This is a genomic window from Mesorhizobium sp. LSJC269B00 (assembly GCF_000502815.1).
In the GTDB taxonomy this organism is placed as follows: Bacteria; Pseudomonadota; Alphaproteobacteria; order Rhizobiales; family Rhizobiaceae; genus Mesorhizobium.
In genome coordinates this window covers 1-212024 of sequence record NZ_AYVN01000011.1, presented here as the reverse complement: position 1 = coordinate 212024, position 212024 = coordinate 1, and the positions used below count along the sequence as shown (strand labels likewise).

209 protein-coding genes, 2 tRNA genes and 9 pseudogenes are annotated in these 212024 nt (G+C 62.0%); 134 read left to right on the top strand and 86 right to left on the bottom strand.

Annotated elements, in window-relative coordinates; all coding sequences use genetic code 11:
• Together X771_RS06490 and X771_RS0134700 are read right to left on the bottom strand one after the other, a co-directional pair.
• Window positions 1-731 (bottom strand): annotated as a pseudogene (locus X771_RS06490) (IS256 family transposase); the annotation flags it as partial.
• A gap of 204 nt (window positions 732-935) precedes the next feature.
• Window positions 936-1265 (bottom strand): hypothetical protein, encoded by a 330-nt coding sequence (locus tag X771_RS0134700; protein ID WP_031215577.1) that lies wholly within the window; start codon window positions 1263-1265, stop codon window positions 936-938.
• A gap of 569 nt (window positions 1266-1834) precedes the next feature.
• Here X771_RS0134700 and X771_RS142105 point away from each other — a divergent pair.
• The 6 genes from X771_RS142105 to X771_RS142130 all read left to right on the top strand — a co-directional run bounded on the left by X771_RS142105 (window position 1835) and on the right by X771_RS142130 (window position 9197).
• Window positions 1835-2509: a response regulator transcription factor gene (locus X771_RS142105; protein WP_023673600.1), complete on the top strand. Its 675-nt coding sequence runs from the start codon at window positions 1835-1837 to the stop codon at window positions 2507-2509.
• Entirely contained in the window at window positions 2496-3902 is a 1407-nt protein-coding gene (locus X771_RS142110; RefSeq protein ID WP_023673601.1) for a sensor histidine kinase, read from the top strand. Before X771_RS142105 ends, X771_RS142110 begins: the two co-directional genes overlap by 14 nt.
• The gene (locus X771_RS142115) at window positions 3899-5002 is read left to right on the top strand and encodes an ABC transporter substrate-binding protein (protein WP_023673602.1); all 1104 of its coding nucleotides are present in this window, start codon (window positions 3899-3901) and stop codon (window positions 5000-5002) included. Before X771_RS142110 ends, X771_RS142115 begins: the two co-directional genes overlap by 4 nt.
• A gap of 213 nt (window positions 5003-5215) precedes the next feature.
• Window positions 5216-6319, top strand: a complete 1104-nt coding sequence (locus X771_RS142120) for an ABC transporter substrate-binding protein (protein WP_023673603.1) — start codon at window positions 5216-5218, stop codon at window positions 6317-6319.
• 120 nt (window positions 6320-6439) lie between these two features.
• Window positions 6440-8110, top strand: coding sequence for an iron ABC transporter permease (locus X771_RS142125; protein ID WP_031202992.1), 1671 nt, complete (start codon window positions 6440-6442; stop codon window positions 8108-8110).
• Entirely contained in the window at window positions 8103-9197 is a 1095-nt protein-coding gene (locus tag X771_RS142130; protein WP_023673605.1) for an ABC transporter ATP-binding protein, read from the top strand. Before X771_RS142125 ends, X771_RS142130 begins: the two co-directional genes overlap by 8 nt.
• Here the strand turns inward: X771_RS142130 and X771_RS1000000167215 are convergent.
• Window positions 9119-9481, bottom strand: coding sequence for a glycosyl hydrolase 108 family protein (locus tag X771_RS1000000167215; RefSeq protein ID WP_245262725.1), 363 nt, complete (start codon window positions 9479-9481; stop codon window positions 9119-9121). The genes X771_RS142130 and X771_RS1000000167215 overlap by 79 nt on opposite strands.
• Window positions 9482-9563: 82 nt before the next feature.
• Here X771_RS1000000167215 and X771_RS1000000169800 point away from each other — a divergent pair, with 82 nt between their 5' ends.
• On the top strand, window positions 9564-10157 hold the full coding sequence (locus tag X771_RS1000000169800) for a CatB-related O-acetyltransferase (RefSeq protein WP_023673606.1): 594 nt from the start codon (window positions 9564-9566) through the stop codon (window positions 10155-10157).
• A 79-nt stretch (window positions 10158-10236) separates the two neighbouring features.
• Window positions 10237-10458, top strand: a complete 222-nt coding sequence (locus X771_RS142140) for a hypothetical protein (protein WP_023673607.1) — start codon at window positions 10237-10239, stop codon at window positions 10456-10458.
• Window positions 10459-10638: 180 nt separating this feature from the next.
• On the opposite strand, the gene X771_RS1000000168880 is transcribed toward X771_RS142140, so the two are convergent.
• Complete coding sequence (locus X771_RS1000000168880; RefSeq protein ID WP_023673608.1) at window positions 10639-10791, bottom strand: twin-arginine translocase TatA/TatE family subunit; 153 nt, start codon at window positions 10789-10791, stop codon at window positions 10639-10641.
• Window positions 10792-10963: 172 nt separating this feature from the next.
• Between X771_RS1000000168880 and X771_RS1000000167205 the strand changes: the two are divergent.
• Window positions 10964-11184 (top strand): annotated as a pseudogene (locus X771_RS1000000167205) (chromosome partitioning protein ParB); the annotation flags it as partial.
• 246 nt (window positions 11185-11430) lie between these two features.
• Window positions 11431-11862: a L,D-transpeptidase gene (locus X771_RS142145; protein WP_023673610.1), complete on the top strand. Its 432-nt coding sequence runs from the start codon at window positions 11431-11433 to the stop codon at window positions 11860-11862.
• A gap of 510 nt (window positions 11863-12372) precedes the next feature.
• On the opposite strand, the gene X771_RS142150 is transcribed toward X771_RS142145, so the two are convergent.
• A complete protein-coding gene (locus tag X771_RS142150; RefSeq protein ID WP_023673611.1) occupies window positions 12373-12741 on the bottom strand; it encodes a hypothetical protein in 369 nt (122 codons plus the stop codon).
• 26 nt (window positions 12742-12767) lie between these two features.
• Window positions 12768-15521: a type I secretion C-terminal target domain-containing protein gene (locus X771_RS142155; protein WP_084566815.1), complete on the bottom strand. Its 2754-nt coding sequence runs from the start codon at window positions 15519-15521 to the stop codon at window positions 12768-12770.
• Between the two features lie 1702 nt (window positions 15522-17223).
• Between X771_RS142155 and X771_RS0134690 the strand changes: the two are divergent.
• The 14 genes and pseudogenes from X771_RS0134690 to X771_RS1000000167180 all read left to right on the top strand — a co-directional run.
• Window positions 17224-17897 (top strand): annotated as a pseudogene (locus X771_RS0134690) (IS256 family transposase); the annotation flags it as partial.
• Window positions 17898-17899: 2 nt separating this feature from the next.
• A pseudogene (locus X771_RS01000000165295) lies at window positions 17900-18548 on the top strand (IS256 family transposase); the annotation flags it as partial.
• A 217-nt stretch (window positions 18549-18765) separates the two neighbouring features.
• Window positions 18766-19059 (top strand): helix-turn-helix transcriptional regulator, encoded by a 294-nt coding sequence (locus X771_RS1000000167190; protein WP_348524363.1) that lies wholly within the window; start codon window positions 18766-18768, stop codon window positions 19057-19059.
• Between the two features lie 64 nt (window positions 19060-19123).
• Window positions 19124-20196: pseudogene (locus X771_RS01000000165290) on the top strand (IS110 family transposase).
• A 1037-nt stretch (window positions 20197-21233) separates the two neighbouring features.
• Complete coding sequence (locus X771_RS142165) at window positions 21234-21617, top strand: hypothetical protein (protein WP_084566813.1); 384 nt, start codon at window positions 21234-21236, stop codon at window positions 21615-21617.
• A 339-nt stretch (window positions 21618-21956) separates the two neighbouring features.
• Complete coding sequence (dgt, locus tag X771_RS142170) at window positions 21957-23474, top strand: dGTP triphosphohydrolase (protein ID WP_245262730.1); 1518 nt, start codon at window positions 21957-21959, stop codon at window positions 23472-23474.
• The gene (locus X771_RS0134675) at window positions 23471-24292 is read left to right on the top strand and encodes a hypothetical protein (RefSeq protein WP_050587475.1); all 822 of its coding nucleotides are present in this window, start codon (window positions 23471-23473) and stop codon (window positions 24290-24292) included. Before dgt ends, X771_RS0134675 begins: the two co-directional genes overlap by 4 nt.
• Before the next feature lie 137 nt (window positions 24293-24429).
• On the top strand, window positions 24430-25083 hold the full coding sequence (locus X771_RS142175; protein WP_031202989.1) for a hypothetical protein: 654 nt from the start codon (window positions 24430-24432) through the stop codon (window positions 25081-25083).
• Between the two features lies 1 nt (window position 25084).
• On the top strand, window positions 25085-25315 hold the full coding sequence (locus X771_RS1000000165975; protein WP_050587474.1) for a helix-turn-helix transcriptional regulator: 231 nt from the start codon (window positions 25085-25087) through the stop codon (window positions 25313-25315).
• Window positions 25316-25350: 35 nt separating this feature from the next.
• Entirely contained in the window at window positions 25351-26103 is a 753-nt protein-coding gene (locus tag X771_RS01000000165285; RefSeq protein ID WP_050587473.1) for an ImmA/IrrE family metallo-endopeptidase, read from the top strand.
• 930 nt (window positions 26104-27033) lie between these two features.
• Window positions 27034-27678: a hypothetical protein gene (locus X771_RS142180; RefSeq protein ID WP_023689536.1), complete on the top strand. Its 645-nt coding sequence runs from the start codon at window positions 27034-27036 to the stop codon at window positions 27676-27678.
• A gap of 97 nt (window positions 27679-27775) precedes the next feature.
• The gene (locus X771_RS142185) at window positions 27776-28303 is read left to right on the top strand and encodes a helix-turn-helix domain-containing protein (RefSeq protein WP_023673624.1); all 528 of its coding nucleotides are present in this window, start codon (window positions 27776-27778) and stop codon (window positions 28301-28303) included.
• A 210-nt stretch (window positions 28304-28513) separates the two neighbouring features.
• On the top strand, window positions 28514-28723 hold the full coding sequence (locus X771_RS142190; RefSeq protein WP_023673625.1) for a hypothetical protein: 210 nt from the start codon (window positions 28514-28516) through the stop codon (window positions 28721-28723).
• A 157-nt stretch (window positions 28724-28880) separates the two neighbouring features.
• Complete coding sequence (locus tag X771_RS1000000167180) at window positions 28881-30479, top strand: recombinase family protein (protein ID WP_084566812.1); 1599 nt, start codon at window positions 28881-28883, stop codon at window positions 30477-30479.
• Here the strand turns inward: X771_RS1000000167180 and X771_RS142195 are convergent.
• Both X771_RS142195 and X771_RS142200 read right to left on the bottom strand, forming a co-directional pair.
• Window positions 30447-30520, bottom strand: a tRNA-Gln gene (locus tag X771_RS142195). The genes X771_RS1000000167180 and X771_RS142195 overlap by 33 nt on opposite strands.
• Before the next feature lie 147 nt (window positions 30521-30667).
• Window positions 30668-31615, bottom strand: coding sequence for a lysylphosphatidylglycerol synthase domain-containing protein (locus X771_RS142200; protein WP_023689535.1), 948 nt, complete (start codon window positions 31613-31615; stop codon window positions 30668-30670).
• A 350-nt stretch (window positions 31616-31965) separates the two neighbouring features.
• Here X771_RS142200 and X771_RS142205 point away from each other — a divergent pair, with 350 nt between their 5' ends.
• Together X771_RS142205 and X771_RS142210 are read left to right on the top strand one after the other, a co-directional pair.
• On the top strand, window positions 31966-33309 hold the full coding sequence (locus tag X771_RS142205; RefSeq protein ID WP_023689534.1) for a Ppx/GppA phosphatase family protein: 1344 nt from the start codon (window positions 31966-31968) through the stop codon (window positions 33307-33309).
• Window positions 33310-33556: 247 nt separating this feature from the next.
• The gene (locus X771_RS142210; RefSeq protein WP_023689533.1) at window positions 33557-34267 is read left to right on the top strand and encodes an RlmE family RNA methyltransferase; all 711 of its coding nucleotides are present in this window, start codon (window positions 33557-33559) and stop codon (window positions 34265-34267) included.
• A gap of 223 nt (window positions 34268-34490) precedes the next feature.
• On the opposite strand, the gene X771_RS142215 is transcribed toward X771_RS142210, so the two are convergent.
• The gene (locus X771_RS142215) at window positions 34491-35912 is read right to left on the bottom strand and encodes an MFS transporter (RefSeq protein ID WP_023689532.1); all 1422 of its coding nucleotides are present in this window, start codon (window positions 35910-35912) and stop codon (window positions 34491-34493) included.
• A gap of 243 nt (window positions 35913-36155) precedes the next feature.
• Here X771_RS142215 and X771_RS142220 point away from each other — a divergent pair, with 243 nt between their 5' ends.
• The 5 genes from X771_RS142220 (at window position 36156) to X771_RS142240 (ending at window position 39529) form a co-directional block, all read left to right on the top strand.
• Window positions 36156-36401 carry a type II toxin-antitoxin system prevent-host-death family antitoxin gene (locus X771_RS142220; RefSeq protein WP_023673036.1) on the top strand — a complete coding sequence of 82 codons (246 nt, stop codon included), beginning with the start codon at window positions 36156-36158 and terminating at the stop codon, window positions 36399-36401.
• The gene (locus X771_RS142225) at window positions 36398-36853 is read left to right on the top strand and encodes a PIN domain-containing protein (RefSeq protein ID WP_023673035.1); all 456 of its coding nucleotides are present in this window, start codon (window positions 36398-36400) and stop codon (window positions 36851-36853) included. Before X771_RS142220 ends, X771_RS142225 begins: the two co-directional genes overlap by 4 nt.
• Window positions 36854-36995: 142 nt before the next feature.
• Window positions 36996-38498, top strand: coding sequence for an IMP dehydrogenase (gene guaB, locus X771_RS142230; protein ID WP_023689530.1), 1503 nt, complete (start codon window positions 36996-36998; stop codon window positions 38496-38498).
• Between the two features lie 19 nt (window positions 38499-38517).
• Entirely contained in the window at window positions 38518-39087 is a 570-nt protein-coding gene (locus tag X771_RS142235) for a hypothetical protein (protein WP_023749016.1), read from the top strand.
• Between the two features lie 22 nt (window positions 39088-39109).
• The gene (locus X771_RS142240) at window positions 39110-39529 is read left to right on the top strand and encodes an MAPEG family protein (protein ID WP_023673032.1); all 420 of its coding nucleotides are present in this window, start codon (window positions 39110-39112) and stop codon (window positions 39527-39529) included.
• A 63-nt stretch (window positions 39530-39592) separates the two neighbouring features.
• On the opposite strand, the gene rnd is transcribed toward X771_RS142240, so the two are convergent.
• From rnd to X771_RS142255, 3 genes are all read right to left on the bottom strand, one after another.
• Window positions 39593-40744, bottom strand: a complete 1152-nt coding sequence (gene rnd / locus X771_RS142245) for a ribonuclease D (protein WP_023682426.1) — start codon at window positions 40742-40744, stop codon at window positions 39593-39595.
• A 75-nt stretch (window positions 40745-40819) separates the two neighbouring features.
• Entirely contained in the window at window positions 40820-42064 is a 1245-nt protein-coding gene (locus tag X771_RS142250) for an MFS transporter (protein ID WP_023689528.1), read from the bottom strand.
• Window positions 42065-42168: 104 nt separating this feature from the next.
• A complete protein-coding gene (locus X771_RS142255) occupies window positions 42169-43374 on the bottom strand; it encodes an MFS transporter (protein ID WP_023682424.1) in 1206 nt (401 codons plus the stop codon).
• A 107-nt stretch (window positions 43375-43481) separates the two neighbouring features.
• Between X771_RS142255 and X771_RS142260 the strand changes: the two genes are divergently transcribed.
• On the top strand, window positions 43482-44240 hold the full coding sequence (locus X771_RS142260) for a DeoR/GlpR family DNA-binding transcription regulator (RefSeq protein WP_023689527.1): 759 nt from the start codon (window positions 43482-43484) through the stop codon (window positions 44238-44240).
• On the opposite strand, the gene X771_RS142265 is transcribed toward X771_RS142260, so the two are convergent.
• Window positions 44237-44656 (bottom strand): hypothetical protein, encoded by a 420-nt coding sequence (locus X771_RS142265; protein ID WP_023682422.1) that lies wholly within the window; start codon window positions 44654-44656, stop codon window positions 44237-44239. The two genes, X771_RS142260 and X771_RS142265, sit on opposite strands and share 4 nt — an antisense overlap.
• A gap of 222 nt (window positions 44657-44878) precedes the next feature.
• Here X771_RS142265 and aspS point away from each other — a divergent pair, with 222 nt between their 5' ends.
• Window positions 44879-46666, top strand: coding sequence for an aspartate--tRNA ligase (gene aspS / locus X771_RS142270; RefSeq protein ID WP_023682421.1), 1788 nt, complete (start codon window positions 44879-44881; stop codon window positions 46664-46666).
• 230 nt (window positions 46667-46896) lie between these two features.
• On the opposite strand, the gene X771_RS142275 is transcribed toward aspS, so the two are convergent.
• Window positions 46897-48087: a hypothetical protein gene (locus X771_RS142275; RefSeq protein ID WP_023682420.1), complete on the bottom strand. Its 1191-nt coding sequence runs from the start codon at window positions 48085-48087 to the stop codon at window positions 46897-46899.
• A 404-nt stretch (window positions 48088-48491) separates the two neighbouring features.
• Here X771_RS142275 and parC point away from each other — a divergent pair, with 404 nt between their 5' ends.
• Window positions 48492-50744: a DNA topoisomerase IV subunit A gene (gene parC, locus X771_RS142280; RefSeq protein WP_023673024.1), complete on the top strand. Its 2253-nt coding sequence runs from the start codon at window positions 48492-48494 to the stop codon at window positions 50742-50744.
• Window positions 50745-50864: 120 nt separating this feature from the next.
• Window positions 50865-52079, top strand: a complete 1215-nt coding sequence (locus X771_RS142285; RefSeq protein ID WP_023682419.1) for an AI-2E family transporter — start codon at window positions 50865-50867, stop codon at window positions 52077-52079.
• On the opposite strand, the gene X771_RS142290 is transcribed toward X771_RS142285, so the two are convergent.
• The 3 genes from X771_RS142290 to X771_RS142300 all read right to left on the bottom strand — a co-directional run bounded on the left by X771_RS142290 (window position 52067) and on the right by X771_RS142300 (window position 54459).
• Window positions 52067-52963, bottom strand: a complete 897-nt coding sequence (locus X771_RS142290) for a DMT family transporter (RefSeq protein ID WP_023689526.1) — start codon at window positions 52961-52963, stop codon at window positions 52067-52069. The genes X771_RS142285 and X771_RS142290 overlap by 13 nt on opposite strands.
• A 121-nt stretch (window positions 52964-53084) precedes the next feature.
• Complete coding sequence (locus X771_RS142295) at window positions 53085-53849, bottom strand: arginyltransferase (RefSeq protein ID WP_023673021.1); 765 nt, start codon at window positions 53847-53849, stop codon at window positions 53085-53087.
• 139 nt (window positions 53850-53988) lie between these two features.
• Window positions 53989-54459, bottom strand: a complete 471-nt coding sequence (locus tag X771_RS142300) for an RDD family protein (RefSeq protein ID WP_023673020.1) — start codon at window positions 54457-54459, stop codon at window positions 53989-53991.
• Between the two features lie 190 nt (window positions 54460-54649).
• Between X771_RS142300 and sthA the strand changes: the two genes are divergently transcribed.
• Entirely contained in the window at window positions 54650-56038 is a 1389-nt protein-coding gene (gene sthA, locus X771_RS142305) for a Si-specific NAD(P)(+) transhydrogenase (protein WP_023689525.1), read from the top strand.
• A gap of 57 nt (window positions 56039-56095) precedes the next feature.
• Here the strand turns inward: sthA and X771_RS0134650 are convergent, their stop codons facing one another.
• Window positions 56096-56767: an alpha/beta hydrolase gene (locus tag X771_RS0134650; RefSeq protein WP_245262722.1), complete on the bottom strand. Its 672-nt coding sequence runs from the start codon at window positions 56765-56767 to the stop codon at window positions 56096-56098.
• Between the two features lie 217 nt (window positions 56768-56984).
• On the opposite strand from X771_RS0134650, the gene opgC reads away from it, so the two are divergent.
• Complete coding sequence (opgC, locus tag X771_RS142310) at window positions 56985-58178, top strand: OpgC domain-containing protein (protein ID WP_023689524.1); 1194 nt, start codon at window positions 56985-56987, stop codon at window positions 58176-58178.
• 15 nt (window positions 58179-58193) lie between these two features.
• Here opgC and X771_RS142315 read toward each other — a convergent pair whose 3' ends face one another.
• Entirely contained in the window at window positions 58194-59276 is a 1083-nt protein-coding gene (locus X771_RS142315; protein WP_023689523.1) for a substrate-binding domain-containing protein, read from the bottom strand.
• A gap of 146 nt (window positions 59277-59422) precedes the next feature.
• Here X771_RS142315 and X771_RS1000000168875 point away from each other — a divergent pair, with 146 nt between their 5' ends.
• Both X771_RS1000000168875 and X771_RS1000000168870 read left to right on the top strand, forming a co-directional pair.
• On the top strand, window positions 59423-59566 hold the full coding sequence (locus X771_RS1000000168875; protein WP_023673015.1) for a hypothetical protein: 144 nt from the start codon (window positions 59423-59425) through the stop codon (window positions 59564-59566).
• A gap of 63 nt (window positions 59567-59629) precedes the next feature.
• Window positions 59630-59773: a hypothetical protein gene (locus X771_RS1000000168870; protein ID WP_023689522.1), complete on the top strand. Its 144-nt coding sequence runs from the start codon at window positions 59630-59632 to the stop codon at window positions 59771-59773.
• Window positions 59774-59812: 39 nt separating this feature from the next.
• Here X771_RS1000000168870 and X771_RS142320 read toward each other — a convergent pair whose 3' ends face one another.
• Together X771_RS142320 and X771_RS142325 are read right to left on the bottom strand one after the other, a co-directional pair.
• The gene (locus tag X771_RS142320) at window positions 59813-60187 is read right to left on the bottom strand and encodes a DUF423 domain-containing protein (protein WP_023673013.1); all 375 of its coding nucleotides are present in this window, start codon (window positions 60185-60187) and stop codon (window positions 59813-59815) included.
• A gap of 43 nt (window positions 60188-60230) precedes the next feature.
• Window positions 60231-61496: a multidrug efflux MFS transporter gene (locus X771_RS142325; RefSeq protein ID WP_023689521.1), complete on the bottom strand. Its 1266-nt coding sequence runs from the start codon at window positions 61494-61496 to the stop codon at window positions 60231-60233.
• 149 nt (window positions 61497-61645) lie between these two features.
• Here X771_RS142325 and X771_RS142330 point away from each other — a divergent pair, with 149 nt between their 5' ends.
• Both X771_RS142330 and X771_RS142335 read left to right on the top strand, forming a co-directional pair.
• Window positions 61646-62311: a GntR family transcriptional regulator gene (locus X771_RS142330; RefSeq protein WP_023689520.1), complete on the top strand. Its 666-nt coding sequence runs from the start codon at window positions 61646-61648 to the stop codon at window positions 62309-62311.
• Between the two features lie 109 nt (window positions 62312-62420).
• On the top strand, window positions 62421-62654 hold the full coding sequence (locus tag X771_RS142335) for a DUF982 domain-containing protein (RefSeq protein WP_245259900.1): 234 nt from the start codon (window positions 62421-62423) through the stop codon (window positions 62652-62654).
• A 72-nt stretch (window positions 62655-62726) separates the two neighbouring features.
• Here X771_RS142335 and X771_RS1000000167160 read toward each other — a convergent pair whose 3' ends face one another.
• A complete protein-coding gene (locus X771_RS1000000167160; RefSeq protein ID WP_023673009.1) occupies window positions 62727-62885 on the bottom strand; it encodes a hypothetical protein in 159 nt (52 codons plus the stop codon).
• Window positions 62886-63063: 178 nt separating this feature from the next.
• Here X771_RS1000000167160 and X771_RS142340 point away from each other — a divergent pair, with 178 nt between their 5' ends.
• Window positions 63064-64035 (top strand): glycosyl transferase family 90, encoded by a 972-nt coding sequence (locus X771_RS142340; protein WP_023689519.1) that lies wholly within the window; start codon window positions 63064-63066, stop codon window positions 64033-64035.
• A gap of 20 nt (window positions 64036-64055) precedes the next feature.
• Here the strand turns inward: X771_RS142340 and X771_RS142345 are convergent, their stop codons facing one another.
• Window positions 64056-65099 (bottom strand): aldo/keto reductase, encoded by a 1044-nt coding sequence (locus X771_RS142345; RefSeq protein WP_023689518.1) that lies wholly within the window; start codon window positions 65097-65099, stop codon window positions 64056-64058.
• Window positions 65100-65343: 244 nt separating this feature from the next.
• Here X771_RS142345 and ppk2 point away from each other — a divergent pair, with 244 nt between their 5' ends.
• Complete coding sequence (gene ppk2, locus X771_RS142350; RefSeq protein ID WP_023689516.1) at window positions 65344-66264, top strand: polyphosphate kinase 2; 921 nt, start codon at window positions 65344-65346, stop codon at window positions 66262-66264.
• Between the two features lie 188 nt (window positions 66265-66452).
• Here ppk2 and X771_RS142355 read toward each other — a convergent pair whose 3' ends face one another.
• Both X771_RS142355 and X771_RS142360 read right to left on the bottom strand, forming a co-directional pair.
• Window positions 66453-67097, bottom strand: a complete 645-nt coding sequence (locus tag X771_RS142355) for a dihydrofolate reductase family protein (protein ID WP_023689515.1) — start codon at window positions 67095-67097, stop codon at window positions 66453-66455.
• 110 nt (window positions 67098-67207) lie between these two features.
• Window positions 67208-67903 carry a helix-turn-helix domain-containing protein gene (locus X771_RS142360; protein ID WP_023682403.1) on the bottom strand — a complete coding sequence of 232 codons (696 nt, stop codon included), beginning with the start codon at window positions 67901-67903 and terminating at the stop codon, window positions 67208-67210.
• A gap of 175 nt (window positions 67904-68078) precedes the next feature.
• Here X771_RS142360 and X771_RS142365 point away from each other — a divergent pair, with 175 nt between their 5' ends.
• Window positions 68079-68405 carry a DUF1330 domain-containing protein gene (locus X771_RS142365; protein WP_023673003.1) on the top strand — a complete coding sequence of 109 codons (327 nt, stop codon included), beginning with the start codon at window positions 68079-68081 and terminating at the stop codon, window positions 68403-68405.
• A 34-nt stretch (window positions 68406-68439) separates the two neighbouring features.
• Here the strand turns inward: X771_RS142365 and hemB are convergent, their stop codons facing one another.
• Together hemB and X771_RS142375 are read right to left on the bottom strand one after the other, a co-directional pair.
• A complete protein-coding gene (gene hemB, locus X771_RS142370; RefSeq protein ID WP_023689514.1) occupies window positions 68440-69495 on the bottom strand; it encodes a porphobilinogen synthase in 1056 nt (351 codons plus the stop codon).
• Window positions 69496-69583: 88 nt separating this feature from the next.
• Entirely contained in the window at window positions 69584-70090 is a 507-nt protein-coding gene (locus tag X771_RS142375; RefSeq protein WP_023750458.1) for a pyridoxamine 5'-phosphate oxidase family protein, read from the bottom strand.
• Window positions 70091-70270: 180 nt separating this feature from the next.
• On the opposite strand from X771_RS142375, the gene X771_RS142380 reads away from it, so the two are divergent.
• The 3 genes from X771_RS142380 to X771_RS142390 all read left to right on the top strand — a co-directional run bounded on the left by X771_RS142380 (window position 70271) and on the right by X771_RS142390 (window position 72446).
• A complete protein-coding gene (locus X771_RS142380; protein ID WP_023689512.1) occupies window positions 70271-71308 on the top strand; it encodes an enoyl-CoA hydratase/isomerase family protein in 1038 nt (345 codons plus the stop codon).
• Entirely contained in the window at window positions 71305-71727 is a 423-nt protein-coding gene (locus X771_RS142385; RefSeq protein ID WP_023689511.1) for a DUF6163 family protein, read from the top strand. The genes X771_RS142380 and X771_RS142385 overlap by 4 nt, the downstream gene beginning before the upstream one ends.
• Before the next feature lie 203 nt (window positions 71728-71930).
• Window positions 71931-72446 carry a winged helix DNA-binding protein gene (locus X771_RS142390; RefSeq protein WP_023672997.1) on the top strand — a complete coding sequence of 172 codons (516 nt, stop codon included), beginning with the start codon at window positions 71931-71933 and terminating at the stop codon, window positions 72444-72446.
• On the opposite strand, the gene X771_RS142395 is transcribed toward X771_RS142390, so the two are convergent.
• Window positions 72447-72698, bottom strand: coding sequence for a hypothetical protein (locus tag X771_RS142395; RefSeq protein ID WP_023689510.1), 252 nt, complete (start codon window positions 72696-72698; stop codon window positions 72447-72449).
• Window positions 72699-72825: 127 nt separating this feature from the next.
• On the opposite strand from X771_RS142395, the gene X771_RS142400 reads away from it, so the two are divergent.
• The 15 genes from X771_RS142400 to X771_RS142470 all read left to right on the top strand — a co-directional run bounded on the left by X771_RS142400 (window position 72826) and on the right by X771_RS142470 (window position 89414).
• Window positions 72826-74079, top strand: a complete 1254-nt coding sequence (locus X771_RS142400; RefSeq protein WP_023682396.1) for a L,D-transpeptidase family protein — start codon at window positions 72826-72828, stop codon at window positions 74077-74079.
• A 183-nt stretch (window positions 74080-74262) separates the two neighbouring features.
• Window positions 74263-75909: a Na+/H+ antiporter gene (locus X771_RS142405; protein WP_023689509.1), complete on the top strand. Its 1647-nt coding sequence runs from the start codon at window positions 74263-74265 to the stop codon at window positions 75907-75909.
• A gap of 171 nt (window positions 75910-76080) precedes the next feature.
• Window positions 76081-77394 carry a serine hydroxymethyltransferase gene (gene glyA / locus X771_RS142410; protein WP_023669349.1) on the top strand — a complete coding sequence of 438 codons (1314 nt, stop codon included), beginning with the start codon at window positions 76081-76083 and terminating at the stop codon, window positions 77392-77394.
• Between the two features lie 80 nt (window positions 77395-77474).
• The gene (locus X771_RS142415; protein ID WP_023689508.1) at window positions 77475-78059 is read left to right on the top strand and encodes a hypothetical protein; all 585 of its coding nucleotides are present in this window, start codon (window positions 77475-77477) and stop codon (window positions 78057-78059) included.
• A 138-nt stretch (window positions 78060-78197) separates the two neighbouring features.
• The gene (gene nrdR / locus X771_RS142420) at window positions 78198-78692 is read left to right on the top strand and encodes a transcriptional regulator NrdR (protein WP_023689507.1); all 495 of its coding nucleotides are present in this window, start codon (window positions 78198-78200) and stop codon (window positions 78690-78692) included.
• A 2-nt stretch (window positions 78693-78694) separates the two neighbouring features.
• Window positions 78695-79825 carry a bifunctional diaminohydroxyphosphoribosylaminopyrimidine deaminase/5-amino-6-(5-phosphoribosylamino)uracil reductase RibD gene (gene ribD / locus X771_RS142425; protein ID WP_023669352.1) on the top strand — a complete coding sequence of 377 codons (1131 nt, stop codon included), beginning with the start codon at window positions 78695-78697 and terminating at the stop codon, window positions 79823-79825.
• A 1-nt stretch (window position 79826) separates the two neighbouring features.
• On the top strand, window positions 79827-80444 hold the full coding sequence (locus X771_RS142430) for a riboflavin synthase (protein ID WP_023669353.1): 618 nt from the start codon (window positions 79827-79829) through the stop codon (window positions 80442-80444).
• Window positions 80445-80538: 94 nt separating this feature from the next.
• A complete protein-coding gene (ribH, locus tag X771_RS142435; protein WP_023669354.1) occupies window positions 80539-81033 on the top strand; it encodes a 6,7-dimethyl-8-ribityllumazine synthase in 495 nt (164 codons plus the stop codon).
• Window positions 81030-81530 (top strand): transcription antitermination factor NusB, encoded by a 501-nt coding sequence (gene nusB / locus X771_RS142440; RefSeq protein ID WP_023669355.1) that lies wholly within the window; start codon window positions 81030-81032, stop codon window positions 81528-81530. Before ribH ends, nusB begins: the two co-directional genes overlap by 4 nt.
• Window positions 81527-82744: an MFS transporter gene (locus X771_RS142445; protein ID WP_023689506.1), complete on the top strand. Its 1218-nt coding sequence runs from the start codon at window positions 81527-81529 to the stop codon at window positions 82742-82744. Before nusB ends, X771_RS142445 begins: the two co-directional genes overlap by 4 nt.
• 177 nt (window positions 82745-82921) lie before the next feature.
• Entirely contained in the window at window positions 82922-83833 is a 912-nt protein-coding gene (locus tag X771_RS142450; protein WP_023689505.1) for an ABC transporter substrate-binding protein, read from the top strand.
• A 316-nt stretch (window positions 83834-84149) separates the two neighbouring features.
• On the top strand, window positions 84150-85313 hold the full coding sequence (locus X771_RS142455; protein ID WP_023689504.1) for an ABC transporter permease: 1164 nt from the start codon (window positions 84150-84152) through the stop codon (window positions 85311-85313).
• Window positions 85310-86248, top strand: coding sequence for an ABC transporter ATP-binding protein (locus X771_RS142460; RefSeq protein ID WP_023689503.1), 939 nt, complete (start codon window positions 85310-85312; stop codon window positions 86246-86248). Before X771_RS142455 ends, X771_RS142460 begins: the two co-directional genes overlap by 4 nt.
• Window positions 86245-87012 (top strand): ABC transporter permease, encoded by a 768-nt coding sequence (locus tag X771_RS142465; protein ID WP_023689502.1) that lies wholly within the window; start codon window positions 86245-86247, stop codon window positions 87010-87012. The genes X771_RS142460 and X771_RS142465 overlap by 4 nt, the downstream gene beginning before the upstream one ends.
• Window positions 87013-87272: 260 nt before the next feature.
• The gene (locus tag X771_RS142470) at window positions 87273-89414 is read left to right on the top strand and encodes a sodium-translocating pyrophosphatase (protein ID WP_023689501.1); all 2142 of its coding nucleotides are present in this window, start codon (window positions 87273-87275) and stop codon (window positions 89412-89414) included.
• Window positions 89415-89491: 77 nt separating this feature from the next.
• On the opposite strand, the gene X771_RS142475 is transcribed toward X771_RS142470, so the two are convergent.
• Entirely contained in the window at window positions 89492-90490 is a 999-nt protein-coding gene (locus X771_RS142475) for a glycosyltransferase family 2 protein (protein WP_023689500.1), read from the bottom strand.
• 1 nt (window position 90491) lies between these two features.
• Complete coding sequence (locus X771_RS142480; RefSeq protein ID WP_245259899.1) at window positions 90492-91037, bottom strand: dTDP-4-dehydrorhamnose 3,5-epimerase family protein; 546 nt, start codon at window positions 91035-91037, stop codon at window positions 90492-90494.
• A gap of 299 nt (window positions 91038-91336) precedes the next feature.
• Between X771_RS142480 and X771_RS142485 the strand changes: the two genes are divergently transcribed.
• Together X771_RS142485 and X771_RS142490 are read left to right on the top strand one after the other, a co-directional pair.
• Window positions 91337-91798, top strand: a complete 462-nt coding sequence (locus X771_RS142485; protein ID WP_023689499.1) for an anthrone oxygenase family protein — start codon at window positions 91337-91339, stop codon at window positions 91796-91798.
• Between the two features lie 75 nt (window positions 91799-91873).
• Window positions 91874-92431, top strand: a complete 558-nt coding sequence (locus X771_RS142490) for a hypothetical protein (RefSeq protein ID WP_023682381.1) — start codon at window positions 91874-91876, stop codon at window positions 92429-92431.
• A 43-nt stretch (window positions 92432-92474) separates the two neighbouring features.
• Here X771_RS142490 and X771_RS142495 read toward each other — a convergent pair whose 3' ends face one another.
• A complete protein-coding gene (locus X771_RS142495) occupies window positions 92475-93389 on the bottom strand; it encodes a LysR substrate-binding domain-containing protein (RefSeq protein ID WP_023682380.1) in 915 nt (304 codons plus the stop codon).
• Between the two features lie 209 nt (window positions 93390-93598).
• Here X771_RS142495 and X771_RS0134645 point away from each other — a divergent pair, with 209 nt between their 5' ends.
• Entirely contained in the window at window positions 93599-94639 is a 1041-nt protein-coding gene (locus X771_RS0134645; RefSeq protein WP_198025854.1) for a helix-turn-helix domain-containing protein, read from the top strand.
• A 100-nt stretch (window positions 94640-94739) separates the two neighbouring features.
• On the opposite strand, the gene X771_RS142500 is transcribed toward X771_RS0134645, so the two are convergent.
• Window positions 94740-95252 carry an outer membrane protein assembly factor BamE gene (locus X771_RS142500; RefSeq protein WP_023669368.1) on the bottom strand — a complete coding sequence of 171 codons (513 nt, stop codon included), beginning with the start codon at window positions 95250-95252 and terminating at the stop codon, window positions 94740-94742.
• Between the two features lie 115 nt (window positions 95253-95367).
• On the opposite strand from X771_RS142500, the gene X771_RS142505 reads away from it, so the two are divergent.
• From X771_RS142505 to X771_RS142535, 7 genes are all read left to right on the top strand, one after another.
• Window positions 95368-95910 (top strand): ubiquinol-cytochrome C chaperone family protein, encoded by a 543-nt coding sequence (locus tag X771_RS142505; protein WP_023689497.1) that lies wholly within the window; start codon window positions 95368-95370, stop codon window positions 95908-95910.
• Between the two features lie 15 nt (window positions 95911-95925).
• A complete protein-coding gene (locus X771_RS142510; protein ID WP_023669370.1) occupies window positions 95926-96474 on the top strand; it encodes a DUF177 domain-containing protein in 549 nt (182 codons plus the stop codon).
• Window positions 96475-96621: 147 nt separating this feature from the next.
• Window positions 96622-97692, top strand: a complete 1071-nt coding sequence (plsX, locus tag X771_RS142515; protein WP_023689496.1) for a phosphate acyltransferase PlsX — start codon at window positions 96622-96624, stop codon at window positions 97690-97692.
• Window positions 97693-97701: 9 nt separating this feature from the next.
• Window positions 97702-98673 carry a beta-ketoacyl-ACP synthase III gene (locus X771_RS142520; protein ID WP_023689495.1) on the top strand — a complete coding sequence of 324 codons (972 nt, stop codon included), beginning with the start codon at window positions 97702-97704 and terminating at the stop codon, window positions 98671-98673.
• Between the two features lie 104 nt (window positions 98674-98777).
• The gene (locus tag X771_RS142525) at window positions 98778-99101 is read left to right on the top strand and encodes an integration host factor subunit alpha (RefSeq protein ID WP_006201891.1); all 324 of its coding nucleotides are present in this window, start codon (window positions 98778-98780) and stop codon (window positions 99099-99101) included.
• A gap of 134 nt (window positions 99102-99235) precedes the next feature.
• On the top strand, window positions 99236-99778 hold the full coding sequence (locus tag X771_RS142530; protein WP_023669374.1) for a MerR family transcriptional regulator: 543 nt from the start codon (window positions 99236-99238) through the stop codon (window positions 99776-99778).
• Window positions 99779-99863: 85 nt separating this feature from the next.
• Window positions 99864-100166: a hypothetical protein gene (locus X771_RS142535; RefSeq protein ID WP_023669375.1), complete on the top strand. Its 303-nt coding sequence runs from the start codon at window positions 99864-99866 to the stop codon at window positions 100164-100166.
• A 73-nt stretch (window positions 100167-100239) separates the two neighbouring features.
• On the opposite strand, the gene X771_RS142540 is transcribed toward X771_RS142535, so the two are convergent.
• The gene (locus X771_RS142540) at window positions 100240-100509 is read right to left on the bottom strand and encodes a hypothetical protein (RefSeq protein ID WP_023669376.1); all 270 of its coding nucleotides are present in this window, start codon (window positions 100507-100509) and stop codon (window positions 100240-100242) included.
• Between the two features lie 36 nt (window positions 100510-100545).
• On the opposite strand from X771_RS142540, the gene X771_RS142545 reads away from it, so the two are divergent.
• Complete coding sequence (locus X771_RS142545) at window positions 100546-100734, top strand: hypothetical protein (RefSeq protein WP_023689494.1); 189 nt, start codon at window positions 100546-100548, stop codon at window positions 100732-100734.
• A 188-nt stretch (window positions 100735-100922) separates the two neighbouring features.
• The gene (locus X771_RS142550; protein ID WP_023669377.1) at window positions 100923-101126 is read left to right on the top strand and encodes a hypothetical protein; all 204 of its coding nucleotides are present in this window, start codon (window positions 100923-100925) and stop codon (window positions 101124-101126) included.
• 234 nt (window positions 101127-101360) lie between these two features.
• Here X771_RS142550 and X771_RS142555 read toward each other — a convergent pair whose 3' ends face one another.
• Together X771_RS142555 and X771_RS142560 are read right to left on the bottom strand one after the other, a co-directional pair.
• A complete protein-coding gene (locus X771_RS142555; RefSeq protein ID WP_023689493.1) occupies window positions 101361-101552 on the bottom strand; it encodes a hypothetical protein in 192 nt (63 codons plus the stop codon).
• A gap of 161 nt (window positions 101553-101713) precedes the next feature.
• The gene (locus tag X771_RS142560; RefSeq protein ID WP_023669379.1) at window positions 101714-102328 is read right to left on the bottom strand and encodes a hypothetical protein; all 615 of its coding nucleotides are present in this window, start codon (window positions 102326-102328) and stop codon (window positions 101714-101716) included.
• A 296-nt stretch (window positions 102329-102624) separates the two neighbouring features.
• Between X771_RS142560 and X771_RS142565 the strand changes: the two genes are divergently transcribed.
• Window positions 102625-102906 (top strand): helix-turn-helix transcriptional regulator, encoded by a 282-nt coding sequence (locus X771_RS142565; protein WP_023689492.1) that lies wholly within the window; start codon window positions 102625-102627, stop codon window positions 102904-102906.
• A 77-nt stretch (window positions 102907-102983) separates the two neighbouring features.
• On the opposite strand, the gene X771_RS142570 is transcribed toward X771_RS142565, so the two are convergent.
• Window positions 102984-103436 carry a cupin domain-containing protein gene (locus tag X771_RS142570; RefSeq protein ID WP_023689491.1) on the bottom strand — a complete coding sequence of 151 codons (453 nt, stop codon included), beginning with the start codon at window positions 103434-103436 and terminating at the stop codon, window positions 102984-102986.
• 244 nt (window positions 103437-103680) lie between these two features.
• Between X771_RS142570 and X771_RS142575 the strand changes: the two genes are divergently transcribed.
• A complete protein-coding gene (locus X771_RS142575; protein WP_023689490.1) occupies window positions 103681-104142 on the top strand; it encodes a YbaK/EbsC family protein in 462 nt (153 codons plus the stop codon).
• A gap of 51 nt (window positions 104143-104193) precedes the next feature.
• Here the strand turns inward: X771_RS142575 and X771_RS142580 are convergent.
• Window positions 104194-104270, bottom strand: a tRNA-Pro gene (locus X771_RS142580).
• A 143-nt stretch (window positions 104271-104413) separates the two neighbouring features.
• On the opposite strand from X771_RS142580, the gene X771_RS142585 reads away from it, so the two are divergent.
• Together X771_RS142585 and X771_RS142590 are read left to right on the top strand one after the other, a co-directional pair.
• Entirely contained in the window at window positions 104414-105382 is a 969-nt protein-coding gene (locus tag X771_RS142585) for a glycosyltransferase (protein WP_031249308.1), read from the top strand.
• Window positions 105383-105429: 47 nt separating this feature from the next.
• The gene (locus X771_RS142590; RefSeq protein ID WP_023689488.1) at window positions 105430-106413 is read left to right on the top strand and encodes a glycosyltransferase; all 984 of its coding nucleotides are present in this window, start codon (window positions 105430-105432) and stop codon (window positions 106411-106413) included.
• Between the two features lie 67 nt (window positions 106414-106480).
• Here X771_RS142590 and X771_RS142595 read toward each other — a convergent pair whose 3' ends face one another.
• From X771_RS142595 to X771_RS142610, 4 genes are all read right to left on the bottom strand, one after another.
• Window positions 106481-107722, bottom strand: coding sequence for an O-antigen ligase family protein (locus X771_RS142595; RefSeq protein WP_023689487.1), 1242 nt, complete (start codon window positions 107720-107722; stop codon window positions 106481-106483).
• Window positions 107719-109254, bottom strand: coding sequence for an undecaprenyl-phosphate glucose phosphotransferase (locus tag X771_RS142600; protein ID WP_023689486.1), 1536 nt, complete (start codon window positions 109252-109254; stop codon window positions 107719-107721). Before X771_RS142600 ends, X771_RS142595 begins: the two co-directional genes overlap by 4 nt.
• Before the next feature lie 85 nt (window positions 109255-109339).
• Window positions 109340-110470, bottom strand: coding sequence for a glycosyltransferase (locus X771_RS142605; RefSeq protein WP_023689485.1), 1131 nt, complete (start codon window positions 110468-110470; stop codon window positions 109340-109342).
• A gap of 7 nt (window positions 110471-110477) precedes the next feature.
• Window positions 110478-111041 carry a polysaccharide biosynthesis/export family protein gene (locus tag X771_RS142610; protein ID WP_023669390.1) on the bottom strand — a complete coding sequence of 188 codons (564 nt, stop codon included), beginning with the start codon at window positions 111039-111041 and terminating at the stop codon, window positions 110478-110480.
• A 264-nt stretch (window positions 111042-111305) separates the two neighbouring features.
• Between X771_RS142610 and X771_RS142615 the strand changes: the two genes are divergently transcribed.
• Window positions 111306-113516 (top strand): exopolysaccharide transport family protein, encoded by a 2211-nt coding sequence (locus tag X771_RS142615; RefSeq protein WP_023689484.1) that lies wholly within the window; start codon window positions 111306-111308, stop codon window positions 113514-113516.
• Between the two features lie 98 nt (window positions 113517-113614).
• Here the strand turns inward: X771_RS142615 and X771_RS142620 are convergent, their stop codons facing one another.
• From X771_RS142620 to X771_RS142645, 6 genes are all read right to left on the bottom strand, one after another.
• Entirely contained in the window at window positions 113615-114451 is an 837-nt protein-coding gene (locus X771_RS142620; protein ID WP_023689483.1) for a GNAT family N-acetyltransferase, read from the bottom strand.
• 5 nt (window positions 114452-114456) lie between these two features.
• Window positions 114457-115203 carry an aspartate/glutamate racemase family protein gene (locus X771_RS142625; RefSeq protein WP_023689482.1) on the bottom strand — a complete coding sequence of 249 codons (747 nt, stop codon included), beginning with the start codon at window positions 115201-115203 and terminating at the stop codon, window positions 114457-114459.
• A gap of 2 nt (window positions 115204-115205) precedes the next feature.
• Entirely contained in the window at window positions 115206-116024 is an 819-nt protein-coding gene (locus tag X771_RS142630; protein WP_023682326.1) for an ABC transporter permease, read from the bottom strand.
• A 1-nt stretch (window position 116025) separates the two neighbouring features.
• Window positions 116026-116937, bottom strand: coding sequence for an ABC transporter permease (locus tag X771_RS142635; RefSeq protein WP_023689481.1), 912 nt, complete (start codon window positions 116935-116937; stop codon window positions 116026-116028).
• A 237-nt stretch (window positions 116938-117174) separates the two neighbouring features.
• A complete protein-coding gene (locus X771_RS142640) occupies window positions 117175-118464 on the bottom strand; it encodes a PotD/PotF family extracellular solute-binding protein (protein WP_023689479.1) in 1290 nt (429 codons plus the stop codon).
• A 35-nt stretch (window positions 118465-118499) separates the two neighbouring features.
• A complete protein-coding gene (locus X771_RS142645; protein ID WP_023689478.1) occupies window positions 118500-119600 on the bottom strand; it encodes an ABC transporter ATP-binding protein in 1101 nt (366 codons plus the stop codon).
• Between the two features lie 264 nt (window positions 119601-119864).
• Here X771_RS142645 and X771_RS142650 point away from each other — a divergent pair, with 264 nt between their 5' ends.
• Entirely contained in the window at window positions 119865-120575 is a 711-nt protein-coding gene (locus tag X771_RS142650; protein ID WP_023669398.1) for a GntR family transcriptional regulator, read from the top strand.
• 3 nt (window positions 120576-120578) lie between these two features.
• Here X771_RS142650 and X771_RS142655 read toward each other — a convergent pair whose 3' ends face one another.
• On the bottom strand, window positions 120579-121808 hold the full coding sequence (locus X771_RS142655) for a GNAT family N-acetyltransferase (RefSeq protein ID WP_023689477.1): 1230 nt from the start codon (window positions 121806-121808) through the stop codon (window positions 120579-120581).
• Between the two features lie 91 nt (window positions 121809-121899).
• On the opposite strand from X771_RS142655, the gene X771_RS142660 reads away from it, so the two are divergent.
• Entirely contained in the window at window positions 121900-122958 is a 1059-nt protein-coding gene (locus X771_RS142660) for a polysaccharide deacetylase family protein (RefSeq protein ID WP_023689476.1), read from the top strand.
• Window positions 122959-122973: 15 nt separating this feature from the next.
• On the opposite strand, the gene X771_RS142665 is transcribed toward X771_RS142660, so the two are convergent.
• Entirely contained in the window at window positions 122974-123189 is a 216-nt protein-coding gene (locus tag X771_RS142665) for a DUF2842 domain-containing protein (protein ID WP_023669401.1), read from the bottom strand.
• Between the two features lie 150 nt (window positions 123190-123339).
• Between X771_RS142665 and X771_RS142670 the strand changes: the two genes are divergently transcribed.
• Complete coding sequence (locus tag X771_RS142670; protein WP_023669402.1) at window positions 123340-124464, top strand: COX15/CtaA family protein; 1125 nt, start codon at window positions 123340-123342, stop codon at window positions 124462-124464.
• 53 nt (window positions 124465-124517) lie between these two features.
• Here the strand turns inward: X771_RS142670 and X771_RS142675 are convergent, their stop codons facing one another.
• The 3 genes from X771_RS142675 to speB form a co-directional block, all read right to left on the bottom strand.
• Window positions 124518-125357, bottom strand: a complete 840-nt coding sequence (locus tag X771_RS142675; RefSeq protein ID WP_023669403.1) for an aminoglycoside phosphotransferase family protein — start codon at window positions 125355-125357, stop codon at window positions 124518-124520.
• A gap of 61 nt (window positions 125358-125418) precedes the next feature.
• Window positions 125419-126345, bottom strand: coding sequence for an N-acetyl-gamma-glutamyl-phosphate reductase (gene argC, locus X771_RS142680; RefSeq protein ID WP_023669404.1), 927 nt, complete (start codon window positions 126343-126345; stop codon window positions 125419-125421).
• 29 nt (window positions 126346-126374) lie between these two features.
• Window positions 126375-127376, bottom strand: coding sequence for an agmatinase (gene speB / locus X771_RS142685; protein WP_023669405.1), 1002 nt, complete (start codon window positions 127374-127376; stop codon window positions 126375-126377).
• Window positions 127377-127474: 98 nt separating this feature from the next.
• Here speB and X771_RS1000000169355 point away from each other — a divergent pair.
• Window positions 127475-127694: pseudogene (locus X771_RS1000000169355) on the top strand (glycerophosphodiester phosphodiesterase); the annotation flags it as partial.
• Window positions 127695-127882: 188 nt separating this feature from the next.
• Here the strand turns inward: X771_RS1000000169355 and X771_RS142690 are convergent.
• Complete coding sequence (locus X771_RS142690) at window positions 127883-128755, bottom strand: aldo/keto reductase family oxidoreductase (RefSeq protein ID WP_023689475.1); 873 nt, start codon at window positions 128753-128755, stop codon at window positions 127883-127885.
• A 91-nt stretch (window positions 128756-128846) separates the two neighbouring features.
• Here X771_RS142690 and X771_RS142695 point away from each other — a divergent pair, with 91 nt between their 5' ends.
• Window positions 128847-129746: a LysR family transcriptional regulator gene (locus X771_RS142695; RefSeq protein ID WP_023669407.1), complete on the top strand. Its 900-nt coding sequence runs from the start codon at window positions 128847-128849 to the stop codon at window positions 129744-129746.
• A gap of 267 nt (window positions 129747-130013) precedes the next feature.
• Here X771_RS142695 and rpsI read toward each other — a convergent pair whose 3' ends face one another.
• The 3 genes from rpsI to X771_RS142710 all read right to left on the bottom strand — a co-directional run bounded on the left by rpsI (window position 130014) and on the right by X771_RS142710 (window position 131642).
• The gene (rpsI, locus tag X771_RS142700) at window positions 130014-130496 is read right to left on the bottom strand and encodes a 30S ribosomal protein S9 (RefSeq protein WP_023669408.1); all 483 of its coding nucleotides are present in this window, start codon (window positions 130494-130496) and stop codon (window positions 130014-130016) included.
• 1 nt (window position 130497) lies between these two features.
• Window positions 130498-130962 (bottom strand): 50S ribosomal protein L13, encoded by a 465-nt coding sequence (gene rplM / locus X771_RS142705; protein ID WP_023669409.1) that lies wholly within the window; start codon window positions 130960-130962, stop codon window positions 130498-130500.
• Window positions 130963-131177: 215 nt separating this feature from the next.
• Window positions 131178-131642 (bottom strand): PaaI family thioesterase, encoded by a 465-nt coding sequence (locus tag X771_RS142710; RefSeq protein WP_023689474.1) that lies wholly within the window; start codon window positions 131640-131642, stop codon window positions 131178-131180.
• 145 nt (window positions 131643-131787) lie between these two features.
• Here X771_RS142710 and X771_RS142715 point away from each other — a divergent pair, with 145 nt between their 5' ends.
• The 6 genes from X771_RS142715 to X771_RS142740 all read left to right on the top strand — a co-directional run bounded on the left by X771_RS142715 (window position 131788) and on the right by X771_RS142740 (window position 136388).
• A complete protein-coding gene (locus X771_RS142715) occupies window positions 131788-132609 on the top strand; it encodes an enoyl-CoA hydratase (RefSeq protein ID WP_023689473.1) in 822 nt (273 codons plus the stop codon).
• Between the two features lie 11 nt (window positions 132610-132620).
• Window positions 132621-133043 (top strand): VOC family protein, encoded by a 423-nt coding sequence (locus X771_RS142720; protein WP_023689472.1) that lies wholly within the window; start codon window positions 132621-132623, stop codon window positions 133041-133043.
• Window positions 133044-133051: 8 nt separating this feature from the next.
• Window positions 133052-133834, top strand: a complete 783-nt coding sequence (locus X771_RS142725; RefSeq protein WP_023689471.1) for an AAA family ATPase — start codon at window positions 133052-133054, stop codon at window positions 133832-133834.
• A complete protein-coding gene (locus X771_RS142730; RefSeq protein WP_023689470.1) occupies window positions 133831-134352 on the top strand; it encodes a CoA-binding protein in 522 nt (173 codons plus the stop codon). The genes X771_RS142725 and X771_RS142730 overlap by 4 nt, the downstream gene beginning before the upstream one ends.
• Window positions 134353-134519: 167 nt before the next feature.
• Window positions 134520-135800 carry an O-acetylhomoserine aminocarboxypropyltransferase gene (locus X771_RS142735; RefSeq protein WP_023689469.1) on the top strand — a complete coding sequence of 427 codons (1281 nt, stop codon included), beginning with the start codon at window positions 134520-134522 and terminating at the stop codon, window positions 135798-135800.
• A 240-nt stretch (window positions 135801-136040) separates the two neighbouring features.
• Window positions 136041-136388, top strand: coding sequence for a cupin domain-containing protein (locus tag X771_RS142740; protein ID WP_023669416.1), 348 nt, complete (start codon window positions 136041-136043; stop codon window positions 136386-136388).
• A gap of 21 nt (window positions 136389-136409) precedes the next feature.
• Here X771_RS142740 and X771_RS142745 read toward each other — a convergent pair whose 3' ends face one another.
• From X771_RS142745 to X771_RS142755, 3 genes are all read right to left on the bottom strand, one after another.
• Window positions 136410-137126: a transporter substrate-binding domain-containing protein gene (locus tag X771_RS142745; RefSeq protein ID WP_023689468.1), complete on the bottom strand. Its 717-nt coding sequence runs from the start codon at window positions 137124-137126 to the stop codon at window positions 136410-136412.
• 18 nt (window positions 137127-137144) lie between these two features.
• Window positions 137145-138392: a cytochrome P450 gene (locus tag X771_RS142750; protein WP_023689467.1), complete on the bottom strand. Its 1248-nt coding sequence runs from the start codon at window positions 138390-138392 to the stop codon at window positions 137145-137147.
• A 107-nt stretch (window positions 138393-138499) separates the two neighbouring features.
• Complete coding sequence (locus X771_RS142755; RefSeq protein ID WP_023689466.1) at window positions 138500-139090, bottom strand: hypothetical protein; 591 nt, start codon at window positions 139088-139090, stop codon at window positions 138500-138502.
• Between the two features lie 310 nt (window positions 139091-139400).
• On the opposite strand from X771_RS142755, the gene clpP reads away from it, so the two are divergent.
• From clpP to X771_RS142775, 4 genes are all read left to right on the top strand, one after another.
• Window positions 139401-140030: an ATP-dependent Clp endopeptidase proteolytic subunit ClpP gene (gene clpP, locus X771_RS142760; RefSeq protein ID WP_023682306.1), complete on the top strand. Its 630-nt coding sequence runs from the start codon at window positions 139401-139403 to the stop codon at window positions 140028-140030.
• Between the two features lie 295 nt (window positions 140031-140325).
• Window positions 140326-141600: an ATP-dependent Clp protease ATP-binding subunit ClpX gene (clpX, locus tag X771_RS142765; protein WP_023682305.1), complete on the top strand. Its 1275-nt coding sequence runs from the start codon at window positions 140326-140328 to the stop codon at window positions 141598-141600.
• Between the two features lie 273 nt (window positions 141601-141873).
• On the top strand, window positions 141874-144285 hold the full coding sequence (gene lon / locus X771_RS142770) for an endopeptidase La (protein WP_023682304.1): 2412 nt from the start codon (window positions 141874-141876) through the stop codon (window positions 144283-144285).
• A gap of 196 nt (window positions 144286-144481) precedes the next feature.
• Entirely contained in the window at window positions 144482-144754 is a 273-nt protein-coding gene (locus tag X771_RS142775) for an HU family DNA-binding protein (RefSeq protein ID WP_023669423.1), read from the top strand.
• Between the two features lie 90 nt (window positions 144755-144844).
• Here X771_RS142775 and X771_RS142780 read toward each other — a convergent pair whose 3' ends face one another.
• A complete protein-coding gene (locus X771_RS142780) occupies window positions 144845-145867 on the bottom strand; it encodes an aldo/keto reductase (protein WP_023689465.1) in 1023 nt (340 codons plus the stop codon).
• A 184-nt stretch (window positions 145868-146051) separates the two neighbouring features.
• Here X771_RS142780 and X771_RS142785 point away from each other — a divergent pair, with 184 nt between their 5' ends.
• Entirely contained in the window at window positions 146052-146618 is a 567-nt protein-coding gene (locus X771_RS142785) for an SIS domain-containing protein (protein WP_023689464.1), read from the top strand.
• Between the two features lie 3 nt (window positions 146619-146621).
• Window positions 146622-147365, top strand: a complete 744-nt coding sequence (locus tag X771_RS142790) for a creatininase family protein (protein ID WP_023689463.1) — start codon at window positions 146622-146624, stop codon at window positions 147363-147365.
• A 232-nt stretch (window positions 147366-147597) separates the two neighbouring features.
• Here X771_RS142790 and X771_RS142795 read toward each other — a convergent pair whose 3' ends face one another.
• The 3 genes from X771_RS142795 to X771_RS142805 form a co-directional block, all read right to left on the bottom strand.
• Window positions 147598-148515 (bottom strand): carbohydrate ABC transporter permease, encoded by a 918-nt coding sequence (locus X771_RS142795; protein WP_023669427.1) that lies wholly within the window; start codon window positions 148513-148515, stop codon window positions 147598-147600.
• A gap of 9 nt (window positions 148516-148524) precedes the next feature.
• Complete coding sequence (locus X771_RS142800) at window positions 148525-149640, bottom strand: sugar ABC transporter permease (RefSeq protein ID WP_023689462.1); 1116 nt, start codon at window positions 149638-149640, stop codon at window positions 148525-148527.
• 98 nt (window positions 149641-149738) lie between these two features.
• On the bottom strand, window positions 149739-151403 hold the full coding sequence (locus X771_RS142805) for a sugar ABC transporter substrate-binding protein (protein WP_023669429.1): 1665 nt from the start codon (window positions 151401-151403) through the stop codon (window positions 149739-149741).
• A gap of 273 nt (window positions 151404-151676) precedes the next feature.
• Here X771_RS142805 and ugpC (X771_RS142810) point away from each other — a divergent pair, with 273 nt between their 5' ends.
• The 5 genes from ugpC (X771_RS142810) (at window position 151677) to X771_RS142830 (ending at window position 156003) form a co-directional block, all read left to right on the top strand.
• Window positions 151677-152732 carry a sn-glycerol-3-phosphate ABC transporter ATP-binding protein UgpC gene (ugpC, locus tag X771_RS142810; protein ID WP_023689461.1) on the top strand — a complete coding sequence of 352 codons (1056 nt, stop codon included), beginning with the start codon at window positions 151677-151679 and terminating at the stop codon, window positions 152730-152732.
• 42 nt (window positions 152733-152774) lie between these two features.
• Window positions 152775-153227: an RbsD/FucU family protein gene (locus X771_RS142815; protein WP_023669431.1), complete on the top strand. Its 453-nt coding sequence runs from the start codon at window positions 152775-152777 to the stop codon at window positions 153225-153227.
• A gap of 4 nt (window positions 153228-153231) precedes the next feature.
• On the top strand, window positions 153232-154161 hold the full coding sequence (gene rbsK, locus X771_RS142820; protein WP_023689460.1) for a ribokinase: 930 nt from the start codon (window positions 153232-153234) through the stop codon (window positions 154159-154161).
• 231 nt (window positions 154162-154392) lie between these two features.
• On the top strand, window positions 154393-155238 hold the full coding sequence (locus tag X771_RS142825) for an alpha/beta hydrolase (RefSeq protein WP_245262720.1): 846 nt from the start codon (window positions 154393-154395) through the stop codon (window positions 155236-155238).
• A 129-nt stretch (window positions 155239-155367) separates the two neighbouring features.
• Window positions 155368-156003, top strand: coding sequence for an SGNH/GDSL hydrolase family protein (locus X771_RS142830; RefSeq protein ID WP_023689458.1), 636 nt, complete (start codon window positions 155368-155370; stop codon window positions 156001-156003).
• A 60-nt stretch (window positions 156004-156063) separates the two neighbouring features.
• Here X771_RS142830 and X771_RS142835 read toward each other — a convergent pair whose 3' ends face one another.
• Window positions 156064-157077, bottom strand: coding sequence for an NADP-dependent oxidoreductase (locus X771_RS142835; RefSeq protein WP_023689457.1), 1014 nt, complete (start codon window positions 157075-157077; stop codon window positions 156064-156066).
• A gap of 92 nt (window positions 157078-157169) precedes the next feature.
• On the opposite strand from X771_RS142835, the gene X771_RS142840 reads away from it, so the two are divergent.
• The 5 genes from X771_RS142840 (at window position 157170) to X771_RS142860 (ending at window position 162178) form a co-directional block, all read left to right on the top strand.
• On the top strand, window positions 157170-158102 hold the full coding sequence (locus tag X771_RS142840; protein WP_023689456.1) for a LysR family transcriptional regulator: 933 nt from the start codon (window positions 157170-157172) through the stop codon (window positions 158100-158102).
• Between the two features lie 195 nt (window positions 158103-158297).
• Window positions 158298-158693 carry an MAPEG family protein gene (locus X771_RS142845; RefSeq protein WP_023689455.1) on the top strand — a complete coding sequence of 132 codons (396 nt, stop codon included), beginning with the start codon at window positions 158298-158300 and terminating at the stop codon, window positions 158691-158693.
• Window positions 158694-159349: 656 nt separating this feature from the next.
• Entirely contained in the window at window positions 159350-160255 is a 906-nt protein-coding gene (locus X771_RS142850) for an SMP-30/gluconolactonase/LRE family protein (RefSeq protein ID WP_023689454.1), read from the top strand.
• A gap of 68 nt (window positions 160256-160323) precedes the next feature.
• A complete protein-coding gene (locus tag X771_RS142855; RefSeq protein WP_050587471.1) occupies window positions 160324-161496 on the top strand; it encodes an alpha-hydroxy acid oxidase in 1173 nt (390 codons plus the stop codon).
• Entirely contained in the window at window positions 161489-162178 is a 690-nt protein-coding gene (locus X771_RS142860; RefSeq protein WP_023689452.1) for an aldolase, read from the top strand. Before X771_RS142855 ends, X771_RS142860 begins: the two co-directional genes overlap by 8 nt.
• Before the next feature lie 13 nt (window positions 162179-162191).
• Here the strand turns inward: X771_RS142860 and X771_RS142865 are convergent, their stop codons facing one another.
• The 8 genes from X771_RS142865 to X771_RS1000000168310 form a co-directional block, all read right to left on the bottom strand.
• Window positions 162192-163145 carry a PleD family two-component system response regulator gene (locus tag X771_RS142865; protein WP_023669440.1) on the bottom strand — a complete coding sequence of 318 codons (954 nt, stop codon included), beginning with the start codon at window positions 163143-163145 and terminating at the stop codon, window positions 162192-162194.
• 64 nt (window positions 163146-163209) lie between these two features.
• Entirely contained in the window at window positions 163210-164229 is a 1020-nt protein-coding gene (locus X771_RS142870; protein WP_023669441.1) for a chemotaxis response regulator protein-glutamate methylesterase, read from the bottom strand.
• A 22-nt stretch (window positions 164230-164251) separates the two neighbouring features.
• Window positions 164252-166525, bottom strand: a complete 2274-nt coding sequence (locus X771_RS142875) for a hybrid sensor histidine kinase/response regulator (protein WP_023689451.1) — start codon at window positions 166523-166525, stop codon at window positions 164252-164254.
• Window positions 166522-167226: a chemotaxis protein CheW gene (locus tag X771_RS1000000167140; protein ID WP_084012982.1), complete on the bottom strand. Its 705-nt coding sequence runs from the start codon at window positions 167224-167226 to the stop codon at window positions 166522-166524. The genes X771_RS142875 and X771_RS1000000167140 overlap by 4 nt, the downstream gene beginning before the upstream one ends.
• Window positions 167226-168467, bottom strand: coding sequence for a protein-glutamate O-methyltransferase CheR (locus X771_RS142890; protein ID WP_023689449.1), 1242 nt, complete (start codon window positions 168465-168467; stop codon window positions 167226-167228). The genes X771_RS1000000167140 and X771_RS142890 overlap by 1 nt, the downstream gene beginning before the upstream one ends.
• The gene (locus X771_RS142895; RefSeq protein WP_023689448.1) at window positions 168464-168931 is read right to left on the bottom strand and encodes a chemotaxis protein CheW; all 468 of its coding nucleotides are present in this window, start codon (window positions 168929-168931) and stop codon (window positions 168464-168466) included. The genes X771_RS142890 and X771_RS142895 overlap by 4 nt, the downstream gene beginning before the upstream one ends.
• 23 nt (window positions 168932-168954) lie before the next feature.
• Window positions 168955-170592, bottom strand: a complete 1638-nt coding sequence (locus X771_RS142900; protein ID WP_023689447.1) for a methyl-accepting chemotaxis protein — start codon at window positions 170590-170592, stop codon at window positions 168955-168957.
• Between the two features lie 353 nt (window positions 170593-170945).
• Entirely contained in the window at window positions 170946-171128 is a 183-nt protein-coding gene (locus tag X771_RS1000000168310) for a hypothetical protein (protein ID WP_156936023.1), read from the bottom strand.
• A 575-nt stretch (window positions 171129-171703) separates the two neighbouring features.
• Here X771_RS1000000168310 and nanR point away from each other — a divergent pair.
• From nanR to ligD, 13 genes are all read left to right on the top strand, one after another.
• Complete coding sequence (nanR, locus tag X771_RS142905) at window positions 171704-172411, top strand: transcriptional regulator NanR (protein WP_023689446.1); 708 nt, start codon at window positions 171704-171706, stop codon at window positions 172409-172411.
• On the top strand, window positions 172411-172716 hold the full coding sequence (locus X771_RS142910; protein WP_023669450.1) for a putative quinol monooxygenase: 306 nt from the start codon (window positions 172411-172413) through the stop codon (window positions 172714-172716). Before nanR ends, X771_RS142910 begins: the two co-directional genes overlap by 1 nt.
• Before the next feature lie 47 nt (window positions 172717-172763).
• Window positions 172764-173540, top strand: coding sequence for an aldolase/citrate lyase family protein (locus X771_RS142915; RefSeq protein WP_023726880.1), 777 nt, complete (start codon window positions 172764-172766; stop codon window positions 173538-173540).
• A 14-nt stretch (window positions 173541-173554) separates the two neighbouring features.
• The gene (locus tag X771_RS142920) at window positions 173555-174607 is read left to right on the top strand and encodes an NAD(P)-dependent oxidoreductase (RefSeq protein ID WP_023689444.1); all 1053 of its coding nucleotides are present in this window, start codon (window positions 173555-173557) and stop codon (window positions 174605-174607) included.
• Between the two features lie 120 nt (window positions 174608-174727).
• Window positions 174728-176383 carry an extracellular solute-binding protein gene (locus X771_RS142925; RefSeq protein ID WP_023689443.1) on the top strand — a complete coding sequence of 552 codons (1656 nt, stop codon included), beginning with the start codon at window positions 174728-174730 and terminating at the stop codon, window positions 176381-176383.
• Between the two features lie 83 nt (window positions 176384-176466).
• Window positions 176467-177408, top strand: coding sequence for a sugar ABC transporter permease (locus tag X771_RS142930; RefSeq protein WP_023669455.1), 942 nt, complete (start codon window positions 176467-176469; stop codon window positions 177406-177408).
• A complete protein-coding gene (locus tag X771_RS142935) occupies window positions 177408-178256 on the top strand; it encodes a carbohydrate ABC transporter permease (protein ID WP_023827582.1) in 849 nt (282 codons plus the stop codon). Before X771_RS142930 ends, X771_RS142935 begins: the two co-directional genes overlap by 1 nt.
• Before the next feature lie 12 nt (window positions 178257-178268).
• Complete coding sequence (gene ugpC / locus X771_RS142940) at window positions 178269-179363, top strand: sn-glycerol-3-phosphate ABC transporter ATP-binding protein UgpC (RefSeq protein ID WP_023669457.1); 1095 nt, start codon at window positions 178269-178271, stop codon at window positions 179361-179363.
• The gene (locus tag X771_RS142945; protein ID WP_023689442.1) at window positions 179360-181333 is read left to right on the top strand and encodes a hypothetical protein; all 1974 of its coding nucleotides are present in this window, start codon (window positions 179360-179362) and stop codon (window positions 181331-181333) included. Before ugpC (X771_RS142940) ends, X771_RS142945 begins: the two co-directional genes overlap by 4 nt.
• Before the next feature lie 97 nt (window positions 181334-181430).
• Entirely contained in the window at window positions 181431-181736 is a 306-nt protein-coding gene (locus X771_RS142950) for a hypothetical protein (protein WP_023689441.1), read from the top strand.
• A gap of 36 nt (window positions 181737-181772) precedes the next feature.
• The gene (locus X771_RS142955; protein ID WP_023682271.1) at window positions 181773-182267 is read left to right on the top strand and encodes a YidB family protein; all 495 of its coding nucleotides are present in this window, start codon (window positions 181773-181775) and stop codon (window positions 182265-182267) included.
• Window positions 182268-182322: 55 nt separating this feature from the next.
• Window positions 182323-182682, top strand: a complete 360-nt coding sequence (locus X771_RS0134635; protein ID WP_032905106.1) for a DUF4112 domain-containing protein — start codon at window positions 182323-182325, stop codon at window positions 182680-182682.
• A 96-nt stretch (window positions 182683-182778) separates the two neighbouring features.
• Window positions 182779-184548 carry a DNA ligase D gene (ligD, locus tag X771_RS142960; protein ID WP_023689440.1) on the top strand — a complete coding sequence of 590 codons (1770 nt, stop codon included), beginning with the start codon at window positions 182779-182781 and terminating at the stop codon, window positions 184546-184548.
• Window positions 184549-184561: 13 nt separating this feature from the next.
• Here the strand turns inward: ligD and X771_RS1000000167135 are convergent, their stop codons facing one another.
• The 5 genes from X771_RS1000000167135 to X771_RS1000000169350 form a co-directional block, all read right to left on the bottom strand.
• Window positions 184562-184753: a DUF3606 domain-containing protein gene (locus tag X771_RS1000000167135; protein WP_023715431.1), complete on the bottom strand. Its 192-nt coding sequence runs from the start codon at window positions 184751-184753 to the stop codon at window positions 184562-184564.
• Window positions 184754-185334: 581 nt separating this feature from the next.
• Window positions 185335-186375: a sensor histidine kinase gene (locus tag X771_RS142965; protein WP_023689439.1), complete on the bottom strand. Its 1041-nt coding sequence runs from the start codon at window positions 186373-186375 to the stop codon at window positions 185335-185337.
• Window positions 186372-187859 carry an ATPase domain-containing protein gene (locus X771_RS142970; RefSeq protein ID WP_023689438.1) on the bottom strand — a complete coding sequence of 496 codons (1488 nt, stop codon included), beginning with the start codon at window positions 187857-187859 and terminating at the stop codon, window positions 186372-186374. Before X771_RS142970 ends, X771_RS142965 begins: the two co-directional genes overlap by 4 nt.
• A 174-nt stretch (window positions 187860-188033) precedes the next feature.
• Window positions 188034-188237: a CsbD family protein gene (locus tag X771_RS142975; RefSeq protein WP_023669466.1), complete on the bottom strand. Its 204-nt coding sequence runs from the start codon at window positions 188235-188237 to the stop codon at window positions 188034-188036.
• 273 nt (window positions 188238-188510) lie between these two features.
• Window positions 188511-189311, bottom strand: coding sequence for a CGNR zinc finger domain-containing protein (locus X771_RS1000000169350; RefSeq protein ID WP_156936022.1), 801 nt, complete (start codon window positions 189309-189311; stop codon window positions 188511-188513).
• Here X771_RS1000000169350 and X771_RS142985 point away from each other — a divergent pair.
• Complete coding sequence (locus X771_RS142985) at window positions 189262-190233, top strand: EamA family transporter (protein ID WP_023689436.1); 972 nt, start codon at window positions 189262-189264, stop codon at window positions 190231-190233. The genes X771_RS1000000169350 and X771_RS142985 overlap by 50 nt on opposite strands.
• A 275-nt stretch (window positions 190234-190508) precedes the next feature.
• On the opposite strand, the gene X771_RS1000000169345 is transcribed toward X771_RS142985, so the two are convergent.
• The 3 genes from X771_RS1000000169345 to X771_RS143000 all read right to left on the bottom strand — a co-directional run bounded on the left by X771_RS1000000169345 (window position 190509) and on the right by X771_RS143000 (window position 194116).
• Window positions 190509-190868 (bottom strand): hypothetical protein, encoded by a 360-nt coding sequence (locus X771_RS1000000169345; RefSeq protein ID WP_245260695.1) that lies wholly within the window; start codon window positions 190866-190868, stop codon window positions 190509-190511.
• Between the two features lie 909 nt (window positions 190869-191777).
• Window positions 191778-192668, bottom strand: coding sequence for an adenylate/guanylate cyclase domain-containing protein (locus X771_RS142995; RefSeq protein WP_023689434.1), 891 nt, complete (start codon window positions 192666-192668; stop codon window positions 191778-191780).
• A 419-nt stretch (window positions 192669-193087) separates the two neighbouring features.
• The gene (locus X771_RS143000; RefSeq protein ID WP_023689433.1) at window positions 193088-194116 is read right to left on the bottom strand and encodes a LacI family DNA-binding transcriptional regulator; all 1029 of its coding nucleotides are present in this window, start codon (window positions 194114-194116) and stop codon (window positions 193088-193090) included.
• A gap of 351 nt (window positions 194117-194467) precedes the next feature.
• On the opposite strand from X771_RS143000, the gene X771_RS143005 reads away from it, so the two are divergent.
• The 14 genes and pseudogenes from X771_RS143005 (at window position 194468) to X771_RS1000000168305 (ending at window position 208565) form a co-directional block, all read left to right on the top strand.
• Entirely contained in the window at window positions 194468-196081 is a 1614-nt protein-coding gene (locus X771_RS143005) for an extracellular solute-binding protein (protein ID WP_023689432.1), read from the top strand.
• A gap of 81 nt (window positions 196082-196162) precedes the next feature.
• A complete protein-coding gene (locus X771_RS143010; RefSeq protein ID WP_023689431.1) occupies window positions 196163-197023 on the top strand; it encodes a carbohydrate ABC transporter permease in 861 nt (286 codons plus the stop codon).
• Window positions 197020-197976: a sugar ABC transporter permease gene (locus tag X771_RS143015; RefSeq protein WP_023689430.1), complete on the top strand. Its 957-nt coding sequence runs from the start codon at window positions 197020-197022 to the stop codon at window positions 197974-197976. The genes X771_RS143010 and X771_RS143015 overlap by 4 nt, the downstream gene beginning before the upstream one ends.
• Window positions 197973-199064: an ABC transporter ATP-binding protein gene (locus X771_RS143020; RefSeq protein ID WP_023689429.1), complete on the top strand. Its 1092-nt coding sequence runs from the start codon at window positions 197973-197975 to the stop codon at window positions 199062-199064. Before X771_RS143015 ends, X771_RS143020 begins: the two co-directional genes overlap by 4 nt.
• A gap of 1 nt (window position 199065) precedes the next feature.
• A complete protein-coding gene (locus X771_RS143025) occupies window positions 199066-200127 on the top strand; it encodes an ABC transporter ATP-binding protein (RefSeq protein ID WP_023689428.1) in 1062 nt (353 codons plus the stop codon).
• A 35-nt stretch (window positions 200128-200162) separates the two neighbouring features.
• Window positions 200163-201325: pseudogene (locus X771_RS01000000165280) on the top strand (Gfo/Idh/MocA family oxidoreductase).
• A gap of 26 nt (window positions 201326-201351) precedes the next feature.
• Entirely contained in the window at window positions 201352-202266 is a 915-nt protein-coding gene (locus tag X771_RS143030) for a sugar phosphate isomerase/epimerase (RefSeq protein ID WP_023689427.1), read from the top strand.
• Between the two features lie 55 nt (window positions 202267-202321).
• On the top strand, window positions 202322-203263 hold the full coding sequence (locus tag X771_RS143035) for a substrate-binding domain-containing protein (RefSeq protein WP_023689426.1): 942 nt from the start codon (window positions 202322-202324) through the stop codon (window positions 203261-203263).
• A gap of 61 nt (window positions 203264-203324) precedes the next feature.
• The gene (locus tag X771_RS143040; RefSeq protein ID WP_050586906.1) at window positions 203325-204329 is read left to right on the top strand and encodes an ABC transporter permease; all 1005 of its coding nucleotides are present in this window, start codon (window positions 203325-203327) and stop codon (window positions 204327-204329) included.
• The gene (locus tag X771_RS143045) at window positions 204326-205123 is read left to right on the top strand and encodes an ATP-binding cassette domain-containing protein (RefSeq protein ID WP_023689425.1); all 798 of its coding nucleotides are present in this window, start codon (window positions 204326-204328) and stop codon (window positions 205121-205123) included. Before X771_RS143040 ends, X771_RS143045 begins: the two co-directional genes overlap by 4 nt.
• Window positions 205117-206292 (top strand): aldose 1-epimerase family protein, encoded by a 1176-nt coding sequence (locus X771_RS143050; protein ID WP_023673170.1) that lies wholly within the window; start codon window positions 205117-205119, stop codon window positions 206290-206292. The genes X771_RS143045 and X771_RS143050 overlap by 7 nt, the downstream gene beginning before the upstream one ends.
• A gap of 118 nt (window positions 206293-206410) precedes the next feature.
• Window positions 206411-207505, top strand: coding sequence for a fatty acid desaturase family protein (locus tag X771_RS143055; protein ID WP_023685252.1), 1095 nt, complete (start codon window positions 206411-206413; stop codon window positions 207503-207505).
• 27 nt (window positions 207506-207532) lie between these two features.
• Window positions 207533-207825 (top strand): annotated as a pseudogene (locus tag X771_RS01000000165275) (Rieske 2Fe-2S domain-containing protein).
• 572 nt (window positions 207826-208397) lie between these two features.
• Window positions 208398-208565: a hypothetical protein gene (locus X771_RS1000000168305; protein WP_155927361.1), complete on the top strand. Its 168-nt coding sequence runs from the start codon at window positions 208398-208400 to the stop codon at window positions 208563-208565.
• A 253-nt stretch (window positions 208566-208818) separates the two neighbouring features.
• On the opposite strand, the gene X771_RS1000000167125 is transcribed toward X771_RS1000000168305, so the two are convergent.
• The 6 genes and pseudogenes from X771_RS1000000167125 to X771_RS1000000167120 all read right to left on the bottom strand — a co-directional run.
• Window positions 208819-208992 carry a DUF3606 domain-containing protein gene (locus X771_RS1000000167125; protein ID WP_023689424.1) on the bottom strand — a complete coding sequence of 58 codons (174 nt, stop codon included), beginning with the start codon at window positions 208990-208992 and terminating at the stop codon, window positions 208819-208821.
• Between the two features lie 317 nt (window positions 208993-209309).
• On the bottom strand, window positions 209310-209516 hold the full coding sequence (locus tag X771_RS143060; protein ID WP_023673164.1) for a hypothetical protein: 207 nt from the start codon (window positions 209514-209516) through the stop codon (window positions 209310-209312).
• Window positions 209517-209719: 203 nt separating this feature from the next.
• Window positions 209720-210160 (bottom strand): hypothetical protein, encoded by a 441-nt coding sequence (locus X771_RS143065; RefSeq protein ID WP_031202956.1) that lies wholly within the window; start codon window positions 210158-210160, stop codon window positions 209720-209722.
• A 39-nt stretch (window positions 210161-210199) separates the two neighbouring features.
• Window positions 210200-210556, bottom strand: coding sequence for a hypothetical protein (locus tag X771_RS143070; RefSeq protein ID WP_023685250.1), 357 nt, complete (start codon window positions 210554-210556; stop codon window positions 210200-210202).
• A gap of 75 nt (window positions 210557-210631) precedes the next feature.
• Window positions 210632-211264: a DUF4142 domain-containing protein gene (locus tag X771_RS07465; protein WP_023689422.1), complete on the bottom strand. Its 633-nt coding sequence runs from the start codon at window positions 211262-211264 to the stop codon at window positions 210632-210634.
• A gap of 369 nt (window positions 211265-211633) precedes the next feature.
• Window positions 211634-212024 (bottom strand): annotated as a pseudogene (locus X771_RS1000000167120) (transposase); the annotation flags it as partial.

Here is a 212024-nt window from a genome sequence, read left to right as displayed (position 1 = left end):
GGGGATCACCTCGCCGATCGCNCCACCAGGCCGGCGTGATCGTCGGACACAACCAACTCGACGCCCTTGAGGCCGCGCGCCTTGAGGCCGACGAGGAAGTCCCTCCAGGCCGAGCGGCTCTCGCGATTGGCCATCTCCACGGCCAGGATCTGGCGCCTTCCGTCCCAGTCGATACCGACCGCGATCAGCACCGCCTGGCTCATGACAACACCGGCTTCACGCACCTTCTCGTAGCGCGCATCGAGGATGAGGTAAGGAAACGGCTCTTGAAGCGGGCGCCTGGCAAAGGCAGCGAGGCTCTCGTCCAGCCGCTTGTTGATGGCCGAGATCGACGAGGCCGAGAAAGCATGACCGCACAGCTCTTCCGTGATCGCCTTGACCTTGCGGGTCGACACACCCTGCACGTACATCTCGGCCAGCGTCGCCACCAAAGCCCGTTCCGAACGCTGGTAGCGCTCGAACAGCTCGGTGGAGAAGCGCCCGGCCCGGTCCTGCGGAACCCGCAGTTCGAGCTTGCCGACCCGCGTCACAAGGGTACGGCCGTAATAGCCCGAGCGATAGGCAAGCCGTTCGGGCGTGCGCTCGCTCTTCGAGGCACCCAGCGCCTCGTCCATCTCGGCCTCAAGCACCTCCTGCATCACCGCACGGAGCACTTCGTGCAATCCATCCGGGTTCGAAAGCAGAATGTCTTTGACGGCAGCGCTGGCGGTCTTAACTTCAGTCTTGGTCATGGTGGCGTTCCTTCGCGGGAATCAGGTGACGTTGAACATCACCAGCCTGCCATGACCGCCCTCTCTCAGCGAATTTGCAGAACTCTCAGCACACNCTTCAGTCTTGGTCATGGTGGCGTTCCTTCGCGGGAATCAGGTGACGTGAACAATCACCAGCCTGCCATGACCGCCCCCTCTCAGCGAATTTGCAGAACTCTCAGCACACTACCACGGGCTGCCGGCGAGCTGCCCCGGCGTGTGGAAGCTCAAAGGCGCTCGGGGGTGGTTCTCACTGACCGGGTCTGGAATCTGCCAGTCCCAGGAAAAGGTCCCTTTGTCGACGACGACGTCGCACGGCAGGAGGATCATGAAGCCATAGGTCATCGCATCGATAACGGGCGGGCACTGCTTGAACGTGCGAATGTCGCGGCCGTGGATCGCCGAATAGGCAGTGGCGGGCATTGCGCGCAGCCAATCCGGTAGAGCACCGCGCGCGAGGATCGGGCGTGGCAAATGCTCGATCAACATCGGATCACATCGGAAAATGACACGCATCGTCGCCTCCCGGCGTTGCGGTACCACGATTGCCGATCACACTCCAAGCGGCGATAAGGTAGGGCAATGCTGCACTAACACCTTGGACAAATTGGCGAGTTTTTCTTCAATTCAGGCGAGACCCAGCCATTTGCTAGGCCAAGCTGTTCCAAAGGCTATCCGGAAGGGCGCAACGCAGTCAACAAACCGCCGCGTCACACATGACCAACGGCACAATCGCCACCAAGACTGCCGCGTTTGCGAGGATAAACGGAGGGCGCTGCCAAGCAACCAGGCAAAAGATGAAAATGACGACGCCAACGACAACAAGATGCAGGCGAAAAGTTCACCGTGTCTTTGCGAGAACGACAGTCGACATCGTAGCTTGCATTTTGTCGTCACGACAATCCGGGCATCCTGTCTCGCCTGATGCGCCCTCGTCGGCCGACAGTGTATACGCAGATCAAAATGAAGGCAGACGGCATGGCGCAGCCAGTCGTTCGGATGATTGGAAGCTGAACAGCTGATATCCGCAGATGCTGTCGAGCGCGACGCTTGATAGGCTACTGCTTCCGTGCAAATGCTCCGTCATGCGAATTCTCCTCGTCGAAGACACGCACGACGTTGGCGAGGCAATCAGCCGCCGCTTCGAAACGATCGGCCATGCGGTCGATTGGGAGACGGACGGTCGTGCTGCCGCAGAAATCCTCGGTTTCACCAGCTACGATCTCGTCATACTCGATGTCATGTTGCCCGGCCTCGACGGGTTCGAAATCGTTCGAAGGCTCCGGCAGGCAAGAAAGACGACCCCAGTTCTGATGTTGACGGCCCGTTCGGAGATAGAGGACCGCGTTGGCGCGCTCGATATCGGCGCCGACGACTATCTGGTCAAACCGTTCGATTTCCGCGAATTGGAAGCGCGCGCCCGTGTTCTGCTGCGGCGGAAAAGCGGCGAGGCGACCAACATCGTTCAGTGCGGCGATGTCGTGCTCGACCGCGCCAGCCGCTCGGTCCGGGTAGGCAGGCGCGAGGTGCAATTGAAACGACGCGAAATGACGTTGCTTGAGATACTGGCGTCGCGGCCAGGTCGCGTCTTCAGCAAGGATGAACTTATCGATCAGCTTTTTGGGTTTGACGAGCCGGTCAATCAGAACGCGATCGAACTTTATGTCGGCCGGCTGCGCAAGAAGCTGGAAGGCGCCAAGGCGCAGATCGTCACCGTGCGGGGCATGGGATATCAGCTGGCTTCCGATGATACCGGCTGAGCCTTCCCTTTTCACGCGCCTGGCGGTCCGCATCTCGCTGGTGCTGGGCCTGGGCGCGGCTCTTCTGGTGAGTGCGGCGTGGTACTACGCGCGAACCGCCGCCGATGACGCCTATGACCGGCTTCTGCTAGGTGCGGCGATCCAGATGGCGGACAGCCTTACGGTTGAATCCGGTTCACTCATCGTCAACTTGCCGGTATCGGCTTTTGAGCTCCTGGGCCTCGCCAGCCGCGACCGCATCTTCTATCGCGTGATCGATCCTTCCGGCGCGACGCTGACAGGTTATGCCGATCTGCAAACAGAAGTTGATCTGGCAGCAATACACGATGTCCCGGTATTGGAATCGGCGCGTTATCGCGGCGAACCGGTCCGCATAGCGGTGGTGGCTCGCGCTCTATCCGATCCCGCCGTATCCGGTTGGGCGCATGTCATCGTTGGGCAGACCACGGAAGCGCGCAGTGCGCTCGCGGGGGAGTTGACGCTCAGAGCGACCGTCCTCCTGGTTATCATGAGCATATTGGCATTGGCTGGGGCGATGGTGGCCATTCGCTATTCTCTGCAACCGGTCAAGCATCTGGGAGCGACGCTTCGCCGTCGTGATCCACAAGACCTTACGCCCGTGACAGTCGTCGTCCCGCGAGAATTGCGGCCTTTCGTTACTTCCATCAATTATTTCATGAGTCGGCTCGACGAGCGCGTGAAACTCCTGCAGCGCTTCATCGCCGACGCGGCGCACCAGATCAGAACGCCGCTGACGGCACTTACCGCGCAGCTCGATCTGTTGAGTCAAGCCAAGCTGGACAAGTCGAGCCGCCAGCATCTCGATCGCATACAGCAGCGCGCCGGCGAACTTGCGCGCCTGACCAACCAGTTGCTCAGCCACGCCATGGTCATCCATCGTGCCGATTCCGTGCAGCTTCAGCCGCACCACCTGGCAGACGTCGCACGGCGCGCTTTCCGTGCGGCGGTTCCGATAACTATCGATCCGGACATCATCGTCTCCTTCGAGGCGCCTGACGATGAACCTGTCGTGCTTGCGGACGCCGTCAGCCTGCGTGAAGCGATCGTCAATATCATCGACAATGCCCTGCGCCACGGAGTGATGTCGCGCCTTGAGGTCAGGGTACGCAGCGACGGTACGCTTGCCCATGTCGAGGTCGAGGATGACGGACAGGGCATTCCGCCGAGCGAGTGGGAGCGAGTCACGCAGCGCTTCGAAACGTCCAAATCTCACGACGGCAGCGCAGGTCTGGGTTTCGCCATCGCGTCGGAGGTGGCGGCGGCTCACGGTGGCGCGCTGACCTTTCGCGAGAAAAGCGAGGATGGCGGGAAGCGCACGCAAGGGTTCACCGTCACCTTGACGTTGCCCATCGCCAGAGAGAAGGCAGGATGATAGCGAGAGCATTGCGGGCATTCACTTTACTGGCTGCAATCCTTTTGTGCGTCGATCAGGCGGCAAGAGCTGCTGAAGGAAGCAGCGCATTTTTCCCTTCGCCACAGCCGGAGAAGGATCGACTGTCGATCCACGCCGCGACCGATCTGGTGGCGATGGAACCCCTGATCCGGGACTTTCAGTCCGTTTTCCCCAACGTTGCAGTCGACTATGTTGAATATGTCACCAACGACTTGCAAAAGAGTGCCAGCGAAGCCTGTCGGACGGGCGCGGTGCTGGGCGACATCTTGTTGTCGCCGTCGGTCGACCAACTCGTGAAGCTCGCCAATGACGGCTGCGCGGCGCCGCACGTGTCGGCGGAAACCGCGCATGTCGCCGACTGGGCAAACTGGCGCGACGAAGTATTCGGCTTTACCTACGAACCGGCCGTCTTCGTCTACAACGCCCGCCTCGTGCCGTCCGGCGACGTACCGCGCACCCACATCGAACTCGCCGATCTTCTTAGGCGGCGGATCGATTTTTATCGTGGGCGGGTCGGAACGTTCGACATCCGGCTTTCGGGCATCGGCTACCTATTGGCGTTCAGTGATGCGCGGCAGACGACCGCGGTCTACGGTCGGCTTCTGGAAAGCATGAGCCGAGCGGAAACCGTGGTTCGTTGTTGCACCGCGGAGACCCTTCAGGACGTTGCAAACGGGACCCTGTATATTGGCTACAATATGATCGGGTCATACGCCTATGCGGCGGCCAGGGACAATTCCGACTTAAGGGTCGTTGTCCCGCGGGACTATGCGCTGATACTCAGTCGTGGCGCGCTCATTCCGAAGACGGCACCGAGTATGGCCCTTGCCAAACGATTTCTCGACTACCTTCTGTCAGCCCGGGGACAGAAAGTCGCGAGGGAAAGTTCCTTTTTCTTCGCCGAGAATGGGCAATTGCCTGACGGAGCGGACGGCCCGGAAACACTTGGCGAGTCTGGTATCGCGCGCGCCATTCGCATCGGCCCTGCGTTACTTGCCGTACAGGACGAGGCGCTGCGCCGCCGCTTCATCGAAGATTGGAGCAAGTCGATGATCGGTGCCCAGGGCCAGCGACCGTGACCCCGCAGGATGCCGCTCCAAAATTTCAACAATCTCAGCGATATGTCGATGTGGCCGATCCGGCTGTCGTCGAGAAACTGAGCACGACCCATCGGGCCCAAGTCGGCTGAGCAAACCTCTACATTGCCGTGACAGGTTGGTGACAGGTCAGGATGATACTCGCCTTTTGTGCCTGGAGGATGTACGATTTAGGCGAACTTGGAGGAGACCTCAATGAAAAATCGTCTTGCGACGATGACGGCCGTGCTTTCGCTGTCAGCCGCTTTCGCGACGCTTGCCCCCGCTGCCGAAATTCCCGCCGGGTATCCGGACAACTACAAGGATCTGGTGGCCGCCGCCACCGCGGAAGGACACCTCAGCATCTATTCGACGACCGATGCGGCGCTGGTCCAGCCCTTGCTCAAGGATTTCGAAGCAGCGTTCCCCGGGATTGCCGTAGAATATTCCGACCTCAATTCGACCGAACTCTACAATCGCGTCATTGCCGAAACCGCTTCGGGCCAAGGCACGGCGGATGTCGCCTGGTCTTCGGCTCCGGATCTGCAGATCAAACTTGCCGCAGACGGTTATGCGCAGGAGTACAAATCCGTCGAGGCGGCTCACGTTCCGGCCTGGGCGTCGTACAAGGGCATGATCTATGGTGCCACAGCCGACCCGGTGACTTTCGTCTACAACAAGCGTCTCGTGCCTGAAGGCGATGTTCCCGCAAGCCACGCCGATCTGCTCAAGCTGATGACCGGCAAGACCGCCGATTACGACGGCAAGATCGCGTCCTACGATCCGGAAAAGTCCGGGGTCGGCTTCTATTTCTACAACCAGGACGCCAAGACCTGGACCGATTCCTGGGCGCTCAACAAGGCTTTTGGCAAGGCCCATATCAAGCTCTACAGCTCCGCCGGCTCGATGATTGAGAAGGTCACGTCTGGCGAACATTCCATCGCCTACGGCATCTTCGGCTCGTATGGCCTCGCCAAACAGGCCAAGGACGAGAACCTTGGTGTGATAATCCCCAAGGATTATGTTTTAGTGACCACCCGCGCCACGATCATTCCAGCGGAAGCCAAGGATCCCAATGCGGCGAAGTTGTTCGTCGACTATCTGCTGTCGGCGCGCGCGCAGAAGCTGATCGCCAACGACATCAAGCTCTATGCCGTTCGTGATGACGTTGAGGGGGCAACCACGCTGGCGTCCATAAAGGCCGCTGCCGGCGAAAATGTTCATCCGATCGCGCTCGACGACAAACTGCTCGAAGGCCTGGACGAGACGACACGGCTGGCGTTCCTCAACGAGTGGCAGAAAGCCATGAAGGGCGAGTAATCGCCTGATCGGGAGTGCCGCCACAATCGGCTCTTCCGCCCTTCTTGCTGTTAAGAACCATCGGAACGGCGCGCTTGCGCTCTTGCTAGCGGACGGCCCCCGGCTTTGTTCGAGGCGATCATGCCCTTCCGCGTCTTTCGTGTCAGCACCAATCTCCTCGCCATCCTGGTGGTGTTGGCGCCGGTAACGCTGATCATCTACCAGAGTTTTCTGTCCGGCCCGTTCTTCCAGAAGACCGCGCATCTGTCGCTGAAGGCTTATAGCTTCATCCTTGCAGATGCGGATTTCTGGCTGGCGCTGACGACTTCGCTCAAGCTCGCGGTGGGGATGACATTGATCGCCGTTCCGGTGGGAATCCTGCTGGCGTTCATCATCGTGCGTACCGACGTGCCGGGCAAGCGCTGGCTGGAGCCGATCATCCTCATCCCGGTGTTCATGTCGGCGGTAGTGCTGGCCTTCGGCTATGTGATGACGTTGGGACCAGTCGGCTTCGTCTCGCTGGCGGTCAAGTCGGTGATTGGCTACGTGCCTTGGAATGTCTATTCGGTGACATCGATCGCGATTATCGCCGGGCTCACCCATGTCCCGCATGTCTATCTCTATGCGTCGGCGGCGCTGCGCAATGTCGGCGCCGACCTGGAAGAGGCGGCACGCATCGTCGGCGCCGGCCCCTGGCGCGTCGCCGCCAGCGTGTCGCTGCCCATGGTGATGCCGGTGGTGCTTTATGCGGCGGTTCTAGTGTTCTTCCTTGGTTTCGAACTTTTCGGCCTGCCACTGGTGCTTGGCGATCCGGAAGGGGTGTTGGTTCTCGCCACCTATCTCTACAAGCTCACCAACAAGCTCGGGGTTCCTTCCTACCAGTTGATGGCCGTAGTGGTGGTGGCGATCATCATGATCGCGCTTCCGCTGGTGGTGCTGCAGCGCTACATGCTGCGCAATGCCAGCCGCTATGTGTCTGTCAAGGGCAAGGGCAGCCGGCACAACCCCATTCGGCTGGGCGCGCTTCGCTGGCCGGCCTTCGCGCTCGTAGTGGCATGGTTCGCGGCCACGGTGATCATACCGGTGGGCGGCGTCGCAATTCGCTCGCTGGTGACAAGCTGGGGCGTCGGGGTGAACATCTTCGAGGTGCTGACGTTAGATCACTATCGCGATCTCGCTGACTATCCGAATGTCGTCAGCGCCATTGTCAACACGGTCGGTGTTGCGGTCATCGGCGGTGCGGCTTCGATCGCGGCCTATACCGCCGTGGCACTCGCCGGTCACCGCTCGAACGCACCCCTGACCAAAGTCGTCGACTACGTGGCCATGATACCGCGGGCGATGCCGGGTATTGTGGCTGGCCTCGCCATGCTGTGGATCTTTCTGTTCTTCAAGCCGATCGCGCCTCTGCGTGCCACGATGATCTCGGTGTGGCTTGCCTATACCATTGTCTGGTTCGCCTATGGCATGCGACTGATTTCCGGAACGCTCCTGCAGATCGGCAAGGAACTCGAGGAAGCCGGCCGGTCAGTTGGCGCCAGCGAAGGCCGGGTCGCCAGGGACATCACGCTGCCGCTCATCCGTGGCGGGATGTTCTCGGCCTGGCTGCTGATCTTCCTGATCTTCGCGCGTGAATATTCGACCGGCGTTTATCTGCTCGGGCCGGGAACCGAAGTGATCGGCTCGCTCATGGTTTCCCTGTGGGGCACCGGCGCGATCGATCTGGTCTCCGCTCTTGCCGTCATCAACACCGTCATCATCGTGACCGGTCTCGCCGTAGCGATGCGCTTTGGAGTCCGCCTCAATGACTGACATCATCATAGACGGCCTGCGCCTCAGTTACGGCACCCTCGAGATCCTGAAAGGTGTGTCCTTCTCGGTCGAACCAGGCCAGATTGTCGCCTTGCTCGGCGCCTCCGGGTCCGGCAAGACGACGCTCTTGCGAGCGGTCGCCGGTCTGGAAACACCCAACCGCGGCAAGATACTGCTCGGTGACAGGCCGCTTTTCGACGCGGAGCAGAACATCAATCTGGCGCCGGAAACGCGCGGTCTCGGGCTGGTATTCCAGTCCTATGCGCTGTGGCCGCACCGGACGGTGTCGGAGAATGTGGGTTATCCGCTGAAGCTGCGCAAAGTGTCTCGGGCGGATCTTGCCAGCCGCGTCCAGAAGGCTTTGGACAGCATAGGCCTCGGCAAACTAGGTGAGCGCTATCCGCACCAGCTCTCCGGCGGGCAGCAACAGCGCGTCGCGTTGGCCCGCGCGCTGGTCTACGAGCCGAACGTGATCCTGCTCGACGAGCCGCTGTCCAATCTGGACGCCAAGCTGCGCGAGGAAGCGCGGATCTGGTTGCGTCGCCTCATCACCAATCTCGGCCTATCGGCACTGTGCGTCACCCATGACCAGGTCGAAGCGATGGCGCTCGCCGACCGCATCCTGCTGCTCAATGGCGGCCAGATCGAACAGGACGGAACGCCCAAACAAATCTACAACAGGCCGAAGAGTCTGTTTGCAGCAGAGTTTATGGGCGCCAGCAATCGCCTTGACGGCGTGGTCGCCGCCATCAAGGGCAACCGTGCGGAAATTGTCGCGAACGGCATCCATCTCGTGGGCAGTGCTCAGGAGGAGCTGACCGTCGGCACCAAAGTCACCGCACTCGTCCGGCTTGAGCGGGTGACGTGGTCCGGGAAGGACGGCCCGGGGCGTATTGCCATGACCTGCGTCGAGAGCCTTTTCCTCGGCGACCGGCACGAGGTGATTTTCGAAGGCAATGACCTGACGGTCCGGACTTATTCCCGCGATGCCCTTCCGTCCGGCCAGTACTACGTTGAATTCCCCGTCGAGGACCTGATGGTTTTCGCGGCGGAACGCGGGAGCCGAACGCTGGGCACGACCAAGTAATTTGATGCGGGCATTGAAGTTCGACCACCCGCTACCGCGAACGGCGACCACAAAAATTCCGCCGGGAAGAAGAAGCCGTTCGCGGCAACGAGCCGGTCGTAAATCTCGTTCAGCTCGTCGGTCGTGACGCTTTTGACCGAGCGCTTTGTCTGGCCCTTGCCGACCCAGCAAGCGTCATAGACGCGCTGGGTGACGCCCTTCAATGTTGGGCCACCAGGATCATTCTTATTGTTTTGAATAGTCGCCTTCGTGCGCGAGCACCTTGGCAAGCGATTCCTTCTCACGGGAAACTGCCATTACAATTCCTCTTGGGTTGTGTTGATGCGTGTTTTCCGGCTATGCCATTCGGCAGAGGCGGATCGAAGAATGTCGGCTATTTCGAAGTGGATTCGGGACGCACGTGCGAAATTGCCCGAGCATGTTTCTGTCGGCCGCCACACCTATGGCGTCACTTGGCGGAAGGTGCTTTTCCCAACTAGTGAATCTCCCCTAGACGTGGGGAGCTTCTGCTCAGTTGCTGGCCAAGTCCTCTTCATGTGTACTGGTCAACACCAGACAAAGAGTGCCACTTCATTCCCGATTTATAGCCGCCTCCTGAAGCAGCCTGAGCCGATACCCAACGCCGGAAAGCCTGGAGGCATTACGATTGGCAACGATGTTTGGATTGGCCACGGCGCCATCATATTGCCAGGCGTGACCGTTGGCGATGGCGCCGTTGTGGGTGCCGGCTCCGTGGTCACCAAGTCTGTCGAGCCGTATTCAATAGTCGCCGGCAATCGTGCACGAGTCATCCGCAGTCGGTTCCCTACTGATGTCATTGCACAGTTGCTGGAAATAAAGTGGTGGCTATGGGAAGAAGATAAGATCAAGAGCGAGGCAGCTATTCTCACCGGTCCGATCGAGACTTTCATTGCTAAGCACGCGACCAGAACCAAGTCGGTGTCGAGCCGGAAGGTCTAGCGATCTGGGCCATCGGCGCGATGCGATGTCGTCACGCCTGAACCTTCCTGGGAACAAGGGATTGGTGTAGAAACGATCGATGAGAAATTTTACGCTGAAATTGCTCTACCAGTATGATGCCTATTTCGCGGGGCTGGCTGCAGCGGCGACCGGCCTATCTGCCTACAGATTGGGTGCCGGATACTGGCTCTCAGGCATTGCCGCGCTGGCTATTTTCCTGTTCGTCGCCATAGCGGTTGACCAATATTTTCTCTGGTCATTCGATAATTACCGCGACCGGCAAAACAGCAGGACCAGATAATCATCAGGCCCAAGCCCCTACAACAAATGGGTTGTGGAGCAAAATTAGGTATTGCTGGGCGGCCGAAAGGACTTGGTCGGGTACATCGCCTACGGCGACAAGGAATTATACCACCGCGGCGTAGGCGCGAAGATGATTGCAGGATGGAGCGCTCGGACCAGGCTGAGGGCATCCGCATCGTCACTGTAAACTTCCGAAATCACCAGCGATCCGATTGAATGTCTTCATCATCGCCCCTGGCGATCGCATGACTTTTGGAAGCTCCTCTGGCCCGAAAACAACCAGCGCCACCACAAAGATGACCACCAGGTGGGTGATGCCAAATCCGAACATCGGTTCGGACTCTCGCGCACATCGCCGGTAGCGACAATCTCTCCGCGGTTTTGCGACCGATCCGGTTGAACGCCTCGATCGACACCGCCAAGCCCGGTCATCAAACCGCTCGCATGGGCCATTCCACCATGAGGCCGCGCGATTGCCGTTCATATTTCGGGCCATGTGGACCGCCCGTCAACCCCTGCAAAACCTTGTGGTGAAGCCGGAGCTTGACGGCGAAAGTGCGGAAACCGGCTTCCATTTAGTCAGCATCTGGCGAAGGCCGCAGGGTCGAGCAGTTGCTTCGCGTAAAAACGCAAGCAGATCAAGATGACCGAACCGATCCGCTGTGTCATCGACACCGTGAACGATCCGCACGAAATCAGCCTCGATGAGAATATCACGCGCGAGGTAACCAGCTTCAGGTGTTGTTCGTTCATCCGACGATTTGAGCAGTGGACGGGGTGGTTGTGCAAGCCTGCCGCCTACATCGATTGTGCGTGTCGTCGCGGCAGCTATGACGGGGAATCGTTCAAATCCGCTGCTTTAGATTGGCGATTTCGTCAAAGACTGTGTGTTACGCCACTCACCTGCCGCTAAAGATGAAGAAACCGCGCGATGGCAGTCAGGCAAAGGGCATAAAAGGGGCTTGATCTCATGAACAGAGTTGTTCTCATGGCGGTAGCACTTGCTGCGATGCTGTTCGGCACGTCTGTCGAAGGCAAGGCCGCGGGCCTGGTCGCCACCATTGATGTATCTTCGCAGACCATGACTGTCAGCCGCTATGGTCAAGTGCTTTACCGATGGAGCGTATCCACCGCCCGCAAGGGTTACATCACCCCGCGCGGCGCCTATCGGCCGCAACGGACAGCGCGGATGTGGTATTCGCGCAAATACGACATGTCGCCTATGCCTTATTCGGTATTCTTCCGTGGCGGCTATGCCATTCATGGCACCGGCGCGGTGAGATACCTTGGACGCCCGGCGTCGCATGGCTGTGTCCGCTTGCACACCGCCAATGCCGCGACCTTCTATTCAATGGTGCGGGAAGTTGGCTTCGGCAACACGCGGATCGTCGTCACCGACTGAGGCTCGGCGCCGACGAAAAGACACCCACGGCAAGCGGCCGTGCCCGCCTTTGGCTGGCTCTCGCCCGGCGAGATGGTCAACGACTTCACGGAGATCACGCCGGGGCCGTTGATGATGCGTGCTGCAGTTCGTCGGCCATATTGCGGCTTTCCGCGCACTAGGCGCGCTCAATCCGCTCGACGGCTTACCCGCAGTCGGGGCACGAATGGGTTGGGTCAGGCGTCCGGACTAAGCCGACGGCGTTGGAATCCACCGGTTGTGGTGGGCCAAGATCAGCTAGTAGTCATCCGTTTTGGGACAATTGCCCGTGCGAAAAGTTCCCGAACTGCATGACAGCGAACCGGCCGCGTTGACCCGGATAAAGCGTGTGGCTCAAGGGCAGGTCGTTCCAGCCAATTGACACGGGCTTCAGGGGCAGAAATGGCCAGTACGATCGCTCCAGCAATCGCTCTCGACAATCTCCCGTGGGCTGTCATCGTCAGCCTGTCGGCGCGACTTGATCCCTTCCGGTCAGTTCATGTACTCGACCATGCGGTCGTGGAAGCACTCGCACTTGTTGAGGGTGTCTTCGTCCTTGTAGTTCGTCTTGAGATAACCATAGGCCATGCCGCAGGCGACCTTGGCTTCCGACGCCCAGATGAAGGCGGGGCGGGACGAATTGATCCATTCCGAGCTGTTGGCGACGGCCACCGACTCGTCCATGAGCTTCACCACCTCGGTCTTGAGATCGACGATGTTGTCGTTCAACACCAAATTCGACGTGCCGACGGTCCGGCAATAGTCGGCCACCGGCCCTTCGATAATGTCGGCGGCCTGAAGTCCTGTCGCGCATATCGACAGCAGCCCGGCTCCGAAAGCCACTCGCAAAACTCTGTTCATGCTCCTCACCCCGTCCCTTTCGCCCCTTAGACCACGTCCGTCTTGGTGCCGTGGCTGTCATCGTAGAGTATTTTGACCGCATCGGCGGCGCTGTGGAATGTGTAGTTCTCAAGCACGGCGACCGTATGATAGTTGTCGCCGCCGCCGTCGGTATCGACCTTGACCTCGGCATTGGCCGAGGACTGCGCGATCTCCACGAAGCCGCCGCCTACGAGATCGGTGACGCCAGCCAAGCCTTTGAGCAACGAGGAAAGATCAAGCTGGTCGCCATCGTGGAAGTCTGCGATCAGGTCGGCTACCTCGAGCGAGCCGATGGTGAAGGTCCTTGTGCCATCGGAGGCAACGGACGTTTCCACGGGCGCAACAAGTGAGGTGTTGAGTTCGACCTCGATATAGTTGCCGGTCGTGCCGTCGGCCATCTGGAAGGTGCCGTTGCTTGCCACGGCCTGCCCATCGATTTCGCCGACAGCGGAGGTCGTTGTCGTGCTGATCGAAATAATACCGTTATCAGCAAGGTGTGACAATTCCCCAGAGTCACTGATGCCGTTGGCGTTGGCGTCCTTCCAGATCAGCAGGCTGCTGAAGGCATCGTCGTATTGATCGATGACGCCGTCATGATTGCTGTCGAGCGATGCAAGTGCCGCCGCGCCGCTGGCGAAATGGCCGCCGCCGAAACTCGGCGTAAACAGCTCGGTGCCATCATCGATCTTGCCGTTATGGTTGAGGTCGATCGCCAGCATGCCGTCGTTCGAGGTGTTCCAGGCAATTTGGTCTTTGGTTCCGTCACCATTGATGTCAAACTGGACGCCATGGCTGACGTCGGAGAAGGCGAAGCCATCATGGTTCAGATCCAGGATAATCGGATCGACCGATCCGCCGATCAGGGTGTTCAGGTTCGCTACCGTGACGTTCTGGAGATCGACCAGTGCTCCTACGCCGGCATTGGTGGTTGTCTGGGTATAGACGAACGTATGATTTACGCCCGAGATGGTTGCCGTGAATGCGAGCGTCGCCCCGGCGTTTCCGATGTCTGTGCCCATGAGATATTGGACAGCCGCCGCGAGAGCTGCGGTTGAGGTGATAGCCAACGGCGAGCCGCCGGCATCTGTTCCGAAGAAACTGGCGATGCCGTTGGTGACCGAATGAGATTCCACTGTATCTCCGCCGATCGTCAATACGGAGTCTCCTGCTCCGTCGACAAGGCCGGCGGTGGCGGCCACCAGAGTCCCTGGCAGGGCCAACTTGTCGGTCCCGGCGACGAAGTCAGTGATGATGTCATAGCCGGTGATCGTCCCGGCATTGCCGGTTCCGCCTATAACGGGTGTCGAATCCCCAGTCCCGATCAGGAAGGTGTCGGCGCCGGCGCCGCCCGTCAGGAAATCGTTGCCGCCCCGTCCGATAATGATGTCGTTTCCACCGCCACCGGACAGATGATCGACACCGGACGTACCATAGATCTGGTCGGCCAATGTGGCGTCGCCATTCACCGTGATGCCGGGATCGCCCGGATCATGCGAGAAGAAGGAGAAGCTGACCGAGCGCGCCTGGTAATTGCCACCACTATTGTCGAAGTAAGACAGCGTCCATGAGTCGCCGGCTGTAGGTGGGTGTGCGATCAAATAGCTGGCAAGCGTCGTGGAGGTGGCGTTGCCGCTGCCGTCCAGAAGGAAGATATGGTCGTAGTCGACAGTTGCCTTCATCAGGCCGGTGGCCGGATCGTAGAACCAGCTCTGTTCGAATGTTCCGGCGGTCAGATCGTCTTCGACAACTGCGAAATGGTTGGTGCCTATGACTATCTCGACCTGGACTTCCTGTTCGCGATGCGATCCCGCACTGCTGTCTCCGAACACGCCGGGATTTCGCTCCGCTACAGGTATCGGCGTTACGAAGGGCGACTCTTGAAAGTCGGTATAGACTACTAGAGTCGCGCTATGAGGATCGGCGATTATAGCATTTACCGTGGCTTGTGACAGGGCCAGGGTCGTGACCTGATCATTTCCCGAGGTAAGAGGGCTGCTGCCATTGCCCACCTGAGCAGTGTCGCTGGGCAGACTGGTCGGGGGCACTTCGTGGATGCCGACAGTCTGGACAGTCGTGTCGGTGCCATCGAAGACATTCAGCGTAAGGTTGGTGTTGACAGTATCGGTTACCGAGGCGGTTGGTGTGTAGACCAGGTTACCCAGCAGGTTGATGCCACCGGACGGATTGTAGAGCACGGTGCCGGTTGTCAGGGCGACATAGGTCACGCCGTTGTAGTAGAACACCCCAGTCGGGATCGTCCCTGTTGCGGTGACGATCAGGTTGTCGCCATCCGCATCCGTCGGGATCGAGACCAGCAGCGGATATCCATTGGGATAAGTCGGCGTGCCAAGGGTCTGCTGCCCCGGGTCGCTCGACATCCAGTTCTGGGTGCTGGCAACAACCGGTGCATCGTTGACGTCCGTCAGGTTGATGGTCAATGTCGTCGTCGAGAAGTCGCCGTCGCCGTCCTTGATTGTGTAGACGAACACGTCCGTGGTGTTCGCGTTAATGCTGTGAGCCGTCGACTGGTAGGTGTAGGAGCCGTCGACGTTGAGGTGAAGCGTGCCGTGCAGGCCCACAATGTCGGTGTTGACGCCACCCGATACTGCTGTCGTGGTGTTGCCGCCCGCCGCCCGTACGCCATCGATCGTGGCCCCGTCGGCGCCGGCGACGTCATTGACGAGCACGCCTGCCGCCGCCAATACGGTGAGCAAAGCGCCCTCGTTGACATTGCCGGTATCGGCATGCGCCGTCGGCACGTCGTCGATGATGTTGATGACCAGGTTGCCGGCCGGTGCGNATCCTTGATGGTGTAGGTGAAGACGTCGTCGTGGCCGCCCTGCGAGCCGGCATCGCGTACATAGGAGTAGGAGCCGTCGGCGTTAAGCGTCAGCTTGCCGTAGGTGCCCTGGATCTGCACGCCGAGCGAGCCGGTGAAGTCGGCATTGGTGTCGCCGGCCTGGACGCCAACCACCGCTGCGCCGTCTGCACCCAGGACATCGATGCCGGTCACCGGCGAGGTGGTGCCCACCGCCGTCAGCACGTTGCCGGCCTCGGCCGTGAACTGGTTGGAGGCTACACTGTCGGTATCGGCATGCGCCGTCGGCACGTCGTCGATGATGTTGATGACCAGGTTGCCGGCCGGTGCGCTGTCGCCGTCAGTGTCGGTGACGACGACTGCGAAGCTGGCGGTGGTGTTGTCGCCGGTGGTGTTGTCGACGAGCGTGTAGGAATAGCTGATCGTGCCGGCGCCGGTGGCCGGATTGTAGACATAGCTTGCCGTCAGCGAGCCGGTGGCGTCGGTGAAGGTCTGCGCGGCGCCGGTCAGCACATGGCCGCCGAGCGAGACTACCGACACGCCGTCCGGCGAAGTGAAGCCGATGGTGCCCGAGGTGGTCTCCGAGTTGGCGGCAGCGTTCGAGCCCGCGGACTCGCCGCCGCGTGCCGGAAGGCCGGCCTCATAGACGGTGGTCTCTCCTATGAGCCCAATCGATGGCGTGGAGTCCTTTCCCAAGACGCCGATGGTCAACTCGCGTGGCTCCAACTGCCCAAACTGCAGGTCCGTCGGGGGGAGCAAGGCCGAAAGGTCGAATCCGTCACCGATACCGCCTGGGGGAACCGTAAAGTCCCCACCAGCACTGCCCGGGGCACCTCCCGGACCAGCCGACATGGAACCGTCGGCGCCGAAGGCGACATCGACGTGGCTTGCTTCAAGGGCGGCCAGCAAGGCAACGCGCGGCACCTCGACGTCGCCGATGATGAAGGTCGGCACGTTCAGGGCGCCATCCTTGATCGCGATCACCGAGCCGTCGGCCTGTTCGAGCAAAAGGTTGTGGCCGTCGACCTTGATGTTGTCGATGGAAACGCTGGACGGAAGCCTGACCATGTTGCTAGCGTCGGCCACATATTCATGGGGCGCCGCCGCTGCGTTCGCCGCCGCGGGAGCCGCCGGTTGAACGGGCGCGCCGCTTCCGACGTCGACCGGCACCGGTTCGGACGCTGGCGGCGCGGGCGGCTGCGTCGAAGTTGCTTGCGCAACCTGGATCTCTACCGGCGTTGCCTGGCTGCTGTGTTCATTCGGCCCGGAATGCTCGTCGGCCAAACCCGAAAAACTGTCCAAATCGATATTGGTGGTCATTGCTGAAATCCCTCCGGCATTTCCCGGCAAGAGACAGGCACCTCCAAAGAATTGCAACCACTTGTAAGGCTGATTGATATAATCAGGTATGACGCTGCAGTTGAATGTTTAGGCTTAGTTAACTTCCGAGATATACTATGTTATGCGCGACCTGCCGTGAACGGGCGGTCGTGTCCCATCAGGTGGTGTAGCTCGGCAGTAGCGAAGCCGCTCACGAGCGCGCCGTTAGTAGCGCTGTAGCGAGCGAGCGGCGTGTGGGTGGTCATCGGCGCTTTCCGGTAGGGTTTGGTTGTTGACGCCAACCCATTTCGGAAGGACCACCGATGACCGACGACATGATGAACCTGCGCACGCTCGTGGAGAAGACCCCGGATGCCGATCTGCTGCGGGAGATGATCGGCTTTGCCGCCGAGCGACTGATGGAAATGGAGGTGGGCGCGGCCACCGGCGCCAGCTATGGCGAGAAGAACCCGCTGCGGCTCGCCCAGCGCAATGGCTACCGCGACCGGGACTGGGAGACGCGGGCCGGCACGGTCGAGCTGCGCATCCCGAAGCTCAGGAAGGGAAGCTACTTCCCAGGTTTCCTCCAACCGCGCCGCATGGCCGAGAAGGCGCTAACCGCCGTCATCCAGGAAGCTTATGTGCAAGGCATCTCGACCCGGTCGGTTGACGACCTGGTCAAGGCCATGGGTATGAGCGGCATATCCAAGAGCCAGGTCTTGCGGCTGTGCAAGGAGATCGACGGGAAGGTGAAGGCCTTCCTCGATCGGCCGATCGAGGGCGATTGGCCATACCTGTGGATCGACGCCACTTACCTGAAGGTCCGCCGCGGTGGGCGGATCGTCTCGGTCGCCGTTATCATCGCCGTCGGCGTTAACGCGGACGGCCGGCGCGAGGTACTGGGCATGGAGATTGGCACCTCGGAGGCCGAGCCGATCTGGACAGAGTTCCTGCGCAAGCTGACACGTCGCGGCCTGCGCGGCGTCAAGCTCGTTGTNCAACGCGGACGGCCGGCGCGAGGTACTGGGCATGGAGATTGGCACCTCGGAGGCCGAGCCGATCTGGACAGAGTTCCTGCGCAAGCTGACACGTCGCGGCCTGCGCGGCGTCAAGCTCGTCGTCTCCGATGCTCACGAAGGCCTCAAGGCGGTCGTCACCAAGGTGCTGTGCGCGACATGGCAGAGGTGCCGCGTCCACTTCAATGAGGAACGTGCTGGCCCATGCCGGCAAGAGCGGCCGCAGGGTCGTCTCAGCCTTCATCGCCACCGCTTTCGCCCAGGAAACGCCCGAGGCCGCGTCCGTACAATGGCGCGCCGTCGCCGACCAGATCCAGCCGAAGGTGCCGAAGCTGGCGACAATCATGGACGACGCCGAGCCCGACGTGCTGGCCTACATGACCTTCCCCAAGGAACATCGCGCCAAGCTCCACTCGACGAATCCGATCGAACGTCTCAACGGCGAGATCAAGCGGCGCACCGAGGTCGTCGGAATCTTCCCGAACGACGATGCGGTCGTGCGCCTCGTCGGCGCAATCCTGCTCGAACAGAACGATGAATGGGCAGTGCAGCGGGCCAGATATATGACTCTGGAAACGATCAGCCAGATGAGCGATGATCCCCTGATCAGCCTGCCAGCCGTGGCGCGCTGATCAGCCCGGCNCTCTGGAAACGATCAGCCAGATGAGCGATGATCCCCTGATCAGCCTGCCAGCCGTGGCGCGCTGATCAGCCCGGCCCATGCCGGAGAGCACGGCGACTAATGCCGCCAGCTACACCACGCCGCGGGACACGATCTGACGGGCAAAATGGCCGGATTATGCCTTCTCAAAAAACAGAAAGGGAAACCATGGCGCGAATAGCAGTTATATGATCTCTGCCAGGGACTTTCGTTCACCGGGGCAACGAGAAATGACGATCCGAGGTGTCCAATGCAGAATGGCTCGGGCGGCGCTGGGACTGAAAATAAGCGAGCTGGCCAGCCTTGCGGGGGTCGCCCCGACAACGATCACGCGATTGGAAGCTGGCACTCCAATAGGTCCACGAACACTCAGCTCGATTGAAAAAACTCTTGAGGAGGGAGGTATCAGGTTTGTCTTCGCTGAGAATGGAGACTGCGGCATAATGCTGAGTCCGTTTCAAATTACCTTTGTTGTGGAGTAGTATATATAAGTACAGCAGGGCAACTGCTAAGAAATCACCTGTCAAGCCACGCAGGAGGCGGCTGATGGAATATTTTTGCGGACTGGATGTTGCGTGGACGAAACTGCGGTGTCCGTCGTCGACGAACATGGTGAGGTGCATTTGACGGTCAAGGTGGAGACCGATCCGGATGCGTTGTTCGTGGTGTTGAAGCCGTTCGTGGCGCGGCTGCGGCGCGTCGGCCACGAGGCCGGATCGCTGTCGCCCTGGCTTAATCCCGAGCTTCTGAAACGCGGCCTTCCGGCGATCTGCCTGGAGACACAGCACGTGGGCGCCGCGATGTCGGCGCAGCGCAACAACACGGATGCCGCCGATGCGCTCGGCATCGCCCACATCATGCGCACCGGCTGGTTTCGTCAGGCCCATATCAAGACGCAGGATTGCTATCGGATGCGGCTTTTACTGACCCACCGGCGCAACCTGAAGCGCAAGTTCGTCGATTTTGAGAACGCCTCCGGCACTCGCTGAAGGCGTTCGGCATCAAGCTTGGCGGCACGTCGCGTGGCGCTTTCGACCAGGCGGTGCTCGCGGCCGATCCGCTGTCAGCCGAGTTGATGGACGCCATGTTGTCGGGGCGCGCCGTTCAGTGGCGGGAATATTGCCGGCTGCACGATCTGGTGGTGAGATCGTCGCGCGTAGCGAGCTGTGCCGACGCTTCATGGCCATCCCCGGCGTCGGCCCGGTGACGGCGCTCTCCTTCATGACGGCGATCGACGATCGCGCTTCCGCCGCTCGCGTGACGTCGCCGCCTACTTCGGGCTGACCTCGCGGCGATGGCAGTCGAGCACATCGATCGACGTCCAGGGACGCATCTCGAAGGCTGGCGACGCGGCCGTGCGGCGCGCGCTCTACGAGGCGGCGTCGGCGCTGATGACGCGCCTCCGCGGCATGGACAAGGGCAAAAGCTTGGGCCGGGAAATCGCCAAACGCTCCTGCCATCGCAAGGCGTGCGTGGCGGTGGCGCGCAAGCTGGCGGTGATCATGCACGCCATGTGGAGCGACGGAACGTTCTACGTCGGCGATCCGGCGGCAAGCCCAACCGACGCTGCCCAGCGCGCTCATCTCAAGGACCGCAAGCTGCTCGGAGCCCATCGATGAGCAGGGGATCGTCAGTTGAAACGCAGGGCGTCAGCAACGTGAACGACGCCAGCTGAACACGAAGATCCGCCTTGGCGGATGAGGACCGATGCAGACCAGGAACGACGGAACGCACGTTATCTTGCCTGCGGCCGCGCCGATCCACAGACGGCCGGACCGCGCTCGATTGCCTGTGACGATGCTCCGCCAGTCCGATGGAAAAGTGCGCCACGACGGTTCGAGCGCTGCCACAGTGCAGCCGAAACACCCGTCGCAGAGCGCGTAAGACTGCTCGGCGCATCGGAACTCGACGCCAAAACGTGGAAACGTAGCGTGGAGAATAAATTCGTATATTATCGTAGATGGAAGGAGAAACGACGATGCGTACAAATTCTCGCCTAGCACGACCGATTAAGACGGCTAGATAAAAGGCCGCGAGGTGCGGGCTGTGGCGGTCGTGTTATTCCAATAGGTTATTCCCAATTTTCGCGAGGTGCCTGTTTTTCCTGCACCTCTCAAGATCGTCGATTTTCGTTCTTCGTCCGTAGCTTAGTGCGATGTGCGACCGCCCGGCTGGCCTTTGTGGGGCTCGGGCTTGGAAAGGAGGGCGTGGTGAGAGCCGCTCGTCGGTAGCTAACGAGCTGTTGGATAGACCACGTTAGAACCTCGCCGACCCAGCCTGTATTGGCCCGCGATCGGCGAACGACCCCCGCCGCAGAGACGCGTCACTTCGGCCCGTGGAGCCGACGTCGCCAGCGCCGGCCGTAGGATGGCGGCCGAGCGCAGGCTTGTCGGCAGGCGCCGTACTCGGCACGGCGGATACAAGGCTCCACGGCCCCAACGAAACGCGTACCGGTCGAGACACGTCCGCCAACAACATTCAAGCTTTCATCGGGTCCGGCATCGGTCCAGAGGCACTGTGCATCGCCCGGCCGCATTGGCTCTTGACTGCCAGAGATCTACCCATCCTGACACGAATACGCAAACCGTCGTGTTACGGTCTGATGGTTTTTACGCCACTTGCCTAATCGCCATCAAAGCAAATGGGAGAGGTTGCCATGTCTAGGATCAACCGCCGCGCCTTGCTTCTCCACTCCGGCAGCGCAGTCGTCGCGTCGTCGATGACGGCAGCGGCGCTCGGCGCGGAGCCTCCGACCCGAGACCAAGAGCCATCCAGTTATCTGCGAGCGCTGATTGAGGCGCACAAGACAGCCTATGCTGAGTTCGGCAAAGCTCTGCACGAGATAGGCGGTGGCAGCGACGACCGCGCCAGAGCCAGCCGGGAAGAGGAGAGGGCGCTGCTCGCCATCTGCGGCTATCCTGCCGTTGGAGGAGATCGCCTGGTCAAGGCCCGATATCTTTTAGAGATCGAGGCGCGTGGCGAACTCGACCTCGCAGAGCATATGCAGGCCATTCTCCGATCGACGATGTTGAAGGGTTGATGTGACCGGCTCGCGGATGGTCAGGTGATGAACGTCTGGCATGCGCCTTCACGTCAGACATTTGTCGTGACAAATTCCCAAAAGCTGCGCCTTGTGTAACTGCCGGATGGGACGGATTCTGGCTGGACCGCCTCTATTGGCCCGCTGCGTGAGAGAACGATTGCAAGTGGTGGAGCGCACGGTAGTTTTGTTTTCCGAGAATTTCGGGTGCTTTCGCTTCAGCACTCTCGTGAGGCAGAACCTATCCTTGGGCGCCTTCCGCACCCACTCGGAACAAATAAAGAACATAAACGCCGTTCAAGGAATATGCTCCGATCGACCAGGCGTTTGCGATTGCTTATGAATCAACATGGTTATGTGGTCCGGAAAGCTCAATCGATTGACGAATCGAGCGCTCAAGCCGAAACCATGGCCGACATTGGGGAATGGATAATGGTCGGTCTGAACTGGGATAAGCTGCTCAATCCACAACGCCGCAAGGATAAGGCCAGAGGAAAGAGCGTTGAGCGCTCCGCCAAGACCGCTGAGCATCGTACCGAGCTCGAACGCGATCACGACCGTATCTTATTCTCTACGCCTGTCAGACGGATGCAGGACAAGACGCAGGTGTTTCCTCTCGATCCGCATGACAGTGTGCGTACGCGCCTGACCCATAGCCATGAAGTCGCCAACATGGCCCGCAGCTTTGGCACCGCCCTTGTCTACGTTTATCCTGAAGAGTTGAAACTGCCGAAGAGCGTCGTGGCGGAACGCAACGTCCCTGCCTTGCTTGAGGCTATCGGCCTTGCCCACGACCTGGGTAACCCCCCGTTCGGCCACCAAGGCGAAGACGCCATCCAGTCTTGGATGAAGGCCAGAGCTCCGGAGATATTCGAGGGATTGGACGAGGCTGCACTCAGGGACGACTTTTTGCGTTTTGAGGGCAACGCGCAGGCATTCCGGCTCCTGACGCGACTTCAGATCGTCAACGACTCTTTCGGCCTGAACATGACCTATGCCTTCCTCGCGGCGCTCATGAAGTATCCCAGCCCGTCGGACAAGGTGAACAAGAAGGTGCTTGCGCGCAAGAAGTTCAACTACTTCCAGTCCGAAGCCGATATCGCTGAGGAAGTGTGGGCCGAAACGGGCTTGGGTGAAGGGATCCGCCATCCGCTGACCTTCATTATGGAGGCCTGTGATGACATCGCTTATTCCATCGTTGATGTGGAAGATGCTGCCAAGAAGGGCCTGGTGAATTTCGATCGGCTGGCCGGCTTCCTGGAGTTCGAAGGTGCCGGCGATGCGTGCATCGAGTCGGTACTTGCAAAGGCGAAGGAGCAGCACCATGAATTTCGGGCGCAATCATTGTCTGCCGCTGAACTCGACGACATCACCATGCAGATGTTTCGGGTCAACGCTATCGGCGTGATGATCGTGGCGGCGACCAAAGCCTTTGCCGAAAATCTGCCGGCGATGATGGTGGGTAACTTCGACAAGGAGCTTATGGCGGCATCGGAGGCAAATCGCTTGTGGTCCCTCCTCAAGAGCTTTGCCGCCAAGCATATCTATACGCACCGCCAAGTGCTCGAAGTCGAACTGCGGGGCCACCAAACGATCCACGGCCTCATGGATATCTTCTGGGCTGCGATCACCAACCGCAAGGACCCGCTCGACATCGGCTCGAAGCGTACCACGCCCTTGCATCAGTACGTCTACTCACGCATTTCGGAGAACTATCGGCGTGTTGCCGAATCTCCCGACAACCGCATGCCTATCCGGTATCGTGAGTTGCAACTGATGACGGACATGATGTCCGGCATGACGGATAGCTTTGCGATTTCGATGCTTGACGATTTGCGTAAGCGAGGAGCGGCATGAACGTCAGCCTTCATCTGCGCGACCGAGGCCTAAGCGACGACATCGCTGAATTCATCAGAGGATCGCAGGGTTCCGAGATCGGCGCGCTGGTCGATATTCTGGGTGGTGCAGGTGATAGCGCGATTTTCGGCGGGCTTCCGCGTGACTTCGCGCGCGAGGGTCGTGATGCGTTCAACTCCGACGTGGACGTTGTCGTCGATGCTTCGCCGGACGTGCTCGATAGCCTGCTCCGCACGCTTGGCGGTCAGCGCAATCGCTTCGGTGGGTATAGGCTCAAATACGGTCGCTTCGACTTCGACATATGGGCGCTTCAATCAACTTGGGCCGTGAGCCACGGCTACGTGGCAGTGCACTCGCTAGACGATCTCGTGAGGACGACGTTTTTCGACTGTGATGCGGTGATCTTTCACTGCCGAACACAGGTAATAACGCGCTCGGATCGGTTCTGGACGAGTATCGAGCACGGCATTGTCGATATTAATCTCGAAGCCAATCCTCATTATATCGGCACGCTGGCCCGCACACTGAAGATATTGCTGGATTGGCGGCAGGATCTTGGCCCCAAGCTCACGAGCTATCTAGCAGAAGGCATGGCCCGCAACAGCGGAGAGATCGTGGACTATGTGGCGCGCAATGGCTTGGGTCGCTGCCTTGCAGCCGGCAGTGATCCGCACGCCGTCATGTCGGAGCTTTACGAGCACGCGGCAATCAAATCGTTCACCGAGGGCTCTTCCCCCTTCAACCATCTCCAGTACGGACCAGGCGAGGTCGACGGGCAAAATAGTTGCCTGGAGCTTCTCAAGGTCTGGTGGCGGTAACGCTTGAGGGTCAGTCTTCGTAGCGCTCGCCGGCTGAACACCTGGATGGCACGACGGCTTTCAAAAGATTGCCGCCCCACTGGACTTCATTTTTTTTACCTGCTAGAAGGTGAAAAAAATGAAGTTGGATTCTGTCAATGAGCACTGTAGCGAGCGCCTCACTCTACCAGCATCCTTTTGACGCTCGCCGTCGTCTAATGGAACTGGGCATCTCTGTTGAGGCCTTGATCAAGGCTGTACAGGCTGGGCACGTGGCCCGGTTGAATTGCACTGACAATGACCCGCCGTTCATACCCGGTACCGAGGCCTGGAGAATGGTAGTGCGCACTCTGCGAGATGAATTGGTGCCGCTTGGTTGGCGCAAGGACGATCCGAGCAACTACTCGTTGGTGATCAACGATTCGAGTGAGATCAACATTGTCGTAGCAAGTGCCGACCACCTCACTTGCAGATGGCCTGGCGTGCCAAGAACAAAGTCACTCAAGGGTCTCTTTACGGAGGCGGCCGTCTTGAAGAACAGTGTGGAAGGCGATCTTTTTCCCGATACAGTGAAAGCTGATCTGCTCCGGGCTGTGACGGTCCTTAACTACAAGACCTATATGCTGCTTATAAACATTGATGATGAACAATGCCGGGCCGAGCTGTCCTTGCCGTCAGACTTCGACGACCAAATGGTGACCGATTGGGCTGAACGCATTTTCATCCCCATACCTGGTGTGGACGGCGGCGTGCCGCAGAAGAAAGATAACACGCCCGATATCGACGTGCCGGTGAAGCGCAAGGCCGCATAAAATGTTCAACAAATCGCGGCTGAAAGTAGCTCGTCAGCGGGCCGGGCTGACGATGCGAGAACTTGCGTCCAGAGTTGGTATCGAACCTCGTACTGTGACCGGTTATGAGGCTGGGGAATACCTGCCTAGCGATGACGTAGCTCGGAAATTCGCGCGGGTACTCGGCTTCCCTCTCGAATTCTTCATGGCTGACGACCTGGACATTCCACTGGTGGAAGGTGTGAGCTTATAGTGAGTAGCGAATAGCGAGTAGGGATTTTTCNCAAGATGACGGCTCGGCAGCGAGACGGTGCGATCGCCGCTGGCGCTGTAGCCTTCCTTCTTTCGGACTGGTTGGATGGAGAGTTTGACCTGCCGGGCGCTGACCTGCCGGACATGCGAGATGAGTTACCTCAGACTGCGGCAGCCGGGCTGCGAGACTATTGGGGCTTGGGCAACAGACCCATTAAGAACATGGTTCATTTGCTAGAGTTGAAAGGTGTTCGAGTTTTCTCCCTTGGGGAAGATGGCAAAGAGGTCGATGCGTACTCGCTGTGGCGGGGAGCGCGGCCTTATGTGTTTTTGAACACCCAAAAATCGGCAGAGCGAAGCCGATTCGACGCTGCGCATGAGCTCGGGCACCTCGTGTTGCACAAGCATGCTTCGCCAAATGGGCTTGAGGCTGAAAAGCAGGCCAATGAGTTTGCTTCAGCCTTCTTGATGCCAGAGGCGCCGCTCCGGGCTGTGGGGCGGGTTTCCGGGCTTCCAAAAGTCGTGCAATTGAAGCAAGAGTGGTCGGTATCGGTTGCTGCTATGGCTTACCGACTGCACGAGACTGGCCTCCTTACCAAATGGAATTACCAGCAGATTTTCGTCGAGATCTCTAGGCGGGGCTGGCGGACTGAAGAGCCTTCGCCAATTCGACGCGAGCAATCCCAGATCTGGCAGAAGGTGCTAAGCGAGGTTCGCCGGGATGAACAGTTGGGNGATCGGCCTCCTTACCAAATGGAATTACCAGCAGATTTTCGTCGAGATCTCTAGGCGGGGCTGGCGGACTGCAGAGCCTTCGCCAATTCGACGCGAGCAATCCCAGATCTGGCAGAAGGTGCTAAGCGAGGTTCGCCGGGATGAACAGTTGGGGTTAGTCGGGTTGTCCCAGCTTCTTTCGTTGCCTGAGGCGGAGTTAGCGAAACTGTTGTTTGGTCTCGTGACCGTTGGTGTGCCGTCGGCCCTGCGGACGGAACCAATTACGCCTCCTCGTGGCCAGCTAAGGCTGGTGAAGTAATTCAAGTTGAACCACGATTATTTGGTGCACTATCTACTGTGCGGACGCAAATCGTATGCGCCCGGCGCGATCGAAGTTAACTTCCAGCCGCAGTTCGAATGGCAGCATTGAGATGCCGAAATGTGTGCTCAGACGTTCGACATTGAGGTCGGATGCTGAACGGCAGCTTAGTCCCGGATAGACACTTCAACCTACCAGTCCGTTTTCGGCCCCACTTGCGGCCATTTCTCAACTCGTCTGATTGGCGGCTACGCGTCTCGCCCCAACTCGACGCCAGCCCGCCAGATGTTACTTCATTCGTAGTCGATCACGGTCGCCGCAACCTCACGCCCGGATGATTGCCGTTCGTAAATTCAACACCCTCTGCCTCAAGAACAGCACGGATTTTGTCCTGGGTTTCATCGGAGACGACGGCGGCGCGCTCACTGTCGCTCTCACATCGTTTTACCGTCGGAATAGAAACACCCGCCCTACGGGCAAGCTCCGATTGTGAGAGAGCTATCAACGCTCGAGCCGCTCGCATTTGTGCTGCTGTGACCAATTTCTATTTGATCCCTTTAGATCATTGCGGTATGATCCAAAGGTATCAGTGGATACCCTTGGCCTTTGGTCCGGGGCGCGGCTAGACGCGGTGTTGACGCACCATGCCTAGCCTGACCACGCCTAAGCTTCTGGGAGCTCGGATCATGGCTGATTCCGACAATAACACGACTTTGCCTTTCGTCACCCGCAGGAAGGTGCTCGCGGGAACAGCAATCGCAATGGCGGCGACGCAGTCTACATCGTTTGCTCGCATTGACTTCGAGGGTGATGACGCCATTGATCCTGCGGTGGTGGTGTGGAAACGATGGCAGGCGGCTTGGGAGGAGGCTGAACAGCTTTGCAATCAGCAGCAGCGGCTGGAGAGGGTACTTATCGAGACCGTGGGCTTCCCGTGCACGACAGTTACCTTGTCCGACGGCGAGAGCGTGACAGTTCACTCCGTTGAAGCCCTTCAGGAATTGCTCGGTGTTCGTCCGGCTAAAGCAGTGGCCCGCACCCAAGCTGAAGCTGAAATCGTAGCCAATCAGGCGCGCTGGGATGCCGCCGCTAGGGAGATTGGTTATTCGACAACATTACTTGCGGAGTGCGAAGCTGCCGAGCGCGCGAAGGCATTGCTCGAAGCCTTATCCCAAGTTCCTGCAACGTCCCTCGCCGGTATAGCCGCTAAGCTAAATGCAGCGCTTAGGGAAGGGGAGTATTCGCTACACGACAGTGAGCCCCCGTGGCCGCAGATCCGCTCGGCTTTGGACGATATAGCTCGGCTCAGGGAGCAGAAAGTCACGAGCTGAAACCTCGTCACTACGGTTCCGAAATCGCGATCATTCGACGGTTTGGTAATTTTTCGCGGGGCTTACCGAATCAAAATCTCTATCCATGGAGTGACTGATGGAGTCCCGAAAGGTATTTGCGGAGCCAGGATGCCCCGGCGTCATCCAGGCATGGCCAAAGACTAAAACCGAGGGTAGCCCGCATCCCGCAGATCAGCACGTCGGCAGGCAGATCGCCATCGTTCGTCTGCAGTCGGACGTATCGCAAGCCCAGCTTGCCCGATCCATAGGCGTCAGTTTCCAGCAGCTTCAGAAATACGAGAACGCGAAAAACCGAGTTAGTGCCTCCATGCTCTACGAGATCGCTAGTTCACTGGCCGTCCCAGTCAGCCGTTTTTTTGGAGGGCTGCCGGGCAATGAGATTGACCGTGACGTTCCCACGCTACCGGTCGACGAGCGCATCGACTTTATTGCCAGCGCGGAAGGCCGACGCCTGATTGAAGGGCTGGTGCAACTTCATCCACGGGTGCGCGGCCGTGTGTCGGCCTTAATCGTTGCATTGGGGGAGGAACTGGCGGTCGTCGACCCAAAACAGGAGAGCGGAACGTCCGCCGAACCCACGCCGGTTGAGGGCAGGTTAGCTTAGGTGATTCCTTGCCGAAAGATCGCGAGTGCTTCTTTAACCGCTCCTCACATTGACAGGCGCCGGGAGTTCCAGAGCCCCGGAATGACTATCGGAAGCGAAGCGGGGTAGAAAAGGCAACGGGAGCGTACATAACGGGCATGCGAGATTACGCAGATTTCAACGATCCTTGCTCTGACCGCGCAGTCGCGCGTTCGAAACAGGGCAAGTGCGATGAAAGCAACACGCAGAGATGCCAGTCGGCAGATCGAGGCCGTCCCATATTCTCGGTCGCGCGCTGTCGACGAAGCCTTGCTGGAACGAACGGTTCAACTTTTCGAGGCACGCACCGGTCGTTTGTTGTCGAAGGAAGAAGCGCGCCAGATCGTGGAAAACGTCAGCGGGTTCTTTCGCATCCTTGCCGAATGGCACATGACGAATTGAGTCGAACCGACGCGCACGTGATATAGCGCTATGGCGCTCGGCCGCTGCAGATGACACGAGGAAAACCGGCTCCTCCGACTGCTTCACACGTTGCGGCCAGGCTTGACCGCCGACATGTTAATCACACGCGCCGTTCCGTGAACGCGAAGGAGCGGAGATGAAGCCGATCGACAAGAAACCAGCACCGAAGGCGAAGCCAGGCAGTTTCGTGAAAGCGCTGCTCTATGCGCGCGTGTCCTCGAAAGAGCAGGAGAAGGAGGGCTTTTCGATCCCGGCGCAATGCAAGCTGCTGAGAGAATATGCTCTTCAGCGGCAGTTTGGCATCGTTGAGGAATATATTGATGTCGAGACTGCGAAGAACACCGGACGGACCAACTTCGGCGAGATGGTCAAATATCTGCGCAAGCACCCTGGCGTACGGGTCATCCTGGTCGAGAAGACCGATCGCCTCTACCGCAACCTCAAGGACTGGGTGACGCTCGACGAACTTGATGTCGAGATACACCTGGCCAAAGAAGGCGTGATGCTGTCGCGAGACTCGCGATCCTCGGAAAAGTTCATGCACGGCATCAAGGTGCTGATGGCCAAAAACTACATCGACAACCTTTCCGAGGAAGCCCGGAAAGGGCAGATGGAAAAGGCGGAGCAGGGCATCTGGCCATCCAAGGCGCCGCTCGGCTATCTCAATGTCACGGCCAAAGACGGTAAGAAGGTCATCGAGCCGGACCCAGTGGTGGCGTCGGTTATCACCAAGCTATTCGAGCGCTACGCGACCGGCCAGTATTCACTCAAGGCGCTCACGAAGGCGGCGCATTGCGACGGCCTCATCCATCCAAGGAGCGGCAACCCAGTACCGGTCAGTACGGTGCACACGATTTTGCGCAATCGGCTCTATACGGGCCTGTTTCAATGGAATGGCAGGCTGCACCACGGCAAGCACGAGCCGCTGGTATCGATCGACCTCTGGGAGCGGGTCCAGGGCGTCCTGGCAGGCCGGCACGCGACCCCTATCCATTCCTATGGTTATGAGTTCGCCTTCTCGGGCCTCATGACCTGCGCTGAGTGCGGCTGTGCGGTCGTGGCGGAGGTCAAGAAGGGGAAATACATCTACTACCACTGCACGGGACATGCCGACAAAGGCCGGGGCGGCTATGCCGACTGTCGCCGCAAATATGTTCGCGAGGAGGTGCTGGATAAGACCTTTGCCGGCCTCCTGGACCAACTTCATTTCGATGCGGAGGTTCTGGAATGGGTACGCGATGCGCTAAAGGCGAGCCATGCAGACGAGCGGCGGGAACAGGAACAGGCGATTGAGCGGTGCCAAACTCAGTACAAGCGTCTCGAAGACCGCCTCAACGCCATGTACCTGGACAAGCTCGACGGTCGCATCGACAATGCCTTCTACGACCGCATGTCGGCGCAATGGCGCGTCGAACAAGCGCGCCTGCTGCGTGAGATAGAGCGCCATGGCGAGGCGCAGGAATCATACATGGACGATGGGATCCAACTGCTTGAGCTAGCCCGCAACGCCAGCCAAATGTTCACTCATCAGGCCCCAAACGAGAAAAAACGACTGCTGAATCTGGTGCTGTCGAACTGCGAATGGAATCGCGGCGAGGTCCGCGCGGTCTTCAGGCAACCGTTTGATTTACTTGCGGAAACGGCCGCGTCTGCGGCAGCTGCACAAGCTCGCGGGGATGTGTCGTTGACGAGGCATCCAATTTGGCTGGGGAACCTGGATTCGAACCAGGACTAACGGAGTCAGAGTCCGTGGGTCTACCGTTAACCTATTCCCCAGCAGGCGCTGTCGCGCTGGTGGGCCGCCGAAGCAGCCGCGCGTGCCTTGTAGCCGCCGCCGGAAAATAGTCAAGCCTAAGCTGCGTTTCAATCACAGCGTTTCATAGGGGCAATTACGCCCGGGTGGCGCGCCGCACCCAATGATCCTCAGCTCTCTGTCCGGCTGTATTGCGAATGCTCGAAGAACAGCACCACGCCGAGCGCGATCAGCAGCGGGATGATCAGGTAGAACAGCCGGAACACCAGAAGTGCCGCCAGCACGCCGACCGGGTCCATATCAGACAGTCCGGCGAGGAACACGACCTCGAACACGCCGAGCCCGCCCGGCGCGTGCGAGATCTGCGCAACCGAGAATGACACCAGGAACACGCCGAGGATGACGAAATAGCCGGGATTGCCGGCAACGGGCAGGGCAAAGAAGATGATCGCCGCCGCCGCCAGAAGCTCGATCGGGCCGATCAGCAATTGCCCCGCCACGATCGGCAGCGCCGGGTAGTGCAACTGGAAGCCGGCGATTTTCAGCGGCTTCAGATGCAGCCAGCTGCCGAAGATGTAGGCGCCGACCAGGATCAGCAAAGCGATGCCGGCGGCGATCGCCAGGCCGTGGTGCGGGGCGCCGGAAAAGCGGTCGATGATTGCAGGCTCGAAAACCAGCACCAGGCCGCCGACCAGAATGCTGGAGAGCACGAAGGTGATCCAGCAGATCGCCACCAGAATGCCGACATCCTGGCCGGTCAGCCCCCTGGTGCCGTAGGCGCGGTAGCGGATCACGGCGCCCGAAAACACCGAGCCGCCGATATTGTGCGACAGCGCGTAGGTGGTGAAGGAGCAGAAGGTGACGAACAGCCACGACACTCGTCTGCCGATATGCAAGAGCGCGATGTGGTCATAGCCGGCGAGCGAGGCATAGGCGACCACCGAGCTCAGTGCCGCAAGCATCCAGCCGCGCGTCGGGATGGCGGATATGCCGTCCCAGACATCGTCGATCGAGATGCCGCGCAACTCGTGCCACAGCAACAACAGCGACCCGATGACCGCCGCGACACCGATGACCGGCCACAGATAGCGCTTCCAATTCGTGGCCCCCCAATTCATGGAGTTGTCGTCATGTGTTGCTGCCCATCGCCCGGGCGGGCGTGAAAACGTCCGCGATTCACCAATATTCCCCCTCATTTCAGAAATGCCTCATTGAAGCCGGCTATTCAACCGGCAAGGGTGAGCAGCCGGTTCGCCAACGGCGAATTCATCGTGCCAGTGGCACGATGAAAGGCTAGCGAACGCCGGACGCTGCAAAGCAGCGGGGACCTGGCAGGACGCAGCCGGCAAAATTTGAGCTCTTGCTCTTGGTGATCCGGCCCGGCGCTGCTACTCTGGCGGTAACTTAAAAGATTGAAGCGCCTGCTGCGTCCGGTTTTACGGTTCGCGCGGCGCCGGAAGGAACTGAAGTGGAAGACCACGACACCGGCGCTGGCGCGCCGGAAGTGGGCGTGTCCAGGGCTTCGCCGCCGTCAGGCGGGCCAAGCCCATCCGCCGGGCGGCCCCGCCAGGCGGGGCCTCAGTCCGGTAACGGACAGGCCGGCGAAGCCCAGCATCAGCGAGGCAAGGCGAGAAAGCGGCGCAAGCGCCGGCGTGGGCGCAAGGTTTTTGCGCGCGACGACAGCCCTCTCGCAACGGCCGCAGCGGTTAGTGCGCCGGCCTCCGTCGGCCCGGCCGCTCCAGCGCCGGTGCCTTTGCCCTCGGCGCCACAATCCCGACCGGAACAGCCAATGCATCGTCCGCCGATGCAGGAACTGCCGGTGTTTGCCGCGCTCGATCTCGGCACCAACAATTGCCGGCTTTTGGTCGCGGTGCCGCAGCGCCATGGCCAGTTCCGCGTCATCGACGCCTTCTCGCGCATCGTCAGGCTGGGCGAGGGGCTGACCGCCAATGGGCACCTGAGCCAGGCGGCGATGGACCGCGCCGTCGAGGCGCTGAAAATCTGCGGCGACAAATTGCGCAACCGCAAGATCAGGAAAGCCCGGCTGATCGCCACCGAAGCCTGCCGCACCGCCGATAATGGCGTCGAATTCCTGCAGCGCGTCGAGCGCGAGGCAGGGCTGAAGCTCGAGATCATCGACCGCCAGACCGAAGCGCGGCTTGCTGTATCCGGCTGCGGCTCGCTGGTCGAGCGCGATACGCAAGGCGTGGTGCTGTTCGACATTGGCGGCGGCTCGTCCGAAATCGCGCTGATCGACCTCACCGGCCAGCGCTCGCCGCGGCTGGCCAACCACATCGTGTCGTGGACGTCGCTGCCGGTCGGCGTTGTCTCGCTGGCCGAGCGCTTTGGCGGCCGCACGGTGACGCGCGAGATCTTTGCCGCCATGGTCGATGATGTCGCGGTGCGGCTAAAGTCCTTCGACGGCCGCGACCGGCTGAGCCATGTGCTGGCCAGTCCGAAATTCCATCTGCTGGGCACATCCGGCACGGTGACGACGCTGGCCGGCGTCCATCTCGATCTCGAACGCTACGACCGGCGCCGCGTCGACGGGCTGTGGATGGACCGCGACAGCGTCGACCGCATGGTCGAAAAGCTGGTCGGCTGGGACTTCCAGCAGCGCTGCGCCAACCCGTGCATCGGCGCCGACCGTGCCGATCTTGTGCTGGCCGGCTGTGCTATTCTTGAAGCGATCCGTGCGGTGTGGCCGTCGGAGCGGCTGCGCGTCGCCGACCGGGGCTTACGCGAAGGCATTTTGAGCGAGCTGATGGCCGATGACGGCGTCTGGCGCAACAGTGGGCGGGGCCGAGCATGATCCGCATTGCTTTGGTGAACGGTCGACCCCCACTCCGTCGAGCTTCGCTCGACACCTCTCCCCCGATCGACGGGGTAGAGGAAGGGCGCGAACTTATGCAGACCGGCGCCTTTCCTCTCCCTCCGGAGGGGGGAGAGGTGGCGCCGCGAAGCGGCGACGGAGTGGGGGAAGCCCTTCGCGAAACGCGAAGCCGCCGAAAAACGGCGGCAACTCGGCCAGCGCAAAAACTCAAACAAGAAATAACGTCATGACCAAGAAGCCGGAAAAGCCGGGCTCCGCCAGCATTCGTGTCCTCAAGACGCGGATCAAGAAGAAGAGCGGCCTGAAGGAATCGTCGCGCCGCTGGCTGCAGCGCCACATCAATGATCCCTATGTCCAGCGCTCCAAGGCCGACGGCTATCGCTCGCGCGCGGCCTACAAGCTGATCGAGATCGATGACAAGCATCATCTGCTGAAACCCGGCATGAAGGTCATCGATCTCGGTGCGGCCCCCGGCGGCTGGTGCCAGGTGGCGGCCGCGAGGACGAAATCGACGGCTGATAATCCACATGTCATCGGCATCGACTATCTCGAAATGGATGCGGTGCCGGGTGCGCCGGTGCTGCTGATGGATTTCCTCGACCCGGAAGCGCCGCAAAAGCTCGCCGAGGCGTTGGGCGGCGACCCCGATGTCGTGTTGTCGGACATGGCCGCGCCGACGACGGGTCATAAGCGAACCGACCACATCCGCACCATGCATTTGTGCGAGGTGGCCGCCGATTTCGCGCTGTCGGTGCTGAAGCCGGGCGGGCACTTTTTGGCCAAGACGTTTCAAGGCGGCGCCGAAAACGAGCTGCTGTCGATGCTCAAGAAGAACTTCCGCTCGGTGCACCACGTCAAGCCGCCGGCGTCGCGCGATGAGTCGGTGGAACTGTATTTGCTGGCGAAGGATTTTAAGGGCAGAGACGGCACGGCGTGAAAGACGCTTCGTAGCGTTCCGTCCCTCTGTCCTGCCGGACATCTCCCCCGCAAGGGGGGAGATTGGCAGTTGCGACCGCCCCCGCCTCGCCGTTCCTTCAAAGTTGCAAGATTGGCGAAAGCCGCGTGATATCCGATCTCCCCCTTGCGGGGGAGATGGCCGGCAGGCCAGAGGGGGGGGTGTGAAGGATCGCCGACGTCGACGATTTTCGTCGCGCCGCCCCTTACTTCCCAGCCGTGCTCACCGGCTCCAGCGTCTTCGGCGTCGTCAGCCGGCCATGTCCCGACACGGCATTGCCGGCATCCGGCGCCAGCCGCATGAATGACACGGACGCTGCCGCCGACACCGCCGCCACGATGAAGAAGGCGATGTGGAAATCGCCGAGCGCCAGCGGTCCGCCATGGATCGAGGTCGAGACTTCCAGGATGCCGCCGGCCAGCGCCACGCCGAGCGCGATCGACAGTTGCTGGAACACCGCCGTGATCGGCGTTGCCTTGCTGGTGTCCTCGGCCGTCACCTCGGCATAGGAGAGCGCGTTGACGCCGGTGAAGAACATCGAGCGGATGAAGCCGCCGACCAGCAATATCGCCAGCATCAGCGCGTAAGGCGTCTCCGGCGTGAACAGGCCGTATATGGCGATCGATGCCGCGGCGATCAGCGAGCCCCAGATCAGCACCCGGCGGAACCCCGCAAGCCGGAAGATCAGCGCGGTAACGAATTTCATTCCGATGGCGCCGATAGCCGAGACGAAGGTGATCATGCCCGACTGGAACGGCGTCAGCCCGAAGCCGATCTGGAACATGAGGGGCAACAGGAACGGCACCGCCCCGATGCCGATGCGAAACAGCGAGCCGCCGAGCACCGAGGAGCGGAACACCGGGTTGCGGAACAGTTCCAGCGCCAGCAGCGGGTTCTTGGCGCGCCGCGCATGCAGGAGATAGAGCACGCCGGAAATCAGCCCGACCGCCACGGTGATGAGGCCGGTCGCCGGCGGCAGATAGGGCAGGCTGACCACCGACAGGCCGAAGATGACGCCGGAGGCCGCCAGCCCGCTCAGTACGAAACCGACGAAATCGAGCGGCGGCGTCTCCATCGAGTCGGTTTGCGGCAGGAAGCGCGTCGCCAGCCAGATGCCGATCAGGCCGATCGGCACGTTGATCAGAAAGATCCAGTGCCAGGTGAAATAGGTGGTGATGAAGCCGCCGATCGGTGGTCCCACAAGCGGGCCGACCAGCGCCGGCACCGTCAGCCACGACATGGCCGCGACCAGCTCGCTCTTCGGCGTCGCGCGCACCAGGACCAGCCGGCCGACCGGCGTCATCATGGCGCCGCCTATGCCTTGCAGGAAGCGCGAGACGACAAAGGCCGGCAGTGAATTGGAGATGGCGCAGCAGACCGAGCCGACGATGAAGACGCCGATCGCGGCGCGAAAAATGGTCTTCGCGCCGAACCGGTCGGCCATCCAGCCGCTGATCGGAATGAAGATCGCCAGCGCCACCAGATAGGCAGTCAGCGCCAGCTTGAGCGCGATCGGGCTGGTGTGGATGTCGACGGCAATCGCCGGCAGCGATGTCGCGATGACGGTCGAATCCATGTTTTCCATGAACAAGGCGACCGCCAGAATGAGCGGAATGATGCGGTTCAACGAACGCGTCCGAACTGGTCTAAATGTGCCTGCCGGCCAATCCAAACAATGAAAAGGCGGGCAAGCCGATACAAACGGGCGGTTATCACGCCTCAGGCGCGATGTCGCATTAATTTGCTGTCACTTTTGTGCGACCGTGGGCGGACAAGAGGCGTCGCTGCGTTTCGCCACATTGAATGAACTTGCGAAAATTGACCTGGTTCACTATGCTGTAGTGAATATAACTACTATATGGACAATGCTATGGAAGAAGCCGTTTCCGCAGCCGACGCCAACCGCAAATTCTCGCTCCTCCTGCGCGGTGTCCGCGAAGGACAGAGCTATGTCGTGACCAGCCATGGGCGCCCCGTGGCGCGGATCGTGCCTGCAGGGCAGCCCGACCCTGCGGCGTCTCGTTCGCGCACAGCGCTGCTGTCGCGCCTCGAACGCCAGCCTGTTGTAGAAGCCGGGCGCTGGAGCCGCGACGAGCTTTACGAGGACGAGCGGTGAAGGTCGCGCTCGATACCAACATCCTTGTTTATGCCGAGGGGATCAACGGAGCCGAGAAGCGCGACATCGTTTTCGGCCTGCTGCACGACATTGCGCAAGAGGCAGCCGTCATTCCAGTCCAGGTGCTCGGCGAATTGTTCACCGTTCTCACACGCAAGGCCGGACGATCACGTGCACAAGCGCGCGACGCCCTGTTGAGCTGGCGCGACGCGTTTCCGGTTGTCGGCACGACGCCGGAGGTGATGACGGTCGCGGCTGATCTTGCGACCGATCACCATTTCGGCATCTGGGATGCGACCATCCTGTCTGTTGCCTCGCAAACCGGTTGCCGGCTGCTGCTGTCGGAAGATCTGCAGGACGGCTTCACCTGGGGCGGCGTAACGGTCGTCAATCCTTTCGCGTCACCGCGCCATGTCTTGCTCGATGCCCTGTTGGGCAAGTCCGCCGAATAGGCCACGACCGGCTTTTCAACCACGCCGCGACGTGTTACCAGCCAGCGCCAATCCTGAAAGGGAAGAAACGAGTCGGCGCTGTCCATTTCGGTCCAGCGCTTTTTTGTATTCTCCCGGCGCTTTTCGTATCCGAGGACTGGCCATGGCAAAAATCATCGAAACGTCCACCGGCGCGCTGGCGCTGACCTTTGACGACGTGCTGTTGCAGCCCGGTCATTCCGAGGTCATGCCCGGTGAGACCGACATCCGCACCCGCATCGCCACCGAAATCGACCTCAACGTGCCGATCCTGTCGGCCGCCATGGACACCGTCACCGAGGCGAGGCTTGCCATCGCCATGGCGCAGGCCGGCGGCATCGGCGTCATCCACCGCAATTTCTCGCCGGCCGAACAGGCCGAGCAGGTGCGTCAGGTCAAGAAGTTCGAATCGGGCATGGTCATCAATCCGGTCACCATCGGCCCCGACGCCACCCTGGCCGACGCGCTGGCGCTGATGCGCACCTATTCCATCTCGGGCATTCCGGTGGTCGAGAATGGCGGGACCGGCGGCCAGAAGATCGGCCGCCTCGTCGGCATCCTGACCAACCGCGACGTGCGCTTCGCCTCCGATCCGGGGCAGAAAGTCTACGAATTGATGACCCGTGAGAACCTGATCACGGTCAAGGAGAATGTCGACCAGGACGAGGCCAAGCGGCTGCTGCATCAGCACCGCATCGAAAAGCTCGTCGTCGTGGACAAGTCCGGCAATTGCGTCGGCCTGATCACCGTCAAGGACATCGAGAAGTCGCAGCTCAACCCGCACGCCACCAAGGATGCGCAGGGGCGCCTGCGGGCGGCGGCAGCCACCAGCGTCGGCGATGACGGCTTCGAGCGCGCCGAGCGGTTGATCGATGCCGGTGTCGACCTCCTGGTCATCGACACCGCGCATGGCCATTCGCAGCGCGTGCTCGATGCGGTGACGCGGGCCAAGAAGCTTTCCAATTCCGTCCGCATCCTGGCCGGCAACGTCGCCACCGCCGAAGGCACGCAGGCGCTGATCGACGCCGGCGCCGATGCCGTCAAGGTCGGCATCGGCCCGGGCTCGATCTGCACCACGCGCATCGTCGCCGGCGTCGGCGTGCCGCAGCTTTCGGCGATCATGTCGGCGGTCGAGACGGCGCATAGATCAGGCGTGTCGGTCGTCGCCGACGGCGGCATCAAATATTCGGGTGACCTGGCCAAGGCGCTTGCCGCCGGCGCCAGTGCGGCCATGATCGGCTCGCTGCTCGCCGGGACCGATGAAAGCCCGGGCGAGGTCTATCTGCACCAGGGCCGCTCCTTCAAGGCCTATCGCGGCATGGGCTCTGTCGGCGCAATGGCGCGCGGCTCGGCCGACCGCTACTTCCAGGCCGAGGTTCGCGACACGCTGAAACTGGTCCCGGAAGGCATTGAAGGGCAGGTGCCCTACAAGGGACCTGTGTCTGGCGTGCTGCACCAGCTTGCGGGCGGGCTAAAAGCCGCTATGGGTTATGTCGGTGGCCGCGACCTTGCCGATTTTCGCGAACGCGCCACCTTTGTGCGCATATCCAACGCCGGACTTCGTGAAAGCCACGCCCATGACGTCACGATTACCCGCGAAAGCCCGAACTATCCTGGCGGAGCCTGACCGGCAGCCAGAGCGGTACATGCTCTGGCGCCACCAGGCGACGATCGTGCTGCGGCTGGCGCGCCATGCCGGCGCGCTGTGCTTTGCCGCCGCGGCGGTTTTCATCATCATGACGCTGCTGGAATTCTTCTATTTCCGCCGGCTGAGCGGTGGCCTGCCGTCGCTCGACGTGCGCCTTGGCGGGTTCACGCCCGACGAGGGCATGGCCTGGCTGACGGCACTCGGCCGACGCGGCAGCGAGATCATCCTGGTCTGGCACTATTTGACTTTCGACCTTCTCTTCCCGGCGCTGCTGTCGCTGACCATGGTCAGCCTGATCCTGGCAACCGGGCGGCGGCTGAAGAATTTTCGTGCCATGCCGGTGCAGCTTCAGGCGCTGTTCGCGCTGGTAATCGTGCTGCCCTACACATGCGCCGACTACGCCCAGAACATTGCGGTGGCGCGGCTCTTGTCCGATGCGCTGTCGGCCAACCCGGATTCTCTGTCTTTCGCCTCGTCGCTGATCGTCACCAAATTCGCGCTGCTGGCGATCCCCGTCATCGTCATCGCGTTTTTGATCCTTGCCGCCCAGCGGCGTCCACAGGCATGAACGACAGAGCAGGGGCAACGCCATGAGCCAGACCGCGATTTTCTGGCCGATGCTGGCGCAGGTGTTGCTCGTCTATATCGTCTATGTCGTGATGGGCCGGCGCCGCTACGGCGCGGTCAAATCGGGCGAGGCCAAGGTCGGTCAATACAAGGTGCGCACGACCGAGCCCGGGTCGAGCGTCACGGTTGCCAACAATCTCATCAACCAGTTCGAACTGCCGGTGCTGTTCTATGTGCTGTGCCTGGCGCTGCACGCGACCAATGGCGTCAATTATCTGACCCTGGCCTTGATGTGGATTTTCGTGATTTCCCGCTATGGCCACGCCTGGGTCCACCTCACCAGCAACAATCTGCGGTTTCGCAGCCGCGCCTTCTACGTCGGCGCGATCATTCTCTTGCTGGCATGGATCTGGTTCGCGCTACACCTGCTCGGAGCGGTGTAGGGCAGTTGTTTACCCTCCCCCTTGTGGGGAGGGTCGCTCCGCGCAGCGGAGCGGGGTGGGGGTCTACAAATCGAACACCGCGATCTTGCGCTTGTCGAACTTGATGCCGATTTCGCCGCGCACCAGCTTCAGTGCGGCTTCGCCGAACACGGCGCGTCGCCAGCCCTGCAGGGCCGGCACGTCGGCATCCTCGCCCTCGGCGGCGATGCGGTCGATGTCATCGCTGGACGCAAGCACTTTCGAGGCGACGCCTTCCTTCTCGGCGACGATCCTCAACAGCACTTTCAACAGCTCGGAGGCGGCATTGGAGCCTTCGGGCGGCTGAAAGCTCTTGGGCAGCTTCGGCATCTCTTCGCGGGGCAAAGCGAGCGCCGTGTTGACCGCGCCGAGCAATGCGGTAGCCGTCGACGAACGCTCCCAGCCTTTCGGCGTCGTGCGCAGCTTGCCAAGGGCTGCCGCATCGCGCGGCGCCTGCTGGGCGACCTCGTATATGGCGTCATCCTTGAGCACCCGGCCGCGCGGCACGTCACGCTCGCGCGCCTCGCGTTCGCGCCATGCCGCCACCGTCTGCACGATCGCCAGCTCCTGCGGCTTGCGCAGCCGCATCTTCAGCCGCTTCCAGGCATCCTCGGGGTGCGGATCGTAGGTCTCGCGCGAAGTCAGCACCTCCATTTCCTCGTTCAGCCAATGGGCGCGGTTTTCCCGCTCCAGTTCGGCGCTGAGGTGCTTGTAGACGTCGATCAGATGGGTGACGTCGGCCAGCGCATAATCGAGCTGCTTGTCCGACAGCGGCCGGTGGCGCCAGTCGGTGAAACGCGAGGATTTGTCGAGCCGTGCGCCGGTGATGCGCTGCACCAGCTGATCGTAGGAGACGCTGTCGCCGAAGCCGCAGACCATGGCCGCGACCTGGGTGTCGAACACCGGATGCGGCACCAGATCGCCGAGATGGACGATGATTTCAATGTCCTGGCGCGCGGCATGGAAAACCTTGACCACCGCTTCATTGGCCATCAGCCGGAAGAATGGGGCGAGGTTGATGTCGGGCGCCAGCGGGTCGATCAGCGCGGTGACGCCTGGCGCCGCCATCTGGATCAGGCACAGAATCGGCCAGAATGTCGTTTCGCGGATGAATTCGGTGTCGACGGTGACGAAATCCGACTTTTCAAAAGCGGCGAGAACGGACTCGAGCTCATTTTGGGTGGTGATGACGTGCATCAAATCGCTTTTTAGTAACGGGTAAGGTTCTCTTTCAATTTCAGCCATGGGCGCTTTCGTCAAGCCGCCCTTCGGTCAAGTATCAGCCGATCCGTCGGAATCGCCATTTCTGCGCGCCAGCCGCGCGAAGACGGTTGATGTGCGCAGCAGCGCCGTGAAGCGGCTGCGCTTGCCCGCCGGCACGCTGCCGCGCACCTGCATGCGGTAGAGAATGACGGCGATGAGGGTGGCGTAGACGACTGCGCTGAAGACAAACAGGGCGCCCGGTCCGAAATGTTGCATCACTGCGGACGCCGCGAAGGGGCCACCAATGGCGCCGAAGGAATAGAACAGCATCAAGGCGGCGTTGATCAGCACGAACTCGCCCTTGTCGGCGCGGTCGTTGGAATGCGCCGCCGATAGCGAATAGAGCGGCATGGCGAAGCTGCCGAAGATGAAGACGATGATCAAATTGAGGGTCGGATCGGCGCCGGCGACGAAGACCAGCGCCAGCGCGGCGAACATGGCGCCGCATGTCGTGGCCAAAAGCACCGCGCGCCGATCCCAGCGGTCGGAGAGGTAGCCCAGCGGATACTGGATGAGGGCGCCGCCGAAGATGCCGACGCTGACGAAGGTGACGACATCGGCCACCGACATGCCGATCTGTTCGGCATAGACCGGCGACAGCGTGCGGAAGGCGCTGTTGGTGACGCCGACGCAGATGCAGCCGAAGCAGCCGAGCGGCGAAATCCGCCAGACGCGGGCGAGATCGAGCTTGACGTCTTCGGGCGGCGTCGGGTTGGAGCGGTCGCCGAGCGACACCGGAACCAGCGACAGCGTGATCATCATCGACATGATGGCGAAGATGGCAAAGCCGCCGGGGCCGAAGATCGGGATCAGGAACTGTGCGCCGGTCACCGAGCCGATATCGACCATGCGGTAGATGGCCAGCACGCGCGCACGATCCTTGTTTTCGACGCCGGAGTTCAGCCAGGCTTCCATGACGGTGAACAGACCGGCAAAGCAGAAACCGCCGGCAAAGCGCACCGCGCACCACATCACCGGATCGATGATCAGCACCAGGAGCAGCGTACTGGCCGCGGCGATGGCGGCGAGCGCTGAAAACGTCCGGACATGGCCGACTGCCTTGAGGATGCGGGTGACTGCGAGGCAACCAAGCAGGAAGCCGGCGAAATAGAACGTGCCCATCAGGCCGATGTCGGAGGCCGAAAACCCTTCCTGCGCGCCGCGCAACGCGATCAGCGTGCCCTGCAGCCCGTTGCCGCCAAGCAGGATGCCGGCGGCGATGAGGAGCGGAATCAGCGGGCGGATGGAGGACATACGGAACCGTTGCTTAGGTGGCTCCACAGTTCTGAACCATCGGTGTGGCCAATGCCAGTGGCTTGTCCCGCCGCCAACAGGTGTGTGGCTTCAAGTGCGGCCGTTCAAGCTCCGTCGGCCCTCGCCAAAGCTTCGCTCGCCGGCGCAGGCTTGCCCCGGGCAGCCCTTCGGCCAAGCGAGCCGGCGGTCAGCAGGCTGAGCATGATGAACGGGATGCCGATACCGAAGGCCGAGCGGATGCCCCAATGGTCGGAGACGAAACCGAGCAGCGGCGGGCCGAGCAGGAAGGCGACGAAGGAAATCTGCGACAGCGCCGCGACATTGATCGTCGCGGAGCGGTCCGTCCGCTGGGCTGCCGCCGAGATCGCCAACGGAAAGAGCACGCTGCTGCCGATGCCAAGTAGCGCAAAGCCCAGCATCGATACGAGCGGGGCAGGCGAGAAGAAGACGAGCAGCACGCCCACCGCCATCGTCGCCAGCAGCACCCGCGCCACGACGCTCGGCGAGTGGCGGTCGACAAAGGAGTCGGCAAAGAAGCGCGTGCTCGCTTGCGAGAATGCAAACAGCGCCACTGTGAAGCCGGCGACGAAAGGGCCCGCATCGAACACGGTGCGCATGTAGATTGCCGACCAGTCGATGCTGGCGCCTTCCATCAGCATCGCCGACAGCGTCACCGCGACGAGGACGAGGATAGGCAGCGTCGGCCGCGCCAGCCTTGGCGCCGTCTCGTCATTGCCGGCGAAGCGGCTCGGCGCCGGTTCGTAACCGCCGAGAAACAGCGCGATTCCTGTCGCCACCATCGGTACGACAATCGCCAGGTGCAGTTGCGGCGATATGCCGAGATGCGCAAGCGCGGCGCCGAACAGGCCGGCGCCGAAAAAGCCAATGCTCCAGAACGAATGCGCCCGGTTCATGATCCGGCGCTTGAGCAGGAATTCGGTTCTGTCGGCCTCGACATTGAGAATGATCTCGACGCTGCCGATCATCAGGCCGACCGGAAACAGCATCAGGAATAGCGCAAGCGGCCCAGGCGCATGCACGGCAATGGCAAAGACGACCGACAAAAGCGGCACCAGTCCGAGCAGCGCGCGGCGGAAGCCGACGCCCTCCAGGATCGGCGCCGCCAGCGTCAGCGCGGTCAAGGTGCCAATCGGCGTCCCGATCAGGCTGAGCCCGAGCGTGCCGTCTCCTATGCCCATGGCATGTTTGATGTCGGGCAGCCGCGGGAAGATTTGGCCCATGGCGAACGAATAGATCGCAAAGCCGGCGTAGACCCGGTGTTGCGGAGCGAGGCGGAGGCCAAAGGTCATGACGATGCTTTCGGGGAAGAGAGCCGGAGATTGTCGTTGATATCCCCTTATCTTGCACAAACATGCAAATTGTGCAAGAACGTGCACAAAGAAAACAGGATCATGCAATGCTGACCGATGAGCGGCATCAAATCATTCGCGATCGCCTGGCCGTCGAGGGAAGGGTGCTGGCCGGCGAGCTGGCAGGCCGCTTCGGCGTTTCGGAAGACACGGTTCGCCGCGACCTCAGGGAGTTGGCCAAGGCCGGGCAGTGCCGCCGCGTCTATGGCGGCGCGGTCGCGGCCGCACCCTTCGCGGCCACGCCGGTCGGCCTGCGCGCCGGCCATGCGGTCGAAGAAAAGACGCGGCTGGCCCGCGCGACCGTGGCACTGCTTTCGCGCGGACAGACCCTGTTCATCGACAGCGGCTCGACCAATGCCGCGATCGCCAGGGCCATCCCGCGCGACCTCGATCTGACCGTCGCCACCAACTCGCTCGAAATTGCCTCCGTCCTGTCAAACCACGCTTTGGTCGAGCTGATTGTGCTTGGGGGACGGTTCGACCGCCACCTCGGCGCCTGCGTCGGCGCCGACACGCTTGCCGCTGTCGCGCAACTTGGCGCGGACCTGTTTGTTCTCGGATCCTGCGGTCTCGATGCGTCGCGCGGCGTCACGGCCTTCGATTCGGCTGAGGCCGAGGTAAAGCGGGCGATGGCCAAGAACAGCGCAGGCATCGTCATCGCTGTAACCAACGACAAGCTAGCCACAGCCGCACCCTACCGGGTCGCCAGGCCAGAGGCGATCCGCCACCTCGTGGTCGAAAAGACCGCGCCGGCCGCGATCCTCGCGGATTTCGAACGCCAGGGCGCCGAAATCCATTTGGCTTAAACGGAGCTCGGCGCGCGGGCAGTCCGGGACGCAGCATGGGCGACGAACACTTCGACATCTTCCTTTGAATAACCGAGAAGGGCTCCTTCAAGCCTCGCCAGATCATTCGATGTGAAGATGTCAAAGGCCTCTCCGCTGCGGCACATTCTGGAGATCAACAAGCTCAGTTTGCAGCGCCATTCCTCTGTCGGCAGGCAGTAGCGGCGATCTTCCACGGACGTCTCTGGATCAAAGTGGGTGAACTTCAGGATGCGGCCTTCGTCGACAAACGGTGCAAAGCCCGTGTCGCCAATATCTTCGGCGTCCATACCCGGCTCCGCCCCGAACAGGGCCATCGGCTTGTCGCCCTGAAGCATCAGTGCCAACTCGCGGCCATTATGTGGCCCGACGCCCGACGGGACTGTGCGTTTCGGCATGAAGCATCTCCAGATTGCTTGAGGACGGCACTGTCGCGAGAAACATGCCTGGCGGCAATGCGCCAAGCCTGGCAAAGACTTTATGCTGACGATCGCATAGGGCGGCGACCCAAACCCGGCTTGCCTTGACAAATCGGGCCTCCCATGCGCTTTTCGCGCAAATTTTGGACCGGGCTTTGATGCTCGACCCACAACCCAGCACCCCGGAATTTTGACATGACAATGCATCGTTACCGCAGCCACACCTGTGCCCAGTTGAGAAAGAGCGATGTCGGCTCTTCGGTTCGCCTGTCGGGCTGGGTGCATCGCGTGCGCGACCATGGCGGCCTGCTGTTCATCGATCTGCGCGACCATTACGGCCTGACCCAGATCGTCGCCGATCCGGATTCGCCCGCCTTCAAGGTGGCCGAGACGCTGCGTGGCGAATGGGTGATCCGCGTCGACGGCGAGGTCAAGGCGCGCCTGCCGGACACCACCAACGCCAACCTGCCGACCGGCGAGATCGAGATCTTTGCCCGCGAGATCGAGGTGCTGTCGGCAGCCAAGGAATTGCCGCTGCCGGTGTTCGGCGAGCCCGACTATCCCGAAGACATCCGCCTGAAGTACCGTTTTCTCGACCTGCGCCGCGAGACGCTGCACAGGAACATCGTGGCGCGCACGAAAATCATCGCCGAGATGCGCAAGCGTATGACCGATGTCGGCTTCACCGAATTCTCGACGCCGATCCTGACGGCCTCGTCGCCGGAAGGCGCGCGCGACTTCCTGGTGCCGTCGCGCATCCATCCCGGCACCTTTTACGCGCTGCCGCAGGCGCCGCAGCAGTACAAGCAACTGATCATGGTTTCGGGCTTCGACCGCTATTTCCAGATCGCGCCCTGCTTCCGCGACGAGGACCCGCGCGCCGACCGTCTGCCCGGCGAATTCTACCAGCTCGACCTCGAAATGAGCTTCGTCGAGCAGGACGACGTGCTGTCGACCATGGAACCGGTGATGCGCGGCGTCTTCGAGACCTTCGCCAACGGCAAGCCGGTGACGCAGACATTCCAGCGCATTCCTTACGATGTCGCCATGCGCAAATATGGCTCCGACAAGCCGGACCTGCGCAACCCGATCGAGATGCAGGCCGTCTCCGACCATTTTCGCGATTCCGGCTTCAAGGTCTTCGCCAACATTCTGGCCAACGATCCGAAGGCCGAAGTGTGGGGCATTCCGGCCAAGACCGGCGGCAGCCGCGCCTTCTGCGACCGCATGAACTCGTGGGCGCAGGGCGAGGGCCAGCCGGGACTGGGTTACATCTTCTGGCGCAAGGAAGGCGACAAGCTTGAAGGCGCCGGTCCGCTGGCCAAGAACATCGGCGAGGAGCGCACCGAGGCGATCCGCCAGCAGCTCGGCCTTGCCGATGGCGACGCCGCCTTCTTCGTCGCCGGCGATCCGAAGAAGTTCGTTACCTTCGCCGGTGCCGCGCGTACGCGTGCCGGCGAAGAACTGAACCTTGTCGACCGCGAGCGCTTCGAATTGTGCTGGATCGTCGACTTCCCGTTCTTCGAATGGAGCGAGGAGGAGAAGAAGATCGACTTCGCCCACAACCCGTTCTCGATGCCGCAAGGCGGTATCGACGCGCTCAACGGCGACGACCTGCTCGGCATCAAGGCCTTCCAGTACGACATGGTCTGCAACGGCTTCGAGATCGCCTCTGGCGGTATCCGCAACCATTTGCCGGAAACCATGGTCAAGGCGTTCGAGACGGTTGGCCTCGACCGCGCCACGGTGGAAGAACGCTTTGGTGGCCTCTACCGCGCCTTCCAGTATGGCGCCCCGCCGCATGGCGGCATGGCGGCCGGCGTCGACCGTGTCGTCATGCTGCTGGTCGGCGCCAAGAACCTGCGAGAGATCACCATGTTCCCGATGAACCAGCAGGCCTACGATTTGTTGATGAACGCGCCTTCGGAAGCCTCGCCGCAGCAGTTGCGTGATCTGTCGCTGCGTGTCGCGGCAGTGAAGAAGGACTGACGGCAGCGTTGAAGCCGCCCTTTCTCCCCGTCTCTATACGGGGAGAAATGTCCGACAGGACAATGAGGGGCAGCACGCATGCAGGCGATTGGCGAACGGCCTTAGCAGTTGGCGCCTTCTGACAACCGGTTCAGCATCGAACTACAATTTGCAGGCGTTGGCGCCGCCCCTCATCCGCCTGCCGGCACCTTCTCCCCGTATAGTGACGGGGAGAAGGGAGCGAACTTCGATCAGTCTTCGTTGGCCTTGACGTGGACGCCCAGCGTCTTGGTCAGGTCGGCCGGGTTGGACATGGCGCCGGCCATGATCAGCGCGAACGGCACCGCTGCCGGCGGCTCGGCCGAAATCTCGAGGCTCTTCGGATCGTCGAGGTACTTGCTCACCGCGGCCGTCACTTCGGCGGTCAGTTCGGGATTGTTGAGCTGCGCCATGCCGAACGGCACGATCGCCTTGGCCTGGTTGGCGATGTCCTTGCCCGACATGCCCTGCTGCTTGCCGACATACTCAAGCACTTTGCCGGTGAGCGAATCGTCATCGAAGCGGATCGATGCGCTGTTGAAGGAGAGCTGCTGCAACAGGCCGAGCAGGGCCATGCCTTGCGCCGAATTGTCAGCCCCTTCGGGCTGCGCCGCCATCTTCTTCTGCATCTCCTGCAGCGACTTGACGAAGTCGACCGTGTAGCCGCCGAGGCCGAAGGTCATGCCGAGCGTGCCGGCATTCTCGACCGAGATGTCGTATTTCGACAGGTCCATCTTGCCGTCGCTCGGCTGCCAGGTGCCGCCGATTTCGATATTGCCCGAGATGTTCTGGTAGCCGAGGGCCTCGATGGCTTCCTTGGATTTCGCATCGTCGACCAGGGTCAGGTCGGCGTTGAACTTTTCCGTGGTGGCGGAAAACTCCATCGCCTTGCCGTCGGCCGGCGGCGTGATCTGGACAGCAAGCCCATCCACCGAGAAGGCGGTCTTGTCGGCAACCTTGACCGTCAGGCTTTCGAGTTCGGCCGACTTGTAGATCATCATCGAGCCGAGCGGGCCTGTAGCGCCCTCAGCCGGGATGTTGGCGTCGTGGATGACGAAGGGGGTGAGGTTGAGCGTGACGCCGTCCTTGCTGTGCTCGAAGGCCGAAGTCGTGATGGTCGCGACATCGAAGCCGCCATTGGCTTCGGTCACGCCCTCGAGCTTGACGTCGCCGATCGGCAGCGCCTCCTTTTCGGCCGCCGGTTTGACCGACACGCCCTGCAGCACCATGCTGGAATTGTCGCCGGTAACGCCGGTCCAGGTGATATCGACGCCCTGGACGGCAAGTGCGGCCTTCAGTCGGTCGGCAACCGCCGTGTCTTGCGCAAAGGCGGCATTCAGCGGCAGCGTCAGCAAAAAGGTCGAAAAAGCAAGTTTCTTGAGTGTCGAACGTTGGATTGTCATCGCGAGTTCCCTGAGAGAGTCCTGAAAAAGTGTTTTCTCAATTCTACGCCATCACCATTCCGTGACGAACTGGACGGGAAAAAGGCGCTTTCCCGCAGAGTTGTCGAAAATCACGGCGAAAGGCAAATCGGAGCGGGAGCCTTCGCCCGATGCGGTGAATATGTCATGAAGGTCGGGCTCCCCTGCGTACCGTCTCCTGCCTTAGAGAAGGCGTGTAACAGATTGATGTTGGTTGGCAACAGCACTGCTACCGCTGCTGTTGCACAGGGACGGCAAGGGGGAACATGAAGTCCGTCACATCCATTGTCGGACCTTGAGCCGCCCTCGTAAGCCCAAAGGCTGCAAAGTGCGGATTTCCGCAGCCCCGCCTTGCCGCGAATCACCCGCTCGGCTAGTCCAGCCGCATGGGAAAAAGGATTTTGCCGCCTGAAAATGGCGGTGGTGACCACATCGAACCGGTCGATCTGAAGAAGGCGCTGGAAGAGCGCTATCTCGCCTATGCGCTGTCGACCATCATGCACCGGGCGCTGCCTGACGTGCGCGACGGGCTGAAGCCTGTGCATCGCCGCATCATGCATGCGATGCGGCTGCTCAGGCTCAACCCCGACCAGGGCTTTGCCAAATGCGCCCGCATCGTCGGCGACGTGATGGGCAAGTTCCATCCGCATGGCGACCAGTCGATCTACGACGCGCTGGTGCGCCTGGCGCAGGATTTCTCCATGCGCTATCCCCTCGTCGACGGGCAGGGCAATTTCGGCAATATCGACGGCGATAACGCCGCCGCCATGCGCTATACCGAGGCGCGCATGACCGAGGTGGCGAGCGATTTGCTTGCCGGCATCACCGAGGACGCCGTCGATTTCCGGCCAACCTACAACGAGGAGGACGAGGAGCCCGTAGTGCTTCCCGGCGCCTTCCCGAATCTGCTCGCCAACGGTTCCTCCGGCATTGCGGTCGGCATGGCTACCTCCATCCCGCCGCACAATGCCGCCGAGCTTTGCGACGCAGCGCTGCAGTTGATCGAGCAGCCGGACGCGCCGGTGACAAAGCTGATGGAGTTCGTCCAGGGGCCGGATTTCCCGACCGGCGGCATCATCGTCGACAGCCGCGCATCCATCCTGGAGGCCTATGAGACCGGCCGCGGCGGTTTTCGCGTGCGCGCCAAATGGGGCCAGGAGGATCAGGGCAGGGGCACCTGGAGCATCGTCGTCACTGAAATCCCCTACGGCATCCAGAAGGCCAGGCTGATCGAGAAGATCGCCGAGCTTTTGATCGCGCGCAAATTGCCGCTGCTTGAGGATGTCAGGGATGAAAGCGCCGAGGACGTCCGCATTGTGCTCGTACCGAAGAGCCGTTCGGTCGATCCCGGCATTCTGATGGAATCGCTGTTCAAGCTGACCGAGCTCGAAAGCCGGTTTCCCCTCAACATGAACGTTTTGTCGCGGGGCAAGGTGCCTAACGTCCTGTCGCTGAAGGGCGTGCTGAAGGAGTGGCTCGACCATCGGCGCGATGTGCTGATCCGCCGCTCGAAGCATCGGCTTGGCGAGATCGAGAAGCGGCTGGAAATCCTTGCCGGCTACCTGATCGCCTATCTCAACATCGACGAGGTCATCAGGATCATCCGCGAGGAGGATGAGCCCAAGCAGGTGATGATGGCCCGTTGGTCGCTCACCGACACCCAGGCCGAAGCCATCCTCAACATGCGGCTGCGGGCCCTGCGCAAGCTGGAAGAGTTCGAGATCCGCAAGGAGTTCGACGGTCTCACCACCGAGAAGAAGCAGATCGAGGCATTGCTCGCATCCGACGCCAAGCAATGGTCGACGATCAAATGGGAAGTCACGCAGGTTCGCGACAAGTTCGGCCCCGAGACCGAACTCGGCAAGCGCCGCACCCAGTTCGCCGACGCGCCGGAGCATGATCTGACCGACATTGCGCACGCCATGATCGAGCGCGAGCCGGTCACCGTGGTGGTCTCGGAAAAGGGCTGGCTGCGGGCGATGAAAGGCCATCTGGCCGACCATTCCACGCTCACCTTCAAGGAAGGCGACAGCCTCAAGCTCGCCTTCCATGCCCAGACCACCGACAAGATCCTGGTCTTCACCACCGGCGGAAAATTCTACACCATCGGCGCCGACCGGCTGCCGGGCGGCCGCGGCCATGGCGAACCGATCCGCATCATCGTCGACATGGACAACGACCAGGACATCGTCACCGCCTTCGTCCACGACCCGAAGCGCAAGCTGCTGCTCGTCTCCTACGATGCCAATGGTTTCGTCGTGCCGGAGGAGGAGGTCGTCGCCAACACCCGAAAGGGCAAGCAGGTGATGAACGTCAAGGCGCCCGACGAGGCCAAGGCCTGCGTCCCGGTGTCAGGCGATCATCTCGCCATTGTCGGCGAGAACCGCAAGATGCTGGTGTTTGCGCTCTCCGAAATTCCGGAGATGGGCCGCGGCAAGGGCGTTCGCCTGCAGAAATACAAGGATGGCGGTCTGCTCGACCTGAAACCTTTCACGCTGGCGAGCGGCCTGTCGTGGCAGGATTCCGCAGACCGCACCTTCGTCAGGTCGCGCGAGGAGCTGGCGGAATGGATCGGCGCGAGAGCGTCGGCCGGACGGATGGTGCCGAAGGGATTCCCGCGGACCGGGAAATTTGGTTGAATCTGCTGATCTCCCCCACAAGGGGGAGATTGGCAGCTTCACCAACCATTTGGACTATCGTCACGATTGCGGCACTATAACAGTGCATAAACGCCGTGTAGGCTGGGGAGAATTGACCGTTTGAAGGAAGCGAAGATCCAGAAGCCTGAGCGTCAGCAGCGCCTGTTCGGCCTGTCGACTCCGTTGCGATCAGCCGTTATTCCGCCGCTGTCGGCGGCGCGCTGGCTGTTGGTGCTGATCGTTGCCGCCGGCGTCTATTTCTTCCACGGGTTCCTGTTTCCCGTGCTGGCAGCCCTCGTCATTGCTTTTGCCAGCTGGCCGCTCTACCGCCGGCTGCTTGCCGGTGTCGGAGGCAACCGCACGGTCGCCGCGACGCTCGCCATCCTGTTCATCCTCGCCTTCCTGGTGGTGCCGATAGCGCTCGCCGGCACCTACGCCATCAACGAGGTCCGCGAATGGGTCGGCTGGGCGATCGAGACCAACAGGCACGGCGCGGTCACACCGCACTGGATCACCTCGCTGCCTGTCGTCGGCGAGTGGCTGAACGAACAGTGGATCGACAATTTCGGCCATCCCGGCGGCATCGGCGAGCTGATCCAGCTGGTCAGCGGCGCCAATATCGGCAGCATCTATCGCGGCGTGCTGGCTGCCGGCGGCAGCGCCTTCGGCCTGTTGCTGACGCTGCTGTTCATGATGATCGCGCTGTTCTTCGCCTACCGCGACGGCGAACACTTTGCCAGCCAGATCGACCGGCTCGGCGAACGCATCCTGCCGACGCGCTGGGAGCGGATTTCGCGCGTCGTGCCGGCGACCATTTCCTCGACCGTTACCGGCATGACCGTGATCGCCATCGGCGAGGGGCTGGTGCTCGGCATCGCCTACTGGCTGGCCGGGGTGCCGTCGCCGGTGACGCTGGGCGCATTGACCGGCGTGATGGCGCTGATCCCCGGTGGCGCGCCGCTGTCGTTTACGCTTGTGTCGATCTACCTCGCCGCCAGCGGCTCGCCGATGGCGGGTCTGGCGCTGTTCATCTGGGGCGCAGTGGAACTGTTCATCGTCGACAAGACCTTGCGCCCGAAGCTGGTCGGCGGGCCGATCAAGCTGCCCTTCCTGCCGACTTTTTTCGGCCTGATCGGCGGCGTAAAGACAATGGGCTTTCTCGGCCTGTTCATCGGCCCGGTGCTGATGGCGCTGCTCGTCGCGATCTGGCGCGAATGGCTGCGCGAGGTGGAACTGGCCGAAGACACCGTTCCCGACGCGGCGGCCGAGCTCGAAGGCGGGCCGCCGCAGATCGAGATTGTCGCCGGCCCGGCGAAGAAAAGTCAGGCTGGGTAAGCGACGGCGAGCGCTGCCCGGCGCTTGCGCCCTTCATGCAACTGCCACAGGGAATGGGCAACCAGCGTGACGATCAGGATCACGCCGCCGATCAAGCTGTTGCGCGACGGCGTCTCGGCAAAGATCATCCATATCCAGACCGGCGCCAAAACCGTTTCCAGGAGATAGAACATCGCCACTTCCGGGCCTGAAATGTATTTCGGCCCGTTGGCTAGGCAGAAGAAGGCGAACGGCATGATGACGGCGCCGTTGAAAACGATCCACCATGGCGCTTCCACCTGGAAACCGGTCCTGGAGACCATGAGCGCCGCCAGCCCGAACGGCAGCAGGACGCCGGTCAGCGCGGTGAATCCCATATCCCTGCCGCTGGCGCGTGAAACGGTGATGGCGCAGGCAATCGCCAAGGCCGAACACAGCGCCATCACATCGCCGAACAGATTTCCCGTGCCGACGGAATCGCCGACGATGATCGCGATGCCGACGATCATCAGCGCCATTGCCGCAAGCGTCAGCGGCTGTGGTCGCTCCTTCAGGAACAGCCACGACAGCAGCGCCGAGAACATGGTGGAGAAGGCCAGGATGAAAACCAGATTGGCGGTCGAGGTGTTGTAGACGGCAGTGATGAAGGCGATTGCGCCGAGCCCGTAGAGGGTGGCGACGACGAGCCCCGACCAGCCGGGTATCAGCTGCGGAGCATTCTTGCTGAACGAGCGCCAGATGGCCCATACGATCAGCCCTGCCACGAAGGTGCAGCCGGTGCGCAGCAAAAGGATCGTCCAGGCTTCGCCATGGGCGAGCCGGATCAGGGGAATGTCGATGGTCAGCGCCAGCCCGCCAAGCGCGGTGAGCAGAAGTCCTTTGGTGTGGGCATTGTGAGAGGACATGCAACGGCTTTCGCAATGATTTGAGCAGATGCCGGCCGGCGCAATCGCCCCGCCAACGGGCGGAAAGACCAGCATCGTCTCGGCTGAAAATGTTTAGATCAGGATTTGGTAAGAAGAAAAATCAGCTCGTGACCGCTTCGTGGTCGTAGCGTTCCCAGCCCTTTGGGCCGAGATGCTCCTGCGGCATGAAGCGCATTTTATAGTTCATCTTGCGCGAGCCGTTGACCCAGTAGCCGAGATAGACATGGGGCAAGCCCATGGCCCGGGCGCGGGCGATATGGTCGAGGATCATGAAGGTGCCGAGCGAACGGTCCTCGAACTCGGGATTGAAGTAGGAATAGACCATCGACAGGCCATCGGCCATCTTGTCGGTCAGCGCCACGGCGATCAGCTCGCCCTGGCCCTTGCCGGTGATGAATGTGTCGGGGCCGCGGCGCCGGTATTCGATCACCTTGGTGTCGACATGGGTATCCTCGACCATCATGGCGTAGTCGAGCACCGTCATGTCGGACATGCCGCCGCGGCGATGGCGAGCGTCGAGATAGCCGCGAAACAGCGAATACTGCTCGGTCGACGGCTGCGCGTCGTGCATGGCGCCGATCAGATCGGAATTGCGCTGGATCACCCGCTTCATGTTGCGGCTGGCGGTGAACTCCTGCGCCAGGATGCGCACCGAGACGCAGGCGCGGCAGGTCTCGCAGGCGGGACGGTAAGCGATGTTCTGCGAGCGCCGGAAACCGCCTTGCGTCAACAGATCGTTCATCTCCGGCGCCTTGTCGCCGACCAGATGCGTGAACACCTTGCGTTCGAACTGGCCCTCGAGATACGGGCACGGCGATGGCGCGGTCAGGAAGAACTGCGGCGACTGGGTCGGATGGTGCGTCATCGAACCTTGGGAACACTCCTGCGAATCGCTCTACCTTTGGCTTGGCTGGCGAAAAATTCAACAGGATTGTGAAGGCGGGGTTGAACGGACCCCTTCACATTTGCGCACAAATGCCTGTTGGCGTCGGTTGGACGCCGGTTCAACGGTCGCTGCGGCTGACGACCGTGCCAAGCAGCAGGTCGTGCAGTGTGCGCTTGCGATCGGAAAACAGCGTCACCAGGAGGACGAGCGGCGTCAGGATGACCGTGCTCGCCCAGAACAGCACCGAATGGACAACGGCGGTGAGGCCGTCGATACGGCTGCCGTCGAGACGATCGAGCCGAATGCCCATCATCTTCATGCCTGATGTGGCCTGGTTGCGACCGCCCAGCGTGTTCCAGATGTAGAGAATGGCGACCGCCGGCACGAGGATGGAATACAGCGCCCAGCCAAGACCGAATGTCAAAAGGCCAAGCACGGCCACCAGGATCGCGAACGGAATGGTGAGCAGCGCCACGATGCAATAGTCGATGATGAAGGCCAGGATGCGCCGCGTGCGCACACCGTCATAGGCCCTGACGTCGTCGAGCCTGCTGGTGATGATTTCGCCGTCAAGTACGCGCGCGTTCATGTCATGTCCTCGTAACAGGCGCCACGCTAGGGTGCGCCGCCACTGAAATGGTGAAGACCGCGGGCGGAATCAAGATCGGTTCGTCCATCGGTCCGGCTCGGCAGTGTGACGCGGTTGAGCCGATTGAATTTGGTGGACGGATGGCGTTAGCTTGCTGCGGCGCAACAAGACGCCGAGGGGACGGGGTTACATGGATTACGACATGCTGGTCATCGGCAGCGGCCCTTCCGGGCGCCGCGCCGCGGTGCAATCGGCCAAGCTCGGCAAATCGGTGCTGGTGGTCGACAGGGGCCGGCGCCTCGGCGGCGTCTCGGTGCACACCGGCACCATCCCGTCGAAGACGCTGCGCGAGACGGTGCTGAACCTGTCCGGCTGGCGCGAGCGGGGCTTTTACGGCCGAGGCTACCGGGTCAAGCAGGACATCTCCATCGCCGACCTGGTCGAGCGGCTGCACAAGACGCTCGACCACGAGGTCGAGGTGCTGCAGCACCAGTTTATGCGCAACGCCGTCAAAAGCGTGCGCGCCATGGCGAAATTCGTCGGCCCAAACAAGGTCAGCCTGACGGCAGACAATGGCGACTACTCGGAGGTTGGTTTCACCAATGCCCTGATCGCGGTCGGCACCAGGCCGCACCGGCCGCGCGACGTGCCTTTCGACAAGATCCGCGTCTTCGACAGCGATGAGATGCTGGAACTCGACCATCTGCCGCGCACGCTGACGGTGATCGGCGCCGGCGTCATCGGCGTTGAATATGCGACGATCTTTTCGGCGCTCGACGTGCCGGTGACGCTGGTGGAGCCGCGCAACACCATCCTCGATTTCGTCGACCGCGAGATCGTCGACGACTTCATCCACCAGATGCGCGACCGCGGCATGACCATTCGCCTCGGCAGTACGGTCAAGGAAATCGTCTCAAAACCCGACTATGCCGAAGTGACGCTCGCCGATGGCCGCACCATCCGCTCCGAGATCGTGCTTTACGCCGCCGGCCGCAGCGGCAATCTCGGCAGCCTCGGCCTCGACGTGGTCGGCATCGAGGCCGATTCCCGGGGCCGCATCAAGGTCGATCCGCAGACCTTCCAGACCAGTGCGCCCAACATCTATGCCACCGGCGACGTCATCGGCTTCCCCAGCCTTGCCTCGACATCGATGGAGCAAGGCAGGGTGGCCGCCTGCCACGCCTTCGGCGTGCAACTGCCACCGCCGCCGGAAACCTTCCCCTATGGCATCTACGCCGTGCCGGAAATCTCCACCGTTGGTCAGTCGGAGGAGCAGGTGCGTGATAGCGGCGCTGCTTATGAAGTCGGTCTGGCGCGGTTCCGCGAAACCTCGCGCGGCCACATCATGGGCGTCAACTCCGGCTTTCTGAAGCTGCTGTTCTCGGTCGAAACGCGCCGCCTGCTCGGCGCCCACATCGTCGGCGAAGGCGCCACCGAACTGATCCATATCGGCCAGGCGGTGATCAACCTCGGCGGCACGGTTGATTTCTTCGTCAACAACACCTTCAACTATCCGACGCTGGCCGAAGCCTACAAGATCGCCGGGCTCGATGCCTGGAACCGGATGGGACAGGGCTAGGCGACGAGCATCTGCTCAGCCGTTCCGCCGGGCGCCGATGCGGTCTACCAAGGTCTCCTAGCCTGCCTGGCGTGCGACCAATGCTGGTCCCGCAAGCCACTGCCGGACGATGGCGGCATCCGGGTCGCCGATTTCGTGACCTGAAGGCACGATGCGCGCATCGACCTCGGCGCCATGTTTGTTGAGCAGCGTCACCAGTGGCGGCGCAAACGGCCCGTAGGTCTCGTCGGCGGCACCGGCGACAATCAGGACGCGCGTTCCGGTCAGATCGGTTGCCGGCGCATCGTCAAGCACGGGCATCGCTCTCAGCAGCACTGCTTTTCGGACTAGGTCAGAGTTGAGCAGCATCAGGCTGGAAACCAGATTGGCGCCGTTGGAATAGCCGACGAAAGTCGCCCGGGCGAGGTCGAGCCCGTGGCGCTTTGCGGCCTCGCTTGCGAAGGCGGCAAAGTACGATGTTTCGGCACGGATGCTCGCCTGTTCGAAACTGGTCGGCGTGATCCGCTCGAACCAGCGGAAGCCGTCTTCTTGGCGGATGCGGCCACGCACCGCGACCAGCGTGGCGTTGGGGGCGATCTGCCTCGCAATCGGGACCATCGTCGTTTCGTCGACACCCGATCCGTGCAGTAAAAACAGGCTCTCGCCGCCGGCATTCTCCGGCTTGAGGAGGCGGTAGGGAAAGGCCAGATCCTGGTGCAGAAAGGCGTTCTCGTCGCTATATCGATGCACGCTCATATCTCGTTGTTTTCACGGAGACATTGGTCCTTTGCCAGCTTCAAAACGGAATATTTTCACGCTCCGCCAAATGTGATTGCAACAGGCTCATTTCAGACCGTTTCTGCGCCGATATGCTCCCTGCGGGAGGAATCGAAGCGGTGTGCGCCGATGGTCGCATCCCGGCATGAACAACGCGAGCACCCTTGCTCTCCTTTGAGGCCTTTTGTCGATGACCCTGCCAGTTCCGCCCGATCGCGCCCCGCGTATCGCCGATCGCGACACGCGCATTGACGTGTTCCGTGCGCTCGCACTCCTGACCATCTATATCGACCACGTGCCGGGCACCGTCTTCGAAACGCTGACCTACAAGAATTTCGGATTCTCGGACGCGGCGGAAGCCTTCGTGCTGATTTCCGGCATGTCGGTCGCACTCGCCTATGGCAACAAGTTCCAGCCGGGCGGCCGGCTGCTAGCGATGTTGAAGATGTGGCGCCGGGCCGGCGTGCTTTACAGTGCCCACATCGTCACCACCATGGTTGTGATGGCGTTGTTCTGCGCCGCGGCGGTGTACGGCCGGCGGCCGGAACTGCTCAAGCTGATCAACATCGAGCCGCTGATGAAGAACACGCCGGAGGTCATGATCGGCATTGTCACGCTCGGCCACCAGCTTGGCTACAACAACATTTTGCCGGTCTATGCGGCGCTGCTGTTGATGGCGCCGCTTTTCCTGCTCTTCGTCAGCTACCGGCCGCTCCCGGCGCTGGTCTTTTCCGGCGCGCTGTGGCTTGCCGCCGGCCTCTGGCAGATCGCGCCGCCGAACTATCCCGAGCCCGGCTTCTGGTTCCTCAACCCGCTGTCCTGGCAATTCCTGTTCAACATCGGCCTTGCCGGCATGCTGCATGCCAGGCGCGGCGGCACAATTCCCGTCAATCGTTGGCTGGTGGGCGCCGCGGCGACCTATGTCGCGGCAGCGGCGGTCTGGGTGCACAGCCCGCTCTGGGGCGAGATAACGTGGTTTAACCTGCCCGTGGTGATCGGCGGCTTCGACAAGACGTTCCTGTCGCTGCCGCGGCTCCTGCACATATTGGCGGTGAGCTATCTGATCGTCGCCCTGCCGGCTTTCTCGAACCTGTTCCGTCTCAGCCCGGACCATCCGCTTGCCCTGCTCGGCAAGCGCTCCTTGCCGGTGTTCCTCGCCGGCACGCTGATCGCCATGGCGGCGCAGGTGATGACGCTGATCAATCCGGGCGGCTTTGCCTATGACGTCTTGCTGATTTCGGCCGGCATCGCCATGCAATTCGCGCTCGCCTTCTATCTTGAGTGGCTGTCCGGCATCGGCTTGGGCAAAAAGCCGGTTCGCAAAGAAGCGCCAGCCGTTCACCAGACCTTCGGCATGCCCGCGATGCCAAGGCTAAGCCGATGATCCCACATCAGCCGCCTAGCCAGCAGGCGAGGGGCCGGACGACCCCCGCACCACAAGAACGACCGGCAGCAATTGCCGGTGCTGCGAGCCGTCATTTTCGAGGATCGCCTTGACGGCCAGCCGGCCCATCTCGGCGATCGGCTGGGCGACAGTGGTTAGTGGCGGCTCGGAGTCGGCGCCTTCCGGCACGCCGTCGAAGCCGACGATTGACACATCGCCCGGCACGGCAATGTTACGCTCGCGCAGCCAGTCGAGCGCATGCAGCGCGATCTTGTCCGACATGGCCAGGATTGCTGTCGGCGTCTGCGGCAGCGCGAAAATATGATCGAGGCCGGCCCGCACGCTCGCCTCGTCATTGAGGGTTTCGTAGATTGGCACTTGCGAGACGTCGATGCCGAAGCGGGAGAGCTCGCCGAAATAGCCACGCAGACGGTCGCGTGTGCCCGAGTAGAGGGATGTCGTCTCGACTTGCTCCTGCGTGACGGGACCAAAGCCAGCGTCGGCAGATTCCAGGGCGAGTACGGCAAAGCTGCGATGGCCGAACTCGGCCAGATGGCGCGCCGCCAGACCCGCGCCGGCGACGTTGTCGACGCCGATCGCAGCGACCGCCTCATTTTCCGAATCGAGATCAAGCGCCACGAAAGGCAGTTTGCGTTCGCGCGCCAGTTCGACCAGCCGCGACCCACCCTCGATGCAGAACACGATGAAGCCGTCGACTAGGGCGCTCTGGATGTTCCAGGCGAGCTGCTCGCTGTTGGCGGCCGAGACCAGCGAAATTCCGGCGCCGGTGGCGTCGCAGGCCTGCGAAATGCTGGCCATCATGACGCGGGCAAAGGGATCGTCGAAGAAATAAGACAATGGTTCTGCCGTTGCCACGCCGATGGCGTTGACCTTGCCGGCGCGCAGCAGCCGGCCCTTGGGATCCGGGCCGGCATAGCCCATCGCTTCCGCCGCCGCCTTGACCCGCTCGCGGACCTCTTCGCGCACGATCTCCGGGCGAGCGAACACGTTGGACGCGGTACCGTGCGAGACCCCGGCCGCCTTGGCGATGTCGGCAAGCCGCACTGGTCTCGTCTTGCCGGAGGTCAATGCCGTCATTTTCGTCTCCTGAACCGGAGCCTGTTTAGCACTTTCGTTGGATCGGTTCAAATTTTCCCTTGATCGGACGGCGGAGAGGGTCTATATTTGAATCGATCCAAGGGATTCATCAAGTACAACTTGGATCGATTCAAGAGGAGGGTGCCATGCATCCCGTGAATTATCTGTTCGAAGACATCTACGGCAATGATTGGGGCATAGTCTCCGACGCCGCCACCCGCAGGCGCCGCGACAAGGTCGGGCCGTGGAGGCGTGACCTGCAATACCTTGTGAAACGCAAGCGCAGCTGATCGGCCAGACATTTTCGTGCCAGCTGATTGGATCGATTCAAGTTCTTGAAGAGGAGAACGAACATGCATCCCGTGAAACATCTGTTCGAAGACATTTATCGCAATTACTGGGGTATCTCGCCTGCCACGGAGCAGCCGCAACGGCGGCGGCCGACCAAGCCTGCCAAGCGCAACCGCGACCTGCTGCCGGAAAACCGGCAGGATTAAGCCTCGTGTGATATCTGATGGGGCAGGGTTCTTGCCTCGTCAGGACCGTTGCCGCACGAGCGCCGAGGCCGCGATCACCAGCCAGCCCGCGATGAGCAAGGTGCCGCCGATCGGCGCCGACATCGGGAACAGCCGCGATCCCACGAAATCCCGTGCCAGCAGATCGCCGCAGAACAGAACAAGCCCGACGAGCAGCACCAGGCTGCCGATCCGCAAGATCCGGTTTGCGCCGGCGAGGCCGACGGCCAAAAACACCGGCGCATGCATGAGCAGGAAGGATGCGGCCGTGCCGACGAACGCGCCGCCGAGATGCGCTGAAGCCGCCGACAGCGCCACGCCCGCCGCGCCGGCAATGCCGCCGGCGAAAACGAGGATGCGCGCGCTGTTTGCTGGTGCTGACTCGGCGATGCTCATGTCTCGGGCTCCGTGATTGACGATAGGCGGCGCGACCTGTCTGTCAGGATTTTTCCGATATCGCCAGCATGTCGCGCGTGCGGCGCGCCTGGGCCAGCCAATTATACGCGGCACCGCCCGCCATCAGCAACGACGTGCCGAGAAACACCGCGCGCATGCCGAAATGGCCGCCGACGAAGCCGCCCAGCAGCGGCCCCGCAACCTGGCCGACATATTGCGCCGAGATTGCCAGGCCCAGCACATTGCCGCCGACCCCATCGGGAACATTGTGGCGGATGACGCTGGTGATGCAGGGCAACAGCCCGCCCAGCACCAGACCCATAAGGAACCGCAGCCCGACCAACTGCCAGCTCTCGGTGACGAAGGCCTGCGGTATCAACAGCAGAGCCGAGACGGCCAGCGATGCGACGATGACGTTCCAGTGGCCGATGCGGTCGGCGAGTTTGCCCAACCGTGACGCCGACAGGATGGCGCCGAGTGCGGCCGCCGACATGACGACACCTGAGACCAGGGTCACCCGGCTTGCGTCCGCGACCAGTTGCTGGACGTAGACGGTGATGATCGGCTCGATCGACATGTTGGCGAAGGTGAACAGCATGCCGGTCGCCAGCATGGCCACGACAGGGCGTTTGTCGGGGATCTGCGCCCAACTTCCCTTTGGTTTCTCCTCGCGTTTTGCCTGTACTGGCGGGCGAGGCATCTCCTTTATCAGGAACGTCGTCGCCAGCGCCGCCAGGAAAATGACGCCGCCCGCGATGAGGAAGGTGGCGCGAATACCGATCAATGGCGGCAGCGCGCCGCCAAGCAACGGGCCGACCAGGGAGCCTGCGGTGATGCCGGCCGACAGCACGCCAAGCGCCCAGCCGGAGCGCTCCTTCGGCGTCTGCATGGCGACAAGTATGGTCGAGCCTGAGGAATAACCGCCGGCAAAGCCGATCAGCAGGCGCAAAAGCACCAATTGCCAGACGGTCTGCACCATGCCGGTCAGCGACATGCAGATCGCCATGCCGAAACTGGCGCGCACCAGCATCACCTTGCGGCCGTAGCGGTCGCCGAGCCGCCCCCACAGCGGTGCGACAAGGGCCGCGGCAAGGAAGGTGGCGCCGAAGGCGATGCCGGACCATTGCACGATCGCTGCGTGGCCCACGGCGCCCAGCTGTTCGACATAGAGCGGCAGGAACGGCAGCAACAGCGTCATCGCCACAAGCGTGCTGAACGATCCGGCAAAGCACACGAACAGGTTGCGCCGCCAATGAATGTTGTAGGTGGAAGGCGCTTGGGCGGCCTGCGCTGCACTGTCCTGCGGCATGTCCTGTCCTGTCCGCTTGCTGCGGATACCATTATGGGATACCAACTTGGTACCTCATGGACGCAAAGCTCGGCTGCTGTCAATCAGGCGCTCTCAATGTGATCGGCAAGACCAACGGGCAAGGCCGATCGCCAGCAATGGAAGCAACTATGTCGCAGATGCAGATCGTCGAAAAAGCGCTTCGCGAGATGATCCTTGGCCTCGAGGTCGGTCCTGGCGAGCGGCTGACGGAGCGCTGGATCGAGAGCCGCTTCGGCGCCTCGCGCACGCCGGTCAGGGCAGCCCTGCTGCGGCTGGAGACGGAAGGGCTGATCTGCCGCGACGGGCGCGGTTGGACCGTGTCGCCGATCAACCTTGCCGAACTGGAACAGATCGCGGTGTACCGCGAAGCCGTCGAGGTCGCGGCGGTCAGGCTGACTTCGGCGCTGGCCGACAGGAGCGCAGCCGATGTCATCGAGGCGATGCTGGACTCCTGCGACACTGCCACGCCGCGCGAGGAATGGCACCGCGTCGGCATGGATTTCCATATCGAACTGGCGCGGCTCTCCGGCAACGAGTTCCTGTTCCGGGCCGTGCGCGATGCCATGACGCGGCTGTCGCGGGCGCGCTGGCTGGAGGTGCGCGACGAGGCGGCCCTTGGCCGCGCCTGGAGCGAGCATCACGCCATTCTGGCAGCGGTGCGGGCCGGCGATGCCGATGCGGCGGCGGCGCGACTTTCCGCCCATATCGCCGGCAGCCGCGCCCGCCTGGTGACGTCGTTGCACAATGACCGGCGCGGCCTGCGCGCCAGGGGTTTTGCCGTCGTCGCCGCTTGATACTGGTCACGAAAACGAAAGAACGCCGTCGCGATCCGCTTTCGGCCTCGCTTCGCGGACGCCGATGGCGTAAGAGGCGGCCATGGAAAACAACCGATTTGAAACACCCGTGACCGTTAAGTCGGGCACGGAGGGAAGCACTCAGCTCTTGCGTACGGTGCGTGAGGCTTCCGATTACCTGCTCAACAGCTGGCCCGGCAAGCGCAGCCCCAAGCATCGCGAAGCGCTGCAGGCCTGCCATGACGCGCTGGCCGGCGACAAGCCGGCGATGATTGCAAGACGCGCCTTCATCGCCGCCGCGCGCGAGGTCAACGTCTTCGTCAGCGACAAGGCCCCGGCCTGATCACATCGGCCTGATCAGACCGGCATTTTGCCAGGATCCGGCCCGTTTCGCGGGCCGGTGATCCTGTCTTGCCTATTTTTCTGTCTCGGTGTCGGTTTTGGAACTTGCCTCGTTCTCAGGCTCGGCGCGCTCCTTGGCCGCGACCTTGGCGGCGAGCTTCTCCGCCTTCTTGGCGGCCTTCTGCCGGTCGCGCTCTTTGCGTTCCTGACCGTAATTCGGTGGTCGAGCCATATCGTTTCCTTTCGCTGTGCCTGATCCTGCCTAGAAGCATTGGCCGGCAAACACAACAGCGCCGCGAGGGCAGATGCCAGCGGTTCTGGACTTGCGTGATGGCGAACACAATGGTTTAGAAAAGGCTGCGGGACAGTTGCTGGAGCCGCCGCCGACCGATTTCGAATCAAAACGACCGATGGCCACGCTTCAAAGAAACGCACAGAAGCTGATCTACTATGCGCGCAACGCCATGCGCGACATCGCGCCGCCGGTTCTTTTCCGGCGCCGGCTCGGCCGGCTGCTCGATCAGGCCAGGCTTTCCGACGCATCGGTCCGCCAGCGGCTCAATTACTACAACACGCTGCGGGAGCCTTTTAGCCCCAGCCCCGAGGCCGTGCCGGTCAGCCGGCTGCCGTCGGACCGCAGCATGTACTATTACGATCTGAAGGAGTTCACCCGTTATTTCGACCCAGATCTGCGCATCGACCTGGAATTCGGCGACGTCATCGAAGTGCCGAAGATGCCGTCGATCGTCAAGGACCGGCCGATAGCGGGCGACAACGGCAACGGCGTCCTGTTCAAGCTGAACAAGTTCCGTCATTTCTACATGCCAGCCGACGATGTCGCCTTCGCCGACAAGCATCCGCTCGTCGTTTGGCGCGGCGAACTCAACAATCCGATCCGCACCTTGTTGCTGGATGCAGCCCGCAATCTGCCGTTCTGCGATGTCGGCACGCCGAGGGCGACAGCACCTGCGGAATACCGCAAGCCCTATCTCAGCATCGATCAGCAGCGCCGCTACCGCTATATCATCTCGCTCGAAGGCAATGATGTCGCGACCAATCTGAAATGGATCATGAGCTCGAACTCGCTCTGCCTGATGCCGCCGCCGACCTATGAGACCTGGTTCGCGGAAGGGCAGCTCGAGCCCGATGTCCATTATGTGCCGCTGGCGCCCGACTTCAGCGATCTGGCCGAGCGCGTGCACCATCTCGAGAAACATCCGGCCGAGGCCCAGCGCATCGTTGCGGCGGCCAACGCCTATTGCCGCAAATTCGCCGACGAGCGGGCCGAGCAGGCGATCTGCCTGCTCGTGCTCTACAAATATTTCGTGCTCAGCGGCCAGATCGAGACCGATCCGCAGGTCTGGCGGTTTATCGCGGGCTAGCGGCCTCCGGCGCCCTTAAGTCAGATGACGCTGCGGTCCATAACCAGATCGGCCGGGCCGAAGCGGTCCTTCGCGGTGAACTGCTGGTGCCAGTAGGGATAGAGCACCGGCGGCCGGCTGACGGCATCGAGACGCTGGCGTTCATCAAAGGACAGCGTCAGGCTTGCCGCGGCGAGATTGTCTTTCAACTGGGACTCATTGCGTGCGCCGATCACCAGCGAACTGACGGCTGGCCGGCCGAGCAGCCAGGTCAGCGCCACCTGGGCCGCCGAAACGCCGCGTGCCGCACCGATGTCGACCAGCACATCGACGATCCGCCACAGCCGGTCCTCGTCGCGGATCGGCGGTTCCGACCAGCCGCCGATCTGGCGCGCCGTCGGGCTGTCGCGGCGGTATTTTCCCGACAGCAGGCCGCCGGCGAGCGGGCTCCACACCAGCACGCCAAGGCCCTGGTCGACCGAGATCGGCAAGAGCTCATACTCGGCCTCGCGTGCTTCCAGCGTGTAGTGGATCTGCTGGGTGACGAAGCGCGGCTGGTGCTGGCTGTCGCTGATGCCCAGCGCCTTCATGACCTGCCAGCCGGAATAGTTGGAGCAGCCGACATAGCGGATCTTGCCCTGGGCAACCAGCGTGTCGAGCGCGGCGATGGTTTCCTCGAGCGGCGTCGCGCCGTCCCATTCGTGAAGGAAATAGATGTCGATGACATCGGTCCTGAGGCGCTTCAGGCTCTTCTCGCATTCGCGGATCAGATGATGGCGCGACAGGCCTTCGTCATTGGGGCCCTTGCCGATCCGCATGCGCGCTTTGGAGGCGATCAGCACGTCGTTCTTGCGCTTGCCGCCGAGCGCCTCGCCGATGATCTCTTCCGACAGACCGTTGGAATAGACATTGGCGGTGTCGATGAGATTGATGCCGGCATCGATGCAAGTGTCGATGATGCGCGAGGCCTCCGCGAGATCGGAATTGCCGACGGCAGCGAACGGCCCGCTGCCGCCGAAGGTCATGGTTCCCAAGGTCAGCGCCGAAACTTTCAAGCCGGAACGGCCAAGCGTGCGGTATTCCATGTCTGATCCTCGTAGTTTTGGTGGGGAGGCGGTTTTAGCAGGAAAGGGCGGGGAAGCCCGAACGGGTCCGCTATTTGTAGGACAATTTGAGCGGCTTGTCGCCATGCCAGGGCGCTGGATCGGCAATGCCTCGCTGCTTTGCAGTGAAGACCGGCTGGCCGGCGGCTTGCAATAAAACCGTCATTGCCGGCCTATATCAAGTCGGCTCAGGGTTTCATGTCAGCCGGCAAGCGGAGCAGTGGAAATGAATGAGCTAAAGCAGAATTCTGCGGCCAGGGATTGGCTGGAAGCCGAACTCGCCGACACGCTCGACGAGGACTATGAGCTGGAAATCTCGGAGCCGGCGCTGTCGTTGGAGATCGCCAAGATCTACAAGAACGCGCATCCGCCGTCGATCGATCGCATGCAGTATTTCCGCGACCTGATCGGCTTGCAGTCGGAACTGATCAAGCTGCAGTCCTGGGTTGCCTACCACAAGAAGAAGCTAGTGGTGGTTTTCGAGGGCCGTGATTCCGCCGGCAAGGGCGGCGTCATCAAGCGCATCACCCAGCGCCTCAACCCGCGCATCTGCCGCGTCGTGGCGCTGCCGGCGCCGACCGAGCGCGAAAAGTCACAATGGTATTTCCAGCGCTACGTGCCGCATCTGCCGGCCGGCGGCGAGATCGTGCTGTTCGACCGCTCCTGGTACAACCGCTCCGGCGTCGAGCGGGTGATGGGCTTTGCCGAACCCGATCAGGTCGAAGAGTTCTTCCGCGACGTGCCGGAGTTCGAGCGCATGCTGGTCCGCTCCGGCGTCACGCTGGTCAAATACTGGTTCTCGATCACCGACGAGGAACAGCAGATGCGCTTCATGATGCGCATCCACGATCCGATGAAGCAGTGGAAGCTGTCGCCGATGGACCTGCAGTCGCGCGTGCGCTGGGAGCAGTACACCAAGGCCAAGGAAGAGACGTTTGCCCGCACCAACATCCCAGAGGCACCGTGGTACATCGTCGAAGGCAACGACAAGAAGCGGGCGCGGCTGAACTGCATCGACCATCTCCTCAAACAGCTGCCCTATGAGGACGTGCCGCACGAAGAAATCACGCTGCCCGAGCGGGTGTTCAACCCGGAGTACGAGCGCCAGGTCCTGCCGCGCGAGCTTTACGTGCCGGAGAAGTATTGAGCACTTTTCCTTCTCCCCGTTTCACGGGAGAAGGTGCCCGAAGGGCGGATGAGGGGCAGCGCCGGCATCGGCGAATTCACAGTCGTCGGACGCTGCTAACCTCCAAAAGCAGCGCTGCCCCTCATTGCCTGCCGGGCATTTCTCCCCGTAGAACGGGGAGAAAGAAGCCTGCGCCTATCACTTCGCCACTACACCCGCTTGATCGTCACATGCGTGGCGAGCGCTGTCGCCACCTGCTCGGTGCACTGGTAACCCAGCTTCAGCATATCCAGCCCGGCAAACAGGCTCTCGCCCCTCCCGAGCAACACTGGCGACACAGCCAGATGCAACTCGTCGATGAGCTTCTCCTTGAGATATTGCCGGATAGTGGAAACGCCGCCGCCGACGCGGACATCCTTGCCGCCGGCCGCAGCCTTTGCTTGTTCGAGCGCGGCGTGGATGCCGCCGGTAACGAAGCGGAAAATGGTGCCGCCTTCCATCACAATGGGGTCGCGCTTGTGATGGGTCAGCACGAAGGTCGGCACGTGATAGGGCGGGTTGTTGCCCCACCAGCCCTTCCAGTTCTCATCCGGCCATTCGCCGCGGATCGGGCCGAACATGTTGCGGCCGAGGATCCAGGCGCCGACATTGTCGAAGCTGCGGACGGTGAACCGGTCGTCCACGTCGGTGCTGCCGCCATCCTTGCCGACCATCTCGTGGAAGGTGCGGGTGCCGGTCATCCATTTGTGCAGATCTTCGCCACCAACGCCGAGCGGATTTTGCAGGTCCTGGTCAGGACCGGCGCCGAAACCGTCGAGCGACAAGGTGAAGGCATTGACGCGCAGTTTGGACATGGAAGACTCCCTTTCGTGACCAGTTGTGATTTGCAATCAGTATTCAAACTGATTGCATTTTGCAACTAGTATTTTTAGAGGCAAGCCGATCTGTGGAATGCGCAGGGACCTCAAGCCGCCACGCGCTTCGGCATCACCGCAAACGGGCTGAGCCCAAGCCAGATCTGCATCTTGCCGGCGACGTCGAGATCGCCGGTCAGGCTGATCTTGTCGCGTTCCTTGTGAACTGTCGTCAGCCCCATCCAGATCGAGGTCATGGTGCACAGATCGGTCGAGACGTAGAGATCGACGTCGAAGCCCGGATCGTACCAGCAAAGATCGACCTCGCCCTGCTTTTCGACGATCAGCCACCACGATCGTTTTGACGCCGGCAGGTCATGGTACAGGAATTGTATCACGGTGCGCCCGTCCGGCAGCGGACTGGGGTTCAGATTGCGCCGCATGTCCCACATCAGCAGCGACGGATCGAGGTTTTTGAGCGACAGCCTGGCCTCGACCCATTTCTGGCCCCAAAACCCCATCGCCTCGACAACCGGGCGCAAATCCCGGCCCGCCTCGGTCAGCCGGTATTCGAACACGCCCTTCTCGGTCGCGATCTCGGTCCGCTCGACGATGCCGCCGGCCTCGAGGTCCTTGAGCCGTTGCGACAGAAGGGTTGGCGACATTTTCGGCACGCCGCGGCGCAAATCGTTGAAGCGGGTCGATCCCGCCACCAGTTCGCGCAGCAGCACCATGGTCCAGCGTGTGCAGAGCAGCTCGGCGGCCATGGAGAGCGGGCAGAATTGCTTGTAACCGGCTTGTGTCATGTGGTGAGCTCCAAAAGATGTTGCCGGACCTTATTCAGAAAACCTGAGTTCAGCCAGTACAGAAGCTGTACTGGCACCCCCGGTACAGTTCTGTGACTGGAGCGGTCCGGCGCTGCCATGCGAGGCAGCGGTACGTCGCCGGGCAGTCCGGTGCCGATCCATGAGGAGTTTTGAAATGACCGCTTACGTGATCGCAGACATCAAGGTGAAGGACGACAAATGGGTGCCGGCCTATGCCGCTTCGGTGCACGACCTCGTGCACAAGCATGGCGGCAAATACCTCGCCCGCAGCGGCAACGTGAAGACGCTCGAGGGCAAGCCGCTCGACACCAGCCTGATCGCCATCATGGCGTTTCCGTCGGCAAAGGCAGCCGAGGCCTTCACCAACGATCCGCAATACGCCCCGTTTGTGGCGGAGCGCCGGAAGGGCAGCGACAGCCGCTTCCAGCTGATCGACGATACCGATCTCGCCGGAACGATTCCTTATTTGCCAAAGGCGTGAGGAAAAGCCGGAACCCGGAGCATCCAGGTTCCGGCTAACCCTTCAGCATCTGCGCCACTTCCGGCGCGAAGTAAGTCAGGATGCCGTCGCAGCCGGCGCGCTTGAAGGCGAGCAGCGATTCCAGCATCGCTTTCTCGCCGTCGATCCAGCCATTGGCGGCCGCCGCCTTGATCATCGAATATTCGCCCGAAACCTGGTAGGCGAAGGTCGGCATCTGGAACTCGTCCTTCAGCCGGCGGATGATGTCGAGATAGGGCATGCCGGGCTTGACCATCAGCATGTCGGCGCCCTCGGCGATATCCTGCTCGGCCTCGCGCACCGCTTCGTCGGAATTGGCGTGGTCGAGATAGTAGGTCTTCTTGTCGCCCTTGAGCAGGCCGGCGGTGCCGACCGCCTCGCGGTAGGGGCCGTAGAAGGCGGAGGCGAATTTCGTCGCATAGGACATGATCGCCACATCCGAAAAACCGTTGGCGTCGAGTGCGTCGCGGATGGCGCCGATGCGGCCGTCCATCATGTCGGACGGCGCGATGATGTCGGCGCCGGCCGCTGCCTGGATGACGGCCGCGGCGGTCACCTGTTCCACTGTCTCGTCATTGACGATGATGCCGTCGCGCAAGATGCCGTCATGGCCGTGCGAGGTGAACGGATCGAGCGCGGCATCGGTGATGATGCCGATCTCGGGCACTGCGTCCTTGATGGCGCGGGTGGCGCGGTTGATTATGTTTTCCGGGTGGAGGATGTGCGATCCCGTCTGGTCGCGCAGGCTGAGTTCAACATTGGGGAAGGTGGCGATCGCCGGAATGCCGAGCTTAGCGGCCCGCTCGGCCTCCTTGACGGCGAGGTCCAGCGACAGGCGGAAGACGCCGGGCATGGCGGCGATCGGCTCGCGCGTGTTCTTGCCGTCGATCACGAAGATCGGCCAGATCAGATCGTTCACCGTAAGCCGGTTTTCCTGCACCAGGCGGCGCGACCAGTCGGCCTTGCGCATGCGCCGCAAGCGGCGGCTGCCGGTGATCTCGTCGACGCTGCGCGCACCGGCGGGCTTTGCCGGTGCGAATTTGTTGCTCGTCGCGGGGGTGAATTTGTTCATCGCAAAAACTCCGGGTCGGGGCGGCTTTTACCACGAGGCCTTGCCGCTGACCAATGCGACACGATTGTGCCAGTCGATAACGCGCTGCTTACGGCTTCGGCGGCCACGCCAGTTCTGGGCCGGTTTTGAAGAACGACACATTGTTGGTGAAGGTGCTCTCCGGGGCGAGCCGGATCAGGCGCCCGTCCGGATGGCCGATGTCGGCGACATTGTCGATGAACCAGCGGTTCCAGGTCGCCTCCGGGCCGAGATATTTGTGCAGCAGCCGTTTGAAGCGGTTCGGCGCCATCGCTTCTATGGTGGCGACGCCGCGCAGGCCGAGATGCAGCAGGATGCCGGCCTCATTGTCGAAATGGACGATCTCCACGGCGCAGCGCGGGTCACGTTCGAGGTGTTTGACAGCACTTGCGCCGGTCGAGCCGAGCAGCCAGATCGCAGCGTCCTCCCAGATGAACCACATCGGCGCGTTGCGCGGCGCGCCGTCAGCGGTCACGGTCGCCAGATTGGCCATCAGCGGGCGGCTGAGAACATCATCCGGGTCGAACTTTTTCGGCATCTCCCAGCCATGGCTCGGCGCTGCGGTTTCAAGCGTCATGCGTTTGTCCCTGCATCAGAAGAAAGGCTGTTTTGCCCGGCAATTTTGCGCGCATTTCTGTCGGGGGCAAAGCACGGTCGCGTTGCCTTGCGAAAATCCAAACCGCGCCCGCCGGTTGACGCACCCATGCGCCACCTTTAGCACTTCAGTCCCGCAGGCGCGGGGAGGGATTCTCTGACGATGGACTTTGGCGGCGGCGACGAGATCCGCTTCGAACGGTTGGGCAAGGCAGGCGTCGTCACGCTGACGCGGCCGCAGGCGCTCAATGCGCTGACACATCGCATGATCAAGGCGCTGGACAAGGCGCTCGACGCTTTTGAACGCGATACCGGCGTCGATGTCGTCGTCGTCAAGGCCGAGGGCAGAGCGTTTTGCGCCGGCGGCGACATCATGCACGTCTACGAGGCCCGCGCCGGGAAGCCGCCGGTCGAGTTCTTCGCCGACGAATACCGGCTCAACGCCCGCATCAACAGTTACAAAAAGCCCTATGTCGCGCTGATCGACGGGATCGTGATGGGCGGGGGCGTCGGCATCTCTTTCCACGGCTCGCAGCGCGTGCTGACCGAGAACGCCCAGTTCGCCATGCCCGAAGTCGGCATCGGTTTCTTCCCCGACGTGGGCGGCAGCCATCTGCTGCCCGACCTCGGCGGCAGCTTCGGCATGTATCTGGCGCTGACCGGCAACCGCATTCGCTATGGCGATGCGCTGTGGTCGGGCCTGGCCACCCACACCATCAAGGCCGCCGACCAGGCTGCCTTTCTCGACCGGCTCTGCGCCAATGGCGATCCGGAATCGGTGCTGCGCGGCTTCTTCGTGCCGGCCCGGCGCGAAACCGCCCAGCCGGTGCTGGAAGCCATCGCCCGGCATTTTTCCCAACCGTCGCTCGCCGAAATCCTTGAGAGCCTGGAGCGGGCGGCAGGCGCCGACGAGTTTGCCGCCAAGACGCTGGCCACCATCCGCACCCGCTCGCCGACCAGCCTCAATGTCGCGTGGCGCCAGATCAGCGCCGGGCTGACGCTGTCGATGGAAGCCTGCATGAAGATGGAGTTCCGTATCCTCAACCGAATGCTGGCCGGCCACGACTTCTATGAAGGCATCCGCGCCGTCCTCGTCGACAAGGGTTCGACGCCGCAGTGGCGGCCGGCAAGCCTGGCCGAGGTCGACGCTGCTTCGGTGGACGCCTATTTCGCGCCGCTCGAACGGGAGCTCGAACTGTGAGCGAGGTCACGTCGCGGCGTATCGTGCTGCAGCCCTCGGGCGTCGAGATCATCTTCGCCTGGTTCCAGCGCGTCATAGCGGGCTACTGCCTGCTGTTCGGCATCCTGTACTGGATCCGGCTGATCGGCTTTTATCCCGGCCCGCTGTGGCGCTTCGACCTGATGCCGGTGCACTGGCAGGTCGTGGCGGTGATGCTGGCCGTGTTCTTCCCCTTCGCCGCCGCCGGCCTGTGGATGCTGGCGTCGTGGGGCCCGGTGATCTGGTTCATCTGTGCTGTCACCGAGACCATCATGTATGCCGGCTTCCCCAATCTGTACGGCCACCGGCCGCTGATCGTCTTCTCGCATGCCGCGGTGGCGCTGCTCTACATCGCCTTCCGCGTCGTTATCTGGATGCGCAAGCGCCCCGCGCGCGCCTGAAACGCCGCCCCGCAGCCATTGGGTAAATCTTTAGGTTAATTATCCTTGCTCGGGTGACCGTTCGTTAAGCGTCTTGCGAAACCTATTACCGGTAAGCTCTTGTTAGCCCTAGCGTTTAAGTCGAATTTTATGAGTATTCGATAGTGTCGCAATCAAGGTGAAAAACAAAAAATCACCAGGGCGACAAACGAGAGGCAAAGACAATGATCAATTCGCGTCCGGCGGCGAAGACCGCCAACGTATCCGACGATCGCCGCGAGGCTATCCGTTCGCTTTACATGGAATCGCTGCAACTGGTGGAGCGTCTGCATCGCCGTCTGCTTGACGTGATCAAGGACGAGTTCGACCGCAACGGCCGTTCCGACATCAATGCCATCCAGGCGCTGCTTCTGTTCAATATCGGCAATTCCGAACTGACCGCCGGCGAGCTGCGCTCGCGTGGCTACTATCTCGGCTCGAACGTCTCCTACAATCTGAAGAAGCTGGTCGATCTCGGCTTCATCAACCACCAGCGCTCGCGCATCGACCGCCGTTCGGTCCGCGTTTCGCTCACGCCGAAGGGCAATGAAGTGGCGGAAGTCGTCGCCGGTCTCTATGAGCGCCATGTCGGCTCGATCGAACAGGTCGGCGGCATCAACAGCGAAGAGTTCAAGCAGATGAACCGCGCGCTGCAGCGCCTCGACCGCTTCTGGAACGACACCATCGCCTACCGGATGTAATCAGCGGGCCATTGAATAGCAGCTGCGCCGGAAGAAGCGCGGCCGGAGGAAAGTCTCAGCCAACAGGCCGGTGCCGAAAAGCACCGGCCTTTTCTTTTTCGAGCCGCCTGCGCTTCCAATTCGGCGCAAAGCCACGTTGCCGCCATATTCGCGGTGGAAGCGAGGGCTGTGGGTATGCGGCGGCGAAAGCTGTTCGCGCGCCTGTAAGGTCGCATCGCGGTCCGCTTTTGACGGCCAGGTGACGCAGGTCATGGTTGGCTAATTGTTAACAGTGCCAACTTTAGAGTGCGGGTGATATCGCCCAACATCGAGCACGTAGCCGAACGCTGCAACAGCCAAACGCTACAAGCCAAACACGACAAGAATGTCTGGAACGTCCATGAGAACCAGCCGCCGCTTTTTCCTTTCCGGAGCTTCCGCGCTCGCCGTTGCCATGGTTGCCAATGCCGCCAGCGCGCAGGATGTGATCGACGATATCCTGAAGTCTTCGAACCGTGGCAATTGGGACGACCAGTTCGATGCCCGCGCCTCGGAGGGCGGCAAGGTCGCCTCGACGCTGCCGATCTTCAGCCTGCAGACGGTCGCCTTCACCGAACAGGCGGTGGCGCAGTATCAGAACATCGTCGCCCAGGGCGGCTGGGGCGAGGTGCCGGCGACCAAGAAGCTGCAGCTTGGCGTCGACGATCCGGACGTGGTGCCGCTGCGCAAGCGGCTGATGGTTTCGGGCGACCTGGCGCAGAGCGCCGGCATTTCGACGTCGTTCGATTCCTACGTCGACGCCGCGGTCAAGCGCTTCCAGGCGCGCCATGGCCTGCCGGCCGACGGCGCCATGGGCAAATACACCTATGCCGCGATGAACGTTTCGGCGCAGATCCGCCTCGGTCAGCTGCAGACCAACCTGGAGCGCCTGCGCGAAAAGGCCGGCACGCTGGGCAGCCGTTATGTGCTGGTCGATATCCCGGCGGCACAGATCGAGGCGGTCGAGAACGATCGCGTCGTGCTGCGCCACACCGCAATCGTCGGCAAGATCGACCGCCAGACCCCGGTGGTCAATTCCAAGATCAACGAGATCATCGTCAATCCCTACTGGAACGCGCCGGTCTCGATCGTGCGCAAGGACATCATTCCGCTGATGCGGAAGAACCCCGACTATCTCAAGGACAGCCATATCCGCCTGTTTGCGCCGGATGGCAGCGAAGTCGATCCGATGACTGTCGATTGGTCGACGGATGATGCCGCAAAATACCGCTTCCGCCAGGATCCGGGTTCCGGCAACGCCATGGCCTCGGTGAAGATCAACTTCCCCAGCCCCGACGGCGTCTACATGCACGATACGCCGCAGCAAAGCCTGTTCGGCAAGATGATGCGCTTCGATTCCTCGGGCTGCGTGCGTGTCCAGAACGTGCGCGACCTCGTCACATGGATCCTGCGCGACACACCCGGCTGGGACCGCCAGCATTTCGAGGCGACCATCAAGACCGGCGAGAACACGCCGGTGCAGGTCGTCAACCCGGTTCCGGTCCACTTCCTCTATGTGTCGGCCTGGTCGACGGGTCCGGGCGTCGTGCAGTTCCGCGACGACGTCTACGCGCTCGATGGCGCCAGCGAACTGCAGATCACCTCTTCGCTCTAAGCTGCTGATCTCCTTCAGGAAAGGCCACCGCAAGGTGGCCTTTTCCGTTCGACATCCCAACAGAAGAAGACTGGTGGCCGCCAGCCATGCAGGCCATGAACACTGCCGGACGTTGCGCCGCAGGCCCATCTGGACGGACTAACGGCAATTGCGCATGGTCCTCAAAACAGCCGGAATCGCGCCATGCAGGTCGCAATCTTCATCCTCGCCGTGCTGGTCTTCGTCGCTCTTTCCGGCGCACTGGTGCGGTTGGTTCGGGTGCCGCTGCCGGTGCTGCAGATTGCCATCGGCGCCGCGCTCGCCTGGCCGGTGAAAGGCATCCATGTCGAGATCGACCCCGAACTCTTCCTGCTGGTGTTCATTCCGCCGCTTTTGTTCGGCGATGCCTATGGAGCGCCCAAACGCGAGCTGATCGCGCTGCGCGGACCGATCCTCGATCTGGCCATCGGGCTGGTCTTCTTTACCATTGTCGGCTTCGGTTATGCCTTGCACTGGTTGGTGCCGAGCATCCCGCTGGTCGTCGCCTTCGCGCTCGCTGCCGTGCTGTCCCCGACCGACGCCGTGGCGGCGTCCTCGATCGTCGACAGAAGCCTGGTGCCGGCGCGGCTGATGCATATTCTGGAAGGCGAGGCGCTGCTCAACGACGCCTCGGGCCTGGTCATGTTCCGCTTCGCCGTCGCCGCCGCCGTGACCGGCAGCTTTTCCTTCGCCGATGCATCGCTGAGCTTCTTTTATGCCGTCGCCATCGGCATCCTGGCCGGCATCGCCGCGTTGTTCATCGCCGCCAGGCTCCTGCAGCTTCTGAATCGCATCGGCGGCGTTCCGGCCGAGGCGCAGGTTCTGGTCATGGTCCTGCTGCCCTTCATTGCCTATCTCGTCGCCGAACATCTGCATGCCTCAGGCATTCTGGCGGCGGTCACCGCCGGGCTTTTGACCGGCGGCTCCGGCGTCTTCCGCTTCCTCGGCGTCTCGGCGCGCATGCAGACGATCTCGCTGTGGACAACCTTGTCCTTCGTCTACAATGGCGCGCTGTTCATCGTGCTCGGCATGCAGCTTCCCGAAATCATTCGCCGCGTGCCGCCCGAACTGACTGGCCATTACCCGATCATCCAGCCGGTCGCGACGGTGATTGCGCTGACGCTGTGCCTGATCGCGCTGCGCTTCCTCTGGATCTGGGTCGGCGACATCGCGGCAGGCCTCAAGGCAAAATGGGGAAAGCGCAAGGCCGAGCCGTTCGGGATGCGTGTGCGGCTTGCCGGCTCGGTGGCGGGCGTGCGCGGCGCGATCACGCTGGCCGGCATCCTGTCGCTGCCGGTTGCCATGCCGGACGGCTCGTCTTTTCCGGCGCGCGACCTGGTGATCTTCCTGGCCGCCGGCGTCATCATCTGTTCGCTCGCCATCGCCAGCGTGGCGCTGCCGAAGATAGCGCGCGGGCTGGTCGAGCCGGGCGAGGATGGCAGCGCCATCGAGGAGCGTCTCGCCCGCATCGGCGCCGCCAAGGCGGCCATCGCCCGCGTCGAAAGCATGGCGGGCGCCAGCGACGACGACCAGGGCGAGGTGCCCGGCGCCAGGCTTGCCGCCGCCGAAAACATCGTCGCCGGCTACCGGCGCCGGATCGCCACTTCGGACGAGGCCGACGACGCCCGGGCGGAGGCCCGCGAAGCCGGGCGGCTGGAGCTCGAAATGCGGCTTGCCGGCATCGAGGCCGAGCGCATCGCCGTGCGCGACATGTTAAGCAGCGGCGCGATCAACGACCATACGGCGCGGGCGCTGTTTACCGAGATCACGCTCACCGAAGCCTTGCTGCAGGGGCGGCAGGAGCGAAAATAGCGGTTCAGGGCCGCTCTGGCGCAATCCGGCCAGCAAATTTCGCGCTGCAAACGTGGCGAGGCGAAAACAACTGTGTTAATGGCGCGGCAATGCATGTCGCCCGGAACCGTGCAGCGGTTTCGGGACAACGATATGCATAGATAAATGCCCCGAACCGAAGGATTTCAGGCCATGGCAACTGCAGCGGCAGCGTCGAACAAGTTCGAATCCTTCTTCGAAACCACGCTGGAAGATGCCGATCCGGAGATCTTCGGCTCGATCCGCAACGAGCTTGGCCGCCAGCGTCACGAGATCGAGCTGATCGCCTCGGAAAACATCGTTTCGCGCGCCGTGCTCGAGGCGCAGGGCTCGATCATGACCAACAAATACGCCGAGGGTTATCCGGGCAAGCGCTATTATGGCGGCTGCCAGTTCGTCGACGTCGCCGAGGAACTCGCCATCGAGCGCGCCAAAAAGCTGTTCGGCTGCAACTTCGCCAATGTCCAGCCGAATTCCGGCAGCCAGATGAACCAGGCGGTCTTCCTGGCGCTCTTGCAGCCCGGCGACACCTTCATGGGCCTCGACCTGAATTCCGGCGGCCACCTGACGCACGGCTCGCCCGTCAACATGAGCGGCAAATGGTTCAAGGTCGTTTCCTACGGCGTGCGCAAGGACGACCATCTGCTCGACATGGACGCGATCGAAAAGACCGCGCATGAGACCAAGCCGAAGCTGATCCTGGCCGGCGGCACCGCCTATTCGCGCATCTGGGACTGGAAGCGCTTTCGCGAGATCGCCGATGCGGTCGGCGCCTATCTGATGGTCGACATGGCCCATATCGCCGGCCTGGTTGCCGGCGGCGTGCATCCGTCACCGCTGCCGCACGCCCATGTCGTGACCACGACCACGCACAAATCGTTGCGCGGCCCGCGCGGCGGCATGATCCTGTGCAATGACGAGGACATCGCCAAGAAGATGAACTCGGCGGTTTTCCCCGGCCTGCAGGGCGGGCCGCTGATGCATGTCATCGCCGCCAAGGCGGTCGCCTTCGGCGAGGCGCTGAAGCCGAGCTTCAAACTCTATGCCGAGAGTGTCGCCGCCAACGCGAAGGCGCTGGCGTCGAGCCTCAAGGAAACCGGCCTCGACATCGTCTCCGGCGGCACAGACAACCATCTGATGCTGGTCGATCTCAGGCCCAAGAACGCCACCGGCAAGCGCGCCGAGGCAGCGCTCGGGCGCGCCAACATCACCTGCAACAAGAACGGCATCCCGTTCGATCCGGAAAAGCCTTTCGTCACCTCTGGCGTGCGTCTGGGCACGCCGGCCGGCACCACGCGCGGCTTCGGCCAGGCCGAGTTCCGCGAGATCGGCAAGCTGATCGCCGAAGTGCTGGACGGGCTGAAGGTCGCCAATTCCGACGAAGGCAATGCGGCGGTCGAGGCGGCGGTGAAGGCAAAGGTCGTGGCGCTGACCGATCGTTTCCCGCTCTATCCCTATCTCGGTTGACCACCAGCGGCGCTTCGTCTTTTATCCCGCGCTCTGCGCCGCTTGCTGTCCGGGCGGCGCGGCCTGTTGGAGATCTGACGATGCGCATGTTCCGTCCTGCCGTTCTGGCCTTCATCGGCTCGCTTGCCGCTTTCACCGCGTCAGGCGCGATAGCCCAGGAGCAGACGCAGCCGGGCACGGATATCCCGGCCACCAACACCTTTGGCAGGTGGACCACCATCATCGATGCGCTCGACACCGGCCAGGATTCGCACAAGACCTGTGCGGCCTCGACAGCCTTTGTCGACGGCAACGGCAATGCCGGCACGCTGACGCTTTCGATCTCGACTGGCGACGCCCTGCCGCCCGATGCCTATCCGGCGATCATGTTCACCATCGCCAACAAGGAGCTGCCGACCGGCAAGAAGATCGCCGCGACCTTTGGCGACCCCGGCGTCAAGGTTTCCGCGACCGTCTATTCCAATGATGCCGGCCGCCCGAGCTGGACCGTCGACAACCAGGCCAAGACCAGTCTCGCTTTGTTGCGGGCCATGCGCCAGGTCATCTCGCTCGATGTGACGTTCGGCAAGCAGGCTGTCGCCAGCATCCCGATGGATGGCTTCACCAAGGCCTACCGCAACCTCGGAACGTCCTGCGGCTTCCCGACCAAGGACGTCGCCCCCTGACATATCTGGCGCGGCTGGCAATTTTCCTCCCGCCTCGCTATCTCTGAGGGCGCGAGCGGCCGTTGCCGAACCTTTGCCGTCCCGGCAAAAACCTCTAAGCCTATCGTTCCGCCAGAATCGCCAACCCGAAGGCTCTCCATGCGCTGTCCCTATTGCCAGTCCGAAGATACGCAGGTGAAGGATTCGCGCCCCGCCGAGGATGGCGCGGCGATCCGCCGGCGGCGCGTCTGTCCCGATTGCGGTGGCCGTTTCACCACTTTCGAGCGCGTCCAGTTGCGCGACCTCGTGGTGGTGAAGAAGTCCGGCAGAAAGGTGCCGTTCGACCGCGACAAGCTCTTGCGTTCGGTGGAGATCGCGGTGCGCAAGCGCAATGTCGATCCCGAGCGCATCGACCGCGCCGTCACCGGCATCGTGCGTCAGCTCGAAAGCTCCGGCGAGACTGAAATCGCCTCGGGCGAGGTCGGCCGGCTCGTCATGGAAGCGCTGAAGTCGCTCGACGACGTCGCCTATGTCCGCTTTGCCTCTGTCTATCGCAATTTCCGCGAGGCCAAGGACTTCCATGACGTGCTGGGTGAGCTCGAAGGCGACGAGCTCAAGGGCGACGAGCTGAAGAGCGAAGAGGACGCCGGCTGAGCATGGCAAGCCAAACGTCAGGGAAGGCCGATCAGCAGGCCCTCGATCGCCGCTTCATGGCCGCGGCGGTGAGGCTCTCGCGCAGGAATGCCGGCCGCACCTCGACCAACCCTTCCGTCGGCACCATAATCGTTCGCGACGATGGCGCCGGCCCGATGATCGTCGGCACAGGGGTCACCGCTGTTGGCGGCCGGCCGCATGCCGAGACCGAGGCGCTGGCTGAAGCCGGCGAGTTGGCGCGCGGCGCCACGGCCTATGTCACGCTGGAGCCCTGCGCCCACCATGGCCGCACCCCGCCTTGCGCCAACGCGCTGGTCAATGCCGGAGTGGCGCGGGTCGTCGGCGCCGCCAGCGATCCCGATCCGCGCGTCTCCGGCAAAGGCTATGCCATCCTGCGCGCCGCCGGCATCGAAGTGGTCGAAAAGGTGCTGGTCGAGGAAGCCGCCGAGCAGATGGCCGGCTATTTGATTCGATCCCTGAAAAAGCGCCCGGAAGTGACTCTGAAGCTTGCGCTTTCCAGCGACGGCAAGATCGGCAGGCATGGCGCCGGCCAGGTTGCGATCACCGGCGATGTCGCCCGCCGCGAAGTCTATCTGATGCGCGCCGAAGCCGATGGCATACTGGTCGGCATCGGCACGGCGCTGGAGGATGATCCCGCGCTCACCGTGCGGCTGCCGGGGCTGGAGAACCGCTCGCCGGCGCGCATCGTGCTCGACCGCCAGATCAGGCTGCCCGAAGCCTCGAAGCTGGTCTCCGGCATCGACCGCGTGCCGCTCTATATCGCCGCGAGCCTGGAGGCCGACCCGCTGCGGCGGTCGGTGCTGGAGCGTGCCGGTGTGCGCTTCATCGGCACCGAAACCCATGAAGGCGGCATTGCCTTGCCGGAACTGCTCGAGGATCTCGGCGCGCTCGGCATGGCCAGCGTTCTGGTCGAAGGCGGCGCCAAGGTGGCCAGCGCCTTCCTCGCCGAGGGATTGGTCGACCGCATCGTGCTGTTCCAGGGACCGGAAGCGATCGGCGAGGGCGGCATTGCATCGCCCATCGACGCCAACCATATCCCGGCAGGCTTCCGCAAATTGCGCGAGATGCGCTTCGGGGAAGACAGCTATGCCGAATGGGTGAGAGATATCTGAAATGTTCACTGGAATTGTCACCGATATCGGCACTGTCGCGGCCATCAAGCCGCTGAGCGAAGGCGTCGGCCTGCGCATCGACACTGCCTATGATCCCGCGACCATCGCTATTGGCGCCTCGATTTCCTGCGGCGGCGTCTGCCTGACGGTGACGGCGCTGCCAGATGGCGGCTCGAATGCCCGCTGGTTCGAGGTCGAAGCCTGGGAAGAGGCACTGAGGCTGACCACGGCGTCGGGCTGGAAATCAGGCACCAAGGTCAATCTCGAGCGGGCACTGAAGATCGGCGACGAACTCGGCGGCCACATCGTGTCGGGCCATGTCGATGGCATGGCCGAAATCGTCGAGCGCAAGGACGAGGGCGATGCCGTGCGCTTCACGCTGGAGGCGCCGCGCGAACTGGCGAAATTCATCGCGCCCAAGGGTTCCGTCGCACTCGACGGCACCTCGCTCACCGTCAACAAGGTCGAAGGCGCCCGTTTCGACGTGCTGTTGATCCACCATTCGCTGACCGTGACGACCTGGGGCGAGCGCAAGGTGGGCGACAAGGTCAACCTCGAGATCGACACCATGGCCCGCTACGCCGCGCGACTGGTCGAGGCAGTGAAAGAGGGGCTTTGAGCCCCCCTGGGAAATTAGACCGGGCCTGAGCGTCGGACAAAGCTTGCGAATGTGACCGCTTCAGCCTAAGTCACCGGTACCCCCGGAGACATTCATGGCAGGCACATCCCAACACGGCAAAGCGTTCATTCGCCCGAAGAAGAAGGCCCACCTTCTGATTATCGAGGCGCGCTTTCATGACGATCTTGCCGACGCGCTGCTCGACGGCGCGACGAGCGCGCTCGACGAAGCCGGCGCGACCTATGACGTCATCACCGTTCCCGGTTCGCTGGAAATTCCAGCCGTGATCACTTTTGCGCTCGACGGCATGGGCGAGGGCGGCAAGGACTATGATGGTTTTGTCGCGCTCGGCACCATCATCCGCGGCGACACTTATCATTTCGACATCGTCGCCAATGAATCGAGTCGCGCGCTGATGGATCTCTCGGTCCAGGAAGCGATTGCGATCGGCAACGGCATCCTGACCACCGAGAACGACGCGCAGGCCTGGACGCGCGCCAAGCGCTCGGAGGGCGACAAGGGCGGCTTTGCCGCGCGCGCGGCGCTGACCATGATCGCGCTCAAGGAGAAGCTGGGAGCGCAATCGTGAGCGAACCCGCTTCGCCCGGCCAGCCCGCGACACGCCATGCCAATAAGCGTGGCGCCGCCCGTCTGGCCGCCGTGCAGGCGCTTTACCAGATGGACGTGGCCGGCAGCGGCGTCTTCGAGATCACCGCCGAATACGAGGCGTTCCGGCTCGGCAAGGAAGTCGACGGCGCGCTTTATCGGGAGGCCGACGCGCAGTGGTTCCGCGCCATCCTGGCCGGCGTCGTCGAGAACCAGACGACCATCGATCCGATCATACGCCAGGCGCTGACGGAAGACTGGCCGCTGTCCAGACTCGATTCGACGTTGCGCGCCATCCTGCGCGCTGGCGTCTACGAACTGATGAAGCGCGACGACGTGCCGGTGGCCGTCATCGTTTCGGAATATGTCGACATCGCCAAGGCCTTCTACGAGGAAGACGAGCCGAAGCTGACCAACGCCGTGCTCGACCGTGTGTCGCGCCGGGTGCGGGGCGAGGGGCGCGGCAAGGACGCATTGTGACCGGCACCGTCGCCGGCGCAGCACGGGACGCGCGCCGCACGGCGATCATCCTGGCGACGTCGCAGGCGATTATCGGTTCGGCCGCGCCGATTGCCATTTCCATGGGCGGGCTGGCCGGGCAATATCTGCTTGGCCCCGATAAGTCGCTGGCAACGGCGCCAATCACCGGCTTCAACATCGGCGTGGCGCTCGGCGCGTTGCCGGCCGCGGCCATCATCCGTTGGCTCGGCCAGCGCGGCGGTTTCATGACCGGCACCATCGTCACCGCGCTTGGCGGCGTCATCTCCACGTTGGCTCTGTTCCACGCCAGCTTCTGGCTGTTCGCTTTCGCGCTGCTGGTGATCGGCGTCGGCGGCGCCTTCGTCCAGCAGTTCCGCTTCGCCGCCGCCGATAATGCTCCGCCCGAATTCAAGGCGCGCGCCATTTCCTTCGTGCTGGCCGGCGGCGTCATCACCGCGATTCTCGGGCCGCAGATCGTCATCTTCACCCGCGAATTGCTGGCGCCGGTGATGTTTGCCGGCTCGTTCGTGGCCATTCCGGTTCTGGCGGCGGCCGGCGCCATCATCCTGTCATTCCTGCGCATCCCGGCCAAGGCTCCCGGCCACGCGGAAGTCGCGTCAAGCGACGCCCGGCCGCTGTCCGAGATCGTCACCCGGCCGCGTTTCGTCGCGGCACTGTTTTGCGCCGTCGGCAGCTATGCGCTGATGAGTTTCGTCATGACCGGCGCGCCGCTGGCCATGGTCGGCTGCGGCCTGTCGACGGACGACGCCACGCTCGGCATTTCCTGGCATGTGATGGCGATGTTTGCGCCGAGCTTCTTCACCGGATCGCTGATCCATCGCTTCGGCGCCGAACGCATCGTCGCAACCGGCCTGGTCCTGCTCATCGGCTGCGCCGCGGTGGCATTGTCCGGCCTGCATTTGTGGCAGTTCTGGACGGCGCTGATCCTGCTTGGCCTCGGCTGGAATTTCGCCTTCATCGGCGCCACCTCCATGGTCGCCGACAGCTACCATCCGTCCGAAAAGAGCAAGGTGCAGGGCTTCCACGACTTCGTCCTGTTCGGCTCCGTCGCCTTCGCCTCGCTAATGTCGGGCGCCATCTACAATGCCTGGGGCTGGGAGATGCTGAACTGGCTGGTTTTCCCGGTCGTCGCCCTGTGTTTCGTCGCCCTTGGCGCGCTCAAACTGACCGGATCGCGCAAAGCCCGCGCCTGATCGGGTTCTATCTTTGGCTTGGCACGACCTGTCAGCATGGCGCCGACCGAATCGCGGCGACCGCACAAAATTATTGCGTCTGTACCCATTGTTATGAAACCGTGTGCCCCGACGGGGCGTTGAAGCCATGCTCATATGCGGCCACCGCATTTCGGTCCAAAGCAAGGGGTTTTCACAATGTTTTCAGTCAAGATTCTGGCCGGCGCGGCGTTGGCGCTCGGCATCACGGCCGCCTCCGCCAATGCCCAGGTGGTCGTCTCCTCGAAGATCGACACCGAGGGCGGCGTGCTCGGCAACATCATCCAGCTTGTGCTCAACGCCAACAACATCAAGACCACCGACCGCATCCAGCTCGGCGGCACGCCGGTGGTACGCAAGGCGATCACCGCCGGCGAGATCGACATCTATCCCGAGTACACCGGCAATGCCGCTTTCTTCTTCGAGAAGGCCGACGATCCGGTCTGGAAGGATGCCGCCAAGGCCTATGAGACCGCCAAGAAGCTCGACTATGACGCCAACAAGATCGTCTGGCTGTCGCCGTCACCGGCCAACAACACCTGGGCGATCGCGCTGCGCAAGGAGGTTGCCGAGACCAACAAGCTGGCGACCCTGACCGACTTCGGCAAATACGTCGCCGGCGGCGGCACGGTGGTTTTGGCGGCGTCGGCTGAGTTCGTCAATTCGGCGGCAGCCCTGCCGGCGTTCCAGACCACTTACGGCTTCACGCTGAAGCCGGAGCAGTTGATCACGCTTTCGGGCGGCGACACCGCCGCGACAATCGGTGCTGCCGCCAACCAGACCAACGGCGCCAACGCCGCCATGGTCTACGGCACCGACGGCGGCATCGCGCCGTCCGGCCTGGTCGTGCTCGCCGACGACAAGGGCGTGCAGCCGGTCTACCAGCCGGCGCCGATCATCCGCGAAGCGGTGCTGAAAGAGCATCCGGAGATCGAGACGCTGTTGAAGCCGGTGTTCGCCAAGCTCGACCTCGTCACGCTGCAGGAACTCAACGGCCGCGTCCAGGTCGGCGGCGAGCCGGTCAAGGGTGTCGCCGAGGACTTTTTGAAGAAGAACGGGTTTTTGAAGTAGTCAGCGCATAGCTGATCGTGACGCTGGTGCGAGACACCCCTCTCTGGAAGCTGCTGATCTCCCCCCTTGCGGGGGAGATGTCCGGCAGGACAGAGGGGGGTGCTGTCCCGCCGACCTCACAACCGGTAGCAGGTGCGTGCCTCGACAGGGTTGCTTCCGAACAGGCCGACGCTCGAGAGCTGACGATCCTTCACACCCCCCTCTGGCCTGCCGGCCATCTCCCCCGCAAGGGGGGAGATCGGACTTCGCGTCGGCTTGCACCGATCACCAGCGTAGTCTGCGCAACGTGGAAAATCGCTCCTCATGAGGGGCATCCATGACCCTGCGTTTCGACAAGCTCGGCATGGTTATCGCGGCGATCGTTGCCTATGCGGCGTTTCTGGCTCCGTTCGCCACCTTCCGCGCCAATCGTATCGTTCCCGGTCAGGCGCGCTCGATCCTGGAGGCGCTGCCGGCCACAGTCGGGCCGCTACTGCTGGCGATCGTCGTCGTGGCCGCAATTGTTGCCTTGCTGAAAACCCCGCTTGTCCTGCGCCTGGCCGCAAGCGTCGTGGCGCTCGCCGCCCTTGCCATCCTGATCGGTGTCGCCGGCACCTTCCTGACGCCGGCCGGCAACACCTTCGCCCGCATCTCGCCGGCTTCCGGGTTCTGGCTGTTGATCTTTGCCTTCACATTGTTGCTCGCCGACGTGCTGACCAGGCTCAACCTGTCGCCACCGGCCCGCGTCGGCGTGCTCGTCCTCGCGGCGCTGGCCATCGGCTTGTTGCTGATATCGGGGCAGTGGGACAGCCTGTCGATCCTCAAGGAATATGCAAACCGCGCCGATAGTTTCTGGGCCGAAGGCTCCAAGCACATCACGCTGGCGCTGGGGTCGCTGGCGGCGGCGGTGATCGTCGGCCTGCCGCTCGGCATCCTGTGCCACCGCGTCGAACGGTTGCGGGCCGGCGTGCTCAATGTGCTCAACATCGTCCAGACCATACCCTCGATCGCGCTGTTCGGCCTGCTGATCGCGCCGCTGGGCTGGGTCGCCGCGCATGTTCCGGGTGCCGCAGCGCTCGGTATCAGAGGCATCGGCACCGCGCCCGCCTTCGTGGCTTTGTTCCTCTATTCGCTGCTGCCGGTGGTGGCCAACACCGTGGTCGGGCTTGCCGGCGTACCCCGCGCGGCCAATGATGCAGCGCGCGGCATGGGCATGACCGATGGCCAGCGACTGTTCGGCGTCGAGTTTCCGTTGGCCTTTCCGGTGATCCTCACCGGCATCCGCATCGTGCTGGTGCAGAACATCGGCCTGGCCACCATCGCCGCACTGATCGGCGGCGGCGGCTTTGGCGTCTTCGTCTTCCAGGGCGTCGGCCAGACCGCAATGGACCTGGTGCTGCTCGGCGCCGTGCCGACGGTGGCGCTGGCCTTCGCCGCGGCCATCATCCTCGACGCAGTAATCGAGATGACCGCCACCAGGCGCAGGGTTGAAACGGCATGATCGAGATCGAAGGCATTACCAAGCGCTATGACGCGACGACCGTGGTCGACGACGTGTCCATGGTCGTCGAGCCGCGTACGGTTTGCGTCATTGTCGGTACCTCCGGTTCCGGCAAGACGACGCTGCTGCGAATGATCAACCGGCTGGTCGAGCCGACCGCCGGCGTCATCAAGCTCGACGGCAACGACAACCGCACGCTGCCCGGCTACGAGCTGCGCCGCAGCATCGGCTACGCTATCCAGGGCCACGGCCTGTTCCCGCACCGCACCGTTGCGCAGAACATCGCCACCGTGCCGGTCCTGCTGGGCTGGGACAAGGACCGCATCAAGGCCCGCGTCGATGAGTTGATGACACTCTACCAGCTCGACCCCGAGGCCTATGGCCCGCGCTACCCGCACGAACTGTCCGGCGGGCAACAGCAGCGTGTCGGCGTCGCCCGCGCGCTCGCCGCCGAGCCCAATGTGCTTCTGATGGACGAACCGTTCGGCGCACTCGACCCGATCATCCGCACCAAGGCGCAGGAGGACCTGCTGGCAATCCAGAAGCGCTTCGGCACCACCATCATCCTCGTTACCCACGACATGGAGGAGGCGGTCCACATGGGCGACAAGATCGCCGTCATGGATGCCGGAAAGCTGGTGCAATACGCCAAGCCGGAAGAGATCCTGGCGCGGCCGGCGAACGCCTTCGTCGAAACCCTGGTCGGCGCCAGCGAAAAGCCGTTCCGGCTCTTGTCGCTCGGCCGCGTGCGCGACGCCGTGGAAAAGGGGACTGCCGAAGGCGAGGCGATCCCAGGCGACGCCAGCCAGCGCGACGCGCTGGCCGAGCTTCTGTGGTCGGGCCGGCCGGCGCTGCCGGTCAAGGGCGAAGACGGCAAGCTGCTCGGCCGCGTCACCGTCGACGGGCTGGTGAAGCGCGCGGCGAGGCCGGCATGAAAGGGGCCGGTCTAAAAGCCTGGCTGCCTTCGCTGCTCAGGCTTGCCCTGGTGGTGCTTCTCATAGCCTTCGTCACCAATCCCGGCTGGTTCGAGCCGCTGTTGAAGCCGCTGACCGAAAACAATGCGCCGGCGATCTACAATCAGGGCAGCCTGCTGACGCTGACCCTGCTGCATCTCAGGACCGTGCTGATCGCTACCGTCGCCGCAACCATCGTTGCCGTGGCGCTTGCCATCCTGGTGACCAGGCCGGCGGGCGCCGAATTCCTGCCGCTGTCGCGCAGTCTGGTGAACATCGGCCAGACCTTTCCGCCGGTGGCGGTGCTGGCGCTGGCGGTGCCCGCCGTCGGTTTCGGCGAGAAGCCGACGCTGATTGCGCTGTTTCTCTACGGCCTGCTGCCGATCTTCGAGAACGTGCTGACCGGCCTCACGACACTGCCCGGCAACATCATGGAGGCCGCGCGCGGCGCCGGCATGACGGGCTGGCAAAGGCTGATCAAGGTCGAATTGCCGCTGAGCGCGCCGATCATTCTGGGCGGCATAAGGCTGTCGGTGGTGATCAGCCTGGCCACGGCGACGATCGGTTCGACGGTTGCCGCCAAGACGCTGGGCGAGGTGATCATCGCCGGCCTGCTGTCCAACAATCTCGCCTTCGTCCTGCAAGGCGGCCTGATCGTCGCGGCGCTGGCGGTGCTGATCTATGACGGACTGTCCGCCATCGAGCGCTACACGGCGCGCAAGATGGGGCAGGAGACTGGCGACTGACCTTCGCTGGACTGCGGGCAAAGCATTGACTGACGCGGCGTCATTTCAATCGATCTAATAGCAGGGCATCGGCAATGGGAATGTTGTGGCCTAAACCTTTTGGCTGAAAGCGGGGCAAAAACCGAACAATATCTTGACGTTCCGAGCCCTGTTTCGCATACACCGCTGCGAAGGACGGATTCCGCCTAGGCTTATCCGCTCCCCGCACCAACGGCCCAGGGAGGGGTTCTTTTGGGCCATCAATCGAGGAAAATTCGGCAATGACCATCATTTCTGCCGTCATCGCCTGCGGCTTGCTTTCAATCCTTTACGCCATCTGGGCGACACGATCGGTTCTTGCAGCCGATCAGGGCAATGCACGCATGCAGGAAATCTCCGCCGCCATCCGCGAAGGCGCGCAGGCCTATCTGGCGCGCCAGTACACCACCATCGCCATCGTCGGCGTGGTGGTGCTCGTGCTCGCCTGGTGGCTGCTTTCGATCACCGCCGCGGTCGGCTTCCTGATCGGCGCCGTGCTTTCGGGCGCCGCCGGTTTCATCGGCATGCACGTCTCGGTGCGCGCCAATGTGCGCACCGCGCAGGCGGCGTCCAACAGCCTCGCCGCCGGTCTCGACATCGCCTTCAAGTCGGGCGCCATCACCGGTATGCTGGTGGCTGGCCTGGCGCTGCTCGGCGTGTCGATTTACTACTATATTCTGACCGGCCCGATGGGCCTGCAGCCCAATGACCGCATCGTCATCGATGCGCTGGTTTCGCTCGGCTTCGGCGCTTCGCTGATCTCGATCTTCGCCCGTCTGGGCGGCGGCATCTTCACCAAGGGCGCCGACGTCGGCGGCGATCTCGTGGGCAAGGTCGAAGCCGGTATTCCCGAAGACGATCCGCGCAACCCGGCCACCATCGCCGACAATGTCGGCGATAATGTCGGTGATTGCGCCGGCATGGCCGCCGACCTCTTCGAGACCTATGCGGTGACCGTCGTTGCCACCATGGTGCTGGCTGCCATCTTCTTCGGCGGAACCGCCGCTCTGGGTGCGGCGATGCTCTATCCGCTCGCCATCTGCGGCGCCTGTATCCTGACCTCGATCGTCGGCACCTTCTTCGTCAAGCTCGGTTCCAACGGCTCGATCATGGGCGCCCTCTACAAAGGCCTGATCGTCACCGGCCTGCTGTCGATCGTCGGTCTCGGTGTCGCTACCTCGGCAACCGTCGGCTGGGGCGAGGTCGGCACCGTCGCCGGCATGACCATCATCGGCAAGAACCTGTTCATCTGCGGCCTGATCGGTCTCGTTGTGACCGGTCTTATCGTGGTGATCACCGAATACTATACCGGCACCAACAAGCGCCCGGTGAACTCCATCGCCCAGGCCTCGGTGACCGGTCACGGCACCAACGTCATCCAGGGACTTGCGGTGTCGCTCGAATCGACCGCACTGCCGGCAATCGTCATCGTCGGCGGCATCATCTCGACCTACCAGCTCGCCGGCCTGTTCGGCACGGCGATCGCGGTCACCACCATGCTCGGCCTTGCCGGCATGATCGTCGCCCTCGACGCCTTCGGCCCGGTCACCGACAATGCCGGCGGCATTGCCGAAATGGCCGGCCTGCCCAAGGAAGTGCGCCACTCCACCGACGCGCTCGACGCGGTCGGCAACACCACCAAGGCGGTGACCAAGGGCTATGCCATCGGTTCGGCCGGTCTTGGCGCGCTGGTGCTGTTTGCGGCCTATTCGAACGATTTGAAGTTCTTTGCCGCCAATGGCGACAAATATCCATACTTCCAGGGCATGGGCGATGTCTCCTTCGACCTCTCCAATCCCTATGTTGTCGCCGGCCTGATCTTCGGCGGCCTGATCCCGTACCTGTTCGGCGGCATCGCCATGACGGCGGTCGGCCGCGCGGCGGGCGCCATCGTCGAGGAGGTGCGCAAGCAGTTCCGCGAGGACCCGGGCATCATGGCCGGCACCTCCAAGCCGAACTATGCCCGCGCCGTCGACCTTCTGACCAAGGCGGCGATCCGCGAAATGATCATCCCCTCGCTGCTGCCGGTGCTGGCGCCGCTCGTCGTCTATTTCGGCGTGCAGCTGATCTCGGGCTCCAAGGCGTCCGCCTTTGCGGCGCTCGGCGCCTCGTTGCTCGGCGTCATTGTCAACGGCCTGTTCGTCGCCATCTCGATGACTTCGGGCGGCGGCGCCTGGGACAATGCCAAGAAGTCGTTCGAGGACGGTTTTGTCGACAAGGACGGCGTCAAGCACCTCAAGGGGTCCGAAGCGCACAAGGCTTCGGTCACCGGCGACACGGTTGGCGATCCCTACAAGGACACCGCCGGCCCGGCGGTCAACCCGGCAATCAAGATCACCAACATCGTGGCGCTTCTGCTGCTGGCCGTGCTCGCGCACGGCTAAGGCAACGCCACTGCTTCAGGAACAAACCCGCGGGAGCGATCCCGCGGGTTTTTGTTTGAGATTTACGCTGGTGGCAGTCAACCCTCATCCGGCTCGGTGCCGGCATCGCCGCGCTTGCTGTAGCGATCGAGCAATTCGCTCACGCCAGGTTCGCGCTCAGGCATCGGCGCCAGGCCACGCAGGCGCCTCAGCTTGGCAAGGAAGGCGCCTCGCTTATACTTGCGGCGGAAGGCGCGGGCGCGGGGATGGATGCCAAGAGCCGCCATCAGCCTGCGCCTGAGATAACTCGATGCCGCCAGGCAAATGGGTTCGCCCGCGCAGCCAAGGATTTTCACGCGCAAGGCGTCCGGCGTCTGCATGGCATCCAGAAGATCCTTCTGTTCCTGCGCATTGTCGCCGAGATAGGAACCCTTGCGTATGCCGGAATGCAACTTGATCACCGTGAGGTGCGGCATCGTCGCGATCACCGCGCCCTTTCGCCATGCCCGAAACAGCCAGTCCTGCGAACTTTCGCAAAAGCACTGGCTGGCGGGTCGCCAAGGTCCGAGCAGGCTGAACGAAGCGCGGCGAAACATGTGTGCCGAGCCAAATCCTTCCGTCGTGACGGGGTCGTAAAAACCATCCTTGCCGATCCCGAAGATCGAATTGAAAGGATTGCCGGCCGCCGACGGCGGCTGGATGACGGCACCGCGCGCCAGCACCACGTCGGCGCCCGAGGCGTCGATCCAGCCGGTCATCGCCGCCAAATGGTCGGGAAACCACAGATCGTCGTGGTTGAGCAAGGCGACGAAGCGGCCACGCGCCCTGGCAAAGCCGATGTTGTTGGGACCGGACTGTTCGCCGAAATTGACAGGAAGATCGATGTAGACGATGCGGGCATCGTCAAATTCAGCGACAACGGCCGCCGTATCCGGCCTGCAACCGTCGCCGATGACCAAGGCTTCCCAGCCTTGCAACGTCTGGCGCATGACGCTGGTCAATGCCTGCCGCAGTGCTGCCGGCCGGTTGTGCGTCGCGACCACGATCGAAACCAGCGGTTCGCCGCCGGCCTGGTCGCGCTGCGCCGATGCTTCCACGCTACACCAGTCTGTAGGGAATGTGGTCGGTGTCTGGCGGCAGGCGCCAATGGTCGGGCTGATCGTAGGCATAGGCCTTGTCGACGAGGTTGAGCAGCACCGCCGTCTCCGCTCCGAGCGAAACAACACCGTGCCATATTCCGGGTGGAATGATGACGACCGCCGGGCGCAACGGGCCGATAATCTTGTGCCAGACGGCGCCGAAGGTCGGCGAGGCCTTGCGTCCGTCAAACAGCGAAATGCGAACGCTGCCGACGCAGCAGAACAGCCGGTCGGTGGTCACCGCGTGTGCATGCCAGCCAGTCACCGCGCCGGCATACAAGGTCCGTTGGAAGACCTGGCCGACCGGCTCCGAATCGAGCTCCCACTCCTCGCGAAAGATCTCGGTCAGATAGCCGGTGGAGGTTGCGACCGGCCTGATCTCCTTGACCCTCACGCCATCGATCGCCACCGGCTCGATGGGTATCCAGTCAGGCGTGACCACCTGGCCGTCAGCCGTTCCGGTCGCCATCCAGCCTGTCGGTTTTGTCCGGGTTTTTTCCGGCACGGATACTCCTCCCAATTCAGCGTGATGCGCCATTGGCCAGCACGGTCTGATACGAATTTGACCGGTCGCTGGCAAGTACGCGTCAATGTTTGCTGATAGCTTTCGACCTCACGGCACTTGATGTTTCCGACGCAATCGGAGGGCCGCATTGCCCAAAACATCGTTCCATCCTACCCAAGCCCGGACCGTCCGCCTGCTTTAATACCCCGGCCATTGGCCAGGACATTGCAATAGGCGCGGTGTCGGGCTCGCCTCTGCGGCGATTTTGGCCAGGGAAACGACATCGGACAGGGAAAGACATGGACATTTTCTTGATGGCGGCTTCGCTTGCGCTGGCTGGAATTATTGCCGGCATCTACGTCTCGGGCGTAATCCACGATTTTCGCATCGATGATCTTACCGCCGGCCAGTACATGGCCATGCATCAGATGGGCGACCGGACGTTTACCCGGGTGATGCCGGTCGTCAGGCTGACGACGCTGGTGCTGATCGCGGCGATGGCGATGTTTGCGGTCGATGCCGGCCTGCCGCGCATCCTGACCATCGTCGCCGCGGCGCTGGTGGTGATCGACATTGGCTTCGCCGTCAGCCGTCAGGTGCCGCTCAACAAACAGGTGCAGAGCTGGACGCCGGTGACCATCCCCGATGATTGGGCGCAGACCCGCGACAACTGGGCGGCCAACCACAATTTGCGCCTTGTGCTTGGACTGGCCGAATACGCCTGCTTGTTTGCCGCGGTCATCCTGACGCTCAGCCGGTGATTCAGTTTTCGCGGAACGCCGCGGCATGGGTCGGCACTCCTGCCGGCCGCCGCCGTTGAAAACAGGAGTATTGCCATGCTGCACCACGCTTCATTCAACGCCCGCGATCCGCAGGCCGTCGCCAGCGTCCTTGCCGAAATGCTTGTCGCCACCGCGGTTCGTGCGCCGTCGCCGCCATTTCCTGAGGGAGCATGGTTCGTCTGCCTCGGCGACGATTTCGGCTCGCTGATCGAAATCCTGCCGTGCGGCACGGTTCTGGACCAGCAAGCGCCGCTCGGCATCGGCTTCGACCCGAACATGCGCCTGCGCTCCGGCTCGCATGTGCTGCTCAGCACGCCCAATTCGACCGAAACCATCCAGGGCATTGCCGCCCGCATGGGCTGGCATAGCGAGCTGATCGATGCCCGCCTGTTCAAGGTGCTCAAGGTCTGGGTCGAGGACGAAACCCTGGTCGAATTCCTGACGCCCGAGATCGCACCGCTATACCGCGCGACATTCGCCTGGGGCGGCATGGCGACACTCGACGCCAAGCTGCGCGAGCTGGAGAGCCAGATGGCGGCAGCGCTTGCCGCCAAGGCGGCGAACCAGTCGGGCCGCAAGGATGAGCAACTGGCCGATACGATGAGTCCGTGAGCCCCGACGCCTTCCGATGAGAGCTCCTAGACGGCCGCCGAGGTCAACCGGCGCCGGTGTTGTCGCCGGCTTCCGCCTTCAGCCAGTTGATGAACGATCTGGCAGGCTCCCAGGCGGAGATGGACGGGTGGACGACGACGTAGTGGTTCCAGTTCGTCGGTATGTCCGTCGTCAGGAGGCGGACGAGCCTGCCGGTCCGCAAATCGCTCTCGACCAGCGACTTCCTCGCGATAGCGACGCCCAGACCGCTCGCCGCCGCTTCGACCGCCAACAAGGTGCCATTCAGATTCATGCCGTCGCCAACCGTATCCAGCGGCAGATTGTTTCTCTCGAACCAGTGGCGCCAATTGGCGCCGCTCTCGTCATTTTCGGCCGTCGTGTCGAGGATGCGGAACAGTCGCAGCACATCGTGCTGGTCTCTGACCGGGCCGTTGGCGGCGAGATAGTCGGGACTGACGACAGGAAAGATCGCATCTGCCATCAGCCATTCGGTCTCGACGGCCGGATAGTGTCCGCCGCCGAAGCGCAATGCGATGTCGACTGTTCGCTGCGAAAGGTCGACGACTGCAAGATCCGCATTGATGTCGATCTCTGTTTCGGGATGCTTTTTGCGAAACCTGTGCAGACGCGGGGCCAGCCAGCGCACGGCATGCGAAGGAATGGCGGTGACCCTCAGCCTCGTCCGCTCGTTGCGCGCGACACTCGCGATCGTGCTCTGGATTTCCAGCAGTGCGCGTCTCACGCCCGCGGACAATCTTTCGCCTTCAAGCGTTAGTTCGACGCGGCGGACATGGCGGGTGAACAGAAGCACGCCGAGATCGGCTTCGAGATCGGCGATGCGGTGGCTGAGCGCGCTTGGCGTAACATTCAGCTCATCGCCGGCGCGCTTGAAGCTGCCCAGCCGGGCAATGACCTCGAAAGCCCGAATGGATTCCAGTTGTGGAAGCCGTCTTGTCATCTGCCGTTACCCTATCCTGCCGCTGGGTTTCTTAGCATGAATGAACTAAGCTCATCCATAGCTTCGTAAATAGTCTTTTGTCCAAGTGCGCAAATCATTGTAGCCATCCACTGCCCCCCGATTGCCGCCGTCGGAATGAGAGGCCGTTCATGGAACGAGCCTCGACTACGAACGACAGTGAAATGAAGACAATCGCTTGGGAGTACCCCATGACTATTCGACCCCCCGAGTTTGCGCATGCGCGCTTTTCGACCGCCATGTGGCCGCGAGCGGAATGGCGAAACGTCTATTGCGACCTGTTGCGCCGGATGGTGACCGACATGGATTTTAACGTCACGGAGGAAAAGCTCTCCGTCGACGCGACCATCCTGCGGCTGCCGGGCGTCGGCATTGCCGATTCGAGGACCACCGCCTTCCGCACCATCCGTTCCCGCGCCATGGCCAAGGGGACCGATGATTACATTTTCTTCATGTGTCTGGAGGGCGCTGCCACCTTCTCGCATCTCGGCCGCGAGGTCAGCATCGAGGCCGGCCAGGCAATCCTTCTGTCCTCCTCTGATCCGCATGTGATCGAGCGGGCGATGTCGCATCATCTCTTCATCACCATCCCCAAGGCAGCGCTCGGGCCCATGGCTGCGAATGCGGATGCCGCCCTGATGACGCCGATGTCATGCGTGGGCGAAAAGTTCTTGCTGCTGACCAGCTATGTCCGTCTGCTGATGCAGGAGCCGAACCTGGCCGCGTCCGAATTGCGCTGGCTTGCCGCCAAGCACATACAGGACCTTGTCGCGGTCGTGGTCGGGGCAACGCAGGACGCCACCGAGGTCGCCGCAGGCCGCGGCATACGCGCCGCGCGGCTGCGCGCCATCAAAGCCGATATCGAAAGCAATCTGGCTTCCGGCGATGTCGGGTCGGACGCGCTGGCCGGGCGCCACCGCGTCAGCGCGCGCTATATCAGAAAGCTGTTCGAGGGTGAGGGTACCTCGCTGTCGCAGTTCGTGCTTGGCCGGCGGCTGGCGCTGGTTTGCAGCAAGCTATCCGACCTGCGCCTGGCACACCGCACCATCGGCGCCATCGCCTTCGACGCCGGCTTCGGCGATCTCTCGACCTTCAACCACGCCTTCCGCCGGCATTTCGGCATGACGCCTTCGGAAGCACGGCAGAGTGCGGCTGTGCACCGCGCCTCGCTGGAGCCCGGCGGCCGAACAGGCCACGCGCGGCAAAGCGCGACGGGTGTTGCGGCCGCATAACCTCAAAACAAAAGCCCGCAGGATCGCTCCCGCGGGCTTTTGGTCGCCTGAGATGGTGTCGCTTCGGGGGAAGCAAAAATCTGAGGAAGGCGGTCGCTTCTTAGGCGCCGCCGCCAGGAATGGGGGGCGCCAGCTTGCTGGCGCCTTTGATGATCTGGCTGAGGAAGTTCTGGTCCTTGCCGCCGGTCGGCGTGGTGCGCGAGATGAAGTCGAAAATCTTGCCGTCCTTCAGACCGTAATTGGCAATCTGGGTGACGCGCCCGTCCTCGCCAAAATAGACCGCGAGCACTTTCTGGTCGACCAGGCGCGGCTTGTCGAAAGCGACATAGCGCTTGCGCGTCTGCGAAATGTAATAGAACGCCTCATTGTCGAAGGTGGCTTTCGTCGATGGCGTGCCGAGCGCCAGAAGCACCTGTTCGCGGCTGGAGCCCACCGGCACCGAATCGACCGCCTGCTGGTCGATAACATAGCCCTGCGTCAGCGTCTCGCTAGGGTTAAGGTCGCCGAACATCTTGGACGAATTGCAGCCCGACAGCGCGGAAGCCACCAGCACCAGCGAAACCGCGGCGGTGGCCCCAGGCAGAAAAGTCGACTTGAATTTCAGCGCGCGCAACAACAACTCCATTAGCTGGCCGCAACTTGCGCTGGGCGGCAAAACCGGTAAACCAGCTTGCTTGCCGATGCAACAAGGCCCATTCAAACAATCGGTCCCCAGGAGACCACCCTCAATGTTCCAGCGCCTTTTTGGCCGCGAACGCAACGCCAACCGCGCTATCACCGAGGCGCTTTACGCACAAATCGTGGCGGCGGCGCGGCAGACCGTGTTTTATTCCCACTGGAATGTGCCGGATACGCCGCTCGGCCGTTTCGAGATGTTGTCGCTGCACATGTTCCTGTTTCAGCACCGGCTGCGCGGCGAAGAGGGCGTCGCGCAAGAGGTCGCGCAGGTGCTGATCGACGAGTTCTTTCTCGATGTCGAGCATTCGCTGCGGGAACTGGGCGTTGGCGATGTCGGCGTGCCCAAGCGCATGAAGAGGCTGGCCAAAATGTTCTACGGCCGTACCGCCGCCTATGACGACGCGCTGGGACGCAGCGACCGCGACGCGCTTGCTGCCGCCCTGGCGCGCAATGTCAGACCCGATGCCGGCGCCTGGCCGCAAGCCTTGCCGCTGGCGTCCTATGTAATCGATGCCGCCAGGCAGCTTGAAGCACAGCCGTCCGAATCGATCGTTTCCGGTGCCGTGGCGTTTCCCGTCGCGAAAGCGGAGTGAGGAGGGGAGACCAAGATGAAACATGTGGACACGCCTAGCCCGGTCTCATTCGCGGCCAATGTCGGCCGCCTGCCGCACAAAGGTTTGCAGGTGGTGATCGACGCCGACGCCGCGCAGCGCGCAATGCTTGCGCGCGAGCACGAGCTGCTTTCGGTCGAAAACTACCGTGCTGAGCTTTTGGTGGCGCCGTGGAAGCGCAATGGCGTCAAGGTCAGCGGCCGCGTCGAGGCTGATATCACCCAGGCCTGCATCGTCACCCTTGAGCCGGTCGCGGCCCATATCGACGAGGAGGTCGAGGCGCTGTTCTTGCCCGAACAATCCAAACTCGGACGGCAAGGTTTCGAAGGCGGCGGCGAGATCCTGCTCGACGCCGACGGGCCAGACGGCCCGGAAACATTCTCCGGCGACACGATCGACGTCGGCGCGCTCGCCGAACAGTTCTTCGGGCTGGCGATCGATCCCTATCCGCGCAAGGCAGGCGCCTCTCTCGATGCCGCCGGCCCGGACGAGCCCGTCGAGAATGAATTCCAGCAAAAGCTGCGATCCTTGCTTGGAAAATCCTAAAACACGAAGCGATTGGAGAAAAGCCGGTTGTGCGGCAGCCCAAAACCGCTATTTTCGCCGAACCTTCGCGAGCCCCCGAATTTCGCGAGTTTAGTATTTCTTTCGCGGGCCATGTGCCCTGGCCCAAGCTAGTGAGATAAAGACCGCGTGATCAGGATTTCCATCGATGCCATGGGTGGCGATCACGGGCCAAACGTGGTCATCCCGGCACTCATGACGGTCGCCGTCAGGCGTCCCGACATCCGCTTCGTCATATATGGGCGCGAGGAATTGGTGCGCCCCGAACTCGCCAAATTTCCCAAACTGGCCGAGGTCAGCGAGTTCCACCATTGCGAAGTCGCGGTCAGGATGGATGACAAGCCGAGCCAGGCGCTGCGCCACGGCCGCTGGAAGTCGTCGATGTGGAAGGCTGTCGAAGCAGTCAAGAGTGGCAGCGCGCAGGCCTGCATTTCGGCCGGCAATACCGGCGCGCTGATGGCGATGTCGAAGTTCTGCCTGCGCACGATGGCGACCATCGATCGTCCGGCGATCGCGGCGATCTGGCCCACGATGCGCGGCGAGAGCGTGGTGCTGGATGTCGGCGCCACCATCGGCGCCGATGCGCACCAGCTGATCGACTTTGCCATTCTCGGCACCGGCATGGCGCGCTCGGTGTTCGGCATCGACCGGCCGAAAGTCGGCCTGCTCAATGTCGGCGTCGAGGAGATCAAGGGACAGGAAGAGGTCAAGGAAGCCGGGCGCATGCTGCGCGAGGCCAACATGGCCTCGATGAATTATCATGGCTTCGTCGAGGGTGACGACATCGGCAAGGGCACGGTCGACGTGGTCGTCACCGAGGGCTTTGCCGGCAACATCGCGCTCAAGACGGCAGAAGGCACTGTGCGCCAGATCTCAGGCTATCTGCGCGCCGCGATGAACCGCACGCTGATGGCCAGGATCGGCTATGTCTTCGCCAGGGGCGCTTTTGACCGCCTGCGCGAAAAGCTCGATCCGGGCCGCTCCAATGGCGGTGTTTTCCTGGGTCTGAACGGCATCGTGGTAAAGAGCCATGGCGGCGCCGATTCGGACGGTTTCGCGGCGGCCATAGAGCTTGGCTACGACATGGTGCGCAACAATCTGATCGACCGCATCGAGGCCGATCTCGACCTGTTCCATGCGCGCAACCCGCATGCCCAGGCAAGCAGGAAATCCGACGCCACCGTCGACGAAAAGGAATAGGAAAGAGCTTTGATCAGATCAGTCGTGCGCGGCACCGGTGCTGCGCTGCCCCGCCGCATCATGAAGAATGCCGATTTCGAAGGCATGGTCGAGACCTCGGACGAGTGGATCGCCCAGCGCACCGGCATCCGCCAGCGTCATATCGCCGCCGATGACGAGACGACGGCGTCGCTGGGCGAGGCGGCGGCGCGCGCAGCGCTCGACAATGCTGGTCTTACGCCTGCCGACATCGACCTGATCGTGCTGGCGACCTCGACGCCCAACAACACCTTTCCGGCGACCGCCGTCGAGATCCAGAACCGGCTCGGCATGCATCACGGCTTTGCCTTCGACCTGCAGGCGGTGTGCTCGGGCTTCGTCTATGCGGTGACCACCGCCGACCTCTACATCAGAGGCGGCCTCGCCAAGCGCGTGCTGGTGATCGGCGCGGAGACCTTTTCGCGCATCCTCGACTGGAGCGACCGCTCGACCTGCGTGTTGTTCGGCGACGGCGCCGGCGCGCTGGTGCTGGAAGCGGATGAGGGCACCGGCGGCATTGCCGACCGTGGCGTGCTGGCGATGAGCCTGCGCTCCGACGGCGCCCACAAGGACAAGCTTTTCGTCGATGGCGGTCCCTCGACCACCGGCACGGTCGGCCATCTCAGGATGGAAGGCCGCGAGGTGTTCAAGCACGCCGTCGGCATGATCACCGACGTTATCGAGGCGACGTTTTCGCAGGCCGGCATAACCGCCGACGACCTCGACTGGTTCGTGCCGCATCAGGCCAATAAACGCATTATTGACGCTTCGGCCAAGAAGCTCGGGATTGCTGAGCAAAAGGTGGTGGTCACCGTCGATTTGCACGGTAACACCTCGGCTGCTTCCGTGCCGCTGGCGCTTTCGGTGGCTGTCGCCGACGGTCGCATCAAGAAGGGTGATCTCGTGCTCCTGGAAGCGATGGGCGGCGGCTTCACCTGGGGCGCGGTTCTCGTTCGCTGGTAAGTGCCGAACGGTCCGGTTTCGGTCCTTGACCTTGCCGGATCAATTACTTAGGCTCTGCCTTTACCTGTATCGATTTATGTTTTTTGAACTGATGGGACGGTCGCATGGGGGGAAAGACACTTACGCGCGCCGACCTTGCCGAAGCTGTTTACCGTAAGGTCGGCTTGTCACGCACTGAATCGGCAGAACTCGTCGAAGCGGTGCTGGACGAAATCTGTGAAGCCATCGTACGCGGCGAGACGGTGAAGCTGTCGTCCTTCGCCACCTTCCACGTCCGTTCCAAGAACGAACGCATCGGCCGCAATCCCAAGACCGGCGAGGAAGTGCCGATCCTGCCGCGCCGGGTGATGACCTTCAAGTCGTCGAACGTGCTGAAAAGCCGTATCCTGCGCTCGCACCAGAACAGCAAGGCCAAGGGCGGCAAATAGGTTCTGCCGCAGGCTTCGGTTGAAAACGCCGGGCCGTTTTGACGCCGGGCTTGAATATTGTTTCATAAACCGCTGAAATGATACCCGATTCGGCAGACTGGGCCGGATCGCCGTCCAGCGTGAGGATTTCGCCCATGGACAAGAGCCCCGACGCTTTCCGCACCATCAGCGAGGTCGCGGAGGATCTCGATCTGCCGCAGCACGTGCTGCGCTTCTGGGAAACCCGTTTCAACCAGATCAAGCCGATGAAGCGCGGCGGCGGCCGCCGCTACTACCGGCCACAGGATGTCGAACTGATCAAGGGCATCCGCCACATGCTCTACGACCAGGGTTACACGATCAAGGGCGTGCAGAAACTGCTGCGCGAGAACGGCAACCATTTCCTGGTCGCCATCGGCAATGGCGACATGGCTGCCGTCGAAGCGATCTCGCAGCGCAGGCAGGCCGATCAGGTGCCGCTGACGCCAGCCGCCCAGCCGCGCGGCATGGATGACGAGATGCTGGTTGGTCAGCCCAAAGTAAAACCCAGCCGCCGCTTTTTCGGCCTGGGCAAGACCGAGGAGGAAGGTCCGGTCCAGCCCGGCGCATCGAAACTGTCGCGCGACAACCGGGCCTTGCTGCAGGAGGCGCTGTTCGACCTCTTGGAGTGCAAGCGCCTGCTCGACCAGGTGCGCTAACCTTTCCGCTGCCCTCGGGCAAGCAGACCGGAACCGGTTCTGCGGCCATGCGTTTGGCCTTCTCTCAAAAGAAGGAAAAACAATCATGGTATCGCTTTCGACCCTCTCCGATCTCGATCTCGAAAAGCAGGTCGCGACCCTTTCCAAAGAGCTCGCCGCGTTGCGCAAAGTCGTGGCCAAACGCGGCGGTGCTTACTACGAGGACGGGCGCGATGCCGCTTCGGACTATTATGGGCAGCTTGCCGACCTTGTCAGCGATGCGCTGCCGGCGATCAGGAAGCAGGGCAGGGCGATCGAAAAGACGGCGCGCGATCGTCCGGCAACAGCCGCTGCTGTTGGGTTGGTCGTGGTTGGCCTTCTCGCCAGCTTGTTGCTCAGCCGGCGCTAAAACAATTCACGAAAACAAAAAGAAAATGGCGGCCGTCCCGCGGACGACCGCCATTTCCCTGATCTGCGGCCGATTACTTGGCGAGCTTGATCTTGGCCTGCGGCGAAACCTGCGCGGTCTGGCTGCACTTGCCATAGACAGTACCATTCTTGTCCGTGGCGTCGGTATAGGTGCCTTTGCACTCGATCGAGAGCACCAGGCAATGACCGGAGCCCTTGCAAACCGCGCCGCCGTCGCCCGTGGGATGCGTGCCGTTGGCGAAAGCCGAGGTCGGAACGGAAGCCGAACCGAAGGCCGAGACGATGAGGGCCGCGGCGAGCGTGATGCGCTTGAAGTTGGTCATTTGAGCATTTCCTTCTCTGGATCGAGGATCGCCACCATGGCGTTCTTCTATGTTGGGATCGCCTTCTCGGCGTCCATGCCGGTTAGTGCGGCCTCCAAAGCAAAGGTTCATGCGTGGTTCGAATTTTCTTCGCGTTTTTTCGCGACGTCGAATTTTAGCCTTCGCCAACGGACGGCGCTTGACGGGGCCGGCATCGATCATGCATTTTCGCGTGAAGGCCGCTGACGTAGCGGCGCGGCATCCCATGCGAAGGTCACACCGTGGCGTGCCCAAATGGCCGGCCAAGACCGAGTCCGCGCCCGGCTCTTGTCAGGTGGCGGCAGCAGTCATTGCCGCCACTTGGCACCGCGCTTTCTGCCACTCCCGGCTGCGACTATAACGCCAGTCCAAAGGTACCGGCGGAGGAGACGGGCGTGGTCGCAAATTACATCGACGAGTTCATCATGTTCTGCGCTGGGCTGTGGATGACAGGCGTTGGTTTTGGGCTGCTCCAAAGTCCTTTTCAGGCCCAGAAAGGTCAGCAGCCATGGTGGCTGCAGGTCGCGAAGCATTTCAAATGGATGGGACCGCTTTTGATTTTGATCGCAATAGTGCTCGCGTTCGCGGCGCCGTCCTAGCGGGTTCCGACAGCATTGAGAGACCCGTGGTGTCCTGCAACTGGCAACCGCTGTGTTGTCGGCCTTGCGCCTGATACGTTCGTTGGGGTGCGCTGTGGTTGCTCGCGTTCTGGCGCATCGGCGCCATCGAATCCTGCCTTCAGCTTTTCCACATGTCGTCTGGCAAAAACCAACGGGAAGGCGGCCTTGGCGAGGACTCCAGGGCCAGCCTTCCCGTTGGGCAAGTCGGCCGTGTCAGGCCTTCTTGGCCTCCACCTTGTTGTGGTGGCGTTGGTGATGGTGATGGCGGTGATGCTTGTTGTGATGATGATGATAGTGATGCTTCTTGTGCAGCGATGCTGCGTCGGCGCTGCTGGCGCCGATGAGGGGCAGAGAGACAGCCAGGGCAAAAGCCAGCCCGAGAGCCGACAGGAGGGACTTCTTCATGACTTCGTTTCCTTTTCTGCGCGGGCTGAATTTGACCGTCACCGAGCAAGATCGGTCCCGGTGAACCCCGCAGTCATGACTATCGCCTCCGAACTTTTCGACAGTTTTTCCGGACTGTAGAATTTTGTTTCTGGATTGTGTCTGGCGGCTTCGTCGGCAACTTACATCGGCGGAATGACGCCGTTGGTGCCGACAACGACCCGGCCCGCGGTCAGCTTGCCGTCGCTGCCGCGCTCGGCGTTGACGAACACCACAGCGCCAGGCTTGAGGTCGGCGGGCGTCGCCGGCGCGAAGGTCACCACCGGCGTCGTCTGCGGGATCGCGATCTGCTTTTTCTGGCCATTGTCGTAGGTCAGCGTCACCGTGCGACCTGCAATCTCGGTGACATCGGCGACCGTGCCGTTGGTCATCCGGCTGTTGGGCTCGAGATCCCACGGGCGGTCGCCTTCGCCGGCGCCCTTCAGCGCGGCCGGGAAGATCACCACCTCAAGCGCGCCGCTGCCGCCATCGGCCTTCGAAACAGAGGCAATGCCGAGGAAATCGCCTTGCTTGATATCCCCGGCATCCGCCTTGGCGACGCCGGAAATCTTCCACCCTTCAGCCAGCGCGATGGCGTCGGTAGCGCCTTCGCGGGTCTTCACCGTCAGCGTCGCTCCGGCAAAGGCGGTCACCGTGCCGCGAATGCGCACGGCCTCGGCGGCTTGCGCCGCGACCATGCTCGCGCCAGCGAGGCCTGAAATCGTGGCGAGCACGATGGCTGATGTCTTGAATGTCATGGATCTGATCCTCTTGGGAAAAGCTGGCCCGATGCGGCTTCCAGCAACATCAGGCTAACGCGCGAGCGGCGCAAAACCGCTGAACACTTCCGCGTGCGGCCCTTCAAAAGAACTTGATTGGGAGATCGGGGCGGAGATCCTATATGTCCCCTGGCGCCTGCGGTTTTGACGCCGGTTCACGAAGCTGTGACGGTCGGTTTGGGCCTTGGCAAATCGCCGTCAAGCGGGCATTGTCCCGGCTCTCAGGCAACACCCTATCATTTGATCCAAAACTCTTTAGCCCCATGGAGTTGCCAATGCCCCAAACTGCAAAACACGAACCCTTCTCCAGGCTGGCGGCCGACGTTGCGCTCGAGCACCCCGGCCTCAAAGCCATCCGGGAGACAAAGGGATACAGTATTGAAGAGCTTTCCCTGACCTGCGGTCTGTCGACCAGCGAGATTGCCGACATAGAGAGCGGCAAGGACACCGATCCGACGAAACTTCGCCGGATCGCCGCAGCATTGCAATTGCCGGAAACGGCCCTGATCGATGCCCCGGCGCCCACGGCGCCTGTGGAAAACCGGTCCGTTTCATAAACAACGGCCAAGCGTCGTTCAACAAGCCCGCCATGGTTTGCCCTGGCGGGCTTGTTGCATTCGCCCAACGGCGAATGTCACTTCTTGCTCGGATCGTCCGCCGGGTTGACGTAGGTGATTGCGAACGGCCCCTCGCCATGAACCTGGACGATCGTAGCGCTTGTCGCCCAGGCGTAATGGTTCATTCCCTGCGGGGCTACGCCGAAGCCGCCGGCGGTCAGTTCGATGCCTTTGGTCTCGTCGAGCTTGTCGCCCATGCCGATATGAAAATTGCCGGAAATCACCGTCACATACTCCGAGGTGGGATGGTTGTGCGCGGCAATTTTGTAGCCGGCCGGCAACTTCAACCGCAGCACGTAGATGCCATCCTTCGAGGGGTCCCCGGCGATGACAGCCATGTCCGCGCCGGCGGGCAGGACAGCAGGAGCAGGGCCCCATTTGATGGCGTCCGCGTTTATCGGCATGTCGTCGGCAAGCAGCGGCGCCGTCCCGATAAGCAGCAGCGCCAGAGCCGAGGCGAGCTTGAGCATGATGATCTCTCCGGTTGGTCGTGGGAGCACAGCATCAGCGCCGGCCCTGATCCATGGCGACCTACCAAGGCAGCAGCCCGAACACATCTCCCGCACGGGGGATGCGCCTTGCGTTGCTGACATGCGGCGCGACCCGCCTGGCCTGGTATCGCTGCAGCCGTCGAGGGGCGGGGAGGTTGCCGCCGACCGAGCGTGAAGCTATCCAGTGTGAACGCTAACCGTTTTCGAATGGGACAATGCCGAGATGAGCCTTGAATCCGTGCGCGCCTTCCTGGCTGCCCATGCGCCCGATGTCGAAGTGCTCGTCACCGAAGCGAGTTCCGCGACGGTGGCGCTGGCGGCTGAGGCGCATGGCGTGGAGCCGGCGCAGATCGCCAAGACCATCTGCCTGCGCGTCGGCGGTGAGACCATGCTGATCGTGGCCGGCGGCATGTCGAGGCTCGACAACCGCAAATTCAAGGACCGTTTCGGCGGCAAGCCGCGCATGCTTGACGCCGACGAGGTTGTCGCGATTACCAGCCATCCCGTCGGCGGCGTCTGCCCATTCGGCCTGCCGGCGCCGCTGCCGGTCTATTGCGACGTCTCGCTGCGCGCCTTCGATGAAGTCGTGCCCGCGGCCGGCGCCACCAACGCCGCTGTAAGGCTCAGCCCGCAGCGCATGGCACAGATTGTCGGCGCCGAATGGGTCGACGTCTGCCAAGGATGAATGTTGGTGATTTGAGAAGCAGGACCTTTGGGGGCAAGTCCTGTCTAAAAATGGTCGGAGTGGCCGGATTCGAACCGACGACCCCTTGACCCCCAGTCAAGTGCGCTACCGGGCTGCGCTACACTCCGGACCGCGCAAAGCCATATATTTTCAAGGGGTATGGTGCAAGCGCTAAAACGGCGCGCCGGGCCTGAAAGTCGCCAGCATTCGGCCTTGTCGCCGCAACGCCAAGGCGATATGGCTCGCGCAGTATCGATACGAAGGATTGCGCGTGGCAAATTCCTGTTTTTTTCTGGCGGCCGACGCCAATTATTTTCCGTATGCATGCTTGGCGGCGCGCAGAATTCTGGATGTTTCGGGAGACGCAACGCCAGGCTTCATCCTGCATGCCGGCGCACGCGATGCTGATATGCGTGTTGCTGAACGCCTGCTGAAGAACCGTCTTCGCATAATGGACGTTTCGGGGCTGTTTGCGGAGGCTGGCCATACTTTCCGGCCAAGCAATGTCGGCACTTTTGTTCGGCTTTTCGCCGACCAACTGCCTCAGTTCGCGGACTATGACCGCATCGCCCATGTCGATTGCGATGTTCTGTTCAATCGAGATATCGCGGATCTCGTGGGCCAGACACTTCATGCTCCGTTGTTGGCCGCTCACGACGATTACATGTATTTCCGCCCGGGCTATCGGAACAAACTGTCGATGCAGCCGGGGGCGCCTTATTTCAACGCCGGCATCATCGTCTTCAACATGCCGCCGGTGCGTCAACAGGGACTTTTGCACCGCGCCAGAGATGTTGCCGTTGCCGGGCAAATGAACGATCAGAACGCGCTGAACATCGTCTTCGAGGGCAAGTGGCAGACGATGCACCCGAACTGGAATTTGATGTCCAACGATACGAAGGAGTTTCGGTTCGCCCAAGCCTATGCGCGGCATTTCGCCGGCGGCAAGCCCTGGGGAAGCCAGGTCGACGTGGAGCCCGAGGCGCTTGCCGTCTGGCGCGATCTGGCAAGGGATACGCCGTGGCTTGAGCCCTTCCGGCAGCGTATTCCCTTCGAGCGGGGCGTCATGAGGCGGTTCGCCCGCAGGTTCGACGGTATCATGGGGATGTTGCCGAACAAGGACCGGTATCGGCGGCGCGCACGGTACGACGGCAGCAAGGTGCATAAGATATATGCCGAGCATGCTGACGCCGGGGCGATGGCTGTGCAGTTTCCGGAAGTACTCGGTGGTTTCGCCTGAGACCCGCAACGGAGCTCTCGCGAATGGGTCAGGCAACAGGTTGTAGCATGCCGCAAAAATCGTGTTTCTTTTTCGCCACCGACCAGAGGTATTTCCCGTTTGCCAGCCTGGCGGCGCGCCGCGTGCTGAATGTGTCGGACCACCTCGACGGCTTTATTTTGCACACCGGTGTCATCTCCAACGAAGACCGAGCTATCGGAGAGCGTCTGCTCGGTGGGAAGATCCGCATCCTGGATGTCACGAAATTCATGGAAGCGACAAACTTCAACCGCGGAACGCACCCAACCCTTGCGACCTACATCAGGCTGTTTGCCGATCAATTGCCGGAGTTCGAACCATATGACCGCATCGCCTATTCCGACGCCGATGTGCTTTTCAACAGATCGATAGAAGACCTCTGCAACGTCCCGCTCAACGCTCCGCTGCTGGCCGCACACGATGAGCAGACCTATTTCGACGTAAAGTATCGACAGCATTTGCCGATGCAGCCAGGCGCGCCGAAGTTCAATGCCGGCGTGCTGGTGTTCAACATGCCACTGGTCAGGCAGGAGGGGCTTCTGGAGCGTACCCGGCAGTTGGCCTCCGAGCAGGTTTACGGGATGGATCAAGGTGCATTGAACGTGGCTTTCGAGGGCAGGTGGCAGACGATGCACCCGTTCTGGAACGTGATGACCAACTACACCAGCCAGATTTCTTTCAGCCGCTGCTACGCCCGCCACTTCGCCTGGGGCAAGCCCTGGGACCGTCCGCCGATCGGTGTCGAGGTCGGCGCCATGGCGATCTATCGTGATCTGGCGAAAGGCACGCCCTGGGCCGGCCGTTTCAACAGCAACTGGCCGATCAAGAGAGGCATATTGAAAAACCTCGGCCGCAAGTTCGACGCCATCAGCGGGATTTTGCTGAACGACGAGAAGCGCAAGCGACGGGCGCGGTTCCACGCCGAAAAGGTCAGCGCCATCTTTGCCAGCCATGCGGACAATTCGATGTTGGCCGTGCGGTATCCCGAGCGGGTGACCGGTATCGCGAGATAGACGAAATCGTCGGTCGCAATTCGTTCCGAAGGCGAAGTCATCCGAACTCGGCGGCTTTCCCATCGGTTTAGCTTGCCGCCACCGCCCGCAACCCGCGCTGATGCCTGTATTCCAGCGCGATCGCGCCCCAGATCAGGCCGAGCAGCAGGTAGACATGGCGCCAGTGGTCGATGTCGATGAAGGTGCCGAGCCCGATATTGCCAATGAAAGCGACGTAGGCGCAGAGCAGATAGGGCTGCCACGGCCGGTCGCGCAAAAGGATGCGGAAGCCGGCCGCGATCGTCCACAGCGTCAGCGACAGGAACGAGACGAAGCCGAGCCAGCCATAATCCATCAGCGTCTTCAGCCAGATGTCGTGCGTGTCTTCGCCGAAAATGGTGCCGAACACCAGCGGGCCGATGCCGAGCGGATGTTCGAGCGCCATCTCGAAGCCGATCGTGTAGCGGGCAAAGCGGCCAAGGCGCGCCGTGTCGTAGCTCTGTTCGAGCTGGGCGCGGCTGGAAAACATCTCGCCGACGCCGGGCAGCTGCAGGATGACGATCATGGCGACCACCAGCAGGGTGACGGCGGCAATGCTCATGATGATGACGCGCAGCCGGAACTTGCCGCTGTTGCTTTGCAGGAACAGGGCGCCGGTGAGCAGGATGGCCGAGACGGCGAACATGCCCCAGGCGCCGCGCGAGAAGGAGAAGAAAATGCCAGCGGTGATGATCAGCAGCGGCACCGCCAGAAGCGGCATGCGCGCGATCGAGCCGGTCAACAGGAGATAGAGCAGATAGATGCCGGGCAGCACCAGGAATGGTCCGAACACGTTCGGATCCTGGAAGGCGCCCTGGGCGCGGTCGTATCTGGTGAAGATTTCAGCGCCCGGGAAAGCGTGGAAATAGCCGGCAATGCCGAGCAGCGAGGTCACCACCGCGGAGACGACATAGGCGATGAAGATCAGCCGGTAGAGGCCGGGCTGCACCGCCGTCACCGACGAGAAGAACACCGCGGTGAACGCGAGAAACAGCGAGACGGCGAGATAGAGCGGTGTGTTGGCGAGAACGGCCATCTGCGTCATGGCAATCATGCCGCCGATGTTCATCGTGATCAGCAGCACGAGCAGCGGCACGGCCGCGCGCGATATGCGCAGGCCAAACAGCACCCACACCCCGATCAGCCCGAGCATGAAAAGATCGTAGGGCGCCGGTTCGTCGATGACGAAGCCCGACAGGAAGACGCCAAAAAACACCGCCCCCGACGATATCAGCGCGATCAGCTTGGCATTGACCGCAGCCTGCGGCAAATCATGGGAAATCGCGCTCAATAGGCGTTTTCCGTATTGAGCAGCCGCAGCGGCGTCATGAGCAGGATGCGCAGATCGAACAGCATCGACCAGTTCTCGATGTAATAGAGGTCATATTCCGTGCGCATGCGGATCTTCTCATTGGTGTCCATCTCGCCGCGCCAGCCATTGATCTGCGCCCAGCCGGTAACGCCGGGCTTGACCTTGTGGCGGGCGAAATAGCCGTCGACCACCTCATTGTAGAGAAGGTTGTGCGACTGCGCGGCAATCGCATGCGGGCGCGGGCCAACCAGTGACAGCGTGCCGAACAGCGAGTTGAAGAACTGCGGCAGCTCGTCGATCGAGCTCTTGCGGATGAAGCGGCCGACGCGGGTGACGCGCGGATCGTTCTTGGTCACCGTCTGCTTGGCGGTCGGGTCCGAGCGGTCGGTGTACATGGAGCGGAATTTGTAGACTTCGACGATCTCGTTGTTGAAGCCGTGCCGCTTCTGCTTGAATAGCACCGGCCCCTTGCTGTCGAGCTTGATGGCGATGGCAGTCGCCAGCATCACCGGTGAGAACAGGATGATGCCGATCAGCGAGAAGACGATGTCGAAGGCGCGCTTGGCGACCGAATCCCAGTCGTTGATCGGCCTGTCGAAGATATCGAGCATCGGCACCGAGCCGATGTAGGAATAGGCGCGCGGGCGAAACTGCAAAGCGTTCGAATGCGCCGAGAGCCGGATGTCGACCGGCAGCACCCACAGCTTCTTCAGCAGCTGCAGCACGCGCGTTTCGGCAGTCAGCGGCAGCGACACGATCAGCATGTCGATGCGCGCGATGCGAGCGAATTCCATCAGCTCCGAAATGGTGCCGAGCTTGGGATAGCCGGCCACGATCGGCGGCGAGCGCTTGTCGCCGCGGTCATCGAAGATGCCGCAGATGCGGATGTCGTTGTCTGGCTGCTTCTCGACCGAGCGGATCAGCATCTCGGCCGCCTTGCCGCCGCCGACGATGACGGCGCGGCGTTCCATGCGGCCGTTGCGCGCCCAGCGCCGGATCAGCTTCGACATCACCAGCCTGAGGCCGAACAGCAGAAGCAGGCCGACGACAAACCAGGTGCCGAACAGCAGACGCGAATAATCCTCCGACATTTTCATGATGAAGGCCGTCAGCGCCATCAGCGCGAAGGTGCCGGCCCAGACCATCAGTACGCGGCCGAGATTGGAGATCGGTCGCATCAAGGCGGAGATCTGGTAGCAATCGCTGACGTCGAGCAGCACCACGGCCACGAATGACGCCGCGGCAATGGTCAGCGGATATTGCCAGGCGAGATAGTTGAAGAAGCCGACAAAGTGGAAGTAGAGCGCGAGCCCCGACAGGAACAGCAAGCCGAATTCGACGATGCGCAATACGCCGCTGACCATGACCGGCGACATCGTATCGCGCCGGTATTGCGAGGCGACCTGGCGGGCAACACTGTTCATGCCGCCGGGCGTGGGGCTCTCGGCAGGACTGTCGAATTTGCGCACCGCATCGGCCGAAAAGCGGCGCGTGGGGTCGGTCTCGTTCATCGGGTTTCCCACAAGCTTCCGCGATGACGATAGCAGAAAGAGAGCTAAAAAAACCTTGAGACAACTTGTGGTTTTGGAGGGTCGTCTATCTGTTGAGCGCGGCGAAATAGGCCTTTTCGATTTCGGCGGCCATCACATCGGCGCCGAATCGCGCCCTGAGGCTGGCCGTATCGGGCATGGCGCGCCGGTAGGCGTCGAGATCGCGCAGCGCTTCACCCATCTTGTCGCCGAGTTGGCGCGGATCGGGACGGATCAGGGCAGGGGATCCCTCCCCGAAGATTTCGGGAATGCCGCCGACGGCCGTGGCGATCATCGGCCTGCCGGCCGCCAGCGTCTCCAGCACGATATAGGGCATGGCTTCCGCGCGGGAGGGGACGACGACCAGATCGGCCAGCGAAAATGCCTCCCTGGCCGGCATCGGCGGCAAGAAGCGGACCTGGTTTCCGAGGCCCAGCCGTTTCACCTGCGCATGGTAGCGCGGCAGGTCGTCGCCATCGCCGACCATGACCGCGGTCAAGCGGCGCTCAAGCTGGGACCCGGCCAGCACCAGCGCGTCGATGAAAATGTCAGGCCCTTTGAGGTCGCGCATCATGCCGATGTAGAGCAGGTCGGCCGCGTCGGGCTGTGCGACCACCGGTTCGAACTCGGCGGCGCGCAGGCCGTTATAGACCAGCGAGTTCGGGATAGGCGGTTCGCCGACCTTCCTGCGATAGGTGCGCCGCTCATAGTCGGAGACGAACAGCAGGCAGTCGGTGAAGCGCGCCATGAAGCGCTCGAGCGCGAAGAACAGCTTCCCGGTCGTCGTCGTTTCGTCATAGTGGAGGGAGCCGCCATGCGGCGAATAGAGGCGGGCTACGCGAGACCTAGATACCCGCAACAATGAGCCGAACAGACGGGCATAGGCGCCACCTTTGGCGCCGTGTCCGTGCAACACGTCCGGCTGCAATTCCTTGATGATCCTGTAAGTGCGCCAGGCCGAGGCGAAGTCGCCCGGCCCGACATGGCGCTGCATCGGCGTGCGATGGATGCCGAGCGCCAGGCTGTCCTTCATCTGGTCGAACAGGCGTTCCTCGTATTCGCCGCCGGTGGTCGAATCGCAGACGATGCCGACAACATGTCCGGCGGCGAGCTGGGCCTCCGTCAGGTCGCGCACATGCCGGAAGATCCCGCCGACGGGTGAGCGAAAGCAGTGGACGATCCTGAGCTGGTCCGCCACGTTGATGTCAGAACAGGCGTTCGCGAACGTAGACCGTGTCGCCCGGCAGCAGCGGATCGGAGGTAACCACCCGGCCTGTCATCACCTTGCCGTTGATGTCGCGGGTGATGTCGACGCTTTCCTGGTTGGCGCGCGGCGAGAAACCGCCCGCAATCGCGATGGCCTTCTGCACGGTGAGGCCCGGCACGTAGGAATACTGGCCGGCGGCGCCCACTTCGCCCATGACGAAGATCGGCCGGTAGCGATCGATCTCGACCGACACGTCGGGGTCGCGCAGATAGCCTTGGCGCAGTTTGTCGGCGAGCGCTTTTTCCAGCTGCTGGGCCGTGTGGCCGCGCGCCGGCACCGCGCCGACCAGCGGGAAGGACATGTAGCCGGACTGATCGACACTGTAGGTGTTGGTCAGACCGTCCTGTTCGAACACGGTGACGCGGACACGGTCGCCGGCGCCGAGCCGATAGGGCTGGTCGAGTACCTCGTGGAAGGCCGCCGGCGTCGGCCGGTAGCTGGAGCAGCCGGCGAGCATCGACACGGCCAGCAGAGCGCGAAACAGACCAGCAGCGCTTTTCATGATCGGACACACACCTTCGTCGCTATGGCCGCCAGGACACGGCGGCAAACCTTAAGGATCTGGGTTCGTTATCATCCTGTTAGGGTTAATGGCCGGTAAAGGGACGCGGCCGATTTGGCGGCAATCGACAAAAAGCCGTATAGTTTTGCTGGCTTTGTTTACCGGATGTCAGCAAACCCTAACAGCTGCTTACCGCGATCTTAACGGCTGAGTTACCATAGTTGTTTACGCTACCATCTAACCTCATGTCCGGAGCAGGAATGCATGTCCGACCAGTCCGCGGCCGCAGATGTCGATGTCGACCTGAGACAGCTCTTCGCCAGCCTGGCGCGGAACTGGCTGCGCATTCTTGTGATCACGCTTCTCGTCACTGGTCTCGCCTTCGCGTTCGCGTGGCTTGCCACGCCGCATTATAAGGCCACGACGCAGCTGAAAATCCAGTTGAGCGAATCGGCCTATACGCGGCCTGCCGGCACCAATGAAGACGACAAACCTGTGCTCGATGCGGAAGGTGTAGCAACCGAGGTTCAGGTCATTTCCTCGTCCGACATTCTCAAGCAGGTGGCTGCCGACCTTAAGCTGGGCGACAAGCCCGAGTTCAACTATGCGCTCGGCATGTCGCCGGTCACCCGGCTCCTGGTCATTGCCGGGCTGAAGAGCGATCCGGAAGAAATTCCGCTCGAAGAGCGCGTGCTGACGAAGATGCGCGACAAGCTCAATGTTTATGGCGTGGAAAAGACCCGCGTCATCGCCGTCGAATTTTCCTCTGAAGATCCCCAGCTTGCCGCTGACATTCCGAACGCCATCGCCAAGGCCTACCTGGCCTACCAGGCGGACGCCAAGACCAAGTCGAACGCCGCCGCGACCGCCTTCCTCGGGCCGGAAATCGACGATCTGCAGAAGCAGGTCAGGGATGCAGAGGCCAAGGTCGCGGCCTTCCGCTCCGCGCAGTCGGACCTGTTGATGGCTGGCAACAATTCGGTGCTGGCGACGCAGCAATTGTCCGAGCTATCGACCGAACTGTCGCGTGTGCGCGCCAGCCGCGCTTCGGCCGAGGCAACGGCCGAAAGGGTGCGCCAGGCTTTGCAGAATGGCGGTTCGCTGGACGCTGTACCCGAAGTGCTGTCTTCCGATCTGATCCAGCGGCTGCGTGAGCGTCAGATCGAGCTCAGAACCAACATCGCCGATCTTTCCACCACCTTGCTCGACAACCATCCCCGCCTGCGGGCGATGAGGTCGCAGCTTGCCGATCTCGACGGCCAGATCCGCAACGAAGCGCAAAAAATCATGCGCGGGTTGCTGACGCAGGCGCAGACCGCCCAGGCGCGCGAAAACCAGCTGATATCGGACGTCAACAAGCTGAAAGCGGCGTCGTCGCGGGCCGGCGAGGAGCAAGTCCAGCTGGATGCGCTGCAGCGTGAGGCGAACGTCCGGCGCCAGCAGCTTGAATCCTATATGGCGAGCTTCCGCGAAGTGTCCTCGCGCAAAAACTATCTGCCGGTCGATGCCAGCGTGTTTTCCGAGGCGCGCGTGCCGTCGGAACCCTATTTCCCCAAGCTCGTGCCGATCGTCGGCGCCGCCTTAGTCGGCTCGCTGCTGCTGATGTCGGTCATCACGCTGCTGCAGGAGCTGTTTTCCGGCCGCGCCATGCGTCCGGCCCCAGGGGCGCGCTTCGAGCGTATCGAGCAGGTTGCGATGTCGGCAATGTCGGCGCCGGTCGTCCACCCGGAACCGGCTCCTGAGGTCGTGGAAGTGGACGATCAGCCGACGACCGTGGAGTCTGAACTGGTGCCAGAGCCCGAGCCGGCTCCTTCAGTGCTGGAAGGAGCAGCGGCTGCCGGTTCCGAACCGCAAGCCGAACCTGTCCGCTCCAGCCTTGGCGAGATCGATGTCGAGAAGGCGGCGGAAAAGCTGATCGCCAGCGGTGCTGCGCGCGCCATCTTCGTGTCGCCCGAAGGCGATGAGGCGGCTGCATCGGCAGTGCTGGTAGCGCGCGAAGTCTCCGACGCTGGCCTGCGCGTGCTGCTGCTCGATCTCACGGCGTCAGGTGCCGCCTCGCGGCCGATGCTGGACAGCGGACTTTTCCCCGGCATCACCAATCTGCTGGCTTCGGAAGCGCAGTTCAGCGACGTCATTCACGCTGACCTCTATTCCGACTGCCATGTCGTTCCCGTCGGCACCGCCGATCCGGTTCGCGCCATGCGCGCCGCCGACCGGCTGCCGATCATCATGCAGTCGCTGACCACCGCCTATGATCTGGTCATCGTCGAATGCGGACCGGCCGATGCGCAAGGCATCAGCCGACTGGTCGGCGACAGCACCGAGGTCTTCATGTCCATGCTGCAGGCGGACGATGAGGTGGCGCAGGCCGCCGTCGAGCTGATCGAAAGCGGCTATCCCGACCTCACTCTGGTGACGCCGATCGGCCACGAGACGCCGGGTAACCCCGTGCCGGGACGACGTAGCGCCGCCTGAGACATCAGACAATTCGACTTAGGCGGCGCTACTACGGATCGGCTCGTCCATCGCCCGCCGGCTCCCGAAAAACCAAGCCTGTCAGTCGGCGCCGGGATCTACCCCAACTCCAGGGTCGTCACGCCAAATATTCGGCGCGAGTCGACCTTCGGAGGCGGGCCCTTGTACATGCGCGTGGTGGTGAAGGTCGGCCTGAAACCAGTTGCTGAAAGCGCCGTGGTGAAATCGAAATTTTCGGCAGGAACGTCGATATGCAGGTCGCCACCTTCGCATGCGGCAGCCAGACTGCCCATGAGCTGCATCGCCGTCTCGGTGTCGTCGGCAAACAGCGGGCCGATCTTGTAACCCGAACGGCAGGGACGAGCCACGGCGTAGCCTATGGTGCCGAGTGAACTGATCGCGGCGAACCCGCAATGCGGCGGCTGCGCCCAGCGGTGCAGGAAGGCTCGTCGAGGCGCGGGGAAACAGCGGGCGTCATAGGCGATGATGTCGGGCACGAGTTGCGTGGTTATCATGCGCACCCCTTCGCTTCGGACGGGCGGGGTCGCGATACGGCCGCTGAAGCGGATGGTTTCGTACGCCGAGCTGAATCCCGTGCGGCGATAATTCGCCAGCTGCGCGGCGACCCCGTCGAGGCCGACCGTTCGGCCGGCCAGCCTGGCCATGCCCGCATTCCAGACTGCTTTGCCATGGCCTTTGCCGCGCATGTCTGGTCGGCAGATGTAGAGACCGATGAAACCGAAGTTGCTGCCATAGGCGACAGCCGAGATGGCGGCGGTCATCTCGTTGTCGACAAAAGCGCCGATGAACCCTTCAGGATCGGTTGGCCGGAACGCGGCGGCATCATCAAGGCCAGGGTTCCAGCCTTCAGCCGCCGCCCAGTCGATGAGAACGGTCAGTTCCGGCGGAGACAATGCGCGGACGGTAGGCTTCATAGCGTTCACTCCGCGGCGACCACCCCCGGCGAGAAGGATTTCAGCACGCCGCGATAGGGCTTGGCCAGCGGACTGGCATAGGCGCCGCGCTTCGAGGTCGACAGGCCCAATGCGATCAGCGCCTCGGCCTGTTTGAGGGCGGCGCCGACGCCGTCGATGACGGGCAGGTCGAATTCTTGCTGCAACCGGGGTGCCAGGTCGGCCATGCCGGCGCAGCCGAGCACGATGGCCTCGGCGCGGTCTTCCGCTATGGCGCGGGCGATCTCGGCGCGCAGTTTCTCGACAGCGCCGGAAGCAGCGTCTTCGAGCGAGAGTACGGGAATGTCGGCGGCGCGCACGCGCGCGCGCCCGGCCATGCCGTAGCGGTGCACCAGCCCCTCGACAGGGACACGCGAGCGTTCGGTGGTCGTCACCACTGTGAAGCGCTGGGCAATGTAGGAGGCGACACTGAGTGCGGCCTCGCAGATGCCGATGACCGGAATGGAGGCCATGGCGCGTGCCGCATCCAGGCCGGTATCGTCGAAGCAGGCGATGATGGCGGCCTGAGCCCCGGCACGTTCGCCGGCGGCGATCTCCATCAAAAGGCCGGGCACGGCCAATGCCTCGTCATAATAGCCCTCGATCGAGGCAGGACCCATCGAGGAGGTGACCGCGATCACCTCGGTCCCGGCGCCGGCAACGGCGCGCGCCGCCGCCGCGATCGTCTCGGTCATGCTCGCCGTCGTGTTGGGGTTCACCACCAGTATCTGCACGATCAAACCCTGGCCCGCTTGCGGCCGACATAGAGGATGGCGCCCAGTGTGGCCAGGATCACCAGGAAGGAGAACACGGTGGTCACCGTGCCCAGCGCATAGAGCACCGGCGTCGTGACATTGGTGGTCATGCCGTAGATCTCGAGCGGCAGCGTGTTGAAGGTGCCCGACGTCATCAGCGTGCGGGCGAACTCGTCATAGGACAGCGTGAAGCCGAACAGGCCGACGCCGATCAGGCTCGGCGCGATCATCGGCAGCACGACATGGGCGAAGGTCTGCCAGGAGTTGGCGCCCAGGTCACGCGCTGCTTCCTCATAGGCGGGCGAGAAGCGGTTGAAGACGGCGAACATGATGAGCACGCCGAAGGGCAAGGTCCAGGTCAGGTGCGCGCCGAAGGCCGATGTGTACCAGGCCGGGCGGAAGCCGACCTGCTGGAAGACGACGCCGATGCCGAGCGAAATGATGATCGAGGGTACGACGAGGCTGGCGACCGCCAGGTAGAACAAAGCGGTGGCGCCACGAAATTTTTGCCGGAAAGCGAGCCCTGCCAGCAGCGACACGACGACGGTGACGATCATCACCATAAGGCCGAGCACGAGCGAGCGCTTGAAGCTGCCGCCGAAATCGCCGACCGCCTGGCGCTCGAACAGATTGGCGAACCAGTGCAGCGACATGCCATTGAGCGGGAAGGTGAGGCCGCCGGTCTCGCCTTGGAAAGAAAGGATCAGGATCGCCGACAGCGGGCCATAGAGGAACAGCACGAACAGAGTGAAGAAGACCGCAAGCACATAGAATTCGAGGGTGCGTTTTTCGTGGCTCACCTCAAAGCTCCTTGCGGATGTCGACGATGCGCAGGATGCCCGCGACCATCAACAGTACCAACACCAGCAACACTACGGCATTGGCGGCGGCTGCGGGATACTGCAGCAGCGACATCTGGTTCTTCATCATCAGTGCGACCGACGCGCTCTGGCCGCCCGACATCACCTGCACAGTGGAGAAATCGGCCATCACCAGCGTGACGACGAAGATGGTGCCGATCGCCATGCCGGGCTTGGCCAGCGGGATGACGACGTTCCACAAGACCTGCCAGCCGGACGCGCCGGCATCGCGCGCGGCCTCGACCAGCGAGCGGTCGATGCGCATCAACGTGTTGAAGATCGGCGTTACCATGAACAGCGTGTAGAGATGCACCATGGCCAGCACCACGGCGAATTCCGAATAGAGCAGCCATTCGATGGGTTTTGGCACCAGCCCCAATTGCACCAGCGTCGAGTTGATCAACCCGTTGCGGCCAAGCACCGGGATCCACGAGATCATGCGGATGATGTTGGAGGTCAGGAACGGCACCGTGCAGACAAGGAACAGCACCATCTGCATGGCGGTGGTGCGGATATGGAAGGCGAGGAAATAGGCGACCCAGAAGCCGATGAACAAGGTCAGAGCCCAGACGATGGCAGCGAATTTGATGGTGTTGAGATAGGTCTTCCAGGTGACCCATGATCCCAGCACGTCGGAATAGTTCGTCGTCAGGAAATCCGGATACATGGCGGCGAAGTCGTAGTCCCAGAAGGAGACGACGACGATCATGATGATTGGCAAGAGCAGGAACGCACCGAGGATGACCGCCAGCGGCGCCGATTGCAAATAGGGCGTGACGGCGCCAAGGGAGACGCGGCGGCGTCTGGCGGGCTTGGCTGCTGCGATGGCGGGGCGTTCGAGCGCGACTGTCATTGGGAAAATCCTCCGCGTGATCGCGATGACTTGCGATCCTTCGCGCCCCCCTCTGTCCTGCCGGACATCTCCCCCACGAGCGGGGAGATCGAACTCTCATAACGGCCTTCGCCAAACTCCAACGTTGCTAACGAAGAGCCGGCCATGACGCTGCCAATCTCCCCCCAAGTGGGGGAGATGTCCGGCAGGACAGAGGGGGGCGCGAAGGATCGCAACATCACAGTGAACGCGTCCGCTCTACGCCGCGATGAATTCGTTCCAGCGCTTCACCATGTAGCGGTCCTCGTCCATGACCGAGTTCCAGCAGGCGACTTTGCCCATACGCTCTTCGAACGAGCCGCCGTCGCGCACGGCGCCGGCCTTTTCCATGACGGTGCCGTCCGGCGCCTTGATCTCGCCCTTGGCCGGCTTGCCTTCGATCCAGTAGCCCCATTCGTCCTCGGACATGAACTTCTTGGCCGAGACCATATTGGCGGAATAGTAGCCCTGGCGGTTGAGATAGCCGCCGACCCAGCCCGACGTATACCAGTTGATGTATTCGTAGGCGGCGTCGAGCTCGGCGCCCTTGAGATGGGCGGCAAGGCCAAGGCCGCCGCCCCATGAGCGATAGCCCTCCTTGAGCGGCTGGAAGCGGCATGCGATGCCTTTGGAGCGCACGGCAGCGACGGCCGGCGACCACATAGACTGGATGACCACTTCGCCCGATGCCATCAGGTTGACGCTCTCGTCGAACGACTTCCAGAAGGCGCGGAACTGGCCGGCCTGCTTGGCCTTGATGAGGAAGTCGATCGTCTTGTCGATCTCTTCCTTGGTCATGTTGCCCTTGTCGGCATATTTGATGTTGCCTGTGGCCTCCATGATCATGGCCGCATCCATGATGCCGATGGACGGGATGTTGAGGATCGCGGTCTTGCCCTTGAAGGCCGGGTCCATGATGTCGGCCCAGGTGGTGATGTCGCGGCCGACGAGGTCGGGCCGGATGCCTAGCGTATCGGCGTTGTAGATCGTCGGCACCATGGTGAACCACTTGGTCGGCGCCTTGGCGAAGGTCTTTGAGTCCTGCGCTTCGACATAGCCGACCGTGTGCGGCGCGGTGCCCTGGGCAATGATGCTGTCGGGCGTCAGCTTGCCGGTTTTGAACAACGGCACCAGTTCGTCGTAGTATTTAAGCTTACTGACATCCATCGGCTGCAGCACGCCGCTCGGGAACACCTTCTTGCAGATCCAGTATTCGATGTCGGCGATGTCATAGCTGTCGGGCTGGGTCACGGCGCGCTGGGCGGCCGCGTCCGAATCGGTCGCCGTCATTTCCAGCGTGATGCCGAGGTCGGCCTTGCACTTGTCGGCGATCGCGTTCAGGTTCGACACGCCGGTGCCGAACTGGCGCAGCGTGATGTTGGACTGCGCCCAGATGGTCGGGAAGCCTGTAATGGCGCCCGAGCCTGCGGCGAGGCCGACGGCGGCCGCACCTGTCTTGAGCAACGAACGGCGCGAAATTCCGGTCTTTGTTTCTACTGTTTTTGTCATTCTTATTTCCCTGTTTTTGTTTTGCTTCGTTGAATTCATGAATGAAGGCGGCCGAGGACGATGGCGTCCTCGGAATCCCAGGCGAGCGGTACGGCGTCGCCAAGGGCGACGGGTTTGGCGAAGAAGTCGGAATCGTCGATGATAACGGTGAAATCGTCGATGCCGCCGCCGGTGACCGACAGCTTCACCGTGGCGCCGCGATATTCGATGTTGGAGACGATGCCGGTGAAGCCGAGGCCGGGAGAGGGTGCTTCGCCGATGCGCACATGGTCGGTGCGGATGGCGATGTCGATCGGCGTGCCCACCTCCTGGCCCGCCTCCCGGCCTTGCCCGCGGGCGGCGAGCGAGGCGCCACCATTGACGTCGAAGACGACCATGCCGTCGCGCGCGCCGGTGACCCGGCCGGAGATGACATTGTGGTCGCCCATGAAGCGCGCGACGAAGGCGGTGGCCGGCCTTTCGAACACATCTCGTGGCGGCGCAGCCTGTTCGATGCGGCCGTCATTCATCACCACGATCAGGTCCGCCAATGCCATGGCCTCCTCCTGACTGTGGGTGACGTGGACAAAGGTGATGCCGAGCGAGGTCTGCAATTTCTTCAGCTCGGCGCGCATGCGTATCTTCAGGAACGGGTCGAGTGCCGACAGCGGCTCGTCGAGCAGCAGCGCCTCGGGATCGGTGATCAGAGCGCGGGCGAGTGCAACACGCTGCTGCTGGCCGCCGGAAAGCTGCGCCGGCCGGCGCGTCGCATAGGCCTCCATCTGCATCAGCTTGAGCATGTCGAGCGCCTTGGCACGGCGCTGCTCCTTGTCGACGCCCTTCATCTTCAGGCTGAAGGCGACATTGTCGACAAGGTCGAGATGCGGAAACAGCGCATAGGACTGGAACATCATCGCCGTGCCACGCTTTGCCGGCGGCAGGTCGGTGACGACAATGTTGCCGAGGCGGACATCGCCCGACGAAATGCTTTCGTGGCCGGCGATCATGCGCAGCGTCGAGGTCTTGCCGCAGCCGGAGGGGCCAAGCAGGCAGCAATAGGTGCCTGCCGGTATTTTCAGGCTGATGGCCTCGACGGCAGTCGTCGTTCCGTACACTTTCGAAACGGAGACGATGTCGATCTCGGCGGCTTTGGACATTCAGGCTTCCCCGTTTGGTCGCATTAACCAATGCATTATGCGTGCCAATCGGCGGCAATCGGCCCAAGCGTTTGAATCGACAGAAAAATCGGGGTTCTTGCCCACTGCCTAGCCGGTAGGCTATCTTGTGCATTGCACAAATTATGGGCGATTGTGCGCGATCTGCACAAGAATCGTATGCAATCTTTTTTGGCTTCGTGTCCACTTTGCCTCTCGTGCGCAGGCGACGAGTTGCGCTAGAAGAGGCTGGGAACCATCATCGCCATGAACATTGCCGATCAGATCCATTCCGCCGACAGCGCCAACCAGGATCGCGCCCAGGCGATTCGCGACAATCTGCGGGACGCCATCGTCGACCGTCGGCTGACGCCCGGCACCAAGCTGTCGGAAGGCGAGGTCGGCACGCTGTTCGACGTCTCGCGCACCGTCGCGCGCGCGGCGCTGCAGATGCTGTCCTTCGAGGGGCTGGTGCGTACCGAGCGCAACCGTGGCGCCTTCGTCGCCAACCCTTCGCCCGAGGAAGCGCGCCAGGTGTTCGCATCGCGCCGGCTGATCGAGCCGGGCATCGCCATTGCCGCCTGTGGGCGGGTCACAGCCACCGATATCGCTGCGTTCCGCGCGCAGCTCGACGAGGAAGGCCGCTTCATCGCCGAGCGCGGCCCAACCGCGCGGCGCTCCGAAATCAAGGCGTCGGGCGATTTCCATCTGCTGCTCGCCTCCGTCGCCGGCAATGCCATCCTGCAGCGCTTCATGGAGGAGCTGGTGGCGCGTTCGTCGCTGGTGATCGCCCTTTACGGACGATCCGGCGTGTCGGCCTGCGGGCACAGTGAGCACACGGAAATGGTCGGCGCGCTGGAGAGCGGCGATTGCGGGTTGGTGAGCCGGCTGATGCTGCACCATATCGACCACATCGAGGCGGATCTCGACCTGCGGGTCAGGGCCGGCCCGGCGCTCCGCGAAGCGCTGAATTTCTGAACGCTAGTTTTCGTCGTCCGTGGGAGCGGGCGCTGCCTGTCCGGCGGCCTTGCGGCGCAGCATCTTGGTCAGTTTCCAGACCGTCGGGTTGTTCTTGATGAAGGCTTTCGCCCGTGCGCCCTGCCGCAGCGCCGACGCCAGGGCGCGTCCCTTCAGCGTCAGGGGCGCCAGCACCTCGAAATGCTGGGTCTCGATATCGCACCAGAGCCGCTTGTAGGGCTCGTCGCCGACCGAGAAATCATAGACATCGAAGCCTGTTTGGCAGGCTTCCTCGATGATGTCGAAGAAAAGGAAATCGCCGGGGCTGGTGTGGCCGAGATCGTCCTCGGCGATGGCGCCGAATTCGCAGATCAGGCGTTTGCCCGAGCGGCTCGAGCCGGTGATTGCGCGCAGCTTGCCGGCCACTTCGAGCCCATGCAGCACAAAGGCCGGTTTCTCCTCGGCCAGCGCGCCGGCGAAGAGGGCACGGAAGAAAGCCCGCACCTCCGGCTCGCCGAAGACATTGGCGATGCCCATCTTGGCGAAGCGGAACTCCTTCATCTCGAAGAAAGCGTCGAGCAGCCGGTTCACGTCTTCCGGTGTCTGCGCCTCGATGCGGCGATGAACGCCGACCGCCTCGAACTTGCGTGTCTGCGAACGGTGCTTCTTGCGCTTGCGCTTGCCGCCCACACGCGACAGCAGCACATCGAAACCACCGTCGAGATTGACGGCGAGCGACAGGTTTGGGCTCGGAAAGTTGGAGAACGCCGCCAGCGGATTGGCAACGCCATCGAGGTCGGGGAGCAGCCTTTCCAAGGCAACGAGATCGATGTCGGGGCGCGCCTTGCCGATCGCCGTCACCAGCCTGCGGATCCCCCCGGCATCGGCCTTTGCCAGCCATGCCGGATCGGCGGCGGCGAAATTGCCGTTGGCATGGCGCCCGCCCATGAAGCGGGCGACGCGGAATGGACCAGTTCGCGTGATTTGCAGTGCCAGTGCAAAGACCGGCCTATCCTCGATTGTCAGCGTGGCGACGACCGCATCGGGATTGGCCTGCGCCGTCCAGGCATGAACCCAGGCCGCGCTTTGCGCCGGCGCAAACAGCGCCGAACGGCAGAATTCGCCGTAAGAGGCGAGCGCGGCAGCATCTGCGATCGACACCGACAGACTGGTCTGGTCGGCAGCCGGCGCACGCGCAGACGCCTTGCTTGCGGCGAGCCGATTGCCGTCAAATGACGCGGTGGCGTCAACCATACCTCAATCCTTAAGGCGTATTCGTCGCGATCAGGAGTTCGCGTCGGCGCGTTCCGTGCTTGGATCGAGCCTAGGCGCAAAAGGTGAATGAATGATCGACGGTGGTGAGGCAGTTCGGAAACTGGCGCTTAATATCGCCCGCTTTACCGGCCTTGCACCGCTGGCCAAGCCGTTCGTCGGCGGCATTGGCGCAATCCTCATGTTGCATCGGGTCACCGCCACGCCGGAGAAGCCGGACGGCGTCAACCGCCACCTCAACATCGCCCCGCGATTCCTCGACGCTCTCGTCGCCGACATGAAGGCGAGGGGCTATGCCTTCGTCACCCTCGACGAGGCGATCGAGCGCATCAAGGCCGGCGGCAAGGACGGCCAGTTCGCCACCATCACCGCCGACGACGCCTATCGCGACAACATGACCGAAGCGCTGCCAGTGCTCGAAAAGCACGACGCGCCGATCACCATCTATGTCGCGCCGGGTCTGATCGACGGCAGCGCCGATTTATGGTGGGACGTGGTCGAGGATATCGTCAACGCGCGGGAGCGTTTGACGCTGGCGACGCCGAAGGGGCCGGTGACCATCGACTGCTCGACCCACGGCAAGAAACTCCACGCAAATGCGCGTCTGCATGCCTATCTGACGCTCGAGGTGCGCGAGGAGGATCAGCGCGCTGTGCTGCGCGATCTGGCGCGCTCGAACGGCATCGACCTCGATGGCTTGCGCCCAAGCACGCTAATGACTTGGGACGATATCCGCGCCGTGGCCGGGCACAGGCTGGTGACGATCGGCGCGCATACGGTCAACCACCGCAATCTGAAGCGGCTCGACGAAGCCGATGCGCGCCATGAAATCGTCGACGTCAGGCGCCAGCTGCAGGCGCAGCTCGGCGAAGACCCCCGTCATCTCGCTTACCCCTATGGTTACGCCAGCGCTGTCGGCTGCCGCGAAGTGGGCTTTGCCCGCGACGCCGGCTACGCCTCGGCGGTGACCACTCGCCACGGCGTGCTGCACGCCGAGCACGCCGGCTTCCTGCACGCGCTGCCGCGCATTTCGATCAACGGCCGCTACCAGAGCGTCGCCCATATCCGCACCATGTTGTCGGGCTTAACGACGCCGCTGGCCAATGCCGGCAAAATGGTGGTCACCATCTAACCTGGGGCGGGCTCTTCAGCCTTTCGGCGGCGGCTCCAGGATCAGCCATTTGATGATGCCCATCGCAGGCAGCACCCAGAACAGGCCGCTGAACAGGAAGAACAGGAAGTGCACCAGCGGGCTGGATTGCGACAGCTGCGCGACCGCTATGATCGACGCGACCAGCGCATAGATGATGACCAGCGCCACCAGCAGGAAAGTTCCGATCAGCTTTTTCAGGCGGATGGGCATGAGCGTTCTCGTTGATCGCCTCCGCTTAGGCCCAACCGCGCGCCTGTGCAACCCGGGAGATGCGGCGCGACGGCGTGCCGCGCCGTCCGGTCTTGTCAGCCGGGTTGCGATGGTTCACCAATCCGCCACGTCAACCTGCCGGGACCAACCATGGCCGCCATATCAGCCGCCGCGCCTTACATTGACCGCGATCGCGACTTGAAAAATCGGGCGCTGGTGCGCGGCTGGCTGTATGTCGTGCTTCTGGTGCTGTTTGCGCTGGTGCTGGTCGGCGGCGCCACCAGGCTCACCAATTCCGGCCTGTCGATCACCGAGTGGAAGCCGATCCACGGTGTGATACCGCCGCTCAATGACGCGGAGTGGCAGGAGGAATTCCAGCTTTATCAAAAGATTCCGCAATATGCCGAGCTCAACAAGGGCATGAGCCTGGACGCCTTCAAATCGATCTTCTGGTGGGAATGGGCGCACCGCATCCTGGCGCGCAGTGTCGGCCTGGTCTTCGGCCTGCCGTTGCTGGTCTTGTGGGCGACGCGCCGCATCGAGCGCGGCCTTGGGCCAAAGCTGGTCGGTATTCTGCTGCTTGGTGGCCTGCAAGGCGCCATCGGCTGGTGGATGGTGGCCTCCGGCCTGGTCGACCGCGTCTCCGTCAGCCAGTACCGGCTGGCGACGCATTTGACGCTTGCCGCCCTGATCTTCACTGCCACCATGGTGGTCGCGCGCGGGCTGGCGCCGCATTCGGAGCCTGCCGCCGGCCGGTCGACGCAAAGACTGGCCGGTTTCATCGTGCTGCTGGCGCTGGTCCAGATCTATCTCGGCGGGCTGGTCGCAGGGCTCGACGCCGGCCTGAGCTACAACACCTGGCCGCTGATGGACGGCAAGATCATCCCCGGCGAGCTGCTGCTGCTCGAACCGGCCTGGCGCAATTTCTTCGAGAACCCGAAGACGGTGCAGTTCGTCCACCGGCTCGGCGCCTATACGGTCTTTGCCATCGCGCTCTGGCATATGATAGCGACGCGCCGGCGGCTGCCGGGCACGACACACGCACGCCGCGCAACGCTGCTGTTTCTGCTGGTGCTGGTGCAGGCCTCGATCGGCATCGGCACGCTGCTGATGCAGGTGCCGCTGCACATGGCGCTGACCCATCAGGCCTTCGCGCTGGTCCTGCTGGGATTTGCCGCCGCCCACTGGCGCGGCAACAAGGGCGCCTATCCACTGCCAACGCGGCCGCCCATGAACGCAGGTACATCGTCTACGGTGTCTTGGCCGTCGCAATAATCTATTTCGCGAACGAACTGCCTCGCTACGTCTAAAGCGCGAGGCTGCGCCGGTCAGAAGCTGAGCCGCACCTTTCGGATCACTCCCGCAACCGACAGCTCGCGGTTCTCGTCGACCGCATTCTCGTCCTCATGATGCCATGCGGCCGACAGGCAGCCATAGGCGATGGCATGGTCGAGAATGGCAGCCGGCGTCTGGCCGAGTGTCCTGGCGAAGATCTCAGCCATATGCGCGATGCGCTCGGGATCGAGGCAGAGGTCGTCGCGCCCCAGTGGGTTGTAGAACAGATTGGCGGCGTCGAAGCCGGGATCGCCGAGCACGCCCTTCGGGTCGATCGCCAGCCAGCCGCGCGCACCGTGCAAAATGTTGTCGTGATGCAGGTCGCCATGCAGCGGCTTGACCGCATGCGGGGCATCGAGCAGCCGGTCCGCGATTTCGGCGGCCTCGATATAGAGGCTGTGCTCTCCGGCGTCGCGATCGGCTCCGGCCTTTTTGAACAGGCTGGCAAACCGTGTCCGCAGCGGCTGCAGGTCCGGCGGGGCAGGGTGTCTTGAGGGCGAGAACAGTCTCCCCATCAACTCGGCCGCGATTGCGGTCGCGGCGTTGTCGCCTTCTTTGGCCAGAACGTCGGAAAGCAGGGTGTCGCCGGCATATTCGAGCAGCATGCGGTGGCCGTCCCGGCCAAGCAGCCGCACCGCGCCTTCGCCGCGCCGCCATGCGAGATAGTGCTCGCCGCGCAACTCGTCCTCGACATCGTCGAATGGTTTGAGCGCCTTGACGATGGCCGGCGAGCCGTCCTCACGCCGCACCTTCCAGATGCGGCTCGAAAACGTCTCCGCAATGAGCTCGGGCGCGCTGATCTTCCAGCGCTTTGGAAATGCAGGCGCGTCCATTCAGAGCGTGATGCCGAAAAGTGTTAAGCGGTTTTCGGGCAACATGCTCTCTCCAACTGAATTAAAGGCCGAGCATCAGATCCATGTTCTGAACGGCAGCACCCGAGGCGCCCTTTCCGAGATTGTCATAGACCGCAATCAGCAGCGCCTGCGCCCTGTCGTCATTGGCAAAGACATAGACCTTCATGCGGTTGGTGCCGTTATAGACCTCGGGATTGATCTCGGGCAGGCGCTCCACGTGCTCGTAAGGAGCTACCTCGACCACGCCGCCCTTGATGGCGGCAAAATGGTCGGCGATTGCCGCGTGCAGTTCGGCGCCGGCCGGCACATGGTCGAGCCCGCCGAGCTGCAGCGGCACCACTGTGATCATGCCTTGGGCGAAATTGCCGACCGCCGGCTGCATGATCGGATCGTGCGACAGCTTCGCATAGGTGCGCAGCTCCGGCACATGCTTGTGCTGCAGGGTCAGCCCATAGACCTGGAATTCAGAGGCATCCTCGCCCTTGGCGACATAGTCCTCGATCATCGGCCGGCCGCCGCCCGAATAGCCCGAAATGCCATTGACGGTGATCGGGAAATCCGCCGGCAGCAGGCCGGCGGCGACCAGCGGCCGCAGTGTCGCGATCGGTCCTTGCGGCCAGCAGCCGGGATTGGCGACGCGTTTTGCATTGGCGATGATCTTGGCCTGGCCCTTTTCCATCTCGGCAAAGCCATATTCCCAGCCCTCGGCGACGCGATGCGCCGTGGAGGCGTCGATCACCTTGGTGGTGTCGTTGGCAATCAGCGATACGCTTTCCTTGGCAGCCGCATCCGGCAGGCACAGGATGGCGACATCGGCTGCATTGAGGAACTCGGCGCGCGCCGCCGTTTCCTTGCGGCGCTCGGCCGGGATCGAGATGATCTCGAGGTCGCCGCGCTCGGCCAGCAGCGCCCGGATCTGCAGGCCGGTGGTGCCGTGTTCGCCATCGATGAAGATTTTCGGTTTCATGTGCCCGTCAATTCCCTGCTAATTCAGGCCTATATGCCCTGGCCATGGTTTGCCGCGCCATGGTTGCCGCTGTTCAGCTCTTCCGCCCGCGCTTTTCGCTCGGCCACCAGGCCGAGATAGTGCATGGCCACCATCGAGCCGGCGATCGCCGTTATATCGGCGTGATCATAGGCCGGCGCAACCTCGACGACGTCGGCGCCGACAATATCGACTTGGCCGAGCTGGCGCAGCGTCGACAGGATTTTCGCCGAGGACGGTCCGCCGGCAACCGGCGTGCCGGTGCCGGGCGCAAAGGCCGGGTCGAGGCAGTCGATGTCGAAGGTGAGATAGGTCTTCCTGCCGCCGGTGCGGTCGACGATCGCATAGGCGATGTCGGAAGCCCGCATCTCCTCGATCTCGTGACCGTAAAGGATCTTGATGCCGAACGTATCGGGGGCATGCGTGCGGATGCCGATCTGGATCGAACGATCAGGATCGATGATGCCCTCATTGACGGCGCGCCCGACGAACGAACCGTGGTCGATGCGCTTGCCATCGTCAGGCCAGGTGTCCTGATGCGCGTCGAACTGCACCAGCGCCAGCGGCCCATGGATGGCGGCATGCGCCTTGAGCAGCGGCCAGGTGACGAAATGGTCGCCGCCGAGCGACAACAGGAAGGCACCCGATTTCAGGATCTTCGCCGCCTCGCGCTCGATCGTGCCTGGTGTCTTCTGGTGATTGCCCGAATCGAGCAGGCAATCGCCATAGTCGATGACGGCGAGATGCTCGAACAGGTCGCGCGAGAACGGATATTGCGGGTCGTTGTCGAGGATCGCCGAGGCGCGGCGGATCGCCTGCGGCCCGAAGCGCGCGCCCGGCCGGTTGGTGACGGCGGCATCGAACGGAATGCCCCACACGACGGCGTCCGCGCCCTTTGCATCCTTGGTGTATTTGCGCCGCATGAACGACAGCGCGCCGGCATAGGTCGGCTCGAAGGAAGGCCCCGTCTTGGAGCGGGCGGTGAACGCGTTGTCGATGGTCTGGTTCGCCATTACGGGTCCTTCTTTGTTCATCGGGCTGCCACAACTACAGAACCGGCACGCAAGATGCCAGTCACAGCTTGGCGAAGGACTTGTATCGCCAAGGTGCAAGGCCCGGCGGCTTCCTCTCCGGCGGCTGCGGCGATGAACTGGCGGTGCAGGCCGGCATGCCGGCCGAGACCACGGTTTCTGGGCCGAACGCGGCGCCACCATCATCCAGACCGACGAACCGAAGGCTGCCATTGGCTGGCTGGGGGCCAACGGGTTTAGGGTGCCTTATGTGGATGAGGCGAAGCCGGCCGAGCCGCGAATACGGCGAGTATCAATTAGAAATCGTACGTCGGCGCCATCACCCCACCCGGCGCTGCGCGCCGAGGGGAGGTAGGGCGTTGGCGCTTTAGATTCCGACAGTCGTAGCGATTGCGAGGCATGCAAGGCTGCCGCGACCTCCTACCTCCCCTCGATGGGGAGGTCGCGCCGAAGGCGCGGGTGGGGTGACAGCGCCGCCCGCAAAATCTTCACGCCGCTTTCGCCACCCCATCCAATTCCCTTAGCACATCGGCCGACAGCTCCAGTTCCGCCGCCGCCAGGTTCTCTCTCAAATGCCCGATCGACGACGTCCCCGGGATCAGCAGGATGTTCGGCGAGCGGCGCAGCAGCCAGGCGAGCGCAACCTGCAAGGGTGTGGCGCCGAGCCGCGCGGCCACATCCGACAAGGTCGACGACTGCAGCGGGCTGAAACCGCCGAGCGGGAAGAACGGCGTGTAGGCGATACCGGCGCGCGCCAGTTCATCGATCAACCCGTCGTCGTCGCGATGCGCCAGATTGTACTGGTTCTGCACGCAGACGATCTCGGCGATCCCACGGCCTTCCTCGACCTGCGCTGGGGTGACGTTGCTCAGGCCGATATGGCGCACCAGACCCTTGCGCTGCAGTTCGGCAAGCGCGGTCAACTGCGGCTCGATCGAGCCCTCGGCGGGACCCATCACCCCGAACATGATGCGCAGATTGACGACATCCAGCACCTCAAGACCGAGATTCCTGAGATTATCGTGCACGGCCTGCTCAAGTTCCTTGGCGGAATAGGCAGGCAGCCATGAGCCGTCGCTGCCGCGCCGCGCCCCGATCTTTGTGACGATGACGAGGTCTTGCGGATAGGGCGCCAGCGCTTCGCGGATCAGCTGGTTGGTGACATGCGGGCCATAATAGTCGCTGGTGTCGATGTGGTTGACCCCGGAGGCCACCGCTTCGCGCAGCACTGCAATGGCCGCGTCATGATTCTTCGGCGGACCGAAAACGTGCGGGCCGGCAAGTTGCATGGCGCCGTAGCCGAGCCGTTTCACGGTGTGGCTGCCGAGGGTGAATGTGCCGGATTTTTGGATGGTGGACATGGTCGGTCTCCTTTGAGGAGGCGAAGATAGACGCTGCTCAACCTCGGGATAATAAGGTACAATCCGTACAGCTTGTGCGGAATGGCGAACAATGATGGACCTTGGCGACCTGAACGCTTTCGTGACGGTGGCGCGTGCCGGCGGCTTTCGCGAAGGGGCTCGCGCCGGCGGCGGCAGCGCGTCGGGCCTGAGCGAAGCGGTGCGCCGCCTGGAGACGCAGCTCGGCGTCAGGCTGTTCAACCGCACGACACGCAGCGTCGTTCCGACCGACGCAGGTCTCAGCCTGCTCGGACGGCTTGGCCCGGCGCTGTCGGAGGTGGAGGCGGCCCTCGACGTGGTCAATGGCTTTCGCGACAGGCCGGCTGGTTCGCTGCGCCTCAACGTCCCGGTCAGCGCCGCGCGGCTGATATTGCCCGACATCGTTCCGGGCTTCCTCGCCGCCTATCCCGGCATTCGGCTGGAGGTCATCGCCGATGAGAACTTCGTCGACGTGCTGGCGGCGGGCTGCGACGCCGGCATCCGCTATGACGAGCGACTGGAGCAGGACATGATCGCGGTGCCGATCGGACCGCGCGTCCAGCGCTTCGCCACTGGCGCCAGCCCCGCCTATCTCGATCGCCATGGGCGGCCGCAGCACCCGAGCGATCTGCTTGGCCATGCTTGTCTGCGCGGTCGTTTTGCCAGCGGTGCGATGCTGCCGTGGGAATTCGAGCGCGACGGCGAGGTGGTGCGGGTCGACACGACGGGGCCGTTGATCGTGCGGATCGGCGGGGCGAGCGATCTTGCCGTCCATGCGGCCATTGCCGGCAGCGGCATCGTCGCTCTCTTCGAGGGCTGGCTTCGCCCTCACTTCGAAAGCGGCGCCCTGGAGCCCGTGCTCGAACCTTGGTGGCAGAGTTTTCCCGGACCATTTCTGTACTATCCCGGACGGCGTCTGGTTCCAGCGCCGCTACGGGCGTTTATCGATTACATCAAGGCCGGCAAGTTCTGAGACTTGAACCGAGGCCGGCGCCATCACCCCACCCGGCGCTTCGCGCCGACCTCCCCATCGAGGGGAGGTAGGGTGCCGCGCTTTTATGGTCGAACTGGTTTGCTAGCCGCTGGACCATCGTGGATTGTCCGGGCGGCAAAACTGCCGCGACCTCCTACCTCCCCTCGATGGGGAGGTCGGCGCGAAGCGCCGGGTGGGGTGACTGCCGAGACCCAAAAGAAAAGGCCGCCCGGAGGCGGCCTTTCGATGTCTGGAACGTCGCAGCGCTTAGCGCTTCGAGAACTGGAAGGAACGACGGGCCTTCGCCTTGCCGTACTTCTTGCGCTCGACGACGCGGCTGTCGCGGGTCAGGAAGCCGCCCTTCTTGAGCACGGCGCGCAGTGCCGGCTCGTAGTAGGTCAGCGCCTTGGAAATGCCGTGACGAACGGCACCGGCCTGGCCGGAGAGGCCGCCGCCGATGACGGTGGCGACGATGTCGTACTGGCCGGCGCGGTTGGAAGCGATGATCGGCTGGTTGAGGATCATCTGCAGGACCGGACGCGCGAAATAGGTCGCGAATTCCTTGTCGTTGACGACGATCTTGCCCGAACCCGGCTTCACCCAGACGCGGGCGATGGCGTTCTTGCGCTTGCCGGTGGCATAGGCGCGGCCCGACTTGTCGAGCTTCTGGACATGGACGGGTGCTGCCGGCTGGGTGTTGGTGTTGCCGGTGGCGGCGCCCAATTCTGCGAGCGAGGAAAGCTCAGCCATCTTATGCAACCTTCTTGTTCTTGGCGTTCAGCGCGCCGACGTCGAGGGTGACGGGCTGCTGGGCGACATGCGGATGTTCCGTGCCTGCATAGACGCGGAGGTTCTTCATCTGGCGACGGCCGAGCGGCCCGCGCGGGATCATGCGTTCGACGGCCTTCTCGACGACACGCTCGGGGAAACGGCCCTCGAGCAGCTGGCGCGCGGTGCGCTCCTTGATGCCGCCGGGGTGACCGGTGTGCCAGTAATAGACCTTGTCGGTGAACTTCTTGCCGGTGAACACCACCTTGTCGGCATTGATGACGATGACGTTATCGCCGTCGTCGACATGCGGGGTGAAGGTGGGCTTGTGCTTGCCGCGAAGATGATTGGCGATGACAGTGGCGAGACGGCCGACGACGAGACCCTCGGCGTCGATCAGCACCCACTTCTTCACCACATCCGCAGGCTTCTGCGAAAAGGTTGCCATGGATTTCTGCTTTCCATTTTTACCTTCCGAAGAAGGCGTTTCTTGTTGCTTGGATTGGCGACAAGGCACTTGCCCGCCGCCAATAACAAAACGGCGGCCTTTGCGGGCCGCTGCTTCGTGACGGCTTATAGGCGAGGGGAGTGGGCACGTCAAGGCGCAGGAAACGCACGTCTGCTCGCAAAGTGTAATAAAAACAAAGGTTTGACCAAAAGGTATTATTTTACCACATCGGCGGCGCGCTTCGGCGGGATCGAATAGGTGCCGGTCGCATGCGCTACTGTGTGTTCCCTCGGTCCGCCGACGATGTCGATGTCGAACACCATCAGGCTCTTGCCCAGCTTTAGGATGCGGCAATGGCCGTCGATCGGGCCGGCCTCGGCCTTGCGGACGAAATTGATGTTGAGGTTGACGGTAACCGAAAGCGCATCCGGCCCGGCATGGCTGAGCACGCAGACATAGCCGCCAATGTCGGCCAGCGTGAACAGCGACGGACCCGATACCGTGCCGCCGGGACGCAAATGCCGTTCGTTGGCGTTGAGCCGCACAGTGCAGCCGCCAGGGAAAACGTCGAGCGCCTCATACGACGTGAACTCGTCGTTGAGCTGCGGGTAGACGCTGGCCATCAGCGCATTGACTTCAGCCGCCGTCAGCACCGGCTTGAGATTATCCTGGGCGGGCATGTCGGTCTCTCGTTCTATGCCGGGCCTGTATGAACGCAATGATGCGCTTCTGGCAACACCTTGGCGCAAGCGATGGGTGTTGATGAAACTCGATCCGATATTAGATAGTCTGGCGGCGCCCGGCGGAATCGCGGAGACCCTTGTCATGGCCGAAATCCTTTCGATCAAACCTGTTGCCATTGACGGGCCGGTCATCGCCGGGCTGGACAAGGGCGTGCTGCGCCTGACGCTCGCCAATCCGCCCGCCAATGCCTTGTCGCTTTCCGTCATGGCGGCATTGAGCGCCGAGCTCGACCGTGCCAAGGCCAACAAATCGGTCCGCGTCATCGTCTTGGCGGCCGCCGGGAAAGTCTTCTGCGCCGGTCACGATCTCAAGGAAATGACCGCGCGCCGCGCCGACGCCGACAAGGGCAAGGGGTTTTTCGAGCAGACATTTTCGGCTTGCGCGGCGTTGATGCAGCAGATCGTGCGCCATCCGCTCCCGATCATCGCCGAAGTCGATGGCCTAGCCACCGCTGCGGGGCTGCAACTGGTTTGCAGTTGCGACCTCGCCATTGCCTCGCATGAAGCGACCTTCTGCACGCCGGGCGTCAATATCGGCCTGTTTTGTTCGACGCCGATGGTGGCGCTGTCACGCAACGTGTCTCACAAGCACGCCATGGAAATGCTGCTCACCGGCGAGACCATCGATGCCGCAACCGCCAAGGAATTCGGCCTGGTCAACCGCGTCGTGCCGCGCGAATACCTGAATCAGATCGTCACCAAATACGCGCAAACCATTGCCTCCAAATCATCTCTGGTGGTCAAGACCGGCAAGGAAGCCTTTTACGCGCAGGCCGAGATGGGGTTGGCGGACGCGTATGCCTATACCGGCCGCGTCATGGTCGAGAACATGCTGGCCCGCGACGCCGAGGAAGGCATCGGCGCCTTCATCGGCAAGCGCAAACCGGAATGGACGGACGAATAGGTTTTCGATCCATGGAACCGCGCATCTCCATCATCACCATCGCCACCGACGATCTCGAGCGCGCCGTGCGCTTTTACGAAGGCATGGGCTTGAAGCGCCACGCCGGCATCACCGATGGCGTCGCCTTCTTCCAGATGGGCGGCGCCATTCTCGGCCTGTTCCCGAGGCCAAGCGCCGAGGAGGATTCAGGCATTGCCTTCGCCGCAGCACCGTCGGCGGTCTACCTCGCCTACAACACCCGCTCCGATGCCGAAGTCGACGACGTGCTGGCGGCCGCCGAGAAGGCCGGCGGCAGGATCGTCAAGCCGGCAGGCCGCGCCTTCTGGGGCGGCTGGTATGGATATTTCGCCGATGCCGACGGCCATGTCTGGGAAGTCGCACACAATCCGGCCTTCCCGATCGCGGATGACGGCACCATCTCGCTGCCGGACTGAGCGTCCGCATGGGCTATCGCAAGCAACTGACCCGGCTTAAGGCGCCTTATCTCAAACGCATCCTGATTGACCCCGAGCGCGTGGAAGATTGGGAAAAATATCCATGGAACCTGCCGCTGTTTCGCGGCCGTGAATTCGAGATCGAATTCACCACGCCGATCACCATCATTGTCGGTGAAAACGGCACCGGCAAATCGACACTGCTGGAAGCCATCGGCGCGCTGGCCGGTTACGACGAGGCCGGCGGCGGCAAGGGCTATCGTCCGGTCGATCATTCCATCGCCATCGACAAGAGCGGTGCGGCACTGGCGAATACATTCCGCGGCCACTGGCTGCCAAAAGTCACCGCCGGCTGGTTCTTTCGTGCCGAATCTTTTTACTCGGTCGCGCGCTATCTCGACCAGGCGGCACTCGAAGACCCGTTCGGACCGCCGCCGCCGGACTTTCTATCGTGGTCGCATGGCGAAGGGTTCATTCGCTTTTTCGAGGAGCGCTGCCGCCGGCAAGGCATCTACATCCTCGACGAGCCCGAAAGCGCGCTTTCGCCGTCGCGGCAGATCGAATTGTTGAAGATGCTGCGGCGCATGGACCGGTCAGGCACGGCGCAAGTGATCATGGCGACGCATTCGCCGCTGCTGATGGCTTGTCCCGGCGCGCGGCTCTTCCGAATCAGCCGTTTCGGCCTCGACCCCACAGATTTCACCGATACCGATCATTTTCGCATGATGCGCGACTTCTGCACGGACCCGCAGTCCTTTATGGAGGAAGCACTGAGGGAGACCGACGAGTGAATCACGATAGCTACGACAATGCCTATATCGGCGGCATCCTCAATTCTGTGAAGACCATCGCCATGGTCGGCGCGTCGGCCAACGATGTCAGGCCGAGCTTTTTCGTGCTGAAATATCTGCTGGCCAAGGGCTTTTCGGTGTTTCCGATCAATCCGGGGCAGGCCGGCAAGGAAATCCTCGGCCGCATGACCTATGCCAGCCTTGCCGATCTGCCGGAGCCGGTCGACATGGTCGACATCTTTCGCGCCTCTGCATCGGTGCCCGGCATTGTCGATGAGGTGCTGAAGCTCGACTCCTTGCCGAAGGTGATCTGGATGCAGCTTGGCGTGCGCGACGACGAGGCGGCCGCGCGCGCCGAGGCGGCCGGTATCAAGGTGGTGATGAACCGCTGCCCGAAGATCGAATATGGCAAGCTGTCGGGCGAGATCGGCTGGACCGGCGTCAACTCCGGTGTGCTTTCGTCGAAGAAGCCGCTGATGCGGTCGGGATTCCAGAGTTTCGGTGTGCGCCAGAAGTAAGGCAGTGAATGGTGAATGGTGAATAGAAGGATTTTCCTGGAAGCCGGGTAATGCGGAATATGAGCGGCTTGCAATCAAGGTGGGACTGGCCGACTTTGCGACCACCATTCATCGCTCACCATTGACCATTTCATCATTCACACGTTTACCGCTCAGGGAGGTTTTCGATGACCCGCACGCCCGGTTTCAACACGCTCGCCGTCCATGCCGGCGCCAAGCCCGACCCGGCAACGGGCGCACGCGCCACGCCGATCTACCAGACGACCTCCTTTGTGTTCGACGATGCCGACCATGCCGCCTCGCTGTTCGGGCTGAAGGCCTTCGGCAACATCTACACCCGCATCATGAACCCGACCCAGGCGGTGCTGGAAGAGCGGATCGCGGCGCTCGAAGGCGGCACGGCTGCACTTGCCGTTGCTTCCGGCCATGCCGCACAGGTGATCGTGTTCCACAATCTCATGCGGCCTGGCGATAATTTCGTCGCCGCCACAAGGCTTTACGGTGGTTCGATCAATCAGTTCGGCCATGCCTTCAAGAATTTCGGCTGGGAGGTGCGTTGGGCCGACACCAACGACATCTCCACTTTCGAAAGCCAGATCGATGGCAAGACCAAGGCGATCTTCATCGAGAGCCTGGCCAATCCCGGCGGCACCTTCGTCGACATCGAGAAGATCGGCGACATCGCCCGCAAGCACGGCTTGCCGCTCATCGTCGACAACACGCTGGCCTCGCCCTATCTGGTGCGGCCGATCGAGCATGGCGCCGACATCGTCGTCCATTCGCTGACCAAGTTCATCGGCGGCCACGGCAATTCGATCGGCGGCGCCATCGTCGATGGCGGCACGTTCGACTGGTCGAAATCCGGCAAATATCCGATGCTGTCGGAGCCGCGCCCCGAATATGGCGGCCTTGTCGTGCACGAAACCTTCGGCAATTTCGCTTTCGCCATCGCCGCGCGCGTGCTTGGCCTGCGTGACATCGGCCCGGCGATTTCGCCGTTCAATGCCTTCCTGATCCTGACCGGGCTGGAGACCTTGCCGCTCAGGATGCAGCGCCATTGCGACAATGCGATCACCGTAGCCGGCTGGCTGTCCAACCACCCCAAGGTCGCCTGGGTCAACTATCCCGGCCTGCCCAGCGACAAGAACAACGCGCTGCAGAAGAAATACTCGCCGCAAGGCGCCGGTGCTGTCTTCACCTTCGGCCTGAAGGGCGGCTACGAGGCCGGCATCAAGTTCGTCGAGGCGCTCGAACTGTTCTCGCACCTCGCCAATGTCGGCGACACCAAGTCGCTGGTCATCCATCCGGCATCGACCACGCATCGCCAGCTTTCCGACGAGCAGAAGGTCAAGGCGGGCGCGGGACCGGACACGGTCCGGCTTTCCGTCGGCATCGAGGATGTCAACGACATCGTCGCCGATCTGGAACAGGCTTTGACCAAGGTTTGATTTTTTGTAGTGAGTAGTGAGTAGTGAGTAGTGAGTAGTAGTCGGTATTCACCATTTAGCAGTGATTAGTGATCAGCCACCCGCTCGAGGGAGCGCTTTCCGCTCACTACTCACTACTCACTACTCACTAGTCACTACTCACTGCACTACTCACTGCACTACTCACTAGTCACTAATCTGTTGGAGGCAAACCCTGTCCGCGCATNGACGTGTGCTCTTCCGATCTGTTGGAGGCAAACCCTGTCCGCGCATTACTTGGCAATATCGACCGACAGCGTCGACGCCGAACATGGCGCCCCGGCGCCGGATCGTCTGATTGCGGGCGATCCGAAGTTCCGCACCTGGAATGTCGAGGAGCGCGATGGCCGCCTCTATGCCGGCATCTGGGAAGCGACGCCGGGCAAATGGCGCATCGAATATGACGAATGGGAGTTCTGCCACATCCTGTCCGGCGTCTCGGTGGTTGCCGAGGATGGCGGCGAGGCGCGCACGGTGCGCGCCGGCGACAGCTTCGTGCTCAGGCCAGGCTTCAGGGGCAGCTGGGAAGTGCTTGAAACGACCCGCAAGGAGTATGTGATCAAGCTCTGACCGCTCGGTCGCGCTTGGACTTCACAAAAGCCGATCGATGTCAGTGTCGGAAAAGCCGTATCCGCTCATCATCTCCCTGTGCCAGGGACTTCCAAGCAAATCACTGAGACATAAATCGACGCGCTGGAGTAGGGTGGCACTGCCTTTGGCGAGAGCGAAAGCGCCGGGCGCTGGCTGTTTTTCGACTGCCGGGACGTCGACGACGTCGAGAGGCGCGTTGGGTCGCCGGCTCAGATAGCCGCGATGCGCGAGCGCTGCACTCGCATAGGCATGCACCACGCCGGCCGCGACGGCGTTAGCTGCTTCGGCCTGAGTGGCAAATATCCTTAGCCGTTCGGGCTGAATAGCGTTTTGCAGGGCCGTCCGGTGCTGGATCTGGCCCGATATGACGCCGATCAGCGCCGTCCGATCATTGGCGACGGACCGATAGCCATCGAAGGCGCGGGGATTGTCTTTCGCGACCAGCAATCCATCCGCCAGCATCCAGATCGGCCTTGTGAAGTCGACCAGCTTCCGGCGGTCGTCGGAAATGAACAGGCCGGTGGTTATGTCCCACCGATCTTCGGCAAACCCAGGCAGCAGCTCGGCAAACTCGGTCTCGATGGGCAAAAGTTCCAGCCCGAGCGTCAGGCAGACCCTCTTGGCCAGTTGGGCATCGCTGCCGCCCAGACGTCCCGATCCGTCGATAAAGCAGAAGGGTGGTTCCTGTAGAAAGGCGAATCTCATTTTCTCGGGCATGCGTCGGCTCCGCCGTCCTCACAAGCTCACAATGAGCTTTTCCAGCCCATGGAAATGATAGGTGTCGCGGAAGCGCGGCTGCTCCGCAAGATGGAGTTGCGGCTGCCGCTCGAACAGGGTTTTCAGCGACACCTGCAATTCGAGCCGCGCCAGCGGTGCACCGATGCAGAAATGGATACCGGCGCCGAACGAGACATTCTTCTGGTCCAGTCGGCCGGGCCGGAAGGCGCCGGGTTCGGCAAGGGCAAGCGGATCATGATTGGCCATGCCGAGCAGCAGGCCGACCGTCTCGCCCGGTTGTACGACAACCCCTGATGTCACCTCGACCTCCTGATAGGCGTAGCGGGTGAACATGTGCAGCGGCGCGTCGAAGCGCAGGCACTCCTCGACCGTTGCAGCGGTTGCTTCCGGCGAGGTGAAGAAACGGCCGGGGTCGCCGCCTTGCGCCAGCAACGTGCGCACGGCGTTGCCGGTTTGATGGACGGTCGCCTCGTGGCCGGCATTGAGCAACAGGATGGCGGACGAGACCAACTCGTCTTCCGACAGCTTCTGGCCATCCTCCTGCGCCGCGATCAGCAGCGATAGCAGGTCGTCGCCAGGCTTCTTGCGCCGCTCGGCGACATAGCCGCGCAAAAAGTCGGAAAAATCGCGCGCGGCGCGATTGGCCGCTTCCTCGGTCTCGCGCGTGCGGCCATGCATGTACATGGCCACCATCCGGTGCGACCAGTCGAGCAGTTGCGGCCCCATTTCGACCGGCACACCGAGCATTTCGGCGATGATGGTGATCGGCAAAGGCGCGGCGAAGCTGGGCAATAGATCGACCTGGCGCGGTTCGAAACGGTCGATCAGTTCATTGGCCAGCGCTTCGACGCGCGGTCTCAGCCGCTCGACCTGGCGCGAGACGAAGGCGCGGTTGACCAGGGTTCTGAGCCTGGTGTGCACCGGCGGCTCCAGCTCCAGCATCGAATTGCTCTCGATGCCGTCGAAAGCGGCCAAATGCGAGCGATCCTCGCCGATGCCGCGGCTGTCGGGAATGCCGGCCGGGTTCTGGCGACCGAAGCGGCGGTCGCGCAACAGCCGGTTGACGTCGTCGAAGCCGCCAAAGCACCAAAAGCCGAATTCCTCCCAGAAGAAGGCATTCGATGCGCCATGCAGGACGGCATAGGCGTCGTAGGGGTTCTGGAAAAACGCCGGTTCGTGCGGATCGAGCCCCAGGCGGCGCGTGGCTGGATCAAAGGCGAGGTAGGGCGGCATGGATGTGGTCATGCCAGACCATTACCGCGGCTTGCCGGCTTGGTGCCAGACCGGATGTTGGCACCCGACGGCCCTATGGATTGAGCCAACCGAGGCGGACCTCGGCGAAGTACCGAAGTCTAATCCTCGCAATGCCTGGCAATATGCACGCGGCGCCAGCTGGTCGAGCCTTCCTGCACCACCACCCGGCGCGCCATCCTCTGGTATGACGGCGCTATCTGGGTGACGTGCCGCCGCTCGGGCCGCACCAGCACTTCATGGGCGACGCTCTCATATTCGGCCGGCAGCACAACCCGGCGGGTGCGCTCCGGTTCAACCACCACTGTTTCGGCCACACGCGCGTAGCGGGCCTTGCGCCACACCTTGCACAGCACCTTGCGGCCGTGGATGACGCGCCATTCCCAGGCATAGCCGCCATCGTCGACCTGGACCGTGCGGTAAACGGTGCGGGTTCTCGCCGGTACGATGTCATAGGTGACTCGGGGCGGCGCGATCTGCTCGACGCGCTCCATGGTGCCATAGATCGGCGGATCATAGTCGACCAACTGCCCGCCGGGACTGACCATGACGTCTTCATAGACGGTGTCATAGAGCGCCGGCCTGTGCACCGGCTCATAGCATTCGGCGGCCCGGCCGCCGGCAACCGCATCGGACACCATGCCGAGACCGGCAAGGCCGGAGATGGCGAGGCAAGCAGTTTTCCTGATCATGGCACTCCCCCTGTTTGAACCCGAAACGTGAGGTTCAATGTTGAATTGTAGGGGAAGGTTCTCCGGGGGAAAGCGGTTTCGCCGCATTTCGTTAAGCGACGCGGTTAAGGAATTGCTACACCGCAAAAACGCCGCTGGCCGCGTTCGGACTTTCCCTTGCGCGGAAACCTTGATTCGACTTAACCAGATGGCTAGGAGGAGGCGGCCTTGCGCTAGGGTGAGCCGGCATCCTATTTACATTCTAACCATCAAGAACCGATTCTGCCCGATGTTCCGGCGCCGGAATCCCCATCTCCAAAAAGGGTAGTCCATGAAGAACCCCGTCGAAACCTACATGAACCTCGTTCCGATGGTGGTCGAGCAGACCAATCGCGGCGAGCGGGCCTACGACATTTTCTCGCGCCTGCTGAAAGAGCGCATCATTTTCATCACCGGCCCGGTCGAAGACGGTATGGCGACGCTGGTTTGTGCACAGCTTTTGTTCCTCGAGGCCGAGAACCCGAAGAAAGAGATCAATCTCTACATCAACTCGCCGGGCGGCGTGGTGACCTCGGGCATGGCGATCTACGACACCATGCAGTTCATCAAGCCGGCGGTGTCGACGCTGTGCATCGGCCAGGCGGCGTCGATGGGCTCGCTGCTTCTGACCGCCGGCCACAAGGACATGCGTTTTGCCACGCCGAACGCCCGTATCATGGTTCACCAGCCTTCCGGCGGTTTCCAGGGCCAGGCCTCCGACATCGAGCGGCACGCGCAGGACATCATCAAGCTGAAGCGCCGCCTCAACGAGGTCTACGTCAAACACACCGGCAAGAGCTACGAAGACATTGAAAAGACGCTTGACCGCGACCATTTCATGACAGCCGACGAAGCCAAGGATTTCGGCCTCATCGACAAGGTCATTTCGTCGCGCGAGCCGGTCGAAGGCGCTGCGGCATAATCGCTGCATGGCAGTTGGGTGGCGGGATAACGCGCTTTTGCTGGGATTTGCGGCATTTCGGCCACAATTGGCTGTTCCCTCGGTGGATGGGATTGCCTACGTTAAGGCTATGTTGATTTTCGACGGCTTAGCTTTGTGCAGGGTTGGCGCGAATCATTGCGACGTTTTCTGATTTGTGTTTCGTACGGAATGCGTTGCGGGAGCCGGGACACTGGCGGCGGCGAATTCCCGCGATAGATAGAATATGCGCCCTTTCAGCCAGACCATCGGCGGGCGGCCATGAAAGGACAGGAAAATGAGCAAAGTCGGCAACAACAGCGGTGATTCGAAGAACACGCTTTATTGCTCGTTTTGCGGCAAAAGCCAGCACGAGGTGCGCAAGCTGATCGCCGGCCCAACGGTGTTCATCTGCGACGAGTGCGTCGAGCTATGCATGGACATCATCCGCGAGGAGAACAAGACCTCGATGGTGAAGTCGCGCGAGGGCGTGCCGACCCCGCAGGAGATCCTGAAGGTTCTTGACGACTATGTCATCGGCCAGCCCTACGCCAAGCGCGTGCTGTCGGTGGCGGTCCACAACCACTACAAGCGCCTCGCGCATGCCGGCAAGAACAACGACGTCGAATTGGCGAAGTCCAACATCCTGCTGATCGGCCCGACCGGCTGCGGCAAGACGCTGCTTGCCCAGACGCTGGCCCGCATCATCGACGTGCCCTTCACCATGGCCGACGCGACGACGCTGACCGAAGCCGGTTACGTCGGCGAGGACGTCGAAAACATCATCCTGAAGCTGCTGCAGTCGGCCGACTACAATGTCGAGCGCGCCCAGCGCGGCATCGTCTACATCGATGAAATCGACAAGATCTCGCGCAAGTCCGACAACCCATCGATCACCCGCGACGTGTCGGGCGAGGGCGTGCAGCAGGCGCTTCTGAAGATCATGGAAGGCACCGTTGCCTCCGTGCCGCCGCAGGGCGGCCGCAAGCATCCGCAGCAGGAGTTCCTGCAGGTCGACACCGCCAACATCCTGTTCATCTGCGGCGGCGCCTTCGCCGGGCTGGACAAGATCATCTCGGATCGCGGCAGGAAGACTTCCATCGGCTTCGGCGCCATCGTCGCTTCGCCCGAGGATCGCCGCACCGGTGACGTGTTCCGCCTGGTCGAGCCCGAGGATCTCTTGAAGTTCGGCCTCATCCCCGAGTTTGTCGGCCGTCTGCCGGTCCTGGCGACGCTGGAAGACCTCGACGAGCCGGCTCTGATCCAGATCCTGACCGAGCCGAAAAACGCGCTGGTCAAGCAGTATCAGCGGCTGTTCGAGATGGAAAGTGTCGACCTGACCTTCCATGAGAATGCGCTGTCGGCGATCGCCAAGCGCGCCATCGAGCGCAAGACCGGCGCCCGTGGCCTCCGCTCGATCATGGAAGCGATCCTGCTCGACACCATGTTCGAACTGCCCGCCCTGGAAGGCGTGCGCGAAGTGGTGATTTCGGAAGAAGTGGTGACCGGCAGCGCCCGGCCGCTCTACATCTATTCCGAGCAGAAGGAAAAGAAGGGCAACGTCAGCGCCTGATCTGGCATCTGGCCTAACCTTTTTATGGAACGGCGCCCGCGGGGCGCCGTTTTGCTGTGGTGAGGTACCGATCCTTGTGACGGAGTGGATGAACGAACGTGTCGACCCTTGATCTTTGCCCCTCGTGCATCCAACTAACATCGGAAGGCCGTGGTGCCGAATTCTGTGCTGTAAAACTCCCGTCACAAACGGTGGTAGGCGGAACGATCCTCGGTCGTTAATATGAGATTCGCGGTTGGCTCGATTAGCGGCCGCGACATGAAAGGTTGGACAATGGCCAAAATATCCAAGGCTCCCAGCGACGGCGTCTTCGCAGTCCTCCCACTGCGCGACATCGTGGTGTTCCCGCACATGATCGTTCCGCTCTTTGTCGGGCGTGAAAAGTCGATCAAGGCGCTGGAAGAGGTTATGGGTCAGGAAAAGCAGATCCTGCTTGCCACCCAGATGAATGCCGCCGATGACGATCCCGAGCCCGATGCGATCTTCGACATCGGCACGCTCGCCAATGTGCTGCAATTGCTGAAGCTGCCCGACGGCACCGTCAAGGTGCTGGTCGAAGGCGCGTCGCGTGCCAAGATCGTCTCGTTCACCGACCGTCCGGACTTCCACGAAGCTACCGCCACGGCGCTGGTCGAGCCGGAGGAGGAAGAGGTCGAGGTCGAGGCGCTCGCCCGTTCGGTCGTCACCGACTTCGAAAACTACGTCAAGCTGAACAAGAAGATCTCGCCTGAAGTGGTGGGCGCCGCCAGCCAGATCGACGACTATTCCAAGCTCGCCGATACGGTTGCTTCGCACCTCGCCATCAAGATCCCCGAGAAGCAGGAGATGCTGGCCACGCTGTCCGTCAAGGAACGGCTGGAAAAGGCGATGGGCTTCATGGAAGCCGAAATCTCCGTCCTGCAGGTGGAGAAGCGCATCCGCTCGCGCGTCAAGCGCCAGATGGAGAAGACGCAGCGCGAATATTACCTCAACGAGCAGATGAAGGCGATCCAGAAGGAGCTCGGCGAAGGCGAGGACGGCCGCGACGAGGCCGCCGAGATCGAGGCGCGCATCAAGAAGACCAAGCTCTCCAAGGAGGCCCGCGAAAAGGCGGAAGCCGAGTTGAAGAAGCTGCGGACGATGTCGCCGATGTCGGCGGAATCGACCGTCGTGCGCAACTACCTCGACTGGATCCTGTCGATCCCGTGGGGCAAGAACTCCAAGGTCAAGCAGGACCTGGCGTTTGCGCAGAACGTGCTCGACACCGATCATTTCGGCCTCGACAAGGTCAAGGACCGCATCGTCGAGTATCTCGCCGTGCAAAGCCGCCAGAAGAAGCTGAAGGGGCCGATCCTGTGCCTCGTCGGCCCTCCCGGCGTCGGCAAGACCTCGCTCGGCAAGTCGATCGCCAAGGCGACCGGCCGCGAGTTCATCCGCATGGCGCTTGGCGGCGTGCGTGACGAGGCCGAGATCCGTGGCCACCGCCGCACCTATATCGGCTCGATGCCCGGCAAGGTCATCCAGTCGATGAAGAAGGCCAAGAAGTCCAACCCGCTCTTCCTGCTCGACGAGATCGACAAGATGGGCCAGGACTTCCGTGGCGATCCGTCATCGGCCTTGCTCGAGGTGCTCGATCCCGAGCAGAACTCGACGTTCATGGACCATTACCTCGAGGTCGAATACGACCTATCGAGCGTGATGTTCGTGACGACGGCGAACACACTGAACATCCCTGCGCCCCTGATGGACCGCATGGAGATCATCCGTATCGCCGGCTACACCGAGGACGAGAAGATCGAGATCGCCAAGCGTCACCTGATGCCCAAGGTGATCCGCGATCATGCCCTGCAGCCGAAGGAATTCTCCGTCGGCGAGGACGCGATCCGCGGCATCATCCAGACCTACACCCGTGAAGCGGGCGTCAGAAGCCTGGAGCGCGAGCTGATGAAGCTCGGGCGCAAGGCGGTGACCGAGATCCTGAAGACGAAGAAGAAGACGGTGAGCATCACGGCGGCGAACCTCGCCGATTACCTCGGTGTTCCGCGCTTCCGCTTCGGCCAGGTCGAGGCTGACGATCAGGTCGGTGTCGTCACCGGTCTTGCCTGGACGGAAGTCGGCGGCGAGCTGCTGACGGTCGAAGGCGTCATGATGCCCGGCAAGGGCCGCATGACGGTGACCGGCAATCTGCGCGACGTGATGAAGGAATCGATCTCGGCGGCGGCCTCTTATGTCCGCTCGCGGGCCATCGATTTCGGCATCGAGCCGCCGCTGTTCGACAAGCGTGACATCCACGTCCACTTGCCCGAAGGCGCCACGCCGAAGGACGGTCCGTCTGCAGGTGCTGCCATGGCGACGGCCATCGTGTCTGTCATGACTGGTATTCCGGTCCGGGCCGATGTGGCGATGACTGGCGAGATAACGCTTCGCGGCCGCATCTTGCCGATCGGCGGCCTCAAGGAGAAACTGCTCGCCGCACTGCGCGGCGGCATCAAGAAGGTGCTGATCCCGGAAGACAACGCCAAGGATCTGGCGGAGATACCGGACAATGTGAAGAACGGTATGGAGATCATTCCGGTCTCACGTGTCGGCGAGGTTCTGAGGCACGCGCTGGTGCGCATGCCGGAGCCAATCGAGTGGGTCGAGCCGGTCAATCCGCCGGCTTCCACCGATACCGTTGACGATGCTGGAAAGTCGCTTGCACATTAGAAACTACTAAATTTGCAGTGCACAAAGAGAGAGCCGGGCCTTGAGCCCGGCTTTTTCATGTGAAAAACCCACCATTTCCGGGCTTTTTTCAACTTTTTTCCGGCTTTTTGACTTGGGTTTGCGAGCGCTTCTTTCTAAAGTCCCTCTCCTGCCGGATGAGTCGAAAGTTCCGGTTTTCTCATGGAAGGGAATTTTTATGAACAAGAACGAACTGGTTTCCGCTGTCGCTGAATCCGCGAGCATTTCGAAGGGTGACGCACAGTCGGCGGTTGAGGCGGTGTTCTCCGTCATCACTGGCGAACTGAAGAAGGGCGGCGATGTACGGCTCGTCGGCTTCGGAAATTTCACCGTCTCCAAGCGTGCGGCATCGACTGGCCGCAACCCGCAGACTGGCGCGGAAGTGAAGATTCCGGCGCGTACCGTGCCGAAGTTCTCGGCCGGCAAAGGCCTCAAGGACGCGGTCAACTAAAAATTTTTCAGAGAATGTTGAAAAGCCGGGTTCGCCCGGCTTTTCTTTTGCCTCGATGGCGGCAGGCCGTCAGCCCGCTGAGGCGAGCCTTCAGCCCACCGGCGCATCCGCGCGCATCAGGCCTTCCTGCTTGAGGTCCGCCCACAGCGCCGCAGGCAGCTTGGCATCGAGCAGGGCGCGGTTGCTTTCGACTTCACTCGGCCGCTGGCCGCCGGGGATGACCGACACCACGGAAGGGTGCAGCAGCGGAAACTGCAGCGCCGCCTCGATCAGCCTGACGCCATGGCGCTGGCAGACGGCCTCGATGCGCCCGACGCGATCCATGATGTCCCTTGGCGCCTCGGAGTAATTGTAATAGGCGCCTGGCTTCGGCCCGGTCGCCAGGATGCCGGAATTGTAAGGACCGCCGAGAACGATGCCGATGCCGCGTTGCTCACAGAGCGGCAGGAAGGTGGCAAGCGCTTCCTGTTCCAGCAGCGTGTAGCGCCCGGCCAGCAGGAACAGGTCGAAGTCGCCACGCTCCGCCAGCGTCTGGCAAACCTCCCATTCGTTGATGCCGCCGCCGAAGGCCTTGATCACGCCCTGGTCGCGCAGCGCAACCAGTCCGTTGTAGCCCGAGGCCATGAATTCCTCGATGCGCTGGTCTGACGCCTCCTTGCTGCCATGGGTGAAGATGTCGAGGTCATGGACGAAAAGGATGTCGATGCGGTCGACGCCAACCCGTTCCAGCGACGCCTCGAACGAGCGCATGACGCCGTCGTAGCTGTAGTCGTAGACCTCCTTGCGCGTCGGTGTGTCGAAGAACTTGCCGATGCCGGTTCGTTCCTCCGGCGGGCAGGCGCGCAACAGGCGACCGACCTTGCTCGACAGCACATAATCGTCGCGCTTCCTGCCGCGCAGGAAGGCATTGAGCCGTGTTTCGGCAAGGCCCAGGCCATAGAGCGGCGCGGTGTCGTAGTAACGGCAGCCGGTCGCCCACGCCGCCTCCAGCGTGGCGTTGGCATCCGCGTCGGGGACGGCGCGGTAAAGGTTGCCGAGCGGCGCGCTGCCGAAGCCAAGCTCGGTGAAGTCGAGGCCGCCATTGCCGATGCGGTCGAAATGCCGTGTCTTCATGTCGTGCTGATTTCCTGGATTGATTGTCTGACATGACACTATCACGCCGCTGGCTCAGCAAAAGCCGCCATGGCCGTTGGACAGGCATTTTCGCGGTGATAGCATGAACAAAAACAAGCCTTTTTCCGAAAGCGCGCAACCCGAAATCACCGGCCACAAACCCAGCCGGACAGATGGGACTCTCATGACGAATGCCGGCTCGGATATGTTTTCGACCGCCCTGCAAGAGCTGGGCGCCGTACTGGCGCGCGTCGACGAAGCCGGCATCGACACCGCCTGCGAAACCCTGGCCCGCGCGCAAAAGATCGTCGTCTATGGCTGCGGCCGCGAGGCCTTGCAGCTCAAGGGTTTCGCCATGCGCCTCTATCACCTTGGCCTTGAGGTGTCGGTGGTCGGCGACATGAACACGCCACCGCTTCGCCCAGCCGATGTCTTCCTGGTCAGTTCCGGCCCGGGCGAGACGACGACGGTGCTTACCTTGATGCAAGTCGCCCGCCAGGCCGGCGCCACCGTGCTTTTGCTCACCGCCGAGGCAGGCAGTAGTGCGGTCGCGCTTGCCGACTTCACCTTGCTGATCCCGGCGCAGACCATGGCGCGTGACCAGGGGCCACAAAAGACATCGCTGCTGCCGATGGGCTCGGTCTTCGAAGGGGCGCTGTTCCTGCTGTTCGAGGTGATGGTGCTGAAGCTCAAGGCGCTGACCGGCCAGTCGTCCGAGGCCATGCGCACCCGCCACACCAACATGGAATAGATCATGCGCTACGAACTGATGTTGCCGCACCAGATCCGCAAGGCGATCGCCGAGAACTGGCCGGTCGCTCTCCCGCTCGGCGTGCTCGAATATCACGGCGAGCACATGGCTGTCGGCATGGACACGCTGGCCGTCGTCAAGACGCTGGAGCTCTACGAGAAGGAGGCCGACATCGTCATCCTGCCGGCTTTCTACTACGGTGCGGCGAGCTATGTGGTGGCAGCACCTGAAGGCAACGGCTCGGTGCAGGTCGGCGGCAACCAGCTGGCGCCGTTCGCCGAAGAATTGTTCTACAGCCTGCTGCGCATCGGCTTTCGTAACATCAACGCCATCATCCACCACCAGACCGAGAACTTTGCCGCCGGCATGCCGACCGATCTCGCCTTCAAGGCCGCCGGCCGCCAGGCGATTTTCCGCTTCCTCGAGAAGCAGCGCGGCGAGGGCTGGTGGGGCTCAGACGAGATGGCCGATTATTATGCCGGGCACGCCGCCGGCGAGAATTTCTTCAACTGGGTGCAGGTGCACCCGCTAATGTCGGCTGCCATGAACGGGAAGTATCCGTTCGATCACGCCGGTGTTGGCGAGACATCATTGATGCTGGCACTGTGTCCGGAAGCGGTCGATGCCGGGCGTTTTGGCGAGAATACCGCGTGGTATACGGCCAGTGCGCCGGAGGCCTCGGCGGAGCTAGGGCAGAAGGGCGTCGCGATGATCATGGATCACCTGAGGGCGATATTGGGGCGCTAGCAGACAAAGTCGCTCTGTAGCGATCCTTCACACCCCCTCTGTCCTGCCGGACATCTCCCCCGCAAGGGGGGAGATCAGATGTCATTTCCGCTTTCGCCAATCACCTACGTCGCAAGAAAAGCGATGCAGCCAAAGCTGCCGATCTCCCTCCTTGCGGGGGAGATGGCCGGCAGGCCAGAGGGGGGTGCTGTCCCGCCGAGGTCAACAGTAGAGGGGCACGCCGCCTCTCGCCCTACTTCACCGCGCCCGCCGTCATGCCCATGATCAGATACCGCTCAAGCGCAATCCCGATGACCGCCAGCGGTGCGATCGCGGCGGTGGCAAGCGCCGCCATCGACCACCAGTTGATGCCTTGCGAGCCGGTCTGGCTCGCCACCATGACCGGGATGGTCTTGGCGTCGGTCGAGGTCAGCAGCGCGGCGAAAAAATACTCGTTCCAGCACAGCACCATCGCCAGGATGAAAGCGGCGACCATGCCCGGCAGCGCAATCGGCATGACGATGCGGAAAAAAGCGCCCCAGATCGAGAGGCCGTCGACCAGCGCTGCCTCCTCGAGCTCGACCGGGATCGAGTTGAACTGGTCGCGCATGATCCAGATGACGATCGGCAGCACCATCAGCGTGTAGAGCAGGATCAGGCCGATGCGTGTGTCGAGCAGACCGACTTCCCGGTAGAGCACCAGGAAGGGCAGGGCCAGCACCACCGGCGGCAGGATCAGCTGCGACAGGAAGAAGAAGGAGATGTCCTCGTTCTTGAACCAGGCGAACTGATAGCGGTAGCGGGTCAGCCCATAGGCGGCGAGGCTGCCGATGACGATGGCGAGGCTCGACGCGCCGACCGAGGTGATGACCGAATTCATGAAGCGCTTGAAAAACTCCTCGCGCACCGTCGAGGTCTGGAAGATCGAATCCGGCGACAGGCCGAGCGAGCGCCAGCCCTTCCAGTCCGGCTGGAAGTCGACGAACGGGATGAGGTGTCCTTGCGTGACGTCGACCGCGGTCTTGAACGAGGTGGTGATGGTCCAGTAGATCGGGAACAGGCAGATGAAGGCCCAGAACGCCAGCGCGCCATAGATGAAGATGCGATTGGCCAGAAAACCCAGCGGTGAGCGGATTTCCGAGGCAGCATAGTCGGTGGTCTGGACGCTCATTGTGCCTCGTCAGTTCACGTTGCGCACGAAGCGATTGGCGAATTTCAACAGCCAGGTCACGAACACGACGATGATGACGAGATAGGCCATCGCCAGCATGGTGCCGTAGCCGACATTCGAGCGGTCGCGGTATTCGCGGTAGATGAAGCTCGACACCGAATCGGTGGCGCCGCCAGGCCCGCCGGAGGTCACGGTGATGATGATGTCGGCGAGCTTCAACTTGAAGATGATGCGCAGGATCACCGCCGTGACCGACACCGGCAGCATCAGCGGGAAGGTGACCTGCCAGAAAGTCTGCCAGGGCGTGGCGCCATCGACGCGCGCCGCTTCCAGCACGTCGCGCGACATCGCCTGCAGGCCGGCAAGCAGCATGATCATCATGAACGGGATGAAGGTCCAGGCGTCGAGCACCATGATCGAGATGCGGGCGGTGATCGGGTTGGAGAAGAAGGCGGGGTTCTCCCAGCCGAGATGGCGCGCCAGCGTCGCCGCCGGCCCGAAACGGTACTCCATCAGCGATTTGCCGATCATCCAGGATACCGCGACCGGCGACAGCATCAGCGGCATCAGGAAGACGACTCGGAAGAATTTGCGCGCCCGGATCTGCGCGTTGAGCAGCAGCGCCAGGCCGAAGGCAATCACATACTCAACCAGCACGGCGAGCACATAAAGCACCATGTTGAACAGCGCGTTGCGGTAGTAGGGATCGGCCAGCATCTGCCAGAAATTGTCGAGCCCGTTGAACTTGCGGCCGGAAAAGGACGACAGGTTCCAGTCGGTCAGCGCGATATAGAAGCCGAACAGCGTCGGGAAGATCACCATGGCGATGGTGAACAGCAGCGCCGGCAGCAGGAACAGCGCGCGCTGGCCGTCCTCGCCGCGCGTCAGCACCTGGCCGATGCCGAGCGCCACGCCCCACAGAACATAGGCGTAGACGATCGGACGCCAGGTCTCGAAGCCGAGCGTGGTGATCTCGTTCTTGTAGAGGATCTCAAACGCGATCACCGCCAGCAGGCCAAGCGTGGCGGCCGCCATCAGGGCAAAACCCGCCCGCTTGCGGGCCGGCGAGATCAGATCGGCTGGGCCGGCGTTGGCCGGCCATGCATTGGTGGTCTGGTCTGCCACGCGTCCCCGTCCGTTTAAAAAATCAAGCCTGCGACCGGCCCGAGCCGGTCAGGTCCGGCGGCTTGCACCGCCGGACCTGTTGTCACGATAGGATCAGCCTACACGCCGAGCGAGGCCTTGTAGAGCTTGATCTGGTTTTCGCGGCCGATCTGGTCGGTCAGCTTCTCCCAGGCCGCGGCAATGGCGTCGGCGCCTTCCTGCGCCTTCATCTTGCCGGCGAATGTGTTGGCCAGAATGTCCTCGGCAGCCGAATAATACTGGAAGATGCCGGGGATGCGCGGCTCGATCGCCGCGTTCGGATGGTTGTAGCTGTCGGCTTCCGACTTCAGATACGAGGTGATGAACGCCTCGTCGTAGCCTGCCGCCACCCATTCGGGAATGTCGAAATGCGAGTTGCGGTAGGGCTGGAAGCCGGACGGATACATCGCCGTCCAGATTGACAGGTCCTTGCCGCCGAGATGAGCGGCGGCCGACCATGCCGCTTTTTTCTTCTTTTCGTCAGTATCGACGCGGGCCATGACGTAGACGCCCCAGCCGAGATAGGCGCAGTTCGGCGCATAGTTCGGGCCGCTGGCGAGTTTGTCCCAAGCGCCGGTCTTGGCATTGTAGACGTCGTCGGACCCCGGCAGGATCGAGAAGCCGGTGACGTCGCCGATGACCGAGCTATCATTGGTCTTGACGTTGGAGCCGACGTCGCCCCACCAGGTGACCATCGAACCGGTGCCGGCCAGGAACTGCTGGAAGGCTGTCGTGTTCGGGTCGGCGTTGATCTGGTCGGCGGGCTCCGACGGCAGCGCGTCGATGACGTCCTGGATGGCGCGCACCCAGGCCGGATTGTTGATGCGCGGCTTCATCGTGTCGGCATCGAACAGCCAGGCCTTGTCGTCGGGATGCTTGGCATAGGCGGTGGCGCGGCTGCCGAGGAAGTAGAAGCCGAAACCGCCCCAGGCCTTGGGCGCATCGAGATAGCCGAAGACGTCCTGATCCTTGAACTTCTTGCCCTTGAGGAATTTTGTGACGGCCTGGACTTCCTGCCAGGTCTTCGGCACACCCCATTCGGTGGCCGCGCCGCCGTCCTTCCACGCCTTGGCGAGGTCGGCATCGGCAAAAACGTCGGTGCGGTAATTGAAGTTGTGCGCATCGCCATCGACGGTGATCCGGTACTGCTTGCCGTCCCAGGTGCCGACCGGCGGCTGCAGATAGGCCACGACATCCTTCATGTCGATCTGCTCTTTGACCCAGTCGGGCATCTCGGACGTCAGGCCCTTGCCGCAGACATCGCCTTCGAAGGGCGCGCCCATCTCGATGATGTCGAAGTCGACGGTGCCGGTGGCGATCGACTGCTGCAGGCGGGCATTGTAGTCGGCCTGCGCCAGGTCGATCCAGCTGATCTTGGCGCCGGTATAGGCCTCCCACGGCTTCAGGAAGCCGCGGAACAGCACATTGTGCAGGTTCTGGTTGTTGAGGCCCATGAAGGTGAGCTCGACGCCGGCGAATTCGCCTTCCTTGACGTTGGCCTTGGTGGCTTCCAGGCAGAGTTCTCCGACCTTCTGGAAATCGGCATCCGTCGGCTGACCCTTGCCGACGCCGGGGATCTGCAGAATTTTGGAGCGTAGCTCGCTGGCGGCTTCAGCCGGGCGGGTGAAAGCGCCGAGCCCAGCGCCCGATGCGGCGGCGATCGCGGCCATCGAGGCCGCGCCTTTGAGTATGTCACGCCGGGTGGCACCCGCGCGGACGAGTTTTTCGTACAGACCGACTCTCATCTATTCCTCCCAGAACAACAGTCGTGAATTAAGATGCCAATCCCTCCGACGCCGAAACGTCGGCGGTTCTCCTTTATCATACGGGGACGTGGGACCCCACCCTGCGTCGCCTGGAGCTCCGATTTTCGGATAAAAATCCGACTGCCGGATTGGCAACAGCCAATATTTGCGTAATCGATTACCTTGTCAACACGAATGGCTTTTTATCGATAACATACCGACTTGCCCTTGCCGTTGGCAATGGCTAGCTTCACCGCGAGAAAAGGGGGGACGATGGCTCAAGTCGCGATCAGCAATGTGGCCAAGGCGTTCGGAACCGTCAAGGTCCTGCACGAGGTCAGCGTCGATATCGCCGATGGCCAGTTCGTGGTGTTGGTCGGCCCGTCGGGCTGCGGCAAGTCCACGCTGCTCAGGATGGTGGCCGGGCTGGAGACCGTCTCCGGCGGCACGATCGCCATTGGCGAGCGCATCGTCAACAATCTGCCGCCGGCCAAGCGCGACATCGCCATGGTGTTCCAGAACTACGCGCTCTATCCGCACAAGACGGTGGAGCAGAACATGGCGTTTGCGCTGAAGCTGCGCAAGACCGATCCAGCCGTGGTCGCCGAGCGGGTCAAGCGCGCCGCCGACATTCTCGACCTCAATCCGTACCTGAAACGTTATCCGCGCCAGCTATCCGGCGGCCAGCGCCAGCGCGTCGCCATGGGCCGCGCCATCGTGCGCAATCCGCAAGTCTTCCTGTTCGACGAGCCGCTCTCCAATCTCGACGCCAAGCTGCGCGTGCAAATGCGCACCGAGATCAAGGAACTGCACCAGCGGCTGAAGACCACCACCATCTACGTCACCCACGACCAAATCGAGGCCATGACCATGGCCGACAAGATCGTCGTCATGCGCGATGGCCGTATCGAGCAGGTCGGCGCGCCATTGGAATTGTTCGACCGGCCGGCCAATCTGTTTGTCGCCGGCTTCATCGGCTCGCCGTCGATGAACCTGCTCAAAGGCGTGGTGCGCAAGGGCGACAAGGTCGAGATAGCAGGCACGCTGTTCCCGGTCGCGGCCGGCAGCGCCGCCAAGGAGGGCCAGGCCGTGGTCTATGGCGTGCGGCCCGAGCATCTCGAAATCCATCCCGACGGCGTGCCGGCAAAGATCTCGGTGGTCGAACCCACGGGTTCCGAAACGCTGGTCTTCGTGCGCTTCGGCGACAGCGGCGAGATGGTGGCGCTGTTTCGCGAGCGCCACGACTTCAAGCCCGGCGACACGCTCAATCTCAAGCCGCGCCTCGACCAGGTCCATCTCTTCGACGCCGAGACCGGCAACCGGCTCTGATTTCCAATCTACTTTGACCAAACCTGTTTGACGAGGACTGCCATGCTCAAAGGGATCAACCCATTGCTCAATGCCGATGTGCTCCAGGCGCTCAGGGCAATGGGACACGGCGACGATCTGATCATCGCCGACACCAATTTCCCCGCCGATTCGGTGGCAAAGCAGACCGTGCTCGGCAAGCTGCTGCACATCGACGCCTCGGCGGCCGATGTGGTCAAGGCGGTGCTGTCGCTCTATCCGCTGGACACTTTCGTCGACGATGCGGCCGCGCGCATGGAGATCGTCGGCAAGCCGGACGAGATCCCGCCGGTGCAAAAAGAGGTGCAAAAGGAGATCGACAAGGCCGAGGGCAAGGCCTGGCCGATGATCTCGGTCGAGCGCTACGCCTTCTACGAGCGCGCCAAGAAAGCCTATTGCGTCATCCAGACCGGCGAGCGCCGCTTCTATGGCTGCTTCGCCTTTCGCAAGGGCGTCGTGCCGCCGGACGCCGAGTAGGGCCATGGCGTCGGGCAAACCTGTCGTCATTCTGGGCGTTTTCGTCGCCGACACCGCCTACCGCGCCGATCGACAGCCGCGCATGGGTGAAACCATTCTTGGTAATTCCTTCAAGCTGGGACCGGGCGGCAAGGGCTCGAACCAGGCGGTGGCGGCAGGCAAGCTCGGCGCGGACGTCACCTTCCTGACCCGGCTTGGCGTCGATGCTTTCGCCGACATGGCCAAGGCGACCTGGGCAGAGGCGAGCGTCAAATCCGCCGTCATCGAGACGCCGCAAAGCTATACCGGCGCGGCCTATATCTTCATCGAGGAGACAACCGGCAACAACGCCATCATCGTCAGCCCGGGTGCGGCGATGCTGATCTCGCCTGAAGACATCGAGGCCAACGCCGGCCTGATCGGCGGCGCCGGCGTCTTCGTCACCCAGCTCGAGCAGCCGATCGACGCGGCACTGCGCGCACTCGAAATCGCGCGCGGTGCAGGGGTGACCACCATCCTCAATCCGGCGCCGGCGGCCAAGCTGCCGGACCGCATCTATACGCTTTGCGACTATGTCACCCCCAACGAGACCGAGGCCGAAGAGCTGACCGGCATCAAGGTTTCTTCGATCGACGAGGCTCGCCGCGCCGCCGACAGCCTGCTCAAAAAGGGCGTCGGCTCGGTCATCATCACGCTCGGCGAAAAAGGCGCGCTGCTGCACACGGCCGCTCGGTCCGACCATGTTCCCGTGGTCAGTGCCGGTCCGGTGGTCGAAACCACCGGCGCGGGCGATGCCTTCAATGGCGGCCTGGCCGCCGCACTCGCCAAAGGCGTGGAGCCGCTGCAAGCCGTCCGCTTCGCCTGCGCCGTCGCCGGCATTTCGGTGACAAGGCCGGGTACGGCGCCATCCATGCCGACGCTGCATGAGGTCGAGGCGCTGCTGGCCGAGGGGTGAGGTCGTTGCGGGAGAGATCGAGTTCAGATCCGACCGGATCTGAACTGCCTCATGCAAGACCATGATTCTAGACGATTATGTCACATTTCTCCTGAGGAGAAATGGCGCGAGTGACGGGGCTCGAACCCGCGACCTCCGGCGTGACAGGCCGGCGAAAACGCCTGATTCATCAACGAATGGTTTCAATTCCTCACGCTCTCGAATTTGCGGGAAAAAGCGCGAAATTGAAACTTGCTTATCAGAACTCCTCGTCAACTCCGCGAGATGTTAACTCTGATCGACGCCGCCGCTGCTGCCAGCCTAGCGGCTGGACCGGGACAGACTGCTCCCGGCGACTTCTGGATCGGCTGGAGACGGCAGATCGATGCGCTCGCTTCCGCCGGATTCCGGGTCATCGTCCCCGACCAGAGGGGCTACAACACCAGTGACAAGCCGAAAGCCATCCGTGAATACACGCTCCCCAAGCTCGTCGGCGATGTCGTTGCCATCGCCGACGCGCTCGGCATCGGAAGGTTTCACCTCGTCGGTCATGACTGGGGCGGTATCGTCGCCTGGGCGGCAGGCGCAAAGCTGCCGCACCGTCTGGAAAGGCTCGTCATCCTGAACGCGCCCCATCCCGAGGTGCTGCTTGCCCATTCCTTGCGATCTCCGACCCAGTTCCTGCGGAGCAGCTATGCGGCCTTCTTCCAGTTCCCCTTGCTGCCGGAGGCTGTTCTGGGAGCAGGGCACTCGGCTCTGCTGGCACGGGCGCTCATCAAATCCAGCCGAACAGATGCCTTCACGGCGGAGGAAATCGCAGAGTATCGGCAGGCCTGGGAACGGCCGGGGGCGCTGACCGGCATGCTCAACTGGTATCGGGCGCTGCGCTTCCGCCCAAGCCTGAAGCAGCGGATCAGGACACCGACCCTTGTACTGTGGGGGATGCAGGACCAAGCTCTGGAATATGGCCTGGCCGAGCGCAGTCTGGCCTTTTGCAACGATCGGGGCCTGCAGACGTTCGAGAAGGCAACGCATTGGGTACAGCGCGAAGAGGCCAGCGCGGTGAATGCCGCGCTTCTGGCGTTCCTGGACGGCTGAGATGCCGTTCCGTTCTGCAGGTGGCCTGACTCGCCGTGATCTCCTGACCGTGCTCGCTGCCGCGGTCACAACCCACCACCTTACCTCCTCTGCTGATGCAGCATTGCAGAGGCCTCAACGGAGCATCCGATGCCACACGTCGTCCTTCTCGGGGATTCGATCTTTGACAACGCTGCCTATGTCGCGCACGGGCCCGACGTAGTGCGGCAGCTGCGGGAGCGCTTGCCGGAGGGGTGGCGTGCAACGCTAAACGCCGTCGACGGCGCCGTCACAAGCGGCGTCGAGCGGCAGCTTGAACGGCTCCCCCAGGATGCTAGCCATCTTGTCGTCAGCGTCGGTGGCAATGATGCTCTTCGTCATGCAGGGATTCTGGAGCAGGGGGCCTGTTCTGTGGCCGAGGTTCTGGACAGGATCAGCGATATCCGGGAGGAATTCGAGCACGACTACTGTACGATGCTCGAGGGGGCGCTGGGCCAAAACCTACCCACCGCTGTCTGCACGATCTACGAGGCGCGCTTTCCCGACCCACAGCGTCGTAGACTTGCCGCAACTGCCCTGACGGTCCTCAACGACGTCATCACCCGGGCGGCGTTCTCGCGCGGTTTGCCGCTCGTCGACCTGCGCTTGGTATCGAATGAGGACGCGGACTTCGCCAATCCTATCGAACCGTCAGCGCAAGGCGGCGCGAAGATCGCGGCAGCCATCGCGGCACTTGTAGTCGAGCACGATTTAGCCGGACGTCGGTCGGTGGTCTTCGTCGGCTGAACGGCGTAATCCCGCCCGACCGTCTGCACTCCCGATGGTCGGGCGACTGAAAGCAACAATTCAGACGGCCAGCACGATCTTGCCTTGAATACTGCCGTCGGCGGCGCGCTCATGCGCGCGCGATGCCTCGGCCAGCGGGAATGTGCTGTCGATGACGACGCGCACAATGCCGTCGTCGAGCAGGCGGGCGGCTTTTGCCAACTGCGCGCCATTGGATCGAACCTGTGTGGATGAGACCGTGATCCCCAGCCTCTCTGTCTCCTCGTGACCAGCGAAGCCCAGCGGGTTGACCAGGAACAGTGCGCCGCCCGGCTTCAGAACCTGGAAGAACCGCTCCATGTTCGCGCCGCCCACCGCGTCGAGGACAAGGTCGACGTCTCGGACGACATCTTCCGCCGCGGTTGTCTTGTAGTGGATGAACTGATCCACGCCGAGATCGCGCATCAGCGCCTCGTTCTTGGCCGATGCCACCGCGATGACGCGAGCGCCCCGCCATTTCGCCAACTGGACGGCCAGATGCCCGACACCGCCTCCGGCACCATTGATGAGCACCGTCTTGCCGTCGAGGGGCACCGGCTCATGCGGTAAGGGCTGGAACGGATTCGGCTCGTCGTGGCCAAGTTCGATCAAGAACTGCCATGCCGTCAGAAGCGACATCGGCGCACCAGCCGCATGAATATGGTCGATGCCGGCTGGTTTCAACGCAACATGCGATGCCGGCACACTGACATAATGCGCGTAGGCATTGCTACCCGTCATCAAGTTATCGGGGAAGCGAACCATTGCGTAGACCTCGTCACCGATGCTGAACTCAGCGACGTCAGCGCCAATCGCTTCAATGACGCCCGACACGTCCGTGCCGAGAATCAGTGGGAAGGACGCGTTGGGTCGCCATTCTGGCGGCAGTGCGCGATAGCCATCCCGCAGATACCAGTCGGGCGGATTAAGCCCGGCCGCCTGGACTCGGACAAGCACCTCGCCGGGCTTCACACCCGGCCTAGGCGCGTCTTCGTACACCAGCATCTCGGGACCACCGAATGCGTGCAGACGGACTGCCTTCATCTTATCGCTCATTGGTGAAATCTCCGCTCATCCATGTCATTGGAGCGAATCTAGCGGCATGACCGTTGGTTGATAATCGGTGCCGATGGCGGTTAAGTAATGCCATGGCGGAACATATCACTTTGGATCGGCTCACCGGCATCATCGCCTTCGCGCGTGCGGGATCGCTGGGCAGCTACACGGCAGCGGCGCGCGCGCTGTCGATTTCCCCGTCGGCGGTCAGCAAGAGCGTCCAGCGGCTCGAGCGGCATTTAGGAGTGTCGCTGTTTACCCGTACAACGCGCTCGCTCACCTTCACGCCCGAAGGGCGCGACCTGCATGAGCGCGCGCTGCGTCTGCTACGCGAGGCGGAGGAAATAGAGCAGGCGGCAATGACCGCGCGCTCCGAACCATCGGGCACGTTGCGCGTGGCCGCGTCGCTGCCGATCGGACTCCATCTGATCGCTCCGGCTTTACCGGCTTTCCGTCGGCTCCATCCGAACCTGATCGTCGATCTCAGGCTGGGTGACCAGATGGTGGACATGATCGAGGAAGGGATCGATGTCGCCATACGCATCGGTGATCTGGCTGACACCCGGCTACTATCACGCAAGCTCGCACCCCATCGGCTTTGCTGCTTCGCCTCGCCAGCCTATCTCGAGGAACGCGGCACACCGACCCATCCCGATCACCTGGAAGGGCACGACACCGTCAACCTTCGATATCAGAGCACAGGCCAGGCCTTTCGCTGGCCCTTCCGGATTGGCGACCGTGAAATCGAGATCGTGCCCAATTCCGGTGTGGTCGCCGATGCCAGCGATGCCGTGCTCATCATGCTGGCAGCCGGCGGTGGGATAGGCATAGGCGCCTCCTTCATGGCTGCTCCCTATGTGAAGCGCGGCGAACTGGTCCCAGTGCTGTCCACGTTCGCGGTCGAGCGAAACAATGTCACCGTGCTCTGGCCGGCAAGCCGACGCGCCAACCCCGCCGTGCGCGCCTTTCTGACCATGCTCGACGCCGCTTTCACTCTGCGAATGGCAGCTTCAAGCATCGACTGATCTGGCGCGGAAGGGTCGCTAAAGGGCGAAAGCGGTCAATCACTGCTGATTGGCTGAACGGCAGCTATTCCGGGCACAACGTCCAAAAGCTGCTATTCCGTTTCGGCCCCACTACAGGCCGCCCCTCCTCGTCGAATAGCATTGGACTAGTTGATCGGCTACAACGACCTAGAGTGCTAGCAACGGGGAGGGCACATGTCGGCGAGTGCTTACGCATTGACTGGCTTCATCTCGTGGGCGCTGGCCCTGCTGATCGTGATGGAAGTTATCCGGAGCTACCTGGTGATCTCTGGGCAAGTCCCGGCAAACGGCTTTACGCCAGATAACGGAGCCCTCTCCCCGTTTATGCGGAGGTTAGCCCGTGCCTGCATTGAAGGGCTTCCAATCTTCGGAGGTCTGCTCGGAGTCGCGATCATCATTTCAAAGACAGATGTCACGGATCCCTTGGCCTCCACGATGTTAGGCGCACGTATAGTGCAGTCGGTGATCCACCTCGTCTCAACCAGCCAACTCGCGGTCAGTCTCAGGTTCACCGCGTTCGCTGTGCAAATGGTGATTGGTGCGTATTGGTGCTGGTTGCTGTTGATCTGAAGAGTGGCGGAGCCCCGACGCAAAAGTGGGCCACCTCGATTCCGGGAGCCTTGGCAAACCCACTCCGGATCGTGACCCGAAAGACTGTCCCTTTTGACAGGCGAGCGAACCGCAAAACTGGCAGTGGCAAAACCGCCGTTGAGGCATGATATTGCTGTTGGATTTTGGGGCTACTCCCCAGCTTCGGAGAAGGATCGGCGTTCAGAGAGCAATTTGCACGCCTGGGCGCTGCGGCGCTCCCCAGCTTTTGGCCACACGCACGCCCTGCAAACGCTCGGGCTCCAGAGCGCCTGGCAGCGGAGCAGAGAATTGTTGGACTTTGTGAGTGGTAGAGGGAGAGGAACTGAGATTCAACCTTCTCCACCTGCACTTGTTCCTTGCACGCTGGCCTCAGCAGCACCTAATCCTGCCACGCAACCTGGAGGAGCAAGCCAGTGCTACCGAGCTGTGTAGACACCGATCGGCTCGCGCTGTAGCCATAGGCCTCCGCCCGTCGGGGTTCACCGGCGCCGGGGTGGGGGCCGGCCTAGGGGGGGCCCAGCAACGCGCACGTCAGCCTGGCTATCTTTCGAGTCGCCGGGTCCGGTGACCGCCAGATCGTCAGGCTGGATTATACCCGACAAATCTTGATAGGCTGCCGTTCTGGGGGTCGCACGATGAACGAGGTTGAAAAGCTGGCCGTCGAGGTTGTCGCGACCGGCCTTGGCTGGCCCGAGGGCCCGACGGTGCTGCCCGATGGCCGAATTGTCATCGTCGAAAGCTATCGCAGCCAGCTGACGGCCATAGATCGCGACGGAAGTGCTCGCCAGTTCGCGTATGTTGCCGGAGCGCCCAACGCCTGCGTTCTCGGATCGGATGACCTGCTCTATGTCTGCCAGAACGGCGGCACGACCGGACCTTGGCGGGCCGCGGACATGACGACGCCATCGATCCAGCGGGTTGCCGATGGCGGAAAGCCGGAAATCCTGCTGAGCGAAGTCGCGGGCATTCGGCTCAATGGGCCAAACGATCTTGTATTTGCTGCTGACGGCCGGCTCATCTTCAGCGATCCCGGCACATACAACCCGGGGAATCCGGACCCAAGCTACATCTTTGCCGTCAACCCCGACGGCAGTGCGTACCTTGCTCTCGGCTTCGACAAGCCGACCTTCCCCAATGGTGTGGCGATCGAAGCCGACGGCTCGATCATTTGGGGGGAGTCCTATACGGGGCGCGTCAAGCGGCAGCGTCCGGATGGTTGCGTCGAAGACCTGGGCCGCTTGCCTGGGCCCAATCCGATCCCGGACGGGCTGAAGGTCGGAGCCGATGGCCGCCTTTATGTCACGGATATTGCCGCCAACGGCATTCACGTTCTGAAGCCCAACGGCACAGCGGAAGGTTTCTTCGTCTGCGGCAAGGCAACGACCAACTGCGTCTTCTCGGGCGAGATGCTTTGGGTGACAAATGCCGGCGTGCTGGCGACCGGCAGCGATCCCTCCTTTGAGGGAACACTCTCCTGCGTGCGTGTTCCGGGAGGCGGTGGACCGACGCATCATGGTCGCATCGGCGGAAAGCAACCGTGAGTAGCTCCTCGTCCGCCTCAAACACAGGCGATGACCCCGGCGCCCGCGGTGCGGCATCGTCTGCTTCGATGGCGGCGTTGAAGCGCCTGTACAGCGTGGCCGCGGTCCGCATCGCCGCGCGGCGGACTTTGCCACGCCCGGTGTTCGACTTCGCCGATGGCGGTGCTGAGGATGAGCGAACGCTGCGCCGGAACGAGCAAGCTTTCAACGAGGTTGCCATTCTGCCGCGACCGCTCAACGGTGCAACGACGCGAGACCTTTCCCTTGACCTCTTCGGCGCGAAACTTGCCATCCCGCTGGGCATCGCGCCAACCGGCCTGGCTGGGCTGTTCTGGCCCGACGGCGAGCGCGCAGCCGCCCGAGCCGCAGCGGCCGCAGGGACATTCTACTGCGCCAGCCACGGATCCGTCTGCACGCTGGAGGACATAGCAGCCACCGGAAGTACCCCACGGTGGATGCAGGTGTTCGTCTACACCGATCGCGGCTTCACCCGAGAAATGGTGCATCGGGCGCGTGCCTCAAGCTACGACGCGCTGGTGCTCACCATCGACAACCAGATGCTTGGCAACCGTGAACGCGACATCCGCAACGGTTTTGCCATCCCGCCGCGCTTCGGTTTGGCCGGAACCCTCGCGGCCGCCACCAAGGCGGCGTGGCTTCTTCGTATGCGCACCCGACTCCCGAAACTGACCTTCGGCAACTACGCGCGCCCCGGGGATACGGCGACGGTCGGTGCATTGGCGGGCCGCATGGCCGCAATGCTCGATCCCGGACTCTCCTGGGCCGATGTCGACTGGCTGCGCACTGTCTGGTCCGGACCGTTGTTGCTGAAAGGCGTCCTGCATCCCAGCGAAGCCGCCGAGGCTGTAGCGCGGGGAATCGACGGCATCATCGTATCCAATCATGGGGGCCGTCAGCTTGACGGCGCCGCCGCATCGCTGGACGCGTTGACGGCGGTTGTCGCGGCTGTCGCAGGCCGCATACCGGTGCTTATCGATGGCGGCATCAGGCGAGGCTCCGACGTCGTCAAGGCGCTGGCGCTCGGCGCCTCGTGCTGTCTGATCGGGCGGCCGCAGTTGTGGGGGCTCGCGGTCGCCGGCGAGGAGGGGGTACGCCACGTGCTCGAACTCTACCGCAAGGAGATCGACCGCGTCATGGGACTGATGGGCGCGCGGAGCCTGCGCGACCTCGGGCCGGACTGTATTTCGTTCGTTCAGGGAATGGGGCCGCTACATGATTGAAGACCCACCACTGCTCACCATCAAGCGCCGTTTCGAACGGCCCGCAGCAGAAATCATCAGTGCTTTTGCGGGCGTGCCGGTTAGCCAGGTCGTAGACGCGATGGGGGGACGCGGCGCCTTGCATTATGCGATCAAGCCACTGTCGCCAGCTACTGCGACGATGGTCGGCGTCGCCGTGACCTGTCACTGCGGCCCCGCCGACAACCTCGCCCTGTTTGGAGCACTGGATGCCGCAGCAAGTGGCGATGTCATCGTCGCGGCCACCGACAGCTTTGCCGGTACGGCGGTAACTGGCGATCTCGTGCTCGGCATGGCGCGCAACAAGGGGGTCGCCGGCTTCATCACTGACGGCCTCGTGCGCGACGTTGTCGGGATCGAGGCGGTCGGGTTGCCGGTTTACTGTGCCGGGATCATTGCGAACTCGCCTGCGCGCAATGGTCCAGGCACGGTCGGATTCCCGGTGGTGGTGGGAGGAGTGACTATCTCGCCGGGAGACATACTGGTCGGCGACCGCGACGGTCTCGCCGTGGTGCCTCGCCTGGAGGCTGAGACGGTGCTGGCCCGGCTCTCCGCCATCAGGGCGGCTGAGAAAACTCTTGATGGCCTGGTGCGGCAAGGTCTCGAGATGCCCGACTTCGCCAAGGTCGTCCTCAAATCGAACAGGGCGCGCTTCGTTGACTGAGATGTGAGCTTCTCTAGCTGCGGGACATATGAAGCGCAACACGATTTCGTCCTTCCGATTTGGCACGAAACAGAGCCAAATCGGCGGCATTGACGAAATCGTTTGGCGTCTCGTTCTCGGTGGGCACCGCTGTTGCGACGCCGACGCTGATGGTCACGCGATCCGGGCCGTGGGGTATGTTCAACTCTCGCACGCTCTGGACGAGCCGCTCGGCGATCGCACTGGATTGTTCCAGTATAGTGTCGACCAGCACGATGACGAACTCTTCGCCTCCGTACCGCGCAGCGAGATCGGTGGAACGGCCGGAACCGCTCTGGATTACGCGGGCGATTTGCTTGAGCACATCGTCGCCGGCCATATGGCCATAGGTATCGTTGTATCGTTTGAAGTTGTCGGCATCGATCATCAACAGCGACAGTGGGGACTGTGCGCGAAAAGCGCGTTTCCATTCAGCCGCCAGATATTCGTCAAAATAGCGCCTGTTACCGAGACCTGTCAGGCCATCGATCCGCGTCAGACGTTCAAGCTCTAGATTTGCACTGATCAGCTGTCGCTGGCTTTCCCTCAGCGCTCGGTGTGCCGAGTCTCGCTGGACGTGATCCAGATAGGCCCGCGTGTGATATCGAATGCGTGCAATCAACTCGATACGATCCGGCAGTTTGACGAGATAGTCGTTCGCGCCCGCAGCGAAGGCTTCGCCCTTGGTGGCTGGATCTTCCTTGCTCGACAGCACAATGACTGGAACCGCGCGTGTCGACGCATGCTTCCTGTATTCTCGCACCAGATGTAGCCCATCCACCCCGGGCATGACGAGATCCTGCAGGATGACGGTTGGCTTTACCTCATCCGCGACCGTCATCGCTCTCAACGGGTCGGTGCAGAAGTGTAAGGAAATATCGGGCTCGTTGGCTAGGGCGCGCCTGACCGCCTCGCAAACCATGATCTGATCATCGATGAGCAGAACCATGGATGAATAGTTATCTGCGAGTGGCGGGACCAACTCTGGTTCTTGCGTCATCGGAAGGGGCCTTTCACGTGGAGCGCTCGCAGGCTTCGATTATACGTGAGCCGATCGCACCCAAAGGAAGAATATCAACAGCCGCGCCGATGTCGGCGGCGGCCTTCGGCATGCCATAGACGGCACTGGTTGCTCTATCCTGCGCGATTGTGAGATGTCCCTTGTCACGGAGCTGTCTCAGCCCGCGCGCACCATCCCTGCCCATGCCTGTGAGCAGAACACCAATCACCGAGCCAGGCCACCATTGCGCCGCACTTTCGAAGAACACATCTACCGACGGCCGATAAACATTGTCCTTGGGGCTGGGCGTATAGCCAAGTTGCTGAGCTGACTTGAAAACCAGATGATCCGCAGAACTGGCAACGAGAACGGTGCCCGCTTGTGGACTATCCCTTTCCCCCGCCGGACGGATCGGGAGACGCGTATGTTGCCCTAGCCAATCAACAAGGCCTGGAACGAACTGAGCATCGAGATGCTGGACGAGCACAATCGCGCCGCGAAAATCAACGGGAAACGCGCTCAGGACTGCGGCAACGGCAGCCGGCCCGCCCGCAGAGGCGCCGATTGCTATCACGTGTCGAGTTGACGGCTCAGCCGCACGTGACATCCGCCTTTTTGCCTGGGTAGGCGCATCGCCGATCAACTTGCCTATCGTTCGTATCTTGTTCGTCAAAAGCCGGGCGGATTGCGAGGACGCGTTGCCTTCGATGCCCACTGACGGAATATCGACTGCGTCAAGCGCGCCATGACCCATTGCTTCGTAGACGCCGGCGAGGTTGGCTTCGATACTGGCGGTCACCAGCAAGATTGAGCACGGGGTTTCCGCCATGATTCTGCGGGTCGCTTCCACGCCGTCCATCTCTGGCATCGCTAGATCCATGAGTATCAGATCCGGCAGATCACGTCTGCAGACCTCGACCGCCTCACGCCCATTAGTCGCGATCCACGCGACCTGATGTTCGCCGGTCGACAGAACCAGTCGACGCAGAAGTTCAACCGCCATCGGCATGTCGTTGACTACGCCGATTCTCATTCGCTGGCTTCCAATCTCGATCTCATTCAGCCGCCTCGCCAATCATGTCCACGACGGCATGGATCAGCGCCTCGTCCTGAAAACTACTCTTGGTCAGATAATAGTCCGCACCTGCGTCGAGCCCGCGCGCGCGATCTTCTTCCCGATCCTTGTATGAAACGATCATAATGGGTGTGTTCTTGAGATCAGCGTCCTTTCTAATCAAACTCACCAGCTCGATGCCATCCATGCGAGGCATGTCGATGTCGGTGACGACGAGATCGAAAGGACCAGACCGGACGGCATTCCACCCGTCCATGCCGTCTACCGCCACTTCGACCTCATAACCGTAATTGCCGAGCATCTTGCGCTGGAGTTCGCGAACCGTCAGTGAATCGTCAATCACGAGCACGCGCTTGCGCCTGCTCGCTTCGGGACCGCCCGCGGCGCGCCGAAGAGCTCGAAATCCGCCGGACGATGCAAGCTTTTCCACCGATCGGATCAGATCGTCGACGTCGAAGATCAGAACAGGCGAACCGTCTTCCATCAGGGCCGCTGCGCTGATGTCCTTGATCTTGGCAAACCGTGGATCGAGAGGTCTGATCACTAACTCGCGTTCCCCGAGAAAACGGTCAACGATCAGGCCGTACGCATCGCCCCGACCCGCATCCACGACGACGACCGATAGTTCATTCGGTTCCGATCCGGGCTCACCTCGATCGAGCACCTCGCGAGCGGTGACCAGCCCGATCTGTCGATCGTTCAATCGAAAATGCGGCCGGCCCTGCAGGACGTTGATCTCCGTCCGCTGCAGTTTCAAAGTCTTGGAAATGGCAGCGAGTGGAAAAGCATAGGGCTCTCCATCGACATCGACGAGCAGCGTGCGCAGGACCGACAATGTCAGCGGCAATTGCAGTTGAAATCGGGTTCCGTGGCCAAATTCTGAGGAGACGCTTGCGACTCCCCGGACTTCCTTCGCCATGGCTTGCACTGCATCGAGCCCCACACCGCGACCTGAGACGTCGGTAAGGCCCGCTTTCATGGAAAAGCCTGGCAGAAACAGAAATGCGAGCAATTCGCTTTCGCCGAGTGTTTCAGCACTTTCCCTGGTTGCAAGTTGCCGGGCGACGACGGTCTCGCGCAGCTTCGAGAGCTCTATCCCCCTGCCGTCGTCCACCACGGCTATCTGCAGCAGCCCGGCATTGTGCCTCGCTTCGAGCCTGATGAGCCCCTCTTCGGGTTTGCCCATCGCGAGGCGCTCCTCAGGCGGTTCAAGCCCATGGTCTACAGCGTTGCGCAGAAGGTGCCCCAAAGGGGCATCGAGCTGCTCGAGGATATCGCGGTCGATGCCGGTCGAGCCGCCTACGATCTCCAGTCGCACCCGCTTGCCAAGGGTACGACCGAGGTCGCGGATCATTCTCGCATAGTGTCGCACGCCGTCCTCAAAAGGCCGCATCCGGCTCGCCAACGTTTCGTCGTACAATCTGTTGGCAAGATCGGTCGCTTTCCGATCCACTGAATCCAACTCATCGAAACGCTCCGCCAGGAACGCTTGGCTCAACCGAAGCTTTCGCTGCGCTTCAGCCAGCGCCTCCACCACCGCCGCATCGTTTGAAACCGGCGGCAGCACTGCATGAAGATTGTCGAATGCACTTGCGAGGTCCGATTGAAGTCGCTTCAGCCGTAGCAGCCCGTCAGCGAATGGCCTGAGCCGCCGAGCTTCCATCAGCGACTCGCCAGCCAGCCCGAGCAATCGGTTCAGGCTGTCTGCCGTCACCCGAACCATTCTATCAGAGCTGATGCTGCCGTGGGCTTGCGGCACCGCCCCAACGAGGAGGTTCGCTGAAGAGGTCGTCGCCAGTTGCTCCTGGGCATGATCTGGAGTTGCGAAATCAGCTGCAGAATCTTGGGGACCGGGCTTTGCCTGGGGGAGGGACAACCCCTCGAACTTGGCGAGAAAGGTTTCGACTTCTGAGTTGGCGCTCTCGCTCGATGATCCCGATGCGATCAATTTCAAAAGGTCAGAACCTTGCAGAAGCGCGTCTATATGCTCCCGTCGCACCCTCAGATGCCCGCGTTGCGCTGCGACCAGGCAGTCTTCCATCGCATTTGCAACTTTGACTGCGGGCATCAGGTCGATGATGCGGGCAGCTCCTTTCAGGGAATGCGCGGCACGCATGCATGCTTCCAGGGCGTCGGCGGCGATAGGATCGCGTTCGAGTGCCAGAAGTCCAGAGGTCAGAGCCCGTGACTGCGTCTCCAGTTCGGCCTGGAAGAGGCTGAGCATCGAAACCTGGCTGAAGTCTTCATCTGTCATGCGATGCTCCGATCCAGCATCGTGAGCAGTTGTCGTGGATCGAGACAACCAACGGCTCGTCCTTGCCATGGCAGCACGGCAACCGTAGCGGCAGACAGTGCCTTCCCAATCATGGCCGGAACAGCGAGAGTGTCGCGTTCCTGGTACCGATGTAAGCCGTGGATCTCATCAACCGTAAAAGCAACCCGCTTGTCGCGCTCGCCTACCACGACAAGGCGGCGAAATACCTTGGTTCGTGTGCCCTGTTCCCCTTCCTTGCGCTCGTCTATCCCGAGCAATTCGGCCAGGGAAAGGCAAATGAGCAATTCACCACGGACATTCGCAATGCCGAGCAGTGCACTGTTCCTGCGATGTGGAAGTGAATGAACGCGACGAGATTCAGCCACTTCATGAAAAATACCGACCGGAAGTGCCAGCCATTCCTCCCCCAAACGGAAGAGAACGGCCGTCTGCAGCGCGTCGCTGTCTGCCGAATCGATCCCTGCACGACCAGCGTTGTCAGGCCATTCGTCGCGAGATGCCGAGGGAGCTGCACGGTCGAGGAGGCGTCGTGCGATCTTCTTGTAGGTCGGGCAATTGCGGCAGTGGAGATGCTGCTCTAGTAGCGGACATGACTTGTCACCCCGTACGCCTATTTGCCGCCAGCAGTCGTTGATTTCGATCTCCTCCACCGGCTGAGCGATCCTTGTCGAAGCCGCCATCAACTGCCGCTCCTTTTCTGGACCCGACCCAGCCGGCCGGCCAGCGCCTCGGCGCCGTTATGGTCGCCTTGCTTGCTAAGCAGCAAGGCCAGATGGACAAGAGCTTCTCGATGATTTGGCGCGAGATAGAGCGCCTTGCGATAACTTTGCGCGGCTTCGGGTGCAGAACCATCCGCATCCTGGACGAGGCCCAGCAGGTAGAAGATTTCTGCGGAAGGACCGAACTCCTTGAGATGCGCCAGGGCGACCTCCTGTGCCTCCTTTACGCGTCCTGCATTGGCGATCCGTTCAACCGCGATGAGGCTTTCCGAGGCGTGTGCAAGCGGCTTGGCCGGAGCCTGCCCGCGGCCTTCATTGCCAATTGTCGGTCGGAACGGACGAAGAGGCTCGCTCTTGTTGACCTTAGGGCTTGGCGTCCGCACCGGGACGGCGGCCGAAACTTTCGGCGCCGTGGTCTTGACGGGCTCCGATTTCAGAAAGGCGAAGGCCAATGGCCATTCAGCGGAAATAAAGCCATGCACCCTTGGAAGAGCTGCTTCCGCCGGACCGACCAGAAGAAGTCCGTCTTTGGCCAGCAGGTCCTTCAGGCAGATCAATGCGCGATCCTGCAGCTCTCGATTGAAATAAATCAGCAAATTGCGGCAAAGCAGGATGTCATAGACCTCTTGCCCGAAAGGCGCGTGAGAACCGAACAGGTTTCCTACCATGAACCGAACCTGTTTCAGCACCCCAGCAACAGGCCGCAACCCGCCCTCGGTCGCTTCGAAATAGCGATCCTTGAATTCTAAATGGCTGCCGCGAAACGAATTGCGGCCATAGATGGCGCGTTCAGCCGTCGCGATATTGCGGCTGCTGACGTCCACGCCATCGATCTTGAACTCATGCGCCTCAAAGCCGGCATCGAACATGGCCATGGCGACCGAGTAAGCCTCTTCGCCGGTTGAACATGGCAGGCTCAGGATTCTTATCGGCTGAGCAGGCTTGTGCGCGCGCGCATGCCGCGCCAGCATCGTGAACGCTTCTCGGTCGCGAAAGAACCAGGTCTCTGGGATCACCACCGCATTGATCAGCTCCTGCAGCTCCTGCGAGGAACCGGCCAAGTGTTCCCTATAGGCCTGAGGGTTGGTTATCCGGCATGCTTCCATCCGTTCTCTGACCGCCTGACGAACCACTGTCGGACCAACGCTGGCACTGTCCAGTCCAATGGTTTCCGTCAGGAGCTTTTCTATTGCTCCGGTCATTGATCACCTATTGCCGCCTGGCGGAGCAAAGCGGTACGAATCTCTTCCGAAAGCAGCGCTTCCACTTTGACCCACTGAATGATCTCCGAACCATCGGAAGCCACCGGCCCAAGATAGGGCGGGGTTCCTGGTTCCAGTCCGAACGGCGCGAAATCGGCCGGGTCTCGCTCGATCGTATCCGTCACCCGTTCCGCGATCAGCCCCAGCAGGCGTCGCTCGCCATCATCCGCCGGATAGCGCGTCACAACGATCCGGGTGCTCAACAGGCGCTCCGATGGTCGGCCAATCGCAAGAAGGGTGACATCGATCAGGGGGATGGGTATTCCGTTATAGCTGACCAAACCCACCACACCAGTTGGCGCACCCGGAAGAACTTTCACGTCGATATAGGGCAGCACCTCTTCAATTTTGTGGACATCGATCAAGTAGCGATCCGGACCCATGCTGAAGGCGAGGAATAGCATTGTCACATCCTACTGCCGGCTCGCTATGCTCGTAGCTTGAACCTCGATATGCTACTTCGCATGCCGCCTGAGACTTGATTGAGCTCGTCGATCGCGAGCGTCGATTGCTGAAGGGACTCGACTGTTTGCTGAGCTGCCTCGCTTAGCTGGGTTAGCGTGTCGCTGATCTGCCCCGCGCCGGTCGCCTGTGCTTGCATGCCTTCATTGGCGACTTCGAAACGTGGCACCAGCCCCTGAACCTGCTGAATGATCTCGAAGAGTTGCCCGCCGACCTGCTGGATGTCCTGCATACCCCGACGGACCTGCTCGGAAAACTTGTCCATGCCCATCACCCCGGCCGCGACTGCCGACTGGATGTCCTTGACCATTTGCTCGATATCGTAGGTGGAGACAGCTGTCTGGTCCGCGAGCCTTCGGATTTCCGTCGCCACCACTGCAAAACCCCGGCCATATTGGCCTGCCTTCTCCGCCTCGATGGAAGCGTTGAGCGACAACAGGTTCGTCTGATCGGCCACTTTGGTGATGGTCGTCACCACCTGATTGATGCTGCCGGCTTTCTCGCTCAGGATCGCCAGTTTGGAATTGATCGCGCCAGCCGCTTCCATGACCTGCTGCATGGTTTCTTCCATACGGGTCAGCCCCGCTTGCCCCCCGCCAGCCACGGCAGCGGTTTGTTCGGCAACTGTGGAGACCTCGTTCATCGTGCGGACCAGTTCGTTTGATGTGGCGGAGATTTCCTTGGCTGTCGCTCGGATTTCTGTTGTGGTCGCTGCGATTTCAGTCGCAGTTGCCTGCTGTTGCTTGGAGGTGGCGGCGATCTCAGTTATCGACGTGCCGACCTGTATGCTGGACCTTTGAACCTGACCAATGAGGGTTGTGAGATCGTCCGCCATTGCGTTGAAGCCGTCGGCAAGCACGCTGAATTCGTCTCGGCGCCTCAGATCGAGCCGTTCGCTGAAGTCGCCTTGCCGCATCAATTGAACCGCGTCGACCAAACGGGTGAGCGGACCTGTAATGGCGCGAAACAGCTGGTAACCCAAAAGAAGGGCTAGCCCGAGGGCTATCAACAAGCCAACGCTCAAACCGACTTCGGCCGTTCTGACGATCGAGCTGATCCGCTGCGTCGCGCTGTTTGCCTCGCCTCTGTGATCCTCAACCATGGCCTGCAGAGCGGACTGCAATTTTACAAAGATCGGCTCTACTTCGTTCTTGATAGCTGGGCTTTCATTGGGAGTTTCACCTTTCGACAAGGCAGCCCGGCTTGTTTCCAGCACAGCAGTTTCAGCCAGACGGAATTGGTTGGCGAGTTGTTTGACGGCTGCATAATTCTGCTTGTCGATATCGGAGACGATCGTTGCCTCATAGTCGTCCATCGACCGCTGCACCTGGTTGCGATTGGTCGTGATCGCGTTTTCAACCGTGCTTCTGTCTGACGGGTTGTCCTGAAGGGCATATTCCTGAAGCAGACTATGGGCCGCCATCTGGCCCGTCATGATCTCGGTACTGTGATAAAGGTCCGGAAGGATGCCCTTCTCGACCTCAGTCGCCTCCTCCCCCGCCTGAAGAAACCAGGCGTACGCGATGAGGGCTATCACGGACATGACCACCAGAACGGCTGCGAAACTGACGAGGATGCGGTGGCGTATTGTCAGACTCTTCATGGAACCGGTTCACCAATGGGGGGCATCGTGGGCTGCGCGACAAGCGCTCGTTCCGACATATTCGAAAAGGTGCGTCGAAAAGCGGTAGTCTGATGCTGAATGGTTTCTTTTCCGTTCCATAGCTAATGATGGCGAGGCGGCTCGCCAATCGGCGCCGCCAGAAGCGGTGGTCAAAGGACGACTGCCGTCCACGCACATCAGCCCGAGATCGGCTGGATGGCACGCCGCGTCAGGAGGAGCGTGGATGAGCTGCTTGAGGCCACGAATTGAATGACTGCTTAGGCCAGGTCGAGGCAAGAAAGCCGACGTCCTGCTTGCTGCCCCTAAGCTGCCAGGCGGGAACGCGCCTCATATCAGCCGTCCAGCATGATCGTCGCTACTGAAAGCGGAATCGCCGAAGCCAGATGTCGCAAACTGGCCAGCGCGTAGATTGGCGTCGAGTGCGGGTTCGGCATTTGCAGGTGACGATAACTAAATGGCAAGCGCCCCCGCCTGAGGCCCTCAGGACTAAAAGATCTTGAGAAAACCAGTTTCAAATGCGCATCCTCAAGCGGCGGCCGCCCACCGCACGAGGATGGGCACAATGTGACGAGCGCTCTGGAGCCTAGAGAGAACTGACCCGACACCACCTTCCTTTGCGGCATTGCGGCGGCGCAAAAAGATTACGAGATGGAGCAGGCGTATTGCCAAATGGGTCCACCAGCGAGAGTTCGCGTTTTCCGCCTCGGCTGTGAACCCCACTTCCATTCGCTGGTCTTGCTCAGGTCGAGGTCTACTTTGCCATCGAGGGCTCATGTTGCGGCTCATAAGCAGGCGGTTGGGTAGGTCTCGGCCAGCACACGGCCCGGTGGCACTCACTGCGGTCCACACCGCAGTTGAAACTGACCACCCGACCCAGGGTTCGAAGACGGTCCCCGATCGGAACACCGAGCAGAGTGTGCTCGCGCTCCTCAAGTCACCGATATCCTTGGTGAAGACGTTGAAGGCGTGTGCAAAGGACGCCTCGACATCGGCGGAGTGATTAAACGGCTCGGCTACCGGATGCTTAGACATTGTTGACAAGGGTGCTATGGGATCATAACGTACCTGACTGGTATAACAGGTATGCCACATGATCGGAGTTCTGATCAAGCAGCGGAAGCTTTCGGACGAGGTGGCAGCGCACCTCGAACGGATGATCCGAGAGGGAGAGTTGGCCGAAGCCGACCGTCTCCCATCTGAACGGGAACTCATGCGGCAGTTCGGGGTAGGGCGGCCTTCCATCCGTGAGGCGCTGCTGCATCTGAGCAAAATGGGCCTTGTCGAGGTAAAATCGGGGGAGCGTGCCCGCGTCACTCGACCCACTCCTCAATTCGTGATTGACGCCCTTTCAGGGCCGGCTCGGCACATGATTTCGGCGCCGGGAGGGGTTCACGACTTCCAGAGCGCGCGCTTGTTTTTCGAGGTCGGTCTTGCCCGCAACGCCGCTGTGCATGCTACCCCGGAAGACATTGAGAGCCTCAAGGAGGCGCTCGAACTCAACCGGCAGTCGATCGGCGATCTGGCGCGCTTCGAGCGCACGGACGTAGACTTCCATTACGTGCTGGCGGTAATCACCCGCAATCGGATCTTTACAGCTATTCACGCGGCCTTGGCTGAATGGTTGCTCGAACAGCGTCGCACCACATTGGCCAAGGGTGAAGACCGCAAGGCTTACCAGGCTCATCGCGAAATCTTCGAGGCCGTCGCCGCGCGCGATCCAGACGCGTCAGAGACGGCCATGCGCAGCCATCTCGAATATGTGGCCAAGCGGTATCTGCAACTTGCGAGGCCCAAGTGATGACCGGATTTGTCGTCTGGGTCGATTTCCGCCTGAGGCCTGGTGCCCGGGACAGATTCCGAGAACTTGTCGACGCCAATGCGACCGCCTCGATGCGCACCGAGGCCGGCTGTCGCCGCTTTGACGTGACGGAGGCGCGCGGCGAACTGGATCGGGTCCTGCTCTATGAGATTTACGATAGCGAGGCCGCATTCGAGGACCACTGCCGCACCGCTCATTTCGACGAATTCAATACGCAGAGCGCGCCGCTCGTCGTGACCAAGTTGGTGACGACCTGCGACCTCGTTCTTGAAGCCACGCATTGAAGCGAACATAGGCGGATTGGCCCATTGGGGCGAACGGGAGGAAGTGCATGTCGGAGCCAAGTCTCAGGGCGTTAGCTTCTCACAGGCGGGTCAAGCTCGGTACGCTCGTCGCCGAGTTCGCCACGCCGGGAATCGGTCACATCCTGAAGTCCGCTGGCTGCGATTTCGTCTTTTTCGACATGGAGCATTCGGGATTTAGCTTGGAAACGCTGAAGAGTGCGATCCGTTATTTCGAGGCGGCCGATCTGCCGGTCATGGTGCGTGTGCCGTCGCAGGACTACCATTTCCTCGCCCGCGCCATGGACATGGGCGCCGAAGGCCTGATCGCGCCGATGGTGAGCAGCGTCGAACAGGCGCAGCACATCATCAACTCCATGAAATACCACCCTGCCGGCGCCCGCGGCGTGGCGCTGCAGATCGCTCATGACCGTTACCGTCCGGGCTCGGTCGCTGACAAATTCGAGGCCGCCAACAAGCGCTCGACGTTCATCTGCCTGATCGAGACTGCCGACGGCGTCAAGAACATTGACGGCATCGCGGGACTGGACGGGGTCGATTGTCTGTGGGTCGGACATTTCGATCTGTCCGTCTCGCTCGGCATTCCTGGCGACTTCGCCCACCCCACTTTCACTGCTGCAATGGCCAAAATCGTTGCCGCCGCCAAGAAGCACAACAAATCGCTTGGACGCTTGGTGCCCAACGTCGCCCAGGGACACGAGTTCTACGCACAGGGCTTCGATTTCATTTGTTATTCAGGCGACGTTTGGGTCCTGCACGACGCGATCGCCGACGCGGTTTCCAAGATCCGGGCCGGGTGCCAATAGGAGCGGAGGAGACGATGGACAGCGTGAAATTCAGGGTGGCGCTTTCCGGTGATTTCCGCAGGCCGGACGGCTCGCCGACCTACCCAGATTTCGATCTGGAGCCGCTGCGCAATGCGACAGCTGTCGAGATGGTGTTCCTGGAGTCAAACAGTCCGCTTCGCGCCGACCAACTTGAGGATTTCGATGCGCTGATCCTCCTCGCCCATCGTTTCGATGCCACGAGTGTCCCCAGGAGCGGCCGCCTGGCCGTCGTTGCCCGCTTCGGGGTCGGCTACGACACTGTCGACGTTGAGGCATGCACCGCAGCCGGTATTGCCTTGGTTATCACGCCCGATGGCGTGCGACGGCCCGTCGCCGTATCCGTCGTCACCTTCATGCTGGCGCTGACCGGCAAGCTGCTGACAAAGGACGCGCTCACCCGCAAAGGGTCTGTTGGTTTTGAGAAGCGCTCCGAACATATGGGGGTCGGCCTCGTCGGGCGTACGCTTGGGTCGCTGGGCATCGGCAACATCGGTGCCGAGGTCTTCCGCTTGGCGAAGCCCTTTGACATGCAATTCATTGCCCATGACCCGTTTGCCGACAAGGGGGTCGCTGCCGACCTGGGCGTCGAGCTGGTAGGGCTGGAGGATCTGTTTCGCCGCGCCGACGTGCTGTCGGTGAGTTGCCCCCTGTCGTCCCAGACCCACCACATCGTCAATGCCGAGCGGATCGCCCTGATGAAGCCGACAGCTTACCTGATCAACACCGCGCGCGGCCCGATCGTCGACCAGAAAGCTCTGACGCAAGCACTGCAGGAGCGCCGCATCGCCGGCGCCGGTCTCGACGTGCTGGAACAAGAGCCTCCCGACGCAGACGATGCGATCCTCAAACTCGACAATGTCATCCTGGCGCCGCACGCGCTTTGCTGGACCGACCAGTGCTTTGCCGGCAACGGTGCCGCGGACGTCAAAGCGGTAATGGAGGTGCAGCGCGGTCGCGAGCCGCGCGGCGTGGTCAATCGCGAGGTGCTTTCGAGCGAGCTGTGGAAGACCAGGCTGTCTGGGCTCGCCGCCCGCTTTGGAACCTAGGAGGACACTGATTTTCGGCGCGCCGCCGCGGCCTGTTTGCGGCGACCTTACGGGAGGAAATGCTTGACCGCTGCGCCGGCGGACGAGTGAAGCAAAAGGAAAATGGGAGGACCAAGCACTATGAACGATCGTGAAAAACGTGACTTTCAGGCAGGTCTCGAAGCAGAGGTCGACGCCTTCATGCGCGGCGAAACCACCCGCCGAACTTTCATCACCCGCTTCGGTCAGATGACCGGCATGTTGGCCGTGTCCGGCCCGCTGCTGGGGATGATGACCGATTGGGCGCTGGCGCAGCAAACATTGGAATTGGCGGACGGCACGTCGCCGCTCGGCCAGGCGCAGGCCGCAGCCCTGAAAGCATCGAAGGAAGGGCCTGCGGACGGTTCCGCCTTTCGCGCGGCGGAGGCGGCCAAGGCGCATTCGGGCGTCACCCTCAACATGACCTACGAGGCTGGCCTGCAGGCACTCGACCCGCGCAATTTCAGCGGGCCGATGTGGGAGCAGCTTACCGGGATGAAGTCGAATGTCGTCGAGCTGTCGAACCCGGACCAGTACTCCAAGGCGGTCGCCGAGCACATCGCCGGCTCGGGTGCCTATGACGTCCTCGACATCTCGCCGGCCTGGACGCCGTCGCTTGCCGATGGCGGCGTCATCGCCCCGCTAGACGACTACATCGCCAAATACATGAACCCGGCAGACCTGGAGGACTATCATCCCCTGTACAAGGCGCTGCCGACCTACAAGGGCAAGATCTGGGGGTTCTTCGACGACGGCGACATGTTCGCTCTCTACTACCGCAAGGACATTTTCGAGGATCCGAAAATGATGGAGGCTTACCAGGCGAAGTTCAACACCAAGCTTGGACCGCCCAAGACATGGGAAGAATATGCCCAGATCGCCCAGTTCATCACCGACCAGATGGCGCCAAAGGTCTATGGCGCGGGACATTTCCGCAAGGCGGGCAGCCCCGGCAATCAGTTCGACTTTCTGCAGCAGTACCGGGCCAACGGCGGAAAACTCTTCGGCGACGACATGAAGGCAGGTTTGGTTTCGGATGCCGGCGTCAAGACGCTGACAAACATGCTCGCCGCAAACAAGGCCTCGATCCCCGGCAACAACGAGCTCGACGCCGTCTCCTTGTGGGCGGCTTTCCTGACCGGCAAAGTCGCGATGATCTATTCCTGGCCTCCTAGCGGCCGTATGGCGGCGAACTATTCGCAGTCGGCCACGGCAATCAACTTCATTCCGCAGTCCCAAATCGCCGGCAAGGTCGGCTATGCCGTGGTTCCGGGAAATCCGGAACATGCCACCGGCTACAACAAGGCACTGTCGGCCGACTCGCCCAACCCTGAGGCGGCGTATCTGTTCATGCAGTGGGTATGCTCGCCACCCGTCTCGCTGGCACGTTGCATGCTGCCCTACGCGCTACGCGACCCGTACCGCATCTCGCACTTCAAGTCCGAGCTCTACGGCGCGCTCTTCCCGAGTGCCAAGGAGTACCTTGCCAACCTCAACAACTCGGCAAACGTCGGTCTGCTCGACCCGATCATGCCAGGCGCGCAGGACTACTTCTTGAGCATCGATCGCATGTGCACGGCGGTGTGGGCTGGTGCGGATCCGAAGGCGTCGCTTGAAACGGCGGCCGCCGAGTGGAACGAGACGACCGACCGACTGGGTGTGGATTCGCAGAAGGGCTTCTACACCGAGTTCTTGAAACTGCCTGGCGCCACCGCCGACAACACGGTGGAAAAACTTGGCATGGCGGTCACCCTCTGAAGGGAGGCGGACTCTCTGGAGCAATTGGTGTTGCGGGCGCTTGGCTCGCAACACCCCCCGCTAAGCGGCGATTGGATACGCCTATGCAGCCCACAGCCACGATCCGCCATTTGAAGGCCGCCGGCGCACCGCCCCGGCTGTCTGCCTTTGCCCAATGGGCTGACCGTCATTTCAAGTGGCTGCTGGTCGCCCCCGCTGTGCTGCTGATATTGGCACTGTCGATCTATCCGCTTCTGTTCTCGCTGGTGGTATCCTTCATCAACTACGACTTCCAGGTGCCGGGCCACGCCTTTGTCGGATTGAAGAACTTCGAGCGGGTCGTGTTCGATCCCGTAGCACGTTGGTCGCTGTTGCTGACAGCATCGCTGTCGGGCATCAGCGTCGCTATAGAGTTCGTTCTCGGCCTCCTGGTGGCGCTGACAATGGTGCGCAGCTTTCCGGGCCGCGGTGTGATCATGTCGATCCTGATCGTGCCGCTGTTCATCAGCCCGGTCATCGTTGGCCAAGCCTGGACGCTGCTCTTACAGCGGCCTTTTGGACCGACCAACTATGTCCTGACGCAACTATTGGGGCAGGAGGTTACGATCGGCTGGATGACGGAGCGCCCGTGGCTCTACGTCTCGCTGATCATCGCCGATGTCTGGCAGTGGACGCCGTTCATGTTCGTCATCCTGCTCGCCGGGCTGACCGCAATCCCACCCAATCTCTATGAGGCGGCAGAACTCGACGGCGTCAACGCCTGGCAGGTTTTTTGGGCGATCACGCTCCCGCATCTCGGGTCGATGATGCTGCTGGCGCTGACCTTCCGTCTGCTCGACGCAATCCGTATGTTCGATACCATTTTCATCATGACAGGGGGTGGCCCAGGAACACAAACCTACACGGCCTCCTATTATCTTTATACCATAGGCTTCACGCAGTTTCATCTGTCGCAGGCAACAGCAGGAAGTTGGCTGTTCCTGATCTTTACGGCGCTCATCGTGACGTTGCTGGTGCGTCGGCTCTTGAAGGTGGAACCGGTCTGATGGCCGCCGTCGCGCCCGCCCGCCGCAGGAAACGCCGGTCGTTGCCGATCGGCCGAATTCTGCTGCTGGGGTTCTTCCTGGTGTTCGTGCTCTGGCCGCTCTACTGGATGTTCAACACCTCCATCAAGCCCAGCGACGACTACCTCACCGTACCGCCTGTCTGGTTCCCCGCCGCTCCGACGCTTGTCCACTACAAAGCTGCGCTGTTCGCCTATCGTGGTCTGGACGGGCTCATCAACAGCCTGATTATTTCGCTTTCGGCCACGGTGCTTTCGGCGCTGCTCGGCACGCTGATGGCCTATAGCCTGGCGCGCTACGACACCGGCGGCAAGCATCTGTCTTTCTGGGTGCTGTCGCAGCGCTTTTTGCCGCCGATCGGGATCGTGCTGCCGGTGTTCCTGATCTATCGCCAGGTCGGGCTCTACGACACTCATGTCGGCCTGATCATCGCCTATACGGTCTTCACGCTGCCGGTCTCGGTGTGGATGATGTTCGCCTATTTCCGCGGCATGCCGAAGTCGATGGAGGAGGCGGCCCTCGTCGATGGCTGCACGAGATGGGAGGCGTTCTGGCGCGTTGCCGTGCCGCTCGCAGCACCGGGCATCGTCGCGGCGGCTGTCTTCGCCTTCATTGCATGCTGGACGGAGTTCTTCTTCGCTCTGATCTTGACCAGCCGAACTGCCTTTACACTGCCAACGGTCTTCCGCGCCTTCATCGGCTTCCAGGGCGCGCAATATGGCGAAGCCGCGGCCCTTGCCATCGTCTCCCTTGTGCCATCGATCGCCCTTGGGGTCCTTGCTCAACGTCATCTGGTGCGCGGGCTGACGCTCGGCGCCGTTCGCGGTTAGGAAAGCTCCCGCATGGCCGAAGTCAAAATTACCGGCTTGCACAAGCGCTACGGCGCGTTCCATGCCGTGCGCGGGATCGACCTGGACATTCGCGACGGCCAGTTCACCGTTCTGGTTGGACCGTCCGGCTGCGGCAAGTCCACGCTGCTCCGGACCATCGCCGGCCTGGAGGAGATATCGGAAGGCACGATCGAGATCGGCGGCGAGGTGGTCAATGATTTCCGGCCGCGCGATCGCGACGTGGCAATGGTGTTTCAAGATTATGCGCTCTATCCGCATATGAGCGTGGCCAAGAACATTGGCTTCGGCCTCAAGGCTCGCAAGATGCCGAAGCCAGAGGTCGAGGTGCGCGTGGCCGAGGCGGCACGCATGCTTGGCATCACTCCCTTGCTGGGGCGTTTTCCGCGCCAATTATCCGGCGGCCAGCGCCAGCGCGTCGCCATCGGCCGCGCCATAGTCCGCAACCCGCGCATCTTTTTGTTCGACGAGCCGCTGTCCAACCTCGACGCACAGCTTCGCGACGAAATGCGCGGCGAAATCAAACGCCTTCACCAGGACATTGCGACAACGATGATCTACGTCACCCATGACCAGATCGAAGCGATGACGTTGGCTGACCGCATCGTGCTGATGCGCGACGGGTTGATAGAGCAGCAGGGCGCGCCACTCGAGTTGTTCGAGCACCCGGCCTCAACGTTCGTCGCTGGGTTCCTGGGTTCGCCGCGGATGAGCTTCCTGCCAGGTACCCTTGCCTTGGACGCAGGCGCCGCTGCCATCCGGCTCGCGGATGCACTGCTGCCTTTAGCGCGCGGCAGGGGGCTGAAGGGCGTCGCGGACGGACAGCAGGTGCTGCTCGGGTTGAGGCCAGAACACCTCACTCGTGCGCACACTGCAACGCCGGAGCAGGGCACGTTTCGCTATGAGGCAACGATCGACCTGCTGCAGCCGACCGGCTCGCGCAGTTACGCGACATTCCGACTGGCCGGCGCGCCGGTGATGGCTGAGCTGCAGGCGCACGATGTCAGCCGTCCGGGCGAGAAGCTTGCGATCGACATCAACATGAACCGGGCCTCGATCTTCGACGCCACGACGGAGCGCGCAATTTGACCTCGGCAGCTTCCCTGGCAGTCCGCTTGTGTGGCACCGAAGAGCTCGAGGCACCGCTGCGCACGCTGCGCGCCGGATCCTTGTCGGTCGCGTTCGACAATGGGGCGTTGCGTTACATCCACGTTGGGACGATCGAGGTCTTGCGCGGAATCTCGTTTCTTGTACGGGACGAAAACTGGGGAACATGTACCACCGTTCTCGATGATCTGCGGATCGACGAGAGGCCGGATGCGTTCGCCATTGAATACCGTGCAACATGTGCTGCAACATCCGGCCGCCTGATTTACCGGGCGCGCGTCTCAGGCCGTGGCGATGGTGCGCTGTCGTTTGTGGCGGAGGCAGAGCCCGAGACCGACCTTTTGACGAATCGGACCGGCTTCGTCGTCCTTCATCCGATCGAGGGCTTAGCCGGCAAGCCGATAAAGGTGCTGCATGAGGATGGTCACGACGAGCTATCGTTCTTGCCGGACCACATCGATCCAAAATGTCCGTTCACCGACATCCGGGCGTTGTCGCACGAGATCGCGCCTGGGATCTGGGCGACATGCACCATGGAGGGTGATGCCTTTGAGATGGAGGACCAACGCAATTGGTCTGACGCCTCGTATAAAACATATGTCCGCCCTCTGCGTCGCCCGTGGCCTTACAGACTGCCCAGGGGCCAGAAATTCACGCAGGCCGTCCGGCTTCACGTGTCAGGAACGCTCCCTGCCGGGACGTCTGAAAATCGCAATCCACTCATCAACCTGACGATCGGCGGACCGGTCGGCCGAGTGCCCCGCACTGGCGTCGGCGTCGCCGCCGACGAGGCAAAGCACGCGCTCGAAACCCCCGAGCTCCTACGACGAATGGCTCCCCAGTGGATGGTCTGCCAGGTCGATCTCCGGATCGCACACGGCCAGGACGAACTAGAAAGCTACGCCGCGCTCGCACGGCTGACCGGCGCTGGAGTGGTCCTCGAGATTATCACCAAGGGCACGCGCGATCCATTCGGCGAATTGGCGCCGGTCGCGGATGCTGTCCACTCACTCGGCCTCAAACTAGAAGCTGTCTCCGTCTTTCCGGCGCAGGACATGACATCCGTACAGCCGGGAGCACCGTGGCCGACTATGCCCAGCTTCCACGAAAGCTACTCCGCCGCTCGCCGGGCTTTCCCGGGCATCGCGCTGGGCGGCGGCATGGCCGCTTACTTCACCGAACTCAACCGCAAGCGTCCGCCAGCCGAAGCGCTCGACTACGTGACCTTCACCACCTGTCCAAGCGTGCACGCCGCAGATGATGTCTCGGTGATGGAGACACTTCAGGCAATCCCCCATCTAATCCGCTCCGCGCATGCTTTCATGGGGGAACGCTTGCCACTGCGTATCGGTCCCATCCAGCTCGGCTGCCGTGAGAACCCATACGGAAAATCCACTGCGCCGAATGAAGCGAACGCTCGCGTCTGTCTATCGCGCATTGATCCTCGTCAGCGCGGGCTGTTCAATGCGGCTTGGACTGTCGGATATTTCGCGGCCTGCGCTCGCGAAGGAATCGAGGCCGTCGCGTTCGGTGACTTCGCCGGCCCCTTTGGCCAAATCCATAGGAAGGCTGATTTCGTGCAGCCATGGTATGACCAGCAGGATGGCCCAACGGTCTATCCCGCTTTCCATGTCTTGGCTGGTCTCTCAAAGCTCGGCGGAGCCACCTTGCTGTCCGTACGAACTTCCGGCGCTGACGGCGTCGCCACGATCGCGGCTGAACAAGATCGCCGCGTGACCCTGTGGGTCGCTAACCTTACCGCCAAGACGCAATCTGTGCGGCTTTCGGATTCGCCGAGCAGCGCCCGCATTGCTCTTCTCGGCGCCGAGCAGTTCGAGCGGGCGGCAACCGATCCCGACTTCATGGAAAGTTCCGCAAGACCGCTGGATGATCAAAGCATCTCGCTTGGCGCCTACGCCGTCGCGCGAGTCGACCTCGATCGATCGTCTTAGGCCTAGCCGATGTTCGCTGTTTGGCCAAACCCCCGTAAAGATGAGGGTGGTAGTTCCATACTCTAAGGCAGCGCGTGGAATCCATCTCGCTTATACGTTGTACTATCGCGACGGCGACCAGGCTCGCCAGGTTCCGCCTGCCGAGACGCCAAGTTTTGAGGCCGCTCGCGCCGAAGCGATCCGTTGCGGAATCGGCCTGTTGGCTGATCTGGGCGATGACGATATGACCGGATGGTTAGTGCGCATGCGCGATCAGGCAGGCAACGAGCTTTGCACGATCAACGTCTGCGAGGCCGAAGCCGCACCGCAAACGGAAACAAGCCGGTTAGGCAGCACCGCTCACGTCTGTGTCGATATGCCGGCCCTTATTCAATTAGATCGTCGCCGGTCGGAACTTTTGTGATGTTGAGCCCTTGTCCATTGAACAGTGGAGGTACCAATGGCTAACCTGGGAAAATTGGCGATCGCGATGCTCGGCGTCTTGGCATACCAAAATCGCGACAAGATCGGCGACATGATCCGTGGAGCGGGCGATCGCAACCCAAATGATCCGCAAGGCGGGATTCTGGATCAGCTTTCAAAAGGCGTTTCGGGGACCGCGCTTGGCGATATTCTCGACCGGTTCAGAGGGGCAGGCGCCGGATCGAAGGTCGATTCGTGGGTAGGCACCGGGCCGAACGAGCCGATCCAGCCAAGCGAGGTGGAAGCAGCCATAGACGAAGACACCCTGACTTCCCTCTCGATGCAGACCGGCCTATCGCGCGAGGAGCTCATAAGCCGGATCACGCGAGATTTGCCTGAGGCCGTCAGCAAGATGACGCCTACTGGTGAATTGCCCGTTGAGGCGCCGAAAAGCTCCGGTGAGACGACCTTGCTCGACGACGTGCCATCGCACAGGACGCAAGCGAATTCAGGCGGTCAAAGCGATATCTAAGGTGACGGCTATCCATCAGGGAGAGATACTAAATCGTACTGGCGCGCGAGTTGGCATGATCGGGCAGGGCGGTCACGATGGTCATACAGCAAACGTACTTGCCGAGTTGGATCTATTGGCCGCGCTACTCGATTCCCGCTGGCGCATTCCAGGCACATCAATTCGTTTTGGACTGGATGCGCTCGTAGGTCTGGTTCCCGTACTCGGAGATGCGGCGACGGGCATTGTCTCGGCCTACATCGTCTTGCGAGCTCGAAACGTCGGTGCCGGAAATGGGTTGGTCGCCCGCATGCTAGGCAACGTGCTGCTGGATACGCTCGTAGGAAGTGTCCCAATTCTCGGCTCGATCTTCGACGTCTATTTTAAGGCGAACAATCGCAACATCACTCTGCTGCGCCGTCACATCAACAAGTGAGGCGGATAACCAATCGTCGCGATGCAATTCTTCTAAAAGGCTCGGAACCGACAGGGGCGCTGGGGCTTGAGTCGCGATTCCTGGAGTCGCGAGCATATGACCAGTGCCATTGACCGGCTTTCGTTCATCGAGTTCCAATCGCCCACACTGGTCGAGAAAGCTCCCGAAGGCGGAGATTGGCTTCACGAGATCAAATATGACGGCTACAGGACGCAGCTGGTCGTTGAAGGCGGAAAGGCGCGAGCATTCACGCGTCGCGGCTACGATTGGTCCCACCGTTACAAGAGGATTGTTCAGGCCGCGGCAAGCCTGCCGGTCAAATCCGCTATCATCGATGGTGAAGCTGTCGTCCTGGGCGACACCGGCCTGCCGGACTATCAAGCCCTGGAACGTGAGCTGGGCAACCCAAGTTCGCTGCGGATGACTCTCTACGCTTTCGACCTCCTGTACCTCGATGGCCGTGATCTACGGGAACAACCGTTAGTGAAGCGCAAGGCTGCGCTGAAGAAGCTGCTGACCGAAACCGAGCCAACCCTGACTTATGCCGAGCATCTGGAGGTGAACGGCAAGGATATGTTCGACCATGCCTGCCGGATGGGCATAGAGGGAATCGTATCCAAGCGAGCGGATGCTCACTACCGCTCGGGCGTCCAGACCAGTTGGGTCAAGGTCAAATGTGTCAAGAGCGACACTTTTCCAATCGTGGCTTTCGTCGAGAAACTTGGCGCGCAGCCGCGCCGCATCGCATCGTTGTACATCGGCAGGCGAGAGGGCGACCGGCTGCTTTATGCCGGGAAGGCCCAGACCGGCTATACGCTGGACGCAGCTCGGCGCGTTAGGGAGCGGCTTGATCCGCTTGTAATCGCCAAGTCACCGCTGTCGGAGCCGATCAAGAAGCCCAAGGCGACATGGGTCGAACCAGACGTTCTTGCCGAGGTGCAATTCAGTGGCGTGTCGGACCGGGGCATCTTGCGTGAGGCGGTCTTCAAGGGACTCCGCGAGGACCTTCAGGCAATCCCGCCCAAGCCTCCATCGCCGTCCAAGCGGAGGTCGGAAGGACAACACGGCGTCCCGCGCGAGAACATTCTCCAGCTGCTACCCGATGCGGTTGCACCTTCCAAGGAAGAGTTGGCAGACTATTGGCGGCGGGTCGCTGATCAAGCTCTAGTTCATCTCGTTCGGCGACCGCTGAAGCTGGTCCGCCACGCCTCTGGCGCAACCTTCTACCACAAGGGACCGCTACCTCGGATACCGTCGTCCGTGCACCAGCTCCGCGTTCAAAAGCGCGAAGGCGGCGAAGGCATTCGGGTATGGATAGATGACATGGATGGTCTGCTTGGCTTGGTCGAGATGGATGCCGTTGAGCTTCATCCTTGGAACGCGACGATTGAAGACATCGAACATCCGGACCGGCTCGTCGTCGACCTCGATCCCGGAGAAGGCGTGCCATGGGACGCTGTGATCGAGGCCACGCTGGCGCTACGGGGCATCTTGGAAGCGGCAGGCTTGGAGAGCTGGCCAAAGGTCACTGGCGGCAAAGGCATCCACTTGATGGCCCCGCTCGTTGCGAAGATGACCCATGACAGCGCCCGGAAACTGGCCAAGTCGCTCGCCCACCGTCTGGTTGATACCGATCCTGACCGATACCTGTTGTCAGCTGACCCCGCAGCCCGAGGAGGCCGGATCTTTCTCGACTATCTCCGCAACGGACGGGGCAATACCGCAATAGGCGCTTTTTCCCCGCGAGCGCGGCCCGGCTTCCCAATTGCCCACCCGGTCACATGGAAGCAAGTCGAGGCGGGCATCCGGCCAGACGTTTTCACGCTCGCGCAGCCTTTCAGACCCGCTCGTCGAAAAGCCGCGTGATGCGTCGCGACCATCAGCCGATATCAGCCCGTTTTCTTGCCTCGCGTTCGAGCCTCTTCCGGTCGTTGCCGTGTTCTCTGATTAGCTCGCGGACCTGTTCTGGCGTGATACGATGCTGTTTGGCGAAATAGCGAACCTCATAATCTTCATCGACTGATACACGATTGCGATCTCGAAAATCACGCTTGCTCTTATCGTCTGCCATTATCTTTCCTCCTGATCAGAGAAACAACGACCGACGTTGTATGTTCCCGGCGCCTCACTTCGGCCGCCAGAGGCGCGGGCTGTCCGACCGTACTGGGGCCGCAGGCATTGCGAAGGTGATCTGGCGAAAGTTGGTTGGCCAAAGGCGAGGGTGATTTCGTTTGCTGTTCGGGATAGCCTGACCGTCGATCGAGCCTGCCTGCGGGCCTCTTGGTTTTTTACGACGCCAGTCGGAACTCAGACGGGTCGCGGATGATTCAGATGCGCATCCGGGCTATCAACGAGGATCGTGAGCAAAATGGCGGGGGGTGACCACGAAGGCGACAAAACTGCGCTCCGGGAGCCCAAAGTTTCGTCTAGGACGCATGACCCGGGTCACAGCGCCGCGGCACGAGTTCGACTTCATCACCAAGGTCGGCCGCATAGACCACGCCGGAGCTCTCGCAATGTTGCAGAGGCATATGGGAGATATAGAGGCGGTCTTTTTCGGAACTGATGTTTTGGCTAAAGCGCTAGACCAGCCTGCCGAGTGACGCTCAGTTAATCCCTATCGCGGCGCCCAGCCAGCCTTTCCGTTGCCGCTCAGTAAGCCGGCACAAGGCGCGTGTTTCGCAACGGCAAGGCCATGGTGAACTGCAAGCCGTCACGATGGTAGTTCAATTCGATCTTGGCGTTGCATTGCACGGTCACCACTTTTTCCAGAAGTGTCGTGCCAAACCCCCGGCGACTGGGCTGCTCGACTTTCGGCCCATCTCGTTCCCGCCAGTCAAGATTGACGATCTGTGTATCGCCGGACCCGCCTAACGACCAGCGGACATCAAGGCGGCCTCCCGTTTGCGAAAGCGCGCCAAACTTCGACGAATTGGAGGCCAGTTCGTGGAAAGCCATCCCGACAGGGACCGCAATGTCGGCGACTAGCGCTACGTTCGGGCCTTCCATAACGATACGCGGCCTGTCGCGCGTCTCATAGTGGTCAAGCTCGCTTTCGAGCAGCTTGTGCAGCGAGGCAGTCTGCCAATAATCGTCGGTAAGCATCGAATGGGTCTGGGCCAGGGAAACGAGCCTGGCTGAAAAATCGCGTACGAAATCATCGACGTTGCCGCTCGACTTGGCCGTCGCGCCCATCATGGCGCGAACGTTGGCCAGCGTGTTCTTGACGCGGTGATGCAGCTCGCGGATGAGCAATTTCTGCCGATCGGCGACCTCCCGCTTCTGTTCGATGTAGGACTGGACCTCGCGCTGGCGGGCGCGGGCACGCAAGGCGGAGCGCACCGAGTTGGCGAGGCTCGAAGCCAGAAATGGCCGTTCAAGCACGATCAGATAGCGGTCCAGAAATGCCATCCGCGCGTCGACTTCGTTCCCCCGCATCGTCAGAAGCACGATCGGAAAATCCGACCATGCGGGTTGGGCTTCAAGCCAGGCCGCAAACTGCGTTCGATCGGAACTGAGCAGGGCCTCCTCGGCCACGACAAGGCACTGAGCCTCGTCGAGAAGCGGCACTGCCTCTTCCAAGCTGCCGCACACACGCGAGGCAATCTGGTTTGTAGCCAGGATGGAGGCCGCGATCCTCGCGTCACGGCCAAGCGGCGCCAGCACGAGAACGGCGGGGCTGGACGACATCATAACGCCTTGTCCCTCAGAAGGTCTGTCTGCTTGCCTTCAAATTCCGGAGATCCCATCAGGATGCCGCGGAATTGTTCCAGTGGCTCACCTATGGCCACGCCGTTACCGCCGATTTTAAACTCACGAATCGTCTCTTCGTGGGGGCCGACACGTTTCTTGACAACCGAAATCGCGCGTCTCAACTGACCTGCGTTCTCGAAGAAGCGCAGAAGCATGATGGAATCGCAGAGATAGGTCATGTCGACCGGCGCTGCCGTTTGCCCAAACAGCCCGTGATTGGCCAACAGCAGGATCGTCGCCACTGCCTTCTGATTGAGATAGGTGAGGATCTCGTGCATCTGAAGCACCAGATGTTGTTCTTCGGACATGGCATTGAGATAGCCAGTTAGGCTGTCGATCACGACGATCCGCACATTGGATTCTTCGACGGCCGCTTGGATGCGCGAAGACAATTCGCCTGGTGAAAGCTCAGCCGGATTGACAGATTCAAGCATCAGCGTGCCGTCCTCGGCAAACGGCTCCAGGTCCATGCCGAGCCCGGCGGCGCGCGCCAAGAAGATGCGCTTTGTCTCGTCAAACAACAGCACCAGCACACGCTCGCCACGCTCGAGTGCGGCATAGCAATAGGTGCAGGCAATTGTAGACTTGCCAACGCCAGACGGCCCCATCAGCATCGTGCTGGTACCACGGGCCAGCCCGCCGCCAAGCAGGGTGTCGATCCGGTTGTTGCTCATGGCCGGCGTATCATGCTCGGCCACCTCATGCTCGGCTGCAACGAGCCGCGGATAGGCGATAACGCCGCCTGGGCGAATGACGAAATCGTGAAAGCCGCCCCGGATCTGCACGCCGCGCATTTTGATCACGCGTAGCCGCCGACGCTCTCCACCATAGACGGGCGACAGCTGCTCCATCCGAATGACGCCGTGACTGATCGAATGCAAATTGAGGTCATCCTGCTCAGCGGTCAGGTCGTCGAGCATAAGCACCGTCACATTGTTGAGCATGAAGAAGCTCTTCAATGCCAACACCTGGCGCCGATACCGCAGTGACCCTTGCGATAAAAGTCGAATTTCAGAGAGCGAATCGAACACCACGCGATCGGGCCTGACGCGTCCGATCTCGACCATGGCAGACTGCACGGTTTCGCCGAGTTCCAATTCCGAGGAATGGATCAATGTCTGTAGCTGCGCAGGATCGAAACTGAGCTCCGGCGGCACAAGTTCAAGAATTTGCACCCCCTTCAGATCCCAGCCGTGACGGCCAGCAACCGAGAGCAGTTCGCGCTTGCTTTCTGACAAAGTGATGTAAAGGCATGTCTCGCCATTCTTGGCGCCCTCGATCAAAAACTGGAGGCCAAGAGTGGTTTTTCCAGAACCTGGTTTCCCTTCGATGAGATGGGAGCGGTTCCTGGCGTAGCCGCCACGAAGAATGTAGTCGAGGCCGCTAACTCCAGTTGTGATCGCCGAGGCGTCGTCTCTGTCCAACTAATCCCCCAATGTAATTTCGAGAACCAGATAACGACGGGCACCTTTCGCGGTTCCACGTCTCTCGGTGAGCGCCCTTGTCGTGAGACTCACGAAAAGGCGACAAGAAACGCGGCAAAAAAGGGCGCCGTACCTCTCGGAGCCCTTTTTCAAGTTCAGTTTGGAACCGGCGACCTACCAGCCTTGCCGGCCATACCAGTCATCGATGTCGCGCCGGGCGCGGTCCTTCTCAATGCCGTAGCGCTCCTGAATCTTGCCTTCCAACTGATCGCGGTTACCGGCAATACGGTCCAGATCATCGTCTGTGAGTTTGCCCCACTGTTCCTTGACCTTGCCCTTTACCTGCTTCCAATTGCCTTCGACACGGTTCCAGTCCATGGCACCTATCCTTGTTTGTTTCGGACTGAGAAAAACGCCGTAACGCTACCGGAGTTCCCGTCAAGTTTGAGCAGATCGACCGATCGAAGCGTGGCGAGGTAGGCGGCCCCGAAGCAACCCGCTCTGGAACGCGATGATGGCTTGCCGCGCCGGCTGTGTTCTCCACACTCTTGGCCACAGTCGCTCGCGAGACCAGCTTCGTTGGACAAACAGCGACAGGGATAGCGTGAAGCCAACTATGCTGCGTTGGTCATCCAAGCCTGGCGTCAGATACTAATTCTTGCTGTCGGGAGCCATGTTCCCTGCGGCTTTTGCCCTGAAGCGCCTTACCCGGCTGCGTGTGCCGCAGCTCTCATCCGAGCACCACCGCCTGCGCCCGCCACGTGAGGTGTCGATGAAAAGCCAACCGCAGTTCGGCCCGGTGCACTCGCGCACGCGGCGGCGGTCATTCCTGGACACCAAAAACTCGGCTGTCTCAAAGGCCACGCGGTGGCCGATCGTGTTCAGACTGGCTGCGTCGGTCCACTGCCAAGCGAGGCGGTCGCCGGACGGGAAAAGCGAGCGCTTCGGCAGGGCTAGGGCGACTGCATCGCGCACGATTTGCAAGGCATCGTCCGGCACCCGGGCGCCTGCCGCCTCGGCCTGGAGAGCCGCGTAAACGGCCTCGCGCAAAATCTTGGCCTTTTCCAATGCCGCCTCCGCAAGGAGCGGGCGGGCGGAAGCCTCCGCGAGCAGTGCTCGTGCCTCATCGACGTCGATCAAATCGGCACGTCCAGCCCAGACGACCAGGTCGGCATAGGTCTGTAAGAGGTCTGGCCCCCACACATCGCGTCGCGCGTCGACCGTGTTGACGAAGTCCAGGCAGGCGTGACCGCCAACCATGCGCATGTCGACGATAGTCTTCGCAAAATCCATCCCGGAAACATCGGTTGGCGGAACCGTATTGGCAAGAGGCCGTTGTAACGAAATAAACGTCTTTTGGCCGTTACGACGAACCAACAACGCCCAGCGAAGGCTGTTTCCGATGAACCGCAACACAGCGACATTTTTGGTTTTATGTGTGATCTGGGGCACCACGTGGATCGGTATCAAGGCAGGGATCGCCACCGTGCCGCCTCTGATGTTCGCAGGCACGCGTTTTACAGTAGCCGGCTTGCTGATCCTCAGTGCGACGCGCCTAAGGGGCGCTGCTCTACCACGGGTGGCCAAAAGGAGTTGGCCGCGCCTTTTCGTTGTTACGTTGTTCATGATTCCGCTTTGCTATGGCCCACTCTTTTGGGGCATGCTCTACGTCGATACGGGCACCGCGGCTGTTCTTGAGCTTTCGCTGACCCCCGTCACGCTGCTTGGGTTTGCGTTGCTTCTGGGAGACGAACGCTATGACGGCCGCAGGCTCTTTGCGATTTTGCTCGGTGCGGCCGGTCTGTGCATCCTGTTCGGGCCCGAGGCCTATGCTAGTTGGACACACGCAGACCAGCAGGGCAGGGGGCTCCGGCTGCTGGCGATGACAGCGGTGGCGTCGGCAGCTGTAATCTATGCATGGGGTTCGGTGCTCGCGCGGCCGCTTCTTGAGGTATATTCATCGGACTTCATCGCCGGCTTCACCACCCTTTTCGGGGGCGCATTCCTAATTCTCATCTCACTCGTTGTGGAGCCAGGCGCGGCCGCGGCTCTAAAAGGCGATTGGGGCTGGCCGGCTTGGGTCGGGTGGCTGTTCCTCGTGCTGTTTGGTTCGTTCATAGGCTACACACTCTTTATCCGGCTCCTGCACGAAATCGGCGCCTCGCGCGCCGGAGCATTTGCCTTCGTCTCACCCGTGATTGCCGTCGTGCTTGGCATCATCACCTACGGCGAGGAGGTTAGCCTGATCGACATCATCGGCATGGCTATCATGCTCTTCGCAGCGTTTCTTGCGCTACGCGAGCGCAAACAGGAAACATCATCCGCTTCCCCGCCGTTGATTCCACGCTCCGCGCGGGCCGATGGCAGAATATGAAAGACGGCGCGCGCATCCAGCCGCCAATCAGCCTTGAGATGGAAAAGCACAAGGTTCGCGTCTATGCGAAAAGAGGGCTTTCCCGGCAGCGTATCCCGCCTACACCGGCGGCGAGGAAAGCTCCAGCTCATATGAAAACACTAGTCGGCGAGGGATTTTGCCGAGTTGCTGTCAAGATTGCAGGCGGGATTTGAGGAAAAAATCGCGAGGCTGCAATCAGCGACCTATTCGTTCCGATCGCGATGCAGGCTATCCGCCAACGCGTCGACAAAGTGTCAGCCGCATCGCTTCAGTTCCGCCACCTGAACGCCGAGACGGAATGCCTGACCATCGGCATAAGAACGTGCATAGCTTTCTGCTTCGAACGGAAACGTCAGGGTGCTGCCGTAGGCGGTGACGCGGACCGTCCACTTCTTGTCGCGAACGAGTTCGACCGAATTGTCGGGCGACGTCATGATTTCCTCCGGCACCAGCAAGGCGAAGGCACGGATAACGTCGCAAAGGTCGTTTGAATGCAAACAATCCGACACGCTCATGTCGCTTGTTCTATACGCCCAGACTTTCTCTCGATTAGAGCAGCGCCCGGCTGCAATGTCGGTCGCGTTAAGTCCCCTAGCTGCCAAGACCTTTCCCATTGGGTCGGTCCCCTTGCGGCCTCACGCAGCGACCTTTCTGAACCCAATCGCCGAGATCGTCAGCCCGCAGTGTCTTCGAGAGAATAGCCGGCAAGCCGCAGGGTGCGAATGGCAACTCTGCGACGACTGCTTCAACAACTTTCGCGACTGGCTCATGTGAACGTCGACCACCTGGGCGCTCACACTGGCTTTCTGCGAGCAGCCAGCTGCGATGAATTCATCACGGCTGATCACCTTTCAGGATTGTCGAGCATGTGGCGCAGCAACTTGAACTCGATCGGCCCAAGAGGAATCTCCCCGGTGCTGCAAACACGGTGGCATCGAGCTCCATCTCGACGTCGCGATATGTCAGTGGTCTGCGCTTCTGCGCCAATTTCGTGACGGTAGCCCAATCGCGAGCCTTCGCAGGTGGTCGAGGAGCTATTGCGGCGCAATGGTCTGATGAAGCGTTCGTCGACCCCGGGCTGCAACAGCCTGTGCTGACCTTCAGCACCTGGGGATATCGAGGCGACACAGGGCAGGGATGGTCCGGGCATCCCGCTTCAGCCGGCCGCTCCCGTCGCCAGCTCATTGTCTGGCCGACAGTCCAGCACAATCCCCTCGCGGCAAGACCTATCGCGTCACCGATCGAGCGGGCCAGCTTGCTGCCGAAGCCATCCACCTGCAGAATGTCGCCTAGGAGCAGGTAGAACTCCGCATCCTGCGAGGGAGATGCACCGGCCGCGGCTCCGTCGAACTCAGCGAGGGAAACGGAAGTCAGCTCTTCGCAGCCCAACTTCGAGAGCGTTCCTGGATTGGCCTTGGCACATTTATGAACGGTCGATTCCAATGGCTGTCAAAGAGTACGGCGCGACATTGAGGGCGCCAGCGAACCAGCTCTAAACCGGTCGAGCTAGTAGCCGGGCCGGGTCAATCCGAGACAATTTCGTAGTGAAGAAGCTGGGCTTCGTCGAGTGCCGACTTCACTCCAGGCGAGATGACGCCGGAGCCGAAGAGGATAATATCTTCACGGCGTACGAATACTTCATGGCCGAGTCCCATGGACACAAATGTGCCCGAAGAGCTTCGTTCGAGAAGCCGAGCTCTGCCATTCAATATGGTGAAGGCGGCGTGGCGCCTCGATACCCAGGGCCGCTCGACGATGATGTCGCATTCCGCCGATCTGCCGATTGTCACGGATTCGCCGTTTCGACAGGATCGCAGCTGATCTCTGTAGCGGATGACCATATGAATCTGCCGCGGCAGGACCGAGCGTCTATCTGTAGTGGCGCCATGGCTGGTGATCTGCGTACCGGGGGCCTCATCGTCGCTCCACAGGGTATAGACATCGAAGAACTCTTGCTTCCCCTTCAAGGCCATTTTGTCGAGGAGCCGCAGGCACTTGCGGCTTCTCGGGGAAAGGGCTTCGCAGAAGCTCTGGCTGATCAGCACCTCTCCGGGGTTCGCCGTGGTGGACAACCTTGCGGTGACATTGACAACGTCACCGAATATCGCGCCCCGCGCGCGAATGACCGCCCCGAAATGCAATCCGATGCGGGCGCTCAACGGCCCTTTAGTCAGTTGATGGGTAATTTGGCAGACGGCCCTCAGCGCCATTTCCGGGCTCTCGAAGAGGCTGAGTATGTCATCGCCTTTCGAGTAAATGAAATCACCACGGTGCTTGGCGACAATCTCGCGCATTGTGTCCAGGCAATCCGAGACCTGCTGTAGAGCGGCATCGTCTCCGATCCGCTCATAGAGCGGCGTGCTGCCCACGACATCAGCTAAGAGGACTGCGGCAAGAAGCGTCTCCTGATCCATCGATCTCGTGTCCGACCCGAAAACTCAGCGTGCGTGTATAACACACGAGGTCGCCTGCGACATATCTGCTCGAGCGCCTTTGATCGGGGCGATGCTTCAGGTGATCGTGGCGGACGGACGGGCGTATGCCATTCGTCGGCTTCGTGCCGGCGACATCCAGAACCGTCTTCGCCCCAATCGTTCGCGACTTCGGTGCTATGAGTGGACTTGGTCTTTTTAGGTTCGGAAAGGCTGACCGAGTTGCAACGGGCGACGGCCTTCTCATGCACCATCAACCACGACCCGATCTCGGCCCTCCGACTTCGCACGGAATAGTGCCAGATCGGCGGCTTTGACGAGATCATTCGGGCTCTCGTTCGTATTTGGGACCGGTGGCGACGCCAACGCTGTGCTTTGCGATACGATCACGGATCCATTGATCAGATTTCAGGTATATTCTCTTTGAAGATGACCTGAAGTCGTGGTTGATGCGGTTCATAGTTCAGGTGCCTGACAGAGTGGCTTAAAATGTTGAGCGCTTCCCGCGCCTCGACGCGCGGATTTTGATCTATGACCGCATCGAGCGTCCCATCCAACAAAAGTTCCTTGGTGCCGTCTGTCACCTCGTGGCCGAGAAAGAGAATGTCTTTGGCGCGTCCACGCTCCTTGAGCGCCCGAGCGATGCCGGTGTTGCCGGCGCCGACATTGTAGATCGCGGCAAGATCGGGGTGCCGGTCCAGAAGCGCCGATGCTTCTGAATAAGCCTTCTCTCGGTCATCCAGCATTTCGCGCATCTCGACGATCTTGAGATTGGGCGACTCCTCGGTCAAGATGTGCCGGAATCCCATCTCGCGTTCCTCATGGCCGCGGTAGGACAGCGAACCGGCGAACAGCGCCACCTTGCTTGGGCGTTCCGATCCCATGAAGCGGTTGAGCAGATAGCCGGCCAGCCGCCCCGCGGCGCGGTTGTCGATGCCGATATAGGCCACTCTCGGAACATGCAGGATGTCGGAGGCGATGGTCACCACCTTGACGTCATTGGCCGACAGCGAGCGGATCGCCTCGCGCACCGTTGGATGATCGAGCGCGATCACGCCGACGCCTTGTGTCTGTCCACGCAATTCTTGCAGCAGGCGGGCGAGCCGGTCGGGGTTGAAGCCCTCTATGGTGGCGATGTGGACGTCGAGATCGGGGCGCGCCAAGGCCTGCGCCTCGATGTGTCGATGCAGCATCTTGATGAAGGAATTGGTGCCGGCCGGCAGAGCGAAGTCGAGACGGATGACCTCTCCAGGTGAGGGCCTGGGCGGCGCTCCGTTCGGGCCCTCCGCGATGTAGCCGAGGCGATGCGCCATTTCGAGCACGATCTCACGCGTGCGCGCCCGCACACCGGGCCTGTTGTTCAGCACGCGGTCGACGGTGGCGGCGGAAACGCCGGCTTCCCGGGCTATGTCAGTCAAGGTGGAACGCACCGTCTTTCATCTCCTCAATGCATCAGATCGCACAATGCCGCTAGCCCGTCCGACGGCCACAGCTGCCAGCCATCAGCGATTCTGATGGAAAATGATGTATCCAGCCTTAGCCGATGCGCAAGGAGGTTGGGCTAAATCGCGTCGTGATACGTCCCGTGCTACGAATGCAGATTTCCCATCAAATCGAGGCATTGAGCCGGTGTGTCGACCTTTGCATGACGTATTTTCTCCGCAGTTGCGGTGTTACGATGTATTTTGAGTATTTATGATGTTGACAGCCTTCCGGTGCTGCCGTCAATATCCCTCAGATGGGCTCGTGGAGGAAACATCGGGCCTGAGGGAGGAATTCCAATGTCTGATTTGATCCGCATATCGCGACGCGGCTTGTTGGCGTCCGGAGGAAAGGCGGCGGCGTTCGTGGCTGCGGCTGGTATCGCACCGCAATTCATCCGTCCCGGCCGTGCCGTTGCGGCCGACGCGCTGGCGCCAGGCATGGTAGGCGGCCCCACCGGTTTCGAGGGCGCCGAGCGCTATCAATATGGCGCCGAGACGCCGGAAGGCCGTGCCGTTGAGGCGGCCAAGGCCTTGAAGGGAGCAGGCAAGGCGCCGGCCAAGATCGTGCTTGGCCTGTCGGATGGCTCGATTGGTCAACTCACACAGCCTTTCCCGGCGGGTGCGCCGTCGATCAAGGAGCTGTGGGAAAAGGAAACCGGCATCCAGATTGAGATCGTCGGCCTGCCGAACGGCCAGGAATTCACCAAGACGATGCAGGACATCTCCACCAAGGGTGGGGCCTATGACATCTACTCGACGGAATGGAACCGGCTAGGCGACCTCGCTGAGACCGGCGGCATCGCCAAGCTCGACGACTTCGTCGCCCAGTACAAGCCCGAATGGGACGATCCCAAGACCGGCTATGTCGACGGCGCCAAGGGCGTGTCGCTGCTCAACAAATATCGCGGGTCCAACTATGGCGTGTCGCTGGACGGCGACTTCCAGACCTGGGTCTACCGCACCGACCTGTTCGGCGACGCTGCCGAGCAGAAGGCGTTCAAGGACAAATTCGGCTACGATCTGGCGCCGCCGAAGACCTGGAAGCAGCACAGTGACATCGCGGGCTTCTTCCAGCGCCCCGACAAGGGCCTGTTCGGCTCCACCGACCTGCGCAACCAGGGCTGGGGCTACACCAACTGGTATCAGCGCTATGTCTCGATGGCATCGCCCAACCAGTTCCTGTTCGGCGACGACGGCAAGCCGCTGATCAATTCCGAGCACGGCATTGCCGCCACCAACGAATATGTCGGCTCGCTCGTTCATCACTCGCCGGACGCGATCTCCTGGGGCTGGCCGGAGCAGTATGGAAATTTCGCCAAGGGCGGCGCGGCGATGACCTGCGCCTTCTCGAACCTGCCGAAATTCCTCGACAATGCCGGCAACAAGGATTCCGCCGTCACCGGCAAGATCGGCTCGATGCTGCCGCCCGGCCGCGAAGTCGACGGCAAGCTGATCAGCCGTTCCGTGCTGTGGTTCTCGCTGACCGGCATGGTCTCGTCTCAGTCGAAAAACCAGGAGGTCGCCTACCTTTTGCTGCAGTGGCTGGGCTCCGCCCGCATCTATGCCTGGATGAGCGCCAATCCGGGCGGCTATCTCGATCCGTTCCGGCTCTCGGATTTCTCCGATCCGCTGGTGCGCCAGACCTACCACGCCTACCACATCGACGTGGTGCGCGAGACCGTCGCCCGCACGGTGCCGACGATCAACTATCCCGGCGCCACCGCCTTCCACAACGCATTGGACGAAAACCTGATGGCGTCGCTGACCAAGGCCAAGACAGCGGAACAGGCGATGGCCGACACGGAAGCGGAGTGGAAGAAGATCGCCCGCCGCATCGGCGAGGACAAATTGCTTGAAGCCATAAGGACCAACAAGGAGGCCTGGCCGACTGTTCTCGATCCAATCAGCTGATCCGTCTCCCTGGATCAGCGCTGGAGGGGAGGAGCATCTGTTCCTCCCCGCCGCAGTCAACGCCACCAGCAAAGCAGCCAGATGAAGCGTTCCGTCCCCTTCGAGATATTCCGCTACGCCGCGATCTTCGCGGCGATGGCGGTGACGCTGGTGCCGATCCTTTGGATGGTGTCGATGGCCTTCAAGCCGATCGCCGAATGGTCGGCGACCGGCGCGGACCTGACATGGTGGCCGAAGAACCCGACGCTGGGCAATTTCCAGTTCGTCTTCGGCGAGTCCAACAACAATCTGATCGTGGCGCTCGACCGCACCGCGCTGAAGCCGATCCTGTCGTCGCTGCTGTCTTCGGTGTTCGGCACGGCGATCGCAATGTCGGCGGGCACGGCTGCGGCCTACGGGCTGTCGCGTTTCGGCTCGGGCCAGAACCTGCCGCTGGCGCTGATCCAGCTCAGGCTGTTTCCGCCAATGGCGGTGATGATCCCGGTCATGATCATGTGGGCCTTCCTGAACTTCACCGACAGCTGGTTTGGCCTGGCCCTGATCTACGGCATCGTCACCCTGCCGTTCGCTTTCTGGCTCATGAAGACCTTCTTCGACGACATGCCGCGCGAGATCGAGGAAGCGGCGCTTGTCGAAGGTTGTTCGCGGCTGCGCGTCTTCACGCGCATCACGCTGCCGATGATGCGCGCACCGCTGGCCAGCGCCGCCCTCTTCGTCTTCATCCTCAACTGGTCGGACTATCTGATCGCGCTGCTCCTGACGACGCGTGAATGGGTGACGATCCCCGTCTACATGGCCTCGCTGTCCTCCTCGATGACCGGGCAGCTCTATGGCGCCAAGGCCGCGCTCGGTCTTATGGCCGCGGTGCCGCCGGTCATCATGGGCATTGCCATCCAGCGCCATCTGGTGCGCGGGCTGACGTTCGGCGCGCTCAAGCAATGAGCGCGGTGACCGTGACTGTCTCAAAGGACGCAAAGGCCGCGCTTGGCAAGCCCGCGCTGCGGGACGAGGGAGTGCGGCTGGGATTCCGGCTGACGCTGCCGGCGCAGATCCTGGTGCTCTTCATCTCCGCCTTCCCGCTGCTGATGCAGCTCTACATCAGCGTCACCGACTGGTCGCCCCTCTCCGGCCTGGGCTGGTGGAACGCATGGGAGATGTGGAACAGCTTCGCCAACTACACCGACCTTGCCGCCGATGCGCGCTTCTGGAGCGCGCTGAGGCGCACGGCTATCGTCATGGTCGTGTGCGTGCCTGTCGAATTCCTGCTTGGCCTGGCATTGGCGACGCTGTTCGCGGACGATTTTCCGGGCAAGCGGGTCTTCTATTCGATCCTGCTGATGCCGATGATGGTGGTTCCGGCGGTGGCCGGCTACATGTTCTTCATGCTGTTCCAGTCGGGCGGGCCGCTGAACGACATCCTGTCGGCACTCAGCGGTTCACGCGTCACCATCGCCTGGCTGTCTGACCCCACACTGGCGCTGATCGCGGTGATCATCGCCGATATCTGGCAGTGGACGCCGCTGATGTTCCTGATCCTGCTTGCCGGCCTGGTCGGCGTGCCGCAGGACCAGATCAAGGCGGCGACCCTGCTCGGCGCCAACCCGTGGCAGCGCTTCGTCACCATCGTGCTGCCGAAGATGAAGACGATCATCATCATCGCGCTGGCGATCCGCGTCATCGAGAACTTCAAGATCTTCGACACGCTCTACATCATGACCGGCGGCGGCCCCGGCGTCGCCACGGAGACGATCTCCGTCTACATCTACAAGGTCACGACGCAGGACCTGATCTGGGGCTATGTGGCGGCGATCGCGCTGGCCATCCTTGTCGTGCTTTCGATCGTTGCGGTATTGGCCATGAAGCGCATGGCGCGGGCAAGGCTGGTGCCGGCATGAGCGCGATCCAGCTGCGCAACCTGGTCAAGACCTTTGGCGAGTTCACGGCGCTGAAGACCATGGATCTCGATGTCGCCGATGGCGAGTTCATGGCGCTCCTCGGGCCTTCGGGCTGCGGCAAGTCGACGACGATGAACATGATCGCCGGCATGGAAGAGCCGACCAGCGGCAAGATCCTGTTCGGCGAGCGCGACATGGCCGGCGTGCCCATGGGCCGCCGCGGCGTCGGCTTCGTTTTCCAGAACTACGCCATCTTCACCCACATGACGGTGCGCCAGAACCTTGCCTACGGCCCGCGGATGCGCGGTGCGGCGACAGCCGAGATCGACCGCCGCGTCGGCGCCATCGCCGAGCTGCTGCAGTTGACGCCGCTGCTCGACCGCAAGGCCGACCGGCTCTCGGTCAACATCCTGCAGCGGGTGGCGATCGGGCGCTCGGCAATCATGGAGCCGGCGATCTTTCTGCTCGACGAGCCGCTGTCCAATGTCGACGCCGCCTTCCGGGCGGTGATGCGGACCGAGCTCAAGCAGCTGCAGCGCCAGTTCAGGCAGACGATGGTCTACGTCACCCATGACCAGCTCGAGGCCATGACCATGGCCGACCGCATTGCCGTCATGGATCACGGCGTGCTGCAGCAGGTGGGAACGCCGCTGGAAGTCTACAACAATCCGGCCAACGTCTTCGTCGCACGCTTCATCGGCGCCCCGGGCATGAACCTGCTGAGGGGGAGGCCGGCGGAGAGCGATCGGGGCCTGGTGGTCGATCTCGGGCAGCTGGGGGTCACGCCGACGCTGCCGGATGCGCTGGCCGCCACCTTGCGCGGATCGCGCTCCGAGGTGCTTTACGGCTTCCGGCCCGAACAGGTGTCGCTGGTGCAGAGCGGGCAGGGCCTCGCCATTCCGGTGAGCTTCGTCGAGCGGATCGGCGCGAGGACCATCGTCCATCTCGGCGATGGCGAGACCGCCGTGAAGGCGGTGTTCGACAATGCTGTCGGACTGTCGATCGGCGAGCTTGCCGTCGTCGCCCCCGTGGCATCGTCCGTGCGTGTCTTCGATGCCCGCAGCGGCATTGCGATGAAGGCAGGTTGACATGGCCGATATCGTCTTTCGCAATGTCAGCAAGCGTTACGGCACGACGCTCGCCGTCGACGACGCCTCGTTCACCGTCAATGACAACGAATTCTTCTGCTTCTTCGGGCCGCCGCTGGCGGGCAAATCGACAATCCTGCGCCTGGTGCTCGGGCTGGAGACGCCTGACGCCGGAGAGATCCTGATCGGCGGCAAACCGGTCAACACCGTCTCTCCGGCCGAGCGCAATGTCGCCATGGTGTTCCAGAACCTGGCGCTGTTCCCGCATATGAGCGCGCGCGAAAATGTGCGTTTCCCGCTGGTCGAGCGCAAGGTCGCCGAGGCCCAGATCGAGAAGCGTGTCGCCGACGTCGCCGCCAAGCTGCATATCGGCCACATCCTTCACAAGCCGCCGGCGCAGCTTTCCGGTGGCGAGCGGCAACGCGTGGCCATAGCCCGGGCCCTGGTGCGCGACCCGAACGCCTATCTGATGGACGACCCGATCTCTGCGCTCGATGCGCGGCTGCGCGAGGAAACGCGCGTCGAGCTCAAGCGCATCCAGCGCGAACTCGGCAAGACGCTGATCTACGTCACCCATGACCAGGAAGAGGCGATGTCGATCGCCGACCGCATCGCGATTCTGGAGAATGGGAGGATCCGACAGATCGGCGCCCCGTCCGAGATCTACGACCGCCCGGCGAACACCTATGTGGCGCGACTGCTTGGTTCGCCGATGATGAACATCCTTAAATCCGTTCGCGGCGAAGATGGCGTCGAGGCCGCCGAAGGCACGGTCAGCATCGACGATCGCGCTGCTCCGGCCGACGCGATCGAAATCGGGCTGAGGCCGGAGGACATCAAGGTCCGGCCCTGGGTCGACGGGGGCGCTGGCCGCCCGGCGCGCGTATTCGAGGTCGAGCCGCTTGGCGGCTACACGGTGGTAACGCTCGCCGCCGGAGAGGCGCGGCTGAAGGCGCTGCTGCGCGGCCAGCCCGACATCAGGCCGGATGCGGTGGTAGCGATATCCTGCGAGCCGGCCCGGGTGCATTATTTCGGGCAGGACGGAGGCGCGTTGGCGAGATGATCGCGGCTGCGAAAACAGAATTGCGGGAGGAAGACATGGCGAGCGAAGGCTTCGAGCCGGACGTGAAGGTCCGCACGAAAGAATACCGTATCGGCTGCATCGGCGCTGGCATGATCATGGCCGAATGCCATCTTGCCGCCTATCGCGAAGCGGGGTTCAACGTGGTGGCGATCGCCTCGCGCACCCGTTCCAATGCGCAGAAGGTCGCCGCGCGTTGGGACATCCCGACCGTCCACGACACACCGGAACAGCTGATCGAGAATCCCGAGATCGAGATCGTCGACCTGGCGTTTCCGCCCGATCTGCAGCCGGCGCTGATCCGCCATGCGCTGAAGCAGCCTCACATCAAGGCGATCCTGGCGCAGAAGCCACTGGCGCTGTCGGTCGATGAAGCCGTGAAGCTGCGCGACGAGGCAGCTAAGTCAGGCAAGATCCTCTCGGTCAACCAGAACATGCGCTACGACCAGTCGATGCGCGTGCTGAAGCAGATCATCGACAGCGGCGCCCTGGGCGACATCGTCTTCGCGCAGATCGACATGCATGCGATCCCGCACTGGCAGACTTTCCTTCAGGATTACGACCGGCTGACGCTCGCCAATATGAGCGTGCATCATCTCGACGTGCTGCGATTCCTGTTCGGCGATCCCTCGGAAATCACCACGCTGACACGCAAGGACCCGCGCACGGCGTTCGAGCATAGCGACGGCATCACCGTCTCGACGCTGCGCTTTCCCTCCGGCGTGCTCGCCGTGTCGCTGGAGGATGNGACGGCATCACCGTCTCGACGCTGCGCTTTCCCTCCGGCGTGCTCGCCGTGTCGCTGGAGGATGTCTGGTCCGGACCGCGCCAGGAGGGCTATCTGGACGACCAGCACATCAACTGGCGCGTCGACGGCACCAAGGGTGTCGCCAAAGGCACGATCGGCTGGCCGAAAGGCGTGGCCTCGACGCTGACCTATGCCTCGACCGAGACGACCGGCGGCGAATGGGTCAGCCCGAGCTGGGACACGATGTGGTTCCCGCATGCCTTCATCGGCGTCATGGAGCAACTGCAGCATGCGGTAAAGACAGGCGCGCCGCCGGCATTATCGGTGGCCGACAACGTCAAGACGATGGCGCTGGTCGAGGCCGGCTATCGCTCGATGGCGCAAGGCCGCACCGTCAAGCTTTCCGAAATCTCGATAAAATCAGCCAACTGAATCGCTTACAGGGAGGAATTCACATCATGATGCAGGCAGGTATTTTCACGGGCTATTTCCCGTACGGCCTCGAAGAGACGGCGAAGAAGATCCGCGGGCTCGGTTTCAACACGGTGCAGCTCGACCTGCATTTTAGGGATATCGATCTGTCGGCCGGGCAGATCACTGAGGAAAAGGCCAAGCAGGTGCGCGACGTCTTCCGCGACAACAACCTGCCGATCTGCTGCGTGTCGGGCTACACCAACATCATCCATCCCGACAAGGCCGAGCGCGACAAGCGCGTCGGCTATCTCAAGGAGATCATCCGCAACGCCCGCAGCTTCGGCTCGCCCTACGTGATCTCCGAGACCGGCACCTACAACACCGAATCCGACTGGGTCCATCATCCCAAGAACAAGACCGAGGAAGGATTCGAGGAATGCCGCAAGGTGATCGCCGAGCTTGCCCAGACCGCCTATGACCATGGCGCGGTCTTCCTCCTCGAGACCTACGTCAACAACGTCGTGGGCTCGGTCGAGGAGACGGTGAAGATGTTCGCCCAGGTCGACCATCCGGGCCTCGGCCTGCTGATGGATCCGACCAACTATTTCGAAACCCACAACATCGACAGGATGGACCAGATCCTGAACCAGGTGTTCGATACGCTGACCGACAAGATCAAGATCGCGCATGCCAAGGACGTCAAGCGTTCGGGCAGCGACAAGTCGGAAAAGCATGCCGACATCGGCGACGAGGATGCGATGGAGAGCCACACCTTCCGCGGCGTCGGCGAGATCGAGCTGCCGGCGCCCGGGCTGGGGTCGCTGAATTACGATCTCTATCTGCAGCGGCTGGCGGAAAAGCACCCAAACATCCCGGTCATCATCGAGCATCTCTCGGAAGACGACGTGCCGCGCGCGAAGAAATTCCTCGACGGGAAGTTCCGCGCCAACGGCCTGTGAGCGCCGGTTGCGCCGCCGGCGCATGGCGGCGCAACTCCAACCAAGGGAGGAATGAATGTTGAAATTCGCATTGAAAGTGGCTGCTGCGGCAACGCTGGTGGCCGGGGTCTCCTTGAGCCTGCCGGCATTCGCGCAGGACGGCCAGAAGACCTTCTATCTGCTGTCGCATGGTGGCCCTTCGGACGCGTTCTGGATCGACTGGAATGCCGGCGCAACCAAGGCCTGCGACCAGCTCAAGGTGACCTGCAAGATCTCGTTCAGCGGCGGCGACATGGCGGCGCAGAAGGAGGCTTTCAACTCGGCGCTCGCCGCCAAGCCGGACGGCATCGCCACCACCTCGGCTCAGCCCGGCCTGTGGACGGAGGAGGTGAAGGCCGCCAAGGCCGCCGGCATCCCGATCGTGTTCTTCAACACCGACGATCCGGCGACCGGGCGGCAGGCCTATGTCGGGGCCGACCTCAGGGAAGCGGGCGTCATCTGGGCCAAGTATCTCGTCGACCACAAGATGGTGAAGCAGGGCGACAAGGTGTTCCTGCCGGTCGAAGTGCCGGGCGCCAGCTACCAGCAGCTCGAGACCGAGGGCATCGCCAGCGTCTTCGATCCGCTCGGCATCAAGTACGACGTGGTCGATTGCGGCACCGACCCGGCCGGCATCATCGCCAAGATGACCGACTACATGGTCGCCAACAATCCGCCGGCAATCATTGCACTGGGCGATTCCGTGGCAGCAAGCATCAAACGCGTCTTCGACGGGGCCGGTGTGTCGGCCGGCAAGGTCCCGGTCGTCGGCTGGGGCAACTCAAAGGAGACGGCCGAGGCGGTCAAGTCCGGCTTCGTCAATGCTGCGGCCTGGCAGTACCCGTCGGCGCAGGGCTTCATGCCGGTGGCGCTGCTCGGGCTAGCGGCCTCTGGCGAGCCGATCGGCTACGACATTCACACATTCAGCCTCTACGACGCCTCGAGCGTCGAGCCGATCCTGAAACTCTACAACAAGTGACGACAATCGGCGCCCGCCCCGAAATGGCGGGCGCCGGACGAAACGCATGGTCCTGACAGATATGGCAATCACAGCAGACGACGACACGCAGCGAGCGAAGGGCAGGTCTGCGCTGCTGCGTTCGCCGCAATTCTCCTCGCTCATCATCCTCATCGTGCTGCTCGTGGTGTTCGCCATCGCCGACGGCAACTTCCTGTCGCCGCTCAACATATCCAACATGATGGCGTTCCTGCCCGAGCTCGGCATCATCGCTCTCGGCATGACGCTGCTGCTGACGGCGGGCGAGTTCGATCTATCGGTCGGCGCCGTGTTCGGCCTTGCGCCCGTCGTGGTGATGCTGCTGGTGCAGAATGGCGGTATCGACATCGGCGTCGCCCTCCTGGCCGGGCTTGTGCTGTGCATCGCGATCGGCGCCATCAACGGGCTGATCGTCACCAAGATCGGCATTTCCTCCTTCCTGGTCACGCTGTCGATGCTGCTCGTCGTGCGCGGCGCGGCGCTCTACATCACGCAGGGATTCCCCCTGAAGTCGTGGGACCAGCCCGGCTTCTTCGTCACGCTGCTTGCCGGCAGCTTCAATGTAGGCTCGTTCCGGTTCTACACCTCGCTCTGGTGGTTCATCGGCCTGTCGCTGCTGGCGATTTACATCCTGCGCTACGCCAAGCTCGGCAACTGGATCAGCGCCATCGGCAGCAACCGCAACGCAGCGGTGGCGCGCGGCGTGCCGGCCGACGCGGTCAAGATCTGGCTGTTCATCCTGACCTCGGTGGTGGCCGGGCTGGCCGGCATGATCAGCGCGTTCCGGATTTCGGCCGCCTCGCCGGTGGCCGGCACCGGCTACGAACTCGAAGTGATCGCCATGGTGGTGGTCGGCGGCACGGCGCTCACTGGGGGGCGCGGCACCATCCTCGGCACCATCGTCGGCGCGCTGATGCTGCGCGCCATCCGCAACGGCATCGTGCTGATCGGCGTGCCGGGCTTGGCATACAACATCTTCGTCGGCGTCATCATCCTCGCCATGCTCATCCTGCACGCTTTGCTGCAGAAGAACGCCGCAAGGAGCTGACGATGGAAGTGCTGCGTCTGCAAGACCTGCAAAAGTCCTTCGGCAACGTGCGTGCGCTGAAGAACGCCTCGTTCACCCTCAACGAAGGCGAGGTGGTTGCCCTGCTTGGCGACAATGGCGCCGGCAAGTCGACGCTGATCAAAGCGATCTCCGGCGTCTTCCCGGCCGACCACGGCGACATCTTCGTGCGCGGCGAGAAGGCGTCGATCCGCTCGACGCGCGACGCGATGGACCTCGGCATCGAGACTATCCATCAGGACACATCGCTCGCGCCGGACCTCAGCATCGCGCGCAATCTTTTCTTGGGTCGGGAGCCGGTCAATTTCGGCTGGCTCGGCGTGTTCGCGCCCCTCGACCTCGCCAAGCTTCGCAACGCCGCCTCGGCGCTGCTGAAGCGGGTCGGCATTTCGAAAAAGCTCGATGCCGATGCACTGGTGAGCACGCTCTCGGGCGGTGAGCGGCAATCGATCGCGATCTCGCGCGCCATGCAGTTCGCCGCCAAGGTGATCATACTCGACGAGCCGACCAACAATCTTGGCGTCGAGGAAACCCACGGCGTGCTGCGCTTCGTCAAGGAGGTGCGCGACGCCGGCCACTCGGTGCTGCTCATCACCCACAACATCCACCACGTGTTCCAGGTCGCCGACCGCATCATCGTCATGCGCCGCGGCGAAATCGTCGCGGAACAGACGGTCGCCGACACCGACCTGTTGACGGTGGAAAGCATCATCACCGGCGCCGACATGTCGGCCTTGCTCAAGGAGGCGGGCAAAGTGAAGGACGTCGCATGGTAGAGCTTTACGGCAAGACGCTGTCGCGAAGGCAGGTGGCCGAGCGGTCCGGCATGCTGTCGCAGTTTGCCGGTGTGCGGCTTATGACGCTCGGCGACGGCGTGGAGCGCGGCATCCGGATGCTCGAGTTCCGCACCGGCTCCGGCCTGCGCTTCACGGCGCTGGTCGACCGGGCGCTTGATATCGCCGATTGCGACTTCCGGGGCCAGGCGATCGGCTGGCATTCGCCGAGCGGCTTTCGCCACCCCGGACTGCACGAGCATGAAGGGGAGGACGGTTTCGCCTTTGGCCGGTCGTTCTCGGGGCTGCTCGTCACCTGCGGCCTCGATCATATACTGGGCCGGCAAGACGTGCCGGCCGAAAGCTACAATTATCCCGGGCGCAAGCGGGTATTGCACTCGCTGCATGGCCGCATCGGCACCGTGCCGGCGCGGCTGACCGGCTACGGCGAGGCCTGGGACGGCGACCGCTGCGTGCTGTGGGCGGAAGGCATCGTCCAGCAGGCAACCGTGTTCGGCGAGGATCTCCATTTGCTGCGCCGCATCGAGGCCGATGTCGGCGGCAGCGAGATCCGCCTGTCGGACCGCGTCGTCAATCACGGTTTCAGCCGCACGCCGCATATGTATTTCTATCACGTCAATGTCAGCCATCCCTTGCTCGACGAGGGTTCGCGCTACCTGGCGCCGATCCGGGATGTCGTCTGGGCGGCGCACGCCGGCGAACGCTACGAGGCGCAGAAAGTCGGCTACCGAACCGTGCCGGCGCCGCAGCTGGGGTTCAGCGAGCAGGTCTGGGAGCACGAGCTTGGCTCCGATGCGGCGGGCGAGGTGCCGGTGGCCGTCGTCAATGACCACCTGGGCCTCGGCTTCGAGGTCGTTACCCGCAAGGATCAGCTGCCCTGCACCTATCAGTGGCAGAACTTCCAGGCCGGCCTATATGCCTTGGGAATCGAACCTTCGACGCATCATGTTCTGGGCAATCTCGCCGCGCGCGAACGGGGCGAGATGATCTGGCTGGACCATGGCGAAAGCCGCTCCTATGACGCCGTGTTCCGGGTGCTCGACGGTGCCGGCCAGATCGCCCAAGCGGAAGCGAGGATAGGGTCGATCGCCCGGCAGCCGCAACAGGATTACCCTGCGCCGTCGGGCGCTTTTGCGAGACTGCAGGCGTGACCGGCTTGAAACGCACGATCGGTTGCCGCGGCGGGCGGGAAGTGCGCCGGAATACGGAAGCAGGCGCGGCCCGGCCGGCCCCAGGCGGCCCTTGCGGAGCGCAGGCGGGAAAGCGGAGATGACGATGACGGCAAGCAGGAAGCGCGACTACAGCCTGGTCGGTGAAAGCACCAAGCGCGCCATTGAGACCGGATTGGCTTCGGCCGAATGGTATCACACCGATGTCCCGCGCAAGGCGATCAAGGAGTTGATGCAACGCTCCGACGGGCCGGCGATCCGCGACACGATCATCTGGGTCGCCGCGATCCTGGTGTCGGCCGCCGGCATCGTATGGTTCTGGGCCACGTGGTGGGTGGTGCCGTTCCTGTTCGTCTATGGCGTGCTTTACGGCTCGTCCAGCGACTCGCGCTGGCACGAATGCGGCCACGGTACCGCGTTCCGGACGCGCTGGATGAACGATGTCGTCTACCAGATCTCAAGCTTCATGCTGATGCGCAACCCCGTGCAATGGCGCTGGAGCCATGCCCGCCATCACACCGATACCATCATCGTCGGCCGCGATGCCGAAATCGCCGTCATGCGCCCCCCAGATCTGCTGCGGGCGGCGCTCGCCTTCACCGGTATTCTCGATTTCCGCTATTCGCTGCCGGCGCTGGTGCGCCAGGCGTTCGGCAAGCTGTCCGATGAAGAGAAGAGCTATATCCCCGAGATGGAGCAGCACAAGGCGGTGATCGCTGCGCGCTGGCATGTCGCCATCTATGCGGCGACAGTCGGGCTGGCGCTGTTCACGTGGTCGCTGCTGCCGCTGGTGCTGATCGGCCTGCCGCGCCTCTATGGCAGCTGGCACATGGTGCTGACAGGGTTGCTGCAGCATATCGGCCTGGCCGACAACGTGGTCGACCATCGGCTGAACACCCGCACCGTCTACATGAACCCGGTCAGCCGCTTCATCTACTGGAACATGAATTATCACGTCGAACACCACATGTTCCCGATGGTGCCCTATCATGCGCTGCCGAGGCTGCACGAGCTGATCAAGCACGACCTGCCGGTAGCGAACCCGTCGATGTGGCATGCCTATCGCGAGGTCTGGCCGGTGCTGCTGAAGCAGCTGCGGTACGAGGATTTTTATCTCAAGCGCGAATTGCCGCCGACAGCCAGACCCTATCGCGGCGAATTTCACCAGGTGGATATGTCGGCGGCGGCTGAATAGCCATAGCGGATGGTGCGGGAGCCGGAGATGGCCGACTGGATTGAAGCGTGCGCGGTCGATGACATCGAGGAAGAGGATGTCATCTGCTTCGATCCTCGCGGTTTGCCGCTCGCCCGATGACGAGCTCTTCGCCACCGACGGATATTGGACCCATGAGAAGGCGCATCTAGCCGAAGGGCTGGTGATCGACGACGTCATCGAATGCCTTGAAGCACATTGGCCGCTCTGCGACCGGCCAGGTCAAGGGCGCGCCGGTCTGCGTCAAGCTCGCGATCTATCCGATGAGAATCGAGGCCGGCAAGGTGATGATCCAGATCTGACGCGTGGTAACCGGTCCAGCACCGCGTTTAGCAAACTCAGAGTGACGTTTTCCTGAGCCGAAAGAGACAGACCGTCGCCGACGGGCGCGCCATGGAGGGTAAGCGCCAGCTGACCATGCTGCGCGTGCTGGTCATGGACGTGGCCGAGGGCCGCCGACCGGGCTGAGGTCGATCGTCTCGATGCCGCCGGAGTTGTGCTGAACCCTAGATCGCGATGCGGCCCCCAGCCTGTTCACCGTGCCGGGCTAGAATTTCTTCGAGATCGGCACCGCCGACTGTTTTCTAAGTTGGGCTTTCCGGCTCCACAAGACGGGCACCGACGCCGTCATTGCAGCGCCGGCTATGCCACGGTCACCGTGCCCAGACATATGTGCTTGGCCCTTTGACCCTGATCGACGAGGTCCTGATTCACTGCTGCTTCTGCTGATCAGCTTTGAGGTGCTGATTGTGCGGTTTGATCTGGCAGCGTTGATACTGGGCGCTACCGCGATCGAAGCGGAAGGACAGCGCCTACCGCAGCGGCAAAACGACCGCCTGAACAAGATCAGTGTGAGGGAAGGAGATGGAATTTATTGGTGCGCAGCGAGCGCGGCAAAGCTGCGCAGGTGATCGTGGCTGGAAAGCGTCGCTACAAAGGCTGTGCGTTGTCAGTTTGGAAGCCGACACGCGTCCGGCAGACGACGGTGATCTCGCTGGCTGACTGCGGCGCGGGATTATTATTGAACGACGGCAGGAAGTAGGCTCGGTGCCACGCCGTGCGTCCAGGACTCGGGTTGGAGTGGATTATGGTTCGGGGTGACCATAGCCGATCTGCGCAGCCTCGAACCTCCAGCGCTTGCCGCATGTTGGGCAGGGGTACAATTTTCACTTTCACGCTCGACCTGCTCCGCGTGTGCGTCAGGATGATGCTACACTCAAATTCTCACCACGGCTCAAGGTTCTCCTCGGCAGCGAGGCTTCATGCCGTAAGCGAGCCGCCCCGGGAAACTGATTTCAATTCCTTCGCAGCCGCAACGAGGCGCGGTCATTCCCGGCGGCTTTGATGAGCTCCATCACCTGCTCAGGCGTGATGCCGTTCTGCTGGGCAAAATGGAAGAATTCGTTGCGTTCGTTGGACGAGACCCGGTTCCTGTCGCGAAAATCACGCTCGGTTTTGTTGTCCGTCATCATCTTCTCCTTTCAACCTCAATTCGCCGGCCCGAACCGCCCCCTTGGAGCAAAACCCGAGACCGCCCAACGCGGAGGCTGATCGAGCCTCGCTAGGGCTGCTGCGAGTAGACGAAAGCTCCAACTGGCGAAAGCTGGGGGAGCTTGTCCAACGCCGGGGTGGGCTCGGTGCACGCCGTGGCATCGCTTCGGCGACTTTAACCACCCGCCCAGAACACGGATGGGAGCAGCCTCGGAAAGATCCGCCCACCAGGCAATGAAGCTACGCGAACACCGAGTTCCTCGTCCTGTAGCATCAGCAGACGCTCGTGGATGTCTTACCCGGCATTCTCGCCGGAATGATCGAAGTGGATGGCGAGGCCAAAGGCGAGCGCTCGCTCGGCGATCATATTGACAAGATGGCTTTCGCCGATCGACAGCGCCGGAACGGCCTCTTTCAACGCCTCGAGAGCGTGCCGTATCGACAAAAGACCCCGCCGCTTGCGGCTGCTCACATATTGATCGATCAGGGATTCCAGTGGCATCTGCCTGCCTCCGCTTCGGACAGGATCTCGTAGCGTGGCTGCGGAGCAACAGCATTCACATTGGTTAAGAGATGGCGGCGAACGCCATCATGCATGCCGCCAAAAACAGACGGCGGTGGGGCTGGCTGATTTACCCCGGGTTGGAGCGCTACCCTCGGGTAAGCATGGCACGACCGTCGCGCCGGGTTCGGACATTTTCGGTGCTACTGCTCCGGTACCGCGGAGGTTTGTGGATGGTTGCGTGCCGCCTCGGCGATTTCCGGAATGAATTTCGTCGCGGTGCAGCTTCGGTTTACATTGGCGCGGGCGGTAAATACCTCTTGCCCGCAGACTTGCGAAGCGAGCGCGATCGGCACGTGCACCGCCAGTGGCAACTCGGTCTCAGCCACTCCCAGATGTCTTGCAACCTGTTGCTTCACCTCCGGCCGGCCGAGCGAGACGTCAACGCCGACATCATCCTTGCCGGTCGGCGACGATCCTTGCGCCGGCAGTCGACCCTGCTTGGCTGTTTGCGACGAGTCGCCGGATTGCTGCGCGGGCTGACTTGTCTGCGCAGATGCCTCGACGCCCAAAGTCAGCGAGGCCGCCAGTCCCAAAAAAGCCCGGAGCCCCAAAGACGCAACCCGAAGTCCGAATGTGCTCATTGTCATGTTCCTCACCGTGCGGGGTTCAACCTGGCGCGCTCAGAGTTCGGTGTTGCTTCGGCCTCTTTCGAAGACAGGGATGTCTTCCTCCTCCTCATCATTGTCACCGGTTGGTATGTCCTCGGCGTAGCTGCGGGTCAGTTCCTCGGTTTCGCTTAAGCCGTCGATCGTCTCATTGGCGCCTGCCCCTTCATCATGACGACCGGTAATTTCGCTGCGGGGCCTTGCGCCGATCGGCTGGTCGACATCGTCGGCTCCCCCGAAACCTGGCTCCGCGCCGTGCCTGTCTTCGTGGCCCACGGGGCTGTCCAACACGGCGGCATCCTCCGGGCGAATGGGTTCATCATTGGCGAAGTCACTTCGTCTCGAATGCGAGGTCTCGTTTTGCTTTGGCATGTCAGGTCTCCTGTTCGTTTGGCAAATTCGACGACGCTGGTGCTTGCACGCCGGACTACCTGAGCGACGCACCCTTTAGAGCCTGCATCGACGACCGCTTGAAGGTTGCAGCGTCCCTGGGGGCGGAGGCAGTGCCAGAGGGTTGGCACAGACTCCACAGCGCCGCGAAGAACCAACGTCGTGGCCAGATCCACTCAGCCCTGAGAACCGCTCTTGCTCAGTTGCTGGGCATGTTTGAAATGCTGCCGGATGAGCCGGCGCGGTCTTTTTCGCATGGGCCGCCAAATGTTTTTCCTGACCGTTTTCCGCATAGGAGGTCATCAGCGTCAGGGCTTCCTGGTGCGCTGCAACCTGGGCGTCGACGTAGGCGTTATCGAACGCCCCTCTGCTGTCGTTGCTCAATGCTTCCAATTGGGCAGCATGCTTGCTTGTCATCTCCGGTGCCACTGCGACGTCGTCCTTCTTTGCCGCCGCAATGAGCCGCTTGGAAGAATTCGTGTGGTCCTTGATCATCATGCGAGCGAATTCCTTCACTCGTGATGTCTTCGATTTCCGCAGCGCCAACTCACTCGACTGGATCTCGAACATGTCTGAACTCGCAGCTGCTTTGACAAATTCCTGCGGGGACGTCGTCGCGGTCTGAGCCATTGCCCCCGGGCTGATGAGACCGATGGCGATCGCAGCCAAAAGCACTTTGACGAAATACATGTTGTGCTCCCAACACGGCCGAGCTGCCGTTGTTCCCCTTTTTGTGACAATAAATACCGGGCGGCAGGCGTAGACCCCGAATGGCTCCTGCTCAGCGCTTTGATCATAGATCCGGCCGTATTGCAGGACCGGTGACTGCGCGGAGCTCAGCGCGGTTCTCCGACAAGGCACTATGATCGCAGAGCAGCCGACCGACTTCGTAAGCCCAGTGGATGCGCAGGAGTGCGCTGTTTGCCGACCCGTCGCCGTGGGTCACGCGTCGTGGCAGACCTGTCCGACAGGCCCATGAAAACTTGGTTGTGTGCGTCAAGTTCTGCAAAATGGGGCGGCCATGATGCTGGTCATGCGGCTTGGCGCAGAGCGAGCTTNAGCCCTGGCCTCTGCGAGATCGCGCCGGTCGTAGAGCCAGCGCAATTCCTGCAGGCAGTCGTCGCCGTGCTTCCTCGGCAGATGATCGAGCGCGTTCCTGAGGAAGTGCACGTAGCAGCGCTGCCATGCTGCTTCCGGGATCACCTCGCCGATCGCCGCGACCAGGCCGGCATGGTCGTCGGACACGGCCAGTTCGACGCCCCTTGAGACCGCGTCGTTTCAAGCCGACGAGGAAGTCCTTCCAGGCCGAGCGGCTCTCGCGATTGGCCATCTCCACGGCCAGGATCTGGCGCCGGCCGTCCCAGTCGATGCCGACCGCGATCAGCACCGCCTGGCTCATGACAACACCGGCTTCACGCACCTTCTCGTAGCGCGCATCGAGGATGAGGTA

Coding starts and splice junctions, on each gene's coding strand:
- X771_RS0134700 (WP_031215577.1), bottom strand. CDS start 1,265: ATGCGTGTCATTTTCCGATGTGATCCGATGTTGATCGAGCATTTGCCA.
- X771_RS142105 (WP_023673600.1), top strand. CDS start 1,835: ATGCGAATTCTCCTCGTCGAAGACACGCACGACGTTGGCGAGGCAATC.
- X771_RS142110 (WP_023673601.1), top strand. CDS start 2,496: ATGATACCGGCTGAGCCTTCCCTTTTCACGCGCCTGGCGGTCCGCATC.
- X771_RS142115 (WP_023673602.1), top strand. CDS start 3,899: ATGATAGCGAGAGCATTGCGGGCATTCACTTTACTGGCTGCAATCCTT.
- X771_RS142120 (WP_023673603.1), top strand. CDS start 5,216: ATGAAAAATCGTCTTGCGACGATGACGGCCGTGCTTTCGCTGTCAGCC.
- X771_RS142125 (WP_031202992.1), top strand. CDS start 6,440: ATGCCCTTCCGCGTCTTTCGTGTCAGCACCAATCTCCTCGCCATCCTG.
- X771_RS142130 (WP_023673605.1), top strand. CDS start 8,103: ATGACTGACATCATCATAGACGGCCTGCGCCTCAGTTACGGCACCCTC.
- X771_RS1000000169800 (WP_023673606.1), top strand. CDS start 9,564: ATGTCGGCTATTTCGAAGTGGATTCGGGACGCACGTGCGAAATTGCCC.
- X771_RS142140 (WP_023673607.1), top strand. CDS start 10,237: ATGAGAAATTTTACGCTGAAATTGCTCTACCAGTATGATGCCTATTTC.
- X771_RS1000000168880 (WP_023673608.1), bottom strand. CDS start 10,791: ATGTTCGGATTTGGCATCACCCACCTGGTGGTCATCTTTGTGGTGGCG.
- X771_RS142145 (WP_023673610.1), top strand. CDS start 11,431: ATGAACAGAGTTGTTCTCATGGCGGTAGCACTTGCTGCGATGCTGTTC.
- X771_RS142150 (WP_023673611.1), bottom strand. CDS start 12,741: ATGAACAGAGTTTTGCGAGTGGCTTTCGGAGCCGGGCTGCTGTCGATA.
- X771_RS1000000167190 (WP_348524363.1), top strand. CDS start 18,766: ATGATCTCTGCCAGGGACTTTCGTTCACCGGGGCAACGAGAAATGACG.
- X771_RS142165 (WP_084566813.1), top strand. CDS start 21,234: ATGTCTAGGATCAACCGCCGCGCCTTGCTTCTCCACTCCGGCAGCGCA.
- dgt (WP_245262730.1), top strand. CDS start 21,957: ATGAATCAACATGGTTATGTGGTCCGGAAAGCTCAATCGATTGACGAA.
- X771_RS0134675 (WP_050587475.1), top strand. CDS start 23,471: ATGAACGTCAGCCTTCATCTGCGCGACCGAGGCCTAAGCGACGACATC.
- X771_RS142175 (WP_031202989.1), top strand. CDS start 24,430: ATGAGCACTGTAGCGAGCGCCTCACTCTACCAGCATCCTTTTGACGCT.
- X771_RS1000000165975 (WP_050587474.1), top strand. CDS start 25,085: ATGTTCAACAAATCGCGGCTGAAAGTAGCTCGTCAGCGGGCCGGGCTG.
- X771_RS142180 (WP_023689536.1), top strand. CDS start 27,034: ATGGCTGATTCCGACAATAACACGACTTTGCCTTTCGTCACCCGCAGG.
- X771_RS142185 (WP_023673624.1), top strand. CDS start 27,776: ATGGAGTCCCGAAAGGTATTTGCGGAGCCAGGATGCCCCGGCGTCATC.
- X771_RS142190 (WP_023673625.1), top strand. CDS start 28,514: ATGAAAGCAACACGCAGAGATGCCAGTCGGCAGATCGAGGCCGTCCCA.
- X771_RS1000000167180 (WP_084566812.1), top strand. CDS start 28,881: ATGAAGCCGATCGACAAGAAACCAGCACCGAAGGCGAAGCCAGGCAGT.
- X771_RS142200 (WP_023689535.1), bottom strand. CDS start 31,615: ATGAATTGGGGGGCCACGAATTGGAAGCGCTATCTGTGGCCGGTCATC.
- X771_RS142210 (WP_023689533.1), top strand. CDS start 33,557: ATGACCAAGAAGCCGGAAAAGCCGGGCTCCGCCAGCATTCGTGTCCTC.
- X771_RS142220 (WP_023673036.1), top strand. CDS start 36,156: ATGGAAGAAGCCGTTTCCGCAGCCGACGCCAACCGCAAATTCTCGCTC.
- guaB (WP_023689530.1), top strand. CDS start 36,996: ATGGCAAAAATCATCGAAACGTCCACCGGCGCGCTGGCGCTGACCTTT.
- X771_RS142235 (WP_023749016.1), top strand. CDS start 38,518: ATGCTCTGGCGCCACCAGGCGACGATCGTGCTGCGGCTGGCGCGCCAT.
- X771_RS142240 (WP_023673032.1), top strand. CDS start 39,110: ATGAGCCAGACCGCGATTTTCTGGCCGATGCTGGCGCAGGTGTTGCTC.
- rnd (WP_023682426.1), bottom strand. CDS start 40,744: ATGCACGTCATCACCACCCAAAATGAGCTCGAGTCCGTTCTCGCCGCT.
- X771_RS142250 (WP_023689528.1), bottom strand. CDS start 42,064: ATGTCCTCCATCCGCCCGCTGATTCCGCTCCTCATCGCCGCCGGCATC.
- X771_RS142255 (WP_023682424.1), bottom strand. CDS start 43,374: ATGACCTTTGGCCTCCGCCTCGCTCCGCAACACCGGGTCTACGCCGGC.
- X771_RS142260 (WP_023689527.1), top strand. CDS start 43,482: ATGCTGACCGATGAGCGGCATCAAATCATTCGCGATCGCCTGGCCGTC.
- X771_RS142265 (WP_023682422.1), bottom strand. CDS start 44,656: ATGCCGAAACGCACAGTCCCGTCGGGCGTCGGGCCACATAATGGCCGC.
- aspS (WP_023682421.1), top strand. CDS start 44,879: ATGCATCGTTACCGCAGCCACACCTGTGCCCAGTTGAGAAAGAGCGAT.
- X771_RS142275 (WP_023682420.1), bottom strand. CDS start 48,087: ATGACAATCCAACGTTCGACACTCAAGAAACTTGCTTTTTCGACCTTT.
- parC (WP_023673024.1), top strand. CDS start 48,492: ATGGGAAAAAGGATTTTGCCGCCTGAAAATGGCGGTGGTGACCACATC.
- X771_RS142290 (WP_023689526.1), bottom strand. CDS start 52,963: ATGTCCTCTCACAATGCCCACACCAAAGGACTTCTGCTCACCGCGCTT.
- X771_RS142295 (WP_023673021.1), bottom strand. CDS start 53,849: ATGACGCACCATCCGACCCAGTCGCCGCAGTTCTTCCTGACCGCGCCA.
- X771_RS142300 (WP_023673020.1), bottom strand. CDS start 54,459: ATGAACGCGCGCGTACTTGACGGCGAAATCATCACCAGCAGGCTCGAC.
- sthA (WP_023689525.1), top strand. CDS start 54,650: ATGGATTACGACATGCTGGTCATCGGCAGCGGCCCTTCCGGGCGCCGC.
- opgC (WP_023689524.1), top strand. CDS start 56,985: ATGACCCTGCCAGTTCCGCCCGATCGCGCCCCGCGTATCGCCGATCGC.
- X771_RS142315 (WP_023689523.1), bottom strand. CDS start 59,276: ATGACGGCATTGACCTCCGGCAAGACGAGACCAGTGCGGCTTGCCGAC.
- X771_RS1000000168875 (WP_023673015.1), top strand. CDS start 59,423: ATGCATCCCGTGAATTATCTGTTCGAAGACATCTACGGCAATGATTGG.
- X771_RS1000000168870 (WP_023689522.1), top strand. CDS start 59,630: ATGCATCCCGTGAAACATCTGTTCGAAGACATTTATCGCAATTACTGG.
- X771_RS142320 (WP_023673013.1), bottom strand. CDS start 60,187: ATGAGCATCGCCGAGTCAGCACCAGCAAACAGCGCGCGCATCCTCGTT.
- X771_RS142325 (WP_023689521.1), bottom strand. CDS start 61,496: ATGCCGCAGGACAGTGCAGCGCAGGCCGCCCAAGCGCCTTCCACCTAC.
- X771_RS142330 (WP_023689520.1), top strand. CDS start 61,646: ATGTCGCAGATGCAGATCGTCGAAAAAGCGCTTCGCGAGATGATCCTT.
- X771_RS1000000167160 (WP_023673009.1), bottom strand. CDS start 62,885: ATGGCTCGACCACCGAATTACGGTCAGGAACGCAAAGAGCGCGACCGG.
- X771_RS142340 (WP_023689519.1), top strand. CDS start 63,064: ATGGCCACGCTTCAAAGAAACGCACAGAAGCTGATCTACTATGCGCGC.
- X771_RS142345 (WP_023689518.1), bottom strand. CDS start 65,099: ATGGAATACCGCACGCTTGGCCGTTCCGGCTTGAAAGTTTCGGCGCTG.
- ppk2 (WP_023689516.1), top strand. CDS start 65,344: ATGAATGAGCTAAAGCAGAATTCTGCGGCCAGGGATTGGCTGGAAGCC.
- X771_RS142355 (WP_023689515.1), bottom strand. CDS start 67,097: ATGTCCAAACTGCGCGTCAATGCCTTCACCTTGTCGCTCGACGGTTTC.
- X771_RS142360 (WP_023682403.1), bottom strand. CDS start 67,903: ATGACACAAGCCGGTTACAAGCAATTCTGCCCGCTCTCCATGGCCGCC.
- X771_RS142365 (WP_023673003.1), top strand. CDS start 68,079: ATGACCGCTTACGTGATCGCAGACATCAAGGTGAAGGACGACAAATGG.
- hemB (WP_023689514.1), bottom strand. CDS start 69,495: ATGAACAAATTCACCCCCGCGACGAGCAACAAATTCGCACCGGCAAAG.
- X771_RS142375 (WP_023750458.1), bottom strand. CDS start 70,090: ATGACGCTTGAAACCGCAGCGCCGAGCCATGGCTGGGAGATGCCGAAA.
- X771_RS142380 (WP_023689512.1), top strand. CDS start 70,271: ATGGACTTTGGCGGCGGCGACGAGATCCGCTTCGAACGGTTGGGCAAG.
- X771_RS142390 (WP_023672997.1), top strand. CDS start 71,931: ATGATCAATTCGCGTCCGGCGGCGAAGACCGCCAACGTATCCGACGAT.
- X771_RS142395 (WP_023689510.1), bottom strand. CDS start 72,698: ATGACCTGCGTCACCTGGCCGTCAAAAGCGGACCGCGATGCGACCTTA.
- X771_RS142400 (WP_023682396.1), top strand. CDS start 72,826: ATGAGAACCAGCCGCCGCTTTTTCCTTTCCGGAGCTTCCGCGCTCGCC.
- X771_RS142405 (WP_023689509.1), top strand. CDS start 74,263: ATGCAGGTCGCAATCTTCATCCTCGCCGTGCTGGTCTTCGTCGCTCTT.
- glyA (WP_023669349.1), top strand. CDS start 76,081: ATGGCAACTGCAGCGGCAGCGTCGAACAAGTTCGAATCCTTCTTCGAA.
- X771_RS142415 (WP_023689508.1), top strand. CDS start 77,475: ATGCGCATGTTCCGTCCTGCCGTTCTGGCCTTCATCGGCTCGCTTGCC.
- nrdR (WP_023689507.1), top strand. CDS start 78,198: ATGCGCTGTCCCTATTGCCAGTCCGAAGATACGCAGGTGAAGGATTCG.
- ribD (WP_023669352.1), top strand. CDS start 78,695: ATGGCAAGCCAAACGTCAGGGAAGGCCGATCAGCAGGCCCTCGATCGC.
- X771_RS142430 (WP_023669353.1), top strand. CDS start 79,827: ATGTTCACTGGAATTGTCACCGATATCGGCACTGTCGCGGCCATCAAG.
- ribH (WP_023669354.1), top strand. CDS start 80,539: ATGGCAGGCACATCCCAACACGGCAAAGCGTTCATTCGCCCGAAGAAG.
- X771_RS142450 (WP_023689505.1), top strand. CDS start 82,922: ATGTTTTCAGTCAAGATTCTGGCCGGCGCGGCGTTGGCGCTCGGCATC.
- X771_RS142455 (WP_023689504.1), top strand. CDS start 84,150: ATGACCCTGCGTTTCGACAAGCTCGGCATGGTTATCGCGGCGATCGTT.
- X771_RS142460 (WP_023689503.1), top strand. CDS start 85,310: ATGATCGAGATCGAAGGCATTACCAAGCGCTATGACGCGACGACCGTG.
- X771_RS142465 (WP_023689502.1), top strand. CDS start 86,245: ATGAAAGGGGCCGGTCTAAAAGCCTGGCTGCCTTCGCTGCTCAGGCTT.
- X771_RS142470 (WP_023689501.1), top strand. CDS start 87,273: ATGACCATCATTTCTGCCGTCATCGCCTGCGGCTTGCTTTCAATCCTT.
- X771_RS142485 (WP_023689499.1), top strand. CDS start 91,337: ATGGACATTTTCTTGATGGCGGCTTCGCTTGCGCTGGCTGGAATTATT.
- X771_RS142490 (WP_023682381.1), top strand. CDS start 91,874: ATGCTGCACCACGCTTCATTCAACGCCCGCGATCCGCAGGCCGTCGCC.
- X771_RS142495 (WP_023682380.1), bottom strand. CDS start 93,389: ATGACAAGACGGCTTCCACAACTGGAATCCATTCGGGCTTTCGAGGTC.
- X771_RS0134645 (WP_198025854.1), top strand. CDS start 93,599: ATGACTATTCGACCCCCCGAGTTTGCGCATGCGCGCTTTTCGACCGCC.
- X771_RS142505 (WP_023689497.1), top strand. CDS start 95,368: ATGTTCCAGCGCCTTTTTGGCCGCGAACGCAACGCCAACCGCGCTATC.
- X771_RS142510 (WP_023669370.1), top strand. CDS start 95,926: ATGAAACATGTGGACACGCCTAGCCCGGTCTCATTCGCGGCCAATGTC.
- X771_RS142525 (WP_006201891.1), top strand. CDS start 98,778: ATGGGGGGAAAGACACTTACGCGCGCCGACCTTGCCGAAGCTGTTTAC.
- X771_RS142530 (WP_023669374.1), top strand. CDS start 99,236: ATGGACAAGAGCCCCGACGCTTTCCGCACCATCAGCGAGGTCGCGGAG.
- X771_RS142535 (WP_023669375.1), top strand. CDS start 99,864: ATGGTATCGCTTTCGACCCTCTCCGATCTCGATCTCGAAAAGCAGGTC.
- X771_RS142540 (WP_023669376.1), bottom strand. CDS start 100,509: ATGACCAACTTCAAGCGCATCACGCTCGCCGCGGCCCTCATCGTCTCG.
- X771_RS142545 (WP_023689494.1), top strand. CDS start 100,546: ATGGCGTTCTTCTATGTTGGGATCGCCTTCTCGGCGTCCATGCCGGTT.
- X771_RS142555 (WP_023689493.1), bottom strand. CDS start 101,552: ATGAAGAAGTCCCTCCTGTCGGCTCTCGGGCTGGCTTTTGCCCTGGCT.
- X771_RS142560 (WP_023669379.1), bottom strand. CDS start 102,328: ATGACATTCAAGACATCAGCCATCGTGCTCGCCACGATTTCAGGCCTC.
- X771_RS142565 (WP_023689492.1), top strand. CDS start 102,625: ATGCCCCAAACTGCAAAACACGAACCCTTCTCCAGGCTGGCGGCCGAC.
- X771_RS142570 (WP_023689491.1), bottom strand. CDS start 103,436: ATGCTCAAGCTCGCCTCGGCTCTGGCGCTGCTGCTTATCGGGACGGCG.
- X771_RS142575 (WP_023689490.1), top strand. CDS start 103,681: ATGAGCCTTGAATCCGTGCGCGCCTTCCTGGCTGCCCATGCGCCCGAT.
- X771_RS142590 (WP_023689488.1), top strand. CDS start 105,430: ATGCCGCAAAAATCGTGTTTCTTTTTCGCCACCGACCAGAGGTATTTC.
- X771_RS142600 (WP_023689486.1), bottom strand. CDS start 109,254: ATGAACGAGACCGACCCCACGCGCCGCTTTTCGGCCGATGCGGTGCGC.
- X771_RS142610 (WP_023669390.1), bottom strand. CDS start 111,041: ATGAAAAGCGCTGCTGGTCTGTTTCGCGCTCTGCTGGCCGTGTCGATG.
- X771_RS142615 (WP_023689484.1), top strand. CDS start 111,306: ATGTCCGACCAGTCCGCGGCCGCAGATGTCGATGTCGACCTGAGACAG.
- X771_RS142620 (WP_023689483.1), bottom strand. CDS start 114,451: ATGAAGCCTACCGTCCGCGCATTGTCTCCGCCGGAACTGACCGTTCTC.
- X771_RS142635 (WP_023689481.1), bottom strand. CDS start 116,937: ATGACAGTCGCGCTCGAACGCCCCGCCATCGCAGCAGCCAAGCCCGCC.
- X771_RS142640 (WP_023689479.1), bottom strand. CDS start 118,464: ATGACAAAAACAGTAGAAACAAAGACCGGAATTTCGCGCCGTTCGTTG.
- X771_RS142645 (WP_023689478.1), bottom strand. CDS start 119,600: ATGTCCAAAGCCGCCGAGATCGACATCGTCTCCGTTTCGAAAGTGTAC.
- X771_RS142650 (WP_023669398.1), top strand. CDS start 119,865: ATGAACATTGCCGATCAGATCCATTCCGCCGACAGCGCCAACCAGGAT.
- X771_RS142655 (WP_023689477.1), bottom strand. CDS start 121,808: ATGGTTGACGCCACCGCGTCATTTGACGGCAATCGGCTCGCCGCAAGC.
- X771_RS142660 (WP_023689476.1), top strand. CDS start 121,900: ATGATCGACGGTGGTGAGGCAGTTCGGAAACTGGCGCTTAATATCGCC.
- X771_RS142665 (WP_023669401.1), bottom strand. CDS start 123,189: ATGCCCATCCGCCTGAAAAAGCTGATCGGAACTTTCCTGCTGGTGGCG.
- X771_RS142670 (WP_023669402.1), top strand. CDS start 123,340: ATGGCCGCCATATCAGCCGCCGCGCCTTACATTGACCGCGATCGCGAC.
- X771_RS142675 (WP_023669403.1), bottom strand. CDS start 125,357: ATGGACGCGCCTGCATTTCCAAAGCGCTGGAAGATCAGCGCGCCCGAG.
- argC (WP_023669404.1), bottom strand. CDS start 126,345: ATGAAACCGAAAATCTTCATCGATGGCGAACACGGCACCACCGGCCTG.
- speB (WP_023669405.1), bottom strand. CDS start 127,376: ATGGCGAACCAGACCATCGACAACGCGTTCACCGCCCGCTCCAAGACG.
- X771_RS142690 (WP_023689475.1), bottom strand. CDS start 128,755: ATGTCCACCATCCAAAAATCCGGCACATTCACCCTCGGCAGCCACACC.
- X771_RS142695 (WP_023669407.1), top strand. CDS start 128,847: ATGATGGACCTTGGCGACCTGAACGCTTTCGTGACGGTGGCGCGTGCC.
- rpsI (WP_023669408.1), bottom strand. CDS start 130,496: ATGGCTGAGCTTTCCTCGCTCGCAGAATTGGGCGCCGCCACCGGCAAC.
- rplM (WP_023669409.1), bottom strand. CDS start 130,962: ATGGCAACCTTTTCGCAGAAGCCTGCGGATGTGGTGAAGAAGTGGGTG.
- X771_RS142710 (WP_023689474.1), bottom strand. CDS start 131,642: ATGCCCGCCCAGGATAATCTCAAGCCGGTGCTGACGGCGGCTGAAGTC.
- X771_RS142715 (WP_023689473.1), top strand. CDS start 131,788: ATGGCCGAAATCCTTTCGATCAAACCTGTTGCCATTGACGGGCCGGTC.
- X771_RS142720 (WP_023689472.1), top strand. CDS start 132,621: ATGGAACCGCGCATCTCCATCATCACCATCGCCACCGACGATCTCGAG.
- X771_RS142725 (WP_023689471.1), top strand. CDS start 133,052: ATGGGCTATCGCAAGCAACTGACCCGGCTTAAGGCGCCTTATCTCAAA.
- X771_RS142735 (WP_023689469.1), top strand. CDS start 134,520: ATGACCCGCACGCCCGGTTTCAACACGCTCGCCGTCCATGCCGGCGCC.
- X771_RS142745 (WP_023689468.1), bottom strand. CDS start 137,126: ATGCCCGAGAAAATGAGATTCGCCTTTCTACAGGAACCACCCTTCTGC.
- X771_RS142750 (WP_023689467.1), bottom strand. CDS start 138,392: ATGACCACATCCATGCCGCCCTACCTCGCCTTTGATCCAGCCACGCGC.
- X771_RS142755 (WP_023689466.1), bottom strand. CDS start 139,090: ATGATCAGGAAAACTGCTTGCCTCGCCATCTCCGGCCTTGCCGGTCTC.
- clpP (WP_023682306.1), top strand. CDS start 139,401: ATGAAGAACCCCGTCGAAACCTACATGAACCTCGTTCCGATGGTGGTC.
- clpX (WP_023682305.1), top strand. CDS start 140,326: ATGAGCAAAGTCGGCAACAACAGCGGTGATTCGAAGAACACGCTTTAT.
- lon (WP_023682304.1), top strand. CDS start 141,874: ATGGCCAAAATATCCAAGGCTCCCAGCGACGGCGTCTTCGCAGTCCTC.
- X771_RS142775 (WP_023669423.1), top strand. CDS start 144,482: ATGAACAAGAACGAACTGGTTTCCGCTGTCGCTGAATCCGCGAGCATT.
- X771_RS142780 (WP_023689465.1), bottom strand. CDS start 145,867: ATGAAGACACGGCATTTCGACCGCATCGGCAATGGCGGCCTCGACTTC.
- X771_RS142785 (WP_023689464.1), top strand. CDS start 146,052: ATGACGAATGCCGGCTCGGATATGTTTTCGACCGCCCTGCAAGAGCTG.
- X771_RS142790 (WP_023689463.1), top strand. CDS start 146,622: ATGCGCTACGAACTGATGTTGCCGCACCAGATCCGCAAGGCGATCGCC.
- X771_RS142795 (WP_023669427.1), bottom strand. CDS start 148,515: ATGAGCGTCCAGACCACCGACTATGCTGCCTCGGAAATCCGCTCACCG.
- X771_RS142805 (WP_023669429.1), bottom strand. CDS start 151,403: ATGAGAGTCGGTCTGTACGAAAAACTCGTCCGCGCGGGTGCCACCCGG.
- ugpC (WP_023689461.1), top strand. CDS start 151,677: ATGGCTCAAGTCGCGATCAGCAATGTGGCCAAGGCGTTCGGAACCGTC.
- X771_RS142815 (WP_023669431.1), top strand. CDS start 152,775: ATGCTCAAAGGGATCAACCCATTGCTCAATGCCGATGTGCTCCAGGCG.
- rbsK (WP_023689460.1), top strand. CDS start 153,232: ATGGCGTCGGGCAAACCTGTCGTCATTCTGGGCGTTTTCGTCGCCGAC.
- X771_RS142830 (WP_023689458.1), top strand. CDS start 155,368: ATGCCACACGTCGTCCTTCTCGGGGATTCGATCTTTGACAACGCTGCC.
- X771_RS142835 (WP_023689457.1), bottom strand. CDS start 157,077: ATGAGCGATAAGATGAAGGCAGTCCGTCTGCACGCATTCGGTGGTCCC.
- X771_RS142840 (WP_023689456.1), top strand. CDS start 157,170: ATGGCGGAACATATCACTTTGGATCGGCTCACCGGCATCATCGCCTTC.
- X771_RS142845 (WP_023689455.1), top strand. CDS start 158,298: ATGTCGGCGAGTGCTTACGCATTGACTGGCTTCATCTCGTGGGCGCTG.
- X771_RS142850 (WP_023689454.1), top strand. CDS start 159,350: ATGAACGAGGTTGAAAAGCTGGCCGTCGAGGTTGTCGCGACCGGCCTT.
- X771_RS142855 (WP_050587471.1), top strand. CDS start 160,324: ATGGCGGCGTTGAAGCGCCTGTACAGCGTGGCCGCGGTCCGCATCGCC.
- X771_RS142860 (WP_023689452.1), top strand. CDS start 161,489: ATGATTGAAGACCCACCACTGCTCACCATCAAGCGCCGTTTCGAACGG.
- X771_RS142865 (WP_023669440.1), bottom strand. CDS start 163,145: ATGGTTCTGCTCATCGATGATCAGATCATGGTTTGCGAGGCGGTCAGG.
- X771_RS142870 (WP_023669441.1), bottom strand. CDS start 164,229: ATGAGAATCGGCGTAGTCAACGACATGCCGATGGCGGTTGAACTTCTG.
- X771_RS142875 (WP_023689451.1), bottom strand. CDS start 166,525: ATGACAGATGAAGACTTCAGCCAGGTTTCGATGCTCAGCCTCTTCCAG.
- X771_RS1000000167140 (WP_084012982.1), bottom strand. CDS start 167,226: ATGGCGGCTTCGACAAGGATCGCTCAGCCGGTGGAGGAGATCGAAATC.
- X771_RS142890 (WP_023689449.1), bottom strand. CDS start 168,467: ATGACCGGAGCAATAGAAAAGCTCCTGACGGAAACCATTGGACTGGAC.
- X771_RS142895 (WP_023689448.1), bottom strand. CDS start 168,931: ATGCTATTCCTCGCCTTCAGCATGGGTCCGGATCGCTACTTGATCGAT.
- X771_RS142900 (WP_023689447.1), bottom strand. CDS start 170,592: ATGAAGAGTCTGACAATACGCCACCGCATCCTCGTCAGTTTCGCAGCC.
- nanR (WP_023689446.1), top strand. CDS start 171,704: ATGATCGGAGTTCTGATCAAGCAGCGGAAGCTTTCGGACGAGGTGGCA.
- X771_RS142910 (WP_023669450.1), top strand. CDS start 172,411: ATGACCGGATTTGTCGTCTGGGTCGATTTCCGCCTGAGGCCTGGTGCC.
- X771_RS142915 (WP_023726880.1), top strand. CDS start 172,764: ATGTCGGAGCCAAGTCTCAGGGCGTTAGCTTCTCACAGGCGGGTCAAG.
- X771_RS142920 (WP_023689444.1), top strand. CDS start 173,555: ATGGACAGCGTGAAATTCAGGGTGGCGCTTTCCGGTGATTTCCGCAGG.
- X771_RS142925 (WP_023689443.1), top strand. CDS start 174,728: ATGAACGATCGTGAAAAACGTGACTTTCAGGCAGGTCTCGAAGCAGAG.
- X771_RS142930 (WP_023669455.1), top strand. CDS start 176,467: ATGCAGCCCACAGCCACGATCCGCCATTTGAAGGCCGCCGGCGCACCG.
- X771_RS142935 (WP_023827582.1), top strand. CDS start 177,408: ATGGCCGCCGTCGCGCCCGCCCGCCGCAGGAAACGCCGGTCGTTGCCG.
- ugpC (WP_023669457.1), top strand. CDS start 178,269: ATGGCCGAAGTCAAAATTACCGGCTTGCACAAGCGCTACGGCGCGTTC.
- X771_RS142955 (WP_023682271.1), top strand. CDS start 181,773: ATGGCTAACCTGGGAAAATTGGCGATCGCGATGCTCGGCGTCTTGGCA.
- X771_RS0134635 (WP_032905106.1), top strand. CDS start 182,323: ATGATCGGGCAGGGCGGTCACGATGGTCATACAGCAAACGTACTTGCC.
- ligD (WP_023689440.1), top strand. CDS start 182,779: ATGACCAGTGCCATTGACCGGCTTTCGTTCATCGAGTTCCAATCGCCC.
- X771_RS1000000167135 (WP_023715431.1), bottom strand. CDS start 184,753: ATGGCAGACGATAAGAGCAAGCGTGATTTTCGAGATCGCAATCGTGTA.
- X771_RS142965 (WP_023689439.1), bottom strand. CDS start 186,375: ATGATGTCGTCCAGCCCCGCCGTTCTCGTGCTGGCGCCGCTTGGCCGT.
- X771_RS142975 (WP_023669466.1), bottom strand. CDS start 188,237: ATGGACTGGAACCGTGTCGAAGGCAATTGGAAGCAGGTAAAGGGCAAG.
- X771_RS142985 (WP_023689436.1), top strand. CDS start 189,262: ATGAACCGCAACACAGCGACATTTTTGGTTTTATGTGTGATCTGGGGC.
- X771_RS1000000169345 (WP_245260695.1), bottom strand. CDS start 190,868: ATGGGAAAGGTCTTGGCAGCTAGGGGACTTAACGCGACCGACATTGCA.
- X771_RS142995 (WP_023689434.1), bottom strand. CDS start 192,668: ATGGATCAGGAGACGCTTCTTGCCGCAGTCCTCTTAGCTGATGTCGTG.
- X771_RS143005 (WP_023689432.1), top strand. CDS start 194,468: ATGTCTGATTTGATCCGCATATCGCGACGCGGCTTGTTGGCGTCCGGA.
- X771_RS143010 (WP_023689431.1), top strand. CDS start 196,163: ATGAAGCGTTCCGTCCCCTTCGAGATATTCCGCTACGCCGCGATCTTC.
- X771_RS143015 (WP_023689430.1), top strand. CDS start 197,020: ATGAGCGCGGTGACCGTGACTGTCTCAAAGGACGCAAAGGCCGCGCTT.
- X771_RS143020 (WP_023689429.1), top strand. CDS start 197,973: ATGAGCGCGATCCAGCTGCGCAACCTGGTCAAGACCTTTGGCGAGTTC.
- X771_RS143025 (WP_023689428.1), top strand. CDS start 199,066: ATGGCCGATATCGTCTTTCGCAATGTCAGCAAGCGTTACGGCACGACG.
- X771_RS143030 (WP_023689427.1), top strand. CDS start 201,352: ATGATGCAGGCAGGTATTTTCACGGGCTATTTCCCGTACGGCCTCGAA.
- X771_RS143035 (WP_023689426.1), top strand. CDS start 202,322: ATGTTGAAATTCGCATTGAAAGTGGCTGCTGCGGCAACGCTGGTGGCC.
- X771_RS143040 (WP_050586906.1), top strand. CDS start 203,325: ATGGCAATCACAGCAGACGACGACACGCAGCGAGCGAAGGGCAGGTCT.
- X771_RS143050 (WP_023673170.1), top strand. CDS start 205,117: ATGGTAGAGCTTTACGGCAAGACGCTGTCGCGAAGGCAGGTGGCCGAG.
- X771_RS143055 (WP_023685252.1), top strand. CDS start 206,411: ATGACGATGACGGCAAGCAGGAAGCGCGACTACAGCCTGGTCGGTGAA.
- X771_RS1000000167125 (WP_023689424.1), bottom strand. CDS start 208,992: ATGACGGACAACAAAACCGAGCGTGATTTTCGCGACAGGAACCGGGTC.
- X771_RS143060 (WP_023673164.1), bottom strand. CDS start 209,516: ATGCCACTGGAATCCCTGATCGATCAATATGTGAGCAGCCGCAAGCGG.
- X771_RS143065 (WP_031202956.1), bottom strand. CDS start 210,160: ATGAGCACATTCGGACTTCGGGTTGCGTCTTTGGGGCTCCGGGCTTTT.
- X771_RS143070 (WP_023685250.1), bottom strand. CDS start 210,556: ATGCCAAAGCAAAACGAGACCTCGCATTCGAGACGAAGTGACTTCGCC.
- X771_RS07465 (WP_023689422.1), bottom strand. CDS start 211,264: ATGTATTTCGTCAAAGTGCTTTTGGCTGCGATCGCCATCGGTCTCATC.